Source organism: Burkholderia torrens (assembly GCF_984668525.1).
In genome coordinates, this window is the sequence record NZ_OZ480211.1 from 905044 (window position 1) to 1126585 (window position 221542).

Annotated in this window: 217 protein-coding genes, 7 tRNA genes, 1 other RNA gene, 1 pseudogene and 1 riboswitch; of the genes and pseudogenes, 117 read left to right on the forward strand and 109 right to left on the reverse strand. The window is 65.9% G+C overall.

The features are described from left to right. The first annotated feature begins 252 nt into the window (after window positions 1-252). The 12 genes from rfbB to AC5LXX_RS04185 all read left to right on the forward strand — a co-directional run bounded on the left by rfbB (window position 253) and on the right by AC5LXX_RS04185 (window position 16720). Window positions 253-1314: a dTDP-glucose 4,6-dehydratase gene (rfbB, locus tag AC5LXX_RS04130; protein WP_012328028.1), complete on the forward strand. Its 1062-nt coding sequence runs from the start codon at window positions 253-255 to the stop codon at window positions 1312-1314. Window positions 1315-1325: 11 nt separating this feature from the next. Then, a complete protein-coding gene (rfbA, locus tag AC5LXX_RS04135) occupies window positions 1326-2219 on the forward strand; it encodes a glucose-1-phosphate thymidylyltransferase RfbA (protein ID WP_493402472.1) in 894 nt (297 codons plus the stop codon). Further along, on the forward strand, window positions 2204-2755 hold the full coding sequence (rfbC, locus tag AC5LXX_RS04140) for a dTDP-4-dehydrorhamnose 3,5-epimerase (protein ID WP_011544743.1): 552 nt from the start codon (window positions 2204-2206) through the stop codon (window positions 2753-2755). Before rfbA ends, rfbC begins: the two co-directional genes overlap by 16 nt. Continuing rightward, complete coding sequence (rfbD, locus tag AC5LXX_RS04145; protein ID WP_493410571.1) at window positions 2748-3647, forward strand: dTDP-4-dehydrorhamnose reductase; 900 nt, start codon at window positions 2748-2750, stop codon at window positions 3645-3647. Before rfbC ends, rfbD begins: the two co-directional genes overlap by 8 nt. 1 nt (window position 3648) lies before the next feature. Next, on the forward strand, window positions 3649-4548 hold the full coding sequence (locus AC5LXX_RS04150) for a glycosyltransferase family 2 protein (protein ID WP_493410572.1): 900 nt from the start codon (window positions 3649-3651) through the stop codon (window positions 4546-4548). Window positions 4549-4594: 46 nt separating this feature from the next. Continuing rightward, entirely contained in the window at window positions 4595-5377 is a 783-nt protein-coding gene (locus tag AC5LXX_RS04155; protein WP_023475278.1) for an ABC transporter permease, read from the forward strand. A gap of 10 nt (window positions 5378-5387) precedes the next feature. After that, a complete protein-coding gene (locus tag AC5LXX_RS04160) occupies window positions 5388-6140 on the forward strand; it encodes an ABC transporter ATP-binding protein (RefSeq protein WP_493410573.1) in 753 nt (250 codons plus the stop codon). 42 nt (window positions 6141-6182) lie between these two features. Beyond that, window positions 6183-8060, forward strand: coding sequence for a glycosyltransferase family 2 protein (locus tag AC5LXX_RS04165; RefSeq protein WP_493410574.1), 1878 nt, complete (start codon window positions 6183-6185; stop codon window positions 8058-8060). 97 nt (window positions 8061-8157) lie between these two features. After that, window positions 8158-9600 carry a mannose-1-phosphate guanylyltransferase/mannose-6-phosphate isomerase gene (locus AC5LXX_RS04170; protein ID WP_493410575.1) on the forward strand — a complete coding sequence of 481 codons (1443 nt, stop codon included), beginning with the start codon at window positions 8158-8160 and terminating at the stop codon, window positions 9598-9600. Window positions 9601-9710: 110 nt separating this feature from the next. Continuing rightward, window positions 9711-10745: a GDP-mannose 4,6-dehydratase gene (gmd, locus tag AC5LXX_RS04175; protein ID WP_493410576.1), complete on the forward strand. Its 1035-nt coding sequence runs from the start codon at window positions 9711-9713 to the stop codon at window positions 10743-10745. A gap of 4 nt (window positions 10746-10749) precedes the next feature. After that, window positions 10750-11640, forward strand: a complete 891-nt coding sequence (locus AC5LXX_RS04180; RefSeq protein WP_493410577.1) for an NAD-dependent epimerase/dehydratase family protein — start codon at window positions 10750-10752, stop codon at window positions 11638-11640. A 145-nt stretch (window positions 11641-11785) separates the two neighbouring features. Continuing rightward, window positions 11786-16720 (forward strand): FkbM family methyltransferase, encoded by a 4935-nt coding sequence (locus AC5LXX_RS04185; RefSeq protein ID WP_493410578.1) that lies wholly within the window; start codon window positions 11786-11788, stop codon window positions 16718-16720. 139 nt (window positions 16721-16859) lie between these two features. Here the strand turns inward: AC5LXX_RS04185 and AC5LXX_RS04190 are convergent, their stop codons facing one another. Then, window positions 16860-18065, reverse strand: coding sequence for a sulfotransferase family protein (locus AC5LXX_RS04190; protein WP_493410579.1), 1206 nt, complete (start codon window positions 18063-18065; stop codon window positions 16860-16862). A 697-nt stretch (window positions 18066-18762) separates the two neighbouring features. On the opposite strand from AC5LXX_RS04190, the gene AC5LXX_RS04195 reads away from it, so the two are divergent. The 4 genes from AC5LXX_RS04195 to AC5LXX_RS04210 are packed head-to-tail and all read left to right on the forward strand — an operon-like array spanning window position 18763 to window position 23488. Beyond that, complete coding sequence (locus tag AC5LXX_RS04195; RefSeq protein ID WP_493411084.1) at window positions 18763-19608, forward strand: glycosyltransferase; 846 nt, start codon at window positions 18763-18765, stop codon at window positions 19606-19608. After that, window positions 19605-20570 carry a UDP-glucose 4-epimerase family protein gene (locus tag AC5LXX_RS04200; RefSeq protein WP_493410580.1) on the forward strand — a complete coding sequence of 322 codons (966 nt, stop codon included), beginning with the start codon at window positions 19605-19607 and terminating at the stop codon, window positions 20568-20570. The genes AC5LXX_RS04195 and AC5LXX_RS04200 overlap by 4 nt, the downstream gene beginning before the upstream one ends. A gap of 5 nt (window positions 20571-20575) precedes the next feature. Further along, window positions 20576-21592 (forward strand): MraY family glycosyltransferase, encoded by a 1017-nt coding sequence (locus AC5LXX_RS04205; protein ID WP_493410581.1) that lies wholly within the window; start codon window positions 20576-20578, stop codon window positions 21590-21592. Window positions 21593-21604: 12 nt separating this feature from the next. Then, on the forward strand, window positions 21605-23488 hold the full coding sequence (locus AC5LXX_RS04210; RefSeq protein WP_493410582.1) for a polysaccharide biosynthesis protein: 1884 nt from the start codon (window positions 21605-21607) through the stop codon (window positions 23486-23488). A gap of 90 nt (window positions 23489-23578) precedes the next feature. On the opposite strand, the gene AC5LXX_RS04215 is transcribed toward AC5LXX_RS04210, so the two are convergent. Genes AC5LXX_RS04215 through AC5LXX_RS04235 form a run of 5 tightly spaced genes read right to left on the reverse strand, consistent with a single transcriptional unit; the run spans window position 23579 to window position 29016 of the window. Continuing rightward, the gene (locus tag AC5LXX_RS04215; RefSeq protein ID WP_124449136.1) at window positions 23579-24685 is read right to left on the reverse strand and encodes an MraY family glycosyltransferase; all 1107 of its coding nucleotides are present in this window, start codon (window positions 24683-24685) and stop codon (window positions 23579-23581) included. 27 nt (window positions 24686-24712) lie between these two features. Next, window positions 24713-25735 (reverse strand): UDP-glucose 4-epimerase GalE, encoded by a 1023-nt coding sequence (galE, locus tag AC5LXX_RS04220; RefSeq protein ID WP_493402489.1) that lies wholly within the window; start codon window positions 25733-25735, stop codon window positions 24713-24715. A gap of 15 nt (window positions 25736-25750) precedes the next feature. After that, window positions 25751-26887, reverse strand: coding sequence for a glycosyltransferase family 4 protein (locus tag AC5LXX_RS04225; protein WP_493410583.1), 1137 nt, complete (start codon window positions 26885-26887; stop codon window positions 25751-25753). A 51-nt stretch (window positions 26888-26938) separates the two neighbouring features. Further along, window positions 26939-27763, reverse strand: coding sequence for a glycosyltransferase (locus AC5LXX_RS04230; protein ID WP_124449131.1), 825 nt, complete (start codon window positions 27761-27763; stop codon window positions 26939-26941). Next, complete coding sequence (locus AC5LXX_RS04235) at window positions 27760-29016, reverse strand: oligosaccharide flippase family protein (RefSeq protein WP_493410584.1); 1257 nt, start codon at window positions 29014-29016, stop codon at window positions 27760-27762. Before AC5LXX_RS04235 ends, AC5LXX_RS04230 begins: the two co-directional genes overlap by 4 nt. A gap of 255 nt (window positions 29017-29271) precedes the next feature. On the opposite strand from AC5LXX_RS04235, the gene AC5LXX_RS04240 reads away from it, so the two are divergent. The 4 genes from AC5LXX_RS04240 to waaA all read left to right on the forward strand — a co-directional run bounded on the left by AC5LXX_RS04240 (window position 29272) and on the right by waaA (window position 34145). Further along, complete coding sequence (locus AC5LXX_RS04240) at window positions 29272-30666, forward strand: phosphomannomutase/phosphoglucomutase (RefSeq protein WP_493410585.1); 1395 nt, start codon at window positions 29272-29274, stop codon at window positions 30664-30666. Window positions 30667-30841: 175 nt separating this feature from the next. After that, window positions 30842-31837: a lipopolysaccharide heptosyltransferase I gene (waaC, locus tag AC5LXX_RS04245; RefSeq protein WP_124449125.1), complete on the forward strand. Its 996-nt coding sequence runs from the start codon at window positions 30842-30844 to the stop codon at window positions 31835-31837. A 24-nt stretch (window positions 31838-31861) separates the two neighbouring features. After that, window positions 31862-32746, forward strand: coding sequence for a Kdo hydroxylase KdoO (kdoO, locus tag AC5LXX_RS04250; RefSeq protein ID WP_124449123.1), 885 nt, complete (start codon window positions 31862-31864; stop codon window positions 32744-32746). Window positions 32747-32783: 37 nt separating this feature from the next. After that, window positions 32784-34145 carry a lipid IV(A) 3-deoxy-D-manno-octulosonic acid transferase gene (waaA, locus tag AC5LXX_RS04255; protein ID WP_493410586.1) on the forward strand — a complete coding sequence of 454 codons (1362 nt, stop codon included), beginning with the start codon at window positions 32784-32786 and terminating at the stop codon, window positions 34143-34145. A 63-nt stretch (window positions 34146-34208) separates the two neighbouring features. On the opposite strand, the gene ureG is transcribed toward waaA, so the two are convergent. The 16 genes from ureG to hemN all read right to left on the reverse strand — a co-directional run bounded on the left by ureG (window position 34209) and on the right by hemN (window position 48743). Then, window positions 34209-34856 carry an urease accessory protein UreG gene (gene ureG, locus AC5LXX_RS04260; protein ID WP_124449119.1) on the reverse strand — a complete coding sequence of 216 codons (648 nt, stop codon included), beginning with the start codon at window positions 34854-34856 and terminating at the stop codon, window positions 34209-34211. A gap of 16 nt (window positions 34857-34872) precedes the next feature. Then, a complete protein-coding gene (locus AC5LXX_RS04265) occupies window positions 34873-35553 on the reverse strand; it encodes an urease accessory protein UreF (protein ID WP_493410587.1) in 681 nt (226 codons plus the stop codon). Beyond that, the gene (gene ureE, locus AC5LXX_RS04270; protein ID WP_493410588.1) at window positions 35540-36145 is read right to left on the reverse strand and encodes an urease accessory protein UreE; all 606 of its coding nucleotides are present in this window, start codon (window positions 36143-36145) and stop codon (window positions 35540-35542) included. The genes AC5LXX_RS04265 and ureE overlap by 14 nt, the downstream gene beginning before the upstream one ends. An 18-nt stretch (window positions 36146-36163) precedes the next feature. Beyond that, window positions 36164-37870, reverse strand: coding sequence for an urease subunit alpha (gene ureC / locus AC5LXX_RS04275; RefSeq protein ID WP_124449113.1), 1707 nt, complete (start codon window positions 37868-37870; stop codon window positions 36164-36166). A 31-nt stretch (window positions 37871-37901) separates the two neighbouring features. After that, on the reverse strand, window positions 37902-38207 hold the full coding sequence (locus AC5LXX_RS04280; protein WP_493410589.1) for an urease subunit beta: 306 nt from the start codon (window positions 38205-38207) through the stop codon (window positions 37902-37904). A gap of 8 nt (window positions 38208-38215) precedes the next feature. Beyond that, window positions 38216-38518, reverse strand: a complete 303-nt coding sequence (gene ureA / locus AC5LXX_RS04285; protein ID WP_006406310.1) for an urease subunit gamma — start codon at window positions 38516-38518, stop codon at window positions 38216-38218. Window positions 38519-38752: 234 nt separating this feature from the next. Continuing rightward, window positions 38753-39628 (reverse strand): urease accessory protein UreD, encoded by an 876-nt coding sequence (locus tag AC5LXX_RS04290; RefSeq protein ID WP_322082024.1) that lies wholly within the window; start codon window positions 39626-39628, stop codon window positions 38753-38755. Between the two features lie 154 nt (window positions 39629-39782). After that, window positions 39783-40475, reverse strand: a complete 693-nt coding sequence (gene urtE / locus AC5LXX_RS04295) for an urea ABC transporter ATP-binding subunit UrtE (RefSeq protein ID WP_493402499.1) — start codon at window positions 40473-40475, stop codon at window positions 39783-39785. Window positions 40476-40479: 4 nt separating this feature from the next. Continuing rightward, window positions 40480-41337 (reverse strand): urea ABC transporter ATP-binding protein UrtD, encoded by an 858-nt coding sequence (urtD, locus tag AC5LXX_RS04300; protein ID WP_493410590.1) that lies wholly within the window; start codon window positions 41335-41337, stop codon window positions 40480-40482. Then, window positions 41334-42521, reverse strand: coding sequence for an urea ABC transporter permease subunit UrtC (urtC, locus tag AC5LXX_RS04305; protein ID WP_493410591.1), 1188 nt, complete (start codon window positions 42519-42521; stop codon window positions 41334-41336). The genes urtD and urtC overlap by 4 nt, the downstream gene beginning before the upstream one ends. A 1-nt stretch (window position 42522) precedes the next feature. Then, a complete protein-coding gene (urtB, locus tag AC5LXX_RS04310; protein WP_493410592.1) occupies window positions 42523-44142 on the reverse strand; it encodes an urea ABC transporter permease subunit UrtB in 1620 nt (539 codons plus the stop codon). A gap of 111 nt (window positions 44143-44253) precedes the next feature. Then, window positions 44254-45561, reverse strand: coding sequence for an urea ABC transporter substrate-binding protein (gene urtA, locus AC5LXX_RS04315; RefSeq protein ID WP_493410593.1), 1308 nt, complete (start codon window positions 45559-45561; stop codon window positions 44254-44256). A 364-nt stretch (window positions 45562-45925) separates the two neighbouring features. Beyond that, a complete protein-coding gene (locus AC5LXX_RS04320) occupies window positions 45926-46249 on the reverse strand; it encodes a rhodanese-like domain-containing protein (protein WP_176049381.1) in 324 nt (107 codons plus the stop codon). Between the two features lie 14 nt (window positions 46250-46263). Beyond that, window positions 46264-46917 carry a protein-L-isoaspartate O-methyltransferase family protein gene (locus AC5LXX_RS04325; protein ID WP_039367744.1) on the reverse strand — a complete coding sequence of 218 codons (654 nt, stop codon included), beginning with the start codon at window positions 46915-46917 and terminating at the stop codon, window positions 46264-46266. 104 nt (window positions 46918-47021) lie between these two features. Beyond that, entirely contained in the window at window positions 47022-47279 is a 258-nt protein-coding gene (locus tag AC5LXX_RS04330) for a hypothetical protein (protein ID WP_006488573.1), read from the reverse strand. A 72-nt stretch (window positions 47280-47351) separates the two neighbouring features. Next, on the reverse strand, window positions 47352-48743 hold the full coding sequence (gene hemN, locus AC5LXX_RS04335; protein WP_493410594.1) for an oxygen-independent coproporphyrinogen III oxidase: 1392 nt from the start codon (window positions 48741-48743) through the stop codon (window positions 47352-47354). Window positions 48744-48903: 160 nt separating this feature from the next. On the opposite strand from hemN, the gene AC5LXX_RS04340 reads away from it, so the two are divergent. The 3 genes from AC5LXX_RS04340 (at window position 48904) to AC5LXX_RS04350 (ending at window position 50721) form a co-directional block, all read left to right on the forward strand. Then, window positions 48904-49233: a YkgJ family cysteine cluster protein gene (locus AC5LXX_RS04340; protein ID WP_493410595.1), complete on the forward strand. Its 330-nt coding sequence runs from the start codon at window positions 48904-48906 to the stop codon at window positions 49231-49233. After that, window positions 49230-49811, forward strand: a complete 582-nt coding sequence (locus AC5LXX_RS04345; protein WP_493410596.1) for a DUF1439 domain-containing protein — start codon at window positions 49230-49232, stop codon at window positions 49809-49811. The genes AC5LXX_RS04340 and AC5LXX_RS04345 overlap by 4 nt, the downstream gene beginning before the upstream one ends. A gap of 79 nt (window positions 49812-49890) precedes the next feature. Further along, the gene (locus tag AC5LXX_RS04350) at window positions 49891-50721 is read left to right on the forward strand and encodes an undecaprenyl-diphosphate phosphatase (protein ID WP_493410597.1); all 831 of its coding nucleotides are present in this window, start codon (window positions 49891-49893) and stop codon (window positions 50719-50721) included. Window positions 50722-50815: 94 nt separating this feature from the next. Here AC5LXX_RS04350 and trmB read toward each other — a convergent pair whose 3' ends face one another. Together trmB and AC5LXX_RS04360 are read right to left on the reverse strand one after the other, a co-directional pair. Then, the gene (trmB, locus tag AC5LXX_RS04355; protein ID WP_493410598.1) at window positions 50816-51583 is read right to left on the reverse strand and encodes a tRNA (guanosine(46)-N7)-methyltransferase TrmB; all 768 of its coding nucleotides are present in this window, start codon (window positions 51581-51583) and stop codon (window positions 50816-50818) included. Between the two features lie 129 nt (window positions 51584-51712). After that, window positions 51713-51787 (reverse strand) — tRNA-Gly (locus AC5LXX_RS04360). On the opposite strand from AC5LXX_RS04360, the gene AC5LXX_RS04365 reads away from it, so the two are divergent. The 3 genes from AC5LXX_RS04365 to AC5LXX_RS04375 all read left to right on the forward strand — a co-directional run bounded on the left by AC5LXX_RS04365 (window position 51766) and on the right by AC5LXX_RS04375 (window position 54532). Beyond that, window positions 51766-51975, forward strand: a complete 210-nt coding sequence (locus AC5LXX_RS04365) for a hypothetical protein (protein WP_493410599.1) — start codon at window positions 51766-51768, stop codon at window positions 51973-51975. The two genes, AC5LXX_RS04360 and AC5LXX_RS04365, sit on opposite strands and share 22 nt — an antisense overlap. A 99-nt stretch (window positions 51976-52074) precedes the next feature. Further along, on the forward strand, window positions 52075-54132 hold the full coding sequence (locus AC5LXX_RS04370) for an ATP-binding protein (RefSeq protein ID WP_493410600.1): 2058 nt from the start codon (window positions 52075-52077) through the stop codon (window positions 54130-54132). A 169-nt stretch (window positions 54133-54301) separates the two neighbouring features. Next, window positions 54302-54532 carry a hypothetical protein gene (locus AC5LXX_RS04375; RefSeq protein WP_493410601.1) on the forward strand — a complete coding sequence of 77 codons (231 nt, stop codon included), beginning with the start codon at window positions 54302-54304 and terminating at the stop codon, window positions 54530-54532. Between the two features lie 4 nt (window positions 54533-54536). Here the strand turns inward: AC5LXX_RS04375 and AC5LXX_RS04380 are convergent, their stop codons facing one another. Both AC5LXX_RS04380 and AC5LXX_RS04385 read right to left on the reverse strand, forming a co-directional pair. Beyond that, the gene (locus AC5LXX_RS04380) at window positions 54537-55052 is read right to left on the reverse strand and encodes an HNH endonuclease (RefSeq protein WP_493410602.1); all 516 of its coding nucleotides are present in this window, start codon (window positions 55050-55052) and stop codon (window positions 54537-54539) included. A gap of 347 nt (window positions 55053-55399) precedes the next feature. Then, a complete protein-coding gene (locus tag AC5LXX_RS04385; protein WP_493410603.1) occupies window positions 55400-55522 on the reverse strand; it encodes a hypothetical protein in 123 nt (40 codons plus the stop codon). Here AC5LXX_RS04385 and AC5LXX_RS04390 point away from each other — a divergent pair. The 4 genes from AC5LXX_RS04390 to AC5LXX_RS04405 all read left to right on the forward strand — a co-directional run bounded on the left by AC5LXX_RS04390 (window position 55521) and on the right by AC5LXX_RS04405 (window position 59571). Continuing rightward, entirely contained in the window at window positions 55521-55835 is a 315-nt protein-coding gene (locus AC5LXX_RS04390; RefSeq protein ID WP_493410604.1) for a hypothetical protein, read from the forward strand. The genes AC5LXX_RS04385 and AC5LXX_RS04390 overlap by 2 nt on opposite strands. A gap of 445 nt (window positions 55836-56280) precedes the next feature. After that, window positions 56281-57060, forward strand: a complete 780-nt coding sequence (locus AC5LXX_RS04395) for a hypothetical protein (protein ID WP_493410605.1) — start codon at window positions 56281-56283, stop codon at window positions 57058-57060. Window positions 57061-57781: 721 nt separating this feature from the next. Then, window positions 57782-58126, forward strand: a complete 345-nt coding sequence (locus AC5LXX_RS04400; RefSeq protein ID WP_027788152.1) for a cupin domain-containing protein — start codon at window positions 57782-57784, stop codon at window positions 58124-58126. 284 nt (window positions 58127-58410) lie between these two features. Next, window positions 58411-59571 (forward strand): enolase C-terminal domain-like protein, encoded by a 1161-nt coding sequence (locus tag AC5LXX_RS04405; protein ID WP_493410606.1) that lies wholly within the window; start codon window positions 58411-58413, stop codon window positions 59569-59571. Between the two features lie 3 nt (window positions 59572-59574). On the opposite strand, the gene AC5LXX_RS04410 is transcribed toward AC5LXX_RS04405, so the two are convergent. The 3 genes from AC5LXX_RS04410 to AC5LXX_RS04420 form a co-directional block, all read right to left on the reverse strand. Further along, on the reverse strand, window positions 59575-60198 hold the full coding sequence (locus tag AC5LXX_RS04410; protein ID WP_493410607.1) for a LysE/ArgO family amino acid transporter: 624 nt from the start codon (window positions 60196-60198) through the stop codon (window positions 59575-59577). 108 nt (window positions 60199-60306) lie between these two features. Further along, window positions 60307-60648: a DMT family transporter gene (locus AC5LXX_RS04415; RefSeq protein WP_493410608.1), complete on the reverse strand. Its 342-nt coding sequence runs from the start codon at window positions 60646-60648 to the stop codon at window positions 60307-60309. A gap of 122 nt (window positions 60649-60770) precedes the next feature. After that, window positions 60771-61700, reverse strand: coding sequence for a LysR substrate-binding domain-containing protein (locus AC5LXX_RS04420; protein WP_493410609.1), 930 nt, complete (start codon window positions 61698-61700; stop codon window positions 60771-60773). Between the two features lie 181 nt (window positions 61701-61881). Between AC5LXX_RS04420 and AC5LXX_RS04425 the strand changes: the two genes are divergently transcribed. The 3 genes from AC5LXX_RS04425 to scpB all read left to right on the forward strand — a co-directional run bounded on the left by AC5LXX_RS04425 (window position 61882) and on the right by scpB (window position 65295). Beyond that, the gene (locus AC5LXX_RS04425; RefSeq protein ID WP_493410610.1) at window positions 61882-63204 is read left to right on the forward strand and encodes an MFS transporter; all 1323 of its coding nucleotides are present in this window, start codon (window positions 61882-61884) and stop codon (window positions 63202-63204) included. A 61-nt stretch (window positions 63205-63265) separates the two neighbouring features. Then, the gene (locus tag AC5LXX_RS04430) at window positions 63266-64489 is read left to right on the forward strand and encodes a CaiB/BaiF CoA transferase family protein (protein ID WP_493410611.1); all 1224 of its coding nucleotides are present in this window, start codon (window positions 63266-63268) and stop codon (window positions 64487-64489) included. Beyond that, entirely contained in the window at window positions 64486-65295 is an 810-nt protein-coding gene (gene scpB / locus AC5LXX_RS04435) for a methylmalonyl-CoA decarboxylase (protein WP_493410612.1), read from the forward strand. The genes AC5LXX_RS04430 and scpB overlap by 4 nt, the downstream gene beginning before the upstream one ends. A gap of 33 nt (window positions 65296-65328) precedes the next feature. On the opposite strand, the gene AC5LXX_RS04440 is transcribed toward scpB, so the two are convergent. The 3 genes from AC5LXX_RS04440 to AC5LXX_RS04450 form a co-directional block, all read right to left on the reverse strand. After that, window positions 65329-65871 carry a chromate transporter gene (locus AC5LXX_RS04440; RefSeq protein WP_493410613.1) on the reverse strand — a complete coding sequence of 181 codons (543 nt, stop codon included), beginning with the start codon at window positions 65869-65871 and terminating at the stop codon, window positions 65329-65331. Beyond that, complete coding sequence (locus AC5LXX_RS04445; protein ID WP_493410614.1) at window positions 65868-66479, reverse strand: chromate transporter; 612 nt, start codon at window positions 66477-66479, stop codon at window positions 65868-65870. Before AC5LXX_RS04445 ends, AC5LXX_RS04440 begins: the two co-directional genes overlap by 4 nt. Window positions 66480-66593: 114 nt before the next feature. Continuing rightward, a complete protein-coding gene (locus AC5LXX_RS04450) occupies window positions 66594-67349 on the reverse strand; it encodes a DeoR/GlpR family DNA-binding transcription regulator (RefSeq protein WP_493410615.1) in 756 nt (251 codons plus the stop codon). 81 nt (window positions 67350-67430) lie between these two features. On the opposite strand from AC5LXX_RS04450, the gene AC5LXX_RS04455 reads away from it, so the two are divergent. The 3 genes from AC5LXX_RS04455 (at window position 67431) to AC5LXX_RS04465 (ending at window position 69470) form a co-directional block, all read left to right on the forward strand. Continuing rightward, window positions 67431-68030 (forward strand): NUDIX domain-containing protein, encoded by a 600-nt coding sequence (locus AC5LXX_RS04455; RefSeq protein ID WP_322082044.1) that lies wholly within the window; start codon window positions 67431-67433, stop codon window positions 68028-68030. Next, the gene (locus AC5LXX_RS04460) at window positions 68027-68407 is read left to right on the forward strand and encodes a DUF4406 domain-containing protein (RefSeq protein WP_493410616.1); all 381 of its coding nucleotides are present in this window, start codon (window positions 68027-68029) and stop codon (window positions 68405-68407) included. The genes AC5LXX_RS04455 and AC5LXX_RS04460 overlap by 4 nt, the downstream gene beginning before the upstream one ends. 184 nt (window positions 68408-68591) lie before the next feature. Next, the gene (locus AC5LXX_RS04465) at window positions 68592-69470 is read left to right on the forward strand and encodes an SIR2 family NAD-dependent protein deacylase (protein WP_493410617.1); all 879 of its coding nucleotides are present in this window, start codon (window positions 68592-68594) and stop codon (window positions 69468-69470) included. A 37-nt stretch (window positions 69471-69507) separates the two neighbouring features. On the opposite strand, the gene AC5LXX_RS04470 is transcribed toward AC5LXX_RS04465, so the two are convergent. Next, window positions 69508-70719, reverse strand: coding sequence for a S53 family peptidase (locus AC5LXX_RS04470; protein ID WP_493410618.1), 1212 nt, complete (start codon window positions 70717-70719; stop codon window positions 69508-69510). 415 nt (window positions 70720-71134) lie between these two features. Here AC5LXX_RS04470 and crcB point away from each other — a divergent pair, with 415 nt between their 5' ends. Together crcB and AC5LXX_RS04480 are read left to right on the forward strand one after the other, a co-directional pair. Then, on the forward strand, window positions 71135-71521 hold the full coding sequence (gene crcB / locus AC5LXX_RS04475) for a fluoride efflux transporter CrcB (protein WP_493410619.1): 387 nt from the start codon (window positions 71135-71137) through the stop codon (window positions 71519-71521). Window positions 71522-71544: 23 nt separating this feature from the next. Further along, complete coding sequence (locus AC5LXX_RS04480) at window positions 71545-71895, forward strand: DUF190 domain-containing protein (RefSeq protein ID WP_124449055.1); 351 nt, start codon at window positions 71545-71547, stop codon at window positions 71893-71895. Between the two features lie 14 nt (window positions 71896-71909). Here AC5LXX_RS04480 and AC5LXX_RS04485 read toward each other — a convergent pair whose 3' ends face one another. Continuing rightward, window positions 71910-72473 carry a YggT family protein gene (locus AC5LXX_RS04485; RefSeq protein WP_006488584.1) on the reverse strand — a complete coding sequence of 188 codons (564 nt, stop codon included), beginning with the start codon at window positions 72471-72473 and terminating at the stop codon, window positions 71910-71912. 75 nt (window positions 72474-72548) lie between these two features. Then, on the reverse strand, window positions 72549-73478 hold the full coding sequence (locus AC5LXX_RS04490) for a Rossmann-like and DUF2520 domain-containing protein (RefSeq protein ID WP_493410620.1): 930 nt from the start codon (window positions 73476-73478) through the stop codon (window positions 72549-72551). Between the two features lie 527 nt (window positions 73479-74005). On the opposite strand from AC5LXX_RS04490, the gene AC5LXX_RS04495 reads away from it, so the two are divergent. Continuing rightward, window positions 74006-74302 carry a hypothetical protein gene (locus tag AC5LXX_RS04495; RefSeq protein WP_059836887.1) on the forward strand — a complete coding sequence of 99 codons (297 nt, stop codon included), beginning with the start codon at window positions 74006-74008 and terminating at the stop codon, window positions 74300-74302. A gap of 118 nt (window positions 74303-74420) precedes the next feature. Here AC5LXX_RS04495 and AC5LXX_RS04500 read toward each other — a convergent pair whose 3' ends face one another. Together AC5LXX_RS04500 and AC5LXX_RS04505 are read right to left on the reverse strand one after the other, a co-directional pair. Beyond that, entirely contained in the window at window positions 74421-75089 is a 669-nt protein-coding gene (locus AC5LXX_RS04500) for a LysE family translocator (RefSeq protein WP_493410621.1), read from the reverse strand. 58 nt (window positions 75090-75147) lie between these two features. After that, window positions 75148-76704: a UbiD family decarboxylase gene (locus tag AC5LXX_RS04505; RefSeq protein ID WP_493410622.1), complete on the reverse strand. Its 1557-nt coding sequence runs from the start codon at window positions 76702-76704 to the stop codon at window positions 75148-75150. On the opposite strand from AC5LXX_RS04505, the gene AC5LXX_RS04510 reads away from it, so the two are divergent. Beyond that, the gene (locus AC5LXX_RS04510) at window positions 76676-76870 is read left to right on the forward strand and encodes a hypothetical protein (protein ID WP_493410623.1); all 195 of its coding nucleotides are present in this window, start codon (window positions 76676-76678) and stop codon (window positions 76868-76870) included. The two genes, AC5LXX_RS04505 and AC5LXX_RS04510, sit on opposite strands and share 29 nt — an antisense overlap. Before the next feature lie 430 nt (window positions 76871-77300). Continuing rightward, the gene (locus AC5LXX_RS04515) at window positions 77301-78428 is read left to right on the forward strand and encodes a transglycosylase SLT domain-containing protein (RefSeq protein WP_493410624.1); all 1128 of its coding nucleotides are present in this window, start codon (window positions 77301-77303) and stop codon (window positions 78426-78428) included. A gap of 107 nt (window positions 78429-78535) precedes the next feature. Here AC5LXX_RS04515 and AC5LXX_RS04520 read toward each other — a convergent pair whose 3' ends face one another. From AC5LXX_RS04520 to AC5LXX_RS04560, 9 genes are all read right to left on the reverse strand, one after another. Beyond that, on the reverse strand, window positions 78536-79732 hold the full coding sequence (locus AC5LXX_RS04520; protein WP_493410625.1) for a pyridoxal phosphate-dependent aminotransferase: 1197 nt from the start codon (window positions 79730-79732) through the stop codon (window positions 78536-78538). Between the two features lie 70 nt (window positions 79733-79802). Then, on the reverse strand, window positions 79803-80240 hold the full coding sequence (gene nusB / locus AC5LXX_RS04525) for a transcription antitermination factor NusB (RefSeq protein WP_124449039.1): 438 nt from the start codon (window positions 80238-80240) through the stop codon (window positions 79803-79805). Then, window positions 80237-80761, reverse strand: a complete 525-nt coding sequence (gene ribH / locus AC5LXX_RS04530; RefSeq protein WP_021157084.1) for a 6,7-dimethyl-8-ribityllumazine synthase — start codon at window positions 80759-80761, stop codon at window positions 80237-80239. Before ribH ends, nusB begins: the two co-directional genes overlap by 4 nt. A 53-nt stretch (window positions 80762-80814) precedes the next feature. After that, a complete protein-coding gene (gene ribBA / locus AC5LXX_RS04535; RefSeq protein ID WP_493410626.1) occupies window positions 80815-81957 on the reverse strand; it encodes a bifunctional 3,4-dihydroxy-2-butanone-4-phosphate synthase/GTP cyclohydrolase II in 1143 nt (380 codons plus the stop codon). Window positions 81958-82149: 192 nt separating this feature from the next. Continuing rightward, the gene (locus tag AC5LXX_RS04540) at window positions 82150-82668 is read right to left on the reverse strand and encodes a DUF1993 domain-containing protein (RefSeq protein ID WP_124449035.1); all 519 of its coding nucleotides are present in this window, start codon (window positions 82666-82668) and stop codon (window positions 82150-82152) included. A 345-nt stretch (window positions 82669-83013) separates the two neighbouring features. Next, window positions 83014-83643 (reverse strand): riboflavin synthase, encoded by a 630-nt coding sequence (locus AC5LXX_RS04545; protein ID WP_493410627.1) that lies wholly within the window; start codon window positions 83641-83643, stop codon window positions 83014-83016. 14 nt (window positions 83644-83657) lie between these two features. After that, on the reverse strand, window positions 83658-84779 hold the full coding sequence (gene ribD / locus AC5LXX_RS04550; protein WP_493410628.1) for a bifunctional diaminohydroxyphosphoribosylaminopyrimidine deaminase/5-amino-6-(5-phosphoribosylamino)uracil reductase RibD: 1122 nt from the start codon (window positions 84777-84779) through the stop codon (window positions 83658-83660). A gap of 15 nt (window positions 84780-84794) precedes the next feature. Continuing rightward, window positions 84795-86078: a glutamate-1-semialdehyde 2,1-aminomutase gene (gene hemL / locus AC5LXX_RS04555; RefSeq protein ID WP_048024194.1), complete on the reverse strand. Its 1284-nt coding sequence runs from the start codon at window positions 86076-86078 to the stop codon at window positions 84795-84797. Between the two features lie 193 nt (window positions 86079-86271). Beyond that, window positions 86272-86724, reverse strand: a complete 453-nt coding sequence (locus AC5LXX_RS04560; protein ID WP_493410629.1) for a hypothetical protein — start codon at window positions 86722-86724, stop codon at window positions 86272-86274. 225 nt (window positions 86725-86949) lie between these two features. On the opposite strand from AC5LXX_RS04560, the gene AC5LXX_RS04565 reads away from it, so the two are divergent. Continuing rightward, on the forward strand, window positions 86950-88167 hold the full coding sequence (locus AC5LXX_RS04565; RefSeq protein ID WP_493410630.1) for a Bcr/CflA family multidrug efflux MFS transporter: 1218 nt from the start codon (window positions 86950-86952) through the stop codon (window positions 88165-88167). A gap of 104 nt (window positions 88168-88271) precedes the next feature. On the opposite strand, the gene AC5LXX_RS04570 is transcribed toward AC5LXX_RS04565, so the two are convergent. The 3 genes from AC5LXX_RS04570 to zwf all read right to left on the reverse strand — a co-directional run bounded on the left by AC5LXX_RS04570 (window position 88272) and on the right by zwf (window position 92416). Then, a complete protein-coding gene (locus tag AC5LXX_RS04570; RefSeq protein ID WP_124449019.1) occupies window positions 88272-90200 on the reverse strand; it encodes a bifunctional transcriptional regulator/glucokinase in 1929 nt (642 codons plus the stop codon). After that, entirely contained in the window at window positions 90178-90858 is a 681-nt protein-coding gene (gene pgl / locus AC5LXX_RS04575; protein ID WP_493410631.1) for a 6-phosphogluconolactonase, read from the reverse strand. The genes AC5LXX_RS04570 and pgl overlap by 23 nt, the downstream gene beginning before the upstream one ends. Window positions 90859-90946: 88 nt before the next feature. Further along, the gene (gene zwf / locus AC5LXX_RS04580) at window positions 90947-92416 is read right to left on the reverse strand and encodes a glucose-6-phosphate dehydrogenase (protein WP_493402534.1); all 1470 of its coding nucleotides are present in this window, start codon (window positions 92414-92416) and stop codon (window positions 90947-90949) included. Between the two features lie 431 nt (window positions 92417-92847). On the opposite strand from zwf, the gene AC5LXX_RS04585 reads away from it, so the two are divergent. The 4 genes from AC5LXX_RS04585 to AC5LXX_RS04600 all read left to right on the forward strand — a co-directional run bounded on the left by AC5LXX_RS04585 (window position 92848) and on the right by AC5LXX_RS04600 (window position 97250). After that, window positions 92848-94095 (forward strand): ABC transporter substrate-binding protein, encoded by a 1248-nt coding sequence (locus AC5LXX_RS04585; protein WP_493410632.1) that lies wholly within the window; start codon window positions 92848-92850, stop codon window positions 94093-94095. 138 nt (window positions 94096-94233) lie between these two features. Then, window positions 94234-95172, forward strand: a complete 939-nt coding sequence (locus tag AC5LXX_RS04590; RefSeq protein WP_042977917.1) for a carbohydrate ABC transporter permease — start codon at window positions 94234-94236, stop codon at window positions 95170-95172. Then, entirely contained in the window at window positions 95162-96019 is an 858-nt protein-coding gene (locus AC5LXX_RS04595; protein ID WP_011544828.1) for a carbohydrate ABC transporter permease, read from the forward strand. The genes AC5LXX_RS04590 and AC5LXX_RS04595 overlap by 11 nt, the downstream gene beginning before the upstream one ends. Window positions 96020-96131: 112 nt before the next feature. Next, window positions 96132-97250 (forward strand): ABC transporter ATP-binding protein, encoded by a 1119-nt coding sequence (locus AC5LXX_RS04600; RefSeq protein ID WP_124449011.1) that lies wholly within the window; start codon window positions 96132-96134, stop codon window positions 97248-97250. A 142-nt stretch (window positions 97251-97392) separates the two neighbouring features. Here AC5LXX_RS04600 and AC5LXX_RS04605 read toward each other — a convergent pair whose 3' ends face one another. From AC5LXX_RS04605 to trxB, 6 genes are all read right to left on the reverse strand, one after another. Further along, window positions 97393-97593: a hypothetical protein gene (locus tag AC5LXX_RS04605; RefSeq protein WP_493410633.1), complete on the reverse strand. Its 201-nt coding sequence runs from the start codon at window positions 97591-97593 to the stop codon at window positions 97393-97395. 13 nt (window positions 97594-97606) lie between these two features. Further along, entirely contained in the window at window positions 97607-98431 is an 825-nt protein-coding gene (locus AC5LXX_RS04610) for a hypothetical protein (RefSeq protein ID WP_493410634.1), read from the reverse strand. Window positions 98432-98433: 2 nt separating this feature from the next. Continuing rightward, a complete protein-coding gene (locus AC5LXX_RS04615; protein ID WP_493410635.1) occupies window positions 98434-99003 on the reverse strand; it encodes a PAAR domain-containing protein in 570 nt (189 codons plus the stop codon). Window positions 99004-99170: 167 nt separating this feature from the next. Next, a complete protein-coding gene (locus tag AC5LXX_RS04620; protein WP_493410636.1) occupies window positions 99171-99821 on the reverse strand; it encodes a trimeric intracellular cation channel family protein in 651 nt (216 codons plus the stop codon). Beyond that, the gene (locus AC5LXX_RS04625; RefSeq protein WP_124449008.1) at window positions 99781-100560 is read right to left on the reverse strand and encodes a Smr/MutS family protein; all 780 of its coding nucleotides are present in this window, start codon (window positions 100558-100560) and stop codon (window positions 99781-99783) included. Before AC5LXX_RS04625 ends, AC5LXX_RS04620 begins: the two co-directional genes overlap by 41 nt. A 135-nt stretch (window positions 100561-100695) precedes the next feature. After that, the gene (trxB, locus tag AC5LXX_RS04630; protein WP_493410637.1) at window positions 100696-101658 is read right to left on the reverse strand and encodes a thioredoxin-disulfide reductase; all 963 of its coding nucleotides are present in this window, start codon (window positions 101656-101658) and stop codon (window positions 100696-100698) included. Window positions 101659-102097: 439 nt separating this feature from the next. Between trxB and AC5LXX_RS04635 the strand changes: the two genes are divergently transcribed. From AC5LXX_RS04635 to AC5LXX_RS04645, 3 genes are all read left to right on the forward strand, one after another. Continuing rightward, the gene (locus tag AC5LXX_RS04635; RefSeq protein WP_493410638.1) at window positions 102098-104407 is read left to right on the forward strand and encodes a DNA translocase FtsK; all 2310 of its coding nucleotides are present in this window, start codon (window positions 102098-102100) and stop codon (window positions 104405-104407) included. A 46-nt stretch (window positions 104408-104453) separates the two neighbouring features. Next, entirely contained in the window at window positions 104454-105143 is a 690-nt protein-coding gene (lolA, locus tag AC5LXX_RS04640) for an outer membrane lipoprotein chaperone LolA (RefSeq protein ID WP_174994317.1), read from the forward strand. A gap of 190 nt (window positions 105144-105333) precedes the next feature. Continuing rightward, entirely contained in the window at window positions 105334-106644 is a 1311-nt protein-coding gene (locus tag AC5LXX_RS04645) for a replication-associated recombination protein A (protein WP_034187350.1), read from the forward strand. A 45-nt stretch (window positions 106645-106689) separates the two neighbouring features. Here AC5LXX_RS04645 and AC5LXX_RS04650 read toward each other — a convergent pair whose 3' ends face one another. Beyond that, window positions 106690-106959 carry a DUF2164 domain-containing protein gene (locus AC5LXX_RS04650; protein ID WP_048243121.1) on the reverse strand — a complete coding sequence of 90 codons (270 nt, stop codon included), beginning with the start codon at window positions 106957-106959 and terminating at the stop codon, window positions 106690-106692. A 250-nt stretch (window positions 106960-107209) separates the two neighbouring features. On the opposite strand from AC5LXX_RS04650, the gene serS reads away from it, so the two are divergent. The 3 genes from serS (at window position 107210) to AC5LXX_RS04665 (ending at window position 110559) form a co-directional block, all read left to right on the forward strand. Continuing rightward, window positions 107210-108511 (forward strand): serine--tRNA ligase, encoded by a 1302-nt coding sequence (gene serS, locus AC5LXX_RS04655; protein ID WP_493410639.1) that lies wholly within the window; start codon window positions 107210-107212, stop codon window positions 108509-108511. A 116-nt stretch (window positions 108512-108627) separates the two neighbouring features. Further along, window positions 108628-108718, forward strand: a tRNA-Ser gene (locus tag AC5LXX_RS04660). A gap of 305 nt (window positions 108719-109023) precedes the next feature. Further along, on the forward strand, window positions 109024-110559 hold the full coding sequence (locus AC5LXX_RS04665) for a methyl-accepting chemotaxis protein (protein WP_493410640.1): 1536 nt from the start codon (window positions 109024-109026) through the stop codon (window positions 110557-110559). 54 nt (window positions 110560-110613) lie between these two features. On the opposite strand, the gene AC5LXX_RS04670 is transcribed toward AC5LXX_RS04665, so the two are convergent. Then, window positions 110614-111774, reverse strand: coding sequence for an alkane 1-monooxygenase (locus AC5LXX_RS04670; RefSeq protein ID WP_493410641.1), 1161 nt, complete (start codon window positions 111772-111774; stop codon window positions 110614-110616). Between the two features lie 667 nt (window positions 111775-112441). On the opposite strand from AC5LXX_RS04670, the gene AC5LXX_RS04675 reads away from it, so the two are divergent. The 5 genes from AC5LXX_RS04675 (at window position 112442) to AC5LXX_RS04695 (ending at window position 115613) form a co-directional block, all read left to right on the forward strand. Continuing rightward, window positions 112442-112954: a GNAT family N-acetyltransferase gene (locus tag AC5LXX_RS04675; RefSeq protein ID WP_185658131.1), complete on the forward strand. Its 513-nt coding sequence runs from the start codon at window positions 112442-112444 to the stop codon at window positions 112952-112954. A gap of 169 nt (window positions 112955-113123) precedes the next feature. Then, window positions 113124-113909 (forward strand): septum site-determining protein MinC, encoded by a 786-nt coding sequence (gene minC, locus AC5LXX_RS04680; RefSeq protein ID WP_493410642.1) that lies wholly within the window; start codon window positions 113124-113126, stop codon window positions 113907-113909. Window positions 113910-113968: 59 nt separating this feature from the next. Then, complete coding sequence (minD, locus tag AC5LXX_RS04685; protein WP_085039699.1) at window positions 113969-114784, forward strand: septum site-determining protein MinD; 816 nt, start codon at window positions 113969-113971, stop codon at window positions 114782-114784. Between the two features lie 12 nt (window positions 114785-114796). Next, window positions 114797-115051 carry a cell division topological specificity factor MinE gene (minE, locus tag AC5LXX_RS04690; RefSeq protein ID WP_006486661.1) on the forward strand — a complete coding sequence of 85 codons (255 nt, stop codon included), beginning with the start codon at window positions 114797-114799 and terminating at the stop codon, window positions 115049-115051. Between the two features lie 160 nt (window positions 115052-115211). Further along, the gene (locus AC5LXX_RS04695) at window positions 115212-115613 is read left to right on the forward strand and encodes a YXWGXW repeat-containing protein (protein ID WP_493410643.1); all 402 of its coding nucleotides are present in this window, start codon (window positions 115212-115214) and stop codon (window positions 115611-115613) included. A gap of 116 nt (window positions 115614-115729) precedes the next feature. On the opposite strand, the gene AC5LXX_RS04700 is transcribed toward AC5LXX_RS04695, so the two are convergent. Next, window positions 115730-117286 (reverse strand): chloride channel protein, encoded by a 1557-nt coding sequence (locus AC5LXX_RS04700; protein ID WP_493410644.1) that lies wholly within the window; start codon window positions 117284-117286, stop codon window positions 115730-115732. A 172-nt stretch (window positions 117287-117458) separates the two neighbouring features. Here AC5LXX_RS04700 and waaC (AC5LXX_RS04705) point away from each other — a divergent pair, with 172 nt between their 5' ends. After that, on the forward strand, window positions 117459-118457 hold the full coding sequence (gene waaC / locus AC5LXX_RS04705) for a lipopolysaccharide heptosyltransferase I (RefSeq protein WP_493410645.1): 999 nt from the start codon (window positions 117459-117461) through the stop codon (window positions 118455-118457). A gap of 19 nt (window positions 118458-118476) precedes the next feature. On the opposite strand, the gene AC5LXX_RS04710 is transcribed toward waaC (AC5LXX_RS04705), so the two are convergent. The 9 genes from AC5LXX_RS04710 to rph form a co-directional block, all read right to left on the reverse strand. Then, on the reverse strand, window positions 118477-118656 hold the full coding sequence (locus AC5LXX_RS04710; RefSeq protein ID WP_493410646.1) for a hypothetical protein: 180 nt from the start codon (window positions 118654-118656) through the stop codon (window positions 118477-118479). A gap of 104 nt (window positions 118657-118760) precedes the next feature. Further along, the gene (locus AC5LXX_RS04715) at window positions 118761-120071 is read right to left on the reverse strand and encodes an MFS transporter (protein WP_493410647.1); all 1311 of its coding nucleotides are present in this window, start codon (window positions 120069-120071) and stop codon (window positions 118761-118763) included. A 302-nt stretch (window positions 120072-120373) separates the two neighbouring features. Beyond that, window positions 120374-120865 carry an energy transducer TonB family protein gene (locus tag AC5LXX_RS04720; RefSeq protein WP_493410648.1) on the reverse strand — a complete coding sequence of 164 codons (492 nt, stop codon included), beginning with the start codon at window positions 120863-120865 and terminating at the stop codon, window positions 120374-120376. 252 nt (window positions 120866-121117) lie between these two features. Further along, window positions 121118-121411 (reverse strand): hypothetical protein, encoded by a 294-nt coding sequence (locus AC5LXX_RS04725; protein ID WP_124448980.1) that lies wholly within the window; start codon window positions 121409-121411, stop codon window positions 121118-121120. A gap of 175 nt (window positions 121412-121586) precedes the next feature. After that, complete coding sequence (locus AC5LXX_RS04730; protein WP_493410649.1) at window positions 121587-121982, reverse strand: hypothetical protein; 396 nt, start codon at window positions 121980-121982, stop codon at window positions 121587-121589. A 149-nt stretch (window positions 121983-122131) separates the two neighbouring features. Further along, window positions 122132-122219, reverse strand: a tRNA-Ser gene (locus tag AC5LXX_RS04735). Window positions 122220-122263: 44 nt separating this feature from the next. After that, window positions 122264-123478, reverse strand: coding sequence for a radical SAM family heme chaperone HemW (gene hemW / locus AC5LXX_RS04740; protein WP_493410650.1), 1215 nt, complete (start codon window positions 123476-123478; stop codon window positions 122264-122266). 37 nt (window positions 123479-123515) lie between these two features. Next, entirely contained in the window at window positions 123516-124142 is a 627-nt protein-coding gene (gene rdgB / locus AC5LXX_RS04745; RefSeq protein WP_493410651.1) for an RdgB/HAM1 family non-canonical purine NTP pyrophosphatase, read from the reverse strand. 1 nt (window position 124143) lies between these two features. Further along, on the reverse strand, window positions 124144-124875 hold the full coding sequence (gene rph / locus AC5LXX_RS04750) for a ribonuclease PH (protein ID WP_493410652.1): 732 nt from the start codon (window positions 124873-124875) through the stop codon (window positions 124144-124146). Window positions 124876-125049: 174 nt separating this feature from the next. Here rph and AC5LXX_RS04755 point away from each other — a divergent pair, with 174 nt between their 5' ends. The 4 genes from AC5LXX_RS04755 (at window position 125050) to AC5LXX_RS04770 (ending at window position 129355) form a co-directional block, all read left to right on the forward strand. Then, complete coding sequence (locus tag AC5LXX_RS04755; protein WP_124448970.1) at window positions 125050-125973, forward strand: YicC/YloC family endoribonuclease; 924 nt, start codon at window positions 125050-125052, stop codon at window positions 125971-125973. Window positions 125974-125979: 6 nt separating this feature from the next. Then, entirely contained in the window at window positions 125980-126663 is a 684-nt protein-coding gene (gene gmk, locus AC5LXX_RS04760; protein WP_493410653.1) for a guanylate kinase, read from the forward strand. Window positions 126664-126721: 58 nt separating this feature from the next. Continuing rightward, on the forward strand, window positions 126722-126925 hold the full coding sequence (rpoZ, locus tag AC5LXX_RS04765; RefSeq protein WP_006025620.1) for a DNA-directed RNA polymerase subunit omega: 204 nt from the start codon (window positions 126722-126724) through the stop codon (window positions 126923-126925). Window positions 126926-126988: 63 nt separating this feature from the next. Then, a complete protein-coding gene (locus AC5LXX_RS04770; RefSeq protein ID WP_124448966.1) occupies window positions 126989-129355 on the forward strand; it encodes a RelA/SpoT family protein in 2367 nt (788 codons plus the stop codon). A gap of 150 nt (window positions 129356-129505) precedes the next feature. On the opposite strand, the gene AC5LXX_RS04775 is transcribed toward AC5LXX_RS04770, so the two are convergent. From AC5LXX_RS04775 to AC5LXX_RS04785, 3 genes are all read right to left on the reverse strand, one after another. Continuing rightward, a tRNA-Arg gene (locus tag AC5LXX_RS04775) sits at window positions 129506-129582 on the reverse strand. Window positions 129583-129643: 61 nt separating this feature from the next. Then, window positions 129644-129720, reverse strand: a tRNA-Arg gene (locus AC5LXX_RS04780). A 67-nt stretch (window positions 129721-129787) separates the two neighbouring features. After that, window positions 129788-129864: transfer RNA gene (locus AC5LXX_RS04785), tRNA-Arg, on the reverse strand. A gap of 129 nt (window positions 129865-129993) precedes the next feature. Between AC5LXX_RS04785 and greB the strand changes: the two genes are divergently transcribed. Then, complete coding sequence (greB, locus tag AC5LXX_RS04790) at window positions 129994-130557, forward strand: transcription elongation factor GreB (RefSeq protein ID WP_124448964.1); 564 nt, start codon at window positions 129994-129996, stop codon at window positions 130555-130557. Between the two features lie 83 nt (window positions 130558-130640). On the opposite strand, the gene AC5LXX_RS04795 is transcribed toward greB, so the two are convergent. Next, complete coding sequence (locus AC5LXX_RS04795; RefSeq protein WP_493410654.1) at window positions 130641-131792, reverse strand: porin; 1152 nt, start codon at window positions 131790-131792, stop codon at window positions 130641-130643. 495 nt (window positions 131793-132287) lie between these two features. After that, window positions 132288-132554 carry a hypothetical protein gene (locus AC5LXX_RS04800; protein ID WP_493410655.1) on the reverse strand — a complete coding sequence of 89 codons (267 nt, stop codon included), beginning with the start codon at window positions 132552-132554 and terminating at the stop codon, window positions 132288-132290. Between the two features lie 393 nt (window positions 132555-132947). Between AC5LXX_RS04800 and AC5LXX_RS04805 the strand changes: the two genes are divergently transcribed. Both AC5LXX_RS04805 and AC5LXX_RS04810 read left to right on the forward strand, forming a co-directional pair. Beyond that, the gene (locus AC5LXX_RS04805) at window positions 132948-133151 is read left to right on the forward strand and encodes a cold-shock protein (protein WP_006476615.1); all 204 of its coding nucleotides are present in this window, start codon (window positions 132948-132950) and stop codon (window positions 133149-133151) included. A 141-nt stretch (window positions 133152-133292) separates the two neighbouring features. Further along, entirely contained in the window at window positions 133293-134420 is a 1128-nt protein-coding gene (locus AC5LXX_RS04810) for an exonuclease domain-containing protein (protein WP_493410656.1), read from the forward strand. 24 nt (window positions 134421-134444) lie between these two features. On the opposite strand, the gene AC5LXX_RS04815 is transcribed toward AC5LXX_RS04810, so the two are convergent. Continuing rightward, window positions 134445-135038: a chorismate mutase gene (locus tag AC5LXX_RS04815; protein ID WP_493410657.1), complete on the reverse strand. Its 594-nt coding sequence runs from the start codon at window positions 135036-135038 to the stop codon at window positions 134445-134447. Between the two features lie 223 nt (window positions 135039-135261). Next, a complete protein-coding gene (locus tag AC5LXX_RS04820; protein WP_009690993.1) occupies window positions 135262-135408 on the reverse strand; it encodes a hypothetical protein in 147 nt (48 codons plus the stop codon). A 198-nt stretch (window positions 135409-135606) separates the two neighbouring features. On the opposite strand from AC5LXX_RS04820, the gene AC5LXX_RS04825 reads away from it, so the two are divergent. From AC5LXX_RS04825 to AC5LXX_RS04835, 3 genes and pseudogenes are all read left to right on the forward strand, one after another. Further along, on the forward strand, window positions 135607-135996 hold the full coding sequence (locus AC5LXX_RS04825) for a DUF2946 domain-containing protein (protein WP_493410658.1): 390 nt from the start codon (window positions 135607-135609) through the stop codon (window positions 135994-135996). Between the two features lie 127 nt (window positions 135997-136123). Then, on the forward strand, window positions 136124-138487 hold the full coding sequence (locus tag AC5LXX_RS04830; RefSeq protein ID WP_493410659.1) for a TonB-dependent receptor: 2364 nt from the start codon (window positions 136124-136126) through the stop codon (window positions 138485-138487). Between the two features lie 35 nt (window positions 138488-138522). Further along, window positions 138523-138762 (forward strand): annotated as a pseudogene (locus tag AC5LXX_RS04835) (TlpA family protein disulfide reductase); the annotation flags it as partial. Window positions 138763-138842: 80 nt separating this feature from the next. Here AC5LXX_RS04835 and AC5LXX_RS04840 read toward each other — a convergent pair. The 5 genes from AC5LXX_RS04840 to pepN all read right to left on the reverse strand — a co-directional run bounded on the left by AC5LXX_RS04840 (window position 138843) and on the right by pepN (window position 144358). Next, the gene (locus AC5LXX_RS04840) at window positions 138843-139097 is read right to left on the reverse strand and encodes a GlsB/YeaQ/YmgE family stress response membrane protein (RefSeq protein WP_059235555.1); all 255 of its coding nucleotides are present in this window, start codon (window positions 139095-139097) and stop codon (window positions 138843-138845) included. A gap of 255 nt (window positions 139098-139352) precedes the next feature. Continuing rightward, entirely contained in the window at window positions 139353-139775 is a 423-nt protein-coding gene (locus AC5LXX_RS04845) for a hypothetical protein (protein WP_493410660.1), read from the reverse strand. 314 nt (window positions 139776-140089) lie between these two features. Continuing rightward, window positions 140090-140165 (reverse strand) — tRNA-Thr (locus AC5LXX_RS04850). A 206-nt stretch (window positions 140166-140371) separates the two neighbouring features. Next, entirely contained in the window at window positions 140372-141385 is a 1014-nt protein-coding gene (locus AC5LXX_RS04855; RefSeq protein WP_050011574.1) for a class 1 fructose-bisphosphatase, read from the reverse strand. 279 nt (window positions 141386-141664) lie between these two features. Then, entirely contained in the window at window positions 141665-144358 is a 2694-nt protein-coding gene (gene pepN / locus AC5LXX_RS04860; RefSeq protein WP_493410661.1) for an aminopeptidase N, read from the reverse strand. Window positions 144359-144545: 187 nt separating this feature from the next. Between pepN and AC5LXX_RS04865 the strand changes: the two genes are divergently transcribed. Next, entirely contained in the window at window positions 144546-145247 is a 702-nt protein-coding gene (locus AC5LXX_RS04865) for a DUF4136 domain-containing protein (RefSeq protein ID WP_493410662.1), read from the forward strand. 52 nt (window positions 145248-145299) lie between these two features. Here AC5LXX_RS04865 and AC5LXX_RS04870 read toward each other — a convergent pair whose 3' ends face one another. From AC5LXX_RS04870 to AC5LXX_RS04905, 8 genes are all read right to left on the reverse strand, one after another. Further along, window positions 145300-145872: a TMEM165/GDT1 family protein gene (locus AC5LXX_RS04870; protein ID WP_048024328.1), complete on the reverse strand. Its 573-nt coding sequence runs from the start codon at window positions 145870-145872 to the stop codon at window positions 145300-145302. Window positions 145873-145912: 40 nt separating this feature from the next. Further along, window positions 145913-146088: riboswitch (yybP-ykoY riboswitch) on the reverse strand. 141 nt (window positions 146089-146229) lie between these two features. Next, the gene (gene guaD, locus AC5LXX_RS04875) at window positions 146230-147549 is read right to left on the reverse strand and encodes a guanine deaminase (RefSeq protein ID WP_493410663.1); all 1320 of its coding nucleotides are present in this window, start codon (window positions 147547-147549) and stop codon (window positions 146230-146232) included. Further along, entirely contained in the window at window positions 147546-147893 is a 348-nt protein-coding gene (locus AC5LXX_RS04880; RefSeq protein WP_493410664.1) for a hypothetical protein, read from the reverse strand. The genes guaD and AC5LXX_RS04880 overlap by 4 nt, the downstream gene beginning before the upstream one ends. Before the next feature lie 26 nt (window positions 147894-147919). Further along, the gene (locus AC5LXX_RS04885) at window positions 147920-148945 is read right to left on the reverse strand and encodes an adenosine deaminase (protein ID WP_493410665.1); all 1026 of its coding nucleotides are present in this window, start codon (window positions 148943-148945) and stop codon (window positions 147920-147922) included. 18 nt (window positions 148946-148963) lie between these two features. Continuing rightward, window positions 148964-149968 carry a xanthine dehydrogenase accessory protein XdhC gene (xdhC, locus tag AC5LXX_RS04890; protein ID WP_493410666.1) on the reverse strand — a complete coding sequence of 335 codons (1005 nt, stop codon included), beginning with the start codon at window positions 149966-149968 and terminating at the stop codon, window positions 148964-148966. Between the two features lie 608 nt (window positions 149969-150576). Further along, window positions 150577-151089, reverse strand: coding sequence for a disulfide bond formation protein B (locus AC5LXX_RS04895; protein ID WP_493410667.1), 513 nt, complete (start codon window positions 151087-151089; stop codon window positions 150577-150579). Window positions 151090-151227: 138 nt separating this feature from the next. Then, window positions 151228-152604, reverse strand: coding sequence for an amidase (locus AC5LXX_RS04900; RefSeq protein ID WP_493410668.1), 1377 nt, complete (start codon window positions 152602-152604; stop codon window positions 151228-151230). Between the two features lie 7 nt (window positions 152605-152611). Continuing rightward, window positions 152612-153292: a GntR family transcriptional regulator gene (locus tag AC5LXX_RS04905; RefSeq protein ID WP_493410669.1), complete on the reverse strand. Its 681-nt coding sequence runs from the start codon at window positions 153290-153292 to the stop codon at window positions 152612-152614. A gap of 277 nt (window positions 153293-153569) precedes the next feature. On the opposite strand from AC5LXX_RS04905, the gene AC5LXX_RS04910 reads away from it, so the two are divergent. Together AC5LXX_RS04910 and AC5LXX_RS04915 are read left to right on the forward strand one after the other, a co-directional pair. Then, a complete protein-coding gene (locus AC5LXX_RS04910) occupies window positions 153570-154760 on the forward strand; it encodes a gamma-glutamyl-gamma-aminobutyrate hydrolase family protein (protein WP_493410670.1) in 1191 nt (396 codons plus the stop codon). Between the two features lie 116 nt (window positions 154761-154876). Then, complete coding sequence (locus AC5LXX_RS04915; protein WP_493410671.1) at window positions 154877-155554, forward strand: DUF2968 domain-containing protein; 678 nt, start codon at window positions 154877-154879, stop codon at window positions 155552-155554. 90 nt (window positions 155555-155644) lie between these two features. Here the strand turns inward: AC5LXX_RS04915 and AC5LXX_RS04920 are convergent, their stop codons facing one another. Together AC5LXX_RS04920 and AC5LXX_RS04925 are read right to left on the reverse strand one after the other, a co-directional pair. Then, window positions 155645-156574 carry a hypothetical protein gene (locus AC5LXX_RS04920; RefSeq protein WP_493410672.1) on the reverse strand — a complete coding sequence of 310 codons (930 nt, stop codon included), beginning with the start codon at window positions 156572-156574 and terminating at the stop codon, window positions 155645-155647. A gap of 206 nt (window positions 156575-156780) precedes the next feature. After that, window positions 156781-156927 (reverse strand): hypothetical protein, encoded by a 147-nt coding sequence (locus AC5LXX_RS04925; RefSeq protein ID WP_185658122.1) that lies wholly within the window; start codon window positions 156925-156927, stop codon window positions 156781-156783. On the opposite strand from AC5LXX_RS04925, the gene AC5LXX_RS04930 reads away from it, so the two are divergent. Next, the gene (locus AC5LXX_RS04930) at window positions 156926-158221 is read left to right on the forward strand and encodes an MFS transporter (protein WP_493410673.1); all 1296 of its coding nucleotides are present in this window, start codon (window positions 156926-156928) and stop codon (window positions 158219-158221) included. The two genes, AC5LXX_RS04925 and AC5LXX_RS04930, sit on opposite strands and share 2 nt — an antisense overlap. A gap of 87 nt (window positions 158222-158308) precedes the next feature. Here AC5LXX_RS04930 and AC5LXX_RS04935 read toward each other — a convergent pair whose 3' ends face one another. Further along, the gene (locus tag AC5LXX_RS04935) at window positions 158309-160147 is read right to left on the reverse strand and encodes a tetratricopeptide repeat protein (protein WP_493410674.1); all 1839 of its coding nucleotides are present in this window, start codon (window positions 160145-160147) and stop codon (window positions 158309-158311) included. Window positions 160148-160277: 130 nt separating this feature from the next. Between AC5LXX_RS04935 and AC5LXX_RS04940 the strand changes: the two genes are divergently transcribed. Further along, window positions 160278-161924, forward strand: a complete 1647-nt coding sequence (locus tag AC5LXX_RS04940) for an FAD-dependent monooxygenase (protein ID WP_493410675.1) — start codon at window positions 160278-160280, stop codon at window positions 161922-161924. An 8-nt stretch (window positions 161925-161932) separates the two neighbouring features. Here the strand turns inward: AC5LXX_RS04940 and AC5LXX_RS04945 are convergent, their stop codons facing one another. From AC5LXX_RS04945 to AC5LXX_RS04960, 4 genes are read right to left on the reverse strand one after another with little or no spacing between them, the layout of a single operon-like run. Beyond that, a complete protein-coding gene (locus tag AC5LXX_RS04945; RefSeq protein WP_493410676.1) occupies window positions 161933-162184 on the reverse strand; it encodes a formate dehydrogenase subunit delta in 252 nt (83 codons plus the stop codon). Window positions 162185-162191: 7 nt separating this feature from the next. Then, window positions 162192-165143 (reverse strand): formate dehydrogenase subunit alpha, encoded by a 2952-nt coding sequence (fdhF, locus tag AC5LXX_RS04950; RefSeq protein ID WP_493410677.1) that lies wholly within the window; start codon window positions 165141-165143, stop codon window positions 162192-162194. A gap of 17 nt (window positions 165144-165160) precedes the next feature. Continuing rightward, window positions 165161-166738, reverse strand: coding sequence for a formate dehydrogenase beta subunit (locus AC5LXX_RS04955; RefSeq protein ID WP_493410678.1), 1578 nt, complete (start codon window positions 166736-166738; stop codon window positions 165161-165163). Then, complete coding sequence (locus AC5LXX_RS04960; RefSeq protein ID WP_493410679.1) at window positions 166735-167235, reverse strand: NAD(P)H-dependent oxidoreductase subunit E; 501 nt, start codon at window positions 167233-167235, stop codon at window positions 166735-166737. The genes AC5LXX_RS04955 and AC5LXX_RS04960 overlap by 4 nt, the downstream gene beginning before the upstream one ends. 131 nt (window positions 167236-167366) lie before the next feature. Here AC5LXX_RS04960 and AC5LXX_RS04965 point away from each other — a divergent pair, with 131 nt between their 5' ends. The 13 genes from AC5LXX_RS04965 (at window position 167367) to AC5LXX_RS05025 (ending at window position 176922) form a co-directional block, all read left to right on the forward strand. Continuing rightward, window positions 167367-168473, forward strand: coding sequence for a substrate-binding domain-containing protein (locus AC5LXX_RS04965; RefSeq protein ID WP_493410680.1), 1107 nt, complete (start codon window positions 167367-167369; stop codon window positions 168471-168473). A 101-nt stretch (window positions 168474-168574) separates the two neighbouring features. Then, window positions 168575-168844 (forward strand): hypothetical protein, encoded by a 270-nt coding sequence (locus tag AC5LXX_RS04970; protein ID WP_176049271.1) that lies wholly within the window; start codon window positions 168575-168577, stop codon window positions 168842-168844. Window positions 168845-169209: 365 nt separating this feature from the next. Next, window positions 169210-169560, forward strand: coding sequence for a DUF4148 domain-containing protein (locus AC5LXX_RS04975; protein WP_493410681.1), 351 nt, complete (start codon window positions 169210-169212; stop codon window positions 169558-169560). Between the two features lie 585 nt (window positions 169561-170145). Next, entirely contained in the window at window positions 170146-170466 is a 321-nt protein-coding gene (locus AC5LXX_RS04980; protein ID WP_493410682.1) for a hypothetical protein, read from the forward strand. Further along, window positions 170450-171208, forward strand: a complete 759-nt coding sequence (locus AC5LXX_RS04985; protein ID WP_493410683.1) for a hypothetical protein — start codon at window positions 170450-170452, stop codon at window positions 171206-171208. Before AC5LXX_RS04980 ends, AC5LXX_RS04985 begins: the two co-directional genes overlap by 17 nt. 182 nt (window positions 171209-171390) lie before the next feature. Then, window positions 171391-171648 (forward strand): helix-turn-helix transcriptional regulator, encoded by a 258-nt coding sequence (locus AC5LXX_RS04990; protein WP_111940446.1) that lies wholly within the window; start codon window positions 171391-171393, stop codon window positions 171646-171648. A gap of 4 nt (window positions 171649-171652) precedes the next feature. After that, the gene (locus AC5LXX_RS04995; RefSeq protein WP_493410684.1) at window positions 171653-171979 is read left to right on the forward strand and encodes a hypothetical protein; all 327 of its coding nucleotides are present in this window, start codon (window positions 171653-171655) and stop codon (window positions 171977-171979) included. Further along, on the forward strand, window positions 171976-172779 hold the full coding sequence (locus AC5LXX_RS05000) for a DUF7146 domain-containing protein (RefSeq protein WP_493410685.1): 804 nt from the start codon (window positions 171976-171978) through the stop codon (window positions 172777-172779). The genes AC5LXX_RS04995 and AC5LXX_RS05000 overlap by 4 nt, the downstream gene beginning before the upstream one ends. Next, entirely contained in the window at window positions 172769-174097 is a 1329-nt protein-coding gene (locus AC5LXX_RS05005) for a virulence-associated E family protein (protein WP_493410686.1), read from the forward strand. The genes AC5LXX_RS05000 and AC5LXX_RS05005 overlap by 11 nt, the downstream gene beginning before the upstream one ends. A 201-nt stretch (window positions 174098-174298) precedes the next feature. Continuing rightward, window positions 174299-174718 carry a single-stranded DNA-binding protein gene (locus tag AC5LXX_RS05010; RefSeq protein WP_493410687.1) on the forward strand — a complete coding sequence of 140 codons (420 nt, stop codon included), beginning with the start codon at window positions 174299-174301 and terminating at the stop codon, window positions 174716-174718. A gap of 57 nt (window positions 174719-174775) precedes the next feature. After that, entirely contained in the window at window positions 174776-174961 is a 186-nt protein-coding gene (locus AC5LXX_RS05015; protein WP_493410688.1) for a hypothetical protein, read from the forward strand. Between the two features lie 22 nt (window positions 174962-174983). Beyond that, the gene (locus AC5LXX_RS05020; RefSeq protein ID WP_493411137.1) at window positions 174984-175685 is read left to right on the forward strand and encodes a hypothetical protein; all 702 of its coding nucleotides are present in this window, start codon (window positions 174984-174986) and stop codon (window positions 175683-175685) included. 799 nt (window positions 175686-176484) lie between these two features. Further along, window positions 176485-176922 (forward strand): hypothetical protein, encoded by a 438-nt coding sequence (locus tag AC5LXX_RS05025; protein ID WP_493410689.1) that lies wholly within the window; start codon window positions 176485-176487, stop codon window positions 176920-176922. A 66-nt stretch (window positions 176923-176988) separates the two neighbouring features. On the opposite strand, the gene AC5LXX_RS05030 is transcribed toward AC5LXX_RS05025, so the two are convergent. The 5 genes from AC5LXX_RS05030 to ompA form a co-directional block, all read right to left on the reverse strand. Further along, complete coding sequence (locus tag AC5LXX_RS05030) at window positions 176989-178230, reverse strand: tyrosine-type recombinase/integrase (protein ID WP_493410690.1); 1242 nt, start codon at window positions 178228-178230, stop codon at window positions 176989-176991. A 177-nt stretch (window positions 178231-178407) separates the two neighbouring features. Further along, window positions 178408-178777: a transfer-messenger RNA gene (gene ssrA, locus AC5LXX_RS05035) on the reverse strand. 17 nt (window positions 178778-178794) lie between these two features. Next, entirely contained in the window at window positions 178795-179508 is a 714-nt protein-coding gene (gene gph, locus AC5LXX_RS05040) for a phosphoglycolate phosphatase (RefSeq protein WP_493410691.1), read from the reverse strand. 13 nt (window positions 179509-179521) lie between these two features. Further along, complete coding sequence (gene ubiG, locus AC5LXX_RS05045; protein ID WP_124448909.1) at window positions 179522-180220, reverse strand: bifunctional 2-polyprenyl-6-hydroxyphenol methylase/3-demethylubiquinol 3-O-methyltransferase UbiG; 699 nt, start codon at window positions 180218-180220, stop codon at window positions 179522-179524. 154 nt (window positions 180221-180374) lie between these two features. Then, a complete protein-coding gene (ompA, locus tag AC5LXX_RS05050) occupies window positions 180375-181043 on the reverse strand; it encodes an outer membrane protein OmpA (protein WP_050011546.1) in 669 nt (222 codons plus the stop codon). A gap of 528 nt (window positions 181044-181571) precedes the next feature. On the opposite strand from ompA, the gene gyrA reads away from it, so the two are divergent. The 16 genes from gyrA (at window position 181572) to cysM (ending at window position 199298) form a co-directional block, all read left to right on the forward strand. Continuing rightward, on the forward strand, window positions 181572-184175 hold the full coding sequence (gyrA, locus tag AC5LXX_RS05055) for a DNA gyrase subunit A (protein ID WP_124448907.1): 2604 nt from the start codon (window positions 181572-181574) through the stop codon (window positions 184173-184175). 83 nt (window positions 184176-184258) lie between these two features. Next, window positions 184259-184858: a DUF2059 domain-containing protein gene (locus AC5LXX_RS05060; protein ID WP_011351329.1), complete on the forward strand. Its 600-nt coding sequence runs from the start codon at window positions 184259-184261 to the stop codon at window positions 184856-184858. Window positions 184859-185013: 155 nt separating this feature from the next. Continuing rightward, window positions 185014-186096: a 3-phosphoserine/phosphohydroxythreonine transaminase gene (gene serC / locus AC5LXX_RS05065; RefSeq protein WP_493410692.1), complete on the forward strand. Its 1083-nt coding sequence runs from the start codon at window positions 185014-185016 to the stop codon at window positions 186094-186096. 33 nt (window positions 186097-186129) lie between these two features. After that, window positions 186130-187212 carry a prephenate dehydratase gene (gene pheA, locus AC5LXX_RS05070; protein WP_493410693.1) on the forward strand — a complete coding sequence of 361 codons (1083 nt, stop codon included), beginning with the start codon at window positions 186130-186132 and terminating at the stop codon, window positions 187210-187212. A 149-nt stretch (window positions 187213-187361) separates the two neighbouring features. Next, window positions 187362-188288 (forward strand): prephenate dehydrogenase, encoded by a 927-nt coding sequence (locus AC5LXX_RS05075; RefSeq protein WP_493410694.1) that lies wholly within the window; start codon window positions 187362-187364, stop codon window positions 188286-188288. A gap of 13 nt (window positions 188289-188301) precedes the next feature. After that, window positions 188302-189606: a 3-phosphoshikimate 1-carboxyvinyltransferase gene (gene aroA, locus AC5LXX_RS05080; protein WP_493410695.1), complete on the forward strand. Its 1305-nt coding sequence runs from the start codon at window positions 188302-188304 to the stop codon at window positions 189604-189606. Between the two features lie 13 nt (window positions 189607-189619). Further along, window positions 189620-190306 (forward strand): (d)CMP kinase, encoded by a 687-nt coding sequence (gene cmk, locus AC5LXX_RS05085; protein ID WP_176049262.1) that lies wholly within the window; start codon window positions 189620-189622, stop codon window positions 190304-190306. Between the two features lie 142 nt (window positions 190307-190448). Continuing rightward, entirely contained in the window at window positions 190449-192161 is a 1713-nt protein-coding gene (gene rpsA, locus AC5LXX_RS05090) for a 30S ribosomal protein S1 (protein ID WP_027788061.1), read from the forward strand. A 22-nt stretch (window positions 192162-192183) separates the two neighbouring features. Beyond that, window positions 192184-192507 carry an integration host factor subunit beta gene (locus AC5LXX_RS05095; RefSeq protein WP_006486894.1) on the forward strand — a complete coding sequence of 108 codons (324 nt, stop codon included), beginning with the start codon at window positions 192184-192186 and terminating at the stop codon, window positions 192505-192507. 208 nt (window positions 192508-192715) lie between these two features. Then, window positions 192716-193009, forward strand: coding sequence for a lipopolysaccharide assembly protein LapA domain-containing protein (locus AC5LXX_RS05100; RefSeq protein ID WP_124448895.1), 294 nt, complete (start codon window positions 192716-192718; stop codon window positions 193007-193009). Between the two features lie 53 nt (window positions 193010-193062). Continuing rightward, window positions 193063-194235, forward strand: a complete 1173-nt coding sequence (gene lapB / locus AC5LXX_RS05105) for a lipopolysaccharide assembly protein LapB (protein ID WP_493410696.1) — start codon at window positions 193063-193065, stop codon at window positions 194233-194235. A gap of 90 nt (window positions 194236-194325) precedes the next feature. Further along, window positions 194326-195726, forward strand: coding sequence for a UDP-glucose dehydrogenase family protein (locus tag AC5LXX_RS05110; RefSeq protein ID WP_493402589.1), 1401 nt, complete (start codon window positions 194326-194328; stop codon window positions 195724-195726). Between the two features lie 7 nt (window positions 195727-195733). Further along, a complete protein-coding gene (gene rfaE1, locus AC5LXX_RS05115; protein ID WP_493410697.1) occupies window positions 195734-196684 on the forward strand; it encodes a D-glycero-beta-D-manno-heptose-7-phosphate kinase in 951 nt (316 codons plus the stop codon). 63 nt (window positions 196685-196747) lie between these two features. Then, window positions 196748-197740: an ADP-glyceromanno-heptose 6-epimerase gene (gene rfaD / locus AC5LXX_RS05120; RefSeq protein ID WP_493410698.1), complete on the forward strand. Its 993-nt coding sequence runs from the start codon at window positions 196748-196750 to the stop codon at window positions 197738-197740. Window positions 197741-197814: 74 nt separating this feature from the next. Next, the gene (locus AC5LXX_RS05125) at window positions 197815-198168 is read left to right on the forward strand and encodes a ComEA family DNA-binding protein (RefSeq protein WP_493410699.1); all 354 of its coding nucleotides are present in this window, start codon (window positions 197815-197817) and stop codon (window positions 198166-198168) included. 227 nt (window positions 198169-198395) lie between these two features. Continuing rightward, window positions 198396-199298 (forward strand): cysteine synthase CysM, encoded by a 903-nt coding sequence (gene cysM / locus AC5LXX_RS05130; protein ID WP_493410700.1) that lies wholly within the window; start codon window positions 198396-198398, stop codon window positions 199296-199298. 83 nt (window positions 199299-199381) lie between these two features. Here cysM and mltB read toward each other — a convergent pair whose 3' ends face one another. After that, window positions 199382-200728 (reverse strand): lytic murein transglycosylase B, encoded by a 1347-nt coding sequence (gene mltB, locus AC5LXX_RS05135; RefSeq protein WP_493410701.1) that lies wholly within the window; start codon window positions 200726-200728, stop codon window positions 199382-199384. 43 nt (window positions 200729-200771) lie between these two features. Between mltB and AC5LXX_RS05140 the strand changes: the two genes are divergently transcribed. Beyond that, window positions 200772-201695, forward strand: a complete 924-nt coding sequence (locus AC5LXX_RS05140; RefSeq protein WP_011351344.1) for a histone deacetylase family protein — start codon at window positions 200772-200774, stop codon at window positions 201693-201695. A 30-nt stretch (window positions 201696-201725) separates the two neighbouring features. On the opposite strand, the gene AC5LXX_RS05145 is transcribed toward AC5LXX_RS05140, so the two are convergent. Beyond that, complete coding sequence (locus tag AC5LXX_RS05145; RefSeq protein WP_493410702.1) at window positions 201726-202643, reverse strand: alpha/beta hydrolase; 918 nt, start codon at window positions 202641-202643, stop codon at window positions 201726-201728. Between the two features lie 218 nt (window positions 202644-202861). Here AC5LXX_RS05145 and AC5LXX_RS05150 point away from each other — a divergent pair, with 218 nt between their 5' ends. From AC5LXX_RS05150 to AC5LXX_RS05170, 5 genes are all read left to right on the forward strand, one after another. Continuing rightward, window positions 202862-203896, forward strand: coding sequence for a methionine ABC transporter ATP-binding protein (locus tag AC5LXX_RS05150; protein WP_124448877.1), 1035 nt, complete (start codon window positions 202862-202864; stop codon window positions 203894-203896). After that, the gene (locus tag AC5LXX_RS05155) at window positions 203886-204539 is read left to right on the forward strand and encodes a methionine ABC transporter permease (RefSeq protein ID WP_006414357.1); all 654 of its coding nucleotides are present in this window, start codon (window positions 203886-203888) and stop codon (window positions 204537-204539) included. The genes AC5LXX_RS05150 and AC5LXX_RS05155 overlap by 11 nt, the downstream gene beginning before the upstream one ends. Window positions 204540-204568: 29 nt before the next feature. Further along, window positions 204569-205363, forward strand: a complete 795-nt coding sequence (locus AC5LXX_RS05160; protein ID WP_493410703.1) for a MetQ/NlpA family ABC transporter substrate-binding protein — start codon at window positions 204569-204571, stop codon at window positions 205361-205363. A 227-nt stretch (window positions 205364-205590) separates the two neighbouring features. Next, window positions 205591-206340: an electron transfer flavoprotein subunit beta/FixA family protein gene (locus AC5LXX_RS05165; RefSeq protein ID WP_006496532.1), complete on the forward strand. Its 750-nt coding sequence runs from the start codon at window positions 205591-205593 to the stop codon at window positions 206338-206340. A gap of 16 nt (window positions 206341-206356) precedes the next feature. Then, the gene (locus AC5LXX_RS05170) at window positions 206357-207292 is read left to right on the forward strand and encodes an electron transfer flavoprotein subunit alpha/FixB family protein (RefSeq protein ID WP_493410704.1); all 936 of its coding nucleotides are present in this window, start codon (window positions 206357-206359) and stop codon (window positions 207290-207292) included. Between the two features lie 289 nt (window positions 207293-207581). Here the strand turns inward: AC5LXX_RS05170 and AC5LXX_RS05175 are convergent, their stop codons facing one another. Next, window positions 207582-208868 (reverse strand): D-amino acid dehydrogenase, encoded by a 1287-nt coding sequence (locus tag AC5LXX_RS05175; protein ID WP_493410705.1) that lies wholly within the window; start codon window positions 208866-208868, stop codon window positions 207582-207584. A 145-nt stretch (window positions 208869-209013) separates the two neighbouring features. Here AC5LXX_RS05175 and AC5LXX_RS05180 point away from each other — a divergent pair, with 145 nt between their 5' ends. Beyond that, on the forward strand, window positions 209014-209502 hold the full coding sequence (locus tag AC5LXX_RS05180) for an Lrp/AsnC ligand binding domain-containing protein (RefSeq protein ID WP_124456069.1): 489 nt from the start codon (window positions 209014-209016) through the stop codon (window positions 209500-209502). A gap of 90 nt (window positions 209503-209592) precedes the next feature. Further along, a complete protein-coding gene (locus AC5LXX_RS05185) occupies window positions 209593-210771 on the forward strand; it encodes a PA0069 family radical SAM protein (RefSeq protein WP_493410706.1) in 1179 nt (392 codons plus the stop codon). Window positions 210772-210831: 60 nt separating this feature from the next. On the opposite strand, the gene AC5LXX_RS05190 is transcribed toward AC5LXX_RS05185, so the two are convergent. Continuing rightward, a complete protein-coding gene (locus AC5LXX_RS05190; RefSeq protein ID WP_493410707.1) occupies window positions 210832-211299 on the reverse strand; it encodes an NINE protein in 468 nt (155 codons plus the stop codon). Window positions 211300-211408: 109 nt separating this feature from the next. Then, entirely contained in the window at window positions 211409-212548 is a 1140-nt protein-coding gene (locus AC5LXX_RS05195; protein ID WP_493410708.1) for a PQQ-dependent sugar dehydrogenase, read from the reverse strand. Between the two features lie 152 nt (window positions 212549-212700). Between AC5LXX_RS05195 and rpsP the strand changes: the two genes are divergently transcribed. The 6 genes from rpsP (at window position 212701) to AC5LXX_RS05225 (ending at window position 216830) form a co-directional block, all read left to right on the forward strand. After that, window positions 212701-212955, forward strand: a complete 255-nt coding sequence (rpsP, locus tag AC5LXX_RS05200; protein ID WP_006476550.1) for a 30S ribosomal protein S16 — start codon at window positions 212701-212703, stop codon at window positions 212953-212955. 42 nt (window positions 212956-212997) lie between these two features. Further along, window positions 212998-213675 (forward strand): ribosome maturation factor RimM, encoded by a 678-nt coding sequence (rimM, locus tag AC5LXX_RS05205; protein ID WP_493402602.1) that lies wholly within the window; start codon window positions 212998-213000, stop codon window positions 213673-213675. Between the two features lies 1 nt (window position 213676). Further along, window positions 213677-214471, forward strand: coding sequence for a tRNA (guanosine(37)-N1)-methyltransferase TrmD (gene trmD, locus AC5LXX_RS05210; protein ID WP_111939641.1), 795 nt, complete (start codon window positions 213677-213679; stop codon window positions 214469-214471). Window positions 214472-214604: 133 nt separating this feature from the next. Beyond that, on the forward strand, window positions 214605-214997 hold the full coding sequence (rplS, locus tag AC5LXX_RS05215; RefSeq protein WP_089450137.1) for a 50S ribosomal protein L19: 393 nt from the start codon (window positions 214605-214607) through the stop codon (window positions 214995-214997). A gap of 87 nt (window positions 214998-215084) precedes the next feature. Then, on the forward strand, window positions 215085-215771 hold the full coding sequence (locus tag AC5LXX_RS05220) for a CoA pyrophosphatase (protein WP_124456064.1): 687 nt from the start codon (window positions 215085-215087) through the stop codon (window positions 215769-215771). Between the two features lie 120 nt (window positions 215772-215891). Then, window positions 215892-216830: a CobD/CbiB family protein gene (locus tag AC5LXX_RS05225; RefSeq protein WP_124456063.1), complete on the forward strand. Its 939-nt coding sequence runs from the start codon at window positions 215892-215894 to the stop codon at window positions 216828-216830. A gap of 63 nt (window positions 216831-216893) precedes the next feature. Here the strand turns inward: AC5LXX_RS05225 and AC5LXX_RS05230 are convergent, their stop codons facing one another. From AC5LXX_RS05230 to AC5LXX_RS05240, 3 genes are all read right to left on the reverse strand, one after another. Beyond that, complete coding sequence (locus AC5LXX_RS05230) at window positions 216894-217211, reverse strand: putative signal transducing protein (RefSeq protein WP_124456062.1); 318 nt, start codon at window positions 217209-217211, stop codon at window positions 216894-216896. A gap of 63 nt (window positions 217212-217274) precedes the next feature. Then, the gene (gene rsgA / locus AC5LXX_RS05235) at window positions 217275-218216 is read right to left on the reverse strand and encodes a ribosome small subunit-dependent GTPase A (protein ID WP_124456061.1); all 942 of its coding nucleotides are present in this window, start codon (window positions 218214-218216) and stop codon (window positions 217275-217277) included. Next, entirely contained in the window at window positions 218213-219472 is a 1260-nt protein-coding gene (locus AC5LXX_RS05240) for a M48 family metallopeptidase (RefSeq protein WP_493410709.1), read from the reverse strand. Before AC5LXX_RS05240 ends, rsgA begins: the two co-directional genes overlap by 4 nt. 117 nt (window positions 219473-219589) lie before the next feature. Here AC5LXX_RS05240 and orn point away from each other — a divergent pair, with 117 nt between their 5' ends. Next, window positions 219590-220210 carry an oligoribonuclease gene (gene orn, locus AC5LXX_RS05245; RefSeq protein WP_049030222.1) on the forward strand — a complete coding sequence of 207 codons (621 nt, stop codon included), beginning with the start codon at window positions 219590-219592 and terminating at the stop codon, window positions 220208-220210. Between the two features lie 34 nt (window positions 220211-220244). On the opposite strand, the gene mog is transcribed toward orn, so the two are convergent. Then, window positions 220245-220853 (reverse strand): molybdopterin adenylyltransferase, encoded by a 609-nt coding sequence (gene mog / locus AC5LXX_RS05250; RefSeq protein ID WP_493410710.1) that lies wholly within the window; start codon window positions 220851-220853, stop codon window positions 220245-220247. Next, entirely contained in the window at window positions 220837-221439 is a 603-nt protein-coding gene (gene yjgA, locus AC5LXX_RS05255; RefSeq protein WP_493410711.1) for a ribosome biogenesis factor YjgA, read from the reverse strand. Before yjgA ends, mog begins: the two co-directional genes overlap by 17 nt. Window positions 221440-221542: the final 103 nt, after the last annotated feature.

The window sequence follows — 221542 nt, forward strand, 5'->3', positions numbered from 1 at the left end:
ATATGGCAAGAAATTTCATGCTCGGAAAGGGTTCGAAGCGCTGTATCAAGTTGTTAGCGGCATGGCTTTTGCAGGGGGCGGCTCCCTATAATTGTCGCTTTCCCCAACAAAATTAGCATTTCATGACTTTGGAGGCCATGTCGACCGGTTAAAATTCCCGGTCTGACGTAGCGATCACAAGTTACTAGCATTTGCGAATCTGATGGGGTCGGCGCCCGATGGCGTCTGCCGCACATTATTTGAGGGAGCCTCATGATCCTGGTTACGGGCGGCGCGGGTTTTATCGGCGCCAATTTTGTACTCGACTGGCTGCGCGCATCCGACGAAGCCGTGCTCAACGTTGACAAGCTGACGTACGCAGGGAACCTGCGCACGCTGCAGTCGCTGGACGGGAATCCGAAGCACGTGTTTGCGCGCGTCGACATCTGCGATCGCGATGCTCTTGATGCGCTTCTGGCCGAGCACAAGCCTCGCGCCGTGCTGCACTTCGCTGCCGAAAGCCACGTCGATCGCTCGATCCATGGTCCCGCCGACTTCGTGCAGACCAACGTCGTCGGCACGTTCACGCTGCTCGAGGCCACCCGCCAGTACTGGAACGGCCTGAACGACGCCGACAAGGCGGCGTTCCGCTTCCTGCATGTGTCGACCGACGAGGTGTTCGGATCGCTGTCGGCCACCGACCCGCAATTCTCTGAGACGACGCCGTACGCGCCGAACAGCCCGTATTCGGCGACGAAGGCGGGTTCCGACCACCTGGTGCGTGCCTACCACCATACGTACGGTCTGCCGGTGCTGACGACGAACTGTTCGAACAACTACGGCCCGTATCAGTTCCCCGAGAAGCTGATTCCGCTGATGATCGCGAATGCGCTCGCGGGCAAGCCGCTGCCGGTGTACGGCGACGGCCAGAACGTGCGCGACTGGCTGTATGTCGGTGACCACTGCAGTGCGATCCGCGAAGTGCTCGCACGCGGCGTGCCCGGCGAGACGTACAACGTCGGCGGCTGGAACGAGAAGAAGAACCTCGAAGTCGTGCATACGCTGTGCGACCTGCTCGACAAGGCGCGCCCGAAGGCAGCAGGTTCGTACCGTGACCAGATCACCTACGTGACGGACCGGCCCGGCCACGATCGCCGCTATGCGATCGATGCGCGCAAGCTCGAACGCGAGCTCGGCTGGAAGCCTGCGGAAACGTTCGAGACCGGTCTGGCGAAGACGGTCGACTGGTATCTCGACAACCAGGTCTGGGCCGATGAAGTCGCATCGGGCGAGTACCGCAAGTGGGTCGAGACGAACTACGCGAAACGCACTTGAGGAGAGAAACGATGGCACGTAAAGGCATCATTCTCGCCGGCGGATCCGGCACGCGGCTGTATCCGATCACGCACGTCGTATCGAAGCAGCTGCTGCCGGTGTACGACAAGCCGATGATCTACTACCCGCTGTCGACGCTGATGATCGCGGGCATTCGCGACGTATTGATCATCTCGACGCCGCAGGACACGCCGCGTTTCGAGTCGATGCTCGGCGACGGCAGCCAGTGGGGGATGAACATCCAGTATGCGGTGCAGCCGTCGCCCGACGGTCTCGCACAGGCGTTCATCATCGGCAAGGAGTTCGTCGGCAACGATCCGTCGGCGCTGATTCTCGGCGACAACATCTTCTACGGGCACGATCTGGCGAAGCAGCTCGAGCGTGCGCATGCGCAGGAAACGGGCGCAACCGTGTTCGCGTATCACGTGCACGATCCGGAGCGTTACGGCGTCGTCGAATTCGACAAGTCGTTCCGCGCGCTGTCGATCGAGGAGAAGCCGGCGAAGCCGCGTTCGAACTATGCGGTGACCGGTCTGTACTTCTACGACAACCGCGTGTGCGACATCGCGGCCGACATCAAGCCGTCGCCGCGCGGCGAGCTTGAAATCACCGACGTCAACTCGCGCTATCTCGACAGCGGCGCGCTGAACGTCGAGATCATGGGGCGCGGCTATGCGTGGCTCGATACCGGCACGCACGATTCGCTGATCGAGGCGGCCAGCTTCATCGCGACGCTGCAGAAGCGACAGGGCCTCGTGGTCGCCTGTCCGGAAGAAATCGCCTATCGCCGTAACTGGATCGACGCGGAGCAAGTGCTGAAGCTGGCACAGCCGCTCGCGAAGAACGCATACGGTCAGTACCTCAAGAACATTCTTACGGATCAAGTCGCATGGCCATCCAAGTAACGGCAACGGCGCTCCCCGAAGTCAAGATCATCGAGCCGAAGGTGTTTGGCGACGCGCGCGGGTTCTTCTACGAAAGCTTCAACGGGAAGGAATTCGCCGAGCAGGTCGCGCCGGGCGTCGAATTCGTGCAGGACAACCATTCGCGCTCGTCGAAGGGCGTGCTGCGCGGCCTGCACTATCAGATCCAGCACGCGCAGGGCAAGCTCGTTCGCGTGGTCGAGGGCGAAGTGTTCGACGTCGCCGTCGACATTCGCAAGGATTCGCCGAACTTCGGCAAGTGGGTCGGTGTGGTGCTGTCGAACGACAACCACCGGCAACTGTGGGTGCCGCCCGGTTTCGCGCACGGTTTCGTCGTGCTGTCGGAGGCTGCGCAATTCCTCTACAAGACGACCGACTACTGGTTCCCGGAACACGAGCGCAGCATCGTGTGGAACGACCCGGAGATCGGGATCGAGTGGCCGATCGATTTCGAGCCGCTGCTGGCGGCGAAGGACGCGGCCGGCAAGCGTTTGAGCGAAGCCGAAGTTTATGCGTGAGGTGGGTGTGACTCCTGAACCGACGATCCTCGTGACGGGCGTGAATGGCCAGGTCGGGTTCGAACTGCTGCGCTCGCTGCAAGGCCTCGGCCGCGTGGTGGCGTGCGACCGGTCGATGCTCGACCTGTCCGATCTCGATCGGGTGCGCAGCGTCGTACGCGAGCTGAAGCCGTCGATCATCGTGAATCCGGCCGCGTACACGGCCGTCGACAAGGCCGAGACGGACGTCGATGCCGCACGTCGGCTGAATGCCGAAGTCCCGCGTGCTTTTGCAGAAGAGGCGGCGCGCCTCGGCGCAGCGCTGGTTCATTATTCGACCGACTATGTGTTCGACGGGACCAAAGAGGGTGCCTACGTCGAAACGGATGCAACCAACCCCCAGAACGTGTACGGGCTGACCAAGCTCGAGGGCGAGCAGGCCATTGCGGCGACGGGTTGCGCGCACCTGGTCCTACGGACGAGCTGGGTGTACGGCCGGCGTGGCAAGAACTTCCTGCTGACGATGCTGAAGCTCGGGAGCGAGCGTCCCGAGCTGCGTGTCGTCGCGGATCAGATCGGCGCGCCGACGTGGTCGAAGACGATCGCCACCGCGACCGCGCACATCGTCGCGCAGGCGCTGGCGGCCGATGACGCGGACTGGTGGGCGCAGCGTTCCGGTACCTATCACTTTACGTCGGCCGGCGCCACGTCGTGGCACGGGTTTGCCGAGGCAATCTTCGCTCAGGCGATGGGCGAGCGCGCGCCGAAGGTGCTGCCGATTCCGGCGAGTGACTACCCGGTTCCGGCCAAGCGTCCGTCCAATTCGCGACTGTCGCACGACAAGCTGACCGAAGCATTCGGGTTGCGGTTGCCGGACTGGGCCGACGCATTGAAGCTGTGCCTGAGTGAGTAACTTGAATCAGAATTCCGTGGTTCAGGAGCGGGCTGGTGTCGTGATCGTGTTCTACCGGCCGGATAGCGGTTGCGTGGCGCGAGCGAATCGGCTCGCCAAAGTATGGCCGTGCGTGGTGGTGGACAACACCGAGAGCATCAGTGCGCCGGACGCGCTTGGGCTCGACGCGCGTATCGACTATGTCGCGAACGGCGCCAATCTTGGCATCGCGACGGCGCTCAACCAGGGCATCGAACGTCTGGCCGAGGCGAACTGTACGTCGGTATTGCTGTTCGATCAGGATAGTGAGCCGTCGGACGAATTGCTGATCGAACTGCCCCGGACAATGGCGGCCGAGCGCATGCGCAATCGTCGCGTGGCGCTCGTCGGGCCGGCATACGAGGATGCACGGCTGGGCGGGGTCGCGCCGTTCGTCCGCTTCGGGTATGGGAAGCTGCGCAGGGTTCAGCCGGATGGTGTGCAGCCGATCGAGGTCGACTTTCTGATCACGTCGGGATCGTGCGTGAATCTCGCTGTATGGCGCGACATCGGTCCGATGGACGACTCGCTGTTCATCGACTTCGTCGATCTCGAATGGTGTGTTCGCGCCCGCTCGATGGGGTATTCGGTGCTCGGCGCGCCGGCATTGCGGCTGACGCACGAACTGGGCGGCGAGCCGGTCAGGGTGTTCGGGCGAAGCTATCCCGGACACGGCCCGGTTCGGCATTATTATCTGTTCCGCAACGCGATCGCGCTGATCCGGCGTGCCTATGTACCGTGGAGCTGGAAGTCGACGGAACTCGTCAAGATGCCGGTCCGGCTTGCGATCTATGCGCTGTTCATGCAGCCTCGCATCGAGCACCTGCGGCTGTCGCTGCTCGGGATCTGGCACGGATTGACCGGTCGTACCGGTGCGCTATGACGTGCCGGCGTCCCATTTTTCAATCTCATTCAACTAGAAAGCTTGCATGCTGACTCTTTCACTTGCTGACCTCAAACAGAGCATTGCCTCGTGGCGGTTGTGGACGCTGCTTGGCTGGCTCGAAATCCGGCAGCGCTACGCCCGCTCGAGCGTCGGACCGTTCTGGCTCACGATCAGCATGGGCGTGATGATTACGTCGCTTGGCGTGGTCTACGGTACGTTGTTCGGGCAAAAGATGAACGAATACCTGCCGTTCCTCGCGTCGAGTATTGTGCTGTGGGGGCTTTTCTCGCAGACGATCCAGGAGGGAAGCATCGCGTATATCAGCAGCGGCGCCTACATTCGCCAGGTACCCACGCCGAAGCTGATCTACATTCTGCAAGTCGTATGGCGGAACCTGATCGTGCTGGCACACAACTTCGTGATCGTCATCGGTCTTCTGATGATCTTCGGCGTCAAGAGTTGGGAGACGCTGCCGATGTTCATTCCGGGGCTGCTTCTGTATGTGCTGAATGCGATGTGGATCGCCATGCTGACAAGCCTGTTGTCGGCACGCTTCCGCGACCTTCCGCAGATCATCGGCGCGCTGCTTCAGGTCGCATTCTATGTCACGCCGATCATCTTTCGTCCGGACGCGCTGAATCGTTTTTCGTTCATTGTCGAATGGAATCCGCTTGCTTACCTGATCGATGTCGTTCGCGGTCCGTTGATCGGACAAATGCCCAGCGCGCTGACGTGGGGAGTGACCATCGGCATGGCGGTCGTTGGATGGCCGATCGCACTGCTCATGACCGGTCGTTATCTGAAACGTCTTCCGTATTGGGTCTGAAGGGGGCGACATGGCACACATCGAACTGAAGAACGTGACGCTGGATCTGCCGATCTACGACGTCCAGGGCCGCTCGCTGAAGAAGCAGGTGCTTCGCATGGGGCGACGCAACCGGATTGCGGAGGGTAACGACGGCGTCATCGTCGTACGTGCACTCGACGATCTGAGTTTCCGCTTCGATCGCGGCGATCGCGTGGGGCTCATCGGCCACAACGGCGCGGGAAAGTCGACGCTGCTGCGTGCGATGGCCGGCATTTATCCTCCGACAGCCGGCTCGCTGTCGCGAGTAGGCAAGGCCGTACCGCTGCTCGATATCAGCCTCGGCATGGACGAAAACTCGACCGGTATGCAGAACATCCGGTTGCGCGGCCTGCTGCTCGGCATGACCGATGCGGAGATCCGCGCAAAGCAGAACGATATCGCCGAGTTCAGCGAATTGGGCGACTACCTCGATCTGCCTATCCGTACCTATTCGAGCGGCATGAAAATGCGGCTCGCGTTTGCCGTTTCGACGGCAGTCGACGCCGAGATCCTGCTCCTCGACGAAGTCATGGGCGTGGGCGATGCATCGTTCATGCACAAGGCCGAGGCGCGTCTCGAGGAACTGCACGACCGTGCGGAGATCGTTGTGCTCGCGATGCACTCGAACAAGGAAATCCGCAAGGTGTGCAACAAGGCGCTCTGGATGGAGCGCGGGCGTGTGCGCGCTTTCGGGGAGGTCGACGACGTCGTGTCGCAGTATGCTGCTTCGGTGGGGGAGTGATGGTTGTGAAGTCGAACGCAGGTATGGCTGGGTGCTGAACCGATGAAGTTGCGCAAAGCACGTTCGTTCGTGAACCGGGTGGCGGGTGACGGTGGGTTGCGACTGGTCGTGCGCAAGGCTTACGGCATCTTGCGCCGGGAAGGGGTCGCCGGCGTCAGGAGCCGAATCGCATGGTTGCGCGCGGGCGCCCCCGGTGTCATCGATCCGGTTCTCTATGCAGAATGGGTGCGCCGTTACGATCAGGTTGACGATGCAACGCGGGCGGCCATTCGCGAGCGCATCGCCGGTTTCGCGAATCCGCCGCTGATTTCGGTGGTGATGCCCGTCTACAATCCCAATCCTGCCTGGCTGGCGGAGGCGATCGAGTCCATCCGCGGACAACTTTATCCGCATTGGGAACTCTGCATTGCAGACGACGTGTCGACGAATCCGGCCATCCGCCCGCTGCTCGAACGTTACGCATCCCAGGACCAGCGGATCAAGGTCGCATTCCGGCAGAAGAATGGCCATATTTCCGCCGCATCGAATACTGCACTCGAACTCGTGACGGGCACGTGGGTCGCGCTGTTCGATCATGATGACCTGTTGCCGGAGCACGCGCTCTATTGCGTCGCGGATGCGATCATGCGCGATTCGTCGATTCGGATGATCTATTCTGATGAAGACAAGATCGATGGCTCGGGCAAGCGCCGTGAACCGTACTTCAAGTGTGACTGGAACCCCGATCTGTTTCTTTCGCAGAACATGTTCAGTCATCTGGGAGTATTTCAAAAGGCGCTGCTCGACGAGGTCGGCGGTTTCCGCGAGGGATATGAAGGGTCCCAGGACTACGATCTGGCCCTTCGTTGTGTCGAACGGGCAGGGGCCGAGGCAATTCATCATATTCCTCGGGTGCTGTATCACTGGCGCGTCCATGCGGAAAGCACTTCGTCGGGGACTGACGCGAAGCCCTACGCGGTCGTTGCCGGCGAACGGGCGCTCAATGACCACTTCGAGCGAACGGGTGTCCGCGGTGTGGCGGAGTATGCGGGAAACGGCTACCGTGCGCGTTATGCGATGCCTGATCCGGCGTCCCTCGTCAGCCTGATCATCCCGACGCGAAACGGGCTGAACCTGATTCGGCAATGCATCACGAGCATTGTTGACAAGACGACGTACGGAAGCTACGAAATCATTGTCGTCGACAACGGCTCGGATGATCCTGAAACGCTGAAGTATCTCGCGTCGCTCGAGAATGACGCGCGCTTCCGGGTATTGCGCGACGATCGGCCGTTCAATTTCGCGGCGTTGTGCAATGCGGCCGTCGAGGTGGCAAGCGGCGAGGTCGTCGGACTGGTCAACAACGATATCGAGGTGATTTCTCCCGATTGGTTGACGGAAATGGTCAGTATTGCATTGCAACCCGGCGTCGGGGCGGTGGGCGCGAAACTGCTCTATCCAAACGACACCGTCCAGCATGCAGGCGTGGTGCTCGGGCTTGGCGGCGTGGCGGGACATGTACACAAGCATATTCCTCGCGGATCGTTCGGGTACTTCGGTCGCGCCAGCTTGATCGGCGCCTTCTCCGCAGTGACTGCTGCATGCATGATCGTTCGCAAGGTGGTCTATCGGGAAGTGGCGGGAATGAACGAACAGGATTTGGGCGTCGCGTTCAACGATATCGATTTTTGTCTCCGCTTGCTGAAGGCCGGCTATCGCAATGTCTGGACCCCATATGCGGAGCTGTATCACCATGAGTCGGCAACGCGTGGTTACGAGGACGATCCTGTCAAACAGGCCCGCTTCGACGGCGAGACCGAGTACATGCAAAAGCACTGGGGAGAACTGCTGCGGAATGATTCCTCATACAGTCCAAATCTGACATTGAACGAAGAGGACATCAGTCTGGCCTGGCCGTCGCGGGCGGGTGCGCTTGTCTGAGCGCATGCCCGGCGATGCAGGCCGGATACCGCCGGAATCAATGAGTCGTACTGATCTGGCGGTCGGAAAAATTGAAGGTATATCGAACGGAGTTGACGTGAACATCTTCCCTGTAGTCCTGTGCGGCGGTAGCGGCACCCGTCTCTGGCCGTTGTCCCGGGGCGGTTATCCGAAGCAGTACCTGAAGCTGGCCGGAGATCACACGCTGGTTCAGCAGACCGTGCTGCGTCTGCAGGGCGTGCCCGGTGTCGAAGCGCCGATCATGATCACGAATGCGGAACAACGCTTCATCGTGGCCGATCAGATGCGCAGTATCGACGTGGCTCCGTCGGCCGTCGTCCTGGAGCCGGTCGGGCGCAATACGGCACCCGCGGTAGCGGCAGCGGCGTTGCTCGCGATGGAGCAGTCGCCGGACGCGTTGTTGCTCGTGCTGCCGTCCGACCATGTGATCCTGAGCGATGCGGTGTTCGCGAAGCTGGCCGAGAAGGCACGCGATATCGCAAATGGCGGGCATCTCGTCACGTTCGGCATCGAGCCGACCAAGCCGCACACCGGCTACGGCTATATCCGCAGCGGCAACGCATTGACGTCGCATGACGACGCGTTTCGTGTCGATGCCTTCGTCGAGAAACCGGATGCGGAAACGGCGGCGCGTTTCGTGTCGGAAGGCGGCTATTACTGGAATAGCGGCATGTTCATGCTGAAGGCGTCGGCGTATCTCGACGAACTCAAGCGATTCGAGCCGGCCGTGCTCGAACAGGTTGCGCTGTCGGTCAAGCAGGCAAAGCGCGACGAGGATTTTGTCCGACTTGATGCCGATGCATTCCAGGAATGTCCGAATATCTCGATCGACTACGCGGTGATGGAGAAAACCGATCACGCGGTGATGGTCGCGGCCGCCGGTCTGAACTGGAGCGATATCGGCTCTTGGGCCGCGCTCGCGGAAATTTCGGATACCGACGATACGGGCAATACGCTGTCGGGTGATGTGCTGACCGACGACGTTGCCGATAGTTATATCCGGGCCGATCATCGAATGGTCACGGCCATTGGCGTCAAGGATCTGATCATCGTCGAAACGGCGGATGCGGTCCTCGTCACGCATCGTGATCAGTCGGAGCGCGTGAAGAAGATCGTCGAGCGTCTCAGTGCATCGGGTCGACACGAGTCGGTGACGCACCGGAAAGTCATCCGGCCGTGGGGTTCGTACGAGAGTATCGACCAGGGCGAACGCTTTCAGGTCAAGCGCATCATCGTCAACCCGGGCTCGTCGCTCAGCCTCCAGATGCACCATCACCGGGCTGAACACTGGGTCGTCGTTCGAGGTACCGCGCGGGTCTTCAACGGCGATCAGGTCATTTTGCTGAGCGAGAATCAGTCGACCTATATTCCGCTGGGCGTGACGCATCGCCTGCAGAACCCGGGGAAGATTCCGCTCGAACTGATCGAGGTTCAATCGGGCTCGTATCTCGGTGAAGACGACATCGTCCGTCTCGACGACAACTATGGGCGGGATGTCGTCGCGGCGACCGGCAAGTAACCACGATTGGAATCCGGCTTGGACTCACGTCGCATCGGCCGTCCGCATGGCGTGACCGCGATCGACGAGTCGGGCTGGAGTTTCAACACACTGAACAAACTGGAAAGAACATGACTGTTGCGATCATTACTGGCATTACGGGGCAGGACGGTGCATACCTTGCGGAGCTTCTTCTCGAGAAGGGCTACACTGTTTACGGCACCTATCGGCGCACCAGCTCGGTGAACTTCTGGCGAATCGACGAGCTCGGCGTCAGCAATCATCCCAATCTTCACCTCGTCGAATACGATCTGACTGATCTCGGTGCGAGCATCCGCCTGCTTCAGACGACGCAGGCGACGGAGGTCTACAACCTGGCGGCCCAGAGTTTCGTCGGCGTGTCGTTCGATCAGCCCGCGACCACAGCCGAGATTACCGGGATCGGCGCGCTCAACCTGCTCGAGGCGATTCGCACGGTCAATCCTGCGATCCGCTTCTACCAGGCCAGCACGTCGGAAATGTTCGGCAAGGTGCAGGCCGTTCCGCAGGTCGAAAGCACGCCTTTCTATCCGCGCAGCCCGTACGGCGTCGCAAAGCTTTACGCGCACTGGATGACGATCAACTATCGCGAGAGCTACAACATCTTCGGCTGCAGCGGCATCCTGTTCAATCACGAGTCGCCTCTGCGCGGACGCGAGTTCGTGACGCGCAAGATTACGGACAGTCTTGCCAAGATCCGTCTCGGCAAGCTCGACGTGCTGGAACTCGGCAACCTCGACGCCAAGCGTGACTGGGGATATGCGAAGGAATACGTCGAAGGCATGTGGCGCATGCTGCAGGCGGAGCGCCCCGATACCTACGTGCTGGCGACGAACCGGACGGAGACGGTGCGGGACTTCGTGTCGATGGCGGCACAGGCGGCAGGCATCGAACTCGCGTGGCAAGGTGCCGGCGAGAACGAGACGGGCGTCGATACCCGAAGCGGCAAGGCCGTGGTCAAGGTCAGCCCCAAGTTCTACCGGCCCGCCGAAGTCGATCTGCTGATCGGCAACCCCGAGAAAGCGAGCAAGGAGCTCGGCTGGGTGCCGAAGACGACGCTCGAGCAGCTTTGCCAGATGATGGTCGAGGCTGACATTCGTCGCAACGAAGCGGGCTTCTCGTTCTAAGGCCATGGCAAAAGTCTTCGTAACGGGCCTGGACGGATTTACCGGCCGCTATATGGCGGAGGAGTTGATCCGCTCGGGTCACGAAGTCTGCGGGATCGTTCACAAGCCGGTTGCCGGTGCGCCGTGGAGAACGCACGTGTGCGACCTGCTTGATACCGACGCGCTGGTTCGTGTGCTGTCCGCCGAAAAGCCGGATGCCGTCGTGCATCTGGCGGCCATTGCATTCGTTCAGCACGGTGATGTCGGCGCGATCTACCAGACCAACGTGGTCGGGACGCGCAACCTGCTTGATGCGCTTACCCGCGCTGCGTGTCAGCCGCAAGCCGTGTTGTTGGCAAGCAGTGCGAACGTCTATGGCAATTCCGACCGGGAAGTCATAGATGAATCCACCGCGCCGGCACCAGCAAACGATTACGCGATCAGCAAGCTGGCAATGGAAATGGTCGCACGCATGTGGCAGGACAAACTTCCGATCGTCGTCGTGCGGCCGTTCAATTACACGGGCGTGGGGCAGGACGAGCGATTCCTGCTTCCCAAGATCGTTCGGCATTTCAGCGAGCGCGCGGCGCGCATCGAGTTGGGCAATCTGAATGTCGTGAGGGATTTCTCGGACGTGCGCATGGTGGTTGCGGCGTATCGGAAGTTGATCGAAGGCGACTTTGCGGGACGTACGTTCAACGTCTGCTCAGGCGTCGGGTATTCGTTGCAGGACGTCTTGGCGATGGTGCAGGAACTATCCGGGCACGAACTGGAGGTGACGGTGAATCCGCAGTTCGTGCGAGCGAACGAGGTCCACAAGCTTGTCGGAAATTGCCGGGCGCTCGAACATGCGATTGGTTCGACTCACGCGATACCGCTTCGCAATACGCTTGCATGGATGCTCGAACGTCCATGAGCGAACTGACTGTTGACGGCATGTTCGGCACGGTCGACATGCACGGCACGGTCATGGCCAGAAATGCAATGCAGGAAATCGGGCCGGCGTCGATGTTTTGTTCGACGCCGACTTGAATTCTCATAGCCCAGGTAAGTAAAAATTTATGCCTCTTGTTTCCTACGCGCAAAATCTCGAAGACGTCATGCTGCATCGCGCGCTGCGGCATGTGATGGCCGGTTTCTACATCGACGTCGGCGCATGGTCTCCCGACGAGCACTCGGTGACTCGAGCATTCAGTGAGATGGGGTGGAGCGGCATTAATGTCGAACCCAACCCGGTCTATTTTGCCGAGCTCGAAAGCCGGCGTCCTCGCGACATCAATCTTCGGGTCGCGGTGGGGGAAAGCACGGGTACGGGGCGTATCCATTTGTTTCAAGACACCGGCTTGTCGACGCTTGACGGCAAGATTGCCGACGAACATGTCGCGGCAGGGTGGAACGAGAACGTTCAAGACGTTGTGCTGACGACCCTCGACAACATCTGGCGAGAGCACGTCAGTGCGGGACGAGAGGTGCATTTTCTGAAAGTCGATGTCGAAGGCGCCGAGCGCGCGGTGTTGGCAGGCAACGACTGGAAACGCAACCGGCCGTGGATTGTCGTGGTGGAGGCAACACTGCCACTGACCCAGAAGGAATCCCATCAGGAGTGGGAGAGCATTCTTCTGGAAGCGAACTACGTGCATGTCTATTCGGACGGCCTCAACCGCTTCTACGTAGCCGGCGAGCGATCCGAGCTCGTCGACGCGTTCAAGTATCCGCCCAACGTCTTTGACGATTTCGTGCCTGCGAGGACGGCCGAACTGGCCGGTCAGGTCGAGACCTTGACCGCTCAGGTGGCGGGTGCGGAGCAACGGGAGCGCGATGCCGTGGAGTTTGTGCGGCAGACAGAGGTAAAAAAAGTACTCGAGGAGCACGAAGCGAAGTGCCAGGAGCTCGAACGCCTGAACAAGGAGTTGATGCGCCAGGCAGCGGCGATGGAAAGCCGGCGGGCGGAGATGGAGCACGACCACAAGCGTCGGCACAAGGATGCTGAAAACCGGATCGCCGAATTGCGTGCTGCGCTCTCCGGTCGCGACGAGATGGCACAACAGGCCAGCCACCGGGCCCAGCTGGTCGAGCAGCAGTATCAGGCCGTCACGCAATCGATGTTCTGGCGCGCGACGTCGCCGGCGCGCCGGATCGGGGCGATGATGCCTCCGTCTGCGCGGGGGCGCGCGCGTCAGGTAGCCAAGGCTGCATGGTGGTTGGCTACGCCATGGCGGATGCCGGCGCGGCTCGAGTTCTTGCGGCAGCGGCGCGCGACCCTGCTTCGCGAGCAGCAGGCCGTGAGCGATCAGGTCGAAGTCCTGCAAGACGCCGGTATTCCCGGTGCAGTATCGTCGGGGCGCTATGCGGACTGGATTCGCACGGTCGAAACCCGTTCGAGCCCTGATGCCCGGATCAAGGTTGACGGGCCGCTCGTGAGCTTTTTGCTTGCCGATGTCGAATCGATCGAGAGCGTGTCGAGAACGGTCGGTTCGATTCGAGCGCAATCGTATCGAAGCTGGGAAGCCATCGTTGTTTACTCTGAAGCCGATGCGGCGCTGCTGAAACTCGTCGAAGAGTGGACGAGCGCCGATTCCCGCGTGATCGCTGTTGCCGCGCCTGGCGCGGCCCAGGAGCGGCCGGCGAACCTTGCCAGCGGTTTCGATCACGCCAAGGGCAAGTTCGTTGCGGTTATCGATAGTGGAGATATCCTGGCGCCCGGTGCGCTGAGCGATGTCGTTTCCGTACTCGCGAAGTCGCCGCGGGCAGATATCGTCTATGGCGACGAAGACGTGCAGTCGGCGTCACAAACGCGCGAACGTCCGTACTTCAAGCCGGCCTGGTCGCCCGATCTTCTCTATGCGTTCAACTACTTCGGGCGGTTGACGTTGCTTCGCCGTGCGTTGGTGACGCAGGCAGGAGGCGTGGACGTTACTGCTGCGGCGGCCGTCGAATGGGACCTCAACCTGCGTGTCAGCGATCTTGCACAGAACATCGTTCGTGTTCCGAAAGTACTGTGTCATCGCAAGCCGGGAGCGAGCCAGGAGCGGCCTGCACCCGACACGAACGAAGCCGGCGATCATCGCGCGGCCATCCAGCGATATTGGGAGCGTCACGGCGTCAGCCGCGCGGTGACCGTTGAAACCCAATCGAACGGCACCCAGCATGCCACCTGGCAGATCGAGCGGGCGCCGCTGGTTTCGATCGTCATTCCCACCAAGAACAAGCCGGAGCTGCTCCGGATGTGCCTGGAAGGCCTGCTGCACGCAACCGACTATCCGAACAAGGAAGTCGTCATCGTCGATACGGGATCGGATGATCCAGAGACACTCGCATACTACGAACAGCTGAAATCGGAACCGCAGGTTCGAATCGTTCATTTCCGGAACAAGTTCAATTATTCGGCCGCATGCAATTTCGGTGCGGTGAGAGCACGTGGCGAGTTTCTGCTGTTCCTGAACAACGACATCGAGATCATCAAGAGCGACTGGCTGCAGGAGCTCGTCCGGTTCGCGATGCGTCCGGGCGTGGGTGTCGTGGGTACGAAGCTGATTTACCCGTCGCTGGAATTGCAGCATGCAGGCGTGTCGATCGGCATCCATCTCGCCGCATTGATGTACCGGAGCGGCGGCGGCATCGAATGGGATGTATTCGGCTCGCCGGATCATCCGCGAAACTGGCTTGCGATCATGGGCGCCTGCCAGATGGTGCGCAGGAACGCCTTCGAAGAGGTCGGCGGGTTCGATGAATCGTATCTGATTGCGATGAGCGACGTCGCGCTGTGTATGCGGATATGGCGTGCCGGCTATCGTACGGCCTATACGCCGTACGCCTGCCTCGTGCATCACGAAGGGGCGACGAGAGGGAACAGCAATCCGGTCGAGGATATCCGGCGCCTGGCAGACGACATCCGTCATTTGGGCATCGACGAGGATCCGTATCTTCACCCCGAACTGGATGGTCGTCACGCCATTCCGACCCTGCGTCTGCAGGACGGCATTTCCGTGCGGGCGGAACTCGACCGACAGCTTCGAGACACGGGTTCGCTCCCGTTGTCAGCGAGGGAACTTCGTGTCGACGACGAAGGCATTTGCATGGAAATCGCCGGATTGGCGCGAGACGAGGTCGTGTGGCCACCGCAGCCGGTCCACAAGGTTTCCGATATCTGGAGTGCTGCGCGTTGGTGTCTCGATCTGCTGCGACGTCGGGCCGATCTTCGCGTCCGATTCCCGCAGGCGCTTTCGGCCGGACGTAACGGCGCGTTTGCGCAATGGCTGCTCGCTGGTGGCGGGCGTGACCTCGGCCTGACCGACGCTGGCGTCGTGGCGATCGGGCAACTGTTCGAGCAGGATTTTGGCGCGCCGGCGCGACAGATCTTCATGTTCCGTCAGGATGTCCGGGCACTGATGCCGCACGGGTTGACGCCGGTCGGGCAGGCGGATCTGTTCGAGTGGTTCATCCAGCATGGGCGTGTCGAGGCGGACCTGCAACTCGAGCAGATCTGGTGGCTCTTCTGGCAAGCGTCGGAAGCGCCGGCTCGCGAACTCGTGGAAGCCTATCGCTTTACACCGGCGTGGCAGCGACTCCATCCGGACGGGTTGACGATTTTCGGGCGTGCTGCATTTGCTGCCTGGTTTGCCGCAACATACCGGGTTCACGAGTCGTGGGGGGTGCCGGAGACCTGGCCGACCGACTTGTCGCCTGCCGAGCAGATTCGAACGGCATACAACGCCCGTGAAGACTGGCGTGATCGTTTCCCCGCGGTGCTGCGCGACGCGGCCGACGCGCGTGCGCTGATCGAATGGCTGCGAACGGACGAAGCCGCGTTGCCGCACGACGTTCGTTCATGGTGCGAATCGCTGGAGATCGATGCGGTGGCCACTTCGCTGGCCAAGCCCGGCGTCAACGTGATCGCGCACTTCTGCTATCCGTCGGGTCTGCGCGTCTCGGCGGAAGCGTTGGTGAAGGGGATGCGCGAGGTCGAGATGCAGACATCCTTGCGCGATCTTCGTACCGATCAGAGGGATGATCCGCATCACGTCGATTTCTCCGGTACGGAGGATTTCGACGTCACCATCATTCATACCCAGCCGGAACCGTTCTTCGACGATGCGTACGGGCGATCCGATTTGCTCGAGCGTGCGCAGCGGACCTACCGGATCGCATACTGGTACTGGGAGTTCGATTCGATACCGGACAGTTGGCTCGAGCAAGCCGCGCGCGTCGATGAAGTCTGGACTGCGACCGAGTTCGTTGCCAAGGGGTTGCGCGAACGATTGACCATTCCGGTGAGGACGATTTTCCCGGGGGTGCAGCTTGGCCAGTATCAGCGCCGGGATCGATCGTACTTCGGCCTGAACGACGGCGAATATACGTTCCTGTTTACGTTTCACATGATGAGCGTCATGGAGCGCAAGAACCCGATGGGGTTGATTCGTGCATTCAGCAAGGCATTCGGACCGGACGATCCGGTCTGTCTGGTGCTGAAGACTTCATTCGGCGATCGTCATCCGGCCCAGATCAAGGAATTGCAGCTCGCGGCCGAGATGTCGGGCGTGAAGATCAAGATCATCGACCAGGTGTATTCACCGGACGAGGTACTGTCACTCATGGATGCATGCGACGCTTACGTGTCCCTGCATCGAAGCGAGGGATTGGGTCTGACGATGGCGGAGGCCATGCTGATGGGGAAGCCCGTCATTGCGACGAACTATTCCGGCAACGTGGACTTCATGGACGACAGCAACAGCCTTCTCGTACCTTACGATCTCGTGAAACTGGGGCGGCCGATTCCTCCGTACGACGCGAATCTACACTGGGCGGAGCCGTCGGTAGATGAAGCGGCGAAAGCGATGCGCAAGGTGTTCGAGAATCAGGAATGGGCGCGTGAACTCGGTGCCCGTGCCCGCGAGAGCGCGCGCGTCAATCTGTCGCTGACCACGGCCGGTCACCATGCGGCGGATCGTATCAATGAAATCCTTGGCGCAATGCCCGGGAAGTCCGGCAGCCGGTAACCGGTTGCCGCATGGTAGCGGCGTCGGCCTCGATTGAGCGCCGACGCCGTAGCTCTATCCGAAGTCGCGTGGCGGCACGGCCGGACGGCTGCGTGTCCGGCAGTGCCGCCGAATTCGGCCGCCGCCGGCAAGTGCGTCGTCAGTGTCTTGTCAGCCGTTGCTTGAGGGCGCGCAACGGCGCCGTGATCCGCCAACTCGTCGACGACAGCATTTCCGCGTTCAATTCACGCATGCTGACAACGTCCGATTCCAGCGCAGCAACCACTGCTCGGGCTGCAGACAGTTCGGTTTCGGCTTCATCCAGCCGGTTGTATGCGTTGGTACGATCGACGTTTGCCAGATGAAGCTCGTCGGACAATGCATGTCGCTCGGATTCCGATACGCGGACTGACTCGGTGAGCGAAGCGATTGATTCGCTAAGCGAAGCGACTGCCGCGTTCAGCGTCTTCGAACGGCAATCGAGTTGCCATTCGTATTTCAACAGGGGCGAAACGTCGGTGAGGTAAAGGCGTGCGTGCTTGACCGCCTGGTCGAGCATCGCGTTATCGGACGGAAGCCTGTTCCGGATGGTCTCGTCGAGTGCGTAGAACAGTTCCCGGACTTGCCGGGGAAATGTGCGAAGCGAGTCGAGATCCTGGCGGGTAAATCTCGTATGGCGAAGAGCGCCGTCGACGAACTCTTTCTCGAACGAATCGATAGCGGATTCGATCAAAGGCAATTCAAGCTCGGACGAAATGCGAGCCAGTTCCTGGCGTGGGGCATCCAGCAACGCATCGTAACCGATCAGCGTGCGTTGATGGCCCGCAGTCATTTCGAGTGCGGAAACCGTGTGGGCAAGCCAGAGAATATGTGACTTTTCTTCGGCGAAATTATCTCGTTTCAATAACGAGCGTGCAACGCTCATCGGATTCCGAACGGCGATGGCGTAGACCACGCGGGACGGCAGGGCAGAGAAGATCGGTTGCCAGAACTGCGGCAGCCGGGAAATTCTCGGGTCCTTCAGTGCAAAGATCTTGCCGTCGCATTTGGTACGCAAGATGCGCGCCGCATTGGCACGGAGTTGATCCACGCGACGCTCATCGATCGAGCTCAAATCGATCGAAGCCATAGTGTCCCAATCGAATCCTGCTTCGTGCAGGATTTCGATATTGACTTGATTGATATCCAGGTCCTCGAAGAAGCCTTTGTCATTGTTGCCCGCGGCAGGAGGCATGAGTTTTTCGCCGAGGTCGGCGCCGACCGTTTCCATCGCACGCGTGAGGACGCTCGTCCCGCTACGATGCATGCCCAGGACAACGATCAGCGTAGGAGATATTGCCGGTGGAGCGAGGAAAGTGTCGGGCATGGCGTAAAAAATGCACTTGTTGTTACGCGGAGAGCGTCAACTCGATCGTTGTTCGCTTCGTCTGTCGCTCCGATTGAAGGTGACCGCAGGCGACTGGTTCAAATGGCGTCGTGAAACGCGATGTCGTTGCTCCGCAGCGAGGCGGACCTGCAAGAGGCGGCGGGGCAACGCGGCATGAACGGCAGAGAATCGGAAGTGGTGCGTCGATATTGCATTCTAAGTAGTCCAAATGGAAGAAGGGCAATTCGGATCATTTCAATTGGCTGTCGAGCGTTACCGTGCATTACCGGCCCGATCCAACGTTCAAATCACGTGTCGCCGTGTTGTCCTGCTTCGGTGCAATGGATGGATGTTGGCGACACGTTGTACGGATGTCGAGCCACGGTCGGCGTGAAAGCGATGATGCTGCGAGTCGATGCGTGTGTTCGCGAGCGTGTTTCCGGTTTGGATGAGACGCGATGTGCACTGGGTCGCGCGGCGGATTGCGATGAGGGCGGTACGGCGTGCCCCGCGACGCCGCGTGTGTCGCGTGGTACTCGCCGACGACATCGAATGGCGTGTCGAAAATAAGGGCCGGCTTTTTCTGACGGCATGGACCGTGCTGACGTTAGAATTGCACTGTCGGCGCCAGCCTTGCCGCAACCTGCCGGACTGTCTAACCTGCGCTTCTCCTGGCAAGCGCGTAGCCGAACTACGGATGAATGTAACAAGCCTGCAACCCCGTGATGCCGAAGGATTGTCGGTTTCCATCGTCGTTTATCAGCCTGATATCGTTCAGCTCGGGCAGACGCTGACCAGCCTGGGCGCAGCTTGCGCGCGTTTGTGTGCCGGCGCGTCGGCCTCTCCGGTCGATCTGTTTCTCGTCGATAACGGTGGGCTGGGAGACGTGTCCGCATTGATTGACGATCTCGGTACGAAAGGCGTCACCACCCGGATTCTGTCAGGCCACGGCAACGTCGGTTACGGACGGGGGCACAATCTCGCGATCGAAACGTCGACACGCCCGTTTCACCTGATCTTGAATCCCGACATCGATCTCGATGCAAACGCACTCGTTGCCGCTCGTGCGTTCCTCGACTCGCATCCCGACGCTGGCGCGCTGACCCCGTGGATCGGCGATGACGCGGGCGGACAGCAGTATCTGTGCCGCCGGTTCCCGGCGGTGCTCGATCTGCTCGTGCGCGGCTTCCTGCCGGCGCGGTTCCGCGTACCTTTTGTGAATCGCCTCGCCCGCTACGAAATGCGTGACGTGATCAACGATCACGATATCGTCTGGGATCCCCCCATCGTCAGCGGCTGCTTCATGCTGTTCCGCACCGAAGTCCTGAAGCAACTCGGCGGCTTCGATCCGCGCTACTTCCTGTACTTCGAGGACTACGACCTGAGCCTGCGCACGCACGAGGTCGCTCGCGTCGCGTATGTTCCGTCGGTCCGCGTGATCCACCACGGCGGCGGCGCATCCCGCAAGGGCTTCGCGCACATCCGCATGTTCGCCGCATCGGCCTTCAAGTTCTACAACCGCTTCGGTTGGAGGTTCTGGTGAGTCACCTCGTCGTCACCGGCGCGAACGGCTTCGTCGGCCGCGCAGTCTGCCGCCGCGCGTTGGAAGCCGGGCACACGGTTACCGCCCTGGTACGGCGTCCGGGCGGCTGCATCGACGGCGTGCGCGAGTGGGTGCACGACACCGCCGATTTCGATGCGCTGGCTGAAGCATGGCCCACCGATCTGGCCGCCGATTGCATGATCCATCTCGCCGCGCGCGTGCACGTGATGCGCGACGAGTCGCCCGATCCCGACGCCGCGTTCGATGCCACCAACGTCGCCGGTACGCTGCGTCTCGCCGAGGCGGCGCGCCATCGCGGCGTGCGCCGCATCGTGTTCGCGAGCAGCATCAAGGCGGTCGGTGAAGGCGACGGCGGGGTGCCGCTGTCCGAGGCTTCCGAACCCGATCCGCAGGACGCATACGGCCGCTCGAAACTACGGGCGGAGCGGCAGCTCGCGCAATTCGGCGCGTCGGCGGGGCTCGACGTCGTCGTCGTTCGTCCGCCGCTCGTCTACGGCCCGTCCGTCCGCGCCAACTTCCTGCGGATGATGGACGCGGTCGCGCGCGGGATGCCGTTGCCGCTCGGCTCGGTTTCGGCGCGCCGCAGCATCGTCTACGTCGACAACCTCGCCGATGCGCTGCTGCGTTGCGCAATCGACCCGCGCGCGGCCGGCGAATGCTTTCACGTCGCCGACGACGATGCACCGTCGGTCGCGAGCCTGCTGCGCCTCGTCGGCGACGCGCTCGGCCGGCCGGCCCGGCTGATCGCGGTGCCGCCGGCGCTGTTGCGTGCGCTCGGCAAGCTGACCGGTCGCAGCGCGGCCATCGACCGGCTGACCGGCAGCCTGCAGCTCGACACGGGCCGGATCAAGCGCGTGCTGGGCTGGCATCCGCCCTATACGACCCGCCAGGGCCTCGAAGCGACCGCGGCGTGGTATCGTTCGCGCGACACACAACAATAATCGACATGCCTTTCACGATCTCCACATGGCCCGTGGCGGCCGTGGTGGCGCTGGTCGCCGCCATCGCATCGACGGCGATCCTGCGTGGGCTGCTTGCGACCGGCCTCGCATGGCGCCTCGCCACTGACATTCCAAACGACCGTTCGCTTCATACATTGCCGACGCCGCGCGTCGGCGGATGGGGCATCGTACCGGTCTGCGTCGTTGCATTGCTGGCGCTGGCGCCGCGACTCTGGCTGATCGCCGTCGCCGCCGCAGGACTCGCCGCGATGTCGCAGATCGACGACCGGCGCGGGCTGCCGGCCCGCGTGCGGTTCTCGGCGCACCTTGCGGCAGTCGTCGCGCTGATCGTCGTGTTCCCGGCCGATGCGCCCTGGTGGCTGCTCGCCGGTGTGGGTTTCGCGATGGTCTGGCTGACGAACCTGTACAACTTCATGGACGGCGCCGACGGCCTCGCGGGCGGCATGGCGCTGTTCGGCTTCGGTGGGTACGCGGTCGCGGCGCTCGGCGGCGCGCATCCGTCGCCCGATCTCGTCGTGGCGGGCGCGGCGGTCGCCGGCGCGGCGCTGGGCTTTCTTCTGCTCAATTTCCACCCGGCGAGACTGTTCCTCGGCGACGCAGGCTCGATTCCGCTCGGATTCCTGGCCGGTGCGCTGGGCTACTGGGGCTGGCGTACCGATGTCTGGCCGATCTGGTTCCCGGCGATGGTGTTCGCGCCCTTTATTGCCGATGCATCTGTAACACTTTTGAGACGCTTGTTACGCGGAGAAAAGTTCTGGCAGGCGCACCGCGAGCACTATTATCAAAGGATGGTCCGATCGGGCGTCAGCCACGGTCGGACCGCTCTTTATTGGTACCTCATCATGCTCGCGGGCATAATTGTCGCCGTGTGGGCAAAGGGCCGCCCCGAACTGCAGCAATGGCTGTCGTTCCTCGCGTGGTATGGCGTCCTGGCATGGTTCGGATGGTTGATCGACATGCGTTGGCGCCGGTTTCAGGCGGCCGCCGAAAACAATTCTTGAGGTTTCCCGCCGATGTTGCGTTCCAAGGCATCTTGGCTGTCATTGAGTGCTTTCCTGTTCGACCTGACAGCGGTTGTGGCCGCGTGGTTGTTCGCTTATCTCGTTCGTTTCAACGGCAGTGTTCCGCATGATTTCCTGAGCGGCGCGCTGATGGCGTTGACGTGGGTGCTGCCCATCTTCGCGCTGATGTTCCACGGGTTCGGCCTGTATCGCGGCCTGTGGGTGTTCGCGAGCCTGCCTGACCTGATGCGCATCGCGAAGGCGGTGGTCGGCGGCGGCGTGATCGTGATGATCGGCGCCGTGATGTTCCAGCCGCAGCCGATCATTCCGCGCTCGGTGCTGCTCGTGTCGCCGCTGATGCTGTTCCTGGCGATGGGCGGCGCGCGCGCGCTGTATCGCGCGACGAAGGAGTACTACCTGTACGGCGGGCTCGTCGGCAAGGGCAAGCCGGTGCTGGTGCTCGGCGCCGGCACGGCCGGCGCGAGTCTCGCGCGCGAGCTGTCGCGTTCCGGCGAATGGCGCCTCGTCGGCCTGCTCGACGACGACGTCACGAAGCAGGGCCGCGAAATCTACGGCTACAAGGTGCTGGGCTCGTTCAACGACCTGAAGCACTGGACCGATGCGATGAAGGTCGAGTACGCGATCATCGCGATTCCGTCGGCGTCGGTCGAGGCCCAGCGTCGTGTCGCGACACTGTGCGTGCGGGCCGGCGTGAAGGCGATGGTGCTGCCCTCGCTGACCGCACTGATGCCGGGGCAGGGCTTCCTGTCGCAGGTCCGGAACATCGATCTCGAGGATCTGCTCGGCCGCGATGCCGTGACGATCGACACGCCGCACGTCGAGGCGCTGCTGCGCGGCCGCGTCGTGATGGTAACGGGCGCGGGCGGTTCGATCGGCTCCGAGCTGTGCCGGCAGATCCTGCGCTTTGCACCGGCGCAACTGGTCGCATTCGACCTGTCCGAATACGCGATGTACCGGCTCACCGAGGAGCTGCGCGAACGGTTCCCCGACTTGCCCGTGCTGCCGATCATCGGCGATGCGAAGGATTCGCTGCTGCTCGACCAGGTGATGTCGCGCCATGCGCCGCACATCGTGTTTCACGCGGCCGCCTACAAGCACGTGCCGCTGATGGAGGAGCACAACGCGTGGCAGGCACTGCGCAACAACGTGCTCGGCACCTATCGCGTGGCGCGCGCGGCGATTCGCCACGACGTGCGCCACTTCGTGCTGATCTCGACCGACAAGGCCGTCAATCCGACCAACGTGATGGGCGCGAGCAAGCGCCTCGCCGAAATGGCCTGCCAGGCATTGCAGCAGACGAGCGGGCGGACGCAGTTCGAGACGGTGCGCTTCGGCAACGTACTCGGCAGCGCGGGCAGCGTGATTCCGAAATTCCAGCAGCAGATCGCGAAGGGCGGCCCGGTGACGGTCACGCACCCGGAGATCACGCGGTTCTTCATGACGATCCCGGAGGCGTCGCAGCTCGTGCTGCAGGCGTCGAGCATGGGGCACGGCGGCGAGATCTTCATTCTCGACATGGGCGAGCCGGTGAAGATCGTCGATCTCGCGTGCGACCTGATTCGCTTATACGGCTTCTCGGAAGAACAGATCCGCATCGAATTCACCGGGCTGCGGCCCGGAGAGAAGCTCTACGAGGAGCTGCTCGCGGACGACGAGGCGACGACGCGCACGCCGCACCCGAAACTGCGGATCGCGCGGGCGCGCGAAGTGCCGGACAATCTCCTCGACGAGTTGCTGCCGTGGCTGATGCAGCACCGCGTGCTGTCCGACGACGAAGTGCGGCGCGACCTGCGGCGCTGGGTGCCTGAATACCAGACGGCCGTTGCCCCGACCTTGCAGAGCGTACCGTCGGTGCGCGCCGCGTCGAGCAAGTGACGCGCCGAGGCGAGACCCGAACGGCTCGACGACACATGAAAAAAGCGCCCCGCGGGGCGCTTTTCTATCTGGCAGCTGGCGTGACGCTGCTCAATGCCCCCGCCTTTCCTTGCGCACCACCATCCACCGCGGCGCCCTGAACCGCACGATGCTGAGATAGAGCCACACGTAGGTCAGCGCGAACAGCACGACGAACACGAACAGGTGCACCGTATGCCGCCAGAACAGCGTCGCCGGTATCACCGCGACGAGGCACAGCAGCCACAGATAAGGTGAGGTCAGCGAATTCCGCCGCGTCAAGTCGTGCGCATGCTTCGTCCCCACGGCCCAGCGCATCAGCCGCTTGTACACCAGCATGTGCAGATGCACGCCGTCCGGAATCCCCGGCGACATCCCGCGGATGAACTTCTTCCGGTAGATCGAGAAACAGGTCTCGAAGATCGGGTACATGAACAGCAGCACCGGGTACCACGCCGACACCTCGTGGTTGCGCATCACGAGCATGATCGCGAGCTCCGCGAGCATGAAGCCGATGAAGTACGCGCCGCCGTCGCCGAGGAAGATCAGCCCGGCCGGGAAATTCCACAGGAAGAAGCCGAGCACGGCGCCCATCATGATGATCGACGCGGACATCACGACCGGGTCGTTGACGTGGAATGCGACATACGCGAGCGACGCGAACATCATGAAGCTGACCATCGATGCGAGCCCGTTGAACCCGTCGATGATGTTGATCGCGTTCGCGAGCGCCGCGACCGCGAGCACGGTGATGAACGCCGAGATGACGACGTAGCCGAGCAGGAAATCGAGCGGCGGCACGCTGATGCGCTTGACCGCGATACCGAGCAGCCAGAACGCCAGCGCGGCCGCGCCCATCGTGCAGAGCAGCCGTGCGCGCGGCGACACGCGCTTGGTCAGGTCCTCGACGAGGCCGGACAGGAAAGCGGGCAGCCCGCAGGCCGCGATCCCGAGAATGCTGCCGGAGATCGTCGGATAGCGCCGCGACAGCACCAGCGCGGCAACGACGACCCCGGCGAGGATCCCGATGCCCCCGACCCGCGGCACGGGCCGCACGTGGAATTTCTGCACGCCGGCCAGATCGCTGTCGACCGAGAATTTCTCGTGAAGGTGCGCATAGCGCACGATGAACAGCGTAACGAGCAGGGAGACGATGAAGCCGGACGCGAAGCTGAGCATGGGATCGCTCGAAAAATGGACAGCGGATTATACAAAACCGCGCGGGTTCCCCTCCTGCCATCGCCAGTGATCGGCACACATTTCTTCGATACCGAGCGTCGCGCGCCAGCCGATGATGTCGGCCGCGGCCTGCGGGTTCGCGTAGCACTCGGCGATATCGCCCGGACGGCGCGCGACGAGTTCGTACGGCACCGGGCGGCCCGACGCCTTCTCGAACGCACGCACGACTTCCAGCACGCTGTAGCCCTGGCCGGTGCCGAGGTTCACGACGAAGCTCGCGTCGCGCTTCGCCAGCGCGTCGAGCGCGGCGATGTGCCCCTTCGCGAGATCGACGACGTGGATGTAGTCGCGAACGCCCGTGCCGTCCGGCGTCGCGTAGTCGGAACCGAACACGCGCAGCTTGTCCAGCTTGCCGACCGCGACCTGAGCGACGTACGGCATCAGGTTGTTCGGGATGCCGGCCGGATCCTCGCCGATCAGCCCGCTGGCATGCGCGCCGACCGGATTGAAGTAGCGCAGCGTCGCGATGCGCCACGAAGGATCGGACACCTCGAGATCACGCAGGATCTGCTCGGCGATCAGCTTCGACTGGCCGTACGGGTTCGTTGCCGACAGCGGGAACGATTCGTCGATCGGCGAGCGCTCGGGCACGCCGTACACGGTCGCGGACGAGCTGAACACGAACTGCCTGACGTTGCGCTCGCGCATGACCTTGAGCACGGCGAGCAGGCCGCCGATGTTGTTCTGGTAGTACTCGAGCGGCTTCGCGACCGATTCGCCGACGGCCTTGAGCGCCGCGAAATGGATGGTCCCGGTGATCGGGTGCGCGTCGAACACCTTCGCGAGCGCGGCTTCGTCGCACACGTCGACCTGGTGGAACGCGGGCGTCTTGCCCGTGATCTGCTCGATGCGCCGGACGGACTCGGCCTTGCTGTTGACGAGGTTGTCGACGATCACGACATCGTAGCCGTTGTCGAGCAGCTCGACGGCCGTGTGCGAGCCGATATAGCCCGCGCCGCCGGTAACGAGGATGGTGCCTTTAGCGGTCATTGCAGATGCGCTCCTTCAGAGGGTGATACCGGTCAACGAACGAATGGTCTGCCGGTAGCGTTCGACGACCTGCTGCTCGTCGAATTCCGCCGCGACCTTCTGCCGGCCGCGCGCGCCCATCGCGTCGCGGCCGGCCGTTCCGAGTTCGATCATGCGGAGCAGTTGCTCCGCGAGGCTTGCGCTGTCGCGCACGCGGCAAAGGAAGCCCGTTTCGCCGTCGGCGACGACGTCGCGGCAGCCCGGCACGTCGGTCGCGACGATCGGGCGGCCCATCGCCGAGGCTTCCATCAGCGTGCGCGGCACGCCTTCGCGGTACGACGGCAGCACGACGCAGTCGGCCGCCGCGATGTGCGGGCGCACGTCGTGCGCCTCGCCGAGATATTCGATGATGCCTTCGCCGACCCACGCGTCGACGTCCGCGCGGCCGATCGCGCTCGGGTTGTCGACGCCGAGCGGCCCGAGCAGCTGGAAGCGTGCGGTCGGGAAGCGGCCGCGCACGATGCGCGCGGCTTCCACGTATTCGCGCACGCCCTTGTCCCACAGCAGCCGGCCGATCAGGATGAAGACGGGCGCGTCGCCGGCAGGCAGCGGCACGGGCGCGAACTGTTCGAGATCGACGCCTTCGCCGTGCAGCAGCCGCGCGCGGTCAGGATGCGCGAGCAACTGCTCGTCGGTGAAGGTCGCGAGATCGTCGCGGTTCAGGAACCACACTTCACGCGGGAAGCGGAACGCGAACCGGTACAGCCGTTTCGCGACACTCGCCGCGCGGCTCTTCTGGATGAAGACGTAGCCGAGCCCCGTCGTCACCGCGATCGACGGCACGCGTGCGAGCCACGCGGCAACCGACCCGTAGATGTTCGGCTTGATCGTGTAATGGAACACGAGATCGGGCCGCAGCGCGCGGTAGTGGCGCACCAGCGCCGCGAGCGTGCCGAGATCCTCGCGCGGGCTCGTGCCTTTCGACGCGACCGCGAGCGCCACGTAGCGGCAGCCCATCTGCTCGAGCAACGGCACGGTGCGGTCGTGCGGCGCGATCACGATGACCTCGGCGCCGCGCGCGACGAGCGCACGGATCAGCCCGTGGCGATACGTGTAGATCGCCCAGGCCGTGTTGCAGACGAGCGCGATGCGCAGCGGGGAAGTGGCGGACATGAAAAAAAGAAAAAATAAACCGTCGAAATTGCCGAAAGGGCCGGATGCGCGTCAAGCGGACGGCCGCGCGGCGAACAGCGTCTGCTTGATCCGCTGCAACGTACGGTACGGCGTCACGAAATGCAGCAAGTTCTTGGCGAGGCCGGCCCAGTCGTACGGGTTCAGCGCATTGAAGTGGCTCAGCAGCAGCGTGAGCGTCGACACCAGCTGGCGCCGGCGCTTGGTCGCACTGATCCCGCCCTCGTTCAGTTCGTAATACAGGCCGAGTTCCGGCAGGTTCGCGCAATCGTAGCGTTGCATTAACCGTAAAAAAAGATCGAGATCCTCGGCTGCGCGGTATTTCGCGCGATAGTTGCCGACTTCCCGCACGGCGTCGATGCGCAGCATCACCGAAGGATGCACGAGCGGCGAGCGCAGGAAGCGCGTGCGGCGCAGCGTGCGCGGATCGGCGGGCGGCGTCAGCATGAAACGCGGTTCGCCGGCGCGCGACACGACCTGCGTCCACATGCCGACGCAGGCCACGCGCGGGTTGGCGCCGAGATACGCGCGCTCTTTCGCGAGGCGCCGGGGCGCGGCCAGGTCGCCCGCGTCGATGCGGGCCGCATAGCGGAAGCCGCGCGCCGCGAGCGCGTCGATGCCGGCCGCGAGCGCGCGCTCGATGCCGCCGTTCTGCGGCATGCGCAGCACCTCGATTGCGAGGCCCGGCAGGTCGGGCGCGACGATCGGCGGCGTGCTGCCGTCGTCGACGATCAGCACGTGCACGGGCGCATCCTCGCGAAACGACGCGAGGGTCCGGACGACGTCGTCATGCCCGTTGTAGGCCGGCATCAGCACGGCCACGTCGTCGAGCGGGGGCGGGCAATCAGGGGACGTCATGTTCGCAGCTTGAAACGGATGTAATAAAAGTTGACGGCGGCCGCGGCCAGATAGCCGGCGGCCAGCCCGACGAGCGCGCCGTACAGGCCGAGCCGCGGGATCGCGAACAGGTTGACGAGCACGGCGATCGCCAGCGCGAGCAGCCATTTCGACAGCAACACGAATTTTGCTTGATATTTGAGAACGATAAGATTGCCTATCGCCTCGATGCCGGCCGGCACGGACAGCCAGACGGCCCAGCGGAAGATGTCGACCGACGCCTCGTAGCCGGAGCCGAACACCTTGCCGACGATCAGCGGGGCGGCCGCGTCGAGCACGAGCGCGCCGGCCGTCATCAGGCCGGCCGTCATCGCGATCAGCCGGACGATGTTGCGGCGCAGCCGCGCGACGTCCTGCACGCGGTAGACGAAGGCGGGCGCGATGGTTTGCGCGAGCATCAGCGCGAGCGTGATCCAGTTCTCGTTGAGCTGCTGCGCGGCCGAATAGCGGCCGAGATCGGCGAACGACACGTGACGCTCGAGCATCAGGCGGTCAAGCTTCAGGAACAGGTACATGCAGATGAGCCCGAGCCAGAACACGGTGCCGGCCGTTGCAAAGTGCCTGAACAGCGGTTTATCGAACGTCCAGCCGAGCGCGCCGCCGTTACGATGCCGGTAGTACAGCAGCAGCGCGAAGCCGATCGCGGCGGCCTCGAGCGCCCACAGCCACGCGAAGCGGGCGGGGCCGGCAGCCGCGCGGACCAGCAGCCACACGAGCAGCGCCTTGGCGAGCGCCGTGACCATGCTGGTGACGAGCTGCGGCTTGCTGTAGGTCATGCTCTGCAGCCACGCGTTGATCATGCCGACGAACGGCTCGCGGAATACCATCGTGACGGCGAGGCCCGCGAGCATCGCGCCGACCAGCGGATCGAAGGCGCCTGCAGCGATCGCGATCCAGGTCGCGACGAGCGCGGCGGCCGATACGGCGATGCGCAGCGCGAACGCGCTGCCGAGCACCGCGCCGAGCTGGGCGGGCGGGCGCTGGACGATGGTCGGGACGAGGATTTCCGCGCCGCACACCCAGGTGAGCGGCGCCAGTACCAGGAGGAGCGTATTCGCATACTGCCATTTGCCGAACACATCTGGCCCGAAATAACGGGCCAGCAGGCCGCTGATCGCGATCGCGACGCCGATCTGCGTGAGCCGTTCGAGCCCCAGCCAGACGAGGTTCGCGACGGCTTTCGCGACGTCCGGGTTGCCGAAGCGCTTCAGCATGCGGCGCAGCGGCGCGCGCACGGGGCGGCCGTCGGGGCGCCCGAGGGCTGCGGATTGGCGGCGGCGGAGCGGCTAGGCATTAAAATGGGCAGTATGCGCGTCATCAAAACCCGCGATTATAAGTGGGATCGCGACCGCTCCAGCCGTTCCGTTCCTTGTTTTGCGGGGCCGCATGTATCATGCGCGGCACCGGCGAGAGGCGGCCAGCCAAGCCAGACAATTTTCCATGCACGCAACTGAGAGAGAAGAGAATCGATGATCTCCCAATCCATCTTCAAGGCATATGACATCCGTGGCGTGGTCGGCAAGACACTCGACGTCGACACGGCGCGCGGGATCGGCCGGGCATTCGGCAGCGAAGTGCGTGCACAGGGCGGCGACGCGGTCGTCGTCGCGCGCGACGGCCGCCTGTCCGGGCCGGAACTCGTCGGCGCACTCGCCGATGGCCTGCGTGCGGCCGGTGTCGACGTCGTCGACGTCGGCATGGTGCCCACGCCGGTCGGCTATTTCGCGGCGAACGTGCCGCTGGCGCTGAAGGGCGGCGAGCGCCGCGTCGATTCGTGCATCGTGGTCACGGGCAGCCACAACCCGCCCGACTACAACGGCTTCAAGATGGTGCTGCGCGGCGCCGCGATCTACGGCGAGCAGATCCAGGCGCTGTACCGCCGCATCGTCGACGAGCGCTTCGAGACGGGCAGCGGCACGTATGAAGAATTCGACGTCGCCGATCAGTACATCGCGCGCATCGTCGGCGACGTGAAGCTCGCGCGGCCGCTGAAGCTGGTCGTCGACGCCGGCAACGGCGTCGCGGGCCCGCTCGCGACGCGCCTGTTCAAGGCGCTCGGTTGCGAACTCGTCGAACGCTTCACCGACATCGACGGCACGTTCCCGAACCACCACCCCGATCCCGCGCACCCGGAAAACCTGCAGGACGTGATCCAGGCGCTGAAGGACACCGATGCCGAGCTCGGCTTCGCGTTCGACGGCGACGGCGACCGCCTCGGCGTCGTCACGAAGGACGGCCAGATCATCTATCCGGACCGCCAGCTGATGCTGTTCGCGGAAGAAGTGCTGTCGCGCAATCCGGGCGCGCAGATCATCTACGACGTGAAGTGCACGCGCCACCTCGCGCAGTGGATCAAGTCGAAGGGCGGCGAGCCGCTGATGTGGAAGACGGGCCACTCGCTCGTGAAGGCGAAGCTGCGCGAGACGGGCGCTCCGCTCGCCGGCGAAATGAGCGGCCACGTGTTCTTCAAGGATCGCTGGTACGGCTTCGACGACGGTCTCTACACGGGCGCGCGCCTGCTCGAGATCCTCGCGAAGACGGCCGACCCGAGCGCGCTGCTCAATGCACTGCCGGACGCGATGAGCACGCCGGAACTGCAGCTCTGGCTCGACGAAGGCGAGAACTTCCGCCTGATCGACAAGCTGCAGAAAGAGGCGAAGTTCGACGGCGCCGAGGAAGTCGTGACGATCGACGGCCTGCGCGTCGAATACCCGGACGGCTTCGGCCTCGCGCGTTCGTCGAACACGACGCCGGTCGTCGTGATGCGCTTCGAATCCGAGACGCAGGAAGGGCTCAAGCGCATCCAGGAAGACTTCCGCCGGGTGCTGACGGCCGCAAAGCCGGACGTCAAGCTGCCGTTCTGAACGTCGGCGGCCTGCGGGCCGCCCGCCGTGCGACGGCCGGTTCGCCGGCCGCGCCCATCCCGAAAAGCGGCGCACGCCACGGGCGTGCGGCCGCTTTTTGCCTGTCTGGCCCGCCGGGCGAGATAAAATCCCCCCTTTATGCCTGTCGCCGGCTGCCAGCCGGCGTTTTTTCAGCGTGCAAAAGATCCTGATCGTGCGCGTGTCGTCGCTGGGCGACGTCGTGCACAACATGCCGGTGATCGCCGATATCCGGCGCCGCCACCCCGATGCGCAGATCGACTGGCTCGTCGAGGAAAGCTTCGTCGACCTCGTGCGGCTCGTCGACGGCGTGCGCAACGTGCTGCCGTTCTCGCTGCGCCGCTGGCGCAAGAAGCCGTTCTCGGGTGCCACGTGGCGCGAGATCCGCGCATTCCGCAAGCGCCTCGCGGCCGAGCAGTACGATCTCGTGATCGACTGCCAGGGCCTCATCAAGACGGCCTGGGTCGCGAGCTGGGCCCGCGGCCCGCTCGTCGGGCTCGGCAACCGCACCGACGGCGCCGGCTATGAATGGCCGGTGCGTTTCTTCTATCGCAAGCGCGTGCCGATCGCGCCGCGTACGCACGTCGTCGAGCGCTCGCGGCAACTTGTCGCGGCCGCGCTGGACGACCCGGCGCCGACACCGGCCGATCCGGTCGACTTCGGCCTCGACACGCGCGCAGCGGCGCTCGCGGTGGCCGCGCTCGGCCTGAACCTGCCGGTGCCGTACGTGGTGTTCGTCCATGCGACGTCGCGCGCCGACAAGCAGTGGCCGGACGCCGCGTGGATCGAGCTCGGCCAGGCGCTCGTGCGGCGCGGCGCGTCGCTCGTGCTGCCGTGGGGCAACGACGCGGAGCGCGCGACCAGCGAGCGGCTCGCGAAGGAATTCGGCGATGCGGCGATCGTGCCGCCGAAGCTGTCGCTGCCGGCCGTGGTCGGCCTGATCGACGGCGCGGCCGCGACCGTCGGGGTTGATACAGGTCTGGTTCACATCGCGGCCGCGCTGAAGCGTCCGACGGTCGAACTGTACAATTTCGCGACGGCCTGGCGGACCGGCGGCTACTGGTCGCCGAACGTCGTCAATCTCGGCACGGCGGGGCAACCCCCGTCGATCGCGCAGGTGAAGTCGGCGCTCGCGGGCTTCGGTCTCCTGTAACGCTGCCACACACGCGAACCGATCATGAGCGAATCCCAGATCATCGAAGTCCCGTCCGCCGACTGGAGCGGACACAACCTGTCGGCGCCGCGCGAGCAGTTGCTGGCCGCCGTCGAGGAAGGCAAGGTGCTGTATTTCCCGCACCTGCGCTTCGCGATCGAAGGCGGCGAGGAAGCACTGCTTGATCCGGCGCTCGCCGATCCGAAACGCAAGAACATCAGTCTCGCGCCGAACGGCGGCGCGCTCGCCGGCGTGCTCGGCGACAGCGTCACGCAGTCGGCCGTGCGCGCGCTCGTCGCGCGCTTCCAGCAGCAGGCAGGCACGCTCGTCGACGGCCTCTTTCCCGAATACCGCGGCAAGCTGCGCGTCGCGCCGACGAGCCTGCGGCTGATGCAGGTCGAGACGCGCCAGACGTCGTGGCGCAAGGACGACAGCCGGCTGCACGTCGACGCGTTCCCGTCGCGGCCGAACTACGGTGAGCGCATCCTGCGCGTGTTCACGAACGTGAACCCGGCCGGCGTGCCGCGCGTATGGCGCGTCGGCGAGCCGTTCGAGGACGTCGCGAAGCGCTTCCTGCCGACGATCAGGCCGCAACTGCCGGGCGCCGCGTGGCTGCTGAACCTGCTGCACGTGACGAAGTCGCCGCGCAGCGCGTACGACCACCTGATGCTGAACCTGCACGACAGCATGAAGGCCGATCTCGACTACCAGAAGACTTGTCCACAGCAAACGATGCCGTTTCCGCCGGGCAGCGTGTGGATATGTTTCTCGGATCAGACTTCGCACGCTGTGATGTCCGGCCAGTTCATGCTCGAGCAGACGTTCTTCCTGCCGGTCGACGCGATGGTCCGCCGCGAATGCGCGCCGCTCGGCATTCTCGAACGCCTGAAAGGCAGGGCGCTGGTTTGAGCGCGCACCTGCTTCGACGTAACACGAGGGCCGCCGCATGCTGAGGGTGATCTATCGCGCGCTGTGGTGGCTCGTCGCGCCGGTCGCGGTCATCCGGCTCTACGTGCGCTCGCGCAAGGAGCGCGGCTATCGCGAGCACATCGGCGAGCGCTTCGGTCACGTGGCCGGCCGCTCGCGCGACGACCGCACGCCGCTGATCTGGGTGCATGCGGTGTCGGTCGGCGAGACGCGCGCCGCGCAGCCGCTGATCGACGCGCTGATGCACGCGCGCCCCGATGTGCGCATCCTGCTCACGCACATGACGCCGAGCGGCCGCGCGACCGGTGAACAGATCTTCGGCGATCGTGTGCTGCGCTGCTACCTGCCGTACGACATGCCGGGCGCGGTGCGGCGTTTCCTGCACGCGTGGCGGCCGACGCTCGGCCTCGTGATGGAAACCGAGGTGTGGCCGACGCTGATCGACGAGTGCCGTCGCGCGGACGTGCCGCTCGTGCTGACCAATGCGCGGATGTCCGCGCGTTCGTTCCGGCGCGCGGCGAAGTTCGGCGCGGCGACGCGCGACGTATTCGGCGGCTTCTCGCGCGTGCTCGCGCAGAGCCCGGCCGATGCGGAGCGGCTGACGTCGCTCGGCGCGCGCAACGTGACCGTGCTCGGCAACCTGAAGTTCGACATGACGACGCCGCCGGAACTCGCGGCGCGCGGCCATGCGTGGCGCGATGCGATCGGCCCGCGGCCCGTGTGGGTGGCCGCCAGCACGCGCGAGAACGAAGAAGCGCTGGTGCTGCAGGCGTTCGCGGAAATGCGCACGCCCGATGCGCTGCTGGTGCTCGTGCCGCGTCATCCGCAGCGTTTCGCCGAAGTCGAGGCGCTCGTCGCGCGCGGCGGGCTCAAGTCCGTGCGCCGCTCGGTGTGGGCCGCCGACGCGGCCGCGCTCGCGGCCGGCCGGCCGGCTGCCGAACCGTTGGCCGGCGACGTGACGGTGCTGCTCGGCGATTCGATGGGCGAGCTCGGCGCGTATTACGCGGCCGCCGACATCGCGTTCATCGGCGGCAGCCTGCTGCCGCTCGGCGGCCAGAACCTGATCGAAGCGTGCGCGGTCGGCGTGCCGGTGCTGATCGGGCCGCACGTGTTCAACTTCACGCAGGCGACCGCCGACGCGGTTGCGGCCGGTGCGGCGATGCAGGTCGCGGATCCGCTCGATCTCGCGCACGTGCTCGACGCGCTGTTCGCCGACAAGGCGCGGCGTATCGCGATGGGCGCGGCCGGTGCGGCCTTCGCATCGCGTCACCGTGGCGCGACCGCGCGCACGGTCGACGTGCTCGCGGCGCTGCTGCCGCCGGCCGAACGCGGCGAACGCACGTTGCAAGACGCGCAGGACACTGCTTCCGGCGACGAATAGACGACGGGCGGCGCAAGGCCGCCCGCGAACGCATGGCGGCGACGCGAGCCGCTGCCATGGTGCTCAGACCGTCAGCAATCCCTTCTTCTCGATGAACGCGATCACGTCCGCGACGCCTTCGAGCGCCTTCAGGTTCGTCATCACGTAAGGCCGTTCGCCGCGCATCTTCCGCGTGTCGGACGCCATCACGTCGAGATTCGCGCCGACCAGCGGCGCGAGGTCGGTCTTGTTGATCACGAGCAGGTCGGACTTCGTGATGCCGGGGCCGCCCTTGCGCGGAATCTTCTCGCCGCCCGCGACGTCGATCACATAAATCGTCAGGTCCGACAGCTCGGGGCTGAAGGTCGCCGCGAGATTGTCGCCGCCCGATTCGATGAACACGATGTCGGCGTCCGGAAAGCGCGACAGCATCCGGTCGACGGCCTCGAGGTTGATCGATGCGTCTTCCCGGATCGCCGTGTGCGGGCAGCCGCCCGTCTCGACGCCCATGATGCGTTCCTCGGGCAGCGCGCCGGCCACCGTCAGCAGCCGCTGGTCTTCCTTCGTATAGATGTCGTTGGTGATCGCGACCAGGTCGTACCGGTCGCGCATCGCCTTGCACAGCATTTCGAGCAGCGTGGTCTTGCCGGAGCCGACGGGGCCGCCGATGCCGACGCGTAGCGGCGGCAGTTTCTTCGTGCGGCGGGCGGAGGAGGGGGCAGGTGCGTTCATGGTCTGGCGATGAGGTTCAGGAGCGGAACAGCCGCGAGTACTGGGTTTCGTGCCGCGCGGACAGGATGCCGAGCTGCGGCGCGAACGTGTTGATGGCGTCGGGCGGCGTCGCGAGCGCACGGCGCACGGCCGCGTCGATCGCGCCGCGCAGCGCGACGATGATGCGTTGCCCGGCGAGCTGGCCGAGCGGCACGGCCTTCAGCGCGGCGGACGTCTGGTTCTCGACCCAGCCGAATGCGTACGCGGCGAGCGTCGCGTCGGCGCCGGCGTCGTGCATCGCGGCCGCGTAGGCGAACGCGGTCGGCAGCGCGACCGGCGAGATCGACGCGAGCGTCGCGCGGCGCGCGGCATCGCCCCATTCGAGCGACGCGCACAGTTGCGCGAGCGACCAGCCCATCTGCTCGGTTTCGCGGCGCAGTTCCGCCGATTCGCGGCTCGCGACGAACCACGCGTTTTCGGCGGCAAGCGCGTGCGGGTCGTGCGCGTGCCAGCGTGCGAGCTGGTGCGCGAGGAACGGCAGCTCGCCGTGCGCGAGCACGTTGGTCAGGCCGCTGGCGATCCAGTCGCGCGCGGAATCGGCGTCGTGGATGAGGTTCGCGTCGAGCGCGGCTTCAAGTCCCTGCGAATAGCTGTACGCGCCGATCGGCAGCGCCGGAGACGCGAGGTGCAGCAGCGCGACGAGTTCAGTGGTGGTCATGGCCGTGGCCGTGCGAGCATCCGGGACCATGCTGATGATCGTGATCGTGATCGTGCGAATGCGAATGCGAATGGCCGTGGTGTTCGCCGAACACTTGTTGCGCGAGTGCGTAGTCTTCGGCGAACGTCGCGTCGTGCCCGTGCTTGTGGCCGCCGCCGTACGCGCCGGCCTCCGGTTGGAACGGTGCCTGCGCTTCCTCGACCTGCGTGCCGAGCCGGCGCAGCATGTCGGCGAGCACCGGATCGGCTTCGAGTTTCAGGTAACCGTCGCCGATCTCGACCGGCGTGTGGCGGTTGCCCAGGTGATACGCGGCGCGCATCAGCGTGAGCGGATCGGCCGCGCGCACGAGCAGAACGGTCTCCGGCGCCGCGGCGACGCGCACGAGCGCGCCGTCGTCGGCGACGAGCACGTCGCCGTCGCGCAGCACCGTGCCGCGCGGCAGCAGGACGGCGACGTCCTCGCCGGTGTCGAGCGTCGCCGCGAGGCGGCTCTTGCAGCGGGCGTCATAGGCGAGCGTGAGCGTCGGCGCGCGTGCGACGAGCGACGCGGCGAGTTTCACGTTCGGGGCAATGCGTTTGTCGAGGGTGCGCATGAAACGGGGAACCGGAAATCAGAACAGGAAATAGCGCTGCGCCATCGGCAGCACCGTCGCCGGTTCGCAGGTGAGCAACTGGCCGTCGGCGATCACGTCGTAGGTTTCGGGATCGACGCTGATCGACGGGCGCCACGCGTTGTGGATCATGTCTGCCTTCGTCACGTTGCGGCAGTTACGTACGGGCACGATCCGCTTCGCGAGGCCGTAGCGTTCCGCGATGCCGGCATCGGCCGCCATCTGCGACACGAAGGTCAGCGACGTGCGGGCGAGTGCCCCGCCGCGTGTCGCGAACATCTCGCGATAGTGGACCGGCTGCGGCGTCGGGATCGACGCATTCGGGTCGCCCATCTGCGCCATCGCGATCATCCCGCCCTTCAGGATCATCGACGGCTTGATCCCGAAGAACGCCGGTTCCCACAGCACGAGGTCGGCCCACTTGCCGGGTTCGATCGAGCCGACTTCATGCGCGATGCCGTGCGTGATCGCCGGGTTGATGGTGTACTTCGCGACGTAGCGCTTCGCGCGGAAGTTGTCGTTGCGCGTGCCGTCTTCCGGCAGCGCGCCGCGCTGCACCTTCATCTTGTGCGCGGTCTGCCAGGTGCGGATGATCACTTCGCCGACGCGGCCCATCGCCTGCGAATCGGACGACAGCATCGACAGCGCGCCGAGATCGTGCAGGATGTCCTCGGCCGCGATCGTCTCGCGGCGAATGCGCGATTCGGCGAACGCGAGATCCTCGGCGATCGACGGATCGAGGTGATGGCACACCATCAGCATGTCGAGATGCTCGTCGAGCGTGTTGATCGTGTACGGGCGCGTCGGATTGGTCGACGACGGCAGCACGTTCGACTCGCCGCATACCTTCAGGATGTCGGGCGCATGGCCGCCGCCCGCGCCTTCGGTGTGGTACGTGTGGATCGTGCGGCCCTTGAACGCGGCGACCGTCGATTCGACGAAGCCGCCTTCGTTCAGCGTATCGGTGTGGATTGCGACCTGCGTGTCGGTGTCGTCGGCGACCGACAGGCAGTTGTCGATCGCGGCGGGCGTCGTGCCCCAGTCCTCGTGCAGCTTCAGCCCGATCGCGCCGGCCGCGATCTGCTCGACGAGCGGTTCCGGCAGGCTGGCGTTGCCCTTGCCGAGGAAGCCGAGGTTGATCGGCCAGCCGTCGGCCGCCTGCAGCATCCGCTCCATGTGCCACGGGCCCGGCGTGCAGGTCGTCGCGTTGGTGCCGGTGGCCGGCCCCGTGCCGCCGCCGAGCATCGTCGTGACGCCCGACGCGAGCGCCTCGTCGATCTGCTGCGGGCTGATGAAGTGGATGTGCGTGTCGATGCCGCCGGCCGTCACGATCAATCCTTCGCCGGCGATCACTTCGGTCGCCGCGCCGATCGCGATCGTCACGCCCGGTTGAATGTCGGGGTTGCCGGCCTTGCCGATCGCGGCGATGCGGCCGTGCTTGAGTGCGATGTCGGCCTTCACGATGCCCCAGTGATCGAGGATCACCGCGTTCGTGATGACCGTGTCGGGCACGTCGGCGGCCACGCGCTGCGACTGGCCCATCCCGTCGCGGATCACTTTCCCGCCGCCGAATTTCACTTCCTCGCCGTAGGTCGTGAAGTCGCGTTCGATCTCGATCAGCAGTTCGGTATCGGCGAGCCGGACGCGGTCGCCCGTCGTCGGCCCGAACATTTCCGCGTACGCGCGGCGGCTCAAGCGTAGTGTCATGTCGTGCTGTTCCTGAAGAGCGGGGCGCGGCTTACAGCGGCCCCATCACCTTGCCCTGAAAACCGTAGACGGCGCGCTCGCCCGCGAGCGCGACGAGCTCGATGGTGCGCGTCTGGCCCGGCTCGAAGCGCACGGCCGTGCCGGCCGCGATGTTGAGCCGGAAGCCGCGCGCGGCCGCGCGGTCGAACGACAGTGCATCGTTGACTTCGAAGAAGTGGTAGTGCGAGCCGACCTGCACCGGGCGGTCGCCGGTGTTCGCGACGACGAGCGTCAGCGTTTCGCGGCCCGCGTTCAGTTCGTGTTCGCCGTCGTCGGTGAGGATTTCGCCGGGGATCATGCGTGGCCTCACGGAATCGGGTGGTGGACGGTCACGAGCTTCGTGCCGTCGGGGAAGGTCGCTTCGACCTGGATGTCGGGAATCATCTCCGGCACGCCGTCCATCACGTCGTCGCGCGTGAGCAGCGTCGTGCCGTAGTGCATCACTTCGGCGACCGTCTTGCCGTCGCGCGCGGCTTCCATCAGCGCGGCGGTGATGAAGGCGACCGCCTCCGGATAGTTGAGCTTCAGGCCGCGCGCGCGACGGCGCTCGGCCAGCAGCGCTGCCGTGAAGATCAGCAGCTTGTCCTTCTCTCGGGGAGTCAGTTTCATGAAGGGAGACGTTCAGGAAAACGTAATTTTTATCGGTGCGCATGCAATGCGGCGGGCGCGCGAGTCATCGTAGCACCGCGCTGTTTTGCGTGCGTCGTGTATCGCTTATGAAAGGAGCAAGGCGCGTGCCATGTGCATGGAACACGGGGCGATGCGCGTTCGTGGTGCGTCGTGCATGGACGGTGTGCAGCGTTCGATGCAGCCGTGCGCCGAAACGGTGCGCGGCGCGAACGCTCAGGTTTGCCAGAGGCGCAGCGGCCGTGCGTCGACGCCGTGCACGATCGGCCGCAACTGCAGCCAGCAGTCGGTGAAGTGGCGTTGCAGCGCTTCCATCGAGGTCGACAATGCGCGCACGAGCACGACGCCTGGCGTCACGCAGGTCGCGCCCGCGCGCAGCGTGCCGTCGAACGGCATCCGGGCGGCGAGCGATTCGGCCAGCGCGGCGTCGCACGCGGCGCCGACGGCCCACAGCGTGCCGTACGCGGGAAAGCCGGCGAGGCCTTGCAGCGCGCCGCGCAGCGGATCGTGTGCGTCGAGCAGCGCGCGTTCGGTCCAAAGCGGCCGGCCGTCGGCATCGACGAGCGCCGAGGTCGACGCGATGCGTCCTGCCGACCAGGTTTCGCCGGCGGCCTGCCGGCCGAGCTGCGTCGCGTCCCAGCCGATCGCGCTCGCGCCCGTGCCGATCGTCACCGTGAAATCGAGCGATGCGTGCGATGCGTCGAAGAACAGGTTGTTCTGCGGCAGCCAGTCGAGCTTCGCGCCACGGCCGACGGTGATGCCGATGCGCTGCGTCGCATCGAGGCCGTTCGACTTGTACCACTTGGTCGCGCCGGGTGTCGTCAGCACCGCGTGCGTGCCGTCGCCGAGCGCGATGTCGATGTCGAGCCGGTCGCCGCCCGCGACGCCGCCCGGCGGATGGACGATCACCGCGTGGCAGATCGCGTCGCCTTCCGGATACAGCGGCCGCTGCACGCGCAGCGGGCCGTCGTGCAGCCGGTGCGCGAGCGTCGTGCGCGCGCCGTGCCGCTCGAAGCCGAGTTCGAGGCGGCCGCGCCACGACTTGGCGACGGCGGGGCGGGACAGCGGAGCGTGCGAATCGGGGGCGGACATCGGCGGTGAGCGGGAAACGAGGGATGCGGGTGCGAAGAACGTGGATGCTACCGGAACAATAATGCAGATGCCGCGTTCGTTGAAAGCGCCGCGTGCGGCAGCCTCGCGGGCCGGCCGCCCGTGTCCGTCGCCGTGCCTGCCGCCCTGCCACGCATCACACCGCGATCAGTTCGCGTACGCCGTTCGTCTCCATGTCGCGCGCGTCGCCGCCCGCGACGATCTCGCCGCGGCTCATCACCCAGTAGCGGTCCGCGATCGATTGCGCGAAGTCGTAATACTGTTCGACGAGCAGCACGGTCATCTTCGATTCGTCGACGAGCTGGCGCAGCGTGCGGCCGATGTCCTGGATGATCGACGGCTGGATGCCTTCGGTCGGCTCGTCGAGGATCAGCAACTGCGGCTCGCTCATCAGCGCGCGGCCGATCGCGAGCTGCTGCTGCTGGCCGCCCGACAGGTCGCCGCCGCGCCGCGCGCGCATGTCCTTCAGCACGGGAAACAGGTCGTAGATGCGGTCCGGCACTTTCGACGGCGCCTTGCGGCTCGCCGCGCCGACGAGCAGGTTTTCCTCGACGGTCAGCCGCGGGAAGATGTCGCGGCCCTGCGGTACGTATGCGAGCCCGGCCGCGACGCGCGCATACGGCGGCAGTGCGCCGAGCGCCGTGCCGCGCCACGACACGCTGCCGCTCTTTGCGGCGACGACGCCCATCAGGCAGCGCAGCAACGTGCTCTTGCCGACGCCGTTGCGGCCGAGCAGCACGGTGAGCTTGCCGTCGTCGGCGGCGAGGTTCACGTTGCGCAGGATATGGCTGCCGCCGTAGTACTGGTTCAGTGCTTCGATCTTCAGCATCGCATCATCGTCCGAGATAAGACTCGATCACCGCGTCGTCGCGCTTGACCTGGTCGAGCGTGCCCTGCGCGAGCACCGCGCCTTCGGCCATCACCGTCACGCGGCCCGTGTCGCCCGCGAGCGCCGCGACGAATTCCATGTCGTGCTCGACGACCATCATCGAGCAGGTGCCGCGCAGCGTGTTCAGCAGCTCGGCGAGCTCCATCGTCTCGTGGTCGGTCATCCCGGCCGCCGGCTCGTCGAGCAGTAGCAGAGCCGGGCGCTGCATCAGCAGCATGCCGATCTCGAGCCGCTGCTTCTGCCCGTGCGACAGCTCGCCGGCCGCGCGATACGCTTGGCTTTCGAGGCCGATCAGCGCGAGCGTCTCCTCGATCTTTCCCTGCGCGGTGCGGTCGAGCCGCGCGCGCAGCGACGCGAGCCAGCCCTTGTCGGTCTGCATCGCGAGTTCGAGGTTTTCCCACACCGGATGCTGTTCGAACACGGTCGGCTTCTGGAACTTGCGGCCGATGCCTGCACGCGCGATTTCGGGTTCGTTCATCCGCGCGAGGTCGATGGTCTGGCCGAGAAACACCTTGCCCGCATCGGGCCGCGTCTTGCCGGTGATGACATCCATCATCGTCGTCTTGCCCGCGCCGTTCGGGCCGATCACGCAGCGCAGCTCACCCGCGTCGATCGCGAGCGACAGCTTCTTCAGCGCGCGAAAGCCGTCGAAGCTCACCTCGATATCCTCGAGATAGAGGATCGTGCCGTGCGACGTGTCGATGCCTTGCGGCACCACGCGGCCCATCGATGCGGTGCCGCTGACGGCGAGCAGTTCGTCCTCGGGCGGTGGCGTGAACTGGTACAGGGCCGTTCCGTTCATGCGCGTTTCCCCTTCGCGATCAGGGTTTCGACGAGGCCCATGATCCCGCGCGGCAGCAAGAGCGGCACGAGCACGAAGATCAGGCCGAGGAAGAACAGCCAGTATTCGGCGAAGTACGCGGTGAAGAAACTCTTCGCGCCGTTCACCGCGAATGCGCCGACGATCGGCCCGATCAGCGTGCCGCGTCCGCCCACCGCGACCCAGATCGCCATTTCGATCGAGTTGCCGGGCGACATCTCGCCGGGATTGATGATGCCGACCTGCGGCACGTACAGCGCGCCGGCGATGCCGCACAGTACGGCCGACACGGTCCACACGAACAGCTTGTACGCGAGCGGACTGTAGCCGAGGAACATCAGCCGCGTCTCGCCGTCGCGCACCGCGGTGACGACGCGCCCGAGTTTGCTCGTGACGATCGCGCGCGCGGCGATGAACGACAGCACGAGCGTCGCGAACGTCAGCAGCAACAGCACCGTGCGCGTACCGGGCGACGTGATCGCGAAACCCGCGATGCGCTTGAAATCGGTGAAGCCGTTGTTGCCGCCGAAGCCCGTCTCGTTGCGATAGAACAGCAGCATCGCGGCGAACGTCATGGCCTGCGTGATGATCGACAGGTACACGCCCTTCACGCGCGAGCGGAACGTGAAGAAACCGAACACCCACGCGAGCACGGCCGGCACGAGCACGACGAGCGCGAGCGCCCACGCGAGATGCTGCGTGCCGCTCCAGTACCACGGCAACTGGTGCCAGTCGAGAAACACCATGAAGTCGGGCAGGTCGCTGCCGTACTTGCCGTCGCGGCCGATCTCGCGCATCAGGTACATGCCGATCGCATAGCCGCCGAGCGCGAAGAACAGCCCGTGGCCGAGGCTCAGGATCCCGCAGTAGCCCCACACGAGATCGAGTGCGAGCGCGGCGATCGCGTAGCACATCAGCTTGCCGGCGAGCGTCATCGCGTACGCGGACAGATGGAACGCGCTCGCTTCGGGCGCGACGAGCGCGGCGAGCGGCACGCCGATGCCGATCGCGATGCACAACGCGACGAGCGCGAGCCATGCGCGGCGCGACAGCAGCGCGGGGCGCGGCGGCAGGCCGAGCGCGAAGCCGTCGGCTGCACGTGCGGCGGCGGCGGGCTTCGGTGCATCGGCGACCGGGTTCGACACCGAATCGGTGAATGAAGTCACGTCAAGCCTCCGCGCTGCGGCCCTTCGGGGCGAACATGCCCTGCGGGCGTTTCTGGATGAACAGCACGATCATCACGAGCACCGCGATCTTCGCGAGCACCGCGCCCCAGAACGGTTCGATCGCCTTGCTCGCGAGGCCGAGCCCGAAGCCGCCGAGCACGGTGCCGGCGATCTGCCCGACGCCGCCGAGCACGACTGCCATGAACGAATCGATGATGTAGTTCTGGCCGAGGTCGGGGCCCACGTTGCCGATCTGCGACAGCGCGCAGCCGCCGAGGCCCGCGATGCCCGCGCCGAACGCGAACGCATACGCGTCGACGCGGGCGGTCTTCACGCCAACGCACGCGGCCATCCGGCGGTTCTGCGTGACGGCACGCACGAACAGGCCGAGCCGCGTCTTCGTCAGCACGGCCCACGCGACGAACACCACCGCGAGCGCGAACGCGAGGATCGCGAGCCGGTTGTACGGCAGGATCAGGTTCTGCATCACCGTCACACCGCCGCTCATCCATGACGGGTTCACCACCTGCACGTTCTGCGCACCGAACAGCATGCGCGTCGCCTGGATCAGGATCAGGCTCACGCCGAACGTCGCGAGCAGCGTTTCGAGCGGGCGGCCGTACAGGTGCCGCAGCACGAGCCGTTCGAGCACGATGCCGACGAGCGCGGCCGCCGCGAACGACACGGGCACGGCGACGAGCGGATACCAGTCGAATGCGCCGGGCGCGTAGCGCTGGATCAGCGTCTGCACCACATAGGTTGCGTACGCACCGATCATCAGGAATTCACCGTGTGCCATGTTGATCACGCCGATCAGCCCGTACGTGATCGCCAGGCCGAGCGCGGCGAGCAGCAGCACGCTGCCGAGCGACAGGCCCGCGAACAAGGTGCCGACGATTTCGCCGCGGCGCTGCAGCGTATGCAGCGCGTCGAGTCCTTGCTGCGCGGCGTCGCGCACGCGCGCGTCGGGTTCCGCGTAGCTGCCGTCGGCATTCTTCGCGACGAGCGGGCGTAACTGCTCGATCATGTCGAGATCGCGGCGCGCGGCCACCACCTGCACGGCTTCGAGGCGCTTCGCCGGATCGGCGTCGTGCAGCGCGGCGATCGCCCACAGGGCGTCGAGGCGGCGCTTCAGCGCGGGATCGGTTTCCTTCGCGCGCGCACGGTCGATCATCGGCTTGAGCGCCGGATCGGGCGCTTTCAGCAGCGCATCGATCGCGTCGCGTCGCGCGGCGACGTCGGGCGATGCCAGCGCGAGACCCGACAGCGCGCCCGCGATCTTCGTGCGCAGCAGGTTGTTCAGCATCACGGGCTGCGCATCGCCGGCCGGCGTCGCGGCCTGCGTGAGCGCGTCGTGCGCGGTGTCGCCGGCCTGGAGCAGCAGGCGGCCGTCGCCGGTTGCGAGCGCGTCGCCGCTCGACAGCGCGTTGAGCACCGCGACGGCGCGCGGATCGGCATCGGCGGCGAGGCGCTCGATCGCGGCGGTCTTCGCGTCGAAGTCGTCGCCGGCGAGCGCGGCGGTATCGGCCGCCGTCAGCGCGAATGCGGCGTGCGGCAGCAGGCCCGCGAGGGCGGCGCACGCGACGATCGCGCGGACGGCTCGGCGAAAGCATGTAGGCATCGGGAAATCCTGTCGGCGTGAGGAGACGGATTCATGCACCGATGGGCGGGCCCGCGCATCGGTGCAGGCGAGCGAGGGGCATCGCGCCGGTGCGCGCGCCCCTGCATCGCGTCAGGCCAGCGCCGTGCGCTGCCGGCGCAGGAAGGCCGGGATCGACGTGACGATGTCCGGCTTGCCCTGGTTGCCGGCAATGAACGGGCTCCACGGCTGCGCCCGCACGGCGGTCTTCGTCTTCCACACGACGTTGAACTGCCCGTCGCCGCGGATCTCGCCGATCATCACCGGCTTGTGCAGGTGATGGTTGCCGTCCATCGTGAGCGTGAAGCCCGACGGCCCGGCAACCGTCTGGCCGATCATCGCCACGCGCACCTTGTCGACATCGGTGCTCTTCGCCTTCTCGACGGCCTGCTTCCACATGTGGATGCCGACGTAGGTCGCTTCCATCGGGTCGTTGGTCACGCGCTTCGTGCCGCCCGGCAGGTTGTTCGCCTTCACCCACGAAGCGAACTGGTCCTTGAACTTCGTGTTGGTCGGGTTCTTCACCGACATGAAGTAGTTCCACGCAGCCAGGTGGCCGACGAGCGGCTTCGTGTCGATCCCGCGCAGCTCTTCCTCGCCGACCGAGAACGCGACGACCGGCACGTCGGTCGCCTTGATCCCCTGGTTGCCGAGTTCCTTGTAGAACGGCACGTTCGAATCGCCGTTGATCGTCGAGATCACGGTCGTCTTGCCGCCCTGCGAGAACGTCTTGATGTTCGCGACGATGGTCTGGTAATCGCTGTGGCCGAACGGCGTGTAGACCTCCTGAATATCGGCGTCCTTCACGCCCTTCGATTTCAGGAAGGCGCGCAGGATCTTGTTGGTCGTGCGCGGGTACACGTAGTCGGTGCCGAGCAGGAAGAAGCGCTTCGCGCCGCCGCCTTCCGCGCTCATCAGGTACTCGACGGCCGGGATCGCCTGCTGGTTCGGCGCGGCGCCCGTGTAGAACACGTTGCGCGACATTTCCTCGCCTTCATACTGCACCGGGTAGTAGAGCAGCCCGTTGAGTTCCTCGAACACCGGCAGCACGGACTTGCGCGATACCGACGTCCAGCAGCCGAACACGCAGGCAACCTTGTCCTGCGTGAGCAGCTGGCGCGCCTTTTCGGCGAACAGCGGCCAGTTCGACGCGGGATCCACCACCACGGGCTCGAGCTTGCGGCCCATCACGCCGCCGCTCTTGTTGATGTCGGCGATCGTCATCAGCGCGGTGTCCTTCAGCGACGTCTCCGAGATCGCCATCGTGCCCGACAGCGAGTGCAGGATGCCGACCTTGATCGGGCCGGTGCCCGCATCGGCCGCGTGCGCGAACGGGCTCTTGCCCGCCAGTGCGAGCGCGCCGGCCATCGAACCGAACTTCAACAGACTGCGACGTTTCATCGGTATCCCCTTGTCGTGTTGGATGTGCGTGCGCCGTGGCGGCGCCTGCCATCGTGTAACGCAAGGCATGTGCCAGTCGCGCGAATGCACGCCGGTCGTGCCGGTGCGGGGCGTTCCCGGGCGTCGGGGTGGTGCGGATGATGCGTCGTGCAGCACGCGCGGTCCGTTGCGGTGCAGGCGTGCGGGCGTAAATGGTGCACGGTCGGGGCGCGGCGCCGTTGCGCGTCACCGGCGGCGTGCGGAAGGAACCGAAGCGGGGCGGAAATGAGAAACGGGCACGCGATGCGTGCCCGTTCGGCGGGTCAGTGCGGCCGGCGGCAGTGTGCCGGTCGGCGCGGCGGCGCGCGATGCGCCGCCGGACGGGTCAGTAACGCGGCACGGACGGATCGACGTCGCGCGACCACGCGTCGATTCCGCCTTGCAGGTTGTACAGCTTCGTGAAGCCGCGCGATTCGAGGAACATCGCGACCTGCGCGCTGCGCATCCCGTGATGGCACACGCAGACGATTTCCGTTTCATCGTCGAGCTCTTCGCTGCGCGCGGGAATCTGCTGCATCGGAATCGATACGCTGCCGGCAATCTGCGCGGTTGCGATTTCCCACGGCTCGCGCACGTCGAGTACGACCGGCGCGGGGCGCGTTGCATCGCCGAGCCATTCCGCGAGCATCGCGGGCGTCAGGATCTGCATGGAGGCTCCGCCGCTCAGAACTTGAAGCGCGACGGTTCGATCGCGTTGACGAGGTGGTCGATGTACGTCTCGAACACGTCGGCGACGCGGTACTGCTTGTCGTCGATGCGCGTGATGATCTGCGCCTTCATCACCGGACGGCCGCCGACGAATGCCGCGAGGCGGCCGCCGACCTTCAGCTGTTCGAGCATTTCCTGCGGCACGACGGGCAGGCCGCCCGCGACGCAGATCACGTCATACGGCGCCTTGCCGGCCCAGCCGCGCGAACCATCGCCGAGCACGACTTCCGCGTTGGTCACGCCGTCGTTGCGCAGGTTGTCTTCCGCGAACTTGGCGTTGGTCGGATCGATCTCGACGGCCGTCACGTGCTGGGCGCGATGCGCGAACAGTGCGGCCAGGTAGCCCGAACCCGCGCCGATCACGAGCACGTTCTCGTGCTTCTTGACCGTCAGCTCCTGCAGCACGCGCGCTTCGACGCGCGGGAACAGCATCTTGCCGCCACCCGGCAGCGGCAGTTCGAGGTCGGCGAACGCGAGATCGCGGTATTCGGCCTGAACGTAGTTTTCACGCTTGACGATCGACAGTAGGCCCAGGACGTCCAGATCCAGCACGTCCCACGGACGGATCTGCTGTTCGATCATGTTGAAACGCGCGTTTTCGATATTCATGGTGTGGTCACGCAGCCTGGTCGGCCATCAGCGGGGATAGAGAAACTTCGTGATTGTACCAAACGGGGCGGCCGCGAAGCCTTCAGGCGGCCTGCAACAGACCTTTACCCCTTGCTCTTCTTGATCTGCGCCTCGAATGCGAGGTCGAGCTTGCTCGCCTTGCGCGGCTTTTTGGGGCCGAATTCGTCGACGAACTTGACGAATTCGTCGAGCGGCAGCGGCTCGCAGCGCTTTTCGGCGGTGCCGCCGGAACGGTCGACGAGATAGAACAGGCCGCCCGCCATCGCGACGGCCGCGAATTGCGGGTTGCCGGAGCGGGTCTTCAGGCGTTCGACCGCGTGGGTCGCTTTGGTGGTGCGCATCGTGCGGGTTCTGGCGGAGCGTAAGCCCCACACTGTATCAAACCGGCCGCCCGCTTGCGGCCGGCGCGGGCGTCAGACGGTGCGCGAGTAGCGTTGCTGCGGCGTTCGGCCCAGGTACGCGTCGAACGCCATCGCGACGTTGCGCACGATCATCCGGCCGGCCGGATGGATCGTCAGGCGGTCGCGCGCGATCGTCAGCAGCCCGTCGCGTTCGAGCGGGCGCAGCGCGTCGAGCTCGCGTGCGAAATGATCGGCGAAGCGGATGCCGTGCGCGGCCTCGACATGCGAGAACGGCAGGTCGAGATTGCACATCAGTTGCGTGATCACGTCGCGGCGCAGCCGGTCGTCGGGCGTGAGCCGCACGCCGCGCGCGATCGGCAGCCGGCCTGCGTCGAGCGCGGCGCCGTACGTGGGCAGGTCCTTCGCGTTCTGCGCATAGACGTCGCCGACCTTGCCGATCGACGACGCGCCGAAGCCGACGAGATCGGTATCCGCGCGCGTGCTGTAGCCCTGGAAATTGCGCTGCAGCGTGCCGTTGCGCTGCGCGCGCACGAGTTCGTCGGACGGCCGCGCGAAGTGGTCCATCCCGATGTATACGTAGCCGGCCGACGTCAGCATGTCGATCGCGAGGCCCAGCAGCGCAATGCGCGTTTCAGGCGGCGGCAGCGTCGCGTCGTCGATCTGCCGCTGCATCTTGAACAGGTGCGGCATGTGCGCGTAGCCGAACACCGACAGGCGATCGGGCGCGAGCTCGATGATCGTCTCGAGCGTGCGCGCGAACACGGCGACGGTCTGGTGCGGCAGCCCGTAGATCAGGTCGACGCTCACTGAATGAAAGCCTGTCGCGCGCGCGGCGCCGAGCAGGTCGGCCGTCATCGCGAGCGGCTGGATGCGATTGATCGCCTGCTGCACGACCGGATCGAAGTCCTGCACGCCGAGGCTCAGCCGGTTGAAGCCGATCGTGCGCAGGTGCACGAGCGTCTCGGGCGTGACCGTGCGCGGGTCGATCTCGATCGAGAACTCGGCGTCGGCGTCCGGTGCGAGCGCGAAGTGCTCGCGGGTGGCCGCCATCAGCTCGGCCGTCTCGTCGTCGGACAGGAAGGTCGGCGTGCCGCCGCCCCAGTGCAGCTGCGTGACGGGGCGCGACGGATCGAACAGCACCGCCTGCAGCGCCATCTCGCGCTTGAGCTGGTCGAGATAGGGACGGGCGCGGCGGCGGTTGTTGGTCGCGATCTTGTTGCAGCCGCAGTAGAAGCACGCGGTGTTGCAGAACGGGATGTGAAAGTACAGCGACAGCTCGCTCGACGACGCGCCGGGGTCGCTGGCCGCGCGCACGTAGTCGGCCGGGTCGAAATCGTCGCGAAACTGCAGCGCGGTGGGGTATGACGTATAGCGCGGCCCGTTCGCGCCGTATTTCGCGAGCAAATCGGGACGGAACATTATGTCGGCAGAACCAGAATGCATGACGGTCTCGCGCTTTTTAGATGCTTTCGAGTATATAAACGCGCGATTCGGCTGCATTGTGTAATAACGTCGCAGCCGCCGATGGCACAATGCAGGGTGGGGCTGCCGGACGCCGCGTCCGGTTGCCGCACCGTTTTTTGTTGTTTGCAGAGAGAGCCGAGTGTCCGTCGAATTGCCTGTCCGCCCGGCGCCCGCCGAGGTCTCGCCGCCGCATGCGTGCCGCGAGGGCTGCGGCGCGTGCTGCATCGCGCCGTCGATTTCCAGCCCGATTCCGGGCATGCCCGGCGGCAAGCCGGCCGGCGTGCGCTGCGTGCAGCTCGGCGACGACCTGCGCTGCATGATCTTCGGCCGGCCCGAGCGCCCCGCATGCTGTTCCGGGCTGCAGCCGTCCGCCGACATGTGCGGCGCGTCGCGCGACGACGCGCTCGCATGGCTCACGCGCCTCGAGGCCGCGACGCAGCCGTCGCCTACAGGAGAGAGTTCAGCATGACTGCATCCCGCGCGCCCGGCCGGCGCCGTTTCCTTGCCGCATCCATCGGCGCCGTCGGCGTGTGCGTCTCGCTCGCTGCCTGCGCGTCGACGTTCCCGTTCATCCCCGACCACTACACGTTCTCGCGCGGCGACGTGCAGAAGGCCGTCGGGCGCAAGTTCCCTTACCAGAAGACGGTCGCGCAGGTCGTGGACGTGTCGCTCGCGAATCCGGCCGTCAACCTGCTGCCCGACCAGAACCGCGTCGCCGTGCAGCTCGACGCGCAGTTCGCGAGCCCGTTCCTGCGCGCGCCCGTCAGCGGCAAGTTCACCGTGTCGGGCCAGCTCGCGTACGACGCGCCGAGCCGCTCGGTCGTGCTGAGGGCGCCGGCCGTCGACAGCCTCGTGCTCGACGGCGACGCGCAGATGTATGCGCAGCAGGTCGGCGCGGCCGCCGGCCTGCTCGCGACGCAGTTGCTGACCAATTATCCGATCTACACGTTCAAGCCCGAACAGCTGCAATTTGCCGGGGTGAACTACGAACCCGGTACAATTACGATTCTTACAAACGGCATACGCGTGGCGATCGTCGAAAAGTGACGACGGACCGCGCGTGGCCGGGCGGGCCGCGCGTGGAAGAGTGGCCCTTTCTTTCGACCATTTCGGAGTTGGGCCACGGATGGACTGGATCCTGATCTGCAAGGCATTGATCCTCGGCGTCGTCGAGGGGCTGACGGAATTCCTGCCGGTGTCGAGCACCGGTCACCTGATCGTCGCGGGCAGCTTCCTGAATTTCAACGATTCGCACGCGAAGACCTTCGACGTCGTGATCCAGTTCGGCGCAATCCTCGCGGTCTGCTGGGAATACCGGCAACGGATCGCGTCCATCGTGTCGGGGCTGCCGAGCCGGCCCGACGCGCGGCGCTTCACGCTGAACGTCGTGATCGCGACGATTCCCGCGATCGCGCTCGGCCTCCTGTTCGAGAAGAAGATCAAGGCCGTGCTGTTCTCGCCGGTGCCCGTCGCGCTCGCACTCGTCGTGGGCGGTGCGATCATCCTGTGGGCCGAGGCGCGGCAGCGCGAACGCAGCGAGCCGCCGCGCGTGGTGTCGGTCGATGCGCTGACGCCGCTCGACGCGTTGAAGGTCGGCATCGCGCAGTGCTTCGCGCTGGTGCCGGGCATGTCGCGTTCGGGCTCGACGATCATCGGCGGGATGCTGTTCGGTCTCGACCGGCGCGTGGCCACCGAATTCTCGTTCTTTCTCGCGATTCCGATCATCTTCGGCGCGACGCTCTACGAAACCGTGAAGGACTGGCAGGCGTTCACCGTCGATTCGCTCGGCCTGTTCGCGCTCGGGCTCGTCGCGGCGTTCGTCAGCGCGTTCGTGTGCGTGCGTTGGCTGCTGCGCTACGTCGCGACGCACGATTTCACGGTGTTCGCGTGGTACCGGATCGCGTTCGGGCTGTTCGTGCTGCTGGTCGGTTACAGCGGCTGGCTGAACTGGGCTTGATGCCGACAACGGGCCGGTGCGCCGGCCCAATAAAAAAAGCCCGACCGGCGCGAGAGGCCGGTCGGGCTTTTTTATTCTGCGCGGGGTGGGGCGTTCAGCCTGCGCGCTTGCGGAACACCAGGTCCCACACGCCGTGGCCGAGCCGCAGCCCGCGCCGTTCGAACTTCGTCACCGGGCGGTAGTCGGGGCGCGGTGCGTAGTCGGCGGCCGTGTTCTCGAGCGTCGGCTCCGCGCCGAGCACTTCGAGCATCTGCTCCGCGTAGTTCTGCCAGTCGGTCGCGCAGTGCAGGTACGCGCCGGGCTTCAGGCGCGACGCGAGATGCGCGACGAGCGGCGGCTGGATCAGCCGGCGCTTGTGATGACGCGCCTTGTGCCATGGATCGGGGAAGAAGATGTGCACGCCGTCGAGGCTTTCCGGCGCGATCATGTGCTCGAGCACTTCGACCGCGTCGTGCTGGATGATGCGGATGTTCGGCAGATCCTGCTCGCCGATCAGCTTCAGCAGCGCGCCGACGCCCGGCTCGTGCACCTCGACGCCGAGGAAGTCGTCGCCCGGGCGGTGCGCGGCGATTTCCGCGGTCGACGCGCCCATCCCGAAACCGATCTCGAGAATGCGCGGCGCGCTACGGCCGAAGATCGCGTTCCAGTCGGGCAGCTGCGGCGCATACGAGACGACGAAGCGCGGGCCGAATTCGTCGAGCGCGCGGCGCTGGCCGGTCGACACGCGGCCGGCACGTGTCACGAAACTGCGGATGCGGCGGTGGTGCAGCGGGTTGACTGCGTCGGCGCCTTCGGCGGCTTCGTCGGGAATGGCGTCGTCGTGCGGCGGCAGGCCGGCTTCGTTCGGATCGTCGTGCATCATCGGTGACAGAGAAAGGCTCGGTTGCGGGCGAGGGCCCGTTGCGCAGCGGTATGTCGAGAACCGACACATGGTACAAAAAAGCCGCCTTCGGCGAGGCGGCTCATGCGCAGGCTGTCATGCAGCCGGAAGTGGAGCGGGCGATGGGAATCGAACCCACGTCATCAGCTTGGGAAGCTGAGGTAATGGCCATTATACGACGCCCGCAGAACTATCTATTCTACAAGGGTTTGGGTGACGATGGCAAGCGCGTGATTTCGGGCGGTGGCATCGAAACTGGCATGGCTTCTGAGGCGGCGGTGGCATCGCATCCAAATGACCAACTTGAAGGAGAGTTCGCCACCTTGCAGGGGATTGAACCGAATGACGCCACGGCAGGAATGGATTTCAGCTGATCTGATCCAATTTCTCTCCGCGTGGAAATATTGCCGCTAGAATAGAAGCGCGGGTAGTTTACGCAACGCTGAAGTTGATCATAGACATGTGGACATATAATGAGTATCAAGCCCGACGCGTACACTCGTTTTTTTTCGGCACATTCGGATCAAGCCAAATTGGCAGAGGCATTGGACGAGGCGTTCGATGTCACCTTTGGGAATCAATATGGCGGTCAATTTGTTTGGCTTTTGGAGCCTAAGAGGGCTGTGGCTGAGCGATTTGGATTGCAAAAAGAAATAGTTGTTCTATATTCTCCTCACCACAAAACCGATGCTCGAACTCTTACTAACTTAGAAAATATATCTGCGTCTCCGGATTTTAAGCATAGAATCGATAAAGTTATTGCGATAATAATCCATGAAGGGGATGGGGAAACTACGTCTGATTTGATTAAGGGGACTGCTGATTGGATTGTTATCCCGATACAGGGGAGTGAGCTTCGCGACAAACAGAGAGGCTCGTTTTTCTTGCGATCCCGTTTGGCGGAGCGTATCGGTGCGTTCGATCTATTTGGAATGTCGTCACCAATTAGGCATGACAAATATTTCTACGGTCGCGATCCTCTTGTTCAGGAGGTGGTGCAGAGGATTATTACGCGCGGTGAAAATTCTGGTATCTTTGGACTGAGAAAAACCGGAAAAACATCGGTGTTGTTTGCTTTGCAAAGACGCCTCCTCGATAAAGCGGTCTTGACTGAGTATATGGATTGTCAAGGGCCGGGTTTGTACGGATCGCGGTGGTGGCAGTTATTGCAGGAAATCGCGCGTCGGTTGGCCGATGCGACAGAACAACGGTTTTCGAAGAAGATCAAAGATCATGGTTTTTACGACAAAGAAAATGCCGCTAACAGTTTTAGTCGGCTTGTTAAAAATATCCTCGCTGTGAGTGGTGCGGAGCAGATCTGTCTTCTGTTCGATGAGATCGAGTTTATCACGCCGGGGATTAGTAATGCGCTTGGCGCACACTGGGACGAAGATTTTCTTCCATTTTGGCAGACCATTCGAGCAACTGCGCAGGAAACCTCAGGAAAGTTCTGCTTTGTTGCGGCGGGTGTAAATCCTTCAAGCGTGGAGCAATCGCATTTTTCTCAAATTCAAAATCCGATATTTCAGCTCGCCGTGCCGTATTATCTTGAGCCAATGGCGAAGGTCAGCGTTCGAGATATGGTTCGTGCGATCGGAAAATATTCTGGATTCGTATTTGATGAGGATTGTTACGATTTTCTTAAGGCAGTGTATGGTGGACATCCATATTTGACAAGGCTGGCGTGTAGCGAGGTGGCTCGGTCAAAGGGACAGGTTCCAGTTGACAAGCGAGTCCAAGTCGGTTGCAGCGACTTTGATAATGTGGCTCCTCAGATTCGAAATCGGTTGATGCAGCCGATCAAGGATATATTGTTGTCATTGGTTTGGTGGTATCCAGAAGAGTATGAGTTATTGCTAATCCTGGCAGAAGGGGATACGGAATTTGTTCTGTCATATATTCATGAAAATCCGGAGACTGTCGTTCAGTTCGTAAAATACGGACTTGTGCATGGTGATAGCGGCGCTTTTGCGATCAAAGATCTTCATGTGTTTTTGAATGAATATGGAGCTTCGTACAAAAAGGTGATATCGCCGTTTAAGCGTGGCGATCTGCCAATGGAGGTCCTTCCAGAAGAGCCGAATCTTGCCGACTTGTCGCTGTTGTTCGAAAGGCGAACTGAGGTTGAGGTCGCGTTAAGAAAATATTTAATAATGGTTCTGGGATTCAAATTCGGGTTCGATGATAAGTTAATTTCCGAGCGAATTGTGAAGGGGTTGAGGCAAAGGGGAGGGAGGCAAGACCAAGGGCAGCTATTTGTTGGACGCCGTCCGCAGGAGGCAATACATGAGCTTTTTCTTTCGGATCTTAAGCCATTATTCGCAAGCAATTGGGAGGATCTTGGCCCTATTTTTGATAAAAAACTTGATCGATTCGAAATGAATATGGACACAATAAATATTGCGCGGCGATATGAAGCGCATGCAAAACCTGTGTCGTCCATTGACAAGGATGAATTCATGAATAGCTACTCATGGTTTAAAACTAGACTAAATAAGGTGCCGCAACTATTCGATGGAGGTGCCAAGTAGTGCTGAAAAATACAGTGTGCACTCGTCGTCGATTAACGGATTGAGTTGCGAGGTGGCTTTAAACGAGCCGGTCACGTTCCGTAATCAAGCGGACCTAGATGTTGCGTCGCTATATGCCGGACAGATCGGCTCTGTTGCGCTCCCGGTGACATCACAGGATAGTCGTCGCATGGACGACATCCGACACCATAATGATTTCCCGCCTCTGACCATCGACCAGATTCGCGATCTGGCTGAGGCAGTTCGCGAAGTTTTCGGCGACGATCTCTCGCGAGTAGATTTCACCGAAAGTTTGCTGATCCTTCTCGAAGATGTCCCGGGGTTCGAGGCCGGCGAGGTGGATGCGGGGTTCATTGAATCGATGTGGGCGGCGTACGGCGGTCGCCGACCCAATTCCTGAGATTCTACTCGCGCACCAGCTCAGCGACCTTTTCATCGAGCGTTTCTCGGTATGCACGAGCATTTTCCGAGAAGTGGAGCCGTCGATGGCCGTTCGGGCAAACGGCGACCGCATTCGTTGGCGTATCCGATCCGTCGTCCGCAAGTCTGCGGAGATGATGGACCTCCAGAAATGGGAAGCCGTCTGCGCCGATAAACGGAGCCGGTTGGTCGCAAGCTTCGCATGTCCCATTTGCTCGCTCCAGCACCCATGCTTTGACCTGCGGATCCCGTACGACGCTGGTCGTGGTCGATGTGGTCCTTTTAGGCGTGTTGTTTTCTGCAGGGCGTTGCTTCAGCGTCTTGCGAAGCTTGGCGACCGTAGCTGCTTCGGTAGCCCTCGCCGATTCGCGGCGGCCTTCCAGTTCGCAGATGAGCGTTTCTATCTGCTCAGTGACCCTCACTCCAACGTTCTTTGCCGGTGGGAGGCCGGGTATCCAGTCCCGTCCCATGAGAACTAAGACATGGGAGATGTTCTGCATCCGGTACCCCTCCCGCTTGCGGCTTCGTTCATCCTTGCCCTTGCTTGTTGCGTGGACGCAACAAGCATTAAACAATTCAACGATTTCATTGTTTTTCAGAAAGTTCTCTCTGTCTCTCCTCTATATAAAACTTTCTAAAAATAAGAGAAATCGTTTAAAAGAGCATTTTCTTCTGATGAATTGAGATGTTTCCTCTCCGATATATGCAGGCGGTCTGCGACGACCAGAACACGGGGTTGTCAGGGATGGCCCTACGGCAGAATCTAGGAAAGCTGATGATCTGGCTCGGAAATCCCTGTTAGATCAAGGGGATAGAGACGAGGCGGGGAAGAGTGACGTGAAAACTGTCACTGCTGCTCGTATTTCAGGCTGGTCGCCGTCGTATCGGTCGTGGTTGCTTGCTCGCCGTTGCCCTGGAAGGTAGTCTGCTGGACCCTGAACGCAACTTTCAACGAACGGAGTGCGATCATGGTCGATCAGAAGCAAGGTGCAACGGGCAAGGACGAGAAAGCTGGCAAGCCGATTGTTGTTGACCAGAAGCAGGACGCGGCCTCGAACTCGACGGGGAACAATACCGCAGCGAATGCGGCACAGGCGACGGCGACCGCGCCGATGAAGATGGAAATGGCAACCGAAATCTACAAGCGGATGCGGACCGTCAAGGATGTGACCCGGAAGGATATCATCGAGAAGTTCATCGCCGAGATGAAACTGACGAAGGCCGGTGCAAGCACCTACTACCAGATGATCAAGGACAAGCACGAGCCAATGGGCAAGAAGTGATTTTCTCTGCTGGATCGTATCGTTCTATGAAAGGCTCCTGCGGGAGCCTTTTGTTTTGCGGTCAAATTCTGAGTCGGATCGCTTGGTTGGATGCAATCGTGGAACGGCAGTGATCAACCTATTGCGGACGGAGCGGTGTGGGCCGCGCTTGGAGGCGAGTTGCCGGAGGGGGCTCTGCGAGTCAACCTGGAGAGACCGGGAAAGCCCGGATCACGCCATTGATTCCCGTGATGAGTCTATCTTCGGTTGCCGTCGGGTCTTTTTGGGTTTTTAAAATATCAATAAAAACAGTTTGTTAGCATTGATTTTTCGATATTGTCTCTTCGCTTTCGTCGATGCATTCTCTTGGTGAGTCTGTTTGTTGGGTTTGTGGTGCGACGAAAATCTTGCGTTTTCCTGTGCCGTGTGTAAAATCGGGTCCGTGTAACTTTCTGAGAGTGCCTCGATGGACACTGTTGTTCGGAAAAAAAGCCCGCGCGCGCCATCGATGCCGCTTACTGACGCTCTCGAGCGGACGGTGAAGCTGTACGAGAAGGAGGGGCGGCATGCCACCTCGGTCGACGTTGTGGCCCAAGGGCTGGGTTACAAGGACTCGAAGAACGGTCGTGCAGCTCAGGCGCTCGCCTCGCTGAGGTATTACGGGCTGGTCGAGCGGCCAAAGGAAGGGTATCTGGCCGTCAGTAAAGACTTCGAGTCCTATCATTTTGCTCCCAGTGCAAGCATCAAGCGTGATCTGCTGATCAAGATGCTGACGACGCCCCCGATATTCGCGGAACTGCTGGAGAAGTACGAGGCCCGCTTACCGTCGGATGCCACGATTAAATTCGACTTGATCCAGAAGGGGTTTTCTTCGGGAACGGCTGACAACGTTGTTGCCCTGTTTCGGGAGTCTGTTGGCTTCGTTGGGTATTACGAATCATCGCCGGCTGCAGTTGACGGCGGGGATGAAGAGCAATCGGATGCTGTCGTGGCTGTCGACGTGGATTACGCGCAAACACCTCAGCAGCAGGTAGATAGTCGGGACGCATTGTCCGATCAGGTCGAGGTGCGTCGTCAATCTTTGGTGCGCGAGACAAGCGAAGAAATGGTTCGCATACCGGTCCGACTACCAAAGAACCGCCAGGCGTGGCTGGAGATTCCTATTCCCTTCTTTGAGGCGGATAAGGCCCGGTTGAAGGCGTACATCGATTTGCAGCTCACCGATGATGGGGAGGCTGAGGGCTAGGAAATAAAAGCCCTCACGACGTTGGCGCGTCGTGAGGGCCTTCTGGCAAGGTGGTGAAGGCACCCCTCTACCACCTACAACCTGTCTTGGCAGACGGCTTGAGTTTATACGCTCAAGGGGTTGTGGGCAACTATTGCCTTCGAATCTTCACTGTGAGGATTGACATGCCCTTGGCATCCAACCCCAAGAGTGTATTTGTGCGGCAATACACGCGATTTCGCTTTGGCCGCACGGAGCAGGTGCGCCAGCATTGGCGTTCGTGCCCTAATCAACTGACGCTGTTTTAAGCCGGGGCCGCGCTACGTAAGTGGCGCGGCATTTCCTGCTAGGTCAGCAGCTTTCGCTTGATTGATGCTGGGGTGAAAACTGGCATCGCCGTGAACTCCGCATGAACAGTGGAGCTACGTGGAGTCGGGAGAAATCCCGACGATAGAACGCGCATGAATAGTGGTGCTTACTAACGCGCCGGGGCTTGGGAAGCTGAGGTAATGGCCATTATACGACGCCCTCAGAACGCGCGATTCTACAGGGTTTGGAGGCAATGTTGCAAGTGAAGCGTTTTTGGCCGCCGGCAAACGGCTTCGCGTACCCCTCTGTCCGTGCGCCTGCACGCAACCCCGTGTCGAAAATAGACGAGTCGGTGTCGGACGCATACAAGTCCCGGCAACGCTTTCGAACTAACGTGACAGGCCTCTTTTACGATCGTTAGTCTGGAGCCGACATGTCCGATTTCATCACCGTTTTGCGCGAAACCTGCCCGACGCCCGTCCTTGACGCGACCAAGTGGAAGCGCATTGGCGGCGATCCGCATACCGTGAACCTCAACGCGTACCTTTCCAAGGACGGCAGCAAGATCATGGGTACCTGGATCTGCACGCCGGGCAAGTTCGAGGTGAATTACGAGAAGTGGGAGTACTGCCACTTCCTCGACGGCTACTGCATCATCACGCCGGAAGGCGAGGAATCGGTGCACCTGAAAGCCGGTGACGTGTTCGTGATCGAGCCCGGTATGAAAGGGACGTGGGAAGTGGTCGAGACGGTGCGCAAGTACTTCGTCTTCGCCTGAGCGGGCCGGTCGGTTCGATCCACGTATAAGGCTGTCGCCCGATACCTCCCGGTTCACGGAGCCGGGAGGGCAAACGGGGATTCCGGCTCAATAAAATTCGTTCCGGTTCGGAAGCCGCTCGCGGAGCGTGGCCGCACGCTCGGCTGGTTCCTCTATCCCGCGCGATCGCGCCGGGTGCCTGCAAGACATCGCGCAAGCGCCTATGATGCGGCGATCCGCCAGTCGCGCCGGTTGCCATGCGTGCATGGCCCGCGAACGCCGAACGTATTCCCGGAACCCCGACCATGCGCATCACCGCGATCCACGAGCACGCGATTCCCGTCTCCCGCTATGCCGATCCGGCGATTCCATCGGGCGGCCTGACGACGAGCGTCGTCGTGGTCGTGACCGACGTCATGCGTGACGGCCGTCCGGTGACGGGCTACGGCTACGCGTCGATCGGCCGTTTCGCGCAGGGCGGCCTGATCCGCGAACGGTTCGCGCCGCGTCTGCTGGCGGCGGCCGACGCGCTCGCCGACGAAACCGGCACGAACCTCGACCCGTTCCGCGCATGGCGCGCGATGATGGCTGGCGAAAAGCCGGGCGGACACGGTGAACGATGCGTCGCGGTCGGCACGCTCGACATGGCGATCTGGGACGCCGCCGCGAAAATTGCCGACCTGCCGCTCGATCGCTTTCTCGCTGACCGACTCGAACGCACGGCAGCACCACGCGTGCGCGTGTACGCAGGTGGCGGCTACCGTTATCCGCATGACGACCTCGCGCGCCTGTCCGACGAAATGCGTCGCGTCGTCGATCTCGGCTACACGCACGCGAAAATCAAGATCGGTGGCGCGGATTTCGACGAGGACCGGCGCCGCATCGAAGCTGCTGCCGCACACCTTGCAGACAGTTCGCATCTCGCGGTCGACGCGATGAACGCGTACGACGCGACGTCCGCCCGCGCGGCCGCCGAAAAGCTTGCGCCATTCGATCTCTGGTGGTTCGAGGACATCTGCGATCCGCTCGACCTGCCGCTCCAGGCAGACATCGCCACGCGATATGCGCCGCCGATCGCGGCCGGCGAAGCGTTGTTCTCGCTCGCGGAAGCGAAGCTGCTCGACCGTTATGGCGGTTTGCGCCACGATCGCGACGTGCTCGTGTTCGATCCCGTGCATTGCTACGGACTGCCGGGCTATCTGCAGATCGTCGATCACTTCGTGTCGCGCGGCTGGCGGCGTGATGCATTCTGGCCGCATGGCGGTCACCTGTTCTCGCTGCACGTCGTCGCGGCGCTCGGTCTTGGCGGTGCGGAAGTCAGTCCGTTCGCGTTCCATCCGTTCAGCGGGCTGGCCGATGGCGAAATCGTCGACGCAGGATACGCACGCGTGCCGCAGGCACCGGGTATCGGTTTCGAACTGCACACCCACGCGCGCGACGCGTTCCACGCGGTATCCGGCCGCTGACGCCTAAAGCGCGTCGATCGCGAATCGAATCGCGAAACCGAGCATCATTACCGCGACGAAGCCGTCGAGCACTCGCCACGCGAGTGTGCGAGCGAACCAGGCGCGGCACGCGCGTGCGCCGTAGGCGAGCATCAGGAACCAGACGAGCGAAGCAGTCATCGCGCCGATCGCAAACGGCGCGCGTGCGGACGGCGTGTGACTCACGATCACGGTGCCGATCAGCAGCACCGTATCGATCCACGCATACGGATTGAGCAGCGAAACGGCGGCCGCTGCCAGCACCGTGCGCGACCGCGTGGGCTCGCCGCTGGCGGCGCGCGAGCCGTCGGCATGCCCGGGCTGTCGTCTCACGATCGCGGAGCGCAACGCGAGCAAGCCATAACCGGCGAGATACGCGATACCGGCCCACGCCGACACCACGCCGGGATGCCGCGACAGCAGCGACGACAATCCTTGCGCGCCGAGTGCGATCAGCAGCGCGTCGCTGCCTGCGCAAACAAGGGCGATGGAGAGCAGATGGGGGCTCGAGATCGAGCGCTTGATGACGAAGGCGTCCTTGGGGCCGACCGACGTGAACAAGCCGGCGCCAAGCAGCAGGCCTTCGAAGAAGGCAGAGGTGTCGAGCACGAGCGGGCCGACAACCTCTTAAGCTGAACCGGTGATGGTTACGATGGGAGCAACGTTAAGGGGCGCCGGGGGGCGTTGTCAATGGCCGGCCAGGCTCCTGCACGCTGCTCACCGTGCCGTCATGTCGCCGAGGTTGAGCGCGACGAGCGCGCAGACGGTCAGCGCGATGCCGGCGAGCTTCAGCGACGACACCGATTCATCGAAGCAGACGATACCGATCACGGCGGTGGCCGCCGTGCTGGCGGCAGCCCAGCTCGCATACGCGAGCCCCATTTCGAGCCGCTTCGTCGCGAGCGCCATCAGCCACACGGCGCATGCATAGCAGACGACCGTGACCGCGGACGGCAGCGGGCGGGAAAAACCGGCCGAAAACTTCAGGCCGATGGAGCCGAGCACTTCGGCGAGCACACTGATGCCGAGCAGAAGCCAGGCAGACTGGAACGGGGACACGAACGGCCTTCTTCCCCCGACGCTTATACCGAGCGGCGAGGAGAAGTGGAGGTGTCAGCGGTACCCAGGTGAAAGGAGCTTAGTACGCGCGGGGGGGCAGCACAAGGCAAGCGCTGCACAGGTCACGCGCGATCGCCATTGCCGGCCGCCCATTCCGGCCGCTGCCCGAGCGTATCGAACAGCCGGACGATCTCGGTCTTCACCTTCTGCACCGCGTTGCTGACGAGCGCGGTGTCGTGCCAGCACAGCGACAGGTCGCGCGCGAACAGCCGGTGCGCGACGGTCGACAGCTTGAGCTTGCGTTCCTCGATCTCGACGTGCGCGGCCGTCCAAGGCAGGATCGTCACGCCGAGTTGCGCCATCACGGCCGCGAACAGCAGCCCGGTCGAACTCGCCTCGAAGCTGATCTCGTACGACAGCCCGGCCTCGCGCATCGCCCAGTCGACGCGGTTGCGGATCGTGTTCGGCGCGCTCGGCAGCACGAGCGGCATCCGCGCGATCGCGTCGAGCGGCACGGGATCGTCAGGCACCTGGAATCCGGGCCACGTGATCAGGTACAGCGTTTCGGTCAGCAGCCGGTGGATCGCGATGCCGCGCGTGTCGACTGCATCGGCGACGATCGCGAGATCGAGCCGAGCGCGTTCGAGTAGCGTGTCGAGATCGGCGCTCGGCGCCTCGATCAGCTCCAGCATGATGCCCGGATAGCGGTCGCGTACCGAGCGGGCGAGCGGAATGGCGAGCATGCGCGCGGTGCTCGACGGCATTCCGACCGTCACGCGGCCCTGCGGCGCGTCGGCGTCGCGGCGCAGCAGCTCGCGCGTGCCGTCGGCCTGGCGCAGCAGTTCGAGCGCATGCTGGTACAGCGTGCGGCCGGCGGCGGTCGGCGCGACGCCGCGCACACTCCGCTCGAGCAGCTGCATCCCGAGATCCCGTTCGAGATTGCGCATCTGCTGGCTGACCGCCGGCTGCGCGACGTGCAGCGCCTCGCTCGCATGCGTGACGTTGCCGCATTCCACGACCTTCACGAAATAGCGCAACTGTCTCAAGTCCATCGACGCCGTCTCCCGATTCAAGGCCGATTCAAGCCATAAGGCAATCAGATCGAGCAAGATGAATATCATATTTTTCTGCGATCGATGGGGTTTCTATACTCGTCTCACAAAAGAGCCCGACTGCCGGCCATCCCGGACCGGACGCGGCGAACGTGCCGGCCCCGCCGGCAAGGAGACGACGATGTTCAAGGCGATCGACGCGCCGGCGGCCGGCGCGAAGCCGCGGCGCACGCCGCTCACGCGCGAGCAGGTGAAGGGCTTCTGGGCCGTGTATGCGGGCTGGGTGCTCGACGGCGTGGATTCGGTGATCTACGCGCTCGTGCTGATTCCCGCACTGACCGAGCTGCTGCCGGCCTCCGGCGTCGCGGCGACGCCAGCGAACCTGGGGATGTACGGCTCGATCCTGTTCGCGCTGTTCCTGATCGGCTGGGGGCTGTCGTTCATCTGGGGACCGCTCGCCGACCGCTTCGGCCGCGTACGCACGCTCGCCGCGAGCATCCTGATCTACTCGGTGTTCACCGGCGCGGCCGCCTTCGTGCACGACGTCTGGGCGCTGGCCGCGTGCCGGCTGATCGCCGGGATCGGCGTCGGCGGCGAGTGGGCGCTTGCGGGCACCTACGTCGCCGAGAGCTGGCCGGAAGACCGTCGCAAGATGGGCGCCGGCTACCTGCAGACGGGCTACTACTTCGGCTTCTTCATCGCCGCCTGCCTGAACTACACGATCGGCGCGACCTACGGCTGGCGCGCGATGTTCCTGTGCGGTCTTGCACCCGCGCTGCTCGCGGTGTTCACGGTGATGCGCGTGAAAGAGCCGGGGCAGTGGCGCCGGCACGACGCGCGCGACGGCGACGTGGCCGACGCGCGGCGCGCGCATCCGCTGCGCGAGATCTTCGCGCCGGCGTTCCTGCGCCGCACGCTGACGAGCGCGAGCCTCGTCGGCGTCGCGATCGTCGGGCTGTGGGCCGGCTCCGTCTATGAGGCAAGCGCGGTCAGCACGCTGGCGGCGCGCGCGGGCATCGACCACGTCGGCGCGCTGCGGCTTGCGTCCATCGGCGCCGCGATCCTGTCGTGCGCGACGATCGCCGGCTGCCTGGTCGCGCCGTGGCTGTCGGAACGGCTCGGCCGGCGCACCGCGCTCGGCGTGTATTTCGCGGGGATGGCCGCATCGATCGTGTTCGCGTTCGGCTGGGCGTTCTACCAGCCGAACGGGCTCGCGGCGTTCATGGTGTCGCTCGCATTCCTCGGCTTCTTCGGCGGCAACTTCGCGATCTTCTCGCTGTGGCTGCCCGAGCAGTACCCGACGCGCGTGCGCGCCACCGCGTTCGCGTTCAATGCATCGGTCGGCCGCTTCATCGGCGCGGGCGTGAACTTCCTGCTCGGCGCCGCGATTCACGGCTACGGCTCGCTCGGTGTGCCGGTCGCATGGACCGCGGCCGCGTTCGGGCTCGGCATCCTGATCCTGCCGTTCGCGGTCGAAACGCGTCACCAGACGTTGCCCGAATGAGCGGGACGTATCCCTCGTTCGCAGTCACGCCATACCCAGTCGTCAATATCAGGAGTCCGGAATGCAGGCGTTGAATGGAATCAAGGTCGTCGATCTGAGTCGTGCGCTGTCGGGGCCGTTCTGCTCGATGGTGCTCGCCGATCTCGGCGCCGACGTGATCAAGGTCGAATCGGGGCCGCACGGCGACATGAGCCGCGCATGGGGGCCGTTCGATCGCGGCGTGAGTACGTACTACCTGTCCTGCAACCGCAACAAGCGCGGCATCTGCGTGGACTTCCGGCAGCCGGCCGGCCTCGACGTCGTGCGGCGGCTGATCGCGCAGGCCGACGTCGTGATCGAGAACTTCAAGGCCGGCACGATGGACGCGATGGGGCTCGGCTATGCCGCGCTGAGCGCGCACGATCCGCGGCTCGTGATGGGCAGCGTCACCGCGTTCGGTCCGCGCGGCCCGCTGCGCGACTGGCCGGGTTTCGACCAGATCGCGCAGGGCTATGCGGGGCTGATGAGCCTCACCGGTTTCCCGGACGGCGAGCCGACGCGCACGGGTACCGCGATCGGCGATCTCAGCTCGGGGATGTGGGTGGCGACCGGCGTGATGGCCGCGCTGTTCGAGCGCGAGCGCACCGGGCGCGGGCAGCATGTCGGCACGTCGCTGCTCGAAAGCCTCGTGTCGCTGCTGAGCGTGCACGGGCAACGCTACCTGAGCCTCGGCGACGTGCCGCGCCGCACCGGCAACGCGCATGCGGTGATCGCGCCGTACGGCGTGTTCGAGACGGCCGACGGCCCGCTCAACCTCGCGCCGATCACGACCGACATGTGGCTGCGACTCTGTCAGCTGCTGGATCTGCCCGAGTTGCCGAACGATCCGCGCTTCGCGACCAACGATGCGCGCGTCGCGCACCGCGACGAACTGAAGACGTTGCTCGAAAGCCGGCTGCGCACGCGCGGCAAGCGCGAATGGACGCAGCGTTTCGTGGCAGCCGGTTTGCCGGCCGGCCCGATCAATACGCTCGACGAAGTGTTCGACGATCCGCAGCTCGCCCATTGCGGGCTGGTCGAGCCGGTCGCACATCCGACGCTCGGCACGCTGCGCCAGGTCGTCACGCCGCTCGGCGGGATGGGCGACGACGTGCCGGCGCCGCGCACGCGCCATGCGCCGCCGCTGCTCGGCGAGCATACGATCGATGTGTTGCGCGAAGCCGGCTACGGCGATGACGCGATCGACGCACTGCTGGCCGGGCGCGCGATTTTCCAGGCGGAAGCCGTGGCGGAGGCCGTGCAATGACCGACCTGACGAAACACGACAGCGCGTCGACCGTGACGGTCGAGCTGGTCGGCGAGCGGATCGCGCGCGTGCGGTTCGCGAATCCGGCGCGGCGGCATGCGCTCGACGCGTCGTTGCTCGATGCGCTCGTCGCGCGCCTCGATGCGCTCGCCGAACACCGTCCGCCGCCCGTTGTGATCCTGTCGAACGACGACAGCGGTGACGTGTGGAGCGCGGGGCACGACCTGCGCGAACTGGCCGACGACCGCGATCCACTCGCCTACGGCAAGCCGCTCGAACGCGCGCTGCGGCGCGTGCGGACCTATCCGGGTGCGGTGATCGCGGCGGTGGCCGGGTCGGCGTGGGGCGGCGCCGTCGATCTCGTGATGAGCTGCGATCTCGTCGTCGCGGCGCGCGACGCGCGCTTCGCGATGACGCCCGCGAACATCGGCCTGCCGTATTCGACGAGCGGTCTGCTGCGCTTCCACGACAACCTGCCGATTCATGTGCTGAAGGAAATGTTCTTCTGCGCGCAGCCGCTCGACGCGGAGCGCGCCGCGCATCACGGGCTCGTGAACCGGCTGGCGGAACCGGGCGGCGTCGACGACGCGGCACTCGACGTCGCGCGCACGATTGCCGCGAAGGCGCCGCTTGCCGTGCATGCGGTGAAGGAGCAGTTGCGCGTGCTGCAGGACGCGCGGCCGCTGCCGGCGGATGCGTTCGAACGGGTCGCGGAGTTGCGCCGGCAAGCGTGCGAAGGCGCCGATTTCGACGAAGGGCTGCGTGCGTTTGCGGAGCGCCGCGCGCCGCAGTTTCGCGGCGTCTAGGCAGAGCGGTCGCGCGGCGAAGGCGCCGCCGCGCTACATGCCGCCGAGCGCGTGCACGCCGACGAGCAGCAGCGCGCCGATCGCGATCAGCAGCAGTGCATGAAGGCGCGTGTAGATCACGCACAGCGTCGACGCGACGGCGATCGCGCGCGCGGCCCAGCCGCCGTCGAGCGCCTGCAGCAGCACCCAGACCGACGCGAGGATCATGCCGGCCGCGACCGGGCGCAGGCCGGTTTCGAGTGCGACCTGCCAGCGCGCGCCTTGGTGCCGCCGCCACAGATGCGCGACGCCGTAGATCAGGAAAGCAGTCGGGCCGAACAGCGCGAGCGTCGCGATCACCGCGCCCCAGAAGCCGCCCACCTGCCAGCCGATCAGCGTCGCCAGCAGCGAGCCGGGCCCCGGCGCCATCCGCGCGATCGCGAAGTCGTTCACGAATTGCGTGGCGGTCATCCAGTGATGGACGTCGACGACCTGCCGCTGGATGTCGGCGATGATCGCCTGCCCGCCGCCGATCGTTGCGATCGACAGCGGCGCGAATACGCCGAACAGCGCGGCATAGCGTGCGGACGCGGTCATCGTGCGTCGCTCCCGGCTGATGCCGTGGCCGCGCGGCGGTATTCGAGCGCGACGCTCGATGCACCGCCGATCAGCACGGTCCACACGAGCGGCCAGTGCAGTACGGCGACCGACACGAACGTGAGCGCCATCACCGCGAACGGCAGCGCGCGACGCGGCAGCCGCCGCACGGCGGTGATCGCCATCGAGATCGACAGCCCGATCGCCGCAGCCGCGGCACCGGCCAGCGCGACATGCGTGAGCGGAAAGCGCGTGAGGGTCGAGAACGCGACGCCGAACAGCACGATCAGCACGGCCGGCGGCGCGATGATGCCGGTGAAGCCGGCCACCGCGCCGCGCCATCCGGCGAGGCGGTAGCCGATCCAGATCGCGAGGTTCTTCACGTTGACGCCCGGCAACGCCTGCGACAGCGCGAGGCCGTTGAGGAACGCCTCTTCGTCGAGCCAGCGCCGTTCGTAGACGAAGTCGCGCATCATCCGCCCGCTCAGTCCGCCGCCGAAGCTGGTCAGGCCGATCTGCGTGAACGCGATGAACAGCGTGAGGATGCCCGGCGGCGATGCGTCGCCTGCAGGCGGTGCCGGGGGAGTCGTGGCGGAAGGCGGGGGCATCGGGCGGCGAGCATGTGGCGATCGGGCGATCGCCCATGTTAGCAAGCGGTGCCTGTCAGCACGCTGACATCGGCCCGGTGCCGGCGCGACGACACGCGCAATCGCTTCGACGCGCTACGCGCGTACGACCGTCACGCCCGCCGCCTCGATCGGCTCGGTCAGCTCGGTGTCGGTTTCCTTCTCGACGACGACCGTCTGCGCCAGCGTGATCTCGCCGATCACGAACTGCGACGCGGCGCGCAGTTTCGACTGCGACGCGAGCACGACCGTCTCGGCCGCGCGTTCGGCCAGCGCGCGCTTGATCGCCGCTTCCTCGAAGTCACCGGTGCTCAATCCCGCGACCGGATGCACGCCCGTGACGCCCATGAAGTACAGGTCCGCATGGATGCGCGCAATGCTTTCCATCGCCGCCGCGCCGACCGCGACGATCGAGTGCTTGTAGAGCCGCCCGCCGATCAGGATCACGTCGATCGACGGATGGGCGGCCAGCGCGACCGCGACGCTCGGGCTGTGCGTGACGATCGTCGCGCGCAGGTCGGCCGGCAACTGGCTGACGAGCAGCGCGGAGGTCGTGCCGCCGTCGACGATCGCTACTTGCCCGGGCGCGATCATCTCCGCGGCTCGCCGCGCGATGCGGCGCTTTTCCGCCGTCTCGAGCGTCTCGCGCTGGGCGAACGGCGCGACGGCCGGCGATGCCGGCAGCGCGCCGCCATGCACGCGCTGCAGCAGGCCTTCGGCCGCGAGTTCGCGCAAGTCGCGGCGCACCGTGTCCTCGGACACGCCGAATTGCACGCTCAGCTCGACGGCCAGCACCTGGCCGTCGCGCGCGAGCGCATCGAGGATCGCCTTCTTGCGTTGGGTCGTCAGCATCGTGATTGCACGAAACTTCTTGAAGTTGCACGAATCTGCACGTTACCATGGGCACCGTCTTTTGTCGAACGGGAGGCTGCAATGGCTGCAACGCGTGACCGGGTCCGCATCGTCGATACGACGGTGCTGTCCGACGACTGGTATGTGCTGAAGAAGGTGACCTTCGATTTCCGGCGCCGCGACGGAACGTGGCAGCGCCTGAACCGCGAGACATACGATCGCGGCAACGGCGCGACGATCCTGCTGCGCCATGCCGTTACGGGCGACGTGCTGCTGACGCGGCAGTTCCGGATGCCGGCGTTCGTCAGCGGCCACGACGGCATGCTGCTCGAAGCGGCCGCCGGCCTGCTCGACGACGAGACGCCCGAAGCGCGCATCCGCGCGGAGGCCGAGGAGGAGACCGGCTACCGCGTGCGCGGCGTGCGCAAGGTGTTCGAGGCGTTCATGAGCCCGGGCTCCGTGACGGAGAAGCTGCATTTCTTCGTCGGCGAATACGATGCGTCGCTGCGGACCGGCGACGGCGGCGGCGTGGCGGAAGAGGGCGAGGATCTCGAAGTCGTCGAGATGCCGCTGCAGGCCGCGCTGGACGCGGTCGAGCGCGGCGAGATCGTCGACGCGAAGACGATCATGCTGCTGCAGTACGTCGCGCTGCGGGAAACCGCCGGCGCGCGCGCCGCATGACGCCGCGGCTCGTGCTGGTCGCCGGCCCCTATCGCAGCGGCACCGACGGCGACCCCGCGCGCATCGCCGCGAACCTGCACCGGCTGGAAGCCGCGGCGCTCGCCGTGTACCGGCGCGGGCACGTGCCGATGATCGGCGAGTGGGTGTCGCTGCCGCTTGCGGCCGCGGCCGGGTCGACGCAGGTCGGCGACGCGATCGGCGAGACTTTCCTGTATCCGGCCGCGCACCGGTTGCTGCGACGTTGCGATGCGGTGCTGCGGATCGACGGTGCGTCGCGCGGGGCGGACATGGACGTCGGTCTTGCGCGGCAACTCGGCAAGCCGGTCTATTTCGCGGCCGACGAGATCCCGCTCGCGCAGCACGATTCGGATAGCTGACCGGGAAGAACGGCGCCGGGCCGACGAACCACCGGCGGCATCGCCGCATCGGTCGATGTCCGCGTGGTCGACGGCCGGACGAGCGTGGCGCCGCGCCGTTGCATCGCGCGTGTGGCGCGGTGTCCGAACGGGCGTATGATCGCGACGCCACTCGTGCAACGTTCGACGCCACCGCCTTCCCATCATGCCGTTCTCCGATCCCGCCGATCCCGCCGACTCTACCGATTCCGCCGCCGTGCCGCTTCCCGCCGATCTCGTCGTGGCCGCCGTCGCCGCGCTCGCGCGCGCCGACGCATTGCTCGTCACGGCCGGCGCGGGTATCGGCGTCGATTCCGGTCTGCCCGATTTTCGCGGTACGGACGGCTTCTGGCGCGCGTATCCGGCGCTGCGCCACGAGCGTTTCGAATTCCACGAGATCGCGTCGCCGCATGCGTTCCGTGCGCGTGCGCCGCTCGCGTGGGGGTTCTACGGACATCGTCTCGCGCTTTACCGGGCGACGGTGCCGCACGCGGGCTTCGCGATCCTGCGCCGCTGGATCGGCGCGATGCCGAACGGCGGCTTCGTGCTGACGAGCAACGTCGACGGCCAGTTCCAGAAAGCCGGCTTCGATCCGGCGCGGATCGTCGAGATCCACGGGTCGATTCATGCGATGCAGTGCCTGCGGCCGTGCACGGACGATACATGGGACGCGGCGCCGTTCGTGCCGGATGTCGACGAAGCCGCGTGCCGCCTCGTTGGCGACCTGCCGCGCTGTCCGCACTGCGGCGGGCTCGCGCGGCCGAACATCCTGATGTTCGGCGACACCGGCTGGCTCGGGGAGCGCTACGACGCGCAGGCGCGCGCGCTGGAAGACTGGATCGCGCAGGCCGGGCGCGTCGTCGTGGTCGAGATCGGTGCGGGCACTGCGATTCCGACCGTGCGCCAGCTGAGCGAACGGCTCGGTGCGGACGTGATCCGCATCAACGCGCGCGAAGCGCATGCGCGCCGTTCGGACGTGATCGGGCTGAAGGGCGGTGCGCTCGCGACGTTGACCGCGCTCGATCGCGCGTGGCGCGGCGGCTGAGCCCTGCGCCACGGGCCGACCGGCGCCGACTGCACTGTTATGGCCGGGCGACGAGCGCCTGCACGAGGGCCGGCGCGACGGGCGAACCGAGCCCCGTCACGTAGTCGTAGCCGCCCGCTGCATTGCAGACGCTGCCGCAATTGCCGTTGGACCCGGTCGTCACGTCGTGAAAGTCACTGCCGTACGCGTTTTTGCCGACCGCATAAAGCGCGTCGTACGTGCCGCTCAACGACTTCTTGCCGGCTGCCGTGCGCAGCGAATTCGCGATCGCGACGAGCGCCGACCATTGCGGCGCGCCCGCGCTCGTGCCGCCGACCTGGAACCAGCCTGCTTGCCCTTGATAGGTGACCGAGTCGTACACCGCGAAACCGCTGGACGGATTCGCGTCATAGCTGACGTCGGGCACGCCGCGCTTGCCGGCCACCGGGATGGGCCATGCGGTCTGGCCGGCCGGCTCGGCCTCGGTCGTGCTCACGCCGCCGCCGCTGCCGCTCCACGCTGCTTCGCCGACGTAGTTGCCGGCCGTATCGGACGTCAGCGTCGTGCCGCCGACCGATACCACGTAAGGCGACGCGGCCGGGTATTCGGTCCCGGTGCCGCTGTCGCCGGACGACGCGACGAACGTGACGCCCGCGACGTTGAAGTGGCTGTCGAAGCCGGTCTCGGTGCCGAATTCGTTGCCGCCGAAACTCATCGACACGACCGACGCGCCGCGCTTGACCGCAACGTCGACCGCGGCCAGCAGGTCGTTGAAGCTGGCCGACGCGGCCTCGACGAGCACGATCTTCGCCTTCGGCGCGATCGCGTGCACCCATTCGACGTCGAGCGACATCTCGAGCGACCAGCCCGCATCGGTCTTGGGCCGTGCGCCGCGTGCGTACACCTTGGTGAAACAGCCGTTCGACGACGTGCAGGGCGGCAGCGAGAACGCATTGCTGAACACGCCGAGGTCGGACTCGATCTTCGGGTCGTCGTACGCGTCGACGATTGCGACGATCATCCCGTCGCCCTGGTTGGCGATCGAATCGAACCCGTACGCGTGCCGCGTGAGCGCGGGCGTGAGGCCGGCGATCGTGGCCGTGCTCGCGCGCGGCTTCGTGTGGAACGGCGGGCGGGCGAATCCTTTCGGCGCGCGGTTGCCTTCGACGTAGGATGGCGGCCCGTTGCCGTCGGCGAGTGCGACACCCGATGCGAGCAGCGACGCGCACAGCGCCGGAATCAACATGGATGACAGGCGGATATTGTTCATTTTTCGAGTCTCCATGCCGATGGAGTGGAGTGGCGAAACAATTCTACGAAATCGACGGCGTCAATTGAATCGAATATCGGCTGGATGCGGGAATTCCTGATAAAGGAGAGCACGCGGAATCCGCGTGAAGACGGGGTTTGCAGGGTTAACCTGCGGCCGTATCGAATCGCCTGTTTCGCATTTAAAAATCTGATAAATAATCGGTCGATTCAAAAACGAATTTGTAATGTCAGATGTAATTGCGTGGAAATGTCGATTGAATCCCGTTCGCGAAAACAACGAGAAGCTTCGTGCAGTCACGGCACGATCGGGCGCCTGCCGGCCCGTCCCGTCGGCATTGCCGTCGTCGCGCGATTCCGCATACAGTTCAGCGTAGGCCGCGTCCGTCGCGCGGCGTCGTCAGTGAGGAGTGCCCTTGTTCCAATCGATCGTCGCGATCTTCGTCGGCGCCGGGCTCGGCGCATTGCTGCGCTGGTTCCTGAGCCTCGCGCTCAACGAATTCTTTCCGGCCGTGCCGCTCGGCACGCTCGCGTCGAACCTGATCGGCGGCTACGTGATCGGCATTGCCGCCGTCGTGTTCACCGCGCGCGTCGGGTTGCCGCCCGAGTGGCGGCTGTTCGTGATCACGGGCTTCCTCGGCGGCCTCACGACGTTCTCGACCTATTCGGTCGAAGTGATGACGCATGCGCTCGAGGGTGAATTCGGATGGGCGCTGGCGGTGGCTGCCCTACACTTGACTGGATCGTTCGCGCTTACGGCGCTCGGCATGTGGACCGCGCGTGCGTGGCTCGCGGCGGCCTGAGCGTGCCGCCATCGGAGGCTGCGATGGACAGGGTCTTCTTGCGCTTCTACGTGCACGAGCAACACCGGCTGCACTGGAAGCCGCTGTGGGAATGGCTGCTGGAGGAGGCGAACCGGATGGGCGTCGCGGGCGGCTCCGCGTTTCGCGCGATGGCCGGTTTCGGCCAGCACCGCGTGCTGCATGAGGACCGCTTCTTCGAGCTGCAGGGGTCGCTCGCGATCGAGGTCGAATTCATCGTCACCGAGGACGAAGCGCAGCGGCTGCTCGAGCGGTTGTCACATGAGAAGGTGCGCGCGTGCTACGCGATGATGCCGGCGCGCTTCGGCGTGATCGACACGCTCGGCGCACCGCCGGCGCAGGGGCCGGCGGCGTAGGGTGATGCGCTGGATCAGATGCCGAACATCGTCAGCGAGACGGCCGCGCGCGTGACGATCATCAGCAGCACCTGCACGATCACGAACAGCAGGATCGGCGACAGGTCGATGCCGCCGAGGTTCGGGATGACGCGGCGCAGCGGGTTCAGGAACGGTGCGGTGAGCTGGTAGAGGATCGGCATCGCCGGCGAGCGCGGGTTGAGCCACGACAGCAGCGCCATCAGGATCGTCATCCAGATCACGAGGTTGAGCGCCCACTTCACGACGGTCAGCAGCGCGACCACGACGAGCGTCGCGATCACCGCGGCAGGATCGAAGCCGGCCATCACGACCATCAACACGACGTAGACGAGCGCGGTGAGCAGCGCGGCGACGACGCTGGCCCAGTCGATGCCGCGCACGCCCGCGATCACGCGGCGCAGCGGCAGCACGAGCCAGTTGGTCGCCTGCAGCACGGCCTGCGTGACGGGGTTGTAAGGCGGCACGCGAACGGCCTGCATCCAGACGCGCAGGATCAGCGCGGCGCCGAACAGCGTGAAGACGGTATTGAGCAGAAAACGGGCGATCTCGCCGAACATCGTTGGCATCCTTTTTATACAGTCAGTAGCGTGCGGCCGCCAACGCCGGTTGGCGGCGCATCGGCCGACACATTATCACGCCTCGTCGCGCGACGGGGAGGGGCGCGCGGCCGTGCGCGCGAGTGACGTTTCGACGGCTTCGGCTAGCGCCGGCAGCGACGCCGGCGGTGCGGCGCGCTTCGCCGCGAGCGCGACCGCGCGGCGCGTCAGCAGCGCATACAGCGCCGCGTGATCGCCGCCGCGCGCCTCGAGCAGCGCGAGCTGGCGTTCGACGATACCCGTATCGCCGCGCGACACCGGGCCGGCCAGCGCGTTCGCGAGCCCCTTGTCGCGTGCGGTCTCGATCGTGCCGGCGAGCATCGGCAGCAGCGCGCGCAGCGCGGCGTCCTCGTCGAAGCCGAGGCCGCGCCACAGTTCGACCGCTTCCGACAGCCCGCACAGCGCGAAGCTCGCCGCGTAGTGCGCGGCTGCGTGGTAAAGCATCCGGCCGCCGGCCGGAATCGACAGCGGATGGCAGCCGAGTGCGGCAGCAAGTCGCAGCAGCGTCGCGTGCAGCGCACCGTCTGCTTCGATCGTGACCGAGCAGCCGTCGATGCGCGCGAGGTCGGCATCGGTGCCACCGAACAGGTAGAGCGGATGGAAGCCGCCGGTGGCCACGCCTTGCTGTTTCGCCGGGTCGAGCAGTGCAACCGCCGACGCGCCGCTGCAGTGGACGACCGCCTGGCTGGCGGCGCGCGACGCGGCGAAACGGAGCGCCGCGGCGGTCGGGGCGAGATGGTCGTCGGGCACCGTCACGAAGATCAGGTCGGCGGCATCGGCAACCTGCTGCGGCGTGTCGACTGCGCGGCACCCGTCGATGCGCGCGGCGAGGCCGGCAGCCGACGCGGCAGTGCGGCTCGCGATCGCGACGACGGGGAAGCCGGCCTGCGCGAAGCGCTGCGCGACGCAGCACGCGAGGCGGCCGGCACCGATGAAGCCGAGGCGGGGTGTGTCGGGAAGGGGCATGGCAGCGGGCGTAAGCAAAACGAAGCAATCGCCAGTATCGCAGGAATGTCGGCGGTGTCGCGCAAGGGCGGTTGTCGCGCCGCCGCAGGTATTCATTACCGACGTGCGACCCGATTCCCATGTGCGTACCGGTGCCCGGCGGGTGCCCTGCGTCACGGCCGGTTCATGATCGTGGAATCCGACCCCGAAACATGTAGCGCGTACGCCCCGCTTGAAATGTCGGGATCTTGTCTCAAATTTGTAATCGTTCATTACGTACGCGTGCCCGCTGCGCGCGCCGTATCCGGTAAGACTGACCGGCCAGTATGTCGCGACCCCGGTCGTCTGACGGAATCGCGCGATCTGCAAGGGGCGCCGCCCGCTCCGGACGCCACGCCACACCGCACCTCCAGCCGCGTGCAATTGCAATTTGCAACAAATGCACGACACGCGAGGGGCGGGTTTTCGCTACATTGCATCCATGCGACGTGCATGCCCGCCGTTGCCGACAGGAGCGCACAAAATCTCGCTCCAGCAGGAGAATCGAAGTGAAAAAGCTCGTTCCGTTCATCGCCGCCGCCGCGCTGGGCCTGGGTGCCGCAAGCGCCGCGCAAGCTCACGTGTCGATCGGGGTCGGCATCGGTATCCCGGTCGCACCGGCGTACCCCGTCTATGCACCGCCGCCGCCCGTGTACTACGCGCCGCCGCCTCCGCCCGTCTACTACGCACCGGCGCCGGCCTACTATGCGCCGCCGCCCGCCGTGGTCGTCGGCGGTTACTACGGTCGCCCGTACTGGCGCCATGGTTATGGCGGCTGGGGTCATCACGGCTACTGGCGTCGCTGATTCGTCCCGCGCGGCCTGACCGCGCGTGGCAAAACGGCGCACCGTCCCGCGAGGGACGCTGCGCCGTTTTTCTTTGGGGCCGCCGCTCGGTGCGCGGCCTCTTCAAACCCGGATTCGCTTACACCGCGTGCACGATCAGGTCGCGGTAGCCGCCGACGATCACGCTGTACGAGAAATACGCGAACAGCAGCGCCGACGCGATATGGCACGCGCGCATCAACCCGGCGCCCGCACGCTTGCGGCCCTGGCTCGCGAGCGTGCACATGAAGAGCGTCCAGGCGAGGCCGCCGAGGAAGAAGCCCGACAGGAACACCGATGCGGTGGCCGGCGTCGTCGCGCCGGCCTTCGCGATCAGTGCGCCGCCGACGGCCGCGAACCAAAGGATCGCGCTTGGCGACGACATCGCGAGCAGCATCCCGCGCAGGAAGCTGCGCCGGGCGCTCGCCCGCGGCTGCGGCGCGTCGTTCGCATCGTCGTCGGCCGCGCCGGCCGGCGTCAGCGCTTCGCGCGCCATCTTCCACGTGAGAAACAGCAGCACCGCGCCGCCGCCGATCCACACGATCCAGCGCACGGGCTCGAACTGCAGCAGCACGGCCATTCCCGCGAGCGCGAGCGCCGCGTAGACGAGATCGCCGACGCACGAGCCGACACCGAGCCAGAAGCCCGGCCGGAAGCCGTGCGACAGCGTCAGCGACAGCATCGCGACGTTCACGAGGCCGATGTCGAGACAGAGCGACAGCGACAGGAAGAAACCGTCGGACAGCATGGAGGCAGGCGGAAAGCTCATCTTCGTCGTTCTGGTGGCGATTGCAATGCACGGGCCGGCCCACGCCGGCCGCATGACGTCAGAGGCCGATCTCCTGCCAGAGCCGGTCGACGCGCGCCTTCACGGCCGCGTCCATCTCGATCGGGCGGCCCCATTCGCGATTCGTCTCGCCGGGCCACTTGTTGGTCGCGTCGAGCCCCATCTTCGAGCCGAGACCGGCCACCGGCGACGCGAAGTCGAGATAGTCGATCGGCGTGCTGTCGACCATCACCGTGTCGCGCACGGGGTCGACGCGCGTCGTGATCGCCCAGATCACTTCCTTCCAGTCGCGGATGTTCACGTCCTCGTCGACGACCACGATGAACTTCGTATACATGAACTGCCGCAGGAAGCTCCACACGCCGAACATGACGCGCTTCGCGTGGCCTGCGTAGCTCTTCTTCATCTGGACGATCGCCATCCGGTAGCTGCAGCCTTCGGGCGGCAGATAGAAGTCGGTGATCTCGGAGAACTGCTTCTGCAGCAGCGGCACGAACACCTCGTTGAGCGCGACGCCGAGCACGGCGGGCTCGTCGGGCGGCTTGCCCGTGTAGGTCGAGTGGTAGATCGCGTCGCGGCGCATCGTGATGCGTTCGACGGTGAACACCGGGAACCACTCCTGCTCGTTGTAATAGCCGGTGTGGTCGCCGTACGGGCCTTCAAGCGCGTGCTCGTAGGCGGCCGACGCGTTGCCGGACGGGCGCGGCGGTGCGCCGGCCGGCGCGGGGGCAGGGGCGCCTTCCTGCGGATAAATGAAGCCTTCGAGCACGATCTCCGCGCGCGCGGGCACCTGCAGCGTGTCGACGCCGGGCGTCAGGCACTTCGCGAGTTCCGTGCGGCTGCCGCGCAGCAGGCCGGCGAACTGATACTCGGACAGCGAATCGGGCACGGGCGTGACCGCGCCGAGCGTCGTGGCCGGATCGGCGCCGAGCACGACCGCGACCGGATACGGCTTGCCGGGGTTCTGCAGCGCGAACTCGCGGAAGTCGAGCGCGCCGCCGCGATGCGCGAGCCAGCGCATGATCAGCTTGTTGCGGCCTATCAGCTGCTGGCGGTAGATGCCGAGATTCTGGCGCGACTTGTTCGGCCCGCGCGTGACCGTCAGGCCCCACGTGACGAGCGGCCCCGCATCGCCGGGCCAGCAGGTCTGGATCGGCAGCTTGTTCAAGTCGACGTCGTTGCCTTCCCAGACGATCTCCTGGCACGGCGGCGACGACACCGACTTCGGCGCCATGTCCCACACGGCCTTTGCGAGCGACAGCAGCTTGCCGGCGTCCTTCAGGCTCTTCGGCGGATCGGGTTCCTTCAGCGCGGACAGCAGGCGCCCGAGATCGCGCAGCGAATCGAGCGCGGCATCGTCGCCCGCATCGACGCCCATGCCGAGCGCGACGCGGCGCGGCGTGCCGAACAGGTTGCCGAGCACCGGAAACGCATGGCCGGGCGGCGCGTTGAACAGCAGCGCCGGGCCGCCGGCGCGCAGCACGCGGTCGCACAGCTCGGTCATTTCGAGCACGGGCGACACGGGTTGCGTGACGCGCCGCAGTTCGCCGAGCGCCTCGAGGCGCTGGATGAAATCGCGTAAGTCTTTGTATTTCATGAAGAAGGTCCGGGCCACCCGCATGGCGGGCAGCGATGGGCGGGCGCAGCTGCCGGCTGCGACCCCGAATCGACCGACGATTTTACCCGCGGTGCCGCCCGGCCGCCCGGCGGCGAAAAAAATCGATCGCGCGCAAACCCCCTACGGCACGGGATTTGCGATCTGAAGAGCGATCTTAAATTACTTTTTGTTATAGATTTGAGTTTTTATAGTGTTGACGATCTATAAAACCCTGCTAGAATCCGCTCACATTGGCTGCAGGGTAAAAGGCTTCGAGCCGCCAATCACCGATCTTTGACGCAGCGCGTCACCGTCCGCCGAATCCTGCACGGCGTATCCGACGGCTTGAGTTGTAGTCCCAGCCAGCGCTACCAGACGCTGGTTTTTTGCGTGGGTGCCACCGCGTATGCCCGCCTCGCCCATTGTGCGAAGGTGCCGGCCCTCTTACACCGTGGCCTCGAACGGTACTTATACCGTTTCCCCGATGCTTGCACGTCCCAACCAAGGCGTGCGGCGTCGTGATTCCGCGGCGCGTTTTCTGTCTCGCCATCGAGCTGAGCGAGCCGCACGAGTCATGTTCATGGGAGATGATCTGAATGAACGCTTGGTTATCGTGGCGTCCCAATGAGCAGCATGCGCAGATCGTGCGCAACATGCTGCGTCGCGGGACGCGTGTCAGTCACCATCTATTCAGCGTTGTCGGCTGTTTTGCTGTCGCGGTTGCGCTTGCACTGTGGCTGCTGCCAACCGTCCGCGGCACGCTCGCCGCGAAGCTGATGCCGGTCGTATCCGCGGCCGTGCAGGCCGGGCCAGCCCGTTTGCTGTCCGGTCATCCGCTGCCGAACTTCGCGCCTGCCGGCGTGCAGCCGCAGCAGGAAGAGACGCCTGAAACGGACGCGCTCGCGGTCGGCCTCGATGTCGCACCGGAAGCCGCCGCACAGGGCGCCCAGGCCGATGCGTCCGATCCGGTCCGCAACGGCCCGTCGCCGGTCGCACTGGCCAAGCTGATCCCGACCCAGCGGGTCGCGGCCGATGCGCGTGACGACCGTGCGCTCGCGTCGAACCGCGAACAGGCACTCGTCGCGACCTACCTGTCGCGCCGTTACCGCGTCGCGCAGGCGCCGCTCGGCCAGCTCGTCAAGGCTGCGTTCCAGACCGGCCGTGACGTCGGTCTCGATCCGCTGCTGCTTCTGTCCGTGATGGCGATCGAGTCGGGCTTCAACCCGTACGCCGAAAGCGGTGTGGGCGCGAAGGGCCTGATGCAGGTCATGTCGAAGGTCCATTCCGACAAGTTCGAATACTTCGGCGGCACCGATACGGCGCTGCAGCCGCTCGCGAACCTGCAGGTCGGTGCGCTGGTACTGAAGGACTGCATTGCGCGCGGCGGCTCGCTCGCGAACGGCTTGCGCCTGTACAACGGTTCGACGAACCCTGACGACAACGGCTACGGCTCGAAGGTGATGGCCGAGCGTGGCCGCCTGCGCGACGTCGCGCGCGGCCGCAGCGTGCCGGTCAACGCACCGCAGGCACCGGCGCAGCCGGCCAAGCCGATCGTCACGGCTGCCGTGACGGCAGCGGCAGGCGGCGCGAAGCGCGTGCACGCGACGCTCGACAGCGCGACGTCGGTCAAGGCGGCCGCGCCGAAGGAAGCGTCGCCGCAGAATGACGCGAGCGTCGACACCGCGAAGCAGTCGCACGGCGATCATTCGGAGCTCGGCGCGTAACGTCACGCGTCCCGCCCGGTTTCGCCCGGCAGGCAATGAAAAAGGCACCCGATCGGGTGCCTTTTCTTTTTGCGGCGCGTGTATCGGCCGGTGCGCGGGCCGCAGCGTCAGTGCTGCCCGAACAGCGTCGCGAGCCGGTCGACCGCCTCTTCGAGCCGCGAGTAGGCCGTCGCATACGACAGGCGGATGTAGTCGCGCGGCGCATGGACGCCGAAGTCCATGCCGGGCACCAGCACGACGCCGGCGTCGTGCAGCATCGCCTGCGTGAGCGCGGCGCTGTCGCCGGCTGCCGGATGGGCGACGCCGCCGCACTGCGCATACACGTAGAACGCACCGTCCGGCACCACGGGCACCGCGAAGCCGAGCCGTTCGAGTGCCGGCACGATGAAGTCGCGGCGACGCTTGAACTCGAGGCGACGCGTTTCGTAGAGGTCGAGCGTGGCCGGTTCGAAGCAGGCGAGTGCCGCGTGCTGCGCAAGCGCGGACGGGCAGATGAACAGGTTCTGCGACAGCTTCTCGAACGTGCCGACCAGCGCGGGCGGCACGACGAGCCAGCCGAGCCGCCAGCCCGTCATGCTGAAATACTTCGAGAAGCTGTTCACGGTGATCACGTCGTCGCCGAACGACAGCGCCGACACGGGCGCCGCATCGTAGCTGAGCCCCTGGTAGATCTCGTCGACGATCGTGAAGCCGCCGCGGGCGCGCACGGCTTCGACGATCCGCTTCAGTTCGTCCGGTTCGAGCGACGTGCCAGTCGGGTTCGACGGCGACGCGAGCAGCACGCCGCGCGTTCGGTCGCCCCAGCGCGTGCGGACGTCGTCCTCGGTGAGCTGGAAGCGCGCGTCGGGGCCGCTCGGCACGAGCACCGCGCGGCCTTCGGCCGCCGCGACGAAATGCCGGTTGCACGGATACGACGGGTCGGGCATCAGCACTTCGTCGTCGCGGCCGACGAGCGCGAGGCACGCGAGCAGCAGCGCGGCCGACGCGCCGGCCGTCACGACGATCCGCTCCGGGCTGATCGTGAGGCCGTACGCACGCGCATAGTGCGCGGCGATCGCCTCGCGCAGCGGCGCAATGCCGAGCGCGCTCGTGTACTGCGTGACGCCGCGGCGCAGCGCGGCCGCGGCGGCCTCGACGACGGGCTCCGGCGCGGTGAAATCCGGCTCGCCGATGCCCATGTGGATAACATCGCGCCCAAGGGACTCGAGCCGCTGTGCCTCCTTCATCAGTTCCATCACATGGAAGGGCTGGATCGCGTCGACGCGTGCGGCAAGCGTGACGAGCGAATCGGCGGTGGTATTCATCGGCGGGCAGGGCGGGGGAGAGGAAGAATGAAAAACGGGCGCTTGCGCGCCCGTGGACCGGCAAACGGTGTCAGCCGTTGCGGCGCGCCTGCGTTTCGGCGGGGCGCAGCTTCGCGGCGAGCTTGTCGAGCACGCCGTTCACGTACTTGTAGCCGTCGGAGCCGCCGAACGTCTTCGCGAGTTCGACAGCTTCGTTGATGATCACGCGGTACGGCGTTTCGACATGGTGCGTGAGCTCGAACGTCGCGATCAGCAGCACCGCGCGTTCGACCGGCGACAGCTGGTCGATCGGACGGTCCAGCGACGGCGTCAGCGCTTCGACGAGCGTGGCATGCTCGCGGATCACGCCGTGCAGGATCGCGTCGAGCAGCTCCTTGTCAGCCTTGTCGTAACCGAGCGCGCCGCGCAGTTGCGCGTCGATCTCGCCCGGGGACGCGTTCGACAGCAGCCACTGGTAGAGGCCTTGCGTCGCCAGCTCGCGCGATTGTCGGCGGGCGCTCTTCTTCATGCGCGCTCCTCTTCGTCGTCTTCGTCTTCGTCTTCCTCTTCGTCCTCGTCGTCATCGCCGAGCTGGTCGAGGGCCATCGTCAGGTTGGCCATCTCGACGGCGACACGTGCGGCGTCACGACCCTTTTCGGTCATGCGCGCGACGGCCTGCTCGTCGTTTTCGGTCGTCAGGACCGCGTTCGCGATCGGCAGGTTGAAGTCGAGGCCGATGCGGGTGATGCCCGCGCCGCTCTCGTTCGACACGAGTTCGAAATGGTAGGTCTCGCCGCGGATCACCGCGCCGAGCGCGATCAGCGCGTCGAACTGGCCGCTTTCCGCGAGCTTCTGCAGCGCGAGCGGGATTTCCAGCGCGCCGGGCACCGACACGAGCAGCACGTCTTCACCGGTGACGCCGAGGCGTTCCAGTTCTTCGACGCATGCGTCGGCGAGGCCGTTGCACACGGGCTCGTTGAAGCGCGATTGCACGATGCCGATACGCAGGCCGTCGCCTTCGAGATTCGGTTGGTATTGTCCGATTTCCATGATCTGGTCCGTGGTGTGGATGAACGGTTATAGGGCGAAAGCGTCGTGGCGGGTTACGCGTTGGACGCCGGGCAGGACTTGGCTTCGCCGCCGGGCATCGGAATGAAGCCCGTGACTTCGAGGCCGTAGCCGGACATGCTGCCCAGCTTGCGCGGATTCGACAGCACCTGCATCTTGGCGACGCCGACATCGCGCAGGATCTGCGCGCCGATGCCGAACGTCTTGAAATCGACCGGCCGGCGCTTGAGCGCGGCAGCCCTTTCTTCCTCGTCGAACGCCTTGAAGACGTCGATCAGGTGTTCCTTCGTGTCGCCGCAGTTGAGCAGCACGATCACGCCGAGGTCGCGTTCCGCGATCTCGCGCATCGCGGCGTCGAGCGTCCACGAGTGGGTCGACACGCCCGTCTCGAGCAGGTCGAGCACCGACAGCGGCTCGTGCACGCGCACCGGCGTATCGACGTCGGGCGACGGCGTGCCGCGCACCAGCGCGATGTGCGGCGAGCCGCTCGGCTGGTCGCGGTACAGCACCGCGCGGAACGTGCCGTGCGCGGTCTGCATCGTGCGCTCGGCGATCCGCTCGATGATCGATTCGGTGCGGCTGCGGTACTGGATCAGGTCGGCGATCGTGCCGATCTTCAGGTTGTGTTCCTTCGCGAACTCGATCAGGTCCGGCAGGCGCGCCATCGTGCCGTCGTCCTTGATGATCTCGCAGATCACCGCGGCCGGCGTGAGGCCCGCGAGCGCGGTGAAGTCGCAGCCGGCTTCGGTGTGGCCCGCACGCACGAGCACGCCGCCCGGTTGCGCCATGATCGGGAACACGTGGCCCGGCTGCACGATGTGCTCGGGGCGCACGTCGTGCGCGACCGCCGTGGCGATCGTGTGCGCACGGTCGGCGGCCGAGATGCCGGTCGTCACGCCTTCGGCCGCTTCGATGCTGACCGTGAACGCGGTGCCGTACTGCGTGCCGTTGCGGTAGGTCATCAGCGGCAGGTGCAGCTGCTTGCAGCGTTCCTGCGTCAACGTCAGACAAACCAGGCCGCGGCCGTACTTGGCCATGAAGTTGATCGCTTCCGGCGTGACGAATTCGGCGGCGATCACGAGGTCGCCCTCGTTTTCGCGGTCTTCTTCGTCGACCAGGATCACCATCCGGCCGGCTTTCAGCTCGGCGATGATGTCGAGCGTGGAGGCGAGCGTCATAAAGGGGCGAGAAAGAGGAAAGTGCGTATTTTACGCCAGCCGGACGGCGTTTCGGCTGGCATGGGCTGCGCGCGGCGGGCAAGCGCTCCGGAAAGCGTCGCGGGCGGCCTGCGCGGCAGGCCCGGCGGGCCGCCGCGCGTGGCCGGCACGCGGGTGCGGACGGGTGCGTGCCGGGTCGACCGCGGCCGAGCGTCAGGCGTGCTGGTCGCGCCCGCCGAGGTAGTCGAGCTTGCCGAGTTCGACGCCGCTGTGGCGCAGGATGTCGTACGCGGTCGTCACGTGGAAGAAGAAATTGGGCAGCACGAAGCCCAGCAGGTACGACTGGCCGGTGAACTCGATCGGGCCGACGCGCATCTTCAGCACGATCTGGCGCGCCTCGCTGCCGTCGATCTGCGCGGCGTCGAAGCCTTTCAGGTAGTCGATCGTCTTCTGGATGCGTGCGTGCAGCTCGTCGAAGGTCTGCTCGACGTCGGGAAAGCTCGGGATCTCGGCGCCGGCGAGCCGCGCGGCGCAGCCCTTGGCCGTGTCGGTCGCGATGTAGACCTGGCGGACGAGCGGCAGCATGTCCGGGTAGAGGCGGGCACCGATGAACACCGACGGATCGATCTGCTTCTCGGCCGCATGCGCCTGCGCCTTGCCGAGGATGTGCTGCAGGTTGGTCAGGCCGCGGATCAGGACGGGCAGCGAAGCCTGGTACATCGAGATGGACATGGGAACGACTCCTGTGGGAAGAGGGGCGGCCGGTGCGCGGCGCGTCGTGCGTTGCGGCGTTGAAACCGCTGTCGATGCATCTTAGCGCGACGGCATGACCCGTGCGCGTCGTTGGCCATTCGGCCGGGAATCGTTAGACCAAACGGCCGAGGGCCGGGCGGGAGCGGTTTGGATCACGCCGGAATGGCACCCTGACGAGCACCGGGCATCGCTCCGAAAGATTCATGGGACGAAAAACGGGATATGAAGCACCGGTGTGCCATGCCGGGCAGGATGAAAAAAACGGCGACCGTCCGCACCCGGATATCGGGCCGTCGGCCGCCGTTTCGAGGGGCGCCGCTGCGATCAGTCCTGATGCGCACCCTGCGACGACGACAGCATCCGCTCCACATACCGCGCGATCATGTCGACTTCGAGATTCACCTTGTCGCCGGCCTTCACATGGCGCAGCGTCGTGACCTCGACCGTATGCGGAATCAGGTTGATCGAGAATTCGCAGCCGTCCGCGCGATCGTCGATCGTGTTGACGGTCAGGCTCACGCCGTTGACCGTGATCGATCCCTTGTAAGCGAGATAGCGGCCGAGCTCGCGCGGCGCGACGATGCGCAGTTCGTGCGATTCGCCGACCGGCGCGAAGCGCGACACGGTGCCGAGGCCGTCGACGTGGCCCGACACGATGTGCCCGCCGAGACGGTCGTGCGCGCGCAGCGCCTTCTCGAGGTTCACTTCGCCGGGCTGCGCGAGGCCGACCGTGCGGTTCAGGCTTTCGCGCGACACGTCGACGTCGAATGTGGTGTCGGTCTTGTCGATCACCGTCATGCACGCGCCCTGGATCGCGATGCTGTCGCCGAGCGCGACATCGGCGAGATCGAGCCCGCCGGCCTGCACGGTCAGGCGCACGCCGGCATCGGCCGACGTGCCGAGCGGGCTGATCGATTCGATGCGGCCGACGGCCGCGACAATTCCGGTGAACATCGTGGCGACTCCGTTCAACGAGGGGTGTCGGGCGATGCGAAACGCGCGAGGATCCGCAGGTCGTCGCCGATCCGCTCGACCCCGTGGAACGCCAGTCGCGTGCGGGCCTCGAGATTCGCCGGCGCGGCGAGGTCGAACATGCCGGCCGCGTCGGTGCCCAGCAGGCTCGGCGCGAGATAGACGAGCAATTCGTCGACGCACTGTTCGCGCAGCAGCGAGCCGTTCAGCTTGTGGCCGGCCTCGACGTGCAATTCGTTGACGCCGCGCGCGCCGAGCGCCGCCAGCATCGCGGGCAGGTCGACCTTGCCGTGCGCATTCGCGAGCGGCACGATTTCCGCGCCGCGCGACTTCAGCACGTTCGCACGCATTTCACCGCCGGCGTCGAGCCGGCCGCAGAAGATCAGCAGCGGGGCGCCTTCGAGCAGCCGCGCGTCGAGCGGCAGGTCGAGACGGCTGTCCACCAGGATGCGCTGCGGCTGGCGCGGCGTGTCGATGCCGCGCACGGTCAGCAGCGGATTGTCCTCGCGCACCGTGCCGATGCCGGTCAGGATCGCGCAGGCGCGCGCACGCCACGCGTGCCCGTCGAGGCGCGCGGCCTCGCCGGTGATCCACTGGCTTTCGCCTGACGGCAGCGCGGTGCGGCCGTCGAGCGATGCGGCGGCCTTCATCCGCACCCACGGGCGGCCGCGCGTCATCCGCGACACGAAACCGACGTTCAGCTCGCCGGCTTCGTGCGCGAGCAGCCCGCAGCGCACGTCGATGCCCGCGTCGCGCAGCATGCCGAGGCCGCGCCCCGATACCTGCGGGTTCGGGTCTTCCATCGCGGCGACGACCTTCGCGACGCGCGCTTCGATCAGCGCGTTCGCGCATGGCGGCGTGCGGCCGAAATGGCTGCACGGCTCGAGCGTCACGTAGACGGTCGAGCCGGCGACGTCATAGCCGCGCGAGCGTGCATCCTTCAGCGCCTGCACTTCCGCGTGATCCTGGCCGGCCGGCTGCGTGAAGCCTTCGCCGATCACGTCGCCGTCCTTGACGATCACGCAGCCGACGCGCGGATTCGGCGCCGTCGTATACATGCCGCGCGCCGCGAGCGCGAGCGCGCGCTGCATGTGGGCGAAATCGATATCCGAGAACATGCGCGCGGCCCCGGGTCAGGCAGCGAGTGCCGCGAAGGCGCGGCGCGCGGCCGCGAGCGTCGCGTCGATCACCGCGTCGTCGTGCGTGCTCGACACGAAACCGGCCTCGTAGGCCGACGGTGCGAAGTACACGCCTTCGTCGAGCATCAGGTGGAAGAAGCGGTTGAAGCGTTCGGTGTCGCTCTTCGTGACTTCCGCGAAGCTGGTCGGCACGCGCTCGGCGAAGTACAGGCCGAACATCGCGCCGATCGAGTCGGCCGCGAACGGCACGCCGGCCGCGCGCGCTTCCGCCGCGAGGCCGTCGGCGAGACGCTTGGTCTGCGCGGTGAGCGCGTCGTAGAAGCCCGGCGCCTGGATCAGCTGCAGCGTCTTCAGCCCTGCGGCGACCGCGATCGGGTTGCCCGACAGCGTGCCGGCCTGGTAGACGCCGCCGAGGGGCGCGAGGTGGGCCATGATGTCGCGGCGGCCGCCGAACGCGGCGGCCGGCATCCCGCCGCCGATCACCTTGCCGAGGCAGGTGAGGTCGGCCGCGATCCCGTAGTACGCCTGCGCGCCGCCGAGCGCGACGCGGAAACCGCACATCACCTCGTCGAAGATCAGCACGGCGCCGTGCTTCGTGCACAGCGCGCGCAGCGCGTTCAGGAATTCGGGCGTGCCGCGCACGAGGTTCATGTTGCCCGCGACGGGCTCGACGATCACCGCGGCGATCTCGTCGCCGAACGCGCCGAAAGCTTCCTCGAGCGCGGCGACGTTGTTGTATTCGAGGACGGTCGTGTGTTTCGCGATGTCGGCGGGCACGCCGGCCGACGTCGGGTTGCCGAACGTCAGCAGGCCCGAGCCTGCCTTGACCAGCAGGCTGTCCGCGTGGCCGTGGTAGCAGCCCTCGAACTTGACGATGCGGCTGCGGCCCGTGAAGCCGCGCGCGAGACGCAGCGCGCTCATCGTGGCCTCGGTGCCGCTCGACACCATCCGCACCTGCTCGATCGACGGCACGAGCTTGCAGATTTCCTCGGCGATCTCGATCTCGGCTTCGGTCGGCGCGCCGAACGAGAAGCCGTCGGCGAGCACGTTCTGCACGGCCGACAGCACTTCCGGGTGGACGTGGCCGACGATCATCGGGCCCCACGAGCCGATGTAGTCGATGTACTGCTTGCCGTCGGCATCCCAGAAATACGGGCCTTGCGCGCGTGCGACGAAGCGCGGCGTGCCGCCGACCGAACGGAAGGCGCGCACCGGCGAGTTGACGCCGCCGGGAATGGTCTTCTGGGCGCGTTCGAAGAGGATCTGATTGTTGGACATGAGCGAAACCTGCGAGAGAAGGGCGTGGGGGCCTGTGCACGGGCCGCGGCGCCTGGGCGGAACGATCGTCTGATTGTACCGGAGACGCGCGCGGCAGGCCCGCCGGCGCTTGTGCGACCGTTCGGCGCGTTGGGGAACGGCCAGGGCCGGAAACGAGGGCCGGATTCCGTCCGGCACCGGGCACCCGGCCCGGCTAGCGCGGCGGCTTGCGCTTGCCGGTCAGTTCGGCCCAGCGCTTTTCCAGCGGGCCTTCGACCATCGGCTTGATCGACGTGCCGGACGTCTGGGCGTCCCAGGTCTGCACCGAATACGGATGGACGCGCAGCGCGTCGCGCGCGATCACGACGTCCTGGTGCGCGTCGACCAGCCAGTCGTAGACGAAGTCGATGCACAGCCGGTAGCCGCGCTTCGTCGACGGATCGGACACCTCGTACGGCGCGCGCGTCACGTAGCCGGAGCCGAACACGCCCTTGGGCTCCTTCGCGACGCGGTGCAGGAACACGCGGTCGCCCGGCAGGATGCTGCGCGCGAAGCCGCAGCCCCACACGTCATGCACGGCCTCGCCGGCCTTCACGCGCGCGGCGACGTCGGGCAGCTCGGGCCACGGCCATTTCTTGGGGCTCCAGATCAGCAGGAAAGCGGTCATCGGTTCGGTCGTGCGTTCAAATGATCAGACGAGAGCGGCAAGCTTAATCGAATCCGCGTGCGATTCCGCGCGCGGGGAGGCTTGCCGGCCCGCCATCGTACGCGGCCGGCGTCACGTAAAAAAGTTGCGCGTACAATCATGGGCCTGAGCGCGCCATCCGTGGCGCGGCCTCCGTCTTCACCGCCACGCGCGCCCCGATGCGCGCGGGCTCCATTCCGGATACCCATGTCTCACGTCGTCCGGCGCCGGCCCGATGCCCGGCTGATCCTGTTGCTCGGCGCGCTCGCGGCCTGCGGGCCGATCGCCACCGACATGTACCTGCCGAGCCTGCCGTCGATCGCCGACGGCTTCTCCGTCAGCCCCGGCGCCGCGCAGCGCACGCTCACGAGCTTCATGGCCGGCTTCTCGGTCGGGATGCTGCTGTACGGCCCGCTGTCCGACACGTGGGGCCGCCGTCCCGTGCTGCTCGGCGGCATCGCGCTGTTCACGCTCGCGAGCATCGGCTGCTTCGTGTCGGGCTCGATCGACATGCTGATCGTCGTGCGCTTCCTGCAGGCGCTCGGTGCCGGCGCCGCGTCGGTGCTCGCGCGAGCGATCGCACGCGACGCGCACGAGCCGAGCGATGCGGCGAAGGTGCTGTCGATGGTCGCGATCGTCACCGCGGTAGGGCCGCTGCTCGCGCCGCTGATCGGCGGCCAGATCCTGCGTTTTTCCGGCTGGCGCGGCGTGTTCGTCGTGCTGGCCGTGTTCGGCGCGATCTGCGCGGCGACTGCCTACCTGCGCGTGCCCGAAACCTGGCCGAAGGAGCGGCGCAAGAGCACGGCCGTGCTCGCGTCGTTCGCGTCTTACGGGCGCATCCTGTCGGACCCCGTCGCGTGGGGGCATATGCTGTGCGGCGGGATGGCGTTCGCGGCCATGTTCTCGTACATCACCGCGACGCCGTTCGTGTACATCGAGTATTTCCACGTGTCGCCGCAACACTACGGGCTGCTGTTCGGCCTGAACGTCGTCGGCATCATGATCGGCAACTTCGCGAACACGCGCCTCGTCGGCCGCATCGGCTCGCTGCGCATCATCGCGGCCGCGTCGCTCGTGAGCGCCGTCGCGTCGCTCGCGGTTGCGCTCGTCGCGCTGACGGGGTGGGGCGGACTGTGGTCGATCGTCGTGTGCCTGTTCTTCGTCGTCGGCGTGGTCGGGATCCTGTCCGCGAACTGCACGACCGACCTCATGCACCGCTATCCGCACAACGCGGGCGCGTCGGCGGCCGTATTCGGCGCGATGCAGCTCGCGCTCGGCGCGCTGGCAAGCGTCGCGATCGGCGCGCTCGCGGACGGTACGCCGTTCGCGATGGGCGTGACGATCGGCGTGTCGGGTCTGCTGTGCTTCGCCGGGCGCTATCTTGTGCTGCGCTGGCACGGCCGGCCGGTGAAAGCGGGCGCCTGAACCGCGCCGCCCGCCGGGTCGCACAATGAAAAACGCCACCGCGCGCGATGCGCCGGTGGCGTTTTTCGTTGGGACGCGTGAAGCGGCTGACGCCGCGCCGTGCGCTAGTCCCGCGCGACGTCCTTCGCCGCCGGCGACGCGCCGTGGCTCAGCCAGTCGAGCACGTCGGCCGTTTCGTCGTCGCTCGCGCGCGCCTTCGCCTGCGCGACGGCTTCGGGCAGTTCGCCGTTCGTCGACGCGCGACGGATCGCGACGCCGACCGCGAGGATGTCGATCATCAGCAGATGCAGGACCCGCGAGATCATCGACAGCTGCGACTCGCGCATCTCGATGTGGTCGGTTTCGAGCGCGACGGTCGCGCGCTTCGCGAGCGGCGTGTTGCTCGACGTGATCGCGATCACCTTCGCGCCGGCCTGCATCGCGACGTCGAGCACGCGCAGCAACTCGGGCGCGCGCCCCGACTTCGACACCGCGACGATCACGTCACCCTTGCCGAGCAGCGCGGCCGATGCGGCCTGCATGTACAGGTCGCCGTACGCGATCGTCGGAATGCCGAAGCGGAAGAACTTGTAGTGCGCGTCCTGCGCGACGATGTTCGAATTGCCGAGCCCGTAGAACTCGATGCGCCGCGCGCCGTTCAGGATCTCGATCGCGTTCTCGACGTGCTCGAAATTCAGGTGCTCGCGCAACTGCAGGATCGCGGACACCGTGTTGTCGAGCACCTTCGCGCCGAAGTCGGTGGCCGTGTCGCCGAGATGCACCTGGCTGTGGCTCATCGGAATCGTGCCGGTGAGGCCGGTCGCGAGCTTCAGCTTGAAATCCGACAGCCCCTGGCAGCCGAGCGAGCGGCAGAACCGGATCACGGTCGGCTGGCTCACGTCGGCCTTGCGCGCGATGTCGACGATCGGATCGTTGATGATCGAGCGCGGATGGTTCAGCGCGAGATCGGCCACGCGGCGCTCGGCCGGCGTCAGCGCGTCGCGCATCTGGCGGATCCGCTCGAACACGGCCGACGACGCACCGCCCGAGCGGTTCGACAATTGCTCGGCGAGGATCGCCGACACGCCGAGGAACGCCGGGTATTCGGCGGTGATCAGGTAGGTCGGGATGTTCTCGAGGTAATGCGTGAAGCGGCCCTTCGCCTCGAAGCGCGCGCGGAACGACGAGCGCGTGAACAGTTCGCCGAGCTTCAGTGCGACGCCGCCGCCGATGTACACGCCGCCGAGCGCGCCGAGCGTCAGCGCGACGCTGCCCGCGAACGCACCGAGAATCCCGCAGAAGCATTCGACCGTCTCGAGCGCGAGTGCGTCGCCTGCATGCGCGCGCTCGACGATCTCGACCGTGTCGACGGTCGCGGCGACGCGCTTCTTGTCGCGCGCGGCGAGCGCGCGATAGATGATCTCCATGCCGGGGCCCGCGCACACGCGTTCGAACGACACGTGCGGAAACTTCTTGCGCGCGTACTGCAGCACCAGGTCCTCGCGCTCGTCCTGCGGCGCGAACGACGCGTGGCCGCCCTCGCTGCCGAGCGCGATCCAGCGGTCGTCGGCCGGAATCAGCCCCGACACGCCGAGCCCCGTGCCGGGCCCGAGCAGCCCGATCACGCTGTTCTGGCGGCGCGCGCCGCCGCCGACCTGCACGCGTTGCGCGTCGGTCAGGCCCGGCAGCGCCATCGCGAGCGCGGTGAAATCGTTGACGACGAGCAGCGTGTCGAAGCCGAGCGCGCGGCGCGTCGCCTCGATCGAGAAGCTCCAGTCGTGGTTGGTCATCGTGACCTGGTCGCCGTCGACCGGGTTCGCGATCGCGATCGCCGCGTGGTTCACGCGGCTGATCTTCACGTCCTTCAGGTACTTGCGGATCGCGTCGGTGATCGTCGGATAGTCGGCGCCGGGATAGACGCGGATCTGCGTGATCTCGCCCGGGCCGGTTTCCAGCGCGAAGCGCGCGTTGGTGCCGCCGACGTCCGCGAGCAGGCGCGGGCCGTCGGCATGCTGACCCGCGACGACCGCCTTACTTTGCGCACCAGTAGACATCGAGCTGGGTCCCCTTGTCGTTGGCCAGTTGGGAAATCGCGTTCTTCTGCAGCGACGCGGCCGCGGCGTCGAGCACTTCGCGCTTGCGGGCGCCGGCGATCAGCAGGAACAGCCGGTCGACGTGCTTCAGCGCATCGAGCGAATAGCTCACGCGTGCATGGGGTGCTGCGCCGGGATGCACGGCGACGAACCGTTCGGGCGTCGTGATCGCGTGGTCCCATTCGGGCGCGTCGGCGAAGATCGACGCGGTGTGGCCGTCCTCGCCCATGCCGAGCACGGCGACGGTCGGCACGCGGTAGTCGGCGTTCGCGTTCAGCGCGGCGACGTGCGCGTCGAGCGTGCTGCGCGTGTCGACGAGCGGCAGGAAGCGGGCAGGGGCCGCCGCGTGCTGCAGCAGCGTGTCGCGCACGAGTTGCGCGTTGCTGGCCGCGTCGTCGTCCGGCACCCAGCGGTCGTCGACCAGCGTCACGTCGACGCCGGCCCAGTCGAGCGCCGCGTGCGACAGCGTGTGCAGGAACGGGCGCGGGCTCGTGCCGCCGGACACCGCGAGCGTCGGGCGCGCGGGGCCGGCGAGCGCAGCGCGCAGCGCCTCGCCGACGGCGCGCGCGAGCGCCTCGCTTTGCGCTTCCTGGGTGTCGAAAGCGTGGATCTCGATCACATCTCCTCCGGACTGCTTTGTCTGTTCAAATCGTACGAATCGTGGGGCACGTCGCCGCGTTTGGTGGTGTGCGCGGCAACGGCTTGCATCAGTTTTCTTCTTCGAGCCAGCAGGTGTCGTGCTGCGCGAGCATCGCGCTCGCCGCGGCCGGCCCCCACGTGCCTGCCGCGTACGGCTTCGGCGGCTTCAGCGTGCGCGCCCATTCGTTCAGGATAGGCTCGACCCAGCGCCATGCGGCCTCCTGTTCGTCACGACGCACGAAGAGCGCGAGCCGGCCGTTGATCACGTCGAGCAGCAGGCGCTGGTACGCCTCCATCTGCCCTTCCTTGAAGAACTGGTCGAACGCGAGGTCGAGGTGCACGCTCGCGAGGTTCATCCCTTCGCCGGGCTGCTTCGCGAGGCAGTACAGGCGGATCGTCTCGTTCGGCTGCAGCCGGATCACGAGGCGGTTCGAGCCGGGGCGCAGCGCGGTCGGGCCCAGCGCCGAGTGCGGCACCGGGCGGAAGTTCACGACGATCTCCGCGACGCGGTCGGCGAGACGCTTGCCGGTGCGCAGGAAGAACGGCACGCCGGCCCAGCGCCAGTTTTCGATCTCGACCTTCAGCGCGACGAAGGTTTCGGTCTGGCTGTCGGGCTTCACGCCCGGCTCGGTCGCGTACGCCGGCACCTGCGCGCCCTTGATCACGCCCGCATGATACTGGCCGCGCACGGCCACCTTGCCGATGTCGCGCGGATCGACGGGTTTCAGCGCGCGCAGCACGCGCAGCTTCTCGTCGCGCACCGAGTCGGAATCCATCGAATGCGGCGGCTCCATCGCGACGATCGACAGCAGCTGCAGCAGGTGGTTCTGCACCATGTCGCGCAGCGCGCCCGTATTGTCGTAGAAATCGCCGCGCGCCTCGACGCCGAGTTCCTCGGCGATCGTGATCTGGATGCTTTCGACCCATTCGCGGCGCCACAGAGGCTCGAACAGCGCATTGCCGAAGCGCAGCGCGAGCAGGTTCTGCACCGGCTCCTTGCCGAGGTAATGGTCGATCCGGTAGATCTGGCCTTCCGTGAAGATCTCGCCGACCGCGTCGTTGATCGCGTTCGACGATTTCAGGTCGTAGCCGAGCGGCTTCTCGAGCACGATGCGCGCGCCTTCGTTCAGGCCAACCGACGCGAGCGCGTTGCAGATCGGCACGAACAGCGACGGGCCCGTCGCCAGGTAGAACACGCGGATGCCCGGCAGCGATGCGATCGCGTCGCGCAGCACGACGTAGTCTTCCGCACGGCCGAGGTCGAGCTTCACGTACTCGATGCGATCGAGGAAGGAGGTCCACGCCGCTTCGTCGAAGGCCTTGCCGGCGGCCTTCGCCGCATGCGGCTTCACGTGCGTGTCGACCCATTCGAGATAGGCCGCCCGATCCGATTCATGTCGCGCCACGGCGACGATCCGGCCGCCCGCCGCCAGCATGTTCGCGCGGTGCGCTTCGAACAGTGCGGGCAGGATCTTGCGCATCGACAGATCGCCGGTGCCGCCGAAAAGTACGAAGGTAAAACTGGAATCGGTATGCATGTGTCTCCGCCGTGTTGGGGGTGCTCGGAAGCGATCCGTAGTGCGATAAAAATATTTTTGACACTGAATTGTAGTTTAACTACAATCCGCCGCAAGGGGTAGCACCTGGGTGAAGAAAAAAAGATGTGCGGTCGATGAGCTGCGCGAGCTTCGCCTTCGGGAACGCCTTGTGCCGAATGTTATCGGACATTGGCGGCGCGCATCGTCCGCGCGCCGTCGGCCCCGGGCTCGCGTCGCATCATCGCGGCGGGCCAGAAACACAAAGAGGAGACACGCCGTTGAATCTCGATTCACGCTTTCTGTAAGAGCCCGGCCGGTCATCGGCCCCGTACGCTGCATGCGTCCCGCGGCTCGATTTCCCCGTCGTCATCAAGAAGCCGGTTCCCGGTCAGGGAACCTCACGAGTTGATTCAGTCTGGAGGAGATAAGTAATGAAAGTTCGCTCGATCATGGGCGCGCTCTGCGCCGCGGGTCTGATGGCTGGCGCCGTGGCGGCGCAGGCAGCCGAGAATGTAACCGTGCTGCACTGGTGGACCTCGGGCGGCGAGTCGAAGGCCGTCGGCGTGCTGAAGGACGACGTGCAGAAGCAGGGCTACGTGTGGAAGGACTTCGCGGTCGCGGGCGGCGCCGGCGCCGCGGCGATGACCGCACTGAAGACCAAGGTGATCAGCGGCGATTCTCCGTCGGCTGCGCAGATCAAGGGCCCGCTGATCCAGGACTGGGCCGACCAGGGCGTGCTCGTCAACATCGATTCCGCTGCCGGCGACTGGAAGCAGAACCTGCCGCCGGAAATCGACAAGATCATCAAGTACAAGGGCCATACCGTCGCCGCGCCGTTCTCGGTGCACCGCGTGAACTGGCTGTACATCAACAAGGCCGCGCTCGACAAGGTCGGCGCGAAGGTGCCGACCACCTGGCCCGAATTCTTCGCGGTGGCCGACAAGCTGAAGGCCGCGGGCATCCAGCCGGTCGCGATGGGCGGCCAGCCGTGGCAGGACCTGACGCTGTGGGAAGACGTCGTGCTGTCGCAGGGCCCGGCGTTCTACAAGAAGGCGCTGGTCGACCTCGACCAGGCGACGCTGACGTCGCCGCAGATGCTGTCCGTGTTCGACACGGTGCGCAAGATCCAGGGCTATTTCGACACGGGCCGTAATGGCCGCGACTGGAACCTCGCGACCGCGATGGTCATCAACGGCAAGGCCGGCATGCAGTTCATGGGTGACTGGGCGAAGGGCGAGTTCGAGAACGCCGGCAAGAAGGCGGGCAAGGACTACATCTGCGCACCGGTGCCGGGCACCGCGAATTCGTACACGTTCAACGTCGATTCGTTCGTGTTCTTCCAGCAGAAGGGCGAGAAGAACGCGACGCCGGGCCAGCTCGCGCTCGCGAAGACGATCATGACGCCGGACTTCCAGGAGCAGTTCAGCCTGCTGAAGGGCTCGGTGCCGGTGCGTCTCGGCGTGAAGATGGACAAGTTCGACGACTGCGCGAAGAAGTCGTATGCCGACGAGCAGACCGCGATCAAGTCGGGCGGCTTCGTGCCGTCGCTCGCGCACGGGATGGCGCAAGGCGACGCGACCGCCGGTGCGATCACGGACGTCGTGACGAAGTTCATGAACTCGCAGCAGGATTCGAAGAGCGCGGTCGCCGCGCTCGCGAAGGCCGCGAAGGTCAAGTAACGCGCGCCAGGCGCCCGGCCGGAAACGCTTCATCGGCCGGGCGTTTTTGCATGTGCAGCAAACGGGCTCGCCCGCGGGCCCGTGCCGTACCCGGCGCCGGCCCGGCCTGCGTCGCCCTCGTTCCAGGAGTCGAATCAAGTGGCTGCCCCTCTTAGCGGAAACGGATCCGGCGCTGCCGCCGCACGGCGTACGTCGCCGATGTCGGCCTTCGCCGACCGCTGGATCCCGAAGCTCGTGCTCGCGCCGAGCGTCGCGATCGCCGTGGTGTTCATCTACGGCTTCATCCTGATTACCGGCTATCTGTCGCTGACCCGCTCGCGGCTGTTGCCCAACTACGAATTCGACGGCTTCGGCCGTTACACGGACCTGTTCCAGAACGACGTGTGGTGGACCTCCGCCGCGAACCTCGGCTGGTTCGGAATTCCGTTCATCGCGATCTGCGTCGGCCTCGGGCTGTTCCTCGCGATCCTGCTCGACCAGCGGATCCGCAACGAAGGCGCGCTGCGCGCGATCTTCCTGTACCCGATGGCGCTGTCGTTCATCGTCACGGGCACCGCGTGGCAGTGGATCCTGAACCCGGGCCTCGGCCTCGAGAAAGTGATGCACGACTGGGGCTGGACGAGCTTCTCGTTCGGCTGGCTCGACGATCCGGACAAGGCGATCTTCTGCGTGGTGATCGCGGCCGTGTGGCAATCGACCGGCTTCGTGATGGCGCTGTTCCTCGCAGGGCTGCGCGGCGTCGACGCGGAGATCTTCAAGGCCGCGCAGGTCGACGGCGCGACGCTGCCGACCATCTACCGCAAGATCGTGATCCCGAGCATGCGCCCGGTGTTCTTCTCGGTGCTGCTGATCCTGTGCCACATCACGATCAAGACCTTCGACCTCGTCGTCGCGCTGACGGCAGGCGGGCCGGGCACGTCGTCGTCGCTGCCGGCCATGTTCATGTACACGTTTTCGTTCAACCGCGGCCAGCTCGGGCTCGGCGCGGCGTCCTCGGTGATGATGCTCGCGACCGTGGTCGCGGTGCTGGTGCCGCTGATGTATATGGAATCGAGGAGCACCCGCAATGCAGCCTAAGATGACGATCAGCCGGGCAGTGATCTATGCGGCACTGATCCTGTTCGCGCTGTATTTCCTGTTCCCGATCTACGTGATGCTGTCGACGTCGTTCAAGGATCTCGACCAGCTGCGCACCGGCAACCTGCTGACGCCGCCCACCACGTGGACGGTCGATCCATGGGTGAAGGCATGGAGCGGGGCGTGCACCGGCGTGCGTTGCGACGGGATGAAGCCGTTCTTCCTGAACTCGCTGCAGATGGTGATCCCGGCCGTGCTGATCTCGTCGCTGATCGGCGCGTTCAACGGCTACGTGCTCACGCACTGGCGCTTTCGCGGCGCGGACGCGCTGTTCACGATGATGCTGGTCGGCTGCTTCATCCCGTTCCAGGTGATTCTGCTGCCGATGGCGCGCCTGCAGGGGATGCTCGGCCTCGCCAACACGATTCCGGGCCTCGTGTTCGTGCACGTCGTGTACGGGATCGCGTTCACGACGATGTTCTTCCGCAACTTCTACGTAAGCGTGCCGGCCGAGCTCGTGAAGGCCGCGCGTATCGACGGCGCAGGCTTCTTCACGATCTTCACGAAGATCCTGCTGCCGGTGTCGCTGCCGATCTTCATGGTGTGCCTGATCTGGCAATTCACGCAGATCTGGAACGACTTCCTGTTCGGGATCGTGTTCTCCGGCGTCGATTCGATGCCGATCACGGTGGCGCTGAACAACCTCGTCAACACGTCGACGGGCGTGAAGGAATACAACGTCGACATGGCCGGCGCGATCATCGCCGCGCTGCCGACGCTGCTCGTCTACATCGTCGCCGGCCGCTACTTCGTGCGCGGGCTGACGGCGGGCGCGGTGAAGGGGTAGGCGCGGCTTTATCCGATACGACGAACCGGCCGCGCACGACGCGCGGCGCATCGAAACGAACCCGACGCGGCGCCCGAGTGCGCCGCGCGAGACGAGACAGAGGATTCACAGCATGGCAAGCCTTTCCATCCGTGACGTGTACAAGACCTACCCGAACGGGGTGCCGGTCCTGAAGGGTGTCGACATCGAGATCGAGGACGGACAGTTCCTGATCCTGGTCGGCGGATCGGGCTGCGGGAAGTCGACGCTGCTCAACATGATCGCCGGGCTCGAGACCGTCACGAGCGGCGAGATCTGCATCGACGGCAAGGTCGTCAACGACCTGTCGCCGAAGGATCGCGACATCGCGATGGTGTTCCAGTCGTACGCGCTGTACCCGTCGATGACGGTGCGCGAGAACATCTCGTTCGGCCTGAACATCCGCAAGGTGCCGAAGAGCGAGCAGCAGCAGATCGTCGACCGCGTGTCGCAGATGCTGCAGATCCAGCACCTGCTCGATCGCAAGCCGGGCCAGCTGTCCGGCGGCCAGCGCCAGCGTGTCGCGATGGGCCGGGCGCTCGCGCGCGATCCGTCGCTGTTCCTGTTCGACGAGCCGCTGTCGAACCTCGACGCGAAGCTGCGTATCGAGATGCGCGCCGAAATCAAGCTGCTGCACCAGCGCCTCGGCACGACGATCGTCTACGTGACGCACGACCAGATCGAGGCGATGACGCTCGGCGACCGGATCGCGGTGATGAAGGACGGCGTGGTCCAGCAGTTCGGCGCGCCGCAGGACATCTACGATTCGCCGTCGAACCTGTTCGTCGCAGGCTTCATCGGCGCGCCGCCGATGAACTTCATCAACGGCCGGCTCGTGGAGCAGGGCAGCGGCGTTGCGCTGGAGATCGACACGGGCGTCGCGCGCGGCGCGCTGAACCTGCCGTTCGATGCGGGCAAGCTGAAGGCGCACGTCGGCCGCGAGGTGATCCTCGGCCTGCGCCCGGAGCGCATCACCGACGTGCGCCACGCGCACAACGGCGACGCGTCGCACCTGCAGCCGCTCGACGTGCGCGTAGACGTGACCGAGCCGACCGGGCCGGACACGCACGTGTTCGCGCAGGTGAACGGCAAGCGCATCGTGAGCCGCGTGCACCCGGCCGCGAACCCGCAGCCGGAGCAGACGCTGTCGCTGCTGTTCGACGTGTCGAAGGCCGTGCTGTTCGATCCGGCGACGGAAGAGCGGATCGCGTGAGGTAAGTGGGATCGAGGCATAGATGGCGCGTCCGGATCATTGTTCGATCCGGATGCCGTCGATTGCCGCGATTCATGGACACGGCGGATTTGTCCGAGCATCTGCCATGGCCTGCGCGCGTCGTGATAGCCGCCGGAGGCGATCACGGACTCGGCAGTGACAAGAAGTACGAACCGATCGCGTGCATGAGCGGCATGAACAAAAGGCACGCGAAGACGGCCGGAAAATAAAATATCGAGTGGCGGACGGCGGAGAACAGGCCGGCCACTGCGACGACCAGACAAACGATCGCGAGTGCGCCGAACAGGTCGCTATCCGCGATTACCGAAAAGAACACGCGCATCCTTGCCTCGACGTTACTGATTGAATGCGGCGAAATTCCAGCGATACAGCTGGAATTGCTTTAGAAAGTCCTTCACTTCGGCGCCTGTCGTCTCGTTTCTGTAGTCCCACCCCTCCTCGCCGGGTGCGTAGTACCCGTTTTCGACGCCCATACCTGCATAACTGGCGCTTTGCGGATCTGCACGATTGCGGCCGAGTATCCTCATGATCGTCGTAAACGGACGCACGATCACACCGCTCGAGTTTCCCTGCATGATCGAAACGGACGAGGGCGAGGTGTTCGTGACCAACTGAACATGATGCCCGATGCCTGCGCGATCATTGGCCTGTACGAGCATGTCTCCTGGGAGGAGTGACTCGGCCGTCGAAAGTCGTACGGTATTCGAATCGGTGCGTTGTGTGTCCGGTGCGCCGAAAGTCAACGACACCATCTCGGCGAAACCGTACATCGTTGAATCGTATCGCTGGTGTTCCGATTCGCCGTAGACCTCCACGTTTCGATAGCTGCGTACACCGGTGGTCAACTTGAGCGGCAATCCCCGCAGGGCGGCGAACTGGACAAGCAACCGTAACGCGAAATCCTCGCATGTAAATCGATTCGTGCGCGTGCTGCCGTTGCGGTCCCAGTACGTTTCCGTCTGCAGTTGTTTTGCCAGTTGTGGAACTGCGCGCTGGTATTCGGCGACGTCGGCGTCGGTCCATGTGCGGACCGTTTTCCAGAATGTCTTGAATCGGACGGTGACGGGCTTCGGCGACGGATCGTTTGTCGGCGTGGTCTTGTGTGCCGCGATCCGCTTGTATCGATTGCCTTCAGGAGAAACGTGGACGCGTTCGGGCATGGCTATTCCGCGAGATAGATTGTGATGTTTTCGGCACGTGAGGTGGACGCGAGCAGGTGCGTTTGTCCATGCGCGTCCGTTCGCCCGTATTCAAACGCCCCGGTGTCTCGCTGCAATGCATAGGCGGCGTCGCTCAGAGGGGCACCCTCGGCGTCCCGAAGAACGAAGCAATCGTTATAGGCGAGCTGGGGCGCTGCCGTGACCGTATCGGTTGTGACGAGTTCGGATTGCATCCGGGGGGCGCAATTCGAAGCTTCTATTTTCCATTGACGGCCGTAACGGGAAATGATGCGAGGAGGGGGCTCACAGCGACATCGGACCCAATCGTTGCTCAGGGCTTGAACTCGTCCAGCGGAAGTGAAGTCGCGCAGTCGCTTTTTGCTCGGCGCGCCGGGGGCCGCTTCAATTGTCCCGACGCTCTCGCATGTGCTGCACCACGCGCGTTGTCCGACGAACGTGATTTTCCGGCGTTTGCCGTCGTCACCTACGATCGTTCCGCACTTACCGCCATCGAGTACGTAGCCGCCGCTGTCCAGCGGATCGTCTTCAACTACCGCGTAAAAAATAGTCACCCCAGTCCACTCGTTCGCGTTTGTTGGGCGAAACGTAACACGGCACTGCGGGGTGTGAAAGGCAAATGTAAATAATTGTGTCTGACAGATCGCGTGTTTTGCGATCATCGGCGTGCGGCGACGAGAGCCCGTTTCGACGGCCCTCGTGACTCAAACGATGCGCGGATTCAATGCGGCAACCGCACGTCGAACTTGAACGTCGCGAGCCGCGCGACGAGGATGAAGCCGGTCGCGAGCAGCACGCTGTACACCGAGTCGAACTGCAGCCACACGAGCAGCAGGTAGAACCAGCAGCCGACGAACGCACAGGTCGCGTACGGCCGCGAGTCGCGCAGGATCAGCGGGATGTCGTTGCACAGCACGTCGCGGACGATCCCGCCGACCACGCCGGTGATCACGCCCATCATCACCGCGATGAAGCGCGGCATCTCGGCGTCGAGCGCGATCGACGTGCCCGAGATGCTGAAGATGCCGAGCCCGATCGCGTCGGCGATCAGCAGCAGCCGTTCGGCCGACAGCCGCGACAGCATCCGCAGCACGAACGGCGCGAACAGCGCGAGCACGAAGATCGCGATCACGTAGTCGTCGTGCACGACCCAGTAGAACGGCCGGCGCTCGAGCAGGATGTCGCGCAGCGTGCCGCCGCCGAACGCGGTCGCGAGCGCGACGACGAACGTGCCGACCGAGTCGAGGCGGTTCTTGCGCGCTTCGATGAAGCCCGAAATCGCGAAGGCCAGCGTGGCGATCGCCTCCAGTACCGCGATCGCGAGCGTCAGCCTAGGATGCGGCACGCGGACCCCGCTCGGCCGGCGCCGCATGCGGCTGCAGCAGCACGAGCACCGCGCCGGCGCCGCCGTCGTTGCCGCGTGCCTCGCAGAACGCGATCACTTCTTCCTTCTGCACGAGCCACGCGCGCACCTTGCCTTTCAGCACGGGTTCCTTGCCGATCGAGCCGAGCCCCTTGCCGTGGATCACGCGCAGGCAGCGCAGCCCCTTCTTGCCGGCTTCGCGGATGAATTCGGCGAGCGCATCGCGTGCCTCGTCGCGCCGCATCCCGTGCAGGTCGATCTGCGCCTGCACGATCCACGCGCCGCTGCGCAGCTTGCGCACGACGTCGCGGCTGATGCCGGGGCGGTGGTAGTACAGCGAGTCGTCGCTGTCGAGCAGCGTCTCGGGATCGAATTCGTCGGACAGCGTCGCGTTCAGCACGGCTTCCTCGTCGCGCTGCGTCTGTTTCGGCACCGGGTCGGGCGGCGTGCGGCCCGACGACGCGCGCGGCGGCGCGTTCAGCGGGCGGATCGAGCCGATTTCGTTGCGGAACAGGTTTGCGTCGGCTTCCGCCTTGCGCTCGGCCTTCGCGGTTTCGACGCGCTCGCGTTCGCGACGATCGGCTTCGCCCTGCAGCGACTTGCGCAATGCGCCGAGGCCCGCGAGGCCCTGGCCGCGCAAGGCGGCCGGATCGGGCGCGGGCGGCGGGGCGGCCGGCGCGGGGTTCACGGGGCGGGCGGCGATCTTCCGCTTCGCGGGATCGCTCGGATGGGGCTGGTTCTTCGCCATGATTCGGTAACGGGGCAGGCGCGTCCGGGCGCGCGGGCAAAAAAAAGCCGCTGCGCGGCGGCAGCGGCTTTCCGGTCGAGCCTGCATCGCGGCAGCGGACGCCATTGTAGCGCCCGGCGCGGCAAGGCTCGCGGCTTACTTCTTGTCGTGCAGGCTTTCGAGGTAGCGCTGCGCGTCGAGCGCGGCCATGCAGCCCGTGCCGGCGCTCGTGATCGCCTGGCGATACACGTTGTCCTGCACGTCGCCCGCGGCGAATACGCCCGCGACGCTCGTCGACGTCGCGTTGCCGTGCAGGCCGCTCTTCGTCAGGATGTAGCCGTCCTTCATCTCGAGCTGGCCCTGGAACAGGTCGGTGTTCGGCTTGTGGCCGATCGCGACGAACACGCCCTGCACGGCGAGATCTTCCGTCGCGCCGGTCTTCACGTTCTTGATGCGCAGGCCCGTGACGCCCGACTCCTCGCCCGTCACTTCGTCGAGCACGTGATCCCACTTGATGTCGACGACGCCTTCCTTTTGCTTCTCCAGCAGGCGGTCGATCAGGATCGGCTCCGCGCGGAACTTGTCGCGGCGGTGGATGACCGTGACCTTCTTCGCGATGCCCGTCAGGTAGAGCGCTTCCTCGACGGCCGTGTTGCCGCCGCCGATCACGGCGACTTCCTGGCCGCGATAGAAGAAGCCGTCGCAGGTCGCGCAGGCCGACACGCCCTTGCCCATGAACAGTTCTTCGGACGGCAGGCCGAGATACTGCGCGGACGCGCCGGTCGCGATGATCAGCGAGTCGCACGTGTATTCGCCCGAGTCGCCGATCAGGCGGATCGGCTGCTCGTGCAGCTTCGCGGTGTGGATGTGGTCGAAGACGATTTCGGTGTTGAAGCGCTCGGCGTGCTCGAGGAAGCGCGCCATCAGCTCCGGACCCTGCACGCCTTTCGCGTCGGCCGGCCAATTTTCGACGTCGGTCGTGGTCATCAGCTGGCCGCCCTGCGCGATGCCGGTGATCAGCACCGGGGACAGGTTGGCGCGTGCCGCGTAGACGGCAGCCGTGTAGCCGGCGGGGCCGGAACCGAGAATCAGGACTTTGGCGTGTTTGGGCGTGGACATGTGCGAATCCGTAAAAGGCGGCCGCGGCGGGCGGGGTAGGGCTCGCCGTACGATCCGGGGTGACCGGGATGCCGTCATAGATGGGTATCAGACGCGCATTATAAAGGCCCCGTTGCTGCGTTGCCGAACGAGAGTTTCAATCGCGGCGATAGTGTCGCGCGGCGCAACGGACGCGCACGTGGGGCGGGCAGGGCGCGCGGCGGCGCGTTGCCGCAGATGCGCGGCGGGGCGTGGTGCCGGATCGCGGCGGCGGACCGGCGGCGCCCCACGACGGGTCGGAGCGGGGCGAAAGGGCCGCCGTGGAGTGCATCTGCCGCGTTGGCCTTGCCCCGTCCCTGTTATGTAACCGTCATTTACACTTGGCGGCCCGGTGCAGCGTTTACAATAAGCGCGATCGAACGACAGGCGGGCGCATGGCTCGTCCTCTTTATACGGATTCATGGCAAAAGCTCCTTATTCCGCCCAGGCACAGGCGTTGCCGCACCGGATGTCGAAGCTCCTCACGGAGATCCGCTGGATTCTCCAGGTTGCGCTCTGCGCCTTTCTGGTGATGGCCCTGCTGAGCTACAGCCGGCGCGATCCGAGCTGGACGCACGCCGCCCAGGTCGATCACATCTCGAACTGGGCCGGTCGCGTCGGCGCGTGGACGGCCGACATCATCCTGTTGCTGTTCGGCCTGTCGGCCTACTGGCTGATCGTGCCGCTCGGGCGGCGCATCGCCGCCAACTACCGCCGCATCACGCGCCACGAGGCGATTCCCGACGAACCCGAGCGGCCGATCGGCTGGCTCACCGAAATCTTCGCGTTCGTGCTGGTCGTGCTCGCGTGCGACGGCATCGAGGCGCTGCGCATGTGGTCGCTGAAGGTGCAGTTGCCGCGCGCGCCGGGCGGCGTCGTCGGCGAGGCCGTCGCCGGTGCGATGTCGCATGCGTTCGGCTTCACGGGCGGCACGCTGCTGCTGCTGATCGCGCTCGCGATCGGCCTGTCGCTGTATTTCCGCTTCTCGTGGCTGTCGGTCGCCGAGCGCGTCGGCGGCGCAATCCTGTCCGCCGTCAACGTCGCGAAGCTGCGCCGCGAGGCCGAGCGCGACCGCAAGCTCGGCGAGGCCGCGGCCGTGCGCCGCGAAGGCAAGGTCGAAGAGGAGCGCGTGCGCATCGAGGATCACGAGCCCGTGACGATCGTGCCGCCGGTCGTCACGCCGGCGAAGTCCGAGCGCGTCGAGCGCGAGCGCCAGGTGCCGCTGTTCACCGACCTGCCAGGCGATTCGACGCTGCCGCCGGTGTCGCTGCTCGACCCCGCGCCGAAGACGCAGGAAGCGATTTCCGCCGACACGCTCGAATTCACGTCGCGCCTGATCGAGAAGAAGCTGAAGGACTTCGGCGTCGAGGCGAGCGTCGTCGCCGCGTATCCGGGCCCGGTCGTCACGCGCTACGAGATCGAGCCGGCCACCGGCGTGAAGGGCAGCCAGATCGTCAACCTCGCGAAGGATCTCGCGCGCTCGCTGTCGCTCGTGTCGATCCGCGTCGTCGAGACGATCCCCGGCAAGAACTACATGGCGCTCGAGCTGCCGAACCAGCGCCGCCAGACCGTGCACCTGTCCGAGATCATCGGCTCCGAGGTGTACGCGGCCGCGTCGTCGGCGCTGACGCTGAGCCTCGGCAAGGACATCGGCGGCAAGCCGGTGTGCGCGGATCTCGCGAAGATGCCGCACCTGCTGGTGGCCGGCACGACCGGTTCGGGCAAGTCGGTCGGGATCAACGCGATGATCCTGTCGCTGCTGTACAAGGCCACGGCCGAACAGGTGCGCCTGATCCTGATCGATCCGAAGATGCTCGAAATGAGCGTCTACGAAGGCATTCCGCACCTGCTGTGCCCGGTCGTCACCGACATGCGCCAGGCCGGCCATGCGCTGAACTGGACGGTCGCGGAGATGGAGCGCCGCTACAAGCTGATGAGCAAGCTCGGCGTGCGCAACCTCGCCGGCTACAACAACAAGATCGACGATGCGGCGAAGCGCGAGGAGAAGATTCCGAATCCGTTCAGCCTGACGCCCGAGGATCCGGAGCCGCTCGGCCGCCTGCCGAACATCGTCGTCGTGATCGACGAGCTGGCCGACCTGATGATGGTCGTCGGCAAGAAGGTCGAGGAACTGATCGCACGGATCGCGCAGAAGGCGCGCGCGGCCGGCATCCACCTGATCCTCGCGACGCAGCGTCCGTCCGTCGACGTGATCACCGGCCTGATCAAGGCGAACGTGCCGACGCGGATCGCGTTCCAGGTGTCGTCGAAGATCGACTCGCGCACGATTCTCGACCAGATGGGTGCCGAGTCGCTGCTCGGGATGGGCGACATGCTGTACCTGCCGCCGGGCACCGGGCTGCCCGTGCGCGTGCACGGCGCATTCGTCGCCGACGACGAAGTGCATCGCGTCGTCGACAAGCTCAAGGAGCAGGGCGAGCCGAACTACGTCGAGGGGCTGCTCGAAGGCGGCACCGCCGACGGCGACGAGGGCTCGGCCGGCGCGGGAACCGGCGAAGGCGGCGGCGAGTCTGATCCGCTGTACGACCAGGCGGTCGAGATCGTCATCAAGAACCGCCGCGCGTCGATCTCGCTCGTGCAGCGTCATCTGCGGATCGGCTATAACCGCGCGGCGCGGCTGCTCGAGCAGATGGAACAGTCGGGGCTCGTGTCGGCGATGTCGTCGAGCGGCAACCGCGAAATTCTTGTGCCGGCGCGCGACGCGGAATGAGTCCGCGGCGCCCGCAGCGCCGGCCACCCAGGGAGAAAACCGCATCATGCAGCAACTTTCGTTCGCCCCTTCCCTTCGTTCGACGCGGCGCTGGCTCGGCGCGGCGCTCGCCGGCGCATCGCTGATGCTCGCGGCGACGCACGCGTTCGCGGGCGGCACCGAGCAGCTGAAGGCCTTCGTGTCGCAGGTGCGTTCGGCGAAGGGCGATTTCACGCAGCAGATCGTCAAGGCGCCGGCCAAAGGCGCGAGCGCCGCGCAGGCTGCGCCGAAACCCACCGACAATTCGAGCGGCACGTTCGTGTTCGCGCGTCCCGGCAAGTTCATCTGGACGTACCAGAAGCCGTACCAGCAGGTGCTGCAGGCCGACGGCGACAAGCTGTACGTGTACGACCGCGACCTGAACCAGGTCACCGAGCGCAAGCTGAACGGCGCGCTGGGCGCGAGCCCTGCCGCGATCCTGTTCGGCAGCAACGATCTCGACAAGAACTACACGCTGCGCGATGCCGGCGAGAAGGGCGGCATCGAGTGGCTCGAGATGCTGCCGAAGGCGCAGGACACGCAGTTCCAGCGGATCGGCATCGGCTTCCGGAACGGCACGCTCGCCGCGATGGAACTGCACGACGTGTTCGGCAACGTCACGCTGCTGACGTTCACGAACATCCAGACGAACCCGCCGCTGAAGGGCGACACGTTCAAGTTCGTCGTGCCGAAGGGCGCCGACGTGATCACCGGCTGACCGGCGCCGCGCGCCGTTCTCCCGCAACGGGCCTGCCGGCGACGGCAGGCCCGTGTTGTTTGTACGCACGGGCACCAGGCGCGGGCACCCAGGCGCGGGCACCAGGCACGGCGGCGCCGTCGCGCGGCTGTCATAATGTTAGGTCCGGCGGCCGGTTCGGCCGCCATCGTTTGATGTGGAGCGAGGGTTCATGTCCGACCTGTTTCAAGTCGAGCCGCGCCGCCCGCTCGCCGAGGCGCTGCGGCCGAAGACGCTCGCCGAGGTGATCGGCCAGACGCATTTGCTGGGCGAAGGCAAGCCGCTGCGGCTCGCGTTCGAATCGGGCAAGCCGCATTCGATGATCCTGTGGGGGCCGCCCGGCGTCGGCAAGACGACGCTCGCCCGGCTCACCGCGCTCGCGTTCGACTGCGAATTCATCGCGCTGTCCGCGGTGCTCGGCGGCGTGAAGGACATCCGCGAGTCGATGGAGCAGGCGAAGGACACGCTGAACCGCACCGGCCGCCATACGATCCTGTTCGTCGACGAGATCCACCGCTTCAACAAGGGGCAGCAGGATGCGTTGCTGCCGTTCGTCGAGTCGGGCCTCGTCACCTTCATCGGCGCGACCACCGAGAACCCGAGCTTCGAGGTCAACTCGGCACTGCTGTCGCGTGCGCAGGTGTACGTGCTGAAGTCGCTGAACGACGACGAGATGCGCCAGCTGCTGAAGCGTGCGCAGGAAATCGCGCTCGACGGCCTCGCGTTCGACGACAAGGCGATCGACACGCTGGTCGGCTATGCGGACGGCGACGCGCGGCGCTTCCTGAACCTGCTCGAGCAGGCGCAGACGGCGGCGACGTCGGCCGGCGTCGCGACGATCGATGCCGACTTCGTCAGCAGCGCGATGACGCTGAACGCGCGTCGCTTCGACAAGGGTGGCGACAACTTCTACGACCAGATTTCGGCGCTGCACAAGTCGGTGCGCGGGTCGAGCCCGGACGGCGCACTGTACTGGTTCTGCCGGATGATCGACGGCGGCGCCGATCCGAAGTATCTCGCGCGGCGCATCGTGCGGATGGCGTGGGAAGACATCGGCCTCGCCGATCCGCGCGCGCTGCAGGTGGCGAACGACGCGGCCGAAACCTACGAGCGGCTCGGTTCGCCGGAAGGCGAGCTCGCGCTCGGGCAGGCGGTGATCTATCTCGCGTGCGCGGCGAAGAGCAACGCCGGCTACAACGCGTTCAACCAGGCGATGGCGTTCGTGAAGCAGGACAAGTCGCGCGAGGTGCCCGTGCACCTGCGCAACGCGCCGACCAAGCTGATGAAGGAACTCGGCTACGGTCACGCATACCGTTACGCGCACGACGAGCCGAATGCCTATGCGGCCGGCGAGACGTACCTGCCGGACGGGATGCGCGAGCCGCGCTGGTACCAGCCGGTGCCGCGCGGGCTCGAATCGAAGATCGCCGACAAACTCGCGTGGCTGCGCGAACTCGACCGCGAGGCCGGCAAGAAGGACTGACACGGCATCGCACGGGCCCATTCGGCCTGCGCGGATGCCGCTGCGTCAGCGCTTGCGGCCCGGCTGCTGTTTCTTCCAGTATTCGAACGGCTCTTCGTGGCATTCGATGTCGAGTTCGGCGACGCGCGCATGCAGGCGTTCCTGCGCGTCGGCGATTGCGAGGTTGTAAATCGCCGGCGCGATCTCCTCGACGAAGAAGTGCAGCAGCGCGCCGGCCTGGATGTTGCCGATCGGCTCGTCCATGTTTTCTGTGAAATAGCGTTGCAGCGACGCGATTGCGCGGTCGCGGACATCCTTGTCGAGTTCGATGGCCATCGGGTTCCCTGAGGTGCGGTGATGCGAAACGGGGGGCTTCGCCTGATGCGTTGCTGCCAGCCGGCGCGGCTGTTTTGCGATTCGCAACGGTCGCGTGCGCCGCGATTCGCCGGCCGCCGGCGTACGGGCCGGCCAGGCCATGTTGCCACGGCCGCCGCCCGTTTGCGCCATTGTCCATCCGGCCGGTGCCGTGGCGGCCGCGCGGTGCGTTAGAATTCCCGTCTTACACAACGATTTTCCAAGTCCTCCCATGCTCGACATCCAGTTGCTGCGCAAAGACCTCGACGGCGTCGCGAAGCGCCTCGCCGATCGCGGCTACACCCTCGACGTCGCCGCGTTCTCCGCACTCGAAGCGGAACGCCGCGCGATCCAGACCCACACCGAAGAGCTCCAGGCGCGCCGCAACAGCCTGTCGAAGCAGATCGGCGCGATGAAGGGGAAGGGCGAGGACACGTCGGCCGTGATGGCCGAGGTCGGCGGCATCGGCGACGACATGAAGGCGTCGGAAGCCAAGCTCGCCGACATCCAGGCGCGCCTGTCCGAGCTGATGCTGGGCATGCCGAACGTCGCGCACGAAAGCGTGCCGGTCGGCACGGACGAAGCCGGCAACGTCGAGGCGCGCCGCTGGGGCACGCCGCGCCAGTTCGATTTCGAGGTGAAGGATCACGTCGACGTCGGCACGCCGCTCGGCCTCGATTTCGAGACGGGCGCGAAGCTCGCCGGCGCACGCTTCACGATGCTGCGCGGCCCGATCGCACGCCTGCATCGTGCACTCGCGCAGTTCATGATCGACACGCACACGCAGCAGCATGGCTATACCGAGACGTACACGCCGTACATCGTGAACCCCGAGATTCTCTACGGCACGGGCCAGTTGCCGAAGTTCGCGGACGACATGTTCCGCGTCGAGAAGGGCGGCGCCGAGAACACGGTCACGCAATACCTGATCTCCACGTCTGAGATCTCGCTGACGAACACCGTGCGCGAGTCGATCGTCGACGCAGCCGCGCTGCCGATCAAGCTGACCGCGCATTCCCCGTGCTTCCGCTCGGAAGCCGGTTCGTACGGCCGCGACACGCGCGGGATGATTCGCCAGCACCAGTTCGACAAGGTCGAGATGGTGCAGGTCGTCGCGCCGGAAACGTCGTACGCGGCGCTCGACGAGATGGTCGGCCATGCGGAAGCGATCCTGCAGAAGCTCGGCCTGCCGTACCGCGTGATCACGCTGTGCACGGGCGACATGGGCTTCTCGGCCGCGAAGACGTTCGACCTCGAAGTGTGGCTGCCCGCGCAGAACACCTATCGCGAGATCTCGAGCTGCTCGAACACCGAGGCGTTCCAGGCGCGCCGGATGCAGGCGCGTTTCCGCAACGCGCAGGGCAAGCCGGAGCTCGTGCATACGCTGAACGGTTCGGGTCTCGCGGTGGGCCGCACGCTCGTCGCGGTGCTGGAGAACTACCAGAACGCGGACGGCTCGGTCACGGTGCCGGAAGCGCTGCGTTCGTACATGGGCGGCATGGAGCGCATCGACGCGCCTGCACAGGCGTCGTAACGCAGGCGTTCGAAGCCCTCGCGAAAAAAATTGCAGAAAGGGCTTGTCAGACGCGAAGCAATCGTCTTATAATCTTTTTCTCGCGGAAACGACCAGCCGCGAGATGCAGTAAGGAAGGAGAGGTGGCAGAGTGGTCGAATGTACCTGACTCGAAATCAGGCGTACGGTTTCCCCGTACCGTGGGTTCGAATCCCACCCTCTCCGCCAAAATACGAAGCCCCTTGATCCGGAAGGATCAAGGGGTTTTTCGTTTTGGGCCTGCGACGCGTGTGTGTCGGATGCGCGTGTCGCATTCGCACCGCCGTCGATCGTGTCGTCCACCGTTGGATGGCGCGCCCGCGCATGGCAAGGATGCCGCACCTTACGCAATCCAGCTGCCCTGATCAGATCGAGCTGCGCCCAGGTCTTTGCCGTTTTCCTCAGCTTTAAGCCTTCGACACCCGCGCCGTTAACACGGTGCGGCGGCCGGCACCCGTGCCGTGCCGCATCGTTTCCCGTCGATTCAAGGTCCCATGAAGCTGAGCTACAAGATTCCCCTCGCATTCGCTGTCGCACTGTTGCTGATGTTCGGCGGCGCGCTATACGGCATCCATATCCTCAACCGGTCGATCGATACGTTCGCCGAAGACGTACAGACGAACGTCGGCAACGAACGGCTCGTGTCGGCCACGCTCGTGCAATTCAAGCTGCAGGTGCAGGAATGGAAGGACACGCTGCTGCGCGGCAAGCAGTCCGACAAGCTCGACCGGTACTGGCAGGCGTTCCAGACACGCGAGCGGTCGGTCGATGCGCTCGCCGCGCAACTCGTCCGCCAGTTGCCGGCCGGCGAGAGCCGCTCGCTCGTCGAGCAGTTCATGCGTGCGCATACCGCAATGGGCGACGGCTACCGGCGCGGCTTCGACGCGTTCAAGGCGGCCGGCTTCGATCCGTCGGCCGGCGATGCGGCCGTGGCGGGCGTCGACCGTGAGCCTGCCGCGCTGCTGGAGCGGGCCGCGAAGTCGATCGCCGACGAAAGCGCGGCCGTGTCTGCGCAGGCGAGCCGCGACGCGCAGCACGCGACCACCGCGAGCCTTGCGCTGATGCTGGTCGTGCTCGGCGTCGCGATGGTCGGCGCGTTCCTGTTCAGCCGCGCGATCCTGCGTCCGCTCGATCGTGCGGTGGCGTGCGCGCAGGCCGTCGCCGAAGGCGACCTGACGCGCGACGTCGACGCGGCCGGACGCGACGAGATCGCCGATCTGCTGCGCGCGTTGCAGACGATGCAGACGAGCCTGTCCGGCGTCGTGCTCGAGGTGCGCACGCACGCGGAAGCCGTCGCGACCGCGAGCGCGCAGATCGCGTCGGGCAACCACGACCTGTCGGCGCGTACCGAGTCGCAGGCCGCTTCGCTCGAGGAGACGGCGGCCAGCATGACCCAGCTGACCGGCATCGTGCGCCAGTCGGCCGAGCATGCGCAGCACGCGGCGCAATTGGCGCAAGACGCGTCGCAGATCGCGTCTGCCGGCGGTGGCGTGATGACGGACGCCGTTCACACGATGAACGGTATCGCCGACAGCGCGGCGAAGGTCGGCGAGATCATCGCGGTGATCGACGGCATCGCATTCCAGACCAACATCCTCGCGTTGAACGCGGCCGTCGAAGCGGCGCGCGCAGGCGAGCAGGGGCGCGGCTTTGCGGTTGTCGCCGCGGAAGTGCGCACGCTCGCGCAGCGCAGCGCGTCGGCTGCGAAGGAGATCAAGGGACTCATCGAGCAATCGACGCAGCGGGTCGACGAAGGCGCGGTGCTGATCGGCCGCGCGGGCGAATCGATTCACGAGATCGTGGGCGCGGTGCAGCGCGTGACGACGATCGTCGGCGAGATCTCGTCCGCGTCGCAGGAGCAGAGTGGCGGCATCCAGCAGGTGAATGTCGCGGTCACGCAGATGGATGAAGCGACGCAGCGCAACGCGGCGCTCGTCGAGCAGGCCACGGCCGCGACGCAGGCGCTGGCCGAGCAGGCGAGCGCGCTGCGGCACGCGGTGGCCGTGTTCCGGCTGCCTGAAACGGCGTGACGGCTGTCGGTGTGGCGGAGTTCGTGCCTGTTCACGCGGCCCCGCCGCCGCCCATCACGCCGCGGCCGGATACTGCGCGAGCACCCTCGCGCGAATCGACGGCTTGATGTTCGATTGCGCCATGTTGCCGCCGTAGTGCGCAACGACGCGCGGATTCATCACGCGATACCAGAGCGGCGGCACGTACGCGAACAGGATCATCGTCGCGTAGCCGGCCGGCAGTTGCGGCGCATCGTCGAAGTGGCGCAGCGCCTGGTACGAGCGCGTCGGGTTCGCATGATGGTCGGCGTGCCGCTGCAACTGGTACAGGAACAGGTTGGTGACGACGTGATTGCTGTTCCACGAATGCTGCGGCGTACAGCGTTCGTAGCGGCCGCTCGGCAGCTTGCGGCGGCCGAGCCCGTAGTGCTCGACGTAGTTCACGACTTCGAGCAGCGATGCGCCGTAGACGGCCTGGATCACGAGGAACGGGATCACGACCTTGCCGGCCATCGCGATCGCGATGCCCCACACGACGACGGTCATCGCCCACGCGTGCAGCACCTCGTTGCGCCAGGTCCACGGCGAATGCCCGAGCCGTTCGAGGCGTGCCTTCTCGAGCCGCCATGCCGAGCGGATGCTGCCGGTCACGGTGCGCGGCAGGAATGCCCAGAACGACTCGCCGAAGCGCGCGCTCGCCGGATCCTCGGCCGTCGCGACGCGCACGTGGTGGCCGCGGTTGTGTTCGACGTAGAAGTGACCGTAAGCGACCGGCGCGAGCGTGATCTTCGCGAGCCAGCGCTCGAAGCGGTCGGTCTTGTGTCCGAGCTCGTGCGCGGTATTGATCGAGATGCCCGTCGAGGCGCCGAGCGACAGCGCGAAGCCGACGTAGTCGTACCATTCGAGCGCGTGCGTGCCGACGATCCGGACGCACATGAAGAACGCGACGTATTCGACGAACGTCGCCAGATAGACGATGTACCGGTAATAGCGCTCGCGCTCGAGGTGCGGCACGACGGCCTCGGGCGGATTGTCGCGATCGTCGCCGATCAGTGTGTCGAGGATCGGGATCACACCGAACGCGAACAGCGGGCCGAACCACCAGAACACGTGCAGGCCCGTCGCCAGCGCGAGCTGCGCGGCGAGGATCGGCAGCGTGATCGTCAGTGCGCCGAGCAGCCACAGGTAACGCTTGCCATCCGACCAGCCCGAAGCCGATCCGTCGGTCATTGCCATTGTCTCCCTCCAGTCAGCGGGCCCGGTGGGCGGCCGCATGCACAGTTGTTCGAATCTTCGTGGGCCCGCGCCGCGCGCGGTGACACCGGATCGTTGCCCGGTTCTGCCTGTTATACGACTCGTGCGCACGCTTGCCAACGCCCGCGCTAGGCGTGCGACTCCAAACGAAGGGGCGTGCACGAGCCATGCCGAGAAGGGCCGGCTCGCGCTGATTGAAACGTGCAACGGAGACCGGCGCGGCCTGCGCGTGCCGCGTGATTGTCAGATGAATCGCGCGGTGCGGTCTGCGCGAGTGTCGTTCTTGCGTGCTCGCAACAAATGTTGCATCGCAATAAACAAAGTGGCGAAGGCACTGCGGGAGCGCGCTTTTTGTTTGCTTATATTACGCAGCATTACGACGCCGGAGCGACATGCGACGCGCTTCGAAACGCGACTGCCGCGCATCGCAAGGCGAACGGGGCGAGACGTCGGGCGGCGAGTGCTCGACCGTCATCCGTCGGCACGCGTCGGCATGCCGATGCTGCACCTGCACACCGGTTGCCTCGTGCCGCTGCGGGTGACAACCGTTGCCTTTCGATCGGCGCCGTCATTTGAAAATAACGATTTGACTCGTGCCCTGCTTTCGGTTGAAGCTAGTAGCTTGCTGTCCGAAGGGGGCTGTGCCTGCATGAGTTCGACCTTGACCGTTCGTCGTATCGTTGCCGACCAGGGCGGCGTGTATCGCGAACTCCGCGCCGCATCGCTGCGTGAGCCCTACGCGCCGGGCGAAGCGCCGGAGGCCGAATTGCTGACCGTCGAAGCGGACGCAGCGTCGGCGATTGCCGCGCTGCGCGCCGTGTCCGACGAATCGACGACTTTCCTGCTGTACACCGAAGGCCATCCGGCCGGCATGATCGGCGCGTATTTCGACAACACGCCCGATCGGCGCGCGTTCGTCAGCGAGCTGTGGGTCGCGCACGCGGTGCGTCATCTGCGCGGCGGCGTGCTGCTGCTGGAGACGGCCACCGCCTGGCTCGCCGAGCGCGGCGCCGGCGAGGTCTATGCATGGATCGCCGATGCGAACCGCAACGCGATCCGTTTCTACGAGCGTGCTGGTTTCGGCAATACCGGCGAACACGCGCCGATCGCGCGGCTGCCCGGCGCGATGAAATCGCTGTTCGTGTCGCAGGTGAAGCACTGACGCCCCGTCGAAACGCGGGCCGCGCGGCGCGATGAAGGCCCGGCCGCCCGCCAGCCTGCCCGCCTGCCGGTTGCGTGCCCGCCTGGGCCGCCGCAACCCCGAGTCCCAAAAATAATGGCCGCACGCGTGGACGCCTGTAAAATACGCAAAAAATTTTTGCAGAGTGTCCATGTCGCTTAAAAAATCGCCATTCTTCGAGCTGCGCAGCGGATCGGTCGATACGTTGCTGTTCACCGTGAAGACGACCGATCTCGATGCGTTGCGTGCCGAACTGGTCAAGCGCTTCGAAGCGACCCCCGAGTTTTTCGCCGACGATGTCGTCGCGATCGACGTCCGCCGCCTGGCTGACGGCGAGCGCGTCGCGCTCGCGGACATCCGGCAGATGCTGAACGACGTGCGGATGCGCCCGGTGGGCGTCGTCGCACTGGCAACGCAGGGCTGGGCGGGGGAAGCCGGCCTGCCGTTGCTCGAGGCGCGCGATCGCCGCGCGCCGGCCGCGAAACACGCGGACGAAGCGGACCCGGCGGCTGTGCCAGCCGTCGAGGCCGCCGCCGCTCCGGCAGCCGCAACGGCGCCCGAACAGTCGTCGGAAGCCGCGCCGACACTGTTGCAGACCGGCGGCCAGACGCTCGTGATTGACCGGCCGTTGCGTTCGGGGCAGCAGATTTACGCGAAAGGAGACCTCGTGGTGCTCGCGCCGGTCAGTCACGGTGCGGAGATCATCGCGGAAGGCAATATCCACATCTACGCGCCGTTGCGCGGCCGCGCACTCGCGGGCGTGCACGGCAATCACGACGCGCGCATTTTCTGCACGTGTCTCGAACCGGAACTGATTTCGATCGCGGGTATCTATCGAACCACCGAGAACCCATTGCCCGCCGAAGTACTGGGCAAATCGGTGCAGATCCGGCTCGAAGAGGAAAAATTGATGATCGAACCGCTGCGCCTGACGTAAATCACGCGGCACGCTCCGGATCGATCGGCTCTCATTGACGAACACAGGGTATTGGGTAAATGGCAAAAATCATCGTGGTGACCTCGGGCAAGGGCGGCGTGGGCAAGACGACGACGAGCGCGAGCTTCGCGTCCGGTATCGCGCTGCGCGGCCACAAGACGGCCGTGATCGACTTCGACGTCGGCCTGCGCAACCTCGATCTCATCATGGGCTGCGAGCGTCGCGTCGTGTATGACCTCGTGAACGTGATCCAGGGCGAAGCGAACCTGAACCAGGCGCTGATCAAGGACAAGAAGTGCGAGAACCTGTTCATCCTGCCGGCGTCGCAGACGCGCGACAAGGATGCGCTGACGCGCGACGGCGTCGAGAAGGTGCTGAACGACCTCGTCGCGATGGACTTCGAATACATCGTCTGCGATTCTCCGGCCGGTATCGAGGCCGGTGCGCTGCACGCGATGTACTTCGCCGATGAAGCGCTGATCGTCACGAACCCGGAAGTGTCGTCGGTGCGTGACTCGGACCGCATTCTGGGCATCCTGTCGTCGAAGACGAAGCGCGCGACCGAAGGCAAGGAGCCGATCAAGGAACACCTGCTGATCACGCGCTACAGCCCGAAGCGCGTGAGCGAAGGCGAGATGCTGTCGCTCGAGGACATCAGCGAGATCCTGCGCATCAAGCTGATCGGCGTGGTGCCCGAGTCGGAAGCCGTGCTGCACGCATCGAACCAGGGTCTGCCGGCCGTGCATATCGACGGTACCGACGTCGCCGAAGCGTACAAGGACGTCGTCGCCCGCTTCCTCGGCGAGGACAAGCCGCTGCGCTTCACCGATTACCAGAAGCCGGGCCTGCTGCAGCGCCTCTTCGGCAGCAAGTAACGGAGGCCGCCCATGTCCATCCTTTCGTTTCTCCTCGGCGAGAAGAAGAAGTCCGCATCGGTCGCGAAGGAGCGCCTGCAGCTCATCATCGCGCACGAGCGGGTCGGCGGCCGGCCGCCGGCCGATTACCTGCCGGCGCTGCAGAAGGAGCTCGTCGCGGTCATCTCGAAGTACGTCCATATTTCGAACGATGACATCCGCGTGAGCCTCGAGCGCCAGGACGACCTCGAAGTCCTCGAAGTGAAGATCGAGATCCCGCAAGCCTGACGCTTGCCGGTGTCCCTCCGCACGGCGGCACCCGCCGCCGTGCGCGTCTTACGCCCTGTTGCACTTTCGGGCACGCCGTAACACGGCGCCTGTCGGCCGTAACCGCCTCTCCCGCATTGAACGAATACGCTCGCGTAACTTGTTCAACCAGGAGGTTGTGATGGCTGTCCCTACCGTTCAACGTCGTATCGTTTCGCTCGCGCTGTTTGCCGCGGGCCTGTCAGCCGTCGTCGCGCCGTTTGCCGCCCATGCGGACGAGATTCTCGTCGGCACACCCGTGATCGCGCCGCAGGGCCGCGTGGTCATCGCCGAGCCGGTTGCCGTGCGCACCGAGGAGATCGTCGTCGTTGCGCCGAACGCGCCGCCGCCCGTGCGCTACGAGGTCGTGCCGACCGCGCGCGTGGGCTACGTGTGGGAACGCGGACACTGGCACTGGGATCATGGCCGCTACGCGTGGATCGGCGGCCACTGGGAAGCCGAACGCATCGGCATGCAATGGGTGCCGGGCCATTGGGACCAGCGCGGTCCGAACTGGTTCTGGACGCGCGGCCACTGGGCGTGACGGAGGCGCGGGATGAAACGAACCGTCATTGCCATCGCGCTCGTCGCGATCACGCTGGCCGGATGCATCGTCGTGCCGGCGCGGCCCGTCTACTATCGGCCGGCACCGGTCGTGATCTACTGAGCGCCGCGCGTGCCGGGTTGCGTCGGGCCGTTCGCGCCGGATGCAGCCGGTTCGTCGCCATGCGGCGCCGGCGCGTGCACGGTACTGTCGCCCGGCGTTGCGGCGGCCGGCTCCTCGCCTTCGTCGCGCAGCGTGTCGAGCGGATCGGCGGGCGCGGCGGCGGCGTCCTGCGGCTCGGTCACGGCGGTCGCGGCTGCCGCGCTCGCTGCCGATGCCGATGCCGATGCGGCGGGTTCGGTGGCCGCGGCGGGCGGCGCGAGATAGCGCAGCGCGAGCGTTTCGTAGAGCGGCGGCGCGAAAAAGCGCGATACGCGGCTCGACACCAGTGCGGTCGCCATCAGCGAAATCACGAGCGCATGACCGTTTATCATTTCCATCACGATCACGAACGACGTGATCGGCGACTGCGTGACGGCCGCCAGATAGCCGACCATCGCGAGGGCGATCAGCATCGGCAGGCTCATGTTGCTGAACACGACGTGCAGCAGGTTGCCGAAGCCGGCGCCGATCGACAGCGACGGCGCGAAGATCCCGCCCGGGATGCCCGGCAGGTACGACGCGACCATCGAGATCATCTTCAGGAACGGATAGAACACCGACAGGTGCTGGCTGCCGTCGAGCAGGCCGCGCGCCTCGGCGTAGCCGCTGCCGAAGGTCGTGCCGCCCGACACGAGGCCGACGACGGCGATCGCGAACCCGCACGCCGCGGCGAACGTGATCGGCCGTTCGCGATACAGGCCCAGCAGTCGCTCGGGCAGCCAGCGCCCGGTATTGAGCAGCAGCCAGCAGAACAGGCCGCCGGCGATACCCGTGACGATTGCGGTGACCAGCACCGCGACCGCCAGCAGTTTCGGGAAATGGAGGCCGGCATCGATCGTGCCGAAATACGTATAGTTGCCGTTCAGCCCGAGCGCGACGACGCCGGCGAGGATGATCGCGGTGATCAGCACGCCGCTTGCGCGCGCGGAGAAGCTGCGCGTCAGCTCCTCGATGGCGAACACGATCCCGGCGAGCGGCGTGTTGAACGCGGCCGACAGCCCGGCCGCCGCGCCGGCCAGTACGAGCTGGCGTTCGATCTGCGCGTTCGAGCGCGGGTAGAAGCGCCGCAGGTTGAACATCAGCGCCGCGCCGACCTGCACGGTCGGCCCCTCGCGGCCGATCGTGAAGCCGCCCAGGATGCCCAGGAACGAAATCAGCACCTTGCCGAACAGGATGCGCAGCGTCAGCAGCCGGGCGCCGAACGCGCTCGGGCGCGCATGCAGCGTCGCGATCACCTGCGGGATGCCGCTGCCTTCGGCGCCGCGGAAGAACCGGCGCGTGAGCCATACCGACACGGCGGCGATCGCGGGCGTCAGCAGTAGCGGCAGCCACACCGCGTGCTCGCGCATCGCGCGGAAGGACTCGTAGCCCCAGTCGATCAGACGCGCGTAAAGTACGGCGGCGAGCCCGACGACGATCGCACCGAGCCAGAAGATGCCGTACTGGCGCCAGATGCGCAGCGAGCGGCGGGTGAGGGCGGGAAACAGGGCGGGAATGGCGGGGCGTGGCATCGGCGCGGGCCGCAAGGCAAAGACCGAATTATAAAAAGAACCGGGTACCATTGGGGGCGACAAAAAAACACAAGGCAGATGCATTTTGTTGCAAATGTAATGCTGGCGTAATGTCAGTGCACGGCAACCGTCGCTAGCATGACGAATGGCCAGCCAGGAATCTCCACAGAACGTGAAACGCATCCTCATCGTGAAAGTGACGTCGCTCGGCGACGTCGTCCAGACGTTGCCTGTCGTCGCGGACCTGCATCGCGCCTTTCCCGGCGTGACGGTCGACTGGGCCGTGGACGAATCGTGTGCCGAGGTCGTGCGCTGGCATCCGGGCGTGAGCGCCGTGCTGTGCGCACCGCTGCGCCGCTTCAAGAAACTCCGGAACGCCGGCGACCTGAAGGCGATTTCGGCATCGATCGGCGCGTTGCGGGCTCATCGCTACGATGCGGTCATCGACCTGCATGGCGTGTACAAGAGCGCGATCATTTCGGCGCTGGCGCGTGCCGCACGACGGGTCGGCTACCAGACGCAGGATCTCGGCGAAACGGGTGCGCGCTTCGCGTATTCGCATCGCTTCGGCCCGCGGCCGGACTGCGATGCGTGGCACGGCATGCGCGTGAGCGCCGGCGAGGCGCTGGGTTACCGGCCCGAAGGCCCCGCCACCTACGGCGTCGTCCCGCCGCAGGGCGTGAACCTGCCGCCCGCCGTGACCGACGACACACCTTTCATGCTGCTGTTCCATGCGACGTCCAATCCGGACAAGAAATGGCCGGCCGACCATTGGGCCGCGCTCGCCACGCAGATGATGGCGCGCGGCGTACGCGTGCTGCTGCCGTGGGGCTCGAGCGCGGAGCATGACGATGCGAAGGACATCGCCGCGCGTGCACCGGGCGCAGTCGTGTTACCGGCGATGACGGTGCGCGAACTCGGTGCGGCGCTCGGACGGGCCGCGCTGGTGGTGGGTGTCGATACGGGGTTCGTCCACATGGCGCATGCGCTGCAGCGGCCGACCGTGATGATCTTCGTTGCGACGTCGCGTCACCATTGCGGTATCGGCGGCGCACCGAACGCGCTGTCGATCGGCGAGCCGGGCGCGATGCCGTCCGTCGACGAGGCGCTGGACGCGATCGATGCGGTTGCTCCTGCCTATGGCGCCGTGCGCGCGCGCCTGACCGCCTGACGGCGCGCTGCGGGCCGGTTCAGGCCAGCAGCGCCTCGACCGTGACGACGGCGGCGATCGCCGCCAGATTCGCCAGCAGTGCCTCGAACACGAGGCCGCGCCATGTCTGCGGCCGGAACCGTAGCGCGAGCAGCAGGGCGCCGCCCAGCGCGAGCGCGAGGATCAGGACGAGATCGGCATTGCCGAGGCGGATGTTCATGGCGGCGGCTCCTTTCGGGGCGGGATCCCCGGGCGCGCAACGGCGCGCCCAGGATCGAGTATAGGCAGCGCCGGCCGCCGCACAACCCGGGTCGCCCCGGAGGCTCAGACGAGCGACGCGTCGCGCGTTTCGCGCATCAGCAGCACGCCGATCAGGCTGATCGCCGCCGCGACCGACACATAGCCGCCCACCCACGACAGCCCGCCGCGCGCCGCCAGCAGCTGCGCGATATACGGTGCGATCGACGCGCCGAGAATCCCGCCGAGGTTGTAGGCGACGCCCGCGCCCGTATAGCGGACGTTGGTCGGGAACAGTTCCGGCAGCAGCGCGCCCATCGGCGCGAACGTCACGCCCATCAGGAACAGCTCGATCGTCAGGAACAGCGCGGCGAGCGGCATCGAGCCGCTGCCGAGCAACGGCTCCATCGCGAAACCCGACAGCAGCGCGGCGATGGCGCCGGCGATCAGCACCGGCTTGCGGCCGAAGCGGTCCGACGCCCATGCGGAAAGCGGCGTCGCGAGCCCCATGAACACGACGGCGAAACACAGCAGTCCGAGGAAGCTCTGGCGCGGAATATGCAGCGCCGACACGCCGTACGACAGCGAGAACACCGTCGAGATATAGAACAGCGTGTAGCAGACGACCATCGCGAGCGCGCCGAGCAGCGTCGGCTGCCAGTGCTGGGTGACGAGCGTCGCGACCGGCACGCGCACGCGTTCGTTGCGGTCGAGCGCGGCCTGGAACGCGGGCGTTTCGGTGATCTTGAGCCGCACGTACAGGCCGAGCGCGACGAGCACCGCGCTGACGAGGAACGGAATGCGCCAGCCCCAGCTGCGGAACTGTTCGTCGGACAGCGACAGCGCGAGCGCGAAGAACAGGCCGTTCGACATCAGGAAGCCGACCGACGGCCCCAGTTGCGGGAACATCCCGAACCAGCCGCGCTTGCCCTGCGGCGCGTGCTCGGTCGCGAGCAGCGCCGCGCCGCCCCATTCGCCGCCGAGGCCGATCCCCTGGCCGAAGCGCAGCACGCACAGCAGCACCGGTGCAAGCGCGCCGATCGCGTCGTAGCCGGGCACGAAGCCGATCGCGGTGGTCGACACGCCCATCACGAGCAGCGACGCGACGAGCGTCGACTTGCGGCCGATGCGGTCGCCGAAGTGCCCGAACAGGAACGAGCCGATCGGGCGTGCGATGAACGCGATGCCGAACGTGACGAACGCGGACAGCGCCTGCGCGGTCGCGGAACCGTGCGGGAAGAACACGGGGCCGATGACGAGCGCGGCGGCCGTTGCATACACATAGAAATCGTAGAACTCGATCGCGGTGCCGATGAAGCTCGCGAACACGATGCGCCGGTGGCTGACGGCGCCGGCCGAACCGGTTGCGTGAGCAACGGTCGGGGGGGATGCGGACATGGATGTCTCCGTTTTGTCGTTTGGGGGGCGGCTGGGCGTGCGGTCGGGCAGGCAGGATGCCTGCCGGGAGCAGCCGAGCGGATGATGCGGATGACGCGATGGCGGCGTGGACGCACGCCGTGGCGCGAACGTCACCCGCCGGTCGACGATGGAGACGGGTACGTCGCCGCCGCCCGGTGCCGGCGTGGTCGGCTCGCATGCCGGGTGGGGCGCGCGAACGCGCGCGCGGCGTGATGGCCGCGCGAGTGCGGAAAATTATAGCCAGCGCTGCCGCACACCGGCAATCGTGCGACGGCGGCGCGTCAGTCGATCGATTGCGCCTGCGCGGACGCCGTGCTTTGCAACTGGAAGTGGCCGTCGTCGTTGAAGAGCCAGCCTTCCATCAGTTCGAGCCGGCCGTTGCCGTCGAGGAGCCGCGACGGCGGCGGCGGCAGCGGCGCCGAGCGGCGCAGCGACGCGAGGGCGAGCGCTTCCGCCTCGCTGTCGCCGTTGCTGCGATAGACGGACGCGTTGACGAGCCGGCCGTCGCCATCGACGGTGAAGGACACGACGACGAGCGAGCGGAGCATGGCTTGCGGCGAGCCATGCAGCATGCCCGACGGATTGCGTTCGGCGACACGCTGCGCGACCTCGACGCGATACTGGTCGAGGCTGCCGCTGCGCGTGATCGAAGGAATCGTCAGGATCGAGTGCAGTGAAGGCGGCGGCGTGATCGTGCACGCCGCGAGCAGGGCGGCGGCGGCCAGCGCGGCAACACGCAGCCGATCGACGCGCGGACGGAGAAGGGGGCGCATGGGAGACTGGCCGGGAGTGACGATAAAAAAATGATAGGCGCACGGACGCGAGCCGATATCGGGACAAACGCATAACGCGCGAGGCCGGATGTCGCGATTGCTGATGGCGATCGCCGGGCGTCACGCCGCCCGTTCGCGACGTGACGTGACATGTGACAGTGCGCTCGACCGGCGCGTGCGTTGCACGGATGAAAGGTGGCGCACGCGCGTCGCGGCCTGCCGATGCAGCACCGCGTCCACTGTTCGCGCGCGTCAGAATCCGTGCGTGACGAGCGACAGCACCGACAGGTCGGGGTGCGTCCCGTCGATGATGCTCTTGCCGATGTGGACGGCTTCGTGGACGGCTTCATCGAGGCTCGCGAAGCTTTCCTCGCCGTCGGCGTGGAACGGTACCGCGTGGCCGGGCAGCGCAGGGTTCGCGCCCGGATGGCACACGTAGCCGGTGTAGGTATACCGCGTGTCGCTGCCGGGCACGGCGGCCGGCACGACATGGATCTCGAAGCCTTCGTAATCGACGGGTTCCGTCGCGCTCGACAGTTCGGTCATGGCGATCTCCGTGTGCCGCGCGCAGGGGTGGCGCGTGCGGCATCGAGTACGCGGCGGCGGTCGTGTCGCCGTGTTGAACGAATTCTAGGTGATCGCGGGCCGGGCCGGGAGGCTTCCGGGGCGGCGTCCGGCCACGTTCCGTCCCGATTGATGGGGACGGGCGCGCGCGGCTGCGTCAGGGCTTGCAGCGCGCATCCTTGCGCTGCACGACGATGATCACCGGGTATTTCTGGCCGTGGTCGAGCTCCACGCGCGCGACCACGGTGAGCGTCGCCGGATCGGAATCGTCGTACACGCTGACCTGTTCGTTGCGCAGGTAGGTCACGCCGGTGCAGTTCGACGTGCGTCCGTCGTCCGACACCTTGCACTGAAGATCGTTGTCCTTCAGGTAGTTGTAGGGTGACGGGCTCGCGAGGTATTCGCTCAGGCCGCGCGGCGAACCGCCGACGCCGCTGACGGTTGCGATCGCGCACGAGGCCTGGGTGCCGCTGCCGGACGCGGTATCGGCGGCCGCATGCGTGCTGACGGCAGCCAGCATGGCGACGAGCGACGAGACGATGAAGGGCTTCATGAAGTGGGTTTCCCGTTTCGCGAATCGGAGCGCGGGATTGTAACGGCATCGGGCGCAACGCGTCGGAACGTGCGGGAAGGGCGCGCACGGACAAGCCGATAAGCAAAAACCCCGTCATTCAACGAATGGACGGGGTTTGGCGAACTTCCTGGCGGAAGCGGTGAGATTCGAACTCACGGACAGTTTCCCGTCGCCGGTTTTCAAGACCGGTGCCTTAAACCGCTCGGCCACGCTTCCACACGAGGCGGCATTGTAACCGAAATGCCGCCGCGCTCATCCCCTCAATCGTCGCGCAGGAACAATTCCTGCAGGTCGTTGAGGAAACGCTGGCCGAGCGGCGTCGGCGCGATCTGCGCGAAATCGCGCGCGATCAGCCCGCGCCGTTCCGCTTCCTGAAGCGCCGGCTCGATCGTGCTCATCGGCAGGCCCGTGCGTTCGGCGAAGCTGTGCACGGGGAAGCCCTCGACGAGCCGCAGCGTGTTCAGCATGAACTCGAACGGCAGGTCGCGCGCACCGACTTCACGCTCTTCCTGCACGGCATTGCCGGCCTTCGCCTGCTCGATGAAGGTTGCCGGATGCTTGTAGCGTGCCTGCCGCAGGATCCGGTTCGGGAACGACAGCTTCGTGTGCGCGCCCGCGCCGATCCCGAGATAGTCGCCGAAGCGCCAGTAGTTCAGGTTGTGCTTGCACTGATGATTCGGCTTCGCATACGCGGACACTTCGTAGCGCCCGTAGCCGGCCTCGGCCGTGCGCGCGTGGATCCACTCCTGCATGTCGGCCGACGCGTCGTCGTCGGGGACGACGGGCGGGAACTTCGCGAACAGCGTATTCGGCTCGAGCGTCAGGTGATACAGCGACAGGTGCGGCGGCGCGAACGACAGCGCGGTCTCGATGTCGGTGCGGCATTCGTCGAGCGTCTGGTTCGGCAGCGCGAACATCAGGTCGAGGTTGAAGTTGTCGAAGTTCTTCGCGGCGATCTCGACGGCCGCACGTGCCTGCGCGGTGTCGTGAATCCGGCCGAGCGCCTTCAGGTGCGCCTCGTTGAAGCTCTGGATGCCGACCGACAGGCGGTTCACGCCGCTTGCGCGGAACTGCGCGAATTTCGCGGCCTCGAACGTGCCCGGATTCGCCTCGAGCGTGATCTCGGCATCGGCGTCGAGCGGCAGCAGCGCACGCACGTCGGACAGCATCCGGTCGAGGCCGGCCGCCGACAGCAGGCTCGGCGTGCCGCCGCCGATGAAGACGGTATGCACCTGCCGCCCCCACACGAGCGGCAGCGCCTGCTCGAGATCGGCGCGCAGCGCATCGAGGTACTCGGTTTCCGGAAACCGTTCGCCTTTCCATTCGTGCGAGTTGAAATCGCAGTACGGGCACTTGCGCACGCACCACGGGAAATGCACATACAGCGCGAGCGGCGGCAGCGACGTGAGCCGCACCTGGCCGGGCGACGTGAAGGTCGCGACGACGCGCGCGCCGGTTTGCGCGGCCTGGCTCATGCAACCCCCTGCAGCAGCGAACGGGTATCGGGCACGCTCATGCTTCCTCCGCGAGTCGCGCCAGCAGCGCCTTCAGCGCCAGCGCGCGATGGCTGTGGGTGTTCTTCACGGCCGGATTGAGCTCCGCGGCCGTCGCGCCGAGCGCCGGCAGATAGAAATACGGGTCGTAGCCGAATCCGTGCTCGCCGCGCGGCGTGTCGACGATTTCGCCGGCCCAGCGCCCTTCGGCGAACAGCGGTTCGGGATCGTCCGCGTGGCGCACCAGCGCGAGCACGCAGCAATAGTATGCGCGCCGGTCGTCGACGCCGCGCAGTTGCTCGACGAGATACGCGTTGTTCGCCGCGTCGCCCTTGTCGCGGCCCGCGCGCTGCGCGTAGCGCGCCGAGTAGACGCCCGGCGCACCGCGCAGCACGCGCACGCACAGGCCCGAATCGTCGGCGATCGCCGGCAGCCCGGTGAGCCGCGACGCGTGACGCGCCTTCGTCAGCGCGTTCTCGATGAACGTGCCGAACGGCTCTTCCGCTTCGGGCACCGCGAGATCGCCCTGCGGGACGATCTCGATGCCGACCGTCGAGAACAGCGCGGTGAATTCGCGCAGCTTGCCCGGGTTGTTCGACGCGAGGACGATGCGCGACAGCGGCGCGAGGGTGCGGTCGTCCGGCATGTCAGGCGCCCAGCACGTCTTTTTGCAGCTGCACGAGCTCGGCGATGCCGCCCTGCGCGAGGTCGAGCAGCGCATTCATCTCGGCGCGCGAGAACGGCACGCCTTCGGCCGTGCCCTGGACTTCGACGAAGCCGCCGGCGCCCGTCATCACGACGTTCATGTCGGTGTCGCACTGCGAATCTTCCGCATAGTCGAGGTCGAGCACCGGCGCGCCTTGGTACACGCCGACCGAGATCGCGGCCACGTGGTCGGTGATCGGCGAGCGCGCGAGCTTGCCGGCCGCGATCAGCTTCGACACGGCGTCGTGTGCGGCGACGAAGGCGCCGGTGATGCTCGCGGTGCGCGTGCCGCCGTCGGCCTGGATCACGTCGCAGTCGATGTGGATCGTGCGCGGGCCGAGCGCCTCGAGATCGAACACCGCGCGCAGCGCGCGGCCGATCAGGCGCTGAATTTCCTGCGTGCGGCCCGTCTGCTTGCCGCGCGCGGCTTCGCGGTCGCTGCGCGTGTGCGTCGCGCGCGGCAGCATCCCGTATTCGGCGGTCAGCCAGCCTTGCCCGCGGTCGCGCAGGAAGTCGGGCACGCGTTCGGAGACGCTTGCGGTACAGAGCACCTTGGTGTCGCCGAATTCGACCAGCACCGAGCCTTCGGCGTGTTTCGTGTAGTGGCGCGTGAGGGCGACCTTGCGCAGTTCGTCGGCGCGGCGGCCGCTCGGGCGGGAAACGGAAGACGTCATGGGGGAAATCGCGGAAGGAGAGGAAACCCCGATTTTAGCGCCGAACGGCGGGCGTGCCCGGCGGGGTGGTCCGCAAAAATGGGATAATGCGCGCTTCCCGCCCCGCGCTTTCCGATGCGCCGGGCGCCTCGACATATCCCCGCCCGCGAGGGCACCCAGACGGCGAGACGAACCATGATCTACAGCATGACGGGCTACGCGAGCGCGACGCGCGAACTCGTGACGGCCACCGGCAACGGCGGCACCAGCGTGTCGGTCGAACTGCGCACCGTGAACTCGCGCTTCCTCGACCTCAATTTCCGGATGCCGGACGACGTGCGCGCGTGCGAACCCGCGCTGCGCGAAATGCTGATGAACAAGCTGTCGCGCGGCAAGGTCGACGTGCGCATCAACCTGCAGCGCGGCGAACAGAGCATCGGCGCGGGCGCGCTGAACCAGTCGGCGCTCGGCCAGCTGGCCGATCTCGAGCGCGCGGTGCTCGATTCGTTCCCGGGCGTCGGCCGTCTGCGCGCGGGTGAAATCCTGCGCTGGCCCGGCGTGCTCGCCGAGAGCGGCGTGTCGGCGGAAGCGATCCGCGATGCCGTGCTCGCGTGCGGCAAGGAAGCGATCGGCGAACTCGTCGTCGTGCGTTCGCGCGAAGGCGCGCAACTGGCGACGATGCTGCTGTCGAACGTCACCGAGATGGAAGCGATCGTCGCGCGCATCACGCCGCTCGTGCCGGAGCTGATCGCGAAGCATCAGCAGAAGATCGTCGAACGGCTGCAGGAAGCGCTCGGCATCGCGGCGCCGGAAGGCAGCGCGACGATCGTCACGCGCGAGGAAGCCGCGGAACGCATCCGTCAGGAAGTGACGATGTACGGGATCCGGATCGACATCGCGGAAGAGCTGTCGCGCCTCACCGCGCACCTGAACGAAACGCGTCACGTGATCGAGAAGGGCGGCCGCGTCGGCAAGCGTCTCGACTTCATGATGCAGGAGCTGAATCGAGAAGCAAACACGCTCGGCTCGAAGGCGGCGGCGAAGGAACTGGCCGACGCATCGATGGCGCTCAAGCTGTTGATCGAGCAGATGCGCGAGCAAGTGCAAAACCTGGAGTAAAGCAACATGACCGATTCCCATCGCGACGGCCACGCGTCGCATTCGCTGCACGGCGGCGTCTATCCCGGCAACCTGTTCATGGTCGTCGCGCCGTCGGGCGCCGGCAAGTCGACGCTCGTGAATGCGCTGCTGTCGAAGGACAGCGACATCTGCCTGTCGATCTCGTACACGACGCGCAAGCCGCGTCCGGGCGAACAGGACGGCCGGCACTACCACTTCACGACCGTCGAGGATTTCCGCACGCGTCACGCGGCGCACGAATTCCTCGAGAGCGCGGAAGTGCACGGCAACTACTACGGCACGTCGCGCGTCTGGATCGAAGAGCAGATGAAGAACGGCCACGACGTGCTGCTCGAGATCGACTGGCAGGGCGCGCTGCAGGTGAAGAAGCAGTTCCGCAACGCGGTCGGCATCTTCATCCTGCCGCCGTCGCTCGATGCGCTCGAGGAGCGTCTGAAGAAGCGCGGCCAGGACGAACCGAACGTGATCACGCGGCGCCTGCTGGCTGCCGGCAGCGAGATCGCGCACGCGTCGGAAGCGGAATACGTGGTGATCAACGAGAATTTCGAGCGTGCGCTCGCGGAACTCGAATGCATCGTCGCCGCGACGCGCCTGCGCTTTGCTTCGCAGTACGCGCGACACACGGAGCTGTTCATCGAGCTCGGCATCCATCTGCCCCACGCGGAATGACGCGGGGGACGAGGGACATAAGGTAGAATAAGGACTATATTCAGAAGGAATTACCAACATGGCTCGCATTACCGTCGAAGACTGCCTGAAGCAAATCCCGAATCGCTTCGAACTGGCGCTCGCCGCCACCTACCGCGCGCGGCAGCTCGCGCAAGGCCATACGCCGAAGATCGAAAGCCGCGACAAGCCGACCGTCGTCGCGCTGCGCGAAATCGCTGCCGGCCAGGTCGGCGTCGAGATGCTGAAGAAGGTGCCGGTGTAACGCGCATCCGGCCCGTTCCAGCCATGTAATCCACGCGCGCAACGACTCGACCTGGAGGCGAATATGAGCACCACCCCATCGTCCGCCTCCGCGGATTCGACTACCGAAGCCACGGCCCAGTCGCCTGCGCGCCAGTACATCGACGCGGTCCTCGAACAGTCCTTCCGGCATCTGTTCGGGCCGACCGCCACGCCGGAGCAGCCGCGCAAGCACGGCGTCGTTTCGATCGCGAAACTGACGGCCGTGCTTGCCGACTATCTCGCTCCGGACGAAATCAAAGAGGTCAAGGCGGCGTTCCACTTCAGCGACGAAGCCCACCTCGGTCAATATCGCCAGAGCGGCGAGCCTTACATCACCCATCCCGTTGCCGTCGCGGAAATCTGCGCCGGCTGGAAGCTCGACGCGCAGGCCGTGATGGCCGCTTTGCTGCACGACGTGATGGAAGACCAGGGCGTGACCAAGAACGAGCTGGCCGAGCGGTTCGGCCCGAAGGTCGCCGAACTGGTCGACGGCCTGTCGAAGCTCGACAAGATGGAATTCCGCAGCCGCGAGGAAGCGCAGGCGGAAAACTTCCGCAAGATGCTGCTCGCGATGGCACGCGACGTGCGCGTCATTCTCGTCAAGCTTGCCGACCGCCTGCACAACATGCGCACGCTCGGCGCGGTGCCGATGGAAAAGCGCCGCCGCGTCGCGCGCGAAACGCTCGACATCTACGCGCCGATCGCGCACCGGCTCGGGTTGAACAACACGTATCGCGAGCTGCAGGACATGAGCTTCGCGAACTTCAACCCGCATCGCTACGCGACGCTCGAGAAGGCCGTGAAGGCCGCACGCGGCAACCGCCGTGAAGTGATCAGCAAGATCCTCGAGGCTGCGCAGCGCGCGATGGCCGACGCGAAGATCGACGCCGAGATCACCGGCCGCGAGAAAACCATCTACAGCGTCTACCGCAAGATGCGCGACAAGCAGCTGTCGTTCTCGCAGGTGCTCGACGTGTACGGTTTCCGCGTCGTCGTCGACAGCCCGCTCGACTGCTATACGTGCATCGGCGCATTGCATGCGCTGTACAAGCCCGTGCCCGGCAAGTTCAAGGACTACATCGCGATCCCGAAGATCAACGGCTATCAGTCGCTGCACACGACGCTCGTCGGCCCGTTCGGCGCGCCGATCGAGTTCCAGGTGCGCACGCGCAAGATGCACGAGATCGCCGAGGCAGGCGTCGCCGCGCACTGGCTGTACAAGAACGGCAGCGCCGATCTCAGCGACGTGCAGAAGCGCGCGCACCAGTGGCTGAAGTCGCTGCTCGACATCCAGAGCGAAGCCGGCGATTCGAGCGAATTCCTCGAGCACGTGAAGATCGACCTGTTTCCCGACGCGGTCTACGTGTTCACGCCGAAGTCGAAGATCATGGCGCTGCCGCGTGGCGCGACGGCGCTCGATTTCGCGTATTCGATCCACAGCGATCTCGGCAACCAGTGCGTGGCCGTGAAGATCAACAACGAATTGCTGCCGCTGCGTACCGAGCTGAAGAGCGGCGACATCGTCGAGGTGATCACTGCACCGTATTCGAAGCCGAACCCCGCGTGGCTCGGCTTCGTGCGCACCGGCAAGGCGCGTTCGGCGATCCGCCACTACCTGAAGACGATGCGCCTGAACGAGTCGGTGCAGCTGGGCGAGCGGCTTGTCGACCAGAGCCTGAAGGGCTATGGCCTCGCGCTGGCCGACGTCGAGCCGGAAGTGTGGGAAAAGCTCGTGCAGTGGACGGGCAACAAGAGCCGTCAGGAAATTTTCGCGGACATCGGTCTCGGCCGCCGCGTCGCCGCGGTGATGGCGAAGCGCATCGAGGTGCTGATGAGCGGCCGCGACGCGGACGACGACCTGCCGAAGTCCGAGCGGCACCCCGCGCATCATGCGCCGCCGGTGGTGATCACCGGCACCGAAGGGATGTCCGTGCAGTTGTCGGCGTGCTGCCGGCCGATTCCGGGCGACGCCATCATGGGTTACATCGGCATCGGCCTGGGGATGGCGATTCATACGACCGATTGCCGTGTCGCGCAGCGTATCCATCGGCGCGATCCGGGCCGCTGGATCGATGTCGAATGGGCGCCGCAGCCGGGTCGCCTGTTCGATGTCGCGGTGAAGGTGCTCGTGAAGAACACGAAGGGCATCTTCGCGCGTGTCGCGGCGGACATCACGTCGGCCGACGCGAACATCGTGCATATCGCGATGGACGAGGATCTGACGCATGAATCGACGGTGCTGCGCTTCGTGATCCAGGTCAGCGACCGCGTGCATCTCGCGAACGTGATGCGGCGCGTACGTACCAATCCGGATGTGATGCGGATCATGCGCGAGCGCTCGACCGACGACGGTGTGCATGCGCGCCACGACGGTGGCATGCGTATCGAGCGCGAACGGCAGGATTACTGACGCGCCTGCGGCGCGCGGGCGGGCGATCGACAGACGGCGGCCAGCGGCCGCCGTTTTCATTGATGCTGCGGCCAGGCCGGCGATGGCACGCGCGAGAAGAGGGGATGCGGAAAAGAAAAAGGGCTTTCCCGGAGGAAAGCCCTTTTAAGGTGGCGCGGCTGGCAGGATTCGAACCCACGACCCCTTGGTTCGTAGCCAAGTACTCTATCCAACTGAGCTACAGCCGCACGCAAAACGGTACTGCTTCAACTGTCGGAACCTTCTGCGATGGGAAGGCCCCCAAAAAAGTGGCGCGGCTGGCAGGATTCGAACCCACGACCCCTTGGTTCGTAGCCAAGTACTCTATCCAACTGAGCTACAGCCGCACGCAACAACAAGACTTCTACTGCTTTGAACTGAAAGGGCCTTCGGTTGGGAAGGCCCTCGAAAAAGTGGCGCGGCTGGCAGGATTCGAACCCACGACCCCTTGGTTCGTAGCCAAGTACTCTATCCAACTGAGCTACAGCCGCACGCAGAAGCGGAAGTATAGCAGGGTTGTATAAAAAGGGAAGCCTTATTCGCAAATTAGGTGCCATGACCTTGCCTGGGCGCCCTTCGTGTACCCTTGGAGCATCAGTCATCCAAGTTGAATCTGCATCATGAACAAGGCGTTTGTCAAAGAGTCGGACGGTGACGACGACGATCTCGACCAGGCTCAACCCGCGATTCCGGCGGGCGCGAAGAACTACATCACGCCGGCCGGCCACAAGCGGCTGAGGGACGAGCTGCTGAGCCTGATCGACGTCGAGCGTCCCGAGGTCGTGCGGCTCGTGTCGTGGGCCGCGTCGAACGGCGACCGGTCGGAGAACGGCGACTACATCTACGGCAAGCGGCGGCTGCGCGAGATCGACCGCCGTATCCGCTTCCTGACGAAGCGGCTCGATCTCGCCGAGGTCGTCGACGCGAGCCGGCAGGAGAATGTCGACCAGGTGTTCTTCGGCGCAACGGTCGATTACGAGACGCCCGACGGCGTCGATCACACGATCACGATCGTCGGGATCGACGAGGTCGATCTCGACCGCGGCTGCGTCAGCTGGATTTCGCCGGTCGCGCGTGCGCTGATCAAGGCGAAGATCGGCGATACCGTCACGCTGATGACGCCGGCCGGCCCGCAGCCGATCGACATACTCGACGTCCGCTATCCGGCGCGCGGTGACGCCTGATCGACGGCCAGCCCGGTGTGGTAAGGAAAAGCGCCCCGGTGGGGCGCTTTTTTCTTCCGGCGTACGGCGGCGTTGCCGGCCGCTCAGAAGCGATGACGCAGGCCGGCCGTGACCGCGATCTGCTTGTTGGTCGACGAAGCGCCGCCGAGGCCGTTGACATAGGCGCCGATGCCCAGGCCGTCCGTGCTGACTCGCTGATACACGCCTTGCACGTACACGTCGGTCCGCTTGGACAGTGCATAGTCGGTCTGCAGGTTGAACTGGTTCCAGCCCGGATGACGGCCGTCCAGGAAGCCGGCGGTGTACGTGTACGACCCGGCCAGCGACAAGGCCGGCGTGAGCGCGTAGCGCGCGTTCACTTCGTAGTTGTTGAAGCGGGCAAACGTGCCGTCCAGACCCAGGCCGTTCGACACGCCCGAGGCGCCCGCGGAGATGCCGAGCGCCCGGTTCACGCGCGATTGCGTGAACACGAAGCCGGCCGTTGCCGGACCGAACGTGTAGTTCAGACCGCCGCCGAACACGCGCTGACGCTTGCCGACGAACGTATTGTCGCCCGCCACCGCGCCGCCGCTGTTGGTGACCGCCGCCGACGTGAGGCCCGAGATGTCATTGTTCAACTGCAGGTAGCCGGCGCCGATATTGAAGCCGGCGTAGGTGTACGACACGCCCGCGCTGTATGCGCGATTGTTCGAGAACTGGTTGCTGTTCGAGAAACCGTACAACGCGCCGAACTTCAGGCCGCCGAAATTGACGCTCGTGTACTTGACGGAGTTATTGATCCGGAACGAATTGTTCAGGTTGTCGTTGTCGAACGGGTGGGCAAACTGGGTGCCGCCGAACTGTGTACCGGTCAGCGACAGCGGCCCGATGTAGTCGACGACGCTATCGTATTGGCGACCGAGGGTGACGGAGCCGAACTGGTCTTGCGACAGGCCGACGAACGCCTGGCGGCCGAATTCGCGGCCATTCTGGCCGAGCGTGCCGTTGGCGATGTTGAAGCCGTTTTCCAGCACGAAGATCGCTTTCAGGCCGCCGCCGAGATCTTCCGTGCCACGCAGGCCCCAGCGGCTGCCATTGATCTGGCCGCTGCGTTCGGACCATGAGCTGTGGCCACCCTGGTTGTTCGTATAGGTGATGCCTGCGTCGATCAGGCCGTATAGCGTCACGCTGCTTTGCGCGTGTGCGGCGGTAACGAATACACCCGACAACGCGGTGACGATCAGGGTTTTTTTCATGGATCTGTCTCCAAACAGGATGATGTCGATCGAACCTGCTGCCGGGCCGGGCTGTTTTGCATGCGCCGTGATCGGCAGAGCGGCGGTGCGCTTGTCAGAAAGCCATCTGCAGTGTACGGAGCGCACGAAGCGGGCGAGAGCGGCGCTTTAAGCAATAATGTATTTTGGAATCCGCAAAGATCGGCGAATGCGCGCAAACGAACGCCCATCAAGGGTTTGCGGCGGTGCAGCGAAGAAAAATGGTGCTCAGGACTACGGAACGGGCGTTGCGCGATTGCGACAGGTAATCAACGGCCGGCGGGAGACGTCATAGCGCGATTATTGACACATCGGCAATAGAGGTTTGTGTGGAGCATGACTAATGAAAGGTTGTTCTCTCGCTATACTGCGATCTCTGCTTTCCGAAGCAGACTTTTTCGTTGACGGAAAAGATCTCCAAACCTTTGTCGGCGCGACTTCCCAGTCGCGCTTTTTTTTGCCCCGCCGGTCCGTGCGCTATCGCGCGTACGAGCGGCGCTTGCGCTTGGCCGCAGGCGCGGCTTCCTCGGTATCGGTCGGTGGCGGTGTGTAGGTCCAGTCTTCCATCACGTAGTGACGGGCATCCAGCGGCGATGCCAGCAGGTTCTGCCAGTGGTCGCCGTGCCAGGTCGTATCGAATTCGGTATCGCAAGGCGCTTCGCGCGCAGACTCGGCCAGGGCGCGGGACTTGCGGCGTACGCGCCCGAGCCGGCTCGCGAAGCGCTTGATTTCGTCCAGCCACATGACCTTCTCCTTCCTTTCGGCGTTGCACCAGCATCTCAATGTCCCCGGATTTTCGCAACCCGGAAAAAACCCGAGGAATTTACCGGGATGATTTGTCCCCGGTAGGAATTTCATCGCCGCGATTATCTTTGATCCGATCCCGGTAATATTGACAGGTTTTTGAGGCGAATCAATTAATTAAAGGCGATGGTGTACCGATTCCAGTGGCATTAGCGCTTTTTTGATAAAACAACTGTCAAAAATTTTCTTGACGCACCCGGATTGTCCAATTTATAAAGTCAGCACTCCGTCCTCGGGCGGCGTGCTGGTGCGGGTGCTGGCGCAATGTTTCGGGATTTCGGGAAACGGCTATAAAAATAGCTTTTTTGATCTAATCGAGTGGGGAACGAAGACATGGATACCGGTATCGTGAAATGGTTTAACGATGCTAAAGGTTTTGGCTTTATTACGTCGGACAATGGTGGTGAAGATTTGTTTGCGCACTTTTCCGAAATCCGGATGGACGGCTTCAAGACGCTGAAGGAAAACCAGCGTGTTTCGTTCGACGTCAAAGTCGGGCCGAAAGGCAAGCAGGCAGCGAATATCCAGGCGGTCTGACGCGCCACGCATTGCCGATCACGTCCGGCCCCCGCATCGCGGGGGCTTTTTGTTTTACGGGGGCGGAACGCACCGGTCCGCGCTGGCCGCGACCATGCTTGCCGGTGCATACTCACGGAAGCATCGTTTTCCTGTCTTTTCATGTCCGATTCCCGTCTGTCCGATCCCGCCAGCGAACAACCGCTCGTCTTCGTCGACCTTGAAACCACCGGCGGCTCGCCCGCCGAGCACCGCATCACCGAAGTCGGCGTGGTCGAGATCGGCCCGCTCGGCGTGTCGACATGGACGAGCCTCGTCAATCCGGGGCAGGCGATTCCGCCGTTCATCCAGCAACTGACGGGCATTTCGGACGCCATGGTGCGCGACGCGCCGTCGTTCGCGTCGCTTGCGCCGGCGCTGTTCGAGCGGCTCGACGGCAAGTTGTTCGTCGCGCACAACGCGAGCTTCGACCGCGGTTTCCTGCGTGCCGAATTCGAGCGTGCCGGCCTGGCGTTCAATCCCGATGTGCTGTGTACGGTCCGGCTGTCACGCGCGCTGTTCCCGCGCGAATCGCGGCATGGGCTCGACGCGTTGATCGAACGGCACGGTCTCGTTCCGGCTGCGCGCCACCGCGCGCTGGCGGATGCCGATCTCCTGTGGCAGTTCTGGCGCCAGTTGCACGACATCGTCCCGCTCGAGCGGTTGCGCGACCAGATCGCGCGCACGACGCGCCACTATCGCCTGGGCGGCGATCTGACCGAGGCGTGGCTCGACACCGCGCCTGCCGGGTGCGGCGCCTATGCGTTGTTCGGGGAAGCGGACGCGCCGCTGTACGTGGGCCGCAGCGTGCGGGTGCGGCAGCGGCTGCGCGCGCTGCTGACCGGCGAGCGCCGTTCGTCGAAGGAGATGCGGCTGGCGCAGCAGGTGCGGCGCGTCGAATGGCGCGAGACCGGTAATGAGCTGGGTGCGATGTTGGCGGAAGCGCAATGGATTGCGCAACTGCGGCCGTCGTACAACCGGCGCCCCGCGGCTGATAACGTCCGTGGCGGCAGTGCGCCCTGGCCGTTCGACGGCGCCGTTGCGTTCGAGGCGAGCGGCGGGCGCCGCCTGTTTCATGTGATCGACGGCTGGCGTTACCTCGGCGCGGCCGAATCGCTCGATGCGGCCGCGCGGCTCGTCGCCGGGGCGGCGGACGGCGCGTTCGAACCCTTCACCCATCGCCTGCTGCAGACGCATCTCGCGCGCGGGCTACAACTGATTCCGCTCGTCGCGCTCACGCCGGCAGGTTGAGGCGGCCGCGCGGCGCCCGCGGCGTCATCCGATTGCGCTTGCGCCGCCGGCCGAGCAGACGTGCGACAGCGCGGTGTCGAGTGCCTGCGTCTGTTTCGAGTCGTAGCGCGTCAGCGTTTTCCAGTTCGCGATGCTGCGCGCGAGGCGCGCCTGGCAATCGGGCGCATTGCGCAGCGGTTCGACCTGCGCGAGGCCCGCGAGCATTTTCTGCGTCAGCCGGTCGAGTGCCGGGCGCGTGCTGGTCGCGAGGTCGGGCGGCGTGCCCTCGGGCGGCTGCGTCGCGCGCCAGGTCGCGAACAGTGCGTTCTGCACGTCCTTGCTCGCGACGATCTGATCCTCGAAGAACGTCCGTGCGAACGCAGGATCGACGCCGGCCTGTGCCGCGCGCTTTTCGACCGAGGCGAGCAGGGCCGCTTCGCGCGGCTGGTCCTCGATCGCCTTGTGATTCGCCCATTTCCAGCGCGCGACCGGTTCGGCGAGCGCGAGGCGCTGCGATGCGAGCGCGACGATGTTGGTGAGCGCGGTGTCGTCGCCGTCGGCACGCGCGATGTGGGGCGGCGCAAAAAGGGCGACACCGAGCGCGGCGACTGCAACGCTGGCACGAATGGCTTGCTTCATCGGAATGATCGGGAGAGCCGGGCGGGCCGGACGTGGAAAACCAGAAGAATAGACGAAGACAGTCGCGCGGCGTAGCGTCGCGACAGGAGAATCAGCAGGCGAGCCGATCCGGCACCGTCAGGCTGTTGCGGCCCGGGTGCGAGGCGAATTGCGCGCGATGCGCAGTGATGAACCGCACGATAGCGATGATCGACACGTGGCGGTTACAGAACCGGACAGGCGTTCACTTCGGCGAGTACAGCTTGTGCTGCTCGTCGAAGAATGCCCGCACGTGCTCGGGCAATTCGGCGAGGAATTCCACGCCGACGGGTTCCGGATCCGGGCTCATCACTTGCTCGGGCGGTGGCATGCGAGTGGGTCTTTCGTCCATGGTCATTTCTCCAGCAGGTTCGATGATTATCAACCTCGTGCTTCGATTTATGCCAGCGGCGAATCGTTAGATTTTGTCTCTGTTGTATTAACGGCACATGCGCTGCGATGCGAGGTGTGATGGCCGCTATTGCATCCTGCGCAATCGGCAACAATCGGGCCGCTTGTTATACTTGCGCGCACTTTTTCCTGGACCGCGATGAGACGAACGACGCGATGGATCGGCCTCGTATGGCTGGCGTTGGTACTGAACGTACTGTCGCCCGTCGTCGGGTACGCGCGTCTTGCGTCGAGCGGTTCCGGCGCGCTCACGCTCGAATTGTGCAGTGCAGCGGGCGCGCGCCAGGTCGTGCTCGCCGAAGCGGGCGACAGTCGCGACACATCGTCGCTCGACCATGCCGGCATGCCCCACTGCGTTTACTGCCCGGGCTTTGCGGCGAACCTCGCGCTCGGCACGCGCCTGCCCGACATGCCGGGCTTCGTGCGGACGTTCGCGTATCGCGTGGCCGTGCCGGCCGTTCCCGATTTTCCCCGCAAGGGCATCCGTCTCGCGCAGCCGCGCGCCCCGCCTGAAAACCTCCCGATCTGATTGATGTCGTTCGCGCGCCCCGGTGGCGCGCGTGCCGCCCGCGGCCCCGTCCGCGTGCCGCGCCATGCGTGCGCGGTACGCGTGCGTGTGCCCGGCGGCGTCCGATCGCGTTTTCAGGAATTCACTCATGTCGTCTATCCACGTCGCGCGGCTGCCGCGCGGCCGGCTCGCGCTCGCATGCGCGGCCGCTTTTGCATGGTCCGCCGCGCACGCCGCATCGACGGACGATGCGCACGCCGATTCCGCCCACGGCGGCGTCGAACGCCCGGCCAGTTCCGCGGTGCCGGCATCCTCGGTCGCCGCCGCGCCGCAGGCACGGGCCGGCGACACGCTGGCGGCCGTCAGCGTGACCGCCCAGCGGCAACCGGTTGATCCGGATACGCCGGCCGTCGTCATGTCGATCACGCGCGAGCAGATCGAGTCGCACACCAATGTCACCACCGAGGACGCGCTGAAGTACGCGCCGAACCTGATGGTCCGCAAGCGCTATATCGGCGACCGCAACAGCGTGTTCGCGGGCCGCGACTTCAACGAGCTGCAGAGCGCGCGCGGGCTCGTCTATGCCGACGGCGTGCTGCTGTCGAACCTGCTCGGGTCGAGCTATGCGTATCCGCCGCGCTGGTCGCTGATTCCGCCCGACGACATCGCGCGCGTCGACGTGCTCTATGGCCCCTTTTCCGCGCTGTATCCCGGCAACTCGATCGGCTCGACGGTGCTGCTCACGACGCGCCGCCCGGACAAGCTCGAGGCATCGCTGTCGACGCAATTCTTCACGCAGCGCTACCACGACGGCTACGGGTTCGCGGACAGCTTCGGCGGCAATCACCAGACCGCGCGGATCGCCAACCGCGTCGGCCGGTTCTGGTTCGCGCTGTCGCTCGACCGGCTGGAGAACAACGGCCAGCCGATGCAGTATGCGAGCCCCAATTCGGCCTACAACCCGAAGCTGGGCGCCGCCGTGCCCGTGACGGGCGCCGCGACCGACATCGGGCCCAACGGCAAGCCGCGGACGATCGTCGGCGCGCAGACGATCGAGCGGACGGAGCAGCTCAACGAGACGGTGCGGATGGGTTACGCGTTCACCGATCGCGTCGACGCGACGCTCACGCTCGGGCATTGGGAGAACCATTACCGGCAGCACGGCGAAACTTTCCTGCGCGACGTGGCCGGCAACCCGGTCTACGGCGGCAACGTGTCGATCGGCGGCCGGAACATGACCGTCGCGCCGAACGCGTTCGCGCCGCAGCGCGGCGACCAGGAAAACTGGCTGTACGCGCTCGGCCTGAACGGCCGGCTCGATTCGGGCTGGCGGCTGTCGGGCGTCGTGTCCGCGTACGACGTGTCGCGGGACGTGCTGCGCGCGGCATCGACCGTGCAGGGCGGCGCGGGCACGCTGTTCCAGGGCGATGGCACCGGCTGGCGCACGCTCGACCTGAAGGCCGAGGCGCCGGAAGTGAAGGGTCACACGTTCACGTTCGGCTATCACTACGACGACTACTTCCTGCGCAACGTCACGTACAACACGGCCGACTGGCTGGCCGGGCCGACCACGTCGCTCGCGAGCCTCTATCGCGGCGACACGCGCACGCAGGCGCTGTTCGGGCAGGACGCGTGGCGCTTCGCGCCGGGCTGGCTCGCGACGCTCGGGTTGCGCTACGAGCGCTGGGATGCATACGGCGGCGCGCTCGGCAACGCGAGCGGCACGCTCGGCTATGCGGACCGCAGTGCGAACGCGCTGTCGCCGAAGGTCGCGCTTCAATGGGACGCGACGGACGTGTGGCGCTTCCGGCTGTCGTTCGCGACCGGCACGCGGTTCCCGACGGTCGGCGAGCTGTTCCAAGGCACGATCTCGAACAATGCGATCGTCAACAACAACCCGAACCTGCGGCCGGAAAAGGCGATCGACTGGGACTTCACGGCCGAGCGCGACGTCGGCGTCGGCGTCGTGCGCGCGAGCGTGTTCCAGAGCGACCTGCGCGATTCGATCTACAGCCAGACGACGGTGTCGGGTGCGACGACCGTCACCAACGTCTCGAACGTCGATCGCGTGCGCGTGCGCGGCGTCGAACTCGCGTTCAGCGGCGAGAACGTCGGGCTGAGGGGGCTCGCGATCGACGCTAACGTGTCGGCCAGCAATGCGCAGATTCTCGCCGATGCCGCGAATCCGGCCTACGTCGGCTCGCGCTTCCCGCGCATTCCGCGCATGCGCGCGAACCTGCTCGCGTCGTATCGCTTCGACGAGCACTGGCTCGCGAGTGTCGGCGTGCGCTACTCGGGGCGGCAGTTCAACACGCTCGACAACAGCGACGTGAATCCGGACGTGTACGGCGGCACGAGCTCGTTCACGGTCGTCGACCTGAAGGCGCGCTATCACCTCGATCGTCACTGGACCGCATCGCTCGGCATCGACAACCTGACCGACCGCCGCTACTACGTGTTCCACCCGTATCCGGGCCGTACTTTCTATGGAGAACTGAAATGGTCGCTGTGACGTCGTTCACGGCAAGCTGCGCGCCGTGGCTCTCGGCGTCGTTGGCCGCCGATGCGCATGACACGCACGGCGCATCGAGAGCCGCCGATCGGCAGGTCGCGCAGGTCGCGAACGCGGAGCCGGTGCCCGGACGCTTGCGTGCGGCGCTGGATGCGCGATGGAGAGGGGAAATGCCGCGCACCGTGTGGATCGGGCGCGATCGCGCACGCGAGGCGCGCAGCGGGTTGCTGGCGAACGACGTGCTCGACGACTGCTTGCAGTACGCGAAGCGTTGAACGGAGCGAGTGGCGCGCGGCGAACGGGCCGCGCGCCGGCCTGATGCGAAAACACGCCCGAAGGCGCGTGGAGAGAAGCGTCAGGCCGCTCGCTTGAATAGCCGGATCACGAACAGCAGGATCACCGCACCGACGACCGCGACGATCACCGAACCGATGAAGCCGCTGCCGACGCTGATGCCGAGTATCCCGGCGAGCCAGCCGCCGATCACCGCGCCGACGATCCCGACGATGATGTCGACGATCAGCCCGAAGCCGCCGCCTTTCACGAGCAGGCCGGCAAGCCAGCCGGCGATCGCGCCGATGATGAGCCACATAATCAAGCCATGAGTCATGGTGGTCCTCTCCTTGGGTTGAGTCGAAATGACCGGACGCCGGCTGTCGTGCGCCGCAAGCTGGGTGAAAGCGGCATGCGACCCGCCGCGCCGCCCACGCAATGTAACGCGATAGGCGGGTCAGGATCGTTAAGTAATGTTATGCATCCGCAAACGGATTTTCCAGGGAATTCGTCTGCCTACGGCGCGGTTCGTGCACGGACGATGCGCGTCGAAATGAATTTGTAAGAATGAGATGAAGGTGGGCCCGGCCGGTCAGTCGTCTCGCCGTTCGCGCATCGCCGCAGGCACGTTCGTATCGGGCAATCCTTCGCCTGCCTCGGCGATCAGCCGCGCGACTGTCGCGGGTTCGCTGATCGCCTCGATTGACAGGAGTGCGAAGCGAGTGAGAAAGGGCGACGCATCGGCTTCGCCGATTCCGGTGATCGGGCGGCACAGGTCGGTGTAGAGCATGTCGCGTTCGATGTCCGTCATCATGCGGGTTCCTGAAGATCGGCTTCGGTTGACGTATGCATCCTGCAGGCGTCGCTCGAGCTCGACGAGCGACGGATCGGGCACGCCATCGCTCGTGAAGCTGATCGCGGTGAAGCGTGGTGCGACGAGATCGGTCAGGTGGCCGCGGCGTGTGTCGCTGCCGCGTGCCGCAAACAGCGTCAGCGGACATTCGGTGAGTTCCACACCGGGCGCCGAGCCGGCCGCGAACGTGTCGCGTTCGGCTGCGTTAAGCGGCGTCGCCGCAGAACAGCACGCGGTCGTGCCGGTAGCGTTCGAGCGTCAGTGCGTAGGCCTTGTGGATCGTGATCCAGATCGCCAGGTGCGCATGATGCGAGGAAGAGGGCGGAGTGGTCCGGCGATCGCAATCGGCGGTACGTGGCGCGTGAGTCGGGGGAGGCCCGCAAGCGGAGGCGAAGCGGGGAAGGGATGCGCGTGCGATTTCGGCGCCGGAAAAGAGAAAAGGTCTGACAAGCGGTGCTTGTCAGACCTTTATGTCTTGGTGCCGGAGATAGGAGTCGAACCTACGACCTTCGCATTACGAATGCGCTGCTCTACCAACTGAGCTACACCGGCAGCAGAGAAATGAAATTATATGGTGAAATCCGAGATCTTGGCAATAGGTTTTGCGAACTTTTTTTCAGCTTGCTGCCGCTGCTTCGCGAAACCCTCGATCCGGCGGACTTCCCGCTTTCACTTCACTGTGATGCGACCGGTCAGGGCCACATCAAGAGGCGCGATTGTACTTGCGCATCGCACCTCCGTCTAGTGCTGCAGTGCAATTATTTTGCTTCGTCGTGATAGCCGGTGACGCGCTCGACTTCGTTCTTCGAGCCAAGGAACACGGGCACGCGCTGGTGCAGGCCCGTCGGCTGCACTTCCATGATGCGCTGCGTGCCGGTCGTCGCGGCGCCGCCTGCCTGTTCGACGATGAACGACATCGGATTCGCTTCGTACATCAGGCGCAGCTTGCCCGGACGATCGGGCGTGCGCTTGTCGGCCGGGTACATGAAGATGCCGCCGCGGTTCAGGATCCGGTGCACGTCGGCAACCATCGATGCGATCCAGCGCATGTTGAAGTTGTCGCCGCGCGGGCCGTCCTTGCCGGCATTCAGTTCGTCGACGTAGCGCTTGACCGGGTCGTACCAGTGGCGCGCGTTCGATGCGTTGATCGCGTATTCGCGCGTGTCGGCCGGAATCTGCATGTTGCTCTGCGTGAGCACCCACGAGCCGACTTCGCGGTCGAGCGTGAAGCAGTTCACGCCGTTGCCGGTCGTCAGCACGAACACCGTCTGCGGGCCGTACACGGCATAACCCGCGGCGACCTGCTCCGTGCCGGGCTGCAGGAACGACTCTTCGGTGGCCTGCTTGCCGTCCGGGCAGCGCAGCACCGAGAAGATCGTGCCGATCGACACGTTGACGTCGATGTTCGACGAGCCGTCGAGCGGATCGAACACGAGCAGGTATTCGCCGCGCGGGTAGTTCGCCGGGATCGGGAAGAACGTTTCCATTTCTTCCGATGCCATCGCGGCGAGGTTGCCGCCCCATTCGTTCGCGTCGAGCAGGATCTCGTTCGACAGGATGTCGAGCTTCTTCTGCACTTCACCCTGGACGTTCTCGCTGCCGGCGGTGCCGAGCGCTTCGCCGAGCGCGCCCTTCGACACGTTGTAGCTGATCGCCTTGCACGCGCGTGCGACGACTTCGATCAGCAGGCGCAGGTCGGCGGGGAGGTTGTTGGTCTCACGTTGCTGTTCGATCAGGAACTTCGACAGCGTGGTGCGGCGGGCAATGGACATGACAGACTCCGAAAGGCCAAAGAATCCTTGAATGGCCGCAATTTTACCCGTCGCGCCTCCCGCGCCGCCGGCTTTTTTCGTCCGGTTACATCGCCGGGCGGCCGAGCCGGCCCGGTTTCCCGCAGCGGAGGCGGGCGCGGCGCGTATCGCCGCGGCGGCAAGTTGCGCGGTCGGACCCCGTCATTACGCTCGATTCCTGCCGCGCCCGTGCAATAAAAAAGCCGGCACCGCGTCAGGCGGCACCGGCTTCATCGCGCGAATGCGACGCGGGCGACGGCGTTACGCGAGCGCCTTCTCGACGATCTCGCGCACATCGCGCGACTTCGCGCCGGCCGCGACCTGCTCGAGCGCGTCGCGCATCCGGTCGCGCAGCGCCGGCGTGAAGCGCCGCCACAGTTCGAGCGAGCGCGCGAGGCGTGCGGCAACCTGCGGGTTGATCGCGTCGAGCGCGAGCACCTGTTCGGCCCAGAACGCGTAGCCCGACCCGTCCGCCGCGTGGAATTGCGCGGGGTTGGCTGCACAGAAGCTGAAGATCAGCGAGCGTGCGCGGTTCGGGTTCTTCAGGTTGAACGCCGGATGCGCGAGCAGCTTGCGCACCTTCGCGAGCGTCGGCTGCGCGGCCGTACCGCGTTGCGCCGCCTGCATCGCGAACCACTTGTCGATCACGAGCGCTTCCTTCTCGAAACGACGGTAGAAGTCGGCGAGCGCCTGCTCGGCCGGCTCGTTCGCGCCCGCGGCGGCGGCAGAGAGCAGCGCGCCGAGCGCGGCCGCGCGATCGGTCATGTTGTTGGCCGCGTCGTATTGCGCGGTCGCGAGGCGCACGGCATCGGCCGGCTCGTCGAGTTCGGCGAGATATGCGAGCGCGAGGTTCTTCAGCGCACGGCGGCCCGAGGCCTCCGGCGTCGGTTCGTAGGCGCCGGGCGTCTGGTGCTGTTCGTACGCGGCGAGCCATTCGGCGCGCAGCGCGGTCGCGAGCTGGCGGCGCACGAACTGGCGCGCACGATGCACGGCGGCCGGATCGGCTTCGGCCATCTGGTCGGCGAGATAGGTTTCCGACGGCAGCGTCAGCGCGAGTTCGCGGAACGCGGGTGACAGGCTTTCATCGGTCAGCACGCGGCGGAACGCGGCGACGAAGTTCTCGCCGAGCGTGAGCGGTTCGTTCGCGGCGGCGCGCGAGGCGAGCGTCAGCAGCGCGCGCGTCGCGAGGCGCTGGCCGGCCTCCCAGCGGTTGAAGGGATCGCTGTCGTGCGCGAGCAGGAACGCGAGATCGTCGTCGCTGTAGTCGTACTCGACGATCACCGGCGACGAGAAGTTGCGCAGCAGCGACGGCAGCGGCGCTTCCGGCACGTCGACGAACGTGAAGGTCTGCTCGGTGTCAGTGAAGTCGAGCACGCGCGTCGTGCCCGATGCGGCGGCTTCGCCGTCGAGACGCAGCGGCAGGTCGCGGCCGTCGCGGCCGATCAGGCCGATCGCGAACGGAATCAGCAGCGGTCCCTGCTGCGTGTCGAGCGCGGCCGGCGACGCGTCGCCGTAGCCCTGCGCGAGCGTGACCGTATAGCGGCGCGCGGCCGCGTCGTACGCGGTGCGCACCGACACGCGCGGCGTGCCGGCCTGACTGTACCAGCGCTCGAACTGCGCGAGGTCGCGCCCGTTCGCGTCGGCCATTGCGTGACGGAAGTCGTCGCAGGTCACGGCCTGCCCGTCGTGACGCTTGAAGTACAGGTCCATCCCCTTGCGGAAACCGTCGCGGCCGAACAGCGTCTGGTACATCCGCACGACTTCCGAGCCTTTCTCGTAGACGGTCATCGTGTAGAAGTTGTTGATCTCGACGTAGCTTTCCGGGCGCACCGGGTGCGCCATCGGGCCCGCATCCTCGGCGAACTGCAACTGGCGCAGCACGCGCACGTCCTCGATGCGCTTGACCGCGCGGGCCGCCGATTCGACGTCGTCGCCTGCGGCCATGTCGGCCGAGAACTCCTGGTCGCGGAACACCGTCAGGCCTTCCTTAAGGCTCAGCTGGAACCAGTCGCGGCAGGTGACGCGGTTGCCGGTCCAGTTGTGGAAGTATTCGTGGCCGACCACCGATTCGATGTTCGCGAAATCGGTGTCGGTCGCGGTTTCGGGGTTCGCCAGCACGTACTTCGTGTTGAAGATGTTGAGCCCCTTGTTCTCCATCGCGCCCATGTTGAAGTCGCCGACCGCGACGATCATGAAACGGTCGAGATCGAGCTCGAGGCCGAAGCGCTTTTCGTCCCAGCGGATCGAGTGGATCAGCGAATCCATCGCGTGACGCGTCTTGTCGAGATCGGCCGGCTCGACCCAGACCTGCAACAGCTTTTCCTTGCCCGAGCCGGTCGTGATCGTCTCCTCGATCGCGACGAGCTTGCCGGCAACCAGCGCGAACAGGTAGCTCGGCTTGCGGAACGGGTCTTCCCACTTCGCGAAGTGGCGGCCGTCGGGCAGGTCGCCCGAGTCGACGAGGTTGCCGTTCGACAGCAACACCGGGTACGCGGCCTTGTCGGCACGCAGCGTGACGATGTACGACGCCATCACGTCGGGGCGGTCGAGGAAATAGGTGATGCGGCGAAAGCCTTCGGCTTCGCACTGCGTGAAGAAGTTGCCGCTCGACACGTAGAGGCCCGACAGCGTCGTATTCTGGTCGGGTGCGCACGCGCTTTCGAGCGTCAGCTCGAACGTGTCGGGCACGTTCTCGACCGTCAACCCGTGCTCGTGCGCGCGCACGGCGCCATGCGGCGCGCCGTCCAGCCAGGCGCCGACGAACTCGAGCGCTTCGCCCATCAGCTCCAGGTGCGGCGCGGGCGCGGCATCCGGATTGCGGCGCACGCGCATCGTATTCCTGACGATCGTGCGGGCCGGCGCGAGATCGAATTCGAGCGCGACGGAATCGATGAGGAAGGCCGGCGGCGTGTAGTCGGCGCGGCGGATCACGGTGGAGGAGGCGTTGTCGGACATGGTCGTCGAGATCGGTGGAGTGGGGGACGGGCCCGCAAGACGGGCCTGGCGAACCGGGCCATTGTACAAAGGCTTGCGGCTGCGTGCCGGGCGAACTTTTTACCGCTTTCGGCAGTCCGCGTATTATCGGCATCCCGTTACGGTTCGCGCGGTGCGACGAACGGGTGACGGATCGACGAGGATCAACATGAAACGCGAATGGATTTTTCGCGGTGCGGGCTGGGCGGCGGCGCTGTGCGTGGCGCTGCTGACGGGCTGCACCAGCTATGTGACGACCCAGGTCACGGCCTTCTCCGACTGGAGCGGCAGCGACGCGACACGCACCTATGCGTTCACGCGCACCGATGCGCAGAAGAACAGCCTCGAGCAGTCGACCTACGAGCCGATCGTCGCGAACGAGCTGTCCGCCTATGCGTTCCGGCAGGTGCCGCCGGCGCAGGCACGCTATCTCGTCGGGCTGACCTATTCAGTCGGCAGCGATCTCGTGACGGTGCCGCAGCCCGTCTACTACGATCCCTGGTTCGTCGGGCCGGGGCCATACTGGCGGCGCGGGCCGTGGGGCCCGTGGGGCCCCTGGGGGCCGATGCCGGCCGGCTACGTCGCGCAGACGTACCAGGTGTTCGACTACGTGCTTGGCATCCGCATCACCGAGCGCGCGACGGGCAAGGAGGTGTACAACGTGTCCGCGCGCACGACCGGCGACAACGGCACGCTGCTGTACGCGATGCCGTTCCTCGCGCGCAGCGCGCTCGCCGATTTCCCGCTGTCGAACGGCGCGGTCCGCTCGGTCCGGCTGCCGGTCGACAAGCGCGGCGGCCCGGCGGCGCCGGCCGCCAACGAGCGCGCGGTGCCGGCTGCGCCGGCCTCTGGCGCGGCCGTCGTCAAGTAACGCAGTCGCCATCACGGCGCGGCCGCCCGGCCGCGCCGGCCATTCCCTTCCGTCAGACGCCGACGCCCAGCAGCGCCAGCGCGCCGAGCACGACGAACAGCACGGCCGCGATCCCGTGCACCAGCTTGGTCGGCAGGCGGTGCGCGAAGCGGTCGCCGAGCAGGATCGCCGGCACGTTCGCGAGCATCATCCCGAACGTCGTGCCGGCCACGACGCCGATGTAATCCTGGAAGCGCGCGGCCAGCGCGACGGTCGCGATCTGCGTCTTGTCGCCCATTTCCGCGAGGAAGAACGCGACGAGCGTCGCGCCGAACACGCCGAGCCGCGAACGGGTGGCGTTCGCTTCGTCGGCGTCGAGCTTGTCGGGCACGAGGATCCACAGCCCCATCGCGATGAACGAGAACGCGAGCGCCCAGCGCATGATCGACGGCGTGACGAGCGCGCCGAGCCATTCGCCGAGTGCGCCGGCGAAACCGTGGTTCACGAGCGTCGCGACGAGCACGCCGAGAATGATCGGCACCGGCTTGCGATAGCGCGCGGCCAGGACGAGGGAAAGCAGTTGGGTCTTGTCGCCGATTTCAGCGAGGGCGACGGCGCCGGTGGAGATCAGGAAGGCTTGGGACACGAATGGGGTTCCACGGGCCGATGTTGTGCGTGCGAGCGACGATCCACGGCGCGCCGGGCCCTGATGCGGCGCACTGTGAACCATCGGTCTCGCCAGGCCAACGTGGCTGCGTCCGCCATGGCCAAACGGCCAAGTCTGTTGACGGACGCCTCCGTCACGATGCGCGCCGGGGGCGCGGGACATCGAGCGGAGCGGCTACTCCCCAATGAGCGGCGAATTCTAGCACGGCGGATTGCGTGCGGGAAAGCGGGCGGGCAGCGTGTCGGGGCTCGATCGGCGTGCGGCTGCCCGACGGGCGCGGCGGCGAATGTGCCGCGCCTGCCGGGGCTGCGTTCCGACGGATCGTTGCCGTGACGGTCAAGCGGCGGCCGGGCGGCGCGCGGCGCCGCGTTCGTGCACGAGTTCGCCGGCCGCATAGGTGCGGTACACCGCGCGGTCGTCGCCGAGCAGTGCGAACGCGAACAGCAGTTCCTCGAGCGAATCGGCGCGCTTCGTGCGGCGCGCGAGCAGCGGCGTGGCCTGCGGATCGAGCACGACGAAGTCGGCTTCGGTGCGCGGCCGGAGCGTGCCGACCGTGTCGGCGAGGTCGAGTGCCTGCGCGGCGCCGGCCGTCGCGAGCCAGAACATCCGCGTCGCGGTCAGGTGGTGGCCCGACAGCCGCGCGACCTTGTGCGCCTCGTTCATCGTCTGCAGCATCGAGAACGACGTGCCGCCGCCGACGTCGGTCGCGAGTGTGACCGGCACATCGTGTTCGCCGGCCTTGTCGAAGTCGAACAGCCCGCTGCCGAGGAAGAAGTTCGACGTCGGGCAGTGCGCGACGACGGTGCGCGTCTCGGCCATCCGGCGGCGGTCCTCGTCGTCGAGGTGGATGCAGTGGCCGTACACCGCGCGCGGACGCAGCAGCCCGTAGCGGTCGTAGATGTCGAGATAGCTGCGATGGCCGGGGAACAGCTCGGCTACCCATTTCACCTCGTCGACGTTTTCCGCGACGTGGCTCTGCACGAACACGTCCGGATGGCGGCGCGCGAGTTCGCCGCACGCCTCGAGCTGCGCCTCGGTCGACGTCGGCGCGAAGCGCGGCGTGAGCGCATACATCTGGCGGCCCTTGCCATGCCAGCGGTCGATCAGCTCGGCGCTGTCGTCGTAACCCGATTGCGCGGTGTCGCGCAGGAACTCGGGGCAGTTGCGGTCCATCAGCACCTTGCCCGCGATCATCCGCAGGTCGCGCGCGTCGCTCGCCGCGAACAGCGCATCGGCCGACTGCTTGTGCACCGTGCAGTAGACGAGCGCGCTCGTCGTGCCGCACGCCAGCAGTTCGTCGACGAAGAAATCGGCGACTTCGCGCGCATGCTCGGGATCGCCGAACTGGCGCTCGGTCGGGAACGTGTACTTGTCGAGCCACGGCAACAGGCCCGGCGCCGGCGACGCGATCATGTCCGTCTGCGGATAGTGGATGTGCGTGTCGATGAAGCCGGGCACGATCAGCTTGTCGCGCAGGTCGTGGACGACCGCGTCGCGCGCGAGCGTCGCCGCGAGCGGCGCATACGGGCCGGCCGCGACGACCTTGCCGTCGGCGACGATCAGGAGGCCGTCGGTCTCGTAGTTCGCGGCCTGGCTCGATTGCGCCGGGTCGCCGTTGAAGGTCAGCAGCTGGGAACGGAAAGCGGTTTGCGTCATGACGAATGGTCCTGCATCAAGGTAAGGCGAACAGAAGAAAGCGATCGACGCCGCACGGGGGCGGGACGGTGCTTCGCGAGCGGCGGCGGCACGCGGCGTGCGGCACGGCCGGAGGCGATTGCGCGGGCGAAGGTGGCGGCCGAAGCCGCCAGCCAGTGGTCGCCGGCGGACCTCGCAGCCGCTGTGCTCGCGACCGATGCGGCGGCGAACGGAACGGCACGCCGCGGCGGCAGGCACGAGCGGGCGACGACCGGCCGCGCCGTCGCCACGCGTGCACGCCCGCGACCGGCCCGGCGCGAGGCCGAGCCGCTGGTCGCGAGGCGGATGCCGTTGCCGTGTCTCATCTGTCAGCGCTCCTCGATGCGGGCCGTCACGCGGCCTGCCAGTAAGCGTCGAGGCGCGCGTACATTGCGTCGCGCTGCGCCGGTTCGATGAACGATGCCTCGAAGCCGTTGCGGATCACCGCATGGACTTCGGCATCCGTGAGCTGCAGCCCTTCGGCCGTCGCGAAGTAGTTTTCGTTGACGTAGCCGCCGAAATAGGCCGGATCGTCGGAGTTGATCGTCACCGCGACGCCGCGATCGAGCAGCGCCTTCAGCGTGTGCTTCGCCATGTCGTCGAACACGCACAGCTTCAGGTTCGATAGCGGGCAGACGGTCAGCGCGGTGCGCGTTTTCGCGAGGCGTTCGACGAGTGCCGCATCCTCGATGCTGCGCACGCCGTGGTCGATCCGGTCGACCTTCAACACGTCGAGCGCTTCGTAGATGTAGGCGGGCGGGCCTTCCTCGCCCGCGTGCGCGACGAGCTTCAGCCCGAGTGCGCGCGCCTTCTCGAACACGCGCGCGAACTTGGTCGGCGGATGGCCGAGTTCGGACGAGTCGAGGCCCACGCCGATCAGCCGGTGACGATATTGCTCGAACAGCGGCAGCGCGGATTCGAACGTCGCGAGCGCGTCCTCTTCGGACAGGTGACGCAGGAAGCACAGGATCAGCTTGCTCGACAGCCCGCGCTGTTCGGCATCGGCGAGTGCGCGCTCGATGCCCGCGACGACCGTCTCGATCGGCACGCCGCGCTCGGTGTGCGTCTGCGGATCGAAGAAAAGCTCGGTGTGGACGACGTTGTCGGCGAGCGCGCGTTCGCAGTACGCGGCCGTCATGTCGTAGAAATCCTGCTCGGTCAGCAGCACGCTCGCGCCGGCGTAATAGATGTCGAGGAACGATTGCAGGTCGGTGAACGCGTACGCGGCGCGCAGCGCGTCGATCGAGTCGTACGCGAGCTTCACGCCGTTGCGCTGCGCGAGCGCGAAAATCAGTTCGGGCTCGAGCGAGCCTTCGATGTGGATGTGCAACTCCGCTTTCGGTGCGCGGGCAATCTTGTCCTTGAATGTCGGGGTCATGGCGTCGTTCTTGGTCGGTCAGTAGGTAGGGGAAGCCTGCGCGGACGCATTCGCTTCGACGGCCTGCAGCAATTGCGCAGCCACCGAGATCGCGATCACTTCGGGCGCCTTGTCGATGATGCCTTCGACACCGATCGGGCAGCGCATCCGCGCGACCTGGGCCGGGTCGATGCCGATCGCCGCGAGGCGATGATCGAACTGCGCGCGTTTCGCGTGCGAGCCGGTCATTCCGAAGTACGCGTAGTCGCCGCGTCGCAGGATGCGCTCGGCCAGCACGAAATCGAGTGCGTGGTCGTGCGTCATCACGACGAAGTAGGACTGCGGCGGCGCTGCGTCGACCGCGTCGGCCGGGGCAGCGGCCGCGTCGATCGAGAGGTTGCCGATGCCGGCGAGCGCGTCGGCCGGCGGGAACACCGCATCGGGCCCGTCGATCCAGCGCACCTGGCACGGCAGCGTCGCCAGCACCTTCACGAGCGCGGTGCCGATGTGCCCGGCGCCGAACAGCACGACGGGGAACGCATACGGCGCGATCGTTTCGGTCAGCAGCGACACGCCGCCGGTTTCCCACAGCAGGCAGTCGGCACGCGCGGCTTCCGATTCGGGCTCGCTCAACAGCGGCGCGCCCGGCGAGGGGCCGAATGATACGCTACGCACGGTCGCGGCGCCGGCCGCGACGCGCTTCGCGAGCGACATGATCCAGCCGAGATCGCCGACGTCGAGCCGCTCGAACGCGAGCACCACGGCGCCGCCGCAGCACTGGCCGAGGCTCGGGCCGAGCGCGAGCCGCTCGAGCCGGCGTGCGTGCGGCACGTGCGCGCCGTCCTTCAGCAGATGCCGCGCGATCTCGATCGCCTTCCATTCCAGATGACCGCCGCCGATCGTATGGCGGGCCGTGTCGCGCGTGACGAGCATCTTGGTGCCGGCTTCGCGCGGCGCGGAGCCGTCGGTATGCGCGACCGTCACGAGCACGGCCGCTTCGCCGTGCGCGAGCAGTTGCTGCAGATCGCCGAGCCAGGCTTCCATCAGCACACCCCGTGCGGAACGACGCGGCACGACACGCGGCGCGGGCCGGCGGGCATGACGATGGCGAGGACGGACGGGAGCAGGGCAGGCCGGCCGCACGGCTGACGCAGTGCGGCGGCGGCGCGCCGACGACGCGCGCGAACGGCGCCGCTGGACACGCGGACGCCATGAGGGTGACGGATGCGGATGGTTTGCGTTGTCATGATGAATCCAGTCGACATTGCGGATCGGGCGCGCGTTACGCAGGGAGCGGTGAGACCGCCTGGCCTCGCGCACGTAGATCGCCATCCAGTCCCGAAGATAGCATCGCCACGCGGCAGGAACATGGCCGGGCGGTGATCCGGGCTATCAGGAGGCGATCATGTCGATCATAGGCCCGCCGCGCGGGATCGGGGGACCGATGCGTGCGCATCGGGCCGAAACGCACGCGTGACGGGGCGGGGGCGCGACGCTCGCGCGACGCGCGTTCGCCCGGCGATCGGGGCGGCAGCGGAGTAGGTGTTTACGCGCGGCCGGCCGGATTGGGGCGGCGAAAGCGCCGGATGGAGACGTCGGCGTGCGGCTCGATCGAGCCGCACATGCCGGTGGCCGGCAAGGCGGCCGGCCGGTCAGCCCGCGAGCTTGCGGCGATGACGCCAGAGGCTCGCGACGACCGCGACCAGGATCACGGCGAAGCCGATCAGCGCCCAGCCGGGCAGCAGGATGCCGAAGATCGGCGGGTAGACGGTCTCGCACAGCCCGGCGACCTTGAACATGCCGGGGAACCACTGCGCGGGCGGCAGGCTGTCGACGATCGGCTGCAGCGTGTCGAAGCCGCAGCTGAAGCCCGGATTCATCTGGATCGACAGGTGTCGCGCGGCCGTGCCGACGCCGCCGGCCGCCGCGATCGCGATCAGCAGTTCGAGCACCCAGATGCCGCGCCAGTTGCGGATCCCGGCGGCCAGGAACGCGAAGATCCCGATCGCGCAGAAGAAGTAGCGCTGGATGATGCACAGCGGGCACGGATCTTCGTTCTTCACGTACTGCAGGTACAGCGCGCCAGCCAGCAGGGCGATGCACGCCCATCCGAGCAGCATCAGCAGGCGGCGTTCACGGCGTAGCGCAAGCGTGTAGTCGTTCATGTCGGCGGGGTTCCTCGTCGGTCGGTCCGGAAAACAATCGCGCGATTTTAGCGCGAACGGTCTGGCACGAAACTGACAGCGCGCGTGCGGCACCCTGCCGCATCGCGCGCACTGCCCGCCGGCGATCGGCTGGCGCGGTCAGCGGATCGTGTTCAGCACGGCTTCGACCGCCTGGCCGATCGCGAGCAGCGCGTCGTCGCGATGCGGCGCCGCCGCGAGCATCAGGCCCACCGGTGCCGCGTCGCGCGGGTGGCACGGCAGCGACAGGCCGCACGCGTCGAGGAAGTTGAACGCGCTCGGGTTGCGCAGGATCAGCGCATTGGTGCGCGTGAACGCGTCGTCGTCGGTTTCGAGGTCGGCAATGCGCGGCGGCACGACCGGCACCGTCGGCGCGACGAGCGCATCGAAGCGCGCCCAGACCGTGTGCGCGGCTTCGTCGAGCATCGCGGCGCGCGCGGCGAGCAGGTCGAGATAGTCGGCCGCGCTCGCGGGTTCGCCCTTCAGGATCCGCGTCAGCACGCGCGGGTCGTACTGGTCGCGATGCCGGGCGAGCAGCGGGCGATGCCATGCATACGCCTCGATCGGCGAGAAGCCGAAGCGGTTGATCTCCGGCAGCCGGTCGAGCGCAGGGAAGCGCACTTCGGTGACGATCGCGCCGGCGGCTTCGAGATGCTTGAGCGCGGTGTCGAGCGCGGCCGCGACGTCAGCGTCGACCCCGTCCGTCACGTAGTTCGTCAGCACGCCGAGCCGCACGCCTTCGAGCGACCGGGCGGCCGGCACGTGCGGCTCGAGGCCCGCGAGCATCCGGTCGACGAGCGCGCAGCACGCGACCGTCAGGCCGATCGGGCCGAACGAGTCGAGCGTCGTCGACAGCGGCACGCCGCCTTGCGTCGGGATCCGGCTCGCGGTCGGCTTGAAGCCCGTCAGCCCGCACAGCGCGGCCGGAATGCGGATCGAGCCGCCGGTATCGGTGCCGAGCGCGACGGCGGCCATCCCGTCGGCGACGGACGCGGCCGCCCCCGACGACGAACCGCCGGAAATCCGCGCGTCGCCCGGCACGTCGCGATGGTACGGCGAGCGCGGATTGCCGAAGTGCGGATTCAGTCCGAGCCCCGAGAACGCGAACTCGCTCATGTTGGTGCGGCCGACCAGCACCGCGCCCGCCCGCTTGAGCCGCGCGACGGCGACCGCATCGGTGCGCGCGGGCGGCGCGCCGTCGAGCACGCGCGACCCCGCGCGCGTCACCTGGCCCGCGACGTCGAACAGGTCCTTCACCGATACCGGGATACCCGCGAGCGGCGACAGCACGGTGCCCGCGGCGCGCAGCCGGTCGTGTGCGTCGGCGGCCGCACGCGCGTTGTCGGCGTCGACTTCGGTGAAGACGACGGCGCCCTGGCCCGACGGATCGGCGATCCGGTCGAGCGCGGCGTCGACGAGCGCGCGGCTCGTGGTGCGGCCGGCCGCGAGGTCGGCGGCGAGCTGGGCCAGCGGAGGAAAGGGCGTGAAAGTGGTCATGGGCGGCTCAGGGGCGAAGATGTTGGAGAAGCGTGGAGCGGAACGAATCGATATGGCCTTCGACGGCCGTGCGCGCACCGGCGGCGTCGCGCGCGGACAGCCGCTCGAACAGCTCGCGATGCTCGTGCTGGACGTCCGCGAGGTGGTGCGGTTCGGACAGCGTGACGAACCAGAAGCGCAGCGAGCGCTCGTGCAGCGCGCGCAGGATTTCCGCGAGGACCGTGTTGCGTGCGGCCGCGGCGATCGCCTGGTGAAACGCGCGGTCGAGTTCCATCATTCCCTCGACGTCGTGGGTGTCGACGCAGGCCTGTCCGTCGTCGAGCAGCGCAGCCATGCGCGCGAGATCGTCCGGCGTCGCATGGCGCGCGGCGAGTTCCGCGCAGTGCGCTTCGTTGATGCGCCGCACGTCGATCACCGCGACGATGTCGTCGAGCGACAGCGGCTGCACCATCAAGCCCTTGCGCGGCATCACGGACAGCAGCCCTTCGAGCACGAGCCGATGCACGGCCTGATGCACCGGCGTGCGGCCGATCCCCGTGCGCGCGACGAGGTCGGCTTCGTTGAGCGCGGCGCCCGGCTTCAGGCGCATCGTGATGATGTCGCGCTGGATCAGCGCGTAGGCGCGGTCGGCGAGGCTGGCCGCCGGCGCGGCGGGCCGGTCGCGGGTGACGTCGGTCAGGGTAATCATGCGAGGTGCGGCGCGGCGGCCGGACGGGGCGCGATCATGGCGCGGGCGATCGGGAGCGTGGACGATGCGTGGATATTATTGTGATATATCACTGGTGTCCAGTGCGGGCGGCGAGACACCGGTGGGGCAGGCCGCGAACGGGGACGGTCGCCGGCGTTGCTTGCATCGACTTGCAACAATGGCGACAGGATGTTGCAGGTTTGCCGCGCGATCGTGCACTGAAGCATAATGAATCCTCGTCTACCCATACGCGTGAGCGACGTACCAGACCATCGTCATGAGCGAAAACACGCCTTCCCCGGCCGGTCTGCCCGGCACCTCTTCCGCTTCTTCCGACTCCCTCCGTTCCGATCCGGCGAAAACGCCCGATGCGCCGGCCGCGCAAGCCGCCGCCGCGCAGAACGTCGCCGCGGACGGCGCGTCGCCGGTCACGGCCGCGTCAGAGCCCGGTGCGCCCGGCGCGGCGGCTGCAGCCGCCGTCGATGGCGTTGCCGCGCCGCCGAAGCCCGGCGCGCCGCCGCCCGGTTTCGGCGCGCAGCCCGATTTCGATACGCCGCGGCCGCCGCCCGCGAGCGCGCAGAACGCACCGCCGGCCTACCTGAAGCAGAGCGACACGCCATGGTCGGTGTTCGGCCGGATCGTCGCGGCGCGGGCACGCCGGCTGTTCGACCGCGCCGGCCAGCGCATCACGCAGCGCACGCTGCGCATCGGCGTGTCGGCGCGGATCTTCCATCCGGAGCCGGGCGCGAAGGGGCTGCGCGGCAAGACGCTGCAGTATCTCGAGGAATCGATCGCCCACTGGGTGATGTCGCGCGACGTGCTCGTGTTCATGATTCCGACGGTCGGCCACCAGGGCATGATCCATCCGAGCAACATCCGCCTGCGCGACTACGCGAAGCATCTCGACGGCCTGCTGCTGCAAGGCGGCGCCGATGTGTCGCCGCAAACCTACGCGGCCTCGGATGTGCGCCCCGAATGGCCGGGCGATCGCGTGCGCGACATGTACGAACTCGAGCTGCTGCATGAATTCGTCGAGTCCGGCAAACCCGTGCTCGGCGTGTGCCGCGGCTGCCAGCTGATCAACGTCGCGTTCGGCGGCTCGCTGTATCAGGACATCGCGACCGATGTGCCGACCGCGAATGCGCATGTGAGTGAACACTACGACCAGCATCGTCACGCGATCCGCTTCCCGGATTCGTCGACGCTGGCGAGCATGTTCCCCGGGCGCAGCGAAGCGATCGTCAACTCGATCCATCACCAGGCGATCCGCGATCTCGGCCGCGACCTGAACATCGAGGCCGTGTCGGCTGGCGACGGAATCATCGAGGGTATTCGCCACCGTCGCTCGCCGTTCGTCGTCGGCGTGCAATGGCACCCCGAGTTCCATCGTGCGGGCGGCTCGGAACTGCTCGACTGCACGCCGCTGCTCGATGCGTTCCTGCGCGCGGCGCGCGAAACGCGCCTGTAGCAAACCGCGTTTTTCCGCGTCGCACGAAGGCCGGCCGCATCCCGATAAATTCGAGATGCGGCCGTTTCGTTTTGGACGATAATCGCGACTCCCGATTCGTTCGCCGGAGTCTGACGTTGGTTTTCCGAAATTTTTCCCCTGCACGCTGTGCCACGTGGATCGTTGCGCTGGCGGCCTGTGCGCAAGCGGGCGCGGCCTGGTCTGCCGACGCGACCGCACCCGCCGCCGGTACGCGTCCGGCGGTGACGAGCCTGAGCGGCGGTGCCGCGTCGACGGACGCCGCCGCGCAAGGCAACGTCGCCGAACTGACGCAGATGCTGCGCGACGGACGGATCGTCGAGATGCGCACCACGTACAACGGCAGCTACGGCGCGAGCCTGCTGTTCGATCCGCGCGAGATGACGTACTACGTCGCGCTGTTCCAGGACAAGAATCTGTGGCGCGTGATCCGCTCGCAGGAGAAGAGCCGCGCGGAGATGGTGTATGCGAACTTCGTCCAGCAGACCGTGCAGCTTGCCGATATCGAGCTCCGCCGTACCGAGCTGCAGGCGCAGAAGGCGTTCCTCGAACGCGTGATCGCGCTGCAGTCGAATCGTGCGCAGCAGCTGCAGGCCGACCTGAGCGTCGCGCGCAGCCAGCAAGCCGAAGTCGCGCAGCGCCAGAAGTCGGCGCAGGAGCAGACGCAGGCGCTGCAGGTCGAGAAGCGCGCTGCGCAGTTGCAATTGCGCGATCTGCAGGAGCAGGTGCGGCGACTCGAGCAGCAGACCGAGACGGGGCTGCCCGCGCACAAGTAACGATTCGTCAGCAGGACGGCAGAGACGAGCGAAACCCGGCGAAGCGATCTTCGCCGGGTTTTTTATTGGGCGGTTGCCATCGGGACATCGTCAGCGCGCGAACGCGTCGGGCGTATCGGTCAAGCGGCGGTGGGTCAGTTGCGACGTCCAGTCGAAACCGCTGGCGCTCGCGTGCGTCGTGCGGGCGGGTTCGGCGCCGCGCAGCGCGTTTGCCATCGCGATCAGCGTGAGCGGATCGTCGAGCGTGCCCGTCGCGAGCGGCGGCGGGGCGCGCCGCTCGCGTGCCGCGACAGTGGCTGCGGTGTGCCGCAGCGGTGAATGGGCGGTGAGCCGCGTGACGGCCGGCGTTCGGGCCGGCGTCGTTGCCTGCTGACGACTGCTGGCCCGGTGCGGCGATGCCGCGGCGGTGCGTTGTGTGCCGGACGTCGCCTGCGGCGGAAGTGGCGCCGGACGACCGGCGACGCGGTGTGCGGCGGGCTGCGATTCGGCCGCTTTCGTGACAGGTGTCGCCGCCGTGCGCGGCGGCGGCGCGGCGCGCGTCGATGGGCCGGGCCGACCGGCGGCGGCGCGCACGGTGCCGGTGGCCGAGGTCGAGCGATCCGGCACGGTGCTCGCCGCATGAATCTCATATGCGGACCTGAAACCCGTGGGCGGTTCATGCGCGGCGATCAGCCAGCCGATGATGCCGAGCGCGCCGATGCTCCAGCAGGTTGCGTACATCGCGCGGCGGTCCCGCGGGGGGGCGGCAGTATGCCGGAAGTGCCGGCCCGCGACGGCGGGCGGTCCGGCCGAAGCGGGTGCGGACGTCATCGCGGGCAACGGCTGCCAGCGGCACACGCTGTGCGGCCGGTCGACGTCGATGCAGGACGTCGTCAGTGTCGCGAGGCAGTTCTTGCTGGGCCGCGCACCGGGCGCGCCGCGAAACTTCCATTCGCGGCCGAACAGCGGGACGTGGTCGAGCGGGGCGACGCGAGGGCGGGCGAGCGCGCCTTCGACGGGGACGAGGGGCGATGGGGTCATGAGAGCGGTGCGCCGTGCGACACGGGCAACCGTGCCGGCGCGGCGCGGAAGTGTCGTCGCAAATCGTGACATTGTGGTCAGCCGGCGAAGGCAGGTCGATCGGATTGATCTGATTCTTGTGCCCGATTCAGGACGACTCGTACTAGGCGGGTACCGCGACGGCAACGACAGCGGCGCTACAAGGCAAATGTCGGCTTCGCGTGGCATCATTCGCGGACCATGCCGGTGCACGCGTCGTCGTGCGATGCGCCGCCGGCGGGCAGCGATGCCTGCGCGCGCCGGCCAGGCGCGACACGCATCGCCGGGTCCATGCGGCGCGCATGCGCGCCATCCGAGTTGAGCGAGAAAAACATGTCCACAGCGTCACACGCCATCGCGCAGGAATCGAAAGTCCGCACCGTGTTCCGGGTCGTCAGCGGCAACTTCCTGGAAATGTACGACTTCATGGTCTACGGGTATTACGCGGCGGCCATCGCGAAAACCTACTTCCCGAGCGGCAACGCATTCGCGTCGCTGATGCTGTCGCTGTCGGTGTTCGGCGCGGGCTTCCTGATGCGGCCGGTCGGCGCAATCGTGCTCGGCGCGTACATCGATCATCACGGCCGCCGCAAGGGGCTGATCCTGACGCTCGGGCTGATGGCGATCGGCACGCTCGCGGTGGCCGCGATACCGGGCTACGCGACGATCGGCGTGCTCGCGCCGGTGCTGGTGCTGCTCGGCCGGCTGCTGCAGGGCTTCTCGGCCGGCGTCGAACTCGGCGGCGTGTCGGTCTACCTGTCGGAGATCGCGACGAAGGGGCACAAGGGGTTCTATACGTCGTGGCAGTCGGGCAGCCAGCAGGTGGCCGTCGTGTTTGCCGCGCTCGTCGGCGTGTTGCTGAACCGCGCGCTGCCGGCCGAGGAGATGAGCGCATGGGGCTGGCGCATCCCGTTCCTGATCGGCTGCCTGATCGTGCCGTTCCTGTTCCTGATCCGCCGTTCGCTGAAGGAAACCGACGAATTTCTCGCGAAGCGTCACCGCCCGACGATGGGCGAGATCATGCGCTCGATGCTGGACAACTGGGGTGTCGTGGTCGCAGGCATGGGGATGGTGATCATGACGACGGTGTCGTTCTACATGATCACCGCGTATACGCCGACGTTCGGCAAGGAAGTGCTGCACCTGTCGTCGCTCGACGCGCTGGTCGTGACCGTCTGCGTCGGCATCTCGAACCTCGTGTGGCTGCCGTTGTCCGGCGCGCTGTCCGACCGCATCGGCCGCCGCCCGGTGCTGATCGCGTTCACCGTGCTGACGCTGTTGACGGCTTACCCGGCCGTGCTGTGGCTCGTCGGCGATCCGTCGTTCCTGCGGCTGCTCGCGGTCGAACTGTGGCTGTCGTTCCTCTATGCGTCGTACAACGGCGCGATGGTCGTCGCGCTGACCGAAGTGATGCCGGCGGACGTGCGTACGGCCGGCTTCTCGCTCGCGTACAGCCTGGCGACGACGATCGGCGGCTTCACGCCCGCGATCTCGACGCTGCTGATCCACCAGACGGGCAACAAGGCGGCGCCGGGGCTGTGGCTGAGCGTCGCCGCGATCTGCGGGCTGATCGCCACGCTCGTGCTGTATCGCACGTCCGAGGCGCGCAACCAGTACAAGGCGGCCTGACGGCCGCCTGTCCGTCGCGCTGCATGGGCTGCGGATCGCATTGAAAAAGGGAGCGCACTTGAACTGCGCTCCCTTTTTCGTCTGCGCTCAGGCGTCGCGCAGCTTGCCGGCAACCTTGGCCGCCACGTCGAGCCATTCGCCCGGCGCGGGCTGGCGGGCGATTCGGGCCTGCGGATACCACGGGCAGTCGTCGCCGGTGAACCAGCGCCAGTCGGACGCGAACGGCAGCATGACCCATAGCGGCTTGCCGAGCGCGCCCGCGAGGTGTGCGACGGCCGTGTCGATCGTGACGACGCCGTCGAGCCGCTCGATCAGCGCGGCCGTATCGGCAAAGTCGTTCAGCCGGCCGTCGAGGCGATGCACGCGCGGATGCGCGTCGACGCGTGCGCGTTCGTCGTCGTCGAGGGCCGGCTGCAGCACGATCCAGTCGATGTCCGGCAGCGCGAGCAGCGGCGCGAGCGCGTCGAACGGCATCGAGCGGTTTTCCTGCGCCTGCCGGCGCCCCGACCATGCCAGCCCGAACTTGCGCTTCGACTGCCCGCCGAGCGAGCCGCGAAAGCGCCGGCGGGCGCCGTCGGGCGCGTCGAGGTAGCGCGAGCCGCCGACGATGTCGTCCGGTTGCAGCCCGAGCAGGAACGGCAGGCTCATCATCGTGCAGGCGACATCTGCCGCGGGCGGCCTGGCCGCACCCTGTGCGACGAGCGTCACGCGCCAGCGCGATGCGGCCGGCGCCAGCAGTGCCACGAGTTCCGGCTGGACTTCGAGCACGACCTGCGCGCAGCGTGCGCGGGCCAGCGGCACGAAGCGGACGAACTGCAGCGTGTCGCCGAACCCCTGTTCCGCGCGGATCAGCAGCGTGCGCGCCGCAATCGGCTCGCCCTGCCAGCGCGGCAGTGTGCCGAGCGGCGTGGCGCCCGGCGTGTCGTGGCGCGCTTCGTACGCGGGCAGGCCGCGCGTGAAATCGCCGAGCGTCAGCAGCGTGACCGCGCGGTGCAGCCGCGCGAGCGTGAGATCGGGCGCGACGCGCAGCGCCTGGTCGAATGCGCGCAGCGCCATCTCGTGTGCGCGGAGCGCGTGGTGCGCGTTGCCGAGATTCAGCCACGCGAGGCCGAACGACGGATCGAGGCCGACGGCGCGCTCGTAGTAGGGCAGCGCATCGCGGTGGCGCGCCTGCGCGCACAGCGCGTTGGCGAGCCCGAACAGCGCGAGCGGAAACGGCGGGTGCAGCGCGAGCGCGGCTTCGAACGCGGCTGCCGCTTCGGCATGCCGGCCGACCGCATCGAACGTGTTGCCGAGATTGAAATGCGCGGCGACGAAACGCGGTTGCGCGGCGATCGCGGCCTGGAAGTGCGCGATCGCGTCGTCGGCACGGCCCATCGCGTTCAGCGCCATCGCGAGGTTGTTGTGCGCGCCCGCATGCCCGGGGCGCAGTTCGAGCGCACGACCGAAAGCGGCGAGTGCGTCGTCGTGGCGGCCGAGCGCGTTCAGCGCGTTGCCGAGATTGTTGTGGATCGATGCGTCATCGGGCGTGAGCCGCAGCGCGCGGCCGAACGCATCGATCGCATCGTCGTGACGCTGCAGTGCCGCATACGCGTTGCCGAGGTTGTAGTGCGCGAGCGGAAATTCGGGCGCGAGCGTCAGCGCGTTGCGAAAGCGGTCGATCGCCTCGTCGAGCCGGCCGAGCGCCTTCAGCGCGTTGCCGAGATTGAGCTGCAGCGCGGCATCGTCCGGACGCAGCGCGACCGCGCGGCCGACGAGATCGGCCGCTTCGGCGTGCTGGCCCTGCTGGTGCCGCAGCACGCCGAACAGGTGCAGCGCGTCGGCGTCGGCGGGGTTGGAGGCGAGCGCGTTGCGATAGCCGTGCTCGGCCTCGGCGAGGCGGCCAGCGCGGTGTGCGGCGTACGCCCGGTCGAATGCGGAATCCATGACGCGAAAACTGACGGAAAGCCGGCATTTTCCCACACCGCGCGGTGGTGCCGCGAGTTTGCCGATCGGCATATGGCCCCGTCACGCGGAGCGGCGTATCCTTGCAGGATCGCGTGTCATCGAGGTTCTCATGGCTGACACCTTGCCCGATATCCCGCCCGTGCTGATCGTCGGCGCGGGGCCGACCGGTCTTGCCGCGGCGATGAGCCTCGCGCGGGCCCGCGTGCCGGTGCGCATCATCGATCGCCTCGCGGCGCCCGCGCCGTATTCGCGCGCGATCGGCATCCAGGCGCGCACGCTCGAACTGCTGGAGCAGCATCGCGCGGTCGAGCCGTTTCTCGCACTCGGTCATCGCGCACACGCAGCCGCGCTGCATGCCGACGGCCGCGTGATCGCGCGGCTCGATTTCGATCCGCTGCAAACGCGCTATCCGTATCTGTTGTTTCTCGACCAGAGCGTCACCGAGCGTTTGATGGCCGAGCATCTGGCGCAGTTCGGCGTGACCGTCGAGCGCGGCGCGGTACTGACCGCGTGCGACGCGGGCGGCACGTCGCTCGACGTATCGATCCGCTGCGCGGACGGCCGCGACGAGTCGTTCGCGCCGTCGTACCTGATCGCGGCAGACGGCGCGCACAGCACGGTCAGGCATCTGCTCGGCCTGGGCTTTGCCGGGCAGGCGTTCGAGCAGACGTTCCTGCTCGCCGATTTCGCGGCGATACCCGACTGGCCGGACGAAGAGATCCACCTGTTCACGTCGCCCGAAGGCATGGCCGGCCTGTTTCCGATGGGCGGCGGCCGTTACCGGCTCGTGGCCGACCGTCCGCCCGGCAGCGGCGCGTCGTCCGATGCGCCGCCGCCGACGCTCGCGGAGTGCGATGCGGTCGTGCATCAACGTGCCGGAGTGTCGATCTCGCCGAGCGATCTGGCGTGGTCGTCCTATTTTCACCTGCACAGCCGGATGGTCGACCGGTTGCGTCACGGCCGCGTGTTCTTCGCGGGCGACGCCGCGCACGTCCACAGCCCGGCCGGCGCGCAGGGTATGAACACCGGCATCCAGGAAGCGTTCAATCTCGGCTGGAAGCTTGCGCGCGTGCTTGCCGCCGGTACACCCGAGCGACTGCTCGACACGTATCACGCGGAGCGCCATCCGATCGAGCGCGACGTATTGCGGCAGACCGGTTTCGTCACGCAGATGGTCGAAGCCGAGCGTGGTGCGATGAAGCTGCTGCGCGATCATGTCGTGCCGCTGCTGGCGTCGTTCGGGCCGATGCGCGACGCGGTGCGGCGCACGGTCAGCGAGCTTGGCGTGCAGTACCGGAAGAGCCCGCTCACGCTCGAGCGCGTGCTCGACGGCGGGCCGCGCGCGGGCGAGCGGGCGCCCGATGCGCTCGTGCATGTGCTCGACGGGCCGCTCGGCCGGGCGCCGGGAACGGCGCGGCTCTACGATATTCACGATCCGGCGAGCTTCACGCTGCTGTTGCTGGAGGAGCCGGTGGATGCCGACACCGGCGAGGTGCCGCCGATGCCGGCCGATGCGCAGGCGATCGTGCAGGGGCTCGAACGGATCATGCCGGAGGCGGTGCGCGTGTGGCGCGTCACCGATGCGGCAGGCAACGGGGCCGCCGGGCTGGCGCAGGAATACGGTCGCTCGCGGCCGTCGTTCTACTTGTTGCGGCCCGACGGTTATGTCGCCGCGCGCGGGCGCACGGCAACCGACGCGAACGCGCTGCTGCGCCACTGCGAAACCTGGTTCGTGGGCGCGGCGCAGTCCGCGTAGCGGCGCGCTCAGGCGCTCGCGGCGGCGGGCACGAGCGATGCGCGGTGCGCGGCGATCGCGTCGCGCACGATCGGTGCCGCGCGTTGCGCGCCTTCGCCCGACGGATCGTCGAGCGCGGCGAGCAACGCGCGGCGCATCCGCGGTTCCCAGAAGCGCCGGATATGATCGGCGATGCCGGCCAGCGCTTCGTCGCGATCGGGCATCGATTCGAAGAATGCGCCGATCTGGTTGGCCATGTCGATCAGGTGTTCGTGGTCCATCGCTGCCTCACTTGCCTGTCGTCACGGTGTCGGGAGTGGCCGCGCGGCGCTCGAGCAGGTCGATCTGCTCCGCGTTGAAGCGCGCGTACGCACGCTGCCAGTCGGACGGCTGCGCAACCGGCATCACCTGCACGGCCGTCACCTTGTATTCCGGGCAGTTCGTCGCCCAGTCGGAGCTGTCGGTCGTGATCACGTTCGCGCCCGATTCGGGGAAGTGGAACGTCGTGTACACGACACCCGGCTGCATGCGCTCCGTCACGAGCGCGCGCAGCACCGTGTGCCCGGCGCGCGATTCGATGCCGACCCAGTCGTCGCTCCGGATCCCGCGATCCTGCGCGTCGTGCGGATGGATCTCGAGGCGGTCCTCCTCGTGCCACCGGACGTTTTCGGTCCGGCGCGTCTGCGCGCCGACGTTGTATTGCGACAGGATGCGGCCCGTCGTCAGGATCAGCGGGTAGCGCTGCGTGACCTTTTCCGGCGTCGGAATGAACTTGGTGATCACGAACCGGCCTTTGCCGCGCACGAACGCGTCGATGTGCATGGTCGGCGTGCCTTCCGGCGCGTGTTCGTTGCAGGGCCACTGGATGCTGCCGAGTGCGTCGAGCTTCTCGTACGACACGCCCGAGAAGGTCGGTGTGAGCCGCGCGATCTCGTCCATGATTTCCGACGGATGCGTGTAGTGCATGTCGTAGCCGAGCGCCTGCGACAGCAGCAGCGTCACTTCCCAGTCCGCGTAGCCCGCGAGCGGTGGCATCACCTTGCGCACGCGCGAGATGCGGCGCTCGGCGTTCGTGAACGTGCCGTCCTTCTCGAGGAACGTCGAGCCCGGCAGCAGTACGTGTGCGTACTTTGCGGTCTCGTTCAGGAAGATGTCCTGCACGACGATGCATTCCATCGCCGACAGCGCGGCCGCGACGTGCTGCGTGTTCGGGTCCGACTGGACGATGTCCTCGCCCTGGCAGTAGAGCCCCTTGAAGCTGCCGTCGAGCGCGGCATCGAACATGTTCGGGATGCGCAGCCCCGGCTCCGGCTGCAGCGTGGCCGACCACGCCTGTTCGAACTGCGTGCGCACGACCGCGTCGCTGATGTGCCGGTAGCCGGGCAGTTCGTGCGGGAACGAGCCCATGTCGCACGAACCCTGCACGTTGTTCTGGCCGCGCAGCGGATTGACGCCGACGCCTTCGCGGCCGATGTTGCCGGTCGCCATCGCGAGGTTCGCGATGCCCATTACCGTCGTCGAGCCCTGCGCGTGTTCGGTGACGCCCAGCCCGTAATAGATCGCGGCATTGCCGCCCGTCGCGTAGAGGCGGGCGGCTTCGCGCACGCGCTCGGCCGGCACGCCCGTCACGTCGGCGGTTGCTTCCGGTGAATTCTCCTCGCGCGACACGAATTCGCGCCATTGCTCGAACGCGCGTGTGTCGCAGCGCTCGGCGACGAATGCATCGGCAACGAGCCCTTCGGTGACGATCACGTGCGCGAGCGCGTTGACGATCGCGACGTTGGTGCCGGGGCGCAGCTGCAGGTGATGCGTGGCCTTCACGTGCGGGCCGTCGACGACGTCGATGCGGCGCGGATCGATCACGATCAGCTTCGCGCCTTCGCGCACGCGGCGCTTCATCCGCGAGCCGAACACCGGGTGGCCGTCGGTCGGGTTCGCGCCCATCACGACGATCACGTCGGCCTGGCCGACCGATGCGAACGTCTGCGTGCCGGCCGATTCGCCGAGCGTCGTCTTCAGGCCATAGCCGGTCGGCGAATGGCACACGCGTGCGCAGGTATCGACGTTGTTGTTGCCGAACGCGGCGCGCACGAGCTTCTGCACGAGATAGGTTTCCTCGTTCGTGCAGCGCGACGACGTGATGCCGCCGATCGAATCGCGGCCGTACTTCTGCTGCAGCTTGCGGAATTGCGTCGCCGCGTACGTGAGTGCTTCGTCCCAGCTCACCTCGCGCCACGGGTCGGTGATCTTCTCGCGGATCATCGGCTTCGTGATGCGGTCCTTGTGCGTCGCGTAGCCCCATGCGAAGCGTCCCTTCACGCACGCGTGGCCTTCGTTCGCGAGGCCGTTCTTGTGCGGCGTCATGCGCACGACCTGCGTGCCCTTCATCTCGGCCTTGAACGAGCAGCCGACGCCGCAGTACGCGCAGGTCGTGACGACCGAGTGTTCGGCCTGCCCGAGTTGCACGACGGTCTTTTCCTGCAGCGTGGCCGTCGGGCATGCGGCGACGCACGCTCCGCACGACACGCATTCCGACGCCATGAACGATTCGCTTTCGCCCGCGGCGACGCGCGATTCGAAACCGCGCGCGGCGATCGTCAGCGCGAACGTGCCCTGCGTTTCCTCGCAGGCGCGCACGCAGCGGTTGCAGACGATGCACTTCGACGGGTCGTACGTGAAGTACGGGTTCGATTCGTCCTTGCGGTCCTTCAGGTGATTCGCGCCGTCGAAGCCGTAGCGCACTTCACGCAGCCCGACGACACCCGCCATGTCCTGCAGCTCGCAGTCGCCGTTGGCGGGGCAGGTGAGGCAGTCGAGCGGATGGTCGGAGATGTACAGCTCCATCACGTTGCGGCGCAGCGACTGCAGCCGGTCCGACTGCGTGCGCACCTTCATGCCGGCTTCGGCCGGCGTCGTGCACGACGCCGGATAACCGCGCCGGCCTTCGATCTCGACGAGGCACAGCCGGCACGAACCGAACGGTTCGAGCGAATCGGTTGCGCAGAGCTTCGGGACGTTGACGCCGGCCTCGATCGCCGCGCGCATCACCGACGTGCCGGCCGGGACCGTCACCGGCTGGCCGTCGATTTCGAGCGTGACGTCGGTATCGGCATGCCGGTGCGGCGTGCCGTAATCGGTATCGTCGAACGGGTCGCGCTCGCGTGCCTGCGCGGCGCTCTTGCACGCGCATTGGCCCGAGCCGCAGCCGCCTTGGCGGACGTTGTTCGTGTCGAGGGACATGCAGGGCTCCTTCTGGGTCAGGCCGCGGCCTTGGCCGGACCCGACGCGGCATGCTTGCCGGCAGCGAGCCCGAAATCTTCGGGGAAATGGTCGAGCGCGGACAGCACCGGGTACGGTGTCATCCCGCCCATCGCGCACAGCGAGCCGGCCAGCATCGTGTCGCACAGGTCGCGCAGCAGCGTGACCTGTCGCTCCGATGTGTCGCCGTCGCGGATCCGTGCGATCGTCTCGACGCCGCGCGTCGAACCGATCCGGCACGGCGTGCATTTGCCGCACGATTCGATCGCGCAGAACTTCATCGCGTATTCGGCCAGCTCGGCGAGGTTCGACGTGTCGTCATGCAGCACGATGCCGCCGTGGCCGACGACCGCGCCGATCGCCGCATACGCCTCGTAGTCGAGCGGCACGTCCCACTGATGATCGGGCAGGTAGGTGCCGAGCGGGCCGCCGACCTGCGCGGCGCGCGCCGGCCGGCCGCTGGCCGTGCCGCCGCCGAAGTCGAACAGCAGTTCGCGCAGCGTGACGCCGAATGCGAGCTCGACGAGGCCGCCCTGGCGGATGTTGCCCGCGAGCTGGAACGGCAGCGTGCCGCGCGAGCGGCCCATCCCGTAGTCGCGATAGAACGCCGCGCCGCGCGCGAAGATCACGGGCGCCGTCGCGAGCGTGATCACGTTGTTGATGACGGTCGGTTGGCCGAACAGGCCGGCGAGCGCGGGCAGCGGCGGCTTCGCGCGCACGACGCCGCGCTTGCCCTCGAGCGATTCGAGCAGCGCCGTTTCTTCGCCGCAGACGTACGAGCCCGCGCCTTTCGCGACGTGCAGCTCGAACGCGTGCGCGGAGCCGAGCACGTGCTCGCCGAGCCAGCCGGCTTCGCGCGCGCGGCCGATCGCGGCTTCGAGCGTGGCGATCGCGTGCGGGTATTCGCTGCGCACGTAGATGTAGCCGATCGTCGCGCCCGTCGCGATGCCCGCGATGATCATCCCTTCGATCAGGCAGTACGGATCGCATTCCATGAGCAGGCGGTCGGAGAACGTGCCCGAATCGCCTTCGTCCGCGTTGCAGACGACGTACTTCTGCGCGGCGCGCGCGTTGCGCACGGTGCGCCACTTGATGCCGGCCGGGAACGCCGCGCCGCCGCGGCCGCGCAACCCTGATTCGAGCAGCGTCTCGCACGCGGCATCGCCGTCGAGCGCGAGTGCGTTCTTCAGGCCCGCGAGGCCTTCGTGTTGCAGGTAGTCGTCGATCGACAGCGGATCGGTCAGGCCGATGCGTGCGAATGTGAGGCGCTGCTGGCGCGCGAGATAGGGCAGCGCATCGACGAGGCCGACGGCGCTCGGGTGCGTGCCGCCGTCCAGCCAGTTGGCGTCGAACAGCGAAGGCACGTCGGCGGCCGACAGGTTCGCGTAGCCGACACGGCCCGCGGCCGTGCCGACCTCGACGAGCGGCTCGAGCCACAGCAGCCCGCGCGAGCCGTTGCGGACCAGTTCGATCGCCACACCGCGCCGTTCGGCTTCCGCGACGATCGCAGCCGCGAGCGCGTCGGCGCCGAGCGCCAGCGCGGACGAATCGCGCGGAACGTAGATGCGGGTCGTCATGCGGCCTCCGGCGTGCGGGCGACCGCGTCGGCGAGCAGCGCGTCGAATTTCTCCGGCGTGACCTTCGCGTGCAGCACGCCGTTGACCGTCAGCGACGGCGACTGCGCACACAGGCCGAGGCAGTACACCGATTCGAGCGCGACGGCGTCCGGCGCGTGCGCAGCCGCGGCCTCGCCGTGCGCCGCGTCGAACCGGCAGCCCGTGCGTGCTTCCGCGTGTGCGGCGAGCGTTTCGCAGCCCATGCTGCGGCATGCTTCGGCGCGGCACATCTGGATCGTCACGCGCGCAGGCGCCGCGGTGCGGAAGTGGTGGTAGTAGGTCAGTACGCCGTGGACTTCCGCGCGCGACAGGTTGAGTGCCTTGGCGAGCGGCGCGACGCAGCCCGGCGGCACGTAGCCGGCGTCGTCCTGGATCGCGTGCAGGATCGCGACGAGCGACTGGCCCGCGCGCGCATGACGCTCGACCAGCGCGTCGGGCGCAGGGGAATTCGGGGACATCGGTTGTGCTCCTCCAAAGTCTCATATGCGCTCGAAATTCATATAGTGCGCACTGCGACTTCGTTCTGATTGATTTTGACCAACGATAAGCGGAAGATTTCGCGGTCGCAATAGGAAATCGGAGTGCATAATTGATTCGGATCGAATGCGACGCGTATCTGACCGTACGCGACACGGAAGGCCGGTCGGCCAGCCTGTCGGACGTCGCGCCGTTGCTGGAACTCGTGGCCGACACGGGCAGCATCGCGCAGGCGGCGCAGGCCAAGGGGCTGTCGTACCGGCACGCGTGGGGCATGCTCCGCGCGCTGGAGGCGTGCATCGGCGGTGAACTGATCGAAACGGCGCGCGGCAAGGGGTCGACGTTGTCGGCGCTCGGGCAGGCGGTCGTCGATGCGCAGCGTCTCGCGCGCAGCCGGCTCGACGGCAATTTGCGCACGCTGGCGGCCGAAGTGGCGAGCGACCTGAACCGGCGGCTCGCGCAGCGCGAAGGCGGCGTGCGCATCCACGCGTCGCACGGCTACGCGGTCGCGACGCTCGTGTCCGCGCTCGTCGATGCGCACGCCGCCGTCGACATCAAGTATCGCGAGAGCGTCGAGGCCGTACAGGCGCTCGCGCGCGGCGAATGCGACCTGGCCGGCTTCCATCTGCCGCGCGGCGCGTTTCGCGCGCAGTGCGCGCAGATCTACCGACCGTGGCTCGACGACACGCGCCACGTGCTGATCCACTTGACGCGTCGCCAGCAGGGGCTGTTCGTGCCGCGCGGCAACCCGAAGCAGGTCCGCGGGCTCGCGGATCTCGCGCGCAACGACATCCGCTTCGTCAACCGCCAGCCGGGGTCGGGCACGCGCATGCTGCTGGACCTCGCGCTGCGCGCGATCGGCATCGATCCGGAGCGCATCGACGGCTATGCGTCGGCCGAGCTCACGCATTCGGCGATCGCGGCGTTCGTCGCGAGCGGGATGGCCGATCTCGGCTTCGGCGTCGAGCCGGCGGCCCATCATTTCGGGCTCGACTTCATTCCGGTCGTCGACGAGGACTATTACTTCGCGTGCGAGCGTGCGCGGCTCGACGCGCGACCGCTCGCCGGCGTGCTGGCGCTGCTGCGCGATGCACGTTTCGTCGAGCGCGTCGCGCATCTGGACGGCTACGATCCGGCCGCATGCGGCACGCTGACGAGCGTCGCGACCGGGCTGGCCGGCGACGACGGCACGCACGCGCAGCACGGCAACCCGCGGTAACGAGGACGCGATCGAGCCCCGCTGCAGCAGCAGGGGATTTACGCTACGCTTGCCGCTTGATCAACGTTCCAACAAGCACGCCGTTCAGGCGTCATTCCGCCATGAAATTTTCCGTTTCCCTCGCCGCGGCAGCGTTGACCGCGGGGCTGCTGGTCGTCGCTTCGCCGTTCGCCCTCGCGCAGAATTCCCCGGGTGTGCCCGGCGGCATCCTGAGTGAACAGTTTCGGTTGAACGAGCATCCGCAGATGCCGTTCGCGGCGTCGGCGCCGTCGCAGAAATACCAGGGCAGCAAGAAGTCGGCGTTGCGCCGCAAGGGCGATCTCGGCGACCCGAACGGCTGCAACCTGAAGTGCCCGATGGATACCCAGTAATACGCCGACTGGCGCGTTCGCGCCCGGAGCGGGGCGCCGTGCTTTCGCGCGACGGCCCGATCGAGCGATCGACGGGCGCATGAGCGACGTCTCCGGATCAAACCGAGTTCGAGCCCCGCGAAGCATTGCCGCGTCGCGGGGCTCGTGCTTTTCGGCAGGCCTTCTCATGCAATGAGATGCCGGGCGAAGCCGCCGCCTGCGCGACTCGCCGTCCCGGCAATCAGTCTAGGGTTAACCCGTAATTCGGGAAGGATGTCTTCCAGAAACCTGCCTTATTCTTAAGCATGCGCCTACATAAACTTCGGTTTGTCAGCGATGAACAAGGTGTTCACCGCGAACACAGACAAATCTGGAGGTAGGTCATCATGAAGTCGCTCATTCAAGCTGTTGTCGTCGCCGCCGCTCTCGTTGCCCCGGTCGTGTCGTTCGCCCAGTCGGGCTCGACGATCACCCGCGCACAGGTCCGTGCCGAGCTGGTCCAGCTCCAGCAGGCCGGTTACAACTCCGCTCGCGGCGAAGATCCGCACTATCCGGAAGCGATCCAGGCCGCCACGGCCCGTGTTGCAGAGCAGCAGCGTGCGCTGGCGCAAGCGCAAGGCGCCGATGCCAGCGGCTACGGTGCGCAGGCTCAGGGCGCATCGGCGTCGGGTTCGCGCGCGATGGGTGTGCGTCCGGCCAGCGCTGAAGAAATGAAGTCGCTGTATCGCGGCAGCTAAGTCGCGTATGCCCGGTGTATGTGAGCGCCGAGTGCGACGACGCGTCGTGCCCGAGGCCGCAGTAGCCGGGCTGGCCGCCAGGCGCAGCCAACGACTGCGCGAGTGCGGTCGACCCATCCGTTACCTCCTGTCGCCGGAGCACCGGCGGCATTCTGCCCGGCCGCCCGTCCGTGGCTGGGCGCTTTTTTCGGCAGGAGAGCGGTGCATGCGTGTCGCGGCAACAAAAAACCCCGCAGACTTGCGTCATGCGGGGTTCGTGCGACGAGCGCGGAATTTGGTGGGGCGGCGGCAATCCTATTCGGGCCGCTCATCCTTATCAGGCAATGTTTTGATCTCTCGTTCAGCGAGAAGAACCCCCAAAAGAACCCCCGGACGATATGTGCTGGATGGATATCCACACGCCTGTAGAGCGTGCAGATGCACGCACCTGTACAGAAAAAACAGTGTCCCATCTACAATGGTGCGCAATGGTCGCCAAGCGTAAGCGACCTGTGGATCAACCGCACCTAGGTTAGCGCCCGAAAGCCCGATTCCCTTGCCGGGCTGGTGCGGTTGCCGCACAAGGGGTTTTGCCTGTGGGGCGCAATGGGCATCAAGGATGATCTGGCCACGCGAAACGCAGGCTTTATCAGTCTGCGTACGCTGTTGGAAGCCATAAGTAGGCACGAGAAGGTGAGCCTTCAAGAGGCCGCCGACTGGTTGGCCGAGCGGTTACGTGAAGCTAGTCGGTCGATAGATTCGGATGGGAAATGCCCGGATTGGTGCGAAATGCGACCGGGACACGGTGTCCAAGTGCTGGGTGGACATGACCGCATCGCCGCCGCTTGGGCCGCGCTTCAGGCCGTCGTAATCAACGGTACCTTGGGCAACGAATGGGAGGAAATGTCAGATGACATCCCCTTCTGATTACGACCGCATCGGATTCAAGGTATCGGAGATTTTTCCGTTTCTGGAGCGGTGCGGTGTCACGTTGCCGCACGGTGACGATGGCCCGGTGCCGGAAACTGCACCGCATGTTCCCGCTGAGCCGAGCGCGCCAGATTGGGTGAAGCCATTTATTCCGCGTCGCAAAATCTCCCTCATACAAGCCGCTGCGTTTTTAGCGGGCGTTGATCTTGATGCGCCGGTCTACCTCTCGGACGATGAGCAGGCGGAGCTTGGCCGGTGGCGCGAGACGCTTGAGGATGCAATCGACACCGGGGAAATCGAGGCGACAACATGGAGCACCGACAGGAGTCGGGAGCAAATGCTATCGCATGCTTCTGTCCGGTCATGGTGCCAAAGGTACGGTTATGACTGGCCGATTCCGGATGCTGACCCGCAACCGGTAACCAATGCTGAAGTGCTGGCTGAGAATCGGCGATTGAACGCGGAGGTTGAGCGCTTGAAGGCAGAACTTGCCGAAGCCAAGGAAGGGAATTCAATGGCGGATCACGAGTTTTGGCCGGAAGAGCTTGACGACTGCGTGAGCGTCTGGCGTGCCGCTACGCAACGTTGGAAGCCGAACGACGGAAAGACGCCCAAGACTGTTGTCGAGGAAGTGATCGACGAATTGCATCCCGGCGTCGAAGACGCCAAAAGGAAGCGCTACTCGGCGGTGTGCAACTGGGACAAGGATCGAAACAGAAAGGCGCGCACAAGGGAATAGGTAACCTGTTCCGAACCTTGCTGGGCAAGGGCTTGGGTCAATTCCGAGCCCGTTTCAGTTCACCTGTTTTCCATATGCGTCACCTTGCCGGCGTCCGTTTCCGGTGAACTGGTTTCACTATATTCGCCGCACCACAGTTCTTACGCTGCGAGCCATGTTCAACGACCTGCGAAGGTTTCCACATGGCCGCACATCATCACAACGCGCCGCCGTCCGGTAGCGCGCAATCCGAACCCCAAGCGCTGCCGCTTGACGGCTTCACTCGCTGGGCAGACCTGAAGCGCATCGTTCCCTTGAGCCACGAGTCCGTGCGTCTGCGCGAACTGGCGGGCCGCTTCCCGAGGCGCGTGCAGCTCGGCTCCGCGCGGTGCGTTGGCTGGCCCAATCGCGAACTGCACCGCTGGCTGGCCGATCCGGCCGGCTATCGCGTCGAGGGGTGAGGCGATGGAAAAGAAAAACGCCCGCCAACCGAAGCCGACGAGCGCGAACCAACATCGCAACTTTAACGGTACGGCGAACCCGCGTCACTTGCGCGCGCTGGCCGTTCTCCAAAACCGTCCGATGCCGCGCGAAGAATTGGACGGTTTCGTTGGCTGTAGCAATTCGCCCGACCTCATCGCACACCTGCGCGCAATGGGCCTCACCTTGCCGTGCGTACGCGTCCCGTGCATCGACCGCGATGGATTCGAAGTGCGTCGCGGCATCTATCACCTCACGATGTCCGACCGACGCAAGGTCGCCCGTTGGCTGAAATCGCGGGAGGCCGTATGACCGCCATTGCGTGGAGCCATTACGGAACCGGGAATTACCGCATTTGCTGCCCCGTTTGCGGGCGCGGCGAGCGGGATAAAACGCTCGGGTTGACCGTCGATGAAAGCGGCGCAGGCGTCGCGCATTGCTTCCGGTGCGCCTTCACTGAAAGCTACCGTGCTGCCCGTGGCGCGCATCTCACGATGCCGAGCAAGCCGCGTATCAAGGCCACTGTGCCGTCCGCGAAACATGACACGCTGTCCGACTATGGGCACGACCTTTGGAACGCATGTCGCGCTGTTTCCGGCGACGCGCTGGCCTACCTCAGCGCTCGGCGCTGCCGCATCCCGCCGGCCGATGGCGATTTGCGCTGGCATCCCTCGCTGAAGCATCCGGCCGACTATGCCGGCCCGGCGCTCGTCGGGCTCGTGACGCACGCGGTAACGCGCGAGCCCATGACTTTGCACAAAACTTGGATTCGGACCGATGGCCGCAAAGCTGACGTTGCCCCGCCGCGCCTGCTGCTCGGCGGGCATCGCAAGGCGGGCGGCGTCATTCGCTTGTGGCCCGACGAGGCCGTAACGAGCGGGCTCGGCGTCGCGGAAGGCGTCGAAACGGCGCTGTCGCTCGCGCACGGCTATGTGCCGGTTTGGGCATGCATCGATGCGGGCAACCTGAAGGCACTGCCGGTGCTGGCTGGCATTGAATCGCTGACCGTCGCTGCCGACGATGACCCGGCGGGCAAGGCCGCCGCCGCTGCGTGCGCGCAACGCTGGTCCAACGCGGGCCGTGAAGTTGTTGAGGTGAGCTATGGGGCGTGACCTGAACGACCTCGCCGTAAGCGGCGGCGCGGAGGCCGTGCGGCGTGCTATCGCGAGCGGCACGCACATTGCGAATGCCAAGCCGGTGCCCGATGGCGCGGCGGCCGATTCGCACGTTTCGGTCGCACGTGACACCGCCCATGCCGGCAAATTCTCACGCGCGACGATGCATCAACTTCTCGACGTGTTGGCGGAAGACCCGGCGCTTCGCGGGCTGGTTCGCTACGACGAAATGAAGCGCCGCGTCGTCATCGCGAGCGCGCGCCCGTGGGAGGTCGCGCCGTCGCCGTATTGGACCGATGCGGACACAACGAACCTGCGCGCGTATATCGAACGCCGCTACATGCTGACGGCGGCGAAGGAACACGCGGTGGACGCGGTACACACGCACGCCGAACGCAACCGCGTTCATCCGCTGCGCGAATGGCTCGACGCGCTCGAATGGGACGGCGTGAAGCGCCTCGACGCGTGGCTTGCGACCTACTGCGGCGCGGACGATACGCCCTATGTGCGTGAGGTCGGGCGGCGCTTCCTGATTTCAGCGGTTGCGCGTGTATTTCGTCCGGGCTGCAAGGCCGATCACATGCTGGTGTTGGAAGGGTCGCAGGGCATCGGCAAGTCGCGCACAGTGCGCGCGCTGGCGGGGGATGAATTTTATTCGGACGCCGTGCCGGACATGGACGATGCACGCCAGACAGGCGAGACGGTCGCGGGCGTATGGCTGCTCGAAAACAGCGAAATCGTCGGCCTGCGTAAACATGAGGCGGACGCCGTGAAAGCGTTCCTCAGTCGCAGCGAAGACGCGTTTCGTCCGGCCTACGGGCGCGAGCAGGTCTATCAGCCGCGCCAGTTCGTGATGGTCGGCACGTGCAACCGCGACGGCGAAGGAACCTATCTGCGCGATGAAACGGGCGGGCGACGCTTCTGGCCCGTACCGGTCAGGGCGTGCGACATCACCGCGTTGACGGCAGACCGTGCGCAACTATGGGCCGAGGCGGTCGCTGCGTTCCGCGATGGTGAGGTGTGGTGGATTGAAGACGACGCCATGCGGGCGCAGGCGGCGCAGGAAGTGAGCGCACGCACGATGCAAAACCCGTGGATTGCTCACGTCGCGGCGTATCTGGAGAACAACCCCGGCATTGTGAACGTAAAGACGGGCGATATTTTCTGGACCGTGACCGAACGCGCGAGCACAAATCGCGACACAACCGACATGCGCTACATCGCGAATGCCCTGCGTGAATTCGGTTACGAGCCGCACAGGTTGAACACCGGCAACATATGGAACAAGGGTGAACCCAGTGAATCCACCGCGTGAATCCATTCCGAAGAGTGGGTACACCGCTGAAGCCCGCTACGGCTAAGGCTTGTTGCGATACGGTGAACCCAGTGAACCCATATTTTCGTAGCAGTACAGAATAAAAATGCGGCAGGAGCGCACGTGGCGCGTATAGGGAAAAGGCTTCACCGGGTACACCGGGTACACCTGACAACATCACGACTTTCATGAGGTGGCGAAATGCTCGATGCATTGGCAAGCGGCAAGCTGTACGGCAAACCGGGCGAACGGACCGGCCCGAGCGGCCGCCCCTTCGTCACGGCAAAAGTGCGCGTACCCGCAGGCGACGGCGAAGCGCTGTTCGTGAACGTGATTGCGTTCTCGGACGGCGCGAAGGCCGCGCTGTTGGCGCTCGATGACGGCGATTCCGTCGCGCTGGCCGGTACGCTGACGCCGAAGGTGTGGACCGACCGAAACGGCGACGCTAAACCGGCGCTCGACATGGTCGCGCATGCGGTGCTGACGGCGTACCACGTCAAGCGTAAGCGTGCGGCCGTGCAAGGTGCGAACGACGGCGACGAGCGCCCTGCTATGGACGGCGCCCGACGGGCGGCGGCACTCTACGGCGGCGACACGTCGGACATGCAGGACGATTTGTAGGCGCGATCAATCCGCATGGAAAAGGTATTTTACCTAATCAAATAGGATTACTAAATCATGGAAATTTCTGTACCGAAACTGCTTTTGGAACGGTTGAATTTTGACGAGACACGCGGCGAATACAGCATTTTCATTTGGCCCGGTCCGGAGGGCCGGACACCGTTCCAAGTCGTAAAGCCCGGCCCTGTGAAATACCGCGTCGGAATTCGTCCCGAAGGTTACATCGTGTTGATCTCGCGCTAACGCGCCTTTTTGGAGAATCGCTATGAATCCGTTGAAGCGTCCCTTGCCCGAACGCCTCGAAGCCCTTGAAGCGCTCGCTAACGATGCCGGCCTCACCGGCGAACTTGAGGCGAAACAGCGCGCAAAGGTTGACGAACGCCGAGCGGAACTGGCGCGCGAACTCAAGTCGTTGCCGGACCGGAAACGCGAACGGTCCGCGTTGACCAACGACGCCGAACGTGCCGTTGTTGTCTTCGTCGCAGCGAAAGCCGCATATCACGAAGCCGAAAAGTCGATGCTCGAAACGCGCGGTCGCCTCGCGGTTTGGACGATGGCCGATAACGGCGCGCGCGAACGCATCGTGACCGAACTCGAACGTACCGCGCCGCCCGAAGTCGACGAGGCGTTGGACGATTTGTCGGACGCGGATGACCTGTTGCGCGCCGCAGTTCGGACCGACGTATTCACGGAGAAGAACTGGCTCGGCGCTCGCGTCGGCAACGTCACGACGAACATGCCCCAAATAAAGGCGGCTCGCGAGAAAATCGCCGAGGCAAAACGTAGCGTTCGCGCTCTGGTTCATGACGGTTCCATTTCGAGCGAGGAACTGGTATCGCGTGCGCGGATGCTCGTAGATGCGGCGCTGGAGCCGCTGCTCTCCCTCGTGTCGCGTCAGAAGTGGGAAACTCGCCGTTCGCGGCCGCACGGCGACCTGTTGGCCGAAGTCGCGGGCTACGGGGACTAGGCGGGCTGGCGGCCTGCATCGGCGGCGCGTGCGTCCTGCGCGTCGCCTGCCGTGCGCTATTGCCGGCTCAAAATTGAGCCGGTCAAAATCATCGCTGATGCTTCGTAGCAGCGATGATTTTGCGCTCACGAACTCCCAGTCGATGTAAGCCGTTGATTTCACAGCGGAACGCAAAATTGCGTTCTGCGAAATCGCCGTCGATGTAAGTTGTTGATTCGATTACTAACGCAAAATTGCGTCGGGCGAAGTCGACTAAAGGGCGCACTGAAGCGTCCGCCGTATGGCCGTCGCATTATGCGACGCGACGGCGGAAGTTCAACGGGCAAGGTCATATCGACGGTCGGTGCAACGTACCGCGCGCTTACACGGGAACGCGCGATATGCGCGCCGCAGGCACAACGCCGCGCAGGCAATTGGGGCGGGATGTTAGTTTCGGTGGCCCGGATTCGCAGTCGCGCGTCCGGCAACCGAGCGCGCCAGGATGTCGGCCGATTGCGGGCACTTTAAGTGGTCGACTCGCGCGCGGATGGCCCGACGCTCACGCGACCTCGCGCCGAGCCAACAACGTCCCGCCACGGCCTTCCGGGCGGCATCCTGACACCCCCTAGGGGGTAGAAAATCCCTATCAGGGTTGCGCCGATGATCGTGGCGCAAGTCGAATTTTTACCGCCGCGAAATTAAGCACGGGCGTGCTAAATTTGTATCCGCCGAGTGCGCCGGCCAGGCGGATACGCTGGAACGCGCAGTTTGTCGCTTAAACTTTCGGACAGGTGCGCGGGGGCGCATAAGGAGAGTCGCGATGAACGCCTTGCTGACCGGCGTCGTTACGGGTTGTTTGGCGATTGTAGGGGTCATCCTAACGTCGTATTTGACCCGGAAACGAGAACATGACGCGGACTGGCGCAAAACGAAGTTGGAACACTATCGAGAGTACGTCGCGGCACTTTCCGGCGTAATCGAGGGTAGAAGTATCCCGGCGGCTGCCCATGAGCGGTATGCCGATGCGCTAAACGCGTTGGCGCTCGTCGCATCGGGCGAAGTTCTCGCGGCTTTATACGCGTACCAAGACGAAACAACTTATCGCAACGCAGACCGAAGTCGAGCGACGCACGACCGGCTGTTGAACGACTTGCTGCGTACGATGCGGGACGATGTTCAACCGAACACGGGTAAGGGCATTAAGCTGCCTCCGTTCCGTTTGATCGGTGTGCCGCCGCTTACCTATGCGGATGCATAGCGACGAGAGTTCAACCGAATCGACGGCACCTTTGCTTGGACGTAGGTGAGTAGTGGAATCGACCGCTTACCGAGCCGATGCACTTATCGGGATAACTTCCGCACCGGCCTTGAGTTGGTCGAGATAGTCCGCCCATTTCTGCATCATTTCGCGGCGCTGGGGCAGGTGCGCGGTGCGGTTGTATGCCCGCCCGAGCGGGTCTTTCACTGCGTGCGCGAGTTGGGCCTCGATGATAGCCGCCGGCACGCTCAGGACTTCATCAAGAATCGTGCGAGCCATTGCCCGGAAGCCGTGGCCGGTCATCGTGTCGCCGTCGAATCCGAGTCGACGCAGTGCGCCGTTGATGGTGTTATTGGACATTGGCCGGTCCTTTGTGCGCACGCTTGGAAAGAGCAGTCGGCCATTGCCTGTGAGCGCGTGTAGTTCCCGCAGGATACTTACGGCTTGAGTCGATAGCGGGACGATATGCGCGCCGCCGGCTGCCTTACCTTGTTTCGTGCGCTTCATGCGGTCACCGGGTATTTCCCAGATACCGGCGTCGAGGTCGAACTCGACCCATTCGGCGGCGCGCAGCTCGCCGGGGCGCTGGAAAAGCAGAGGCGCGAGCCGTAGGGCGCACAACACGGGAAGCGTCCCTTGGTAGCCGTCTATCGCGCGCAGAAGCCCGGCGACCTGCTTCGGGTCGGTGATCGCCGCCATGTGCGCCGATTGCACGGGCGGAAGTGCGCCTCGTAGATCAGCCGTCACGTCGCGCTCGGCGCGGCCGGTCGCCACGGCATAGCGGCATACTTGGCTGACGTTCGCGTGAAGGCGGTGCGCTGTTTCGAGCGCGCCGCGCTTCTCTACTCGCCGCAGCACATCGAGCACATCCGGCGGTGCGATACCGGCAACGGGCTTGCTGCCGATCCACGGGAAGGCATCTACCTCAAGGCGGCGTAGGATGCGCGCCGCGTGGCCGTCCGACCAAGTGGGCGCGTACTTGGCGTGCCACTCGCGCGCGACGGCTTCAAAGGAATTCTCCGCATTGAGGCGCTGCGTGCGCTTCTCGGCTTTCTTCGCGTCGCCCGGATCAATCCCCGTCATCAACTTATCTTTGGCTTCGTCGCGTCGCTTACGAGCTTCGTTGAGCGGGACGGCCGGGTAGGTGCCGAGCGCTAAGCTTTTCTCTTTGCCGGCGAATCGGTACTTGAGCACCCAGCGCTTGCCGCCGGTCGGTTTGATGAGCAGGAACAGTCCGCCGCCGTCGAATAGCTTCTGTTGCTTGTCCGTGGGCTTGGCATTACGGATCGCTACATCGGTCAGGGCCATATCCGCTCCCGTGCTGGGGGTTCCGGGTTGGGGGTTTCGCAAAGAACCCCCGAAAGAACCCCCACCGGTACGTGGCTGTCGTTGGGGGTTCTTTGCGGTAGTGTGCAACAAAAAACCCCGCAGAGCCAAGCCCAGCGGGGTTTTCTTGCGAAACGTTGCGAACGTTTGGCGGGAATTTGGTGGAGGCGGCGGGAATCGAACCCGCGTCCAGAAGCGCTCCACGACTAGTTCTACATGTTTAGTCCAGTCTTTTGATTTAACCGCAGCGACGCGGACGAACACGCTGCACTACGGCGATTCGCTAGGTTTTCGACCCTGGCGTCGCGACGCCGACAGGGCTTAACTGACGTAAATGACCTCTGGCGGTATTGCTACCGGTCTTGCGACACTAGCCCGTCAGTGAACTAGGCAGAGGACGGCGGCCGTTAGGCTGCCAGTGCGAACGTATCGTCGTTTGCAGTTACGATTTTCCCATTGATTAACGAGGTGACGGGTCCTCGACATGCCCTAGCCGCTTCACAACCCCTGTCGAAACCAGGTCGCCCCCGCGGATAAGATCGAACATTATAGCCCAACATCGCGCAACAGTTCGCGCAGTTCCTGCGTCGTATCGACGAGATGCTGCGCTTGCCAGTCGGCGGGTGCGACGCCGTCGCCGCAATAGCCGTACGCGGCCGCGACCGTCGCCATGCCGGCGGCGCTGCCGGCCTGAATGTCGCGCAGGTCGTCGCCGACGTAGACGATGCGCGCGGGCGCGATCGTCAACTGGTCGGCTGCGTGTAGCAGCGGGGCCGGGTGCGGCTTCGGGTGCGGCGTTGTGTCGCCCCCGACGATGCAGGCCGCGCGCGGTGCGAGGCCGAGCAGGTCGACGAGCGGCGCGGTGAGCCGCATCGCCTTGTTCGTGACGATGCCCCAGCGCACACCGCGCGCATCGAGTTCGTCGAGCACGTCGCCGATGCCCGGGAACAGCGTTGTATGCACGCAAAGATCCGTCGCGTAGTTGGCCAGGAACTCGTCGCGCATCGCTTCGTAGCCGGGCGTCTGCGGATCGATGCCGAACGCGCCGCCGAGCAGGCCGCGTGCGCCTGCCGAAGCCAGCGGCCGCAACACGTCGAGCGACGTTTCGGGCAGGCCGCGCTCGCGCTGCATCTTGTTGACGGCCGCCGCGAGATCAGGCGCCGTATCGGCAAGCGTGCCGTCGAGGTCGAACAGCACGGCATCGCAGTGCAGCAGGCGCGGTTCGTCTGCCGCCTGCGCGGTGAAAAGGGGAGTCGTCATGCCGGTCGAAAGGTCACGCGGCGCGGCGGCACGCGATGAGGTAGTTGATGTCGGTGTCGTTCGACAGCGCGAAGCGCTTGCCGATCGGGTGATACGTGATGCCCTTGATCTCCACGATGTGCAGATCCGTCGCGCGTACGAAGCCGGCCAGTTCCGACGGGCGGATGAAGCGCGCGTAGTCGTGCGTGCCCTTCGGCAGCATCTGTGCAATGTACTCCGCGCCGATCACCGCGAACAGGTAGGACTTCAGGTTGCGGTTCAGCGTCGAGAAGAACACCCAGCCGCCCGGCTTCACGAGCGTCGCGCATGCGGCGACGACATCGCCGGGCGACGGCACGTGCTCGAGCATTTCCATGCAGGTGACGACGTCGTAGGTGCCCGGTTCGCGCGCGGCGATCGCTTCGGCGGCGATGGCCTCGTAGTCGACCGTGATGCCGCTTTCGAGGCTGTGCAGGTCGGCGACGCCGAGCGCTTCGGTCGACAGGTCGATGCCCTTCACCTGGGCGCCGAGCCCGGCCATCGATTCGGACAGGATGCCGCCGCCGCAGCCGATGTCGAGTGCGCGCTTGCCGGCCAGGTGCGCGTGCGCGTCGATCCAGCCGAGCCGGACCGGGTTCAGGTCGTGCAGCGGCTTGAATTCGGCATTCGGATCCCACCACCGGTGGGCGAGGTCGCTGAATTTCTGGAGTTCGTGCGGATCGGCGTTGGTCATGTCGGCAAACGGGCTACGGGGGGAGGGCGGTGCTGCGGTTCGTCAGACCCGAGTATATAAGAAGCGGACGAGCGGCGAAGCGGCGAGCGCCCGGTCGGGCGTCAAAGAAAAAGCCCCGCCGGAGCGGGGCTTTGAAGCAGTCGAAAACCGCGGCTTAGTTTGCCGGAACGGTCGTCTTCTGGACTTCTTGCGTACCAACCACTTCGACTTCCACGCGGCGGTCCGGTGCGAGGCAGGCGATGAGTTGCTTGCGGTTCTTCTGGTTGCAGCCCGTCGTAACCGGGTTGCGCTTGCCCTTGCCTTCCGTGTAGATCTTGTTGGCCGGCACACCCTTGCTGACCAGGTACGACTTCACGGCTTGCGCACGGCGCAGCGACAGACGGTCGTTGTACTTGTCCGAACCGATGCGGTCCGTGTAGCCCGTTGCGACGACCACTTCCGTGTTCATGCCCTGGATCTTCGACGACAGTTCGTCCAGCTTTTGCTTGCCCAGCGGCTTGAGCGTTGCCTTGTCGAAGTCGAACAGTGCGTCAGCTTGATACGTGATCTTCTGGCTCGTGATGGCCGGAGCGACCGGAGCGACCGGCGGCTGCGGTGCCTGGGCGACCAGTGCGCCATCGCACTTCGCGTTGGCGGTGGCCGGCGTCCAGAACGCATCGCGCCAGCAGAGCTCGTTCGTGCCGTTCATCCACACCCATTCGCCCGTGCCGTTCACCCAGTTGTCATTGACGGCTTGGCGCGACGCCGGCACCGACTGTGCCGAAGCGGATGCAGCCATAACTGCGGTAGCTGCAATGAACGCGAGCTTTGAAAGTTTATTCATATTTCTCCTCTCGAAATTGAGATTACCGCAGGTTTACTGCGAGCCTGTTGACGGTGACAAGTCATACATTGCTCGAAGTATAACATTGGTGCGGCACAAAAAACGCGGCACCGCTCCTGTGTAGACTTCGAGCAGCGTCTAACTTTCAGTGCGTTGGCATTTTGCCATATCGTTCCCTTCCTACGAAAAAAAATCCTCCCCACCCTAAGATCGCTCCAACTTTGTGGTGCATGCGCAACACCGGCCTGCCGTAACTTTTAGAGATTGTCAAGAGTGTGTCGGTGAAATTGCGCGAGTGTGCGCAGTTGTTTACTTGTGCGCGTGAAACAAGCGGGGCGGGATGGCGTGCGACGTGGGGTCGCAGGCGATTTCGGTCGAATCGCCGTCACCACGATTTTTGCTATTTATATATAGAGGGGGTGGCGAATTGGCGGCTGATGGGCGCATGTTAGAATCTCGCGTTGCGTTGCGCATGCAGCGCCCACGCGAAAGGCGTTCGCCGTCTTCGCTCCGAAACGATACGGATACATGGATCAATTCGCCAAAGAGACCCTGCCCACCTCCCTAGAGGAGGAAATGCGCCGTTCGTATCTCGATTACGCGATGAGCGTGATCGTCGGACGTGCCCTCCCGGATGTCCGCGACGGCCTGAAGCCCGTGCACCGGCGCGTATTGTTCGCGATGCACGAACTGAACAACGACTGGAACCGCGCGTACAAGAAGTCGGCGCGTATCGTCGGCGACGTGATCGGTAAATACCACCCTCACGGCGATACCGCGGTCTACGACACGATCGTGCGGATGGCGCAGGACTTCTCGCTGCGCTACATGCTGATCGACGGGCAGGGCAACTTCGGCTCGATCGACGGCGACAACGCCGCGGCGATGCGTTACACCGAAATTCGCATGGCGAAGATCGGTCACGAGCTGCTCGCCGACATCGACAAGGAAACGGTCGATTTCGAGCCGAACTACGACGGCAACGAAACGCAGCCGTCGGTCCTGCCGTCGCGCATCCCGAACCTGCTGATCAACGGCTCGTCGGGCATTGCGGTCGGCATGGCGACCAACATCCCGCCGCACAACCTGAACGAAGTCGTCGACGCGTGCCAGCACCTGCTGGGCAACCCGGAAGCGACGATCGACGAGCTGATCGAGATCATCCCGGCGCCGGACTTCCCGACGGCCGGCATCATCTACGGCGTCGCCGGCGTGCGCGACGGCTACCGCACCGGGCGCGGTCGCGTCGTGATGCGCGCGGCCACGCACTTCGAGGAGATCGACCGCGGCCAGCGGATGGCGATCATCGTCGACGAGCTGCCGTACCAGGTGAACAAGCGCTCGCTGCTCGAGCGGATCGCCGAGCTCGTCAACGAGAAGAAGCTCGAGGGCATCTCCGACATCCGCGACGAGTCCGACAAGAGCGGCATGCGCGTCGTGATCGAGCTCAAGCGCGGCGAAGTGCCGGAAGTGGTGCTGAACAACCTGTACAAGGCGACGCAGCTCCAGGACACGTTCGGCATGAACATGGTCGCGCTCGTCGACGGCCAGCCGAAGCTGCTGAACCTGAAGGAAATCCTGCAGTGCTTCCTGTCGCACCGGCGGGAAGTGCTGACGCGCCGCACGATCTACGAACTGCGCAAGGCCCGCGAACGCGGCCACGTGCTCGAGGGTCTCGCGGTTGCGCTCGCGAACATCGACGAATTCATCGCGATCATCAAGGCCGCGCCGACGCCGCCGATCGCGAAGCAGGAGCTGATGGCGAAGCCGTGGGATTCGTCGCTCGTGCGCGAGATGCTGACGCGCGCCGAGAGCGAGAACGCGGCGGCCGGCGGCCGTTCGGCGTACCGTCCGGAAGGCCTGAACCCGGCGTTCGGGATGCAGACCGACGGGCTGTACCGCCTGTCCGACACGCAGGCGCAGGAAATCCTGCAGATGCGTCTGCAGCGCCTGACCGGCCTCGAGCAGGACAAGATCATCGGCGAGTACCGCGAAGTGATGGCGCAGATCGCCGACCTGCTGGACATCCTTGCGCGCCCCGAGCGGATCACGACGATGATCGGCGAGGAGCTGACCTCGGTGAAGGCCGAATTCGGCGACGCGCGCCGCTCGAAGATCGAGCTGAACGCGACCGAGCTGAACACCGAGGACCTGATCACGCCGCAGGACATGGTCGTCACGATGTCGCACGCGGGCTACGTGAAGTCGCAGCCGCTGTCCGAGTACCGCGCGCAGAAGCGCGGCGGCCGCGGCAAGCAGGCGACGCAGATGAAGGAAGACGACTGGATCGAGACGCTGTTCATCGCGAACACGCACGACTACATCCTCTGCTTCTCGAACCGCGGCCGCGTGTACTGGGTCAAGGTCTATGAAGTGCCGCAGGGTTCGCGCAACTCGCGCGGCCGCCCGATCGTCAACATGTTCCCGCTGCAGGAAGGCGAGAAGATCAACGTCGTGCTGCCGGTCAAGGAATTCTCGGCCGACAAGTTCATCTTCATGGCGACGTCGCTCGGCACCGTGAAGAAGACGCCGCTCGAGGCGTTCAGCCGCCCGATGAAGAAGGGCATCATCGCGGTCGGCCTCGACGAAGGCGACTACCTGATCGGTGCGTCGATCACCGACGGCGCGCACGACGTGATGCTGTTCTCCGACGCCGGCAAGGCCGTGCGTTTCGACGAGAACGACGTGCGTCCGATGGGGCGCGAGGCGCGCGGCGTGCGCGGCATGCAGCTCGAGGACGGGCAGCAGGTCATCGCGATGCTGGTCGCCGGCAGCGAGGAGCAGACCGTGCTCACCGCAACCGAGAACGGCTACGGCAAGCGCACGCCGATCACCGAGTACACGCGCCATGGCCGCGGTACGAAGGGTATGATCGCGATCCAGACGTCCGAGCGCAACGGCAAGGTCGTGGCTGCCACGCTCGTCGACGCCGAGGATCAGATCATGCTGATCACGACGGCCGGCGTGTTGATTCGCACCCGCGTATCCGAGGTTCGCGAGATGGGGCGCGCCACGCAAGGTGTTACACTCATCAGTCTCGATGAGGGTACGAAGCTCTCTGGCCTGCAGCAGATCGCGGAGGCCGAAGAGGGAGAGGGCGAGGCCGACGAGGCGTCGGACGGCGAAGCCTGAAGAACGGATGAGACTCTGGCCGCCGCGGGCGAAAAGCGCCGCGGCCGGCGAGCAACCATTCATATTTCCAAAAGGGAGTGATGATGCAAAAGCAATTCAAGCAACTGGTTCTGCTGGCTGCACTGGTGCCGACGTTCGCGATGGCGCAGGCGCTGTCGAATTCCGCACCGGCTGCTCCGGCGGCAGCTGCGCCGATCGACGCCGACAAGAAGGCAGCGATCAAGGATCTGCTCGACGCGATCGACGCGCCGAAGCTCGTGTCGGCAATCGGCAACAGCGCCGAAATGCAGGCCAAGCAACTCGTGCCGGCGATCCTGTCGGACGCGCTGTCGGAAAACAAGACGCTGAACGACAAGCAGAAGCAGGCTGCCGTTCCGACGCTGCAGAAGAACGCGGTGCCGAAGCTGGTTGACGGTGCAGGCAAGGTGTTCGGTACGCAACAGTTCCAGAACGACGCGATGTCGGCTCAGTACGACGCTTACGCGAAGTACTACAGCACGTCGGAGATCAAGGATCTGACGACGTTCTACAAGAGCCCGACGGGCCGCAAGTTCATCCAGGTCCAGGATCAGGTCGGTCGCGACGTGGTCAACGGCCTGATGCAGAAGTACATGCCGCAAGCGATCCAGGCAACGCGCACGCAGGCTGACAAGGAAGTCGCAGCAGTCAAGCCGGGCAAGTAAAGCTGTCCGGGTGCGCCACCGGCCGTTCGGCCGGGTTTGGCGGGAGCCTGACGACAGTGCGATAATGGCCGTTTGCGCGCGAGCGCAAGCGGCCATTTCTTTTCTGGCGCGTTCTGCCGGCGGCGAGCCGGTCGCGTCCCTCCGAGGTTTTCACGATGCGCGTCTTTAATTTCTCCGCCGGTCCTGCGGCGATGCCCGAGGAAGTGCTACGGCAAGCCGCCGACGAAATGCTCGACTGGCACGGCAGCGGCATGAGCGTGATGGAGATGAGCCACCGCGGCAAGGAGTTCATGTCGATCCACGAGGCCGCGCTGACCGACCTGCGCGACCTGCTCGGCGTGCCGGCCAGCCACCGGATCCTGTTCCTGCAGGGCGGCGGCATAGCGGAAAACGCGATCGTGCCGATGAACCTGCTCGGCTCGCGCAAGACGGCCGACTTCGTCGTGACGGGCTCGTGGTCGCAGAAATCGTTCAACGAGGCGAAGAAGTTCTGCACGCCGCACCTCGCCGCGACCGGCAAGACGGAAGACGGTTTCACGCGTGCGCCCGCGCGCGCCGAATGGCAGCTGTCGGACGATCCGGCCTACGTGCATCTGTGCACCAACGAGACGATCGACGGCGTCGAGACGTTCGAGATTCCCGATCTCGGCGACATCCCGCTGGTCGCGGATGTCTCGTCGCACATCCTGTCGCGCCCGATGGACGTCGCGAAGTACGGCGTGCTGTTCGGCGGCGCGCAGAAGAACATCGGGATGGCCGGCGTGACGGTCGTGATCGTGCGCGAGGATCTGCTCGATCGCGCGCTGTCGATCTGCCCGTCCGCGTTCGAATGGAAGACCGTCGCCGCGAACAACTCGCTGTACAACACGCCGCCCACCTACGCGATCTACATCGCGGGCCTCGTGTTCCAGTGGCTGAAGCGGCAGGGTGGCCTCGAGGCGATCGAGGCCCGCAATACCGAAAAAGCGAAGCTGCTCTACGACACGATCGATGCGAGCAGTTTCTATCTGAACAAGGTCGAGCCGGCAGCGCGTTCGCGGATGAACGTGCCGTTTTTCCTGGCCGACGAAACGCGCAATGAAGACTTCCTCGCCGGCGCAAAGGCGCGCGGGCTGCTGCAGCTGAAGGGCCACAAGTCCGTCGGCGGCATGCGGGCGTCGATCTACAACGCGGTGCCGCTCGAGGGCGTGAAAGCGCTCGTCGAGTACATGAAGGACTTCGAGCAGCGCGGCGCCTGACGGCGGCGCTGTTCAAACAGCACGGCAAAACGCATGGACGACGAACTGAATTCCCGCCTGAAACCGCTGCGCGATCGCATCGACGCGATCGACGCGCAGCTGATCGCGCTCCTGAACCAGCGCGCCGCGGTGGCGCTGGAAGTGGGCGAGGTCAAGAAGCATTTCAACGCGCCGGTGTTCCGGCCGGAGCGTGAGCTGCAGGTGATCGCGCGGCTGCAGGACATGAGCGCGGGGCCGCTCGAGAGCGAGCACATCAGCGCCATCTGGCGCGAGATCATGGCCGCGAGCCGCGCGCTCGAACAGACGATCCACGTCGCGTTCCTCGGGCCGGTCGGCACGTACAGCGAACAGGCGATGCTCGAGTACTTCGGGCAATCGATCGAAGGGCTGCCGTGCCCGTCGATCGACGAGGTGTTCCGCTCGGTCGAGGCCGGCGCGTCGGCATTCGGCATCGCGCCGGTCGAGAATTCGACCGAAGGCGCGGTGTCGCGCACGCTCGACCTGCTGCTGCAGACCCAGCTGCTGATCAGCGGCGAGCTCGCGCTGCCGATCCATCACAACCTGCTGACGCAAAGCGGCACGCTCGACGGCGTGAAGCGCGTCTGCGCACATGCGCAGGCGCTCGCGCAATGCCAGCAGTGGCTTGCGGCGAATGCACCGCAGCTCGAGCGGCAGGCGGTGGCGAGCAATGCCGAGGCCGCGCGTCTCGCGGCGGCCGATCCGACCGTCGCGGCGATCGCGGGCGATCGCGCGGCGGCGCACTACGGCCTGCAGATCGCGTTCTCGCTGATCCAGGACGATCCGCACAACCGCACGCGCTTCGTGATCGTCGGCAAGCAGCCGGCCGGCCAAAGCGGTCACGACCAGACGTCGCTGATCGTGTCGGTGAAGAACGAGCCGGGCGCCGTGTTCAAGCTGCTCGAACCGCTTGCGCGGCACGGCGTGTCGATGACGCGTTTCGAGTCGCGTCCGGCGCGTGTCGGCACGTGGGAGTACTACTTCTACATCGACATCGAAGGGCACCGCGACGATGCGGCGGTGGCGGCCGCGCTCGCGGAACTCGGCCAGAAGGCCGCGTTCCTGAAGATACTCGGTTCGTATCCGCGCGCACGCTGACGCGCGGCGGGCAGGGCAGGCCGGTCGGCGCTGCCGAAGGCGGGTTCGGGCGGTATCCGGTGCAGGTTGCGCCGGGTGCGGGCCCGTTGCCCGGAATCTGGATTTCCGCGTGCGAGGCGACGCTTCGCGCGCGTAACTTGGCTCTTGTCGTGTCAGGCTTTGCATTCAACAAACTGGTCATCTTCGGTGTCGGCCTGATCGGCGGCTCGCTGGCTCGCGCGCTGCGCGAGCGCGCGCCGGGCGGCGCGGGCGAGATCGTCGGCGTGGGCCGCTCGCACAGCTCGGTCGAGCGCGCGCTGTTGCTCGGCGTGATCGATCGCACGGCGGCACTCGACGACGACGCGCAGTTGCGCGACGCGCTCGCCGGTGCCGATCTCGTGCTGCTGGCCGCGCCCGTCGCGCAGACGGGCCCGTTGCTCGCGCGCATCGCGCCGTGGCTCGACGATGCGACGATCGTCACCGACGCGGGCAGCACCAAGTCCGACGTCGTCGCGGCCGCGCGCGCAGCGCTCGGCGCGCGGATCGCGCAGTTCGTGCCGGGGCATCCGATCGCCGGGCGCGAGTCGAGCGGCGTCGAGGCCGCGTTGCCGGACCTGTACGTCGGTCGCAACGTCGTGCTGTGCCCGCTGCCCGAGAACGCGCCCGACTCGGTCGCGCGGATCGACGCGATGTGGCGTGCGACCGGCGCCGACGTGCGCACGATGAGCACCGAACAGCACGATCGTGTATTCGCGTCGATCAGCCATCTGCCGCACGTGCTGTCGTTCGCGCTCGTCGAGCAGATTCTCGGCGAGGCCGACGCGGAACTGAAATTCTCGTACGCGGCGGGCGGCTTCCGCGATTTCACGCGTATCGCGGCGTCGAGCCCGGAAATGTGGCGCGACGTATGCGTCGCGAACCGCGCGGCGCTGCTCGACGAACTCGACGGCTACACGCGCGTGCTCGCGCGGCTGCGTGAGGCGATCGACGCCGGCGACGGCGCGGCGCTCGAAGCCGTGTTCACGCGCTCGCGCGCCGCACGCAAGGCATGGCAGGAGCGCGGCGGTGCGCCCGCTGCCGAACCGGTCAAGAAATAACAGGACGATTCCCATGGACTATCTCGATCTCGGCCCGTACTCCAGCGCATCGGGCACCGTGCGCCTGCCCGGTTCCAAAAGCATTTCGAACCGCGTGCTGCTGCTCGCCGCGCTGGCCGAAGGCGAAACGACGATCACCAACCTGCTCGACTCCGACGACACGCGCGTGATGCTCGATGCACTCGGCAAGCTCGGCGTGAAGCTCGCGCGCGACGGCGACACCTGTGTCGTCACGGGCACGCGCGGCGCGTTCACCGCGAAGACGGCCGACCTGTTCCTCGGCAATGCGGGCACGGCCGTGCGGCCGCTGACCGCCGCGCTCGCGGTGAACGGCGGCGACTATCGCGTGCACGGCGTGCCGCGCATGCACGAGCGGCCGATCGGCGATCTCGTCGACGGCCTGCGCCAGATCGGCGCGCAGATCGACTACGAGCTGAACGAAGGCTTTCCGCCGCTGCGCATCAAGCCCGCGACGATCTCGGTCGATGCACCGATCCGCGTGCGCGGCGACGTGTCGAGCCAGTTCCTCACGGCGCTCCTGATGACGCTGCCGCTCTTGAAGGCGAAGGACGGCCGGACCGTCGTCGAGGTCGACGGCGAGCTGATCTCGAAGCCATACATCGACATCACGATTCGGCTGATGGAGCGCTTCGGCGTGACCGTCGAGCGCGACGGCTGGCAGCGCTTCGTCGTGCCGGCAGGCGTTCGCTATCGCTCGCCGGGGCGGATCATGGTCGAGGGCGACGCGTCGTCCGCATCGTACTTCCTCGCGGCCGGTGCGCTCGGCGGCGGCCCGCTGCGGGTCGAGGGCGTGGGGCGCGCGAGCATCCAGGGCGACGTCGGCTTCGCGAACGCGCTGATGCAGATGGGCGCGAACGTGACGATGGGCGACGACTGGATCGACGTGCGCGGCATCGGCCACGACCACGGCAAGCTCGAGCCGATCGACATGGATTTCAACCTGATTCCCGATGCGGCGATGACCATCGCGGTCGCGGCGCTGTTCGCGAACGGCACGAGCACGCTGCGCAACATCGCGAGCTGGCGCGTGAAGGAGACCGACCGCATCGCCGCGATGGCGACCGAGCTGCGCAAGGTCGGCGCGATCGTCGAGGAAGGCCCCGACTATCTGGTCGTCACGCCGCCGGAAAAGCTCATACCGAACGCGGCGATCGATACGTACGACGATCACCGGATGGCGATGTGCTTCTCGCTCGTCAGCCTGGGCGGCGTGCCCGTGCGGATCAACGATCCGAAGTGCGTCGGCAAGACGTTCCCCGACTATTTCGACCGCTTCGCCGCGCTCGCCAAAGCCTGACCCGACTGTTCCGATGAAATCGACCCGACCCTTTCACCCGACTCCCGTCATCACGATCGACGGCCCGACCGCCTCCGGCAAGGGCACTGTCGCGGCGCTCGTCGCCGCGAACCTTGGCTTCCACCTGCTCGACAGCGGCGCGCTGTACCGGCTGGCCGCACTCGCGAGCGTGCGCTACGGCATCGCGGCGGAGGACATCGACGCGCTGGTGAAGCTGATCGACGATCTTCACATCACGTTCCGTGAAGGCTGTGCGCAGCTGGACGGCGTCGACGTGTCGAACGACATCCGCGCCGAAGCGGTCGGCAACCGCGCGTCGGCCATTGCCGTGCACGGGCCCGTGCGCACCGCGCTCGTCGCGCGCCAGCGCGCGTTCCGCAAGACGCCGGGCCTCGTCGCAGACGGGCGCGACATGGGCACGGTGATCTTCCCGGACGCCGTGCTGAAGGTGTTCCTGACTGCCAGCGCCGAGGCTCGCGCGACCAGGCGGCATAAGCAATTGATGCAAAAAGGTTTTTCTGCTAATATAGATGACTTGCTCCGGGATCTTCGTGAACGTGACGCGCGCGACAGCAATCGCGCAGCCGCGCCGCTGAAGCCTGCGGCAGATGCCAAGCTGCTCGATACGTCGGCACTGTCGGTCGATGAAGCCGTCGATCAAGTGTTGCAGTGGTACCGGGCGCTCGGCCAGCCCGCCTGAAAAGGCGGGTAGCGGTAGGTGCTCCGTGTTGCAAGCGCGGAGCGTGTTTCGAACCCTTAACCCCGTGTGGTAGTCGATCTGGCCCTTTCAGCCTGCCATTCCGGCCGGCGTGGCACAGCGATCCATGCACAATCAGATTTTTATGTCCGACCTGCAAACCTCCACCCCGAATACCGAATCCTTTGCGGCTCTGTTCGAAGAGTCGCTGACCCGCCAAGACATGCGCGCCGGCGAAGTGATTTCCGCCGAAGTCGTGCGCGTCGACCACAACTTCGTGGTCGTCAATGCAGGCCTGAAGTCCGAGGCTTACATTCCGATCGAGGAATTCCTGAACGATCAGGGCGAGGTTGAGGTGCAGTCGGGCGATTTCGTGTCCGTCGCGATCGACGCACTCGAAAACGGCTACGGCGACACGATCCTGTCGCGCGACAAGGCGAAGCGCCTTGCATCGTGGCTGTCGCTGGAAAAGGCCCTCGACAACAACGAACTCGTCACCGGCACCATCACCGGCAAGGTGAAGGGCGGCATGACCGTGATGGTCAACGGCATCCGCGCGTTCCTGCCGGGTTCGCTGGTCGACACGCGTCCGGTCAAGGACACGACTCCGTACGAAGGCAAGACGCTCGAGTTCCGCGTGATCAAGCTCGATCGCAAGCGTAACAACGTCGTGCTGTCGCGTCGTGCAGTGATCGAAGCAACGCAAGGCGAAGAGCGCGCGAAGCTGCTCGAGACGCTGAAGGAAGGCGCGATCGTCAACGGCGTGGTCAAGAACATCACCGACTACGGCGCGTTCGTCGACCTCGGCGGCATCGACGGCCTGCTGCACATCACCGACATCGCATGGCGTCGTGTGCGTCACCCGAGCGAAGTCCTGTCGGTTGGCCAGGAAGTCACCGCGAAGATCCTCAAGTTCGACCAAGAGAAGAACCGCGTCTCGCTGGGCATCAAGCAACTGGGCGACGATCCGTGGGAAGGCATCTCGCGCCGTTACCCGTCGGGCACGCGCCTGTTCGGCAAGGTCACGAACATCACCGACTACGGCGCATTCGTCGAAGTGGAATCGGGCATCGAAGGCCTCGTCCACGTGTCGGAAATGGACTGGACCAACAAGAACGTTGCGCCGTCGAAGGTTGTCCAGCTGGGCGACGAAGTCGAAGTCATGGTCCTCGAGATCGACGAAGACCGCCGTCGTATCAGCCTCGGCATGAAGCAGTGCAAGCCGAATCCGTGGGATGACTTCAGCCGCAACTTCAAGAAGGGCGACAAGATCACGGGCGCAATCAAGTCGATTACCGACTTCGGCGTGTTCATCGGTCTGCCGGGCGGCATCGACGGCCTGGTCCACCTGTCGGACCTGTCGTGGAGCGAAGCCGGCGAAGAAGCCGTTCGCAAGTACAAGAAGGGCGACGAAGTCGAAGCCATCGTGCTCGGTATCGACGTCGAGAAGGAGCGTATTTCGCTCGGCATCAAGCAGCTCGAAGGCGACCCGTTCAGCAACTACGTTGCAATGAACGACAAGGGCTCGATCGTCGACGGCGTCGTGAAGACGGTCGATGCGAAGGGTGCGGTCGTCACGCTGACGGGCGACATCGAAGGCTACCTGCGTGCGTCGGAAATCTCGCAGGATCGCGTCGAAGATGCACGCAACGTGCTGAAGGAAGGCGACAAGGTCAACGCGATGGTGATCAACATCGATCGCAAGTCGCGCGGCATCAACCTGTCGATCAAGGCGAAGGATTCGGCTGAACAACAGGAAGCGATCCGCGGCCTGCAGTCGGACACGAGCGCCGCTGCGACCGGTACGACCAACCTCGGCGCGCTGCTGAAGGCGAAGCTCGACGGCCAGAACCAGTAAGCCTCACGAGGTCTGCTGAAGTATGACCAAATCCGAGTTGGTCGCGCAGCTGGCATCGCGATTTCCGCAACTTGTCCTCAAGGATGCGGATTTCGCGGTGAAGACGATGCTCGATGCGATGTCTGATGCCCTGGCGAAAGGGCATCGCATCGAAATTCGGGGTTTCGGCAGCTTCGGCCTCAACCGTCGCCCGGCGCGCGTCGGACGCAACCCGAAGTCAGGGGAGAAAGTGCAGGTGCCCGAGAAGTTCGTGCCGCACTTCAAGCCTGGCAAGGAATTGCGTGAACGCGTCGACGGCCGCGCCGGTGAACCGCTGAAGGCTGACGATCCGGACGACGAGCGTTGAACGTCGTTCGGACTGCCCGGAACCCGTCCGGCGAAGGCTGAAAAGAAAAGCGCCCCTTGGGGCGCTTTTTTCATTTCCGGCGGCGGCGGCGCAACGGCTGGCGCAGGATGTGCGCAGCCGCGGAAACGCTTCCTTTACAATACGGGTCGATTCGGTGCGACGAAGGGGAGTCGCGCGCCGCAGCAAACCTCAACAAAGAGAGGGCTTCATGAAGTTTATCGTCTGGCTGATCCGGGTATTGGTGTTCGTCCTGCTGCTGGTGCTCGCGCTGGCCAATACGCAAACCGCGACGCTGAATTTCGTTGCCGGCTACGCATGGCAAGCGCCGCTGATCCTGATCGGCCTCGCGTTCTTCGCCGTGGGGCTGCTGGCGGGCCTGCTGTCCGCGCTGCCTTCGATCTTCCGCCTGCGTCTCGAGAACGGGCGCCTGAAGCGCGATCTGCGTGCGGTGCGCGAAACGCCCGCCGTCATCGACCAGCCGCCGATGCCGCCCGTCATTTAACACGGACGCCGCGCGATCATCGCGCGGTTTTCGTCTCTGCTTCGATATTTCGCATGGATCTGGATTTCTGGTGGTTGCTCGCGATTCCGGTCGCGTTCGCGCTCGGTTGGGCGGCGTCACGCTATGACCTGAAGAATCTCCTGTCGGAGAGTGCCAACCTGCCGCGCTCGTATTTCCGCGGCCTGAATTTTCTGTTGAACGAACAACCCGACAAGGCGATCGACGCGTTCATCGAGGTCGCCAAGCTCGATCCCGAGACGGTCGAACTGCACTTCGCGCTCGGCAACCTGTTCCGCCGCCGTGGCGAGACCGACCGCGCGATCCGCGTGCACCAGAACCTGCTGAGCCGCACGGACCTGCCGGTCAACGAGCGTGACCACGCGTTGTACGAGCTCGGCCAGGATTTCCTGAAGGCCGGCCTGCTCGATCGCGCCGAGGAGGCGTTCCACAAGCTCGCCGACGGCGACTACGCGCTTGGCGCGCAGCGGGCGCTGCTGACGATCTACGAGATCGAGAAGGACTGGAACAAGTCGATCGATACCGCGAAGCGCATCGAATCGATGAGCGACAAGCCGCTCGGTGTCGAAATCGCGCAGTTCCACTGCGAACTCGCGCAGGAGGCGCTGCAGCGCAAGAACGCGGCTGCGGCAGCCGAACAGTTGCGCCTGGCACTGACCGTGAACCCGCAGAACGTGCGTGCGACGGTGCTGTCCGGCGACGCGGCGGAGGCGGCGGGCGACCACGCAGCCGCGATCGAGCACTGGAAGCGCGTCGAAGCGCAGAATCCGGCGTACCTGCCGCTCGTCGCCGACAAGCTGATGAAGGCGTATGTCGCGCTCGGCAAGAACGCCGAAGGCGCCGAGCTGCTGATGGGGTATGTCGACCGCTATCCGTCGAACGACCTGCTCGACATCGCGTATCAGCACATCGCCGGGTTGCGCGGCCAGGAGGCGGCGCACATGCTCGCGCGCATGCAGATGGAGAAGTCGCCGAACCTGTCGGGGATGCTGCATCTGCTCGATGCGCAGATCGCGGCGGCCGACGAGCCGCGCCGTAAGGAACTTGAAATGATGCGTGCGCTGATCAAGCAGCGCACGAAAAACCTGCCACGGTATACGTGCCAGAATTGCGGTTTCCGGGCACGGCTCTTTTACTGGCAGTGCCCCGGATGCAGCGGCTGGGAAACCTATGCGCCGCGCCGCGTCGAACCTGCGATGCCGGGCTGATCCCGGCACGCGGAGCCGACGCGCTGCGGTCGCCGCCGGGCTCGTCCCGGCGGCCAAGTTAGTCTATTACCGGGAAGTACCGGAACATCTATGAAAATCACCATCATCGGCACCGGCTATGTCGGTCTCGTCACGGGCGCCTGCCTCGCGGAGATCGGCCACGACGTCTTCTGCCTCGACGTCGATCCGCGCAAGATCGACATCCTGAACAACGGCGGGATGCCGATTCACGAACCGGGGCTGCTGGACATCATCGCGCGCAACCGCGCGGCGGGGCGCCTGCGCTTCTCGACCGACATCGAGGCGAGCGTCGCGCACGGCGAGATCCAGTTCATTGCGGTCGGTACGCCGCCCGACGAGGACGGCTCGGCCGACCTGCAGTACGTGCTCGAGGCCGCACGCAACATCGGCCGCTACATGACGGGCTTCAAGGTGATCGTCGACAAGTCGACGGTGCCGGTCGGCACCGCGCGGCGCGTGTGCGGCGTGGTCGACGAGGCGCTTGCCGCACGCGGCCTCGCGGGCAGCGTCGCGCATCGCTTCTCGGTCGTGTCGAACCCGGAATTCCTGAAGGAAGGCGCCGCGGTCGAGGATTTCATGCGTCCGGACCGGATCATCATCGGCGTCGACGACGACGAGACCGGCACGATCGCGCGCGAGAAGATGAAGAAGCTCTACGCGCCGTTCAACCGCAACCATGAGCGCACGATCTACATGGACGTGCGTTCGGCCGAATTCGCGAAGTACGCGGCGAACGCGATGCTCGCGACGCGCATCTCGTTCATGAACGAGATGTCGAATCTCGCCGACAAGGTCGGCGCCGACATCGAGGCCGTACGCCGCGGGATCGGCTCCGATCCGCGCATCGGCTATCACTTCCTGTACGCCGGCGTCGGCTACGGCGGCTCGTGCTTCCCGAAGGACGTCCAGGCGCTGATCCGCACCGCGGGCGAGAACGGCCAGCCGCTGCGCATCCTGGAAGCCGTCGAGGCCGCCAACCATGCGCAGAAGGACGTGCTGATCGGCAAGATCGAGCAGCGCTTCGGCGCCGACCTCACGGGCCGCGAGTTCGCGGTCTGGGGCCTGGCGTTCAAGCCGAATACCGACGACATGCGCGAGGCGCCGAGCCGACGCCTGATCGCCGCACTGCTCGCGCGCGGCGCGACCGTGCGCGCGTACGATCCGGTCGCGGTCGACGAAGCACGGCGCGTGTTCGAGCTGGATTTCGGCAACGATGCCGACGCGCTGGCGCGGCTGCATCTCGTCGAGACGCAGGACGTCGCCGTGACGGGCGCGGACGCACTCGTGATCGTGACCGAGTGGAAGGAATTCCGGAGCCCCGATTTCACGCGCCTGAAGGCTGAACTGAAGGCGCCGGTGATCTTCGACGGGCGCAACCTGTACGAGCCGGACGCGATGGCCGAACTGGGCATCGACTACTACGCGATCGGCCGGCCGTATGTCGATCCCCAGTCGTCCTCCCGTGGCTGACCGCACGATGAATACTCTTCGCGAAATCGTTCCGGTGCCGCGCGCGCAGCTCGCGCGCTCGCGCGTGCTCGTCGTCGGCGACGTGATGCTCGACCGCTACTGGTTCGGCAACGTCGATCGCATTTCGCCTGAAGCGCCGGTGCCGGTCGTGCACGTGCAGCGTCAGGAAGAGCGGCTCGGCGGCGCGGCCAACGTCGCGCGCAATGCCGTGACGCTCGGCGGCCAGGCCGGATTGCTGTGCGTCGTCGGGTGCGACGAGCCCGGCGAGCGGATCGTCGAGCTGCTCGCCAGCAGCGGCGTGACGCCGCATCTCGAGCGCGACCCGGCGCTGCCGACCACGATCAAGCTGCGCGTGCTCGCGCGCCAGCAGCAGCTGCTGCGCGTCGACTTCGAGGCGATGCCGACGCACGAAGTGCTGCTCGCGGGGCTCGCGCGCTTCGACGCACTGCTGCCGCAGCACGACGTCGTGTTGATGTCGGATTACGCGAAAGGCGGCCTGACGCACGTCACGACGATGATCGAGAAGGCGCGTGTGGCCGGCAAGTCGGTGCTCGTCGACCCGAAGGGCGACGACTGGGCGCGCTATCGCGGCGCGTCGCTGATCACGCCGAACCGCGCGGAATTGCGCGAAGTGGTCGGCCAGTGGAAGTCGGAAGACGATCTGCGCGCGCGCGTCGCGAACCTGCGTGCGGAGCTCGACATCGACGCGCTGCTGCTCACGCGCTCGGAAGAGGGGATGACGCTTTTTTCCGCTACCGGCGAACTGCACGCCCCGGCGCTCGCGCGCGAGGTGTTCGACGTGTCGGGCGCGGGCGATACCGTGATCGCGACGGTCGCGACGATGCTCGGCGCCGGCGTGCCGCTGGTCGACGCGGTCGTGCTCGCGAATCGCGCGGCAGGCATCGTGGTCGGCAAGCTCGGCACGGCCACGGTGGACTACGACGAACTGTTTCACTGAGCGCATTCGGCGGCGCGACGAGCGCGTCGCACGAGTGGCTCGCACTTTTCAGGCAGGACGATCATGACCCTCATCGTCACCGGCGCGGCCGGTTTTATCGGCGCGAACATCGTCAAGGCGCTCAACGAGCGCGGCGAGTCGCGCATCATCGCGGTCGACAACCTGACGCGCGCGGACAAGTTCCGGAATCTCGTCGATTGCGAGATCGACGACTATCTCGACAAGACGGAATTCGTCGAACGCTTCACGCGCGGCGATTTCGGCAAGGTGCGTGCGGTGTTCCACGAAGGCGCCTGTTCGGACACGATGGAAACCGACGGCCGCTACATGATGGACAACAACTTCCGCTACAGCCGCGCGGTGCTCGATACCTGCCTCGAGCAGGGCACGCAGTTCCTGTACGCATCGTCGGCTGCGACCTACGGCGGCTCGACGCGGTTCGTCGAGGAGCGCGAGGTCGAGGCGCCGCTGAACATCTACGGCTATTCGAAGTTCCTGTTCGACCAGGTGATTCGTCGCGTGCTGCCGATCGCGAAGAGCCAGATCGCGGGCTTCCGCTATTTCAACGTGTACGGCCCGCGCGAGACGCACAAGGGGCGCATGGCGTCGGTCGCGTTCCACAACTTCAACCAGTTCCGCGCGGAAGGCAAGGTCAAGCTGTTCGGCGAGTACAACGGCTATGCGCCGGGCGAGCAGACGCGCGACTTCGTGTCGGTCGAGGACGTGACGAAGGTGAACCTGTTCTTCTTCGATCATCCGGAGAAGTCGGGCATCTTCAACCTCGGCACGGGTCGGGCGCAGCCGTTCAACGATATCGCGTCGACGGTCGTGAACACGCTGCGCGCACTCGACAACCAGCCGCCGCTGACGCTCGCGCAGCAGGTCGAGCAGGGGCTGATCGAATACGTGCCGTTCCCCGATGCATTGCGCGGCAAGTACCAGTGCTTCACGCAGGCCGACCAGACGAAGCTGCGCGCAGCCGGCTACGACGCATCGTTCCTGACCGTGCAGGAAGGCGTCGACCGCTACGTGCGTTGGCTATCCGGCCAGGTTTAAACGCAAGCGTTGCGCCGCTAGACTGGGTCTCACGGTCGGCAGCCGCCGGCCGTTTTTCTTCGGAGATCCAGCACATGATCAGGAAATGGTTTGCCGCAGCGGTCATGCTCGGCGCAGTCGCGTCGGCCTGGGCGGCCGTCGATGTCAACACCGCGAGCGAGGACGCGCTCGTCGGCATCAAGGGCATCGGTCCGGCACGGGCGAAGGCGATCCTCGATGAACGCGGCACGCGCGGTCCGTTCAGGAATGCGGAAGATCTCGCCGCGCGCGTGAAAGGCATGGGCGGGCATACCGTCGAGCGGCTTCAGCAGGAAGGGCTGACGATTGGCACGGCGGGCCCAACCGGCCCGGCTGCGGCGCTGCCTGCCGCGGGCAAGCCGGCGGCAGCCAAGCCTGCCGCTGCGCCTGCCCGCACCGCACAGAAATAACGCGTCGCGCGCGACCGACAACGAGCTCCTTCAGTCGCCGTCGTCATGACGGCTTCCCGCGGCATGCCGCGGGTTTTTTGCGTGGGGGCGGCGTGTGCGATGCAGGCGGCGATCACGTTTCGCGCGGCATGTGTATTCCATCGTCGTAATGGGGTTGCCGGCGCGAGGGGCGGTGCTGGTTTACAATCGATCGATTGATTGATCGGCCTCGTACTGACGGTATATCCATGGCTTACAAAACTATCGAAGACACGATCGGCAATACGCCGCTCGTGCAACTGGTCCGCTTGCCGGACGACGAAATTCGCGCGCGCAACAACGTGGTGCTCGCGAAGCTCGAAGGCAACAATCCGGCCGGTTCCGTGAAGGATCGCCCGGCGCTGTCGATGATCAGCAAGGCCGAGGCGCGCGGGCGCATCAAGCCGGGCGATACGCTGATCGAGGCGACGAGCGGCAACACGGGCATCGCACTCGCGATGGCAGCGGCGATCCGCGGCTACAAGATGGTGCTGATCATGCCGGAGGACCTGTCGGTCGAGCGCCGCCAGAGCATGGCCGCCTACGGCGCGGAAATCATCCTGACGCCGGTGAAGGGCGGGATGGAGCTGGCGCGCGACCTGGCGGACGAGATGCAGCGCGAAGGCAAGGGCGTGATCCTCGACCAGTTCGCGAACCCGGACAATCCCGTTGCGCACTACGAAGCGACGGGCCCGGAGATCTGGCGCGATACCGAAGGGCGCATCACGCACTTCGTGTCGGCCATGGGCACGACGGGTACGATCATGGGCACGTCGCGCTATCTGAAGGAACAGAATTCGGCGATCGAGATCATCGGTGCGCAGCCGGAAGACGGCTCGCGCATTCCGGGCATCCGCAAATGGCCGGAAGCGTACATGCCGACGATCTTCGATCGCAGCCGCGTCGACCGTGTCGAGAGCGTGAGCCAGGCTGCGTCGGAAACGATGACGCGCCGGCTGGCGGCGGTCGAAGGCATCTTCGCGGGCATTTCGTCGGGCGGCGCGTGCGAAGTCGCGATGCGCATCGCGCGTCAGGTCGAGAACGCGACGATCGTGTTCATCATCTGCGATCGCGGCGACCGCTATTTGTCCACGGGCGTGTTCCCCGCCTGAACATGGGTTGGCGTGCGCAGCGCGCCGGCAATAAAAAAGCGCCGCTTGTTGTGTGCGGCGCTTTTTCTTTGGGCGGGCAGATCCTACTGCGATTGCGCGTCGTCGGTGGCGGCCGGCTTCAGCGCGCCGCTCGCCTCCATCTGCGCCTTCACGGCTTCGCCGAGCTGGTACACGGTGAGCGCGTAGAAGAAGCTGCGGTTGTAGCGCGTCAGCACATAGAAATTCTTCAGGCCGAGCATGTATTCGGTCGCGCGCCCCGGCGACGGCAGGTCGACCACGGTCACCGGCGTGCCGGCTTCAGTCGTGATGTTGACCGTCGGCTCGTTCAGCGTCATGCCCGCGCGCATCAGTTGCGACAGCGCCCAGTGCGGTTCGGGCTGGCCGTCGGCGGCGGCCTGTGCGATGCCCAGGCTGCCCGTATCGGGCGTGATCTGCCAGACCACCGGCCGGTCGGTTTCCCAGCCGTGCTGCTTCAGGTAGTTCGCGACGCTGCCGATCGCATCGACAGGACTGCTGCGCAGATCGACGTGGCCCGTGCCGTCGAAGTCGACCGCATATTCGCGGATGCTGCTCGGCAGGAACTGCGGGATCCCGATCGCGCCCGTATACGAGCCGAGCACGGTGGTCGGGTCGAGCTGGTTGTCGCGGGTCCAGACCAGGAAGTCCTCGAGGTTCTTGCGGAACGTGGCCTGGCGGCTGTCGCGATTCGGCGTGTCCGGATAGTCGAACGTGAGCGTCGTCAGCGCGTCGAGCACGCGGAAGTTGCCCATGTAGCGGCCGTAGATCGTCTCGACGCCGATGATGCCGACGATCACCTCGGGCGGCACGCCGAACTGTTCGGACGCGCGCTGCAGCGTTGCCTGGTTCGCCTTCCAGAACTTCACGCCCGCGTTGATGCGGATCGGCTCGATGAAGCGCGAGCGATAGACGCGCCAGTTCTTGACCGTCGGCGACGCGGCCGGCTTCACGAGCTTGACGGCCGTCGCCGAGTAGCTGATGCGCGAGAACAGCGCATGCAGGCTGGCGGCGTCAAAGCCGTTGCGGCTCACCATGTCGTCGATGAAGGCGTCGACCTTCGCGTTGTTCGCGTAACGCTGCGGAACGATTTCCTCTTCGAAGGTCTGGCCTTGCGGCGCCGGCTGCTGCGGTTCGGCCTGAGCGACGAGCTTGCCGGCGGGCTTCGCCGGCTGCGTCTGCGCGCCGGCAGGCGCGGTGCCGAGGGCCGCGACGACAGCGGCGACGACGAGCGGCACGCGAACACGGAACAGCGCGGAGAGGAGGACGGCAGGCTTGCTGGAATTCATGTCGAAGCGGGCGGACAGGGCGATGGTGTTCGGCGCAGTATACCCGACGGATCCCGCGCGCCGGGGCGTGGCGGGCCACCGTTGTGGTAAGTTAGCGGCGAATTCGCGGCAGACGACGGACATCATTGATGGAGACCTGCGGCGCACCGTGCGCCGCCGATGACAGCTTATGGCAACCGCTTTCTATACGCACCCCGACTGCATGCTGCACGAGATGGGGGAATGGCATCCGGAATGCCCGGCCCGCCTGTCGGCGATCCAGGATCAGCTGATTGCGAGCCGCATCGATGACCTGATCGTGCACGAAACCGCGCCGTTCGCGAGCGAGGTCGCGCTGGGCCGCGTGCATACGCAGGCGCACATCGACTACATCCGGAGCATGACGCCGGTCGACGGCTACGTCGAGATCGATCCCGATACGCTGATGAATCGCGACACGTGGCGCGCGGCACTGCGCGCGGCCGGCGCCGCGATCGCGGCGACCGACGCGGTGATCGAGGGCCGCTATGCGAATGCGTTCTGCGGCGTGCGTCCGCCCGGTCACCATGCGGAGCCCGCACGTGCGATGGGCTTCTGCTTCTTCAACAACGTCGCGATCGCCGCGCGGCATGCGCTCGACGTGCACGGTCTCGAGCGTGTCGCGATCATCGATTTCGACGTGCACCACGGCAACGGCACCGAGGCCGCGTTCGCGAACGACGAGCGCGTGCTGATGTGCAGCTTTTTCCAGCATCCGCTGTACCCGTTCTCGGGCGTCGACCACCAGGCGCCGAACATGGTCAACCTGCCGATGCCCGCGCGCAGCAACGGGATGGCGATTCGCGAAGCCGTCGACATGTTCTGGCTGCCGCGCCTCGACGCATTCAAGCCGCAGATGCTGTTCGTGTCGGCTGGCTTCGATGCGCATCGCGAGGACGACATCGGCAATCTCGGGCTCGTCGAGGCCGACTTCGAATGGCTGACCGCGCAGATCGTCGACGTGGCGCGCCGGCATGCGCAGGGCCGCATCGTGAGCTGCCTCGAGGGCGGCTACAACCTGTCCGCCCTCGGGCGCAGCGTCGTCGCGCACCTGCGCGTGCTGGCCGGTATCTGATTCCCGGCCAGCAGGCCGTGCCGGGCGCGCTCAGCGTGCCGGCACGCGCGCGTGAATCCACGCGATCAGCGCGTCGATCACGCGATCGCGGTCGAGATCGTTCATCGTTTCGTGGAAACCGCCCTCGTATAGCGTCAGCGTACGATCGGGCGAGCCGACGCGCGCGCCGAACGCGCGGCTGCCGTCGGGTTCGGTCAACTTGTCCTCGGTGCCGTGATAGACGAGCACCGGCACGCGCAGCGCGCCGCGGCCGCTTTCGATGCGCGCCATCGCGTCGAGAATCTCCGCACCGGTGCGCGCGGGCACCGCGCCGTGATGCACGAGCGGATCGGCGCGGTTGGCCGCGACGATGGCCGGGTCGCGCGACAGCAGCGCCGCATCGATCCTGATCGCGGGGAAGGTCGGCCATATGCGGCTGATGATGCGGCTGACCGCGAGCATCCAGCGCGGCACGTCGCGCCCCGGCGCGAGCGCCGGGCTTGACAGCACGAGGCCCGTCAGCGCCTGGCCGCGGGCCGGCGCGCGCTCGATCGCGTAGAGCGCCGCGACCGCGCCGCCCATGCTGTGCCCCATCAGGAACAGCGGCGAATTGCCGCGCGCGGCTTCGGCGACCAGCGCCTCCGCATCGTTCAGGTAGCCGTCGAAACGCTCGACCCATACGCGCTTGCCGGGCGACTGGCCATGCCCGCGCAGATCGATCGCGAGCACGTCGATGCCGGCCGCGTTCAGCCGGCCGGCGAGCGCGGCATAGCGGCCCGCGTGTTCGGCGAGGCCGTGTACGAGCGCGATCGTCGCACGCGGCGGCGCCGTGCCGTCGCCGGCAGGCCAGCGGTACGACGCCAGCTCGAGCCCGTCCGCGGTACGCAGCCGGCCCATTTTCGGTGCGGGCGGCGACGGCGCGGCGCCGGCGGTGGCAGGCGCGGCGGCCGGCGTGGTGGTGGCGGTCATCTGGCGTGTCCCCTGTTCGTTGGCATACGTGTTCCGGATCATAGTCGCGGCCTGCGCGCGGCGGCCCAGCGGTGCTCCTCTAATTTCGTGCAGTTATGAAAAGATCGAAATCGATTATTAAGGGGAATGAGGGGTTTGCGGTAAAATCGCCGGCTATTCCAGATGCATCGGCGGCCGACTGGCGGGCCAACTCGCCGGCCGGCCGCCGTTCTGTTTACATGATCGAATTACGCAATCTTTCGCAGCGTTTCCCCGGCCCCGGCGGTTGGGTCGACGCGTTGCACAACGTCAACCTGACGATTCCGCAGGGCGAGGTGTTCGGCATCATCGGCCGAAGCGGCGCCGGCAAGAGCACGCTCGTGCGCACCATCAACCTGCTCACGCGGCCGACCGAAGGCAACGTCGTCGTCGGCGGGCGCGATCTCACGCTGCTGCCGGCGGGCGCACTGCGCGAGGCGCGCCGCGAGATCGGCATGATCTTCCAGCACTTCAACCTGCTGTCGTCGCGCACGGTGTTCGACAACGTCGCGCTGCCGCTCGAGCTGGCCGGCGCGAGCCGCGCCGAGATCGAGGCCGCCGTGCTGCCGCTGCTCGACCTCGTCGGGTTGTCCGCGCAGAAGGATCGCTATCCGTCGCAGATCAGCGGCGGGCAGAAGCAGCGCGTCGGCATTGCGCGCGCGCTCGCGAGCCAGCCGAAGGTGCTGCTGTCGGACGAAGCGACGTCCGCGCTCGATCCCGAAACCACGCGTTCGATCCTCGATCTGCTGAAGCGCATCAATCGCGAGCTCGGCCTGACGATCGTGCTGATCACGCACCAGATGGAAGTGATCAAGCAGGTCTGCGATCGCGTCGCGGTGCTCGATGCCGGGCGCGTGGTCGAGGAAGGCCGCGTGATCGACGTGTTCCTGCAGCCGCATCACGAAGTGACGCGCGCGCTGATCGGCGACGTGATCGCGCAGGAACTGCCGCCCGCGCTGAAGGCGCGTGTGGCCGAACGGCTGAAGACGGGGCGCGGGCATCTGCTGCGGCTCGCGTTTACGGGCTCGGGCGTCGACCAGCCGATCCTGTCGGAGACGATCCGACGGTACGAACTCGATTTCAACATCCTGCACGGCCAGATCGACGAGATCCAGGGGCAGGCATTCGGTTCGCTGGCGGTGCTCGCGGGCGGCGAGCCGGGCAAGGTCGGACAGGCGCTCGCGTTCCTGCGCGAGCAAGGTGTGGTGGTAGAGGAGCTTTCGTATGTTGAGTGAGATGTTCGATATGTTCGTGCAGTCGTTCTGGGAGACGCTGATCATGGTCGGCATCTCCGGGGCGGTTGGCGCGCTCGTCGGCCTGCCGCTCGGCGTGCTGCTCTACCTGACCGACCGCCAGGGCGTGCTGCAGAACCTCGCGGTGAATCGCGTGCTCGGCGGCATCGTGAATGCCGTCCGCTCGACGCCGTTCATCATCCTGCTGGTCGCGGTGATTCCGTTTACGCGTCTCGTCACCGGTTCGTCGATCGGCACGGCCGCGGCGGTCGTGCCGCTGACGCTTGCGGCCGCGCCATTCATCGCGCGTCTCGTCGAGACGGCGTTGCGCGAAGTCGACCGCGGGCTGATCGAGGCCGCGCAATCGATGGGTGCGACGACGTCGCAGATCGTGTTCAAGGTGCTGCTGCCCGAGTCGCTGCCGGGCATCGTCGCGGGCCTGACGATCACGTTCGTGTCGCTGGTCGGCTATTCGGCGATGGCGGGCGCGATCGGCGGCGGCGGGCTCGGCGATCTCGGGATCCGCTACGGTTACCAGCGCTATCTGCCGGAAGTGATGTGGACGGTCGTCGCGATCCTGATCGTGTTCGTGCAGATCGTACAATCGTTCGGCGACTGGCTCGTGCGCCGGCTGAGCCACAAATAAGACGAAACTGATCCGTTAGGGGAGACACGATGCAACGACGCTTCATGCTGAAATTCGTGGCGGCACTGGGTGCGGCTACGCTGTTCGCGGGCGCGCACGCGCAGGCCGAAACCATCAAGGTGGGCGTGACGGGCGGCCCGCACGCGCAGATCATGGAAGTGGTGAAGAAGGTCGCGGCGAAGGATGGTCTCGAGATCCGCATCGTCGAATTCTCCGATTACGTGCAGCCGAACGCCGCGCTCGCATCGGGCGACCTCGACGCGAACAGCTACCAGCACGATCCGTATCTGCAGGCGCAGGTGAAGGATCGCGGCTACAAGCTGCTCAAGGTCGCGGATACCGTGACGTTCCCGATGGGCATCTATTCGAAGCGCGTGAAGACGCTGGCCGAATTGAAGCCGGGCGCGCGCGTCGCGGTGCCGAACGATCCGACCAACGGCGGTCGCGCGTTGCTGTTGCTGCAGAAACAGGGCCTGCTGAAGCTGCGCGCGGATGTGGGGCTGAAGGCAACGCCGCTCGATATCGTCGACAATCCGCGCAAGCTGAAGATCGTCGAACTCGATGCGGCGCAGATCCCGCGCTCGCTCGGCGACGTCGACGCGGCCGCGATCAACACCAACTACGCGATGGAAGCGGGGTTGAAACCGAAGCAGGACGCAATCGCGATCGAGGGCCCGAACGGCCCGTACGCGAACATCCTCGCGATTCGCGAGGCGGACCGCAACAAGCCGTGGGTCGCGAAGCTGATCGCGGCCTACCATTCGGCCGACGTGAAACAGTTCATCGAAGGCAAGTTCGGTGGTGCGGTCATCGCCGCCTGGTAACGGGCGGAGGACGGGCGCCCGGCGGGATTAGAGTCGATGATCGAAAACCCGGGCTTTGCGTCCGGGTTTTTTCTCTTTTAAAATAGAACGATCGTTCGCTATCATTGGCGCGTCGCCAAGAAGCGGTATCCTCGACAGCCACGATGGTTGGGTCCGCTTGGCCGCGCAGTCATGAGGCCTCGCTATAAAATGGCCTCTGGTCGTATTCGTAACTTTGGAGCGTGTGCATGAAAATCCTGGTGCCAGTGAAAAGAGTGGTCGATTACAACGTGAAGGTTCGCGTGAAGTCGGACAACACGGGCGTCGACATCGCGAACGTGAAGATGTCGATGAACCCGTTCGACGAAATCGCCGTTGAAGAAGCCGTGCGCCTGAAGGAAGCGGGCGTCGCGACCGAAGTGATCGCGGTGTCGGTGGGCGTGACGCAAGCGCAGGAAACGCTGCGCACGGCGCTGGCGATCGGCGCGGATCGCGCGATCCTCGTCGAGTCGAACGACAGCGTCGAGCCGCTGGCAGTCGCGAAGATCCTGAAGGCGCTGGTCGACAAGGAGCAGCCGCAGCTGGTGATTCTCGGCAAGCAGGCGATCGACGACGATTCGAACCAGACGGGCCAGATGCTGGCCGCGCTGGCAGGTCTCCCGCAAGCGACGTTCGCGTCGAAGGTGACGGTGGCCGACGGCAAGGCAACGGTCGCGCGTGAAGTCGACGGCGGCGCGGAAACGCTGTCGCTGACGCTGCCGGCGGTCGTGACGACCGACCTGCGCCTGAACGAGCCGCGCTACGTGACGCTGCCGAACATCATGAAGGCGAAGAAGAAGCCGCTGGAAACCGTGAAGCCGGAAGACCTCGGTGTGGACGTCGCGCCGCGCCTGAAGACGCTGAAGGTGGTCGAGCCGCCGAAGCGCGCAGCCGGCGTGAAGGTGCCGGACGTGAAGACGCTGGTCGAGAAGCTGAAGACCGAAGCCAAGGTGCTGTAAGAGGGAGCGCAAAGAAATGACGATTCTGGTGATTGCAGAACACGACAACGCGTCGATCAAGGCCGCGACGCTGAACACGGTGGCGGCGGCCGCGAAGATCGGTGGCGACATCCACGTGCTGGTCGCGGGCCACAACGCGCAGGCGGCTGCAGATGCAGCGGCGAAGATCGCAGGTGTGTCGAAGGTGCTGCTGGCCGATGCGCCGCAACTGGCCGAAGGCCTGGCGGAAAACGTCGAGGCGACCGCGCTGAACATCGCGAAGGACTACTCGCACATCCTCGCGCCGGCGACCGCCTACGGCAAGAACATCGCACCGCGTATCGCCGCGAAGCTGGACGTCGCGCAGATCTCGGACATCACGGCGGTCGATTCGGCCGATACGTTCGAGCGCCCGATCTACGCGGGCAACGCGATCGCGACGGTGCAGTCGAGCGACCCGATCAAGGTCATCACGGTGCGTGCGACGGGTTTCGATCCGGTGGCAGCGGAAGGCGGCAGCGCATCGGTCGACAAGATCGAAGCCGCGGCAGACGCCGGCAAGTCGCAGTTCGTGAGCCGTGAAGTGACGAAGCTGGACCGTCCGGAACTGACGTCGGCGAGCATCATCGTGTCGGGCGGCCGTGGCCTGGGCAGCGGCGAGAACTACACGAAGGTGCTGGAGCCGCTGGCCGACAAGCTGTCGGCAGCGCTCGGCGCCTCGCGCGCGGCAGTCGACGCCGGCTACGTGCCGAACGACTACCAGGTCGGCCAGACCGGCAAGATCGTCGCACCGCAGCTGTACATCGCGGTCGGCATCTCGGGTGCGATCCAGCATCTGGCCGGCATGAAGGATTCGAAGGTGATCGTCGCGATCAACAAGGATCCGGAAGCGCCGATCTTCAGCGTGGCCGACTACGGCCTCGTCGGCGATCTGTTCGCGCTCGTGCCGGAGCTCGTGAGCGAGCTCGGCTGACGCGAGATGCTTCAGCATTAAGCATGTGGAAAAAGGGGCGCGACGAGCGCCCCTTTTTTTGCGCCATCGACAGATGGGGGAAGAGAGAAGCGGGCGCCGCACCAGGATCGTGCGGGCCGGTGCGCTCGAAGCGTCGATCGTCGGTGCGAAGGGCAACGAGAGCGTGCTCGCGTTGACGGAAGCTCCGTTCTGATCGTGCGCAACGCGATCGACGCAATGAAAAAGGCGCCCCTCGGGGCGCCTTTCCTTTTGCCGGTGACGAACTTGCGTCGAGGCAGGCCGTCGCGGCTTACGCGTAGGCCGGGCGCGTCTGGCCGGCCACGTCCTTCAGGTAGCGATGCACCGACAGGTCGTCGGCCTGGATCGCAGGCATCTTGCCCGAGATCAGGTCGGCGAGCAACTGACCCGAGCCGCACGACATCGTCCAGCCGAGCGTGCCGTGGCCGGTGTTCAGGAACAGGTTCGACACCGGCGTACGGCCGACGATCGGCGTGCCGTCCGGCGTCATCGGGCGCAGGCCCGTCCAGAACGTGGCCTTCGACGTGTCGCCGCCGCCGGGGAACAGGTCGTTCACGCACATTTCGAGCGTTTCGCGGCGCGCGGCGCGCAGCTTCTTGTCGAAGCCGACGATTTCCGCCATGCCGCCGACACGGATGCGCTGGTCGAAGCGCGTGATCGCGATCTTGTAGGTCTCGTCGAGCACGGTCGACACGGGCGCGGCCGCTTCGTCGACGATTGGCGCAGTGATCGAATAGCCCTTCAGCGGATAGACGGGGATCTTCATCAGGTTCGAGATGAAGTTCGTCGAATACGAGCCGAGCGCGACGACGTATGCATCCGCGCGCACCGTCTCGATGCCGCACTGCACGCCGGCGATCTTGCCGCCCGCGATCGCGAGCGCGTCGATCGGCGTGTTGTAGCGGAACTTGACGCCGAGCGATTCGGCGAGCGCCGCGAGGCGTGTCGTGAACAGCTGGCAATCGCCGGTTTCGTCGCCCGGCAGGCGCAGGCCGCCCGTCAGCTTGTGCGAGACGGCTGCAAGCGCCGGTTCGGCGTTTTTCAGTTCGGCCGGCGACAGCAGTTCGAACGGCACGTTCGCTTCCTGCAGCACGGCGATGTCCTTGGCCGCGCCATCGAGCTGCTGCTGCGTGCGGAACAGTTGCAGCGTGCCGCCCGTGCGGCCTTCGTATTCGATGCCAGTATCGGCGCGCAGCGCCTGCAGGCAGTCGCGGCTGTATTCGGCGAGGCGGACCATGCGGCCCTTGTTGACTGCATAGCGCTCGGCCGTGCAGTTGCGCAGCATCTGATACATCCACTGGAGCTGGAAGCGCGTGCCGTCGAGGCGGATCGCGAGCGGCGCATGCTTTTCGAACATCCACTTGACGGCCTTCAGCGGCACGCCGGGCGCGGCCCAAGGCGCGGCATAGCCGGGCGAGATCTGGCCTGCATTCGCGAAGCTCGTCTCGAGCGCCGGGCCGGCTTCCCGGTCGATCACCGTGACTTCATGGCCGGCGCGTGCGAGGTAATACGCGCTTGCCACGCCCACTACACCACTGCCCAGAATGACGACTCGCATAGCTGCTCCAGATGGAAGGGACCAGTTCGAGGCCGGGCGCATGTGCGGCTCCGTGTAACCTCTAGCTGATCTAGTTTTTTGCGCTATGGTATTGTCGAATGTGTAGGTTTTGTTATCGTATTTTTCAGGTTTTCAGCATAAACAAATGAGAACGCAACGTCAGCCCGTACGCTCGCTCGACAAGCTCGACCGGCGCATCCTGAAACTGCTCCAGGACGACGGCCGGATGGCGATGAAAGACCTCGCGGAACAGGTCGGACTGACCGTCACGCCGTGCATCGAGCGCGTGCGGCGCATGGAGCGCGACGGCGTGATCACCGGCTATCACGCGCGGGTCGACCCGCATCAGCTGGATGCCGCGCTGCTGGTATTCGTCGAGATCACGCTCGGCCACAAGGGCGGCAACATGTTCGAGCAGTTCCGGCGGGAAGTGATGAAGATCGACGAGGTGCTCGAATGCCATCTCGTGTCCGGCGATTTCGACTACCTGATCAAGGCGCGGATCGGCGAGATGGCCGACTACCGGAAGCTGCTCGGCGACATCCTGCTGCAGTTGCCGGGCGCCGTGCAGTCGAAGAGCTACGTCGTGATGGAAGAAATCAAGGAGACGCTGACGATCGCCGTCGGCGAGTGACGCGCAGGCGGCCCGTTGTCGGGCCCCTTATCCCGCCCTTGGCATGCTGCGCCCAATACTGTATAAATGTACAGTATTGGGCGCAGGCGAATGGGTGGGTACATGGACGATCGATCCGACAACGAATTTCCGGTAGCGCCGCCCGTGCCCCGCAAGGGGCGTGGGGCGGTCGACAATCTGCAGGGGCGGTATGAAATCGTGCAGCGCGAAGCGGTCGACGACGGCTGGACGCACGAGTCCGACGATGACGACTTTCCCGCACCGCTGCGCACGCAGGTGTTCGAAGAGCGCGCGAAGAGCATCCTGACGCATAACCAGTCACCCGATATTCCGTTCAGCGTATCGCTCAATCCGTATCGCGGCTGCGAGCACGGTTGCATCTACTGCTTCGCGCGGCCGACGCACAGCTATCTCGGCCTGTCGCCGGGGCTCGATTTCGAAAGCCGAATCTACGCGAAGGTCAACGCGGCCGAGCTGCTCGAGCGCGAGATTTCGCGCAAGCGCTACGTGCCGGAGCCGATCGCGCTCGGCGTCAATACCGACGCATACCAGCCGGTCGAGCGCGACCTGCGCATCACGCGCAGCGTGATCCAGGTGATGCACGATCGCGGGCTGCCGTTTGCGGCGATCACGAAATCGTCGCTGATCGAGCGCGATCTCGACCTGCTCGCACCGATGGCCGAGCGCGGGCAGGTGATGGCAGCGGTCACGATCACGACACTCGACGCCGATCTCTCGCGCACGCTCGAGCCGCGCGCGGCCACGCCGGCGCGGCGGTTGCGCACGATCCGCGCGCTGCGCGAGGCAGGCGTGCCGGTCGGCGTGAGCATTGCGCCGGTGATTCCGTTCGTGACCGAGCCCGACATGGAGCGCGTGCTCGAAGCGTGCGCGGAAGCCGGTGCGACGCATGCGAGCTACATCATCCTGCGGCTACCGTGGGAGGTCGCGCCGCTGTTCAAGAACTGGCTTGCCGCGCATTTTCCCGACCGTGCGGAGCGCGTGATGAATCGCGTGCGCGACATGCGCGGCGGCAAGGACTACGACTCGGATTTCTCGAAACGGATGAAGGGCGAGGGGATCTGGGCCGACCTGTTGCGGCAGCGCTTTCGCCAGGCCGTCAAGCGGCTCGGGCTGAACGAGCGCACGAACGGCATTCTCGATCTGTCGCGGTTTCGCGGCGCGCCGGCTACGATCGTGCCTGCACCGCGTGTTGCCGTGCGTGCGGCCGGCGCGAAGCCGCGCGACGACCTGCAGTTGAACCTGTTCTGACGCGCAGGGCCGCCGCGTGTCGGCACCGGGCGATGCGCGCCGGTGTCGCGTTCGTCGTGCTTACTGCGAAATCTGCTTCGCGGCCTCGACCTGCGATTCGAAATACGTCTGGAACGACAGCGCGAGTGCCGTCATCAGCAGGAACGCGCCGATCAGCAGCGAGAAGATCACCACGAAGATCACGGTCCAGCCCGATTGGCTGTGCTTGCCGGTGTCCGCGTTGAATTGCGCATCCCATTTCTCGTCGGGGCGCAGCCCATAGACGAGCGCGGCGAGGAACGCCGCCAGCAGCGAGATCGCGCCGGGTACCGCGAGCCACCATCCGAGGCCGGCAGTGCGCTGGGTTGCCGCGAGCAAAAGGAAGCCCGGGATGCCGACGAGCGTCGCGAGCAGGTGTGCCCAACCGTACACGTCGCGAAAGCCGTACAGATAGAAGCGGTGCGCGCCGAGCGATCCGAACAGGAACGCGAGGGCGGCAGTGAGCGTCTTGGAGCGGAAGCGGCGGGACGGTGCGGTGCTGCTGGACATGGATGGCGGCGTGTTGTCGTTGGCGTGGGCGGCCGGCGGGCCGGCGCGGGCGCGCGGCCCGGCACGCATTCTACGATGCCCGGTCGGGCCCGGTCACCCCTTGCATGCGTCAAGGCGCCGCATAGGTCACGCGGTAGATGGCGCCGGCGTAATCGTCGCTGACGAGCAGCGAGCCGTCCGGCAGCGGCAGCACGTCGGCCGGGCGTCCCCATACCGTGCCGTCGGGTCGCAGCCACCCCGTGACGAACGGCGTCTGGCGCGCCTGGCTGCCGTCCGCCGACACGACCACGCGCATGACGCGGTAGCCGACCCTCGTGCTGCGGTTCCACGAGCCGTGTTCGGCAATGAACACATTATTGCGATACGACGCCGGAAACATCGGTCCGGTATAGAAGCGCATGCCGAGCGCGGCAACGTGTGCACCGAGTTTCAAGACGGGCGGTACGTAGCGGCGGCACGCGTCGGCGCTGCCGAATTCGGGGTCGGGCGTATCGCCACCATGACAATAAGGAAAGCCGAAGTCGAGGCCGGCGCGCGGGGCGCGATTCAGCTTGTCGTCGGGAACGTCGTCGCCCATCATGTCGCGCCCGTTGTCGGTAAACCACAGCTCGCCCGAATCGGGATGCCATGCGAAGCCGACCGTATTGCGCACGCCGCGCGCCACCACCTCGCTTCCGCTGCCGTCCGTCTTCATGCGCGCGATGATCGCGTAGCGGTTGCGATCGGCGAGGCAGACATTGCACGGTGCGCCGGTCGGCACGTACAGCTTGCCGTCGGGGCCGAACGCGATGAATTTCCAGCCGTGATGGTGTTCGGTCGGCAGCGCGTCGGTCACGACGGCGGGGGCCGGCGGCTTGGCGAGCCGGTCGTCGACATGATCGACGCGCAGGATGCGCGAGACGGCGGATATATAGAGGGCGCCGTCGCGGTAGGCGACGCCGACGGGCATGTCGAGCCCGGATGCGATCACATGGCGTGCGCTGATCCGGCCCTCGTGCATCACGAACGCATGCACGCGGCCTTCCCGCGTACCGACATACAGGATGCCGCGCGGCGACCAGGCCATTTCGCGCGCGGTCGGTACCGCGTCGGTCAGGACTTCCACGTGGAAGCCGGGCGGTACGACGAGTTCGCTCACCGGCAACGATGCGGCAAACACCGGTGCGGACGCGAGGCAGGCAAGGCCGGCAAGCAGCGCCGTGAAACGGCGCCGCGCGCGGCGCGTCGAGGGGGCGCGAAAGGGCGGCATGACGGTGGGAAACGTCCTGGACGCGACGATTGTATGCCCGCCCGACAGGCCGCCCGCGGATTATTTGCGCGTAAGTGTTTGTTGTACCTCTGGTTTCCGGCTATAATCGCGTGTTTCAGTAGTTTCGAACCCGGTTTTCCGAAGGACATCATATGGTTATCATCCGTCTGGCTCGTGGCGGCTCGAAGAAGCGCCCGTTCTACAACATCGTCGCTACCGATTCGCGCAACCGTCGTGACGGCCGCTTCATCGAGCGCGTCGGCTTCTACAACCCGGTCGCCACGAAGGGCGAATCGCTGCGTATCGCTCAGGATCGCCTGACGTACTGGCAAGGTGTTGGCGCGCAACTGTCGCCGACCGTCCAGCGTCTCGTGAAGGAAGCGCAAAAGGCGCAACCGGCTGCCTGACATGGCACGGTGTGCCGGTCGTGCCGGCTGTGAGGTGCATTGATGGCGGGTCACGATTCCGGTAATGCAAGGCGCGGGCGTGCGTCATTCGGCGCATTCGTCCGCAAGCCGGTCGAGCGCGACGCTGTCGCGGGCGCCGGTGAGGCTGCCGAGCAAGGTGGTCTCGAAGCGACGCAAGCCTGGCCCGACGATGCAGTCGAGGTCGGGGCGGTAGTCGACGCCTACGGCCTGAAGGGCTGGGTCAAGGTGGCGACGCATGCCGACGCCGGTCGCGGCGGCGATGCGTTGCTCAACGCGCGTCGCTGGTGGCTGGAACGCGGTGCGGAGCGGCTTTCCGTCCGCATCATGCAGTCGAAGACGCACAGCGACACTGTCGTTGCGCAACCCGCGGGCGTCAGCGACCGCGATGCCGCGCTCGCGATGCGCGGCTTTCGCGTGTTCGTGCGCCGGGAAGATTTCCCGGCATTGGCCGCGGACGAATTCTATTGGGTCGACCTGATCGGTCTCGATGTCGTCAACGAGCAATCGGTGGCACTCGGGAAGGTGAGCGGGATGATCGACAACGGCGTGCATTCGATCATGCGTGTCGAGTATCCGGCGACCGGCAAAGACGGTCAGCCGACCACCGACGAGCGGTTGATCCCGTTTGTCGGCGTATACGTCAAAACGGTGGATCAGGCGGCGCGTCGTATCGTCGTCGACTGGGAAGCCGATTACTGAAATGAACCAGGTTACCGAGAGCGCGGTGCAGTTCGACGTCGTCACGCTCTTTCCCGAGATGTTCCGTGCACTGACCGACTGGGGAATCACCAGCCGGGCCGTCAAGCAGGGGCGCTTCGGGCTGCGCACCTGGAACCCGCGTGATTTCACGACGGACAACTACCGCACGGTCGATGATCGTCCGTACGGCGGCGGTCCGGGCATGGTGATGCTGGCGAAGCCGCTCGAAGCCGCCATTGACGCTGCGAAAGCGGCGCAGGCGGAGCAGGGCATCGCGAGCACGCGTGTCGTGATGATGTCGCCGCAGGGCGCACCGCTCACGCACGATCGTGCGGTGCGGATGGCGCAGGAGCCGGGCGTGGTCGTGCTGTGCGGCCGCTACGAAGCGATCGACCAGCGTCTGCTCGACCGGTGCGTCGACGAGGAAATCAGCCTCGGCGATTTCGTCCTGTCGGGCGGCGAACTGCCGGCGATGGCGATGATGGACGCGGTCGTGCGGTTGCTGCCCGGCGTGCTGAACGATTCGCTGTCGGCCGTGCAGGACAGCTTCGCCGACGGGCTGCTCGATTGTCCGCACTACACGCGTCCCGAGGAATACGACGGCATGCGCGTGCCGGACGTGCTGCTCGGCGGGCATCATGCCGAGATCGAGCGGTGGCGGCGCCAGGAAGCATTGAGGAATACGTTGCGGAAGCGGCCGGACCTGATCGTCCGGGCGCGCCGCGAGAAGTTGTTGAGCCGGGCCGACGAGGCGTGGCTTGCGAACCTCGCACGCGAAGCGAAGGACGCCTCCTGAGGCGGCTGCGCGGGCGGGAATTGGCGGTGCCGTACATGCGTGTGCGGCGCCTGATGTGAATCCATCCTCTATCGGGGCCAGGCCTGGAAGCAGGCGGGTACCAACGCCGACACGATGGCATAAGGAGTCAGTAATGAATCTGATCGCAAAACTTGAGCAGGAAGAGATCGAGCGCGCGCTCGCCGGCAAGACGATCCCCGATTTCGCCCCGGGCGACACGGTGATCGTGAACGTGAACGTGGTTGAAGGTAACCGCAAGCGCGTTCAGGCTTACGAAGGCGTCGTGATCGCGATTCGCAGCCGTGGTCTGAACTCGAACTTCATCGTTCGCAAGATCTCGTCGGGCGAAGGCGTCGAGCGTACGTTCCAGACGTACTCGCCGCTGCTGGCAAGCATCGTCGTGAAGCGTCGCGGCGATGTGCGTCGTGCGAAGCTGTACTACCTGCGCGAGCGTTCGGGCAAGTCGGCTCGTATCAAGGAAAAGCTGGTGTCGAAGGATCGCGCCGCAGCAGCTTCCCAAGAGTAAGAGCTGTAAGGAAAAAGCACCCACCCGGGTGCTTTTTTCATTCTGGCGCGACAATATGCTCGATACGACACGAACTCGAGAGCCCCATTGAATCGCCGCCCCATCATCGATCCCGAAGTCCTGCCGGTCGAAGGCACCGGTGCCGGCCTGCCTGTCATCGATCCCCGGCTGATGACGCCGTCCGGCTTGCGCGAACGTTTCGCGCGCACGCTCGAATGGAGCGTCGAGCCCGGCGAGGCGAGGCTGCAGGAAGGCGTCGATCCGCGTAGTGCGGCCGTCCTCATGCCGCTCGTCGTCCGCGAGGCGGGCCTGACTGTCCTGCTGACCCTGCGCGCCGATCACCTGAACGACCACGCCGGGCAGATCAGCTTTCCCGGCGGTCGTCGCGAGGCGTTCGATCGCGATGCAACGGCCACTGCGTTGCGCGAGGCGAAGGAAGAGATCGGGCTGGCCGACGAACGCGTCGAGATCCTCGGTGCGCTGCCCGACTACCTGACCGGCACGGGCTTCTGCGTGACGCCGGTGGTCGGCCTCGTGCATCCGCCGTTCACCGTGCAGGCCGATACGTTCGAAGTCGCCGAGATTTTCGAAGTGCCGCTCGCGTTCCTGATGAATCCCGCGAACCATCAGGTCCGTGTGTTCCGCTGGGAAGGCGGCGAGCGTCGTTTTTTTGCGATGCCTTATCCGAATGGCGAACCGGGCGGGCATTACTTCATCTGGGGCGCAACTGCCGCCATGTTTCGCAATCTCTACCGCTTCTTGGCCGCCGGCTAGGCGCACGCACCGGCCGGCGCGCGCGGCCGGCCGGCGGGCGACCGCGCCGGCAGCCATGCGGGGCTTACGCTGTGCTATCGTTATGCAAAAAATGACATAACTCCGAAGACGGCGCCACGCATGACTTTCTTTTCGGTTCTCCTCGCCCTCATCATCGAGCAGGTCCGCGCGTTATCACCGAGCAATCCGGTGTTTGCGCTGTTCCAGTTTCATGCGGAAACCGTTGCGCATGGGCTCGACGCCGGCAAGCAGAAGCACGGCATCCTCGCATGGCTCGCGGTCGTGCTGCCGTGGGTGCTGATCGTCGCGCTGATCTATTTCCTGCTGTACAAGGTGAGCTTCGTGCTCGCGTTCCTGTGGAACGTCGCCGTCGTGTATTTCACGCTCGGCTTCCGCCAGTTCAGCCATTACTTCACCGATATCCACCTCGCGCTCAACAACGACGACGTGCCGCGTGCGCGCGAAATCCTCCACGAGTGGACGGGCATCGACACGGTCGACATGCCGGTCGGCGAAATCGTCCGCCATACGCTGATTCACGCGGTTGTCGCATCGCATCGCCACGTGTTCGGCGTGTTCTTCTGGTATGTGCTGCCGATCGGTCCGGCCGGCGCCGTGCTGTACAGGATTTCCGAATACCTCGCACGCAGCTGGTCGACGCCGGGCGACGATCGCACGGCCGCGTTCTCGACGTTCGCGCAGCGCGCGTTCTTCGTGATCGACTGGATTCCCGCGCGACTGACCGCGCTCGGTTTCGCGATCGTCGGCAATTTCGAGGATGCGATCTACGCGTGGCGCAATCACACGCGCCAGTGGCCCGACCCGAACGATGGCGTGCTGCTCGCAGCCGGCAGCGGGGCGCTCGGTGCACGTCTCGCTGGGCCGCTCGCGGAGCCGTCGAGCCTCGATGCGCTGGCGGTCGGCGACAGCGGTCCGTTGACGGTCGGTGATGACTGCACGCCGCGTACGCTGCAATCGGCAGTCGGCCTCGTCTGGCGCGCGGTGATCCTGTGGATGATCCTGCTGCTGATGCTGACGCTCGCCGTCTGGGTGTCGTAACGACGCAGTGCAGGATTCGATGAAAGAACAGGCCGGCTCGATGCCGGCTTGTTTGCTGTGAGGTCAGTCGTCGCGCGGGTCGCGGACGGCGCCGCATTGCCAGCACGCGGTGAATTGCGCTTCGAGCGCTTCGCCGCACTGCCGGCAGCGCCACGGCGCGGCGCCGGCCGACGGGCCGTGCGACGCGGCGTCGAGGAGCTTGCGGGCGAGTGCGTCGTCGCGTTCGTCGTCGAGCCACAGCTCGGGCGTGCACGCATCGGCCGGCAGGCCGCCGAGCGCGCCCGTCGCGTAGCAGTTGTGCAGCTCGCAACCGACGCCGGCCACCTGAAGCACGTTGGCCCAATGCTGCGCGGTCGCGAGATCGGGTGCCTTGAAGCGCATTGCGGCTCCTGTCGGTGAAGGCCGGCCTGCAGCATGCCGGCCGGCGCCGCGCGCGTGTCGCGCTCAGCGGACGATCTGGCTCGCCTCGTGCACGAGCTGCGCGTACAGCGCATGCCGCGTCGGCGCGATGCGACCGTCGGCGACAGCCTCGAGAATCGCGCAGCCAGGCTCGTGCAGATGATGACAATTATAGAAACGGCAGTCCGCGAGCAGCGGCCGGAACTCCGGAAATGCGCGCTCGAGGCGGCCTTCGGTCAGGTGGTAGAGGCCGAATTCCTGGAAGCCCGGCGAGTCGATCAGTGCGCCGCCGCCTTCCAGCGGGTAGAGGCGCGTGAATGTCGTCGTGTGGCGGCCGCTGTTGAGCGCGGCCGAAATCTCGCGCGTGGCGGCTTCGGCGTCGGGCACGAGCAGGTTCACGAGCGTCGACTTGCCCATCCCGGACTGGCCGAGCAGGATCGTCGAGTGCCCGGCGAGATGCGGCATCAGTTGCGCGCGCGCGTCGTCCGGCGAACCCTTCACCGACAGCTCGAGCACGTCGTAGCCGAGCGCGCGGTACGGCGCGAGGCGTTCGCGCGCGACCGGCAGCGCGGCCTCGACGTCGATCTTGTTCAGCACGACCAGCGGCTTCAGCTCGTTCGCCTCGGCGGCGATCAGCGCGCGGCCGAGCAGGTCCTCGCTGAAATAGGGCTCGGTCGCGAGCACGATCAGCAACTGGTCGAGGTTGGCCGCGAACAGCTTCGACTTGAACTGGTCGGAGCGGTACAGCAGGTTGCGCCGTTCGCCGATCTCGACGATCACGCCCTGGTCGGCCGACGCGAGTTCGTACACGACGCGGTCGCCGACCGCGATGTCGCTCTTCTTGCCGCGCGGGAAGCACTGCAGCATCGGGCCGCCGTCGTCGGGCGCGACGATGTAGTGGCGCCCGTGCGCCGCGATCACGCGGCCTTCGACCCGTTGCGCATTCGACGCGCGCGGGGCCGGCTTGCGGGAAGTCGGGCGGCTCATGCGTGTTGCAGCAGGCGGTCGATCCGCTGCGACGCAGGCGGATGCGAGTAGTAGAAGGCCGTGTAGACAGGGTCGGGCGTCAGCGTCGACGCGTTGTCCTCGTAGAGCTTCACGAGCGCGCTGACGAGATCCTGCGCGTCGGTCTGGCTGGCCGCGAACGCGTCGGCCTCGAATTCGTGCTTGCGCGACGTGAGGCTGCTGAACGGCGTCGCGAAGAACAGGAACACCGGAATCGCGAGGAAGAACAGCACGAGCGCGGCGCCCGCGTTGCTGGTGTCGAGCGACGGTATGACGCCGAGCCCGGTGTAGAACCACGTGCGCTGTGCGAGCCAGCCGAGCAGCGCGAGCAGCACGAGGCTCAGCACGAACGACACGAGCATCCGCTTCATCACGTGGCGGCGCTTGAAATGGCCGAGCTCGTGCGCGAGCACGGCCTCGATTTCCTGGCCGGACAGGCGCGCGAGCAGCGTGTCGAAGAACACGATCCGCTTCGATGCGCCGAAGCCCGTGAAGTACGCGTTGCCGTGCGCGGAGCGGCGGCTGCCGTCCATCACGAACAGCCCCTTCGCCGCGAAGCCGCAGCGCTTCATCAGCGACTCGATGCGCGAGCGCAGCGCGTCGTCCTTCAGCGGCTCGAACTTGTTGAAGATCGGTGCGATGAAGGTCGGGTAGATCAGCAGGACGAGCATCTGGAACGCGACCCAGACGATCCAGGTCCACAGCCACCACAGGCTGCCGGCCTGGTTCATCAGCCACAGCACGACGAACAGCAGCGGCAGGCCGAGCGCGGCGCCGAGCAGCGCGTTTTTCAGCATATCGGTGAAGAACAGCCGCTTCGTCATCCGGTTGAAGCCGAAGCGCTGCTCGATCCCGAACTGGCGGTAGTACTCGAACGGGACGTCGATCACGCTGGTGATCACGAGCACCGAGGCGACGAGCGCGACCTGTTGCCCGTAGCCGCGGCCGAGCCAGCCGGTCAGCAGCGTGTCGAGCGCGCCGACGCCGCCGAGCAGCGTCAGGCCGACCAGCACGGCCGCACTGACGACGATCTCGAGCATCGTCAGCCGGGTGCGCTCGACCGTATAGTCGGCCGCGCGCTGGTGGGCGGTCAGCGGAATGGTCGCGCTGAACTGCGCGGGCACGCCGTTACGGTGCGCCGCGACGAAGCGGATCTGCCGCGACGCGAGCCACAGCTTGGTGACGACCATCGCGAGTACGGCGATCGCGAACAGCAGGGTGAACGAAAAGGGTGACATCGAAGGCGCCAAAGGGTTCTATGCGAGAATTATATGTTCTTGCGGACCGGCCCCGCTGATGCGATGCCGGCCGCCCGGGCGGCATCGCGCGCCGCCCGCCATTTTCCAGGATGACTCATGACCGATACCGCCGCTTCCGCCAGCCAGCCCGCGCTCGTGCGCAACGAGTTGAACCTCGTCTGGCTCGACATGGAGATGACGGGCCTCGACCCGGATAACGACCGCATCATCGAGATCGCGGTCGTCGTGACCAATTCCACGCTCGACATCGCGGTCGAAGGCCCCGTGTTCGCGATCCACCAGAGCGACGAAACGCTCGCGAAGATGGACGACTGGAACAAGTCGACCCACGGCCGCTCGGGCCTGATCGACCGCGTGCGTGCGTCGACCGTGACCGAGGCGGAAGCCGCCGCGCAGCTGCAGGCGTTTCTCGCGCAGTACGTGTCGCCCGGCAAGTCGCCGATGTGCGGCAACTCGATCTGCCAGGACCGCCGCTTCATGGCGCGCTGGATGCCGGAATTCGAGCGGTTCTTCCACTACCGCAATCTCGACGTCAGCACGCTCAAGGAGCTGTGCCGCCGCTGGCAGCCCGCGATCTACAAGGGTTTCCAGAAGCGCGCGATGCACACGGCGCTCGCGGACATCCACGAGTCGATCGACGAGCTGAAGTATTACCGCGAGCATTTCCTGATTCCGGCCGCGTCTGCGCCGGCGGGCGAGTCCGCGCCGGCCGCCTGAGCGGGCCGGCACGCGTTCGGCGCCCGGCAAGCGCTCAGCGCCGCGCGCTTTTCGGCCGGAACGCCGCGACCACCGCGGCGTCGGTTTCGATGTACGGGCCGCCGATCAGGTCGATGCAATAGGGCACCGCGGCGAAGATGCCGGGGACGGTCGACTTGCCGTCGGCATCGCGCAGCCCTTCGAGGGTTTCCCGGATCGACTTCGGCTGGCCGGGCAGGTTGACGATCAGCGCCGCGTGGTCGGCCGTCTCGCGGATCACCGCGACCTGCCGCGACAGGATCGCGGTCGGTACGAAATTCAGGCTGATCTGCCGCATCTGCTCGCCGAATCCGGGCATTTCCTTCGTCGCCACGGCCAGCGTGGCCTCGGGCGTCACGTCGCGGCGCGCGGGGCCCGTGCCGCCGGTCGTCAGCACGAGATCGCACCCGGCGACGTCGACGAGCTCGGCGAGCGTGGCGGAAATCGTCGGCGCATCGTCCTGGATCAGGCGCGTTTCGGCGCGCCACGGCGAAACCAGCGCGCCGGCAAGCCATTCCTGCAGCGCCGGAATGCCCTTGTCTTCGTAGACGCCCGTGCTCGCGCGGTCGCTGATCGACACGAGGCCGACGACCAGCTCGTCCGGGTGGTTACGCTTCGTCGTCATGGTCGTCTTCGGTGCCGTCCGGCGCGTCTTCACCCGCATCGGGCGTGCCGCTCGCGGTCTTGATCCACTGGAACAGCTCGCGGAAATAGCGCGGCGGCTTGCCTTGCTGCGCTTCCTTGCGTGCGTTGCGGATCAGCGTGCGGCCTTCCTGGATGTCGGCGTCCGGGTGCTGGCGCAGGAATTCGGTCAGCGCGTCGTCGCTGGCGAGCAGCTGGTCGCGCGTACGCTCGATCCAGTGCAGGCGGGCCGTCGCGGCCTTGTTCACGCCGCGTTGTGCGTCGAGGGCGGTGCGCAGCGCGGCCGTTTCGTCGTCGGTCAGCGAGCGCATGACGCGGCCGACGTACTGGAGCTGGCGGCGTTTGCCTTCGTGATCGGTGATCCGGCGTGCCTCACGGACGGCGTCCGCCAGGCTTTCGGGCATCGGCATGCGCTTGAGGGCGTCTTTCGGCAGATCGACGAGCGCCTGGCCGAGCACCTGCAACTCGTGCATCTCGCGCTTCAACTGGGATTTGCTGGGACGATCGTAGCCATTGTCGTCGTCTTCGACGGCATGCTCGATCGGCTGGATTCGGGTTTTGCGTGTCATGGGCGGCATTGTATCGCGGCGCGGACACCCCAAGCTTGTCTGTGTCCGGCCTCGGACCTTGCTATGATCGCGGGATACGCAACATTTTGACCATGCGGGCGCC

Excerpts from the sequence above, each read along its gene's own strand:
- AC5LXX_RS05025 (WP_493410689.1), top strand. The coding sequence starts at position 176,485 with ATGAACGCCTTGCTGACCGGCGTCGTTACGGGTTGTTTGGCGATTGTA.
- AC5LXX_RS04625 (WP_124449008.1), bottom strand. The coding sequence starts at position 100,560 with ATGGCGAAGAACCAGCCCCATCCGAGCGATCCCGCGAAGCGGAAGATC.
- rfbB (WP_012328028.1), top strand. The coding sequence starts at position 253 with ATGATCCTGGTTACGGGCGGCGCGGGTTTTATCGGCGCCAATTTTGTA.
- urtD (WP_493410590.1), bottom strand. The coding sequence starts at position 41,337 with ATGAACGGAACGGCCCTGTACCAGTTCACGCCACCGCCCGAGGACGAA.
- AC5LXX_RS04380 (WP_493410602.1), bottom strand. The coding sequence starts at position 55,052 with ATGCAGAACATCTCCCATGTCTTAGTTCTCATGGGACGGGACTGGATA.
- AC5LXX_RS04945 (WP_493410676.1), bottom strand. The coding sequence starts at position 162,184 with ATGGACCACGAACACCTGATCGACATGGCCAACCAGATCGGCGCATTC.
- AC5LXX_RS04910 (WP_493410670.1), top strand. The coding sequence starts at position 153,570 with ATGAGCGAAAACACGCCTTCCCCGGCCGGTCTGCCCGGCACCTCTTCC.
- AC5LXX_RS04830 (WP_493410659.1), top strand. The coding sequence starts at position 136,124 with ATGTCGTCTATCCACGTCGCGCGGCTGCCGCGCGGCCGGCTCGCGCTC.
- AC5LXX_RS04230 (WP_124449131.1), bottom strand. The coding sequence starts at position 27,763 with ATGACGTCCCCTGATTGCCCGCCCCCGCTCGACGACGTGGCCGTGCTG.
- AC5LXX_RS05015 (WP_493410688.1), top strand. The coding sequence starts at position 174,776 with ATGGAAATTTCTGTACCGAAACTGCTTTTGGAACGGTTGAATTTTGAC.
- AC5LXX_RS04605 (WP_493410633.1), bottom strand. The coding sequence starts at position 97,593 with ATGCGCGTGTTCTTTTCGGTAATCGCGGATAGCGACCTGTTCGGCGCA.
- AC5LXX_RS04470 (WP_493410618.1), bottom strand. The coding sequence starts at position 70,719 with ATGAACAATATCCGCCTGTCATCCATGTTGATTCCGGCGCTGTGCGCG.
- AC5LXX_RS04385 (WP_493410603.1), bottom strand. The coding sequence starts at position 55,522 with ATGATCGCACTCCGTTCGTTGAAAGTTGCGTTCAGGGTCCAGCAGACT.
- ribBA (WP_493410626.1), bottom strand. The coding sequence starts at position 81,957 with ATGACGCTCGCCTCCACGCTCGACATCATCGCCGAGCTGAAAGCCGGC.
- AC5LXX_RS04825 (WP_493410658.1), top strand. The coding sequence starts at position 135,607 with ATGAGACGAACGACGCGATGGATCGGCCTCGTATGGCTGGCGTTGGTA.
- AC5LXX_RS04935 (WP_493410674.1), bottom strand. The coding sequence starts at position 160,147 with ATGGATTCCGCATTCGACCGGGCGTACGCCGCACACCGCGCTGGCCGC.
- AC5LXX_RS04365 (WP_493410599.1), top strand. The coding sequence starts at position 51,766 with ATGGCCATTATACGACGCCCGCAGAACTATCTATTCTACAAGGGTTTG.
- AC5LXX_RS04990 (WP_111940446.1), top strand. The coding sequence starts at position 171,391 with ATGGCCGCACATCATCACAACGCGCCGCCGTCCGGTAGCGCGCAATCC.
- serS (WP_493410639.1), top strand. The coding sequence starts at position 107,210 with ATGCTCGACATCCAGTTGCTGCGCAAAGACCTCGACGGCGTCGCGAAG.
- AC5LXX_RS05150 (WP_124448877.1), top strand. The coding sequence starts at position 202,862 with ATGATCGAATTACGCAATCTTTCGCAGCGTTTCCCCGGCCCCGGCGGT.
- yjgA (WP_493410711.1), bottom strand. The coding sequence starts at position 221,439 with ATGACACGCAAAACCCGAATCCAGCCGATCGAGCATGCCGTCGAAGAC.
- AC5LXX_RS04720 (WP_493410648.1), bottom strand. The coding sequence starts at position 120,865 with ATGCGCCCCCTTCTCCGTCCGCGCGTCGATCGGCTGCGTGTTGCCGCG.
- gyrA (WP_124448907.1), top strand. The coding sequence starts at position 181,572 with ATGGATCAATTCGCCAAAGAGACCCTGCCCACCTCCCTAGAGGAGGAA.
- AC5LXX_RS04190 (WP_493410579.1), bottom strand. The coding sequence starts at position 18,065 with ATGCCCGACACTTTCCTCGCTCCACCGGCAATATCTCCTACGCTGATC.
- kdoO (WP_124449123.1), top strand. The coding sequence starts at position 31,862 with ATGAGCGAATCCCAGATCATCGAAGTCCCGTCCGCCGACTGGAGCGGA.
- rfbA (WP_493402472.1), top strand. The coding sequence starts at position 1,326 with ATGGCACGTAAAGGCATCATTCTCGCCGGCGGATCCGGCACGCGGCTG.
- AC5LXX_RS05125 (WP_493410699.1), top strand. The coding sequence starts at position 197,815 with ATGATCAGGAAATGGTTTGCCGCAGCGGTCATGCTCGGCGCAGTCGCG.
- AC5LXX_RS04420 (WP_493410609.1), bottom strand. The coding sequence starts at position 61,700 with ATGGACTTGAGACAGTTGCGCTATTTCGTGAAGGTCGTGGAATGCGGC.
- ureG (WP_124449119.1), bottom strand. The coding sequence starts at position 34,856 with ATGAACGCACCTGCCCCCTCCTCCGCCCGCCGCACGAAGAAACTGCCG.
- AC5LXX_RS05020 (WP_493411137.1), top strand. The coding sequence starts at position 174,984 with ATGAATCCGTTGAAGCGTCCCTTGCCCGAACGCCTCGAAGCCCTTGAA.
- lolA (WP_174994317.1), top strand. The coding sequence starts at position 104,454 with ATGCAGCAACTTTCGTTCGCCCCTTCCCTTCGTTCGACGCGGCGCTGG.
- AC5LXX_RS04620 (WP_493410636.1), bottom strand. The coding sequence starts at position 99,821 with ATGCGGCGCCGGCCGAGCGGGGTCCGCGTGCCGCATCCTAGGCTGACG.
- AC5LXX_RS04155 (WP_023475278.1), top strand. The coding sequence starts at position 4,595 with ATGCTGACTCTTTCACTTGCTGACCTCAAACAGAGCATTGCCTCGTGG.
- AC5LXX_RS04855 (WP_050011574.1), bottom strand. The coding sequence starts at position 141,385 with ATGTCCATTGCCCGCCGCACCACGCTGTCGAAGTTCCTGATCGAACAG.
- zwf (WP_493402534.1), bottom strand. The coding sequence starts at position 92,416 with ATGCATACCGATTCCAGTTTTACCTTCGTACTTTTCGGCGGCACCGGC.
- AC5LXX_RS04905 (WP_493410669.1), bottom strand. The coding sequence starts at position 153,292 with ATGATTACCCTGACCGACGTCACCCGCGACCGGCCCGCCGCGCCGGCG.
- aroA (WP_493410695.1), top strand. The coding sequence starts at position 188,302 with ATGGACTATCTCGATCTCGGCCCGTACTCCAGCGCATCGGGCACCGTG.
- AC5LXX_RS04610 (WP_493410634.1), bottom strand. The coding sequence starts at position 98,431 with ATGCCCGAACGCGTCCACGTTTCTCCTGAAGGCAATCGATACAAGCGG.
- AC5LXX_RS04975 (WP_493410681.1), top strand. The coding sequence starts at position 169,210 with ATGAAGTCGCTCATTCAAGCTGTTGTCGTCGCCGCCGCTCTCGTTGCC.
- gmk (WP_493410653.1), top strand. The coding sequence starts at position 125,980 with ATGACCGATTCCCATCGCGACGGCCACGCGTCGCATTCGCTGCACGGC.
- AC5LXX_RS04805 (WP_006476615.1), top strand. The coding sequence starts at position 132,948 with ATGGATACCGGTATCGTGAAATGGTTTAACGATGCTAAAGGTTTTGGC.
- rpsA (WP_027788061.1), top strand. The coding sequence starts at position 190,449 with ATGTCCGACCTGCAAACCTCCACCCCGAATACCGAATCCTTTGCGGCT.
- AC5LXX_RS04210 (WP_493410582.1), top strand. The coding sequence starts at position 21,605 with ATGTTGCGTTCCAAGGCATCTTGGCTGTCATTGAGTGCTTTCCTGTTC.
- AC5LXX_RS04165 (WP_493410574.1), top strand. The coding sequence starts at position 6,183 with ATGAAGTTGCGCAAAGCACGTTCGTTCGTGAACCGGGTGGCGGGTGAC.
- AC5LXX_RS04635 (WP_493410638.1), top strand. The coding sequence starts at position 102,098 with ATGGCAAAAGCTCCTTATTCCGCCCAGGCACAGGCGTTGCCGCACCGG.
- AC5LXX_RS05000 (WP_493410685.1), top strand. The coding sequence starts at position 171,976 with ATGACCGCCATTGCGTGGAGCCATTACGGAACCGGGAATTACCGCATT.
- nusB (WP_124449039.1), bottom strand. The coding sequence starts at position 80,240 with ATGAAGAAGAGCGCCCGCCGACAATCGCGCGAGCTGGCGACGCAAGGC.
- cmk (WP_176049262.1), top strand. The coding sequence starts at position 189,620 with ATGAAATCGACCCGACCCTTTCACCCGACTCCCGTCATCACGATCGAC.
- AC5LXX_RS04810 (WP_493410656.1), top strand. The coding sequence starts at position 133,293 with ATGTCCGATTCCCGTCTGTCCGATCCCGCCAGCGAACAACCGCTCGTC.
- AC5LXX_RS05010 (WP_493410687.1), top strand. The coding sequence starts at position 174,299 with ATGCTCGATGCATTGGCAAGCGGCAAGCTGTACGGCAAACCGGGCGAA.
- trxB (WP_493410637.1), bottom strand. The coding sequence starts at position 101,658 with ATGTCCACGCCCAAACACGCCAAAGTCCTGATTCTCGGTTCCGGCCCC.
- minE (WP_006486661.1), top strand. The coding sequence starts at position 114,797 with ATGTCCATCCTTTCGTTTCTCCTCGGCGAGAAGAAGAAGTCCGCATCG.
- AC5LXX_RS04865 (WP_493410662.1), top strand. The coding sequence starts at position 144,546 with ATGAAACGCGAATGGATTTTTCGCGGTGCGGGCTGGGCGGCGGCGCTG.
- hemW (WP_493410650.1), bottom strand. The coding sequence starts at position 123,478 with ATGAGCCAGGCCGCGCAAACCGGCGCGCGCGTCGTCGCGACCTTCACG.
- AC5LXX_RS04195 (WP_493411084.1), top strand. The coding sequence starts at position 18,763 with ATGAATGTAACAAGCCTGCAACCCCGTGATGCCGAAGGATTGTCGGTT.
- urtA (WP_493410593.1), bottom strand. The coding sequence starts at position 45,561 with ATGAAACGTCGCAGTCTGTTGAAGTTCGGTTCGATGGCCGGCGCGCTC.
- AC5LXX_RS04725 (WP_124448980.1), bottom strand. The coding sequence starts at position 121,411 with ATGACCGAACTGTCGAGCGCGACGGAACCCGTCGATTACGAAGGCTTC.
- AC5LXX_RS05175 (WP_493410705.1), bottom strand. The coding sequence starts at position 208,868 with ATGCGAGTCGTCATTCTGGGCAGTGGTGTAGTGGGCGTGGCAAGCGCG.
- AC5LXX_RS04330 (WP_006488573.1), bottom strand. The coding sequence starts at position 47,279 with ATGCGCACCACCAAAGCGACCCACGCGGTCGAACGCCTGAAGACCCGC.
- AC5LXX_RS04960 (WP_493410679.1), bottom strand. The coding sequence starts at position 167,235 with ATGTCCCCGAATTCCCCTGCGCCCGACGCGCTGGTCGAGCGTCATGCG.
- pheA (WP_493410693.1), top strand. The coding sequence starts at position 186,130 with ATGGACGACGAACTGAATTCCCGCCTGAAACCGCTGCGCGATCGCATC.
- AC5LXX_RS04215 (WP_124449136.1), bottom strand. The coding sequence starts at position 24,685 with ATGCTCAGCTTCGCGTCCGGCTTCATCGTCTCCCTGCTCGTTACGCTG.
- AC5LXX_RS04445 (WP_493410614.1), bottom strand. The coding sequence starts at position 66,479 with ATGCCCCCGCCTTCCGCCACGACTCCCCCGGCACCGCCTGCAGGCGAC.
- AC5LXX_RS04755 (WP_124448970.1), top strand. The coding sequence starts at position 125,050 with ATGATCTACAGCATGACGGGCTACGCGAGCGCGACGCGCGAACTCGTG.
- AC5LXX_RS04235 (WP_493410584.1), bottom strand. The coding sequence starts at position 29,016 with ATGCTGAAGCGCTTCGGCAACCCGGACGTCGCGAAAGCCGTCGCGAAC.
- AC5LXX_RS04405 (WP_493410606.1), top strand. The coding sequence starts at position 58,411 with ATGCGCATCACCGCGATCCACGAGCACGCGATTCCCGTCTCCCGCTAT.
- rfaE1 (WP_493410697.1), top strand. The coding sequence starts at position 195,734 with ATGAATACTCTTCGCGAAATCGTTCCGGTGCCGCGCGCGCAGCTCGCG.
- AC5LXX_RS04160 (WP_493410573.1), top strand. The coding sequence starts at position 5,388 with ATGGCACACATCGAACTGAAGAACGTGACGCTGGATCTGCCGATCTAC.
- AC5LXX_RS05240 (WP_493410709.1), bottom strand. The coding sequence starts at position 219,472 with ATGTCACCCTTTTCGTTCACCCTGCTGTTCGCGATCGCCGTACTCGCG.
- AC5LXX_RS04995 (WP_493410684.1), top strand. The coding sequence starts at position 171,653 with ATGGAAAAGAAAAACGCCCGCCAACCGAAGCCGACGAGCGCGAACCAA.
- xdhC (WP_493410666.1), bottom strand. The coding sequence starts at position 149,968 with ATGGAAGCCTGGCTCGGCGATCTGCAGCAACTGCTCGCGCACGGCGAA.
- AC5LXX_RS04505 (WP_493410622.1), bottom strand. The coding sequence starts at position 76,704 with ATGAAATACAAAGACTTACGCGATTTCATCCAGCGCCTCGAGGCGCTC.
- AC5LXX_RS04840 (WP_059235555.1), bottom strand. The coding sequence starts at position 139,097 with ATGACTCATGGCTTGATTATGTGGCTCATCATCGGCGCGATCGCCGGC.
- AC5LXX_RS04795 (WP_493410654.1), bottom strand. The coding sequence starts at position 131,792 with ATGAAAAAAACCCTGATCGTCACCGCGTTGTCGGGTGTATTCGTTACC.
- AC5LXX_RS04455 (WP_322082044.1), top strand. The coding sequence starts at position 67,431 with ATGGCTGCAACGCGTGACCGGGTCCGCATCGTCGATACGACGGTGCTG.
- galE (WP_493402489.1), bottom strand. The coding sequence starts at position 25,735 with ATGACCGCTAAAGGCACCATCCTCGTTACCGGCGGCGCGGGCTATATC.
- AC5LXX_RS05005 (WP_493410686.1), top strand. The coding sequence starts at position 172,769 with ATGGGGCGTGACCTGAACGACCTCGCCGTAAGCGGCGGCGCGGAGGCC.
- AC5LXX_RS04345 (WP_493410596.1), top strand. The coding sequence starts at position 49,230 with ATGACTGCATCCCGCGCGCCCGGCCGGCGCCGTTTCCTTGCCGCATCC.
- trmD (WP_111939641.1), top strand. The coding sequence starts at position 213,677 with ATGAACCAGGTTACCGAGAGCGCGGTGCAGTTCGACGTCGTCACGCTC.
- AC5LXX_RS04715 (WP_493410647.1), bottom strand. The coding sequence starts at position 120,071 with ATGTCCGCATCCCCCCCGACCGTTGCTCACGCAACCGGTTCGGCCGGC.
- AC5LXX_RS04675 (WP_185658131.1), top strand. The coding sequence starts at position 112,442 with ATGAGTTCGACCTTGACCGTTCGTCGTATCGTTGCCGACCAGGGCGGC.
- AC5LXX_RS04490 (WP_493410620.1), bottom strand. The coding sequence starts at position 73,478 with ATGCCCCTTCCCGACACACCCCGCCTCGGCTTCATCGGTGCCGGCCGC.
- AC5LXX_RS04400 (WP_027788152.1), top strand. The coding sequence starts at position 57,782 with ATGTCCGATTTCATCACCGTTTTGCGCGAAACCTGCCCGACGCCCGTC.
- AC5LXX_RS04205 (WP_493410581.1), top strand. The coding sequence starts at position 20,576 with ATGCCTTTCACGATCTCCACATGGCCCGTGGCGGCCGTGGTGGCGCTG.
- AC5LXX_RS04920 (WP_493410672.1), bottom strand. The coding sequence starts at position 156,574 with ATGACCCCATCGCCCCTCGTCCCCGTCGAAGGCGCGCTCGCCCGCCCT.
- AC5LXX_RS04500 (WP_493410621.1), bottom strand. The coding sequence starts at position 75,089 with ATGAGCTTTCCGCCTGCCTCCATGCTGTCCGACGGTTTCTTCCTGTCG.
- ubiG (WP_124448909.1), bottom strand. The coding sequence starts at position 180,220 with ATGACCAACGCCGATCCGCACGAACTCCAGAAATTCAGCGACCTCGCC.
- AC5LXX_RS04895 (WP_493410667.1), bottom strand. The coding sequence starts at position 151,089 with ATGAACGACTACACGCTTGCGCTACGCCGTGAACGCCGCCTGCTGATG.
- minD (WP_085039699.1), top strand. The coding sequence starts at position 113,969 with ATGGCAAAAATCATCGTGGTGACCTCGGGCAAGGGCGGCGTGGGCAAG.
- minC (WP_493410642.1), top strand. The coding sequence starts at position 113,124 with ATGTCGCTTAAAAAATCGCCATTCTTCGAGCTGCGCAGCGGATCGGTC.
- serC (WP_493410692.1), top strand. The coding sequence starts at position 185,014 with ATGCGCGTCTTTAATTTCTCCGCCGGTCCTGCGGCGATGCCCGAGGAA.
- AC5LXX_RS04540 (WP_124449035.1), bottom strand. The coding sequence starts at position 82,668 with ATGTCCATCTCGATGTACCAGGCTTCGCTGCCCGTCCTGATCCGCGGC.
- AC5LXX_RS05185 (WP_493410706.1), top strand. The coding sequence starts at position 209,593 with ATGGGTGGGTACATGGACGATCGATCCGACAACGAATTTCCGGTAGCG.
- AC5LXX_RS04650 (WP_048243121.1), bottom strand. The coding sequence starts at position 106,959 with ATGGCCATCGAACTCGACAAGGATGTCCGCGACCGCGCAATCGCGTCG.
- hemL (WP_048024194.1), bottom strand. The coding sequence starts at position 86,078 with ATGTCCAACAATCAGATCCTCTTCGAACGCGCCCAGAAGACCATTCCC.
- AC5LXX_RS04670 (WP_493410641.1), bottom strand. The coding sequence starts at position 111,774 with ATGGCAATGACCGACGGATCGGCTTCGGGCTGGTCGGATGGCAAGCGT.
- AC5LXX_RS04665 (WP_493410640.1), top strand. The coding sequence starts at position 109,024 with ATGAAGCTGAGCTACAAGATTCCCCTCGCATTCGCTGTCGCACTGTTG.
- AC5LXX_RS04695 (WP_493410643.1), top strand. The coding sequence starts at position 115,212 with ATGGCTGTCCCTACCGTTCAACGTCGTATCGTTTCGCTCGCGCTGTTT.
- rfaD (WP_493410698.1), top strand. The coding sequence starts at position 196,748 with ATGACCCTCATCGTCACCGGCGCGGCCGGTTTTATCGGCGCGAACATC.
- AC5LXX_RS04520 (WP_493410625.1), bottom strand. The coding sequence starts at position 79,732 with ATGAATACCACCGCCGATTCGCTCGTCACGCTTGCCGCACGCGTCGAC.
- AC5LXX_RS04350 (WP_493410597.1), top strand. The coding sequence starts at position 49,891 with ATGGACTGGATCCTGATCTGCAAGGCATTGATCCTCGGCGTCGTCGAG.
- rsgA (WP_124456061.1), bottom strand. The coding sequence starts at position 218,216 with ATGAGCCGCCCGACTTCCCGCAAGCCGGCCCCGCGCGCGTCGAATGCG.
- AC5LXX_RS04450 (WP_493410615.1), bottom strand. The coding sequence starts at position 67,349 with ATGCTGACGACCCAACGCAAGAAGGCGATCCTCGATGCGCTCGCGCGC.
- AC5LXX_RS04730 (WP_493410649.1), bottom strand. The coding sequence starts at position 121,982 with ATGAAGCCCTTCATCGTCTCGTCGCTCGTCGCCATGCTGGCTGCCGTC.
- AC5LXX_RS05060 (WP_011351329.1), top strand. The coding sequence starts at position 184,259 with ATGCAAAAGCAATTCAAGCAACTGGTTCTGCTGGCTGCACTGGTGCCG.
- AC5LXX_RS04600 (WP_124449011.1), top strand. The coding sequence starts at position 96,132 with ATGGCAAGCCTTTCCATCCGTGACGTGTACAAGACCTACCCGAACGGG.
- AC5LXX_RS05180 (WP_124456069.1), top strand. The coding sequence starts at position 209,014 with ATGAGAACGCAACGTCAGCCCGTACGCTCGCTCGACAAGCTCGACCGG.
- AC5LXX_RS04880 (WP_493410664.1), bottom strand. The coding sequence starts at position 147,893 with ATGAGACACGGCAACGGCATCCGCCTCGCGACCAGCGGCTCGGCCTCG.
- AC5LXX_RS04375 (WP_493410601.1), top strand. The coding sequence starts at position 54,302 with ATGGACGACATCCGACACCATAATGATTTCCCGCCTCTGACCATCGAC.
- urtB (WP_493410592.1), bottom strand. The coding sequence starts at position 44,142 with ATGCCTACATGCTTTCGCCGAGCCGTCCGCGCGATCGTCGCGTGCGCC.
- AC5LXX_RS04570 (WP_124449019.1), bottom strand. The coding sequence starts at position 90,200 with ATGTCTACTGGTGCGCAAAGTAAGGCGGTCGTCGCGGGTCAGCATGCC.
- AC5LXX_RS04900 (WP_493410668.1), bottom strand. The coding sequence starts at position 152,604 with ATGACCACTTTCACGCCCTTTCCTCCGCTGGCCCAGCTCGCCGCCGAC.
- trmB (WP_493410598.1), bottom strand. The coding sequence starts at position 51,583 with ATGATGCACGACGATCCGAACGAAGCCGGCCTGCCGCCGCACGACGAC.
- AC5LXX_RS04885 (WP_493410665.1), bottom strand. The coding sequence starts at position 148,945 with ATGACCCCGACATTCAAGGACAAGATTGCCCGCGCACCGAAAGCGGAG.
- ureA (WP_006406310.1), bottom strand. The coding sequence starts at position 38,518 with ATGAAACTGACTCCCCGAGAGAAGGACAAGCTGCTGATCTTCACGGCA.
- AC5LXX_RS04800 (WP_493410655.1), bottom strand. The coding sequence starts at position 132,554 with ATGTGGCTGGACGAAATCAAGCGCTTCGCGAGCCGGCTCGGGCGCGTA.
- gmd (WP_493410576.1), top strand. The coding sequence starts at position 9,711 with ATGACTGTTGCGATCATTACTGGCATTACGGGGCAGGACGGTGCATAC.
- urtE (WP_493402499.1), bottom strand. The coding sequence starts at position 40,475 with ATGCTGAAGATCGAAGCACTGAACCAGTACTACGGCGGCAGCCATATC.
- AC5LXX_RS04290 (WP_322082024.1), bottom strand. The coding sequence starts at position 39,628 with ATGTCCGCCCCCGATTCGCACGCTCCGCTGTCCCGCCCCGCCGTCGCC.
- AC5LXX_RS04265 (WP_493410587.1), bottom strand. The coding sequence starts at position 35,553 with ATGACCACCACTGAACTCGTCGCGCTGCTGCACCTCGCGTCTCCGGCG.
- AC5LXX_RS04545 (WP_493410627.1), bottom strand. The coding sequence starts at position 83,643 with ATGTTCACCGGAATTGTCGCGGCCGTCGGCCGCATCGAATCGATCAGC.
- AC5LXX_RS05095 (WP_006486894.1), top strand. The coding sequence starts at position 192,184 with ATGACCAAATCCGAGTTGGTCGCGCAGCTGGCATCGCGATTTCCGCAA.
- AC5LXX_RS05225 (WP_124456063.1), top strand. The coding sequence starts at position 215,892 with ATGACTTTCTTTTCGGTTCTCCTCGCCCTCATCATCGAGCAGGTCCGC.
- AC5LXX_RS04370 (WP_493410600.1), top strand. The coding sequence starts at position 52,075 with ATGAGTATCAAGCCCGACGCGTACACTCGTTTTTTTTCGGCACATTCG.
- AC5LXX_RS04930 (WP_493410673.1), top strand. The coding sequence starts at position 156,926 with ATGTCCACAGCGTCACACGCCATCGCGCAGGAATCGAAAGTCCGCACC.
- AC5LXX_RS04585 (WP_493410632.1), top strand. The coding sequence starts at position 92,848 with ATGAAAGTTCGCTCGATCATGGGCGCGCTCTGCGCCGCGGGTCTGATG.
- AC5LXX_RS04325 (WP_039367744.1), bottom strand. The coding sequence starts at position 46,917 with ATGAATATCGAAAACGCGCGTTTCAACATGATCGAACAGCAGATCCGT.
- AC5LXX_RS04595 (WP_011544828.1), top strand. The coding sequence starts at position 95,162 with ATGCAGCCTAAGATGACGATCAGCCGGGCAGTGATCTATGCGGCACTG.
- AC5LXX_RS04485 (WP_006488584.1), bottom strand. The coding sequence starts at position 72,473 with ATGTTCGGCGAGATCGCCCGTTTTCTGCTCAATACCGTCTTCACGCTG.
- AC5LXX_RS04820 (WP_009690993.1), bottom strand. The coding sequence starts at position 135,408 with ATGGACGAAAGACCCACTCGCATGCCACCGCCCGAGCAAGTGATGAGC.
- waaA (WP_493410586.1), top strand. The coding sequence starts at position 32,784 with ATGCTGAGGGTGATCTATCGCGCGCTGTGGTGGCTCGTCGCGCCGGTC.
- hemN (WP_493410594.1), bottom strand. The coding sequence starts at position 48,743 with ATGCATTCTGGTTCTGCCGACATAATGTTCCGTCCCGATTTGCTCGCG.
- AC5LXX_RS04985 (WP_493410683.1), top strand. The coding sequence starts at position 170,450 with ATGACATCCCCTTCTGATTACGACCGCATCGGATTCAAGGTATCGGAG.
- AC5LXX_RS05140 (WP_011351344.1), top strand. The coding sequence starts at position 200,772 with ATGGCAACCGCTTTCTATACGCACCCCGACTGCATGCTGCACGAGATG.
- AC5LXX_RS04925 (WP_185658122.1), bottom strand. The coding sequence starts at position 156,927 with ATGTTTTTCTCGCTCAACTCGGATGGCGCGCATGCGCGCCGCATGGAC.
- AC5LXX_RS05165 (WP_006496532.1), top strand. The coding sequence starts at position 205,591 with ATGAAAATCCTGGTGCCAGTGAAAAGAGTGGTCGATTACAACGTGAAG.
- AC5LXX_RS05100 (WP_124448895.1), top strand. The coding sequence starts at position 192,716 with ATGAAGTTTATCGTCTGGCTGATCCGGGTATTGGTGTTCGTCCTGCTG.
- AC5LXX_RS04815 (WP_493410657.1), bottom strand. The coding sequence starts at position 135,038 with ATGAAGCAAGCCATTCGTGCCAGCGTTGCAGTCGCCGCGCTCGGTGTC.
- AC5LXX_RS04460 (WP_493410616.1), top strand. The coding sequence starts at position 68,027 with ATGACGCCGCGGCTCGTGCTGGTCGCCGGCCCCTATCGCAGCGGCACC.
- gph (WP_493410691.1), bottom strand. The coding sequence starts at position 179,508 with ATGACGACTCCCCTTTTCACCGCGCAGGCGGCAGACGAACCGCGCCTG.
- AC5LXX_RS05030 (WP_493410690.1), bottom strand. The coding sequence starts at position 178,230 with ATGGCCCTGACCGATGTAGCGATCCGTAATGCCAAGCCCACGGACAAG.
- AC5LXX_RS05170 (WP_493410704.1), top strand. The coding sequence starts at position 206,357 with ATGACGATTCTGGTGATTGCAGAACACGACAACGCGTCGATCAAGGCC.
- fdhF (WP_493410677.1), bottom strand. The coding sequence starts at position 165,143 with ATGTCCCTCGACACGAACAACGTCCGCCAAGGCGGCTGCGGCTCGGGC.
- AC5LXX_RS04770 (WP_124448966.1), top strand. The coding sequence starts at position 126,989 with ATGAGCACCACCCCATCGTCCGCCTCCGCGGATTCGACTACCGAAGCC.
- ureE (WP_493410588.1), bottom strand. The coding sequence starts at position 36,145 with ATGCGCACCCTCGACAAACGCATTGCCCCGAACGTGAAACTCGCCGCG.
- AC5LXX_RS04425 (WP_493410610.1), top strand. The coding sequence starts at position 61,882 with ATGTTCAAGGCGATCGACGCGCCGGCGGCCGGCGCGAAGCCGCGGCGC.
- AC5LXX_RS04225 (WP_493410583.1), bottom strand. The coding sequence starts at position 26,887 with ATGTCCGCCACTTCCCCGCTGCGCATCGCGCTCGTCTGCAACACGGCC.
- AC5LXX_RS04390 (WP_493410604.1), top strand. The coding sequence starts at position 55,521 with ATGGTCGATCAGAAGCAAGGTGCAACGGGCAAGGACGAGAAAGCTGGC.
- ribH (WP_021157084.1), bottom strand. The coding sequence starts at position 80,761 with ATGGAAATCGGACAATACCAACCGAATCTCGAAGGCGACGGCCTGCGT.
- ompA (WP_050011546.1), bottom strand. The coding sequence starts at position 181,043 with ATGAATAAACTTTCAAAGCTCGCGTTCATTGCAGCTACCGCAGTTATG.
- cysM (WP_493410700.1), top strand. The coding sequence starts at position 198,396 with ATGGCTTACAAAACTATCGAAGACACGATCGGCAATACGCCGCTCGTG.
- AC5LXX_RS04515 (WP_493410624.1), top strand. The coding sequence starts at position 77,301 with ATGAACGCTTGGTTATCGTGGCGTCCCAATGAGCAGCATGCGCAGATC.
- AC5LXX_RS04430 (WP_493410611.1), top strand. The coding sequence starts at position 63,266 with ATGCAGGCGTTGAATGGAATCAAGGTCGTCGATCTGAGTCGTGCGCTG.
- rpsP (WP_006476550.1), top strand. The coding sequence starts at position 212,701 with ATGGTTATCATCCGTCTGGCTCGTGGCGGCTCGAAGAAGCGCCCGTTC.
- rdgB (WP_493410651.1), bottom strand. The coding sequence starts at position 124,142 with ATGCCGGACGACCGCACCCTCGCGCCGCTGTCGCGCATCGTCCTCGCG.
- rplS (WP_089450137.1), top strand. The coding sequence starts at position 214,605 with ATGAATCTGATCGCAAAACTTGAGCAGGAAGAGATCGAGCGCGCGCTC.
- AC5LXX_RS05160 (WP_493410703.1), top strand. The coding sequence starts at position 204,569 with ATGCAACGACGCTTCATGCTGAAATTCGTGGCGGCACTGGGTGCGGCT.
- AC5LXX_RS04510 (WP_493410623.1), top strand. The coding sequence starts at position 76,676 with ATGAAATCGCGTAAGTCTTTGTATTTCATGAAGAAGGTCCGGGCCACC.
- AC5LXX_RS04465 (WP_493410617.1), top strand. The coding sequence starts at position 68,592 with ATGCCGTTCTCCGATCCCGCCGATCCCGCCGACTCTACCGATTCCGCC.
- guaD (WP_493410663.1), bottom strand. The coding sequence starts at position 147,549 with ATGACGCAAACCGCTTTCCGTTCCCAGCTGCTGACCTTCAACGGCGAC.
- rph (WP_493410652.1), bottom strand. The coding sequence starts at position 124,875 with ATGACGTCTTCCGTTTCCCGCCCGAGCGGCCGCCGCGCCGACGAACTG.
- AC5LXX_RS04560 (WP_493410629.1), bottom strand. The coding sequence starts at position 86,724 with ATGACCGCTTTCCTGCTGATCTGGAGCCCCAAGAAATGGCCGTGGCCC.
- AC5LXX_RS04240 (WP_493410585.1), top strand. The coding sequence starts at position 29,272 with ATGATCTCCCAATCCATCTTCAAGGCATATGACATCCGTGGCGTGGTC.
- AC5LXX_RS05145 (WP_493410702.1), bottom strand. The coding sequence starts at position 202,643 with ATGACCGCCACCACCACGCCGGCCGCCGCGCCTGCCACCGCCGGCGCC.
- mog (WP_493410710.1), bottom strand. The coding sequence starts at position 220,853 with ATGACGACGAAGCGTAACCACCCGGACGAGCTGGTCGTCGGCCTCGTG.
- AC5LXX_RS04940 (WP_493410675.1), top strand. The coding sequence starts at position 160,278 with ATGGCTGACACCTTGCCCGATATCCCGCCCGTGCTGATCGTCGGCGCG.
- AC5LXX_RS04320 (WP_176049381.1), bottom strand. The coding sequence starts at position 46,249 with ATGCAGATCCTGACGCCCGCGATGCTCGCGGAATGGCTCGGCGATGCA.
- pepN (WP_493410661.1), bottom strand. The coding sequence starts at position 144,358 with ATGTCCGACAACGCCTCCTCCACCGTGATCCGCCGCGCCGACTACACG.
- scpB (WP_493410612.1), top strand. The coding sequence starts at position 64,486 with ATGACCGACCTGACGAAACACGACAGCGCGTCGACCGTGACGGTCGAG.
- AC5LXX_RS04395 (WP_493410605.1), top strand. The coding sequence starts at position 56,281 with ATGGACACTGTTGTTCGGAAAAAAAGCCCGCGCGCGCCATCGATGCCG.
- AC5LXX_RS05110 (WP_493402589.1), top strand. The coding sequence starts at position 194,326 with ATGAAAATCACCATCATCGGCACCGGCTATGTCGGTCTCGTCACGGGC.
- AC5LXX_RS04180 (WP_493410577.1), top strand. The coding sequence starts at position 10,750 with ATGGCAAAAGTCTTCGTAACGGGCCTGGACGGATTTACCGGCCGCTAT.
- ureC (WP_124449113.1), bottom strand. The coding sequence starts at position 37,870 with ATGACACTACGCTTGAGCCGCCGCGCGTACGCGGAAATGTTCGGGCCG.
- AC5LXX_RS05190 (WP_493410707.1), bottom strand. The coding sequence starts at position 211,299 with ATGTCCAGCAGCACCGCACCGTCCCGCCGCTTCCGCTCCAAGACGCTC.
- AC5LXX_RS05195 (WP_493410708.1), bottom strand. The coding sequence starts at position 212,548 with ATGCCGCCCTTTCGCGCCCCCTCGACGCGCCGCGCGCGGCGCCGTTTC.
- AC5LXX_RS05155 (WP_006414357.1), top strand. The coding sequence starts at position 203,886 with ATGTTGAGTGAGATGTTCGATATGTTCGTGCAGTCGTTCTGGGAGACG.
- rpoZ (WP_006025620.1), top strand. The coding sequence starts at position 126,722 with ATGGCTCGCATTACCGTCGAAGACTGCCTGAAGCAAATCCCGAATCGC.
- AC5LXX_RS04700 (WP_493410644.1), bottom strand. The coding sequence starts at position 117,286 with ATGCCACGCCCCGCCATTCCCGCCCTGTTTCCCGCCCTCACCCGCCGC.
- AC5LXX_RS04970 (WP_176049271.1), top strand. The coding sequence starts at position 168,575 with ATGAAATTTTCCGTTTCCCTCGCCGCGGCAGCGTTGACCGCGGGGCTG.
- AC5LXX_RS04980 (WP_493410682.1), top strand. The coding sequence starts at position 170,146 with ATGGGCATCAAGGATGATCTGGCCACGCGAAACGCAGGCTTTATCAGT.
- AC5LXX_RS04565 (WP_493410630.1), top strand. The coding sequence starts at position 86,950 with ATGTCTCACGTCGTCCGGCGCCGGCCCGATGCCCGGCTGATCCTGTTG.
- AC5LXX_RS05230 (WP_124456062.1), bottom strand. The coding sequence starts at position 217,211 with ATGCGCTTCAAGGCACCCGATCTCGCGACCGCGCAGCATTGGGCCAAC.
- rimM (WP_493402602.1), top strand. The coding sequence starts at position 212,998 with ATGGCGGGTCACGATTCCGGTAATGCAAGGCGCGGGCGTGCGTCATTC.
- AC5LXX_RS04440 (WP_493410613.1), bottom strand. The coding sequence starts at position 65,871 with ATGACCGCGTCCGCACGCTATGCCGCGCTGTTCGGCGTATTCGCGCCG.
- mltB (WP_493410701.1), bottom strand. The coding sequence starts at position 200,728 with ATGATGTCCGTCGTCTGCCGCGAATTCGCCGCTAACTTACCACAACGG.
- AC5LXX_RS04280 (WP_493410589.1), bottom strand. The coding sequence starts at position 38,207 with ATGATCCCCGGCGAAATCCTCACCGACGACGGCGAACACGAACTGAAC.
- AC5LXX_RS04645 (WP_034187350.1), top strand. The coding sequence starts at position 105,334 with ATGTCCGACCTGTTTCAAGTCGAGCCGCGCCGCCCGCTCGCCGAGGCG.
- orn (WP_049030222.1), top strand. The coding sequence starts at position 219,590 with ATGACCGATACCGCCGCTTCCGCCAGCCAGCCCGCGCTCGTGCGCAAC.
- rfbC (WP_011544743.1), top strand. The coding sequence starts at position 2,204 with ATGGCCATCCAAGTAACGGCAACGGCGCTCCCCGAAGTCAAGATCATC.
- greB (WP_124448964.1), top strand. The coding sequence starts at position 129,994 with ATGAACAAGGCGTTTGTCAAAGAGTCGGACGGTGACGACGACGATCTC.
- lapB (WP_493410696.1), top strand. The coding sequence starts at position 193,063 with ATGGATCTGGATTTCTGGTGGTTGCTCGCGATTCCGGTCGCGTTCGCG.
- ribD (WP_493410628.1), bottom strand. The coding sequence starts at position 84,779 with ATGTTCTCGGATATCGATTTCGCCCACATGCAGCGCGCGCTCGCGCTC.
- AC5LXX_RS04480 (WP_124449055.1), top strand. The coding sequence starts at position 71,545 with ATGGACAGGGTCTTCTTGCGCTTCTACGTGCACGAGCAACACCGGCTG.
- rfbD (WP_493410571.1), top strand. The coding sequence starts at position 2,748 with ATGCGTGAGGTGGGTGTGACTCCTGAACCGACGATCCTCGTGACGGGC.
- AC5LXX_RS04710 (WP_493410646.1), bottom strand. The coding sequence starts at position 118,656 with ATGAACATCCGCCTCGGCAATGCCGATCTCGTCCTGATCCTCGCGCTC.
- AC5LXX_RS04955 (WP_493410678.1), bottom strand. The coding sequence starts at position 166,738 with ATGACGACCCGCATCTACGTTCCGCGCGATTCGTCCGCGCTGGCGCTC.
- AC5LXX_RS04185 (WP_493410578.1), top strand. The coding sequence starts at position 11,786 with ATGCCTCTTGTTTCCTACGCGCAAAATCTCGAAGACGTCATGCTGCAT.